At 61.9% G+C, this 226,976-nt stretch carries 199 protein-coding genes, 1 tRNA gene, 1 pseudogene and 4 riboswitches; of the genes and pseudogenes, 84 read left to right on the forward strand and 117 right to left on the reverse strand.

Going from position 1 to position 226,976, the window contains the following annotated elements; translation table 11 throughout:
- Positions 1–168: 168 nt before the first annotated feature.
- Both PQR40_RS13900 and PQR40_RS13905 read right to left on the reverse strand, forming a co-directional pair.
- Positions 169–1,437, reverse strand: coding sequence for an SGNH/GDSL hydrolase family protein (locus PQR40_RS13900; protein ID WP_408241225.1), 1,269 nt, complete (start codon positions 1,435–1,437; stop codon positions 169–171).
- A gap of 310 nt (positions 1,438–1,747) precedes the next feature.
- Complete coding sequence (locus tag PQR40_RS13905) at positions 1,748–3,367, reverse strand: NAD(P)/FAD-dependent oxidoreductase (protein ID WP_408241222.1); 1,620 nt, start codon at positions 3,365–3,367, stop codon at positions 1,748–1,750.
- 215 nt (positions 3,368–3,582) lie between these two features.
- On the opposite strand from PQR40_RS13905, the gene paaA reads away from it, so the two are divergent.
- The 8 genes from paaA to PQR40_RS13945 all read left to right on the forward strand — a co-directional run bounded on the left by paaA (position 3,583) and on the right by PQR40_RS13945 (position 9,879).
- Complete coding sequence (paaA, locus tag PQR40_RS13910; RefSeq protein ID WP_408241219.1) at positions 3,583–4,581, forward strand: 1,2-phenylacetyl-CoA epoxidase subunit PaaA; 999 nt, start codon at positions 3,583–3,585, stop codon at positions 4,579–4,581.
- 39 nt (positions 4,582–4,620) lie between these two features.
- On the forward strand, positions 4,621–4,905 hold the full coding sequence (gene paaB / locus PQR40_RS13915) for a 1,2-phenylacetyl-CoA epoxidase subunit PaaB (protein WP_007179854.1): 285 nt from the start codon (positions 4,621–4,623) through the stop codon (positions 4,903–4,905).
- Positions 4,906–4,913: 8 nt separating this feature from the next.
- Positions 4,914–5,717 (forward strand): 1,2-phenylacetyl-CoA epoxidase subunit PaaC, encoded by an 804-nt coding sequence (gene paaC / locus PQR40_RS13920; RefSeq protein WP_408241216.1) that lies wholly within the window; start codon positions 4,914–4,916, stop codon positions 5,715–5,717.
- A 27-nt stretch (positions 5,718–5,744) separates the two neighbouring features.
- Entirely contained in the window at positions 5,745–6,287 is a 543-nt protein-coding gene (gene paaD, locus PQR40_RS13925) for a 1,2-phenylacetyl-CoA epoxidase subunit PaaD (RefSeq protein ID WP_408241214.1), read from the forward strand.
- 1 nt (position 6,288) lies between these two features.
- Positions 6,289–7,377, forward strand: coding sequence for a 1,2-phenylacetyl-CoA epoxidase subunit PaaE (paaE, locus tag PQR40_RS13930; RefSeq protein ID WP_408241211.1), 1,089 nt, complete (start codon positions 6,289–6,291; stop codon positions 7,375–7,377).
- Between the two features lie 154 nt (positions 7,378–7,531).
- Positions 7,532–8,344 carry a DUF1835 domain-containing protein gene (locus tag PQR40_RS13935; RefSeq protein ID WP_408241208.1) on the forward strand — a complete coding sequence of 271 codons (813 nt, stop codon included), beginning with the start codon at positions 7,532–7,534 and terminating at the stop codon, positions 8,342–8,344.
- 14 nt (positions 8,345–8,358) lie between these two features.
- Positions 8,359–8,967: a TetR/AcrR family transcriptional regulator gene (locus tag PQR40_RS13940; RefSeq protein WP_408509208.1), complete on the forward strand. Its 609-nt coding sequence runs from the start codon at positions 8,359–8,361 to the stop codon at positions 8,965–8,967.
- 243 nt (positions 8,968–9,210) lie between these two features.
- Positions 9,211–9,879: a GNAT family N-acetyltransferase gene (locus PQR40_RS13945; RefSeq protein WP_408241230.1), complete on the forward strand. Its 669-nt coding sequence runs from the start codon at positions 9,211–9,213 to the stop codon at positions 9,877–9,879.
- A gap of 81 nt (positions 9,880–9,960) precedes the next feature.
- Here the strand turns inward: PQR40_RS13945 and PQR40_RS13950 are convergent, their stop codons facing one another.
- Entirely contained in the window at positions 9,961–10,458 is a 498-nt protein-coding gene (locus PQR40_RS13950; protein ID WP_408509209.1) for an Lrp/AsnC family transcriptional regulator, read from the reverse strand.
- A gap of 246 nt (positions 10,459–10,704) precedes the next feature.
- Between PQR40_RS13950 and hppD the strand changes: the two genes are divergently transcribed.
- Positions 10,705–11,802 (forward strand): 4-hydroxyphenylpyruvate dioxygenase, encoded by a 1,098-nt coding sequence (gene hppD, locus PQR40_RS13955; protein WP_408509210.1) that lies wholly within the window; start codon positions 10,705–10,707, stop codon positions 11,800–11,802.
- A gap of 136 nt (positions 11,803–11,938) precedes the next feature.
- Here the strand turns inward: hppD and PQR40_RS13960 are convergent, their stop codons facing one another.
- The gene (locus tag PQR40_RS13960; RefSeq protein WP_408241196.1) at positions 11,939–12,145 is read right to left on the reverse strand and encodes a hypothetical protein; all 207 of its coding nucleotides are present in this window, start codon (positions 12,143–12,145) and stop codon (positions 11,939–11,941) included.
- Positions 12,146–12,493: 348 nt separating this feature from the next.
- Here PQR40_RS13960 and PQR40_RS13965 point away from each other — a divergent pair, with 348 nt between their 5' ends.
- A complete protein-coding gene (locus PQR40_RS13965) occupies positions 12,494–16,093 on the forward strand; it encodes an indolepyruvate ferredoxin oxidoreductase family protein (RefSeq protein ID WP_408509211.1) in 3,600 nt (1,199 codons plus the stop codon).
- Positions 16,094–16,705: 612 nt separating this feature from the next.
- Here PQR40_RS13965 and PQR40_RS13970 read toward each other — a convergent pair.
- Positions 16,706–18,988: an NADP-dependent malic enzyme gene (locus PQR40_RS13970; RefSeq protein WP_408340573.1), complete on the reverse strand. Its 2,283-nt coding sequence runs from the start codon at positions 18,986–18,988 to the stop codon at positions 16,706–16,708.
- Positions 18,989–19,291: 303 nt separating this feature from the next.
- Entirely contained in the window at positions 19,292–20,524 is a 1,233-nt protein-coding gene (locus PQR40_RS13975; protein WP_408241187.1) for an MFS transporter, read from the reverse strand.
- 389 nt (positions 20,525–20,913) lie between these two features.
- Here PQR40_RS13975 and PQR40_RS13980 point away from each other — a divergent pair, with 389 nt between their 5' ends.
- A complete protein-coding gene (locus tag PQR40_RS13980; protein WP_074281967.1) occupies positions 20,914–21,600 on the forward strand; it encodes an orotate phosphoribosyltransferase in 687 nt (228 codons plus the stop codon).
- A gap of 113 nt (positions 21,601–21,713) precedes the next feature.
- Here PQR40_RS13980 and PQR40_RS13985 read toward each other — a convergent pair whose 3' ends face one another.
- Positions 21,714–22,403 carry a response regulator gene (locus tag PQR40_RS13985; protein ID WP_408241184.1) on the reverse strand — a complete coding sequence of 230 codons (690 nt, stop codon included), beginning with the start codon at positions 22,401–22,403 and terminating at the stop codon, positions 21,714–21,716.
- A gap of 266 nt (positions 22,404–22,669) precedes the next feature.
- Here PQR40_RS13985 and PQR40_RS13990 point away from each other — a divergent pair, with 266 nt between their 5' ends.
- From PQR40_RS13990 to argC, 3 genes are all read left to right on the forward strand, one after another.
- The gene (locus tag PQR40_RS13990; RefSeq protein ID WP_408509212.1) at positions 22,670–23,272 is read left to right on the forward strand and encodes a YbhB/YbcL family Raf kinase inhibitor-like protein; all 603 of its coding nucleotides are present in this window, start codon (positions 22,670–22,672) and stop codon (positions 23,270–23,272) included.
- A 268-nt stretch (positions 23,273–23,540) separates the two neighbouring features.
- Positions 23,541–24,113, forward strand: coding sequence for a flavodoxin family protein (locus tag PQR40_RS13995; protein ID WP_408509213.1), 573 nt, complete (start codon positions 23,541–23,543; stop codon positions 24,111–24,113).
- A 276-nt stretch (positions 24,114–24,389) separates the two neighbouring features.
- Positions 24,390–25,337 (forward strand): N-acetyl-gamma-glutamyl-phosphate reductase, encoded by a 948-nt coding sequence (argC, locus tag PQR40_RS14000; RefSeq protein WP_408241175.1) that lies wholly within the window; start codon positions 24,390–24,392, stop codon positions 25,335–25,337.
- Between the two features lie 197 nt (positions 25,338–25,534).
- Here argC and PQR40_RS14005 read toward each other — a convergent pair whose 3' ends face one another.
- Positions 25,535–25,762, reverse strand: coding sequence for a hypothetical protein (locus tag PQR40_RS14005; protein WP_408241172.1), 228 nt, complete (start codon positions 25,760–25,762; stop codon positions 25,535–25,537).
- A 66-nt stretch (positions 25,763–25,828) separates the two neighbouring features.
- Between PQR40_RS14005 and PQR40_RS14010 the strand changes: the two genes are divergently transcribed.
- The 3 genes from PQR40_RS14010 (at position 25,829) to PQR40_RS14020 (ending at position 29,536) form a co-directional block, all read left to right on the forward strand.
- Positions 25,829–27,184 (forward strand): DUF2957 domain-containing protein, encoded by a 1,356-nt coding sequence (locus PQR40_RS14010; RefSeq protein WP_408241169.1) that lies wholly within the window; start codon positions 25,829–25,831, stop codon positions 27,182–27,184.
- A 107-nt stretch (positions 27,185–27,291) separates the two neighbouring features.
- Positions 27,292–28,539 (forward strand): DUF2957 domain-containing protein, encoded by a 1,248-nt coding sequence (locus tag PQR40_RS14015; RefSeq protein WP_408509214.1) that lies wholly within the window; start codon positions 27,292–27,294, stop codon positions 28,537–28,539.
- Positions 28,540–28,711: 172 nt separating this feature from the next.
- Complete coding sequence (locus PQR40_RS14020) at positions 28,712–29,536, forward strand: OmpW/AlkL family protein (RefSeq protein ID WP_408241163.1); 825 nt, start codon at positions 28,712–28,714, stop codon at positions 29,534–29,536.
- 286 nt (positions 29,537–29,822) lie between these two features.
- Here the strand turns inward: PQR40_RS14020 and PQR40_RS14025 are convergent, their stop codons facing one another.
- Both PQR40_RS14025 and PQR40_RS14030 read right to left on the reverse strand, forming a co-directional pair.
- A complete protein-coding gene (locus tag PQR40_RS14025; RefSeq protein WP_408509215.1) occupies positions 29,823–30,458 on the reverse strand; it encodes a LysE family translocator in 636 nt (211 codons plus the stop codon).
- An 82-nt stretch (positions 30,459–30,540) separates the two neighbouring features.
- Positions 30,541–31,410, reverse strand: a complete 870-nt coding sequence (locus tag PQR40_RS14030; RefSeq protein WP_408241157.1) for an NAD(P)-dependent oxidoreductase — start codon at positions 31,408–31,410, stop codon at positions 30,541–30,543.
- 94 nt (positions 31,411–31,504) lie between these two features.
- Here PQR40_RS14030 and PQR40_RS14035 point away from each other — a divergent pair, with 94 nt between their 5' ends.
- Positions 31,505–32,260 carry a Mut7-C RNAse domain-containing protein gene (locus tag PQR40_RS14035; RefSeq protein ID WP_408509216.1) on the forward strand — a complete coding sequence of 252 codons (756 nt, stop codon included), beginning with the start codon at positions 31,505–31,507 and terminating at the stop codon, positions 32,258–32,260.
- A 125-nt stretch (positions 32,261–32,385) separates the two neighbouring features.
- Positions 32,386–32,664, forward strand: a complete 279-nt coding sequence (locus tag PQR40_RS14040) for a hypothetical protein (protein ID WP_408241151.1) — start codon at positions 32,386–32,388, stop codon at positions 32,662–32,664.
- Between the two features lie 155 nt (positions 32,665–32,819).
- Here PQR40_RS14040 and PQR40_RS14045 read toward each other — a convergent pair whose 3' ends face one another.
- The 4 genes from PQR40_RS14045 to PQR40_RS14060 all read right to left on the reverse strand — a co-directional run bounded on the left by PQR40_RS14045 (position 32,820) and on the right by PQR40_RS14060 (position 36,056).
- Positions 32,820–33,032: a hypothetical protein gene (locus PQR40_RS14045; protein ID WP_408241148.1), complete on the reverse strand. Its 213-nt coding sequence runs from the start codon at positions 33,030–33,032 to the stop codon at positions 32,820–32,822.
- 226 nt (positions 33,033–33,258) lie between these two features.
- A complete protein-coding gene (locus tag PQR40_RS14050) occupies positions 33,259–34,011 on the reverse strand; it encodes an IclR family transcriptional regulator domain-containing protein (RefSeq protein ID WP_408241145.1) in 753 nt (250 codons plus the stop codon).
- 107 nt (positions 34,012–34,118) lie between these two features.
- On the reverse strand, positions 34,119–35,297 hold the full coding sequence (locus PQR40_RS14055) for an SDR family oxidoreductase (RefSeq protein WP_408509217.1): 1,179 nt from the start codon (positions 35,295–35,297) through the stop codon (positions 34,119–34,121).
- A 66-nt stretch (positions 35,298–35,363) separates the two neighbouring features.
- Positions 35,364–36,056 (reverse strand): MipA/OmpV family protein, encoded by a 693-nt coding sequence (locus tag PQR40_RS14060; protein WP_408509218.1) that lies wholly within the window; start codon positions 36,054–36,056, stop codon positions 35,364–35,366.
- A 197-nt stretch (positions 36,057–36,253) separates the two neighbouring features.
- On the opposite strand from PQR40_RS14060, the gene PQR40_RS14065 reads away from it, so the two are divergent.
- Positions 36,254–36,388 (forward strand): hypothetical protein, encoded by a 135-nt coding sequence (locus PQR40_RS14065; RefSeq protein WP_408509219.1) that lies wholly within the window; start codon positions 36,254–36,256, stop codon positions 36,386–36,388.
- A 43-nt stretch (positions 36,389–36,431) separates the two neighbouring features.
- Entirely contained in the window at positions 36,432–37,367 is a 936-nt protein-coding gene (locus tag PQR40_RS14070) for a DMT family transporter (protein ID WP_408241136.1), read from the forward strand.
- Positions 37,368–37,407: 40 nt separating this feature from the next.
- Here the strand turns inward: PQR40_RS14070 and PQR40_RS14075 are convergent, their stop codons facing one another.
- The 6 genes from PQR40_RS14075 to PQR40_RS14100 all read right to left on the reverse strand — a co-directional run bounded on the left by PQR40_RS14075 (position 37,408) and on the right by PQR40_RS14100 (position 43,738).
- Positions 37,408–37,659 (reverse strand): hypothetical protein, encoded by a 252-nt coding sequence (locus PQR40_RS14075; protein ID WP_408241133.1) that lies wholly within the window; start codon positions 37,657–37,659, stop codon positions 37,408–37,410.
- Between the two features lie 779 nt (positions 37,660–38,438).
- Positions 38,439–39,125: a DUF2242 domain-containing protein gene (locus PQR40_RS14080; RefSeq protein ID WP_408509220.1), complete on the reverse strand. Its 687-nt coding sequence runs from the start codon at positions 39,123–39,125 to the stop codon at positions 38,439–38,441.
- Positions 39,126–39,313: 188 nt separating this feature from the next.
- Positions 39,314–39,970 (reverse strand): lytic transglycosylase domain-containing protein, encoded by a 657-nt coding sequence (locus PQR40_RS14085; RefSeq protein WP_408509221.1) that lies wholly within the window; start codon positions 39,968–39,970, stop codon positions 39,314–39,316.
- Positions 39,971–40,084: 114 nt separating this feature from the next.
- A complete protein-coding gene (locus PQR40_RS14090) occupies positions 40,085–41,356 on the reverse strand; it encodes a cytochrome-c peroxidase (protein ID WP_408509222.1) in 1,272 nt (423 codons plus the stop codon).
- Positions 41,357–41,364: 8 nt separating this feature from the next.
- On the reverse strand, positions 41,365–42,606 hold the full coding sequence (locus tag PQR40_RS14095) for an alkaline phosphatase family protein (RefSeq protein WP_408509223.1): 1,242 nt from the start codon (positions 42,604–42,606) through the stop codon (positions 41,365–41,367).
- 148 nt (positions 42,607–42,754) lie between these two features.
- The gene (locus PQR40_RS14100; protein WP_408509224.1) at positions 42,755–43,738 is read right to left on the reverse strand and encodes a helix-turn-helix transcriptional regulator; all 984 of its coding nucleotides are present in this window, start codon (positions 43,736–43,738) and stop codon (positions 42,755–42,757) included.
- 99 nt (positions 43,739–43,837) lie between these two features.
- On the opposite strand from PQR40_RS14100, the gene PQR40_RS14105 reads away from it, so the two are divergent.
- The 3 genes from PQR40_RS14105 (at position 43,838) to PQR40_RS14115 (ending at position 45,535) form a co-directional block, all read left to right on the forward strand.
- On the forward strand, positions 43,838–44,488 hold the full coding sequence (locus tag PQR40_RS14105; RefSeq protein WP_408226489.1) for a glutathione S-transferase family protein: 651 nt from the start codon (positions 43,838–43,840) through the stop codon (positions 44,486–44,488).
- Positions 44,489–44,588: 100 nt separating this feature from the next.
- Positions 44,589–44,849 carry a DUF6723 family protein gene (locus PQR40_RS14110; RefSeq protein ID WP_408390839.1) on the forward strand — a complete coding sequence of 87 codons (261 nt, stop codon included), beginning with the start codon at positions 44,589–44,591 and terminating at the stop codon, positions 44,847–44,849.
- A 95-nt stretch (positions 44,850–44,944) separates the two neighbouring features.
- Positions 44,945–45,535 (forward strand): hypothetical protein, encoded by a 591-nt coding sequence (locus PQR40_RS14115; protein ID WP_408509225.1) that lies wholly within the window; start codon positions 44,945–44,947, stop codon positions 45,533–45,535.
- 90 nt (positions 45,536–45,625) lie between these two features.
- On the opposite strand, the gene glmS is transcribed toward PQR40_RS14115, so the two are convergent.
- The 5 genes from glmS to PQR40_RS14140 form a co-directional block, all read right to left on the reverse strand.
- Positions 45,626–47,443: a glutamine--fructose-6-phosphate transaminase (isomerizing) gene (gene glmS, locus PQR40_RS14120; protein ID WP_408509226.1), complete on the reverse strand. Its 1,818-nt coding sequence runs from the start codon at positions 47,441–47,443 to the stop codon at positions 45,626–45,628.
- A gap of 60 nt (positions 47,444–47,503) precedes the next feature.
- Complete coding sequence (glmU, locus tag PQR40_RS14125; RefSeq protein ID WP_408226373.1) at positions 47,504–48,865, reverse strand: bifunctional UDP-N-acetylglucosamine diphosphorylase/glucosamine-1-phosphate N-acetyltransferase GlmU; 1,362 nt, start codon at positions 48,863–48,865, stop codon at positions 47,504–47,506.
- 143 nt (positions 48,866–49,008) lie between these two features.
- On the reverse strand, positions 49,009–50,007 hold the full coding sequence (gene ttcA / locus PQR40_RS14130) for a tRNA 2-thiocytidine(32) synthetase TtcA (RefSeq protein WP_408509227.1): 999 nt from the start codon (positions 50,005–50,007) through the stop codon (positions 49,009–49,011).
- Positions 50,008–50,010: 3 nt separating this feature from the next.
- Positions 50,011–50,406 carry a dihydroneopterin aldolase gene (locus PQR40_RS14135; protein WP_063497570.1) on the reverse strand — a complete coding sequence of 132 codons (396 nt, stop codon included), beginning with the start codon at positions 50,404–50,406 and terminating at the stop codon, positions 50,011–50,013.
- A 96-nt stretch (positions 50,407–50,502) separates the two neighbouring features.
- Positions 50,503–51,321 carry an SDR family oxidoreductase gene (locus PQR40_RS14140; protein ID WP_408226367.1) on the reverse strand — a complete coding sequence of 273 codons (819 nt, stop codon included), beginning with the start codon at positions 51,319–51,321 and terminating at the stop codon, positions 50,503–50,505.
- 13 nt (positions 51,322–51,334) lie between these two features.
- Between PQR40_RS14140 and PQR40_RS14145 the strand changes: the two genes are divergently transcribed.
- Together PQR40_RS14145 and PQR40_RS14150 are read left to right on the forward strand one after the other, a co-directional pair.
- Positions 51,335–52,525 carry a class I SAM-dependent methyltransferase gene (locus tag PQR40_RS14145; protein ID WP_408509228.1) on the forward strand — a complete coding sequence of 397 codons (1,191 nt, stop codon included), beginning with the start codon at positions 51,335–51,337 and terminating at the stop codon, positions 52,523–52,525.
- 22 nt (positions 52,526–52,547) lie between these two features.
- A complete protein-coding gene (locus PQR40_RS14150) occupies positions 52,548–52,742 on the forward strand; it encodes a DUF2905 domain-containing protein (protein ID WP_179734906.1) in 195 nt (64 codons plus the stop codon).
- A gap of 788 nt (positions 52,743–53,530) precedes the next feature.
- Here the strand turns inward: PQR40_RS14150 and PQR40_RS14155 are convergent.
- From PQR40_RS14155 to PQR40_RS14170, 4 genes are all read right to left on the reverse strand, one after another.
- On the reverse strand, positions 53,531–54,763 hold the full coding sequence (locus PQR40_RS14155; RefSeq protein WP_408390848.1) for a multifunctional CCA addition/repair protein: 1,233 nt from the start codon (positions 54,761–54,763) through the stop codon (positions 53,531–53,533).
- On the reverse strand, positions 54,760–55,413 hold the full coding sequence (locus tag PQR40_RS14160; RefSeq protein ID WP_408509229.1) for a glutathione S-transferase family protein: 654 nt from the start codon (positions 55,411–55,413) through the stop codon (positions 54,760–54,762). The genes PQR40_RS14155 and PQR40_RS14160 overlap by 4 nt, the downstream gene beginning before the upstream one ends.
- 30 nt (positions 55,414–55,443) lie before the next feature.
- Positions 55,444–56,397 (reverse strand): complex I NDUFA9 subunit family protein, encoded by a 954-nt coding sequence (locus PQR40_RS14165; RefSeq protein ID WP_408509230.1) that lies wholly within the window; start codon positions 56,395–56,397, stop codon positions 55,444–55,446.
- 83 nt (positions 56,398–56,480) lie between these two features.
- The gene (locus tag PQR40_RS14170; RefSeq protein ID WP_408226352.1) at positions 56,481–58,448 is read right to left on the reverse strand and encodes a lytic transglycosylase domain-containing protein; all 1,968 of its coding nucleotides are present in this window, start codon (positions 58,446–58,448) and stop codon (positions 56,481–56,483) included.
- 77 nt (positions 58,449–58,525) lie between these two features.
- Between PQR40_RS14170 and PQR40_RS14175 the strand changes: the two genes are divergently transcribed.
- Positions 58,526–59,068, forward strand: a complete 543-nt coding sequence (locus PQR40_RS14175; protein ID WP_408226349.1) for a 5-formyltetrahydrofolate cyclo-ligase — start codon at positions 58,526–58,528, stop codon at positions 59,066–59,068.
- Positions 59,069–59,126: 58 nt separating this feature from the next.
- Here the strand turns inward: PQR40_RS14175 and PQR40_RS14180 are convergent, their stop codons facing one another.
- Positions 59,127–59,639, reverse strand: a complete 513-nt coding sequence (locus PQR40_RS14180) for a winged helix DNA-binding protein (RefSeq protein ID WP_054040851.1) — start codon at positions 59,637–59,639, stop codon at positions 59,127–59,129.
- A gap of 207 nt (positions 59,640–59,846) precedes the next feature.
- Between PQR40_RS14180 and pxpB the strand changes: the two genes are divergently transcribed.
- The 6 genes from pxpB to PQR40_RS14210 all read left to right on the forward strand — a co-directional run bounded on the left by pxpB (position 59,847) and on the right by PQR40_RS14210 (position 66,332).
- A complete protein-coding gene (gene pxpB / locus PQR40_RS14185; RefSeq protein WP_408226346.1) occupies positions 59,847–60,500 on the forward strand; it encodes a 5-oxoprolinase subunit PxpB in 654 nt (217 codons plus the stop codon).
- Positions 60,497–61,549, forward strand: a complete 1,053-nt coding sequence (locus PQR40_RS14190) for a 5-oxoprolinase subunit C family protein (RefSeq protein WP_408226343.1) — start codon at positions 60,497–60,499, stop codon at positions 61,547–61,549. The genes pxpB and PQR40_RS14190 overlap by 4 nt, the downstream gene beginning before the upstream one ends.
- Before the next feature lie 19 nt (positions 61,550–61,568).
- A complete protein-coding gene (gene pxpA / locus PQR40_RS14195; RefSeq protein WP_408509231.1) occupies positions 61,569–62,321 on the forward strand; it encodes a 5-oxoprolinase subunit PxpA in 753 nt (250 codons plus the stop codon).
- A gap of 264 nt (positions 62,322–62,585) precedes the next feature.
- Positions 62,586–63,335, forward strand: coding sequence for a DUF969 domain-containing protein (locus PQR40_RS14200; protein WP_408220998.1), 750 nt, complete (start codon positions 62,586–62,588; stop codon positions 63,333–63,335).
- A complete protein-coding gene (locus tag PQR40_RS14205) occupies positions 63,332–64,288 on the forward strand; it encodes a DUF979 domain-containing protein (RefSeq protein ID WP_408334612.1) in 957 nt (318 codons plus the stop codon). Before PQR40_RS14200 ends, PQR40_RS14205 begins: the two co-directional genes overlap by 4 nt.
- 244 nt (positions 64,289–64,532) lie before the next feature.
- A complete protein-coding gene (locus PQR40_RS14210; RefSeq protein WP_408509232.1) occupies positions 64,533–66,332 on the forward strand; it encodes a tetratricopeptide repeat protein in 1,800 nt (599 codons plus the stop codon).
- Positions 66,333–66,334: 2 nt separating this feature from the next.
- On the opposite strand, the gene PQR40_RS14215 is transcribed toward PQR40_RS14210, so the two are convergent.
- From PQR40_RS14215 to PQR40_RS14270, 12 genes and pseudogenes are all read right to left on the reverse strand, one after another.
- Entirely contained in the window at positions 66,335–67,486 is a 1,152-nt protein-coding gene (locus PQR40_RS14215) for a TraB/GumN family protein (protein WP_408226328.1), read from the reverse strand.
- Complete coding sequence (locus tag PQR40_RS14220) at positions 67,479–68,498, reverse strand: peptide ABC transporter ATP-binding protein (RefSeq protein ID WP_408226325.1); 1,020 nt, start codon at positions 68,496–68,498, stop codon at positions 67,479–67,481. The genes PQR40_RS14215 and PQR40_RS14220 overlap by 8 nt, the downstream gene beginning before the upstream one ends.
- Complete coding sequence (locus tag PQR40_RS14225) at positions 68,495–69,487, reverse strand: ABC transporter ATP-binding protein (protein ID WP_408226504.1); 993 nt, start codon at positions 69,485–69,487, stop codon at positions 68,495–68,497. Before PQR40_RS14225 ends, PQR40_RS14220 begins: the two co-directional genes overlap by 4 nt.
- 93 nt (positions 69,488–69,580) lie before the next feature.
- The gene (locus tag PQR40_RS14230) at positions 69,581–70,498 is read right to left on the reverse strand and encodes an ABC transporter permease subunit (RefSeq protein WP_408226322.1); all 918 of its coding nucleotides are present in this window, start codon (positions 70,496–70,498) and stop codon (positions 69,581–69,583) included.
- A 90-nt stretch (positions 70,499–70,588) separates the two neighbouring features.
- Positions 70,589–71,599: an ABC transporter permease subunit gene (locus tag PQR40_RS14235; protein WP_074281916.1), complete on the reverse strand. Its 1,011-nt coding sequence runs from the start codon at positions 71,597–71,599 to the stop codon at positions 70,589–70,591.
- Positions 71,600–71,731: 132 nt separating this feature from the next.
- Positions 71,732–73,360, reverse strand: coding sequence for an ABC transporter substrate-binding protein (locus PQR40_RS14240; protein WP_408509233.1), 1,629 nt, complete (start codon positions 73,358–73,360; stop codon positions 71,732–71,734).
- Positions 73,361–73,564: 204 nt separating this feature from the next.
- Positions 73,565–75,208 (reverse strand): ABC transporter substrate-binding protein, encoded by a 1,644-nt coding sequence (locus PQR40_RS14245; RefSeq protein WP_408484803.1) that lies wholly within the window; start codon positions 75,206–75,208, stop codon positions 73,565–73,567.
- A 216-nt stretch (positions 75,209–75,424) separates the two neighbouring features.
- The gene (metF, locus tag PQR40_RS14250; protein WP_408509234.1) at positions 75,425–76,255 is read right to left on the reverse strand and encodes a methylenetetrahydrofolate reductase [NAD(P)H]; all 831 of its coding nucleotides are present in this window, start codon (positions 76,253–76,255) and stop codon (positions 75,425–75,427) included.
- An 11-nt stretch (positions 76,256–76,266) separates the two neighbouring features.
- Positions 76,267–76,620, reverse strand: a complete 354-nt coding sequence (locus PQR40_RS14255; RefSeq protein ID WP_028198543.1) for a phage holin family protein — start codon at positions 76,618–76,620, stop codon at positions 76,267–76,269.
- 152 nt (positions 76,621–76,772) lie between these two features.
- Positions 76,773–78,194, reverse strand: coding sequence for an adenosylhomocysteinase (ahcY, locus tag PQR40_RS14260; RefSeq protein ID WP_325047491.1), 1,422 nt, complete (start codon positions 78,192–78,194; stop codon positions 76,773–76,775).
- A gap of 33 nt (positions 78,195–78,227) precedes the next feature.
- Positions 78,228–78,363: riboswitch (S-adenosyl-L-homocysteine riboswitch) on the reverse strand.
- Positions 78,364–78,476: 113 nt separating this feature from the next.
- A complete protein-coding gene (locus PQR40_RS14265; RefSeq protein WP_408509235.1) occupies positions 78,477–79,274 on the reverse strand; it encodes a glycosyltransferase family 2 protein in 798 nt (265 codons plus the stop codon).
- A gap of 115 nt (positions 79,275–79,389) precedes the next feature.
- Positions 79,390–79,497, reverse strand: a pseudogene (locus PQR40_RS14270) (LrgB family protein); the annotation flags it as partial.
- 70 nt (positions 79,498–79,567) lie between these two features.
- Between PQR40_RS14270 and PQR40_RS14275 the strand changes: the two are divergent.
- Entirely contained in the window at positions 79,568–80,527 is a 960-nt protein-coding gene (locus PQR40_RS14275) for a LysR family transcriptional regulator (RefSeq protein ID WP_408509236.1), read from the forward strand.
- 183 nt (positions 80,528–80,710) lie between these two features.
- Here the strand turns inward: PQR40_RS14275 and PQR40_RS14280 are convergent, their stop codons facing one another.
- Both PQR40_RS14280 and PQR40_RS14285 read right to left on the reverse strand, forming a co-directional pair.
- A complete protein-coding gene (locus PQR40_RS14280; protein ID WP_408509237.1) occupies positions 80,711–82,429 on the reverse strand; it encodes an OmpA family protein in 1,719 nt (572 codons plus the stop codon).
- Between the two features lie 172 nt (positions 82,430–82,601).
- A complete protein-coding gene (locus tag PQR40_RS14285) occupies positions 82,602–84,251 on the reverse strand; it encodes a GMC family oxidoreductase (RefSeq protein WP_408509238.1) in 1,650 nt (549 codons plus the stop codon).
- Between the two features lie 465 nt (positions 84,252–84,716).
- Here PQR40_RS14285 and PQR40_RS14290 point away from each other — a divergent pair, with 465 nt between their 5' ends.
- Positions 84,717–86,402, forward strand: coding sequence for an isovaleryl-CoA dehydrogenase (locus PQR40_RS14290; RefSeq protein ID WP_408509239.1), 1,686 nt, complete (start codon positions 84,717–84,719; stop codon positions 86,400–86,402).
- Between the two features lie 91 nt (positions 86,403–86,493).
- Entirely contained in the window at positions 86,494–87,912 is a 1,419-nt protein-coding gene (locus PQR40_RS14295) for a coniferyl aldehyde dehydrogenase (protein ID WP_408509240.1), read from the forward strand.
- A gap of 103 nt (positions 87,913–88,015) precedes the next feature.
- Here PQR40_RS14295 and PQR40_RS14300 read toward each other — a convergent pair whose 3' ends face one another.
- The 5 genes from PQR40_RS14300 to fliE all read right to left on the reverse strand — a co-directional run bounded on the left by PQR40_RS14300 (position 88,016) and on the right by fliE (position 91,257).
- Positions 88,016–88,381 carry an EscU/YscU/HrcU family type III secretion system export apparatus switch protein gene (locus tag PQR40_RS14300; protein ID WP_408226292.1) on the reverse strand — a complete coding sequence of 122 codons (366 nt, stop codon included), beginning with the start codon at positions 88,379–88,381 and terminating at the stop codon, positions 88,016–88,018.
- A complete protein-coding gene (locus tag PQR40_RS14305; RefSeq protein WP_408509241.1) occupies positions 88,378–89,787 on the reverse strand; it encodes a flagellar hook-length control protein FliK in 1,410 nt (469 codons plus the stop codon). Before PQR40_RS14305 ends, PQR40_RS14300 begins: the two co-directional genes overlap by 4 nt.
- 81 nt (positions 89,788–89,868) lie before the next feature.
- Positions 89,869–90,195 carry a flagellar protein FliT gene (gene fliT, locus PQR40_RS14310; protein WP_408226286.1) on the reverse strand — a complete coding sequence of 109 codons (327 nt, stop codon included), beginning with the start codon at positions 90,193–90,195 and terminating at the stop codon, positions 89,869–89,871.
- Positions 90,192–90,626, reverse strand: a complete 435-nt coding sequence (gene fliS / locus PQR40_RS14315; RefSeq protein ID WP_408226283.1) for a flagellar export chaperone FliS — start codon at positions 90,624–90,626, stop codon at positions 90,192–90,194. The genes fliT (PQR40_RS14310) and fliS overlap by 4 nt, the downstream gene beginning before the upstream one ends.
- Positions 90,627–90,921: 295 nt before the next feature.
- Positions 90,922–91,257 carry a flagellar hook-basal body complex protein FliE gene (gene fliE / locus PQR40_RS14320; protein WP_408226280.1) on the reverse strand — a complete coding sequence of 112 codons (336 nt, stop codon included), beginning with the start codon at positions 91,255–91,257 and terminating at the stop codon, positions 90,922–90,924.
- A gap of 238 nt (positions 91,258–91,495) precedes the next feature.
- Here fliE and fliF point away from each other — a divergent pair, with 238 nt between their 5' ends.
- The 13 genes from fliF (at position 91,496) to fliR (ending at position 104,449) form a co-directional block, all read left to right on the forward strand.
- The gene (fliF, locus tag PQR40_RS14325; RefSeq protein WP_408226277.1) at positions 91,496–93,286 is read left to right on the forward strand and encodes a flagellar basal-body MS-ring/collar protein FliF; all 1,791 of its coding nucleotides are present in this window, start codon (positions 91,496–91,498) and stop codon (positions 93,284–93,286) included.
- Positions 93,276–94,271 (forward strand): flagellar motor switch protein FliG, encoded by a 996-nt coding sequence (gene fliG / locus PQR40_RS14330; RefSeq protein ID WP_408226274.1) that lies wholly within the window; start codon positions 93,276–93,278, stop codon positions 94,269–94,271. Before fliF ends, fliG begins: the two co-directional genes overlap by 11 nt.
- Positions 94,264–94,941 (forward strand): flagellar assembly protein FliH, encoded by a 678-nt coding sequence (gene fliH, locus PQR40_RS14335; protein WP_408509242.1) that lies wholly within the window; start codon positions 94,264–94,266, stop codon positions 94,939–94,941. Before fliG ends, fliH begins: the two co-directional genes overlap by 8 nt.
- Positions 94,935–96,626 (forward strand): flagellar protein export ATPase FliI, encoded by a 1,692-nt coding sequence (gene fliI / locus PQR40_RS14340; RefSeq protein ID WP_408226268.1) that lies wholly within the window; start codon positions 94,935–94,937, stop codon positions 96,624–96,626. Before fliH ends, fliI begins: the two co-directional genes overlap by 7 nt.
- 2 nt (positions 96,627–96,628) lie before the next feature.
- Positions 96,629–97,078, forward strand: a complete 450-nt coding sequence (gene fliJ / locus PQR40_RS14345) for a flagellar export protein FliJ (RefSeq protein WP_408226265.1) — start codon at positions 96,629–96,631, stop codon at positions 97,076–97,078.
- A gap of 61 nt (positions 97,079–97,139) precedes the next feature.
- Complete coding sequence (locus PQR40_RS14350) at positions 97,140–98,639, forward strand: flagellar hook-length control protein FliK (protein WP_408509243.1); 1,500 nt, start codon at positions 97,140–97,142, stop codon at positions 98,637–98,639.
- Between the two features lie 1,143 nt (positions 98,640–99,782).
- Complete coding sequence (gene fliL / locus PQR40_RS14355; RefSeq protein ID WP_408484799.1) at positions 99,783–100,289, forward strand: flagellar basal body-associated protein FliL; 507 nt, start codon at positions 99,783–99,785, stop codon at positions 100,287–100,289.
- Between the two features lie 50 nt (positions 100,290–100,339).
- Complete coding sequence (gene fliM, locus PQR40_RS14360; RefSeq protein WP_408221464.1) at positions 100,340–101,338, forward strand: flagellar motor switch protein FliM; 999 nt, start codon at positions 100,340–100,342, stop codon at positions 101,336–101,338.
- Complete coding sequence (gene fliN, locus PQR40_RS14365; protein WP_408509244.1) at positions 101,331–101,783, forward strand: flagellar motor switch protein FliN; 453 nt, start codon at positions 101,331–101,333, stop codon at positions 101,781–101,783. Before fliM ends, fliN begins: the two co-directional genes overlap by 8 nt.
- The gene (gene fliO, locus PQR40_RS14370) at positions 101,780–102,466 is read left to right on the forward strand and encodes a flagellar biosynthetic protein FliO (protein ID WP_408509245.1); all 687 of its coding nucleotides are present in this window, start codon (positions 101,780–101,782) and stop codon (positions 102,464–102,466) included. The genes fliN and fliO overlap by 4 nt, the downstream gene beginning before the upstream one ends.
- A complete protein-coding gene (gene fliP, locus PQR40_RS14375) occupies positions 102,466–103,299 on the forward strand; it encodes a flagellar type III secretion system pore protein FliP (RefSeq protein WP_408226253.1) in 834 nt (277 codons plus the stop codon). Before fliO ends, fliP begins: the two co-directional genes overlap by 1 nt.
- 51 nt (positions 103,300–103,350) lie before the next feature.
- Positions 103,351–103,620 carry a flagellar biosynthesis protein FliQ gene (gene fliQ, locus PQR40_RS14380; protein ID WP_028198519.1) on the forward strand — a complete coding sequence of 90 codons (270 nt, stop codon included), beginning with the start codon at positions 103,351–103,353 and terminating at the stop codon, positions 103,618–103,620.
- Between the two features lie 46 nt (positions 103,621–103,666).
- Positions 103,667–104,449: a flagellar biosynthetic protein FliR gene (gene fliR, locus PQR40_RS14385; RefSeq protein ID WP_408226250.1), complete on the forward strand. Its 783-nt coding sequence runs from the start codon at positions 103,667–103,669 to the stop codon at positions 104,447–104,449.
- Positions 104,450–104,593: 144 nt separating this feature from the next.
- Here the strand turns inward: fliR and flgL are convergent, their stop codons facing one another.
- From flgL to flgB, 12 genes are all read right to left on the reverse strand, one after another.
- Positions 104,594–105,817 carry a flagellar hook-associated protein FlgL gene (flgL, locus tag PQR40_RS14390; RefSeq protein WP_408226247.1) on the reverse strand — a complete coding sequence of 408 codons (1,224 nt, stop codon included), beginning with the start codon at positions 105,815–105,817 and terminating at the stop codon, positions 104,594–104,596.
- A gap of 10 nt (positions 105,818–105,827) precedes the next feature.
- On the reverse strand, positions 105,828–107,804 hold the full coding sequence (gene flgK, locus PQR40_RS14395) for a flagellar hook-associated protein FlgK (RefSeq protein ID WP_408509246.1): 1,977 nt from the start codon (positions 107,802–107,804) through the stop codon (positions 105,828–105,830).
- 222 nt (positions 107,805–108,026) lie between these two features.
- Positions 108,027–108,800 (reverse strand): flagellar brake protein, encoded by a 774-nt coding sequence (locus tag PQR40_RS14400; RefSeq protein WP_408226241.1) that lies wholly within the window; start codon positions 108,798–108,800, stop codon positions 108,027–108,029.
- Positions 108,801–109,213: 413 nt separating this feature from the next.
- Positions 109,214–110,212 carry a flagellar assembly peptidoglycan hydrolase FlgJ gene (gene flgJ, locus PQR40_RS14405; protein WP_408226238.1) on the reverse strand — a complete coding sequence of 333 codons (999 nt, stop codon included), beginning with the start codon at positions 110,210–110,212 and terminating at the stop codon, positions 109,214–109,216.
- A gap of 12 nt (positions 110,213–110,224) precedes the next feature.
- Positions 110,225–111,430 carry a flagellar basal body P-ring protein FlgI gene (locus tag PQR40_RS14410; RefSeq protein ID WP_408226235.1) on the reverse strand — a complete coding sequence of 402 codons (1,206 nt, stop codon included), beginning with the start codon at positions 111,428–111,430 and terminating at the stop codon, positions 110,225–110,227.
- Positions 111,431–111,432: 2 nt separating this feature from the next.
- Positions 111,433–112,131, reverse strand: coding sequence for a flagellar basal body L-ring protein FlgH (gene flgH / locus PQR40_RS14415; RefSeq protein ID WP_408226232.1), 699 nt, complete (start codon positions 112,129–112,131; stop codon positions 111,433–111,435).
- Positions 112,132–112,249: 118 nt separating this feature from the next.
- The gene (flgG, locus tag PQR40_RS14420; RefSeq protein ID WP_408226230.1) at positions 112,250–113,038 is read right to left on the reverse strand and encodes a flagellar basal-body rod protein FlgG; all 789 of its coding nucleotides are present in this window, start codon (positions 113,036–113,038) and stop codon (positions 112,250–112,252) included.
- Positions 113,039–113,068: 30 nt separating this feature from the next.
- Complete coding sequence (gene flgF, locus PQR40_RS14425) at positions 113,069–113,827, reverse strand: flagellar basal-body rod protein FlgF (RefSeq protein WP_408226227.1); 759 nt, start codon at positions 113,825–113,827, stop codon at positions 113,069–113,071.
- A 19-nt stretch (positions 113,828–113,846) separates the two neighbouring features.
- Complete coding sequence (locus PQR40_RS14430; RefSeq protein ID WP_408509247.1) at positions 113,847–115,358, reverse strand: flagellar hook-basal body complex protein; 1,512 nt, start codon at positions 115,356–115,358, stop codon at positions 113,847–113,849.
- 43 nt (positions 115,359–115,401) lie between these two features.
- Complete coding sequence (locus PQR40_RS14435; RefSeq protein ID WP_408226221.1) at positions 115,402–116,133, reverse strand: flagellar hook assembly protein FlgD; 732 nt, start codon at positions 116,131–116,133, stop codon at positions 115,402–115,404.
- Positions 116,134–116,143: 10 nt separating this feature from the next.
- Positions 116,144–116,569 (reverse strand): flagellar basal body rod protein FlgC, encoded by a 426-nt coding sequence (flgC, locus tag PQR40_RS14440; RefSeq protein ID WP_408218876.1) that lies wholly within the window; start codon positions 116,567–116,569, stop codon positions 116,144–116,146.
- A gap of 95 nt (positions 116,570–116,664) precedes the next feature.
- The gene (gene flgB / locus PQR40_RS14445; protein ID WP_408226218.1) at positions 116,665–117,159 is read right to left on the reverse strand and encodes a flagellar basal body rod protein FlgB; all 495 of its coding nucleotides are present in this window, start codon (positions 117,157–117,159) and stop codon (positions 116,665–116,667) included.
- A 218-nt stretch (positions 117,160–117,377) separates the two neighbouring features.
- Here flgB and flgA point away from each other — a divergent pair, with 218 nt between their 5' ends.
- The 5 genes from flgA to PQR40_RS14470 all read left to right on the forward strand — a co-directional run bounded on the left by flgA (position 117,378) and on the right by PQR40_RS14470 (position 120,916).
- Positions 117,378–118,925, forward strand: a complete 1,548-nt coding sequence (gene flgA / locus PQR40_RS14450) for a flagellar basal body P-ring formation chaperone FlgA (protein ID WP_408509248.1) — start codon at positions 117,378–117,380, stop codon at positions 118,923–118,925.
- Between the two features lie 198 nt (positions 118,926–119,123).
- Entirely contained in the window at positions 119,124–119,477 is a 354-nt protein-coding gene (gene flgM, locus PQR40_RS14455; RefSeq protein ID WP_408226212.1) for a flagellar biosynthesis anti-sigma factor FlgM, read from the forward strand.
- 94 nt (positions 119,478–119,571) lie between these two features.
- Positions 119,572–120,018 (forward strand): flagellar protein FlgN, encoded by a 447-nt coding sequence (locus tag PQR40_RS14460; RefSeq protein ID WP_408334678.1) that lies wholly within the window; start codon positions 119,572–119,574, stop codon positions 120,016–120,018.
- A gap of 308 nt (positions 120,019–120,326) precedes the next feature.
- Positions 120,327–120,509, forward strand: coding sequence for a type II toxin-antitoxin system HicA family toxin (locus tag PQR40_RS14465; RefSeq protein WP_408226207.1), 183 nt, complete (start codon positions 120,327–120,329; stop codon positions 120,507–120,509).
- The gene (locus tag PQR40_RS14470; protein ID WP_408226204.1) at positions 120,506–120,916 is read left to right on the forward strand and encodes a type II toxin-antitoxin system HicB family antitoxin; all 411 of its coding nucleotides are present in this window, start codon (positions 120,506–120,508) and stop codon (positions 120,914–120,916) included. Before PQR40_RS14465 ends, PQR40_RS14470 begins: the two co-directional genes overlap by 4 nt.
- A gap of 50 nt (positions 120,917–120,966) precedes the next feature.
- Here the strand turns inward: PQR40_RS14470 and PQR40_RS14475 are convergent, their stop codons facing one another.
- The 20 genes from PQR40_RS14475 to flhD all read right to left on the reverse strand — a co-directional run bounded on the left by PQR40_RS14475 (position 120,967) and on the right by flhD (position 143,387).
- Positions 120,967–121,701 carry an RNA polymerase sigma factor FliA gene (locus PQR40_RS14475; RefSeq protein WP_408226201.1) on the reverse strand — a complete coding sequence of 245 codons (735 nt, stop codon included), beginning with the start codon at positions 121,699–121,701 and terminating at the stop codon, positions 120,967–120,969.
- Positions 121,702–121,729: 28 nt separating this feature from the next.
- Positions 121,730–122,599 (reverse strand): nucleotide-binding protein, encoded by an 870-nt coding sequence (locus PQR40_RS14480; protein ID WP_408226198.1) that lies wholly within the window; start codon positions 122,597–122,599, stop codon positions 121,730–121,732.
- Positions 122,592–124,574, reverse strand: a complete 1,983-nt coding sequence (gene flhF, locus PQR40_RS14485) for a flagellar biosynthesis GTPase FlhF (RefSeq protein WP_408226195.1) — start codon at positions 124,572–124,574, stop codon at positions 122,592–122,594. Before flhF ends, PQR40_RS14480 begins: the two co-directional genes overlap by 8 nt.
- Before the next feature lie 350 nt (positions 124,575–124,924).
- Complete coding sequence (gene flhA, locus PQR40_RS14490; RefSeq protein WP_408509249.1) at positions 124,925–127,027, reverse strand: flagellar biosynthesis protein FlhA; 2,103 nt, start codon at positions 127,025–127,027, stop codon at positions 124,925–124,927.
- Positions 127,024–128,235, reverse strand: a complete 1,212-nt coding sequence (gene flhB, locus PQR40_RS14495; RefSeq protein ID WP_408226189.1) for a flagellar biosynthesis protein FlhB — start codon at positions 128,233–128,235, stop codon at positions 127,024–127,026. The genes flhA and flhB overlap by 4 nt, the downstream gene beginning before the upstream one ends.
- 192 nt (positions 128,236–128,427) lie before the next feature.
- Positions 128,428–129,735, reverse strand: a complete 1,308-nt coding sequence (locus tag PQR40_RS14500; RefSeq protein ID WP_408226186.1) for a DUF3443 domain-containing protein — start codon at positions 129,733–129,735, stop codon at positions 128,428–128,430.
- Positions 129,736–129,750: 15 nt separating this feature from the next.
- The gene (locus PQR40_RS14505; RefSeq protein WP_408226183.1) at positions 129,751–130,296 is read right to left on the reverse strand and encodes a DUF2844 domain-containing protein; all 546 of its coding nucleotides are present in this window, start codon (positions 130,294–130,296) and stop codon (positions 129,751–129,753) included.
- Positions 130,297–130,567: 271 nt separating this feature from the next.
- Positions 130,568–131,242: a protein phosphatase CheZ gene (cheZ, locus tag PQR40_RS14510; protein WP_408226498.1), complete on the reverse strand. Its 675-nt coding sequence runs from the start codon at positions 131,240–131,242 to the stop codon at positions 130,568–130,570.
- Positions 131,243–131,279: 37 nt separating this feature from the next.
- A complete protein-coding gene (cheY, locus tag PQR40_RS14515; RefSeq protein ID WP_408226180.1) occupies positions 131,280–131,675 on the reverse strand; it encodes a chemotaxis response regulator CheY in 396 nt (131 codons plus the stop codon).
- Positions 131,676–131,842: 167 nt separating this feature from the next.
- Entirely contained in the window at positions 131,843–132,931 is a 1,089-nt protein-coding gene (gene cheB, locus PQR40_RS14520; RefSeq protein ID WP_408226177.1) for a protein-glutamate methylesterase/protein-glutamine glutaminase, read from the reverse strand.
- A 5-nt stretch (positions 132,932–132,936) separates the two neighbouring features.
- On the reverse strand, positions 132,937–133,704 hold the full coding sequence (gene cheD, locus PQR40_RS14525) for a chemoreceptor glutamine deamidase CheD (RefSeq protein WP_408226174.1): 768 nt from the start codon (positions 133,702–133,704) through the stop codon (positions 132,937–132,939).
- Positions 133,701–134,696, reverse strand: a complete 996-nt coding sequence (locus tag PQR40_RS14530) for a CheR family methyltransferase (RefSeq protein WP_408509250.1) — start codon at positions 134,694–134,696, stop codon at positions 133,701–133,703. The genes cheD and PQR40_RS14530 overlap by 4 nt, the downstream gene beginning before the upstream one ends.
- Before the next feature lie 204 nt (positions 134,697–134,900).
- On the reverse strand, positions 134,901–136,766 hold the full coding sequence (locus PQR40_RS14535) for a methyl-accepting chemotaxis protein (protein ID WP_408509251.1): 1,866 nt from the start codon (positions 136,764–136,766) through the stop codon (positions 134,901–134,903).
- 67 nt (positions 136,767–136,833) lie between these two features.
- The gene (cheW, locus tag PQR40_RS14540) at positions 136,834–137,370 is read right to left on the reverse strand and encodes a chemotaxis protein CheW (RefSeq protein ID WP_408226165.1); all 537 of its coding nucleotides are present in this window, start codon (positions 137,368–137,370) and stop codon (positions 136,834–136,836) included.
- An 81-nt stretch (positions 137,371–137,451) separates the two neighbouring features.
- Positions 137,452–139,767, reverse strand: a complete 2,316-nt coding sequence (cheA, locus tag PQR40_RS14545) for a chemotaxis protein CheA (protein ID WP_408509252.1) — start codon at positions 139,765–139,767, stop codon at positions 137,452–137,454.
- Between the two features lie 98 nt (positions 139,768–139,865).
- The gene (locus PQR40_RS14550) at positions 139,866–140,243 is read right to left on the reverse strand and encodes a response regulator (protein WP_408226161.1); all 378 of its coding nucleotides are present in this window, start codon (positions 140,241–140,243) and stop codon (positions 139,866–139,868) included.
- A gap of 84 nt (positions 140,244–140,327) precedes the next feature.
- Positions 140,328–141,335, reverse strand: coding sequence for a flagellar motor protein MotB (gene motB / locus PQR40_RS14555; RefSeq protein WP_408226158.1), 1,008 nt, complete (start codon positions 141,333–141,335; stop codon positions 140,328–140,330).
- A gap of 21 nt (positions 141,336–141,356) precedes the next feature.
- A complete protein-coding gene (motA, locus tag PQR40_RS14560) occupies positions 141,357–142,217 on the reverse strand; it encodes a flagellar motor stator protein MotA (protein WP_408226155.1) in 861 nt (286 codons plus the stop codon).
- Between the two features lie 237 nt (positions 142,218–142,454).
- Entirely contained in the window at positions 142,455–143,015 is a 561-nt protein-coding gene (gene flhC / locus PQR40_RS14565; RefSeq protein WP_408226152.1) for a flagellar transcriptional regulator FlhC, read from the reverse strand.
- 51 nt (positions 143,016–143,066) lie between these two features.
- Positions 143,067–143,387 (reverse strand): flagellar transcriptional regulator FlhD, encoded by a 321-nt coding sequence (gene flhD / locus PQR40_RS14570; RefSeq protein WP_408226149.1) that lies wholly within the window; start codon positions 143,385–143,387, stop codon positions 143,067–143,069.
- 705 nt (positions 143,388–144,092) lie between these two features.
- Between flhD and PQR40_RS14575 the strand changes: the two genes are divergently transcribed.
- Positions 144,093–145,157, forward strand: a complete 1,065-nt coding sequence (locus PQR40_RS14575) for a glycosyltransferase family 4 protein (protein ID WP_325043149.1) — start codon at positions 144,093–144,095, stop codon at positions 145,155–145,157.
- Between the two features lie 293 nt (positions 145,158–145,450).
- Here the strand turns inward: PQR40_RS14575 and PQR40_RS14580 are convergent, their stop codons facing one another.
- The gene (locus tag PQR40_RS14580) at positions 145,451–145,753 is read right to left on the reverse strand and encodes an H-NS histone family protein (RefSeq protein ID WP_408226146.1); all 303 of its coding nucleotides are present in this window, start codon (positions 145,751–145,753) and stop codon (positions 145,451–145,453) included.
- A gap of 290 nt (positions 145,754–146,043) precedes the next feature.
- Here PQR40_RS14580 and aqpZ point away from each other — a divergent pair, with 290 nt between their 5' ends.
- The 3 genes from aqpZ (at position 146,044) to PQR40_RS14595 (ending at position 148,211) form a co-directional block, all read left to right on the forward strand.
- Positions 146,044–146,784: an aquaporin Z gene (aqpZ, locus tag PQR40_RS14585; protein ID WP_408334698.1), complete on the forward strand. Its 741-nt coding sequence runs from the start codon at positions 146,044–146,046 to the stop codon at positions 146,782–146,784.
- A gap of 143 nt (positions 146,785–146,927) precedes the next feature.
- Positions 146,928–147,623 (forward strand): histidine phosphatase family protein, encoded by a 696-nt coding sequence (locus tag PQR40_RS14590; RefSeq protein WP_408226140.1) that lies wholly within the window; start codon positions 146,928–146,930, stop codon positions 147,621–147,623.
- 285 nt (positions 147,624–147,908) lie between these two features.
- On the forward strand, positions 147,909–148,211 hold the full coding sequence (locus PQR40_RS14595; protein ID WP_408226137.1) for a PXPV repeat protein: 303 nt from the start codon (positions 147,909–147,911) through the stop codon (positions 148,209–148,211).
- 69 nt (positions 148,212–148,280) lie between these two features.
- Here PQR40_RS14595 and PQR40_RS14600 read toward each other — a convergent pair whose 3' ends face one another.
- Complete coding sequence (locus PQR40_RS14600; RefSeq protein ID WP_408226135.1) at positions 148,281–149,102, reverse strand: Cof-type HAD-IIB family hydrolase; 822 nt, start codon at positions 149,100–149,102, stop codon at positions 148,281–148,283.
- An 87-nt stretch (positions 149,103–149,189) separates the two neighbouring features.
- Positions 149,190–150,071: a glucosamine kinase nucleotide-binding domain-containing protein gene (locus tag PQR40_RS14605; protein ID WP_408226132.1), complete on the reverse strand. Its 882-nt coding sequence runs from the start codon at positions 150,069–150,071 to the stop codon at positions 149,190–149,192.
- A 140-nt stretch (positions 150,072–150,211) separates the two neighbouring features.
- On the opposite strand from PQR40_RS14605, the gene PQR40_RS14610 reads away from it, so the two are divergent.
- Positions 150,212–150,808, forward strand: a complete 597-nt coding sequence (locus PQR40_RS14610; protein WP_408509253.1) for a DNA-3-methyladenine glycosylase I — start codon at positions 150,212–150,214, stop codon at positions 150,806–150,808.
- Positions 150,809–151,116: 308 nt separating this feature from the next.
- Positions 151,117–151,542 (forward strand): hypothetical protein, encoded by a 426-nt coding sequence (locus PQR40_RS14615; RefSeq protein WP_408334713.1) that lies wholly within the window; start codon positions 151,117–151,119, stop codon positions 151,540–151,542.
- Positions 151,543–151,698: 156 nt separating this feature from the next.
- Here the strand turns inward: PQR40_RS14615 and rpsU are convergent, their stop codons facing one another.
- Both rpsU and PQR40_RS14625 read right to left on the reverse strand, forming a co-directional pair.
- Positions 151,699–151,911, reverse strand: a complete 213-nt coding sequence (gene rpsU / locus PQR40_RS14620) for a 30S ribosomal protein S21 (protein ID WP_006050883.1) — start codon at positions 151,909–151,911, stop codon at positions 151,699–151,701.
- A gap of 359 nt (positions 151,912–152,270) precedes the next feature.
- Positions 152,271–153,212: an aldo/keto reductase gene (locus PQR40_RS14625; RefSeq protein ID WP_408390902.1), complete on the reverse strand. Its 942-nt coding sequence runs from the start codon at positions 153,210–153,212 to the stop codon at positions 152,271–152,273.
- A gap of 269 nt (positions 153,213–153,481) precedes the next feature.
- On the opposite strand from PQR40_RS14625, the gene PQR40_RS14630 reads away from it, so the two are divergent.
- The 6 genes from PQR40_RS14630 to PQR40_RS14655 all read left to right on the forward strand — a co-directional run bounded on the left by PQR40_RS14630 (position 153,482) and on the right by PQR40_RS14655 (position 161,127).
- Positions 153,482–154,630, forward strand: coding sequence for a flagellin (locus tag PQR40_RS14630; RefSeq protein ID WP_408509254.1), 1,149 nt, complete (start codon positions 153,482–153,484; stop codon positions 154,628–154,630).
- A gap of 157 nt (positions 154,631–154,787) precedes the next feature.
- The gene (gene fliD / locus PQR40_RS14635) at positions 154,788–156,305 is read left to right on the forward strand and encodes a flagellar filament capping protein FliD (RefSeq protein ID WP_408509255.1); all 1,518 of its coding nucleotides are present in this window, start codon (positions 154,788–154,790) and stop codon (positions 156,303–156,305) included.
- Between the two features lie 19 nt (positions 156,306–156,324).
- A complete protein-coding gene (gene fliT / locus PQR40_RS14640; protein ID WP_408334725.1) occupies positions 156,325–156,624 on the forward strand; it encodes a flagellar protein FliT in 300 nt (99 codons plus the stop codon).
- A gap of 253 nt (positions 156,625–156,877) precedes the next feature.
- Positions 156,878–159,238, forward strand: coding sequence for a tetratricopeptide repeat protein (locus tag PQR40_RS14645; RefSeq protein WP_408509256.1), 2,361 nt, complete (start codon positions 156,878–156,880; stop codon positions 159,236–159,238).
- A gap of 45 nt (positions 159,239–159,283) precedes the next feature.
- Positions 159,284–160,432 (forward strand): dTDP-4-amino-4,6-dideoxy-D-glucose aminotransferase VioA, encoded by a 1,149-nt coding sequence (gene vioA, locus PQR40_RS14650; RefSeq protein ID WP_408334731.1) that lies wholly within the window; start codon positions 159,284–159,286, stop codon positions 160,430–160,432.
- A gap of 32 nt (positions 160,433–160,464) precedes the next feature.
- The gene (locus PQR40_RS14655) at positions 160,465–161,127 is read left to right on the forward strand and encodes an acetyltransferase (RefSeq protein WP_408334734.1); all 663 of its coding nucleotides are present in this window, start codon (positions 160,465–160,467) and stop codon (positions 161,125–161,127) included.
- A 103-nt stretch (positions 161,128–161,230) separates the two neighbouring features.
- Here PQR40_RS14655 and PQR40_RS14660 read toward each other — a convergent pair whose 3' ends face one another.
- The 7 genes from PQR40_RS14660 to PQR40_RS14690 all read right to left on the reverse strand — a co-directional run bounded on the left by PQR40_RS14660 (position 161,231) and on the right by PQR40_RS14690 (position 171,868).
- A complete protein-coding gene (locus tag PQR40_RS14660) occupies positions 161,231–163,609 on the reverse strand; it encodes a carbohydrate-binding family V/XII (RefSeq protein WP_408509257.1) in 2,379 nt (792 codons plus the stop codon).
- A gap of 107 nt (positions 163,610–163,716) precedes the next feature.
- Positions 163,717–165,699 (reverse strand): alkyl/aryl-sulfatase, encoded by a 1,983-nt coding sequence (locus PQR40_RS14665; protein ID WP_408390914.1) that lies wholly within the window; start codon positions 165,697–165,699, stop codon positions 163,717–163,719.
- Positions 165,700–165,851: 152 nt separating this feature from the next.
- Positions 165,852–167,015 carry a BamA/TamA family outer membrane protein gene (locus tag PQR40_RS14670; protein ID WP_408509258.1) on the reverse strand — a complete coding sequence of 388 codons (1,164 nt, stop codon included), beginning with the start codon at positions 167,013–167,015 and terminating at the stop codon, positions 165,852–165,854.
- A gap of 48 nt (positions 167,016–167,063) precedes the next feature.
- On the reverse strand, positions 167,064–168,032 hold the full coding sequence (locus tag PQR40_RS14675) for a SphA family protein (protein ID WP_408226084.1): 969 nt from the start codon (positions 168,030–168,032) through the stop codon (positions 167,064–167,066).
- Positions 168,033–168,132: 100 nt separating this feature from the next.
- A complete protein-coding gene (locus PQR40_RS14680) occupies positions 168,133–169,620 on the reverse strand; it encodes a DUF1254 domain-containing protein (protein ID WP_408509259.1) in 1,488 nt (495 codons plus the stop codon).
- Between the two features lie 28 nt (positions 169,621–169,648).
- On the reverse strand, positions 169,649–171,064 hold the full coding sequence (locus PQR40_RS14685; protein WP_408509260.1) for a DUF1254 domain-containing protein: 1,416 nt from the start codon (positions 171,062–171,064) through the stop codon (positions 169,649–169,651).
- Between the two features lie 24 nt (positions 171,065–171,088).
- Positions 171,089–171,868 (reverse strand): hypothetical protein, encoded by a 780-nt coding sequence (locus tag PQR40_RS14690; RefSeq protein ID WP_408509261.1) that lies wholly within the window; start codon positions 171,866–171,868, stop codon positions 171,089–171,091.
- Positions 171,869–172,506: 638 nt separating this feature from the next.
- Here PQR40_RS14690 and PQR40_RS14695 point away from each other — a divergent pair.
- A complete protein-coding gene (locus tag PQR40_RS14695) occupies positions 172,507–173,565 on the forward strand; it encodes an HAD family hydrolase (protein ID WP_408509262.1) in 1,059 nt (352 codons plus the stop codon).
- Between the two features lie 81 nt (positions 173,566–173,646).
- Here PQR40_RS14695 and PQR40_RS14700 read toward each other — a convergent pair whose 3' ends face one another.
- A complete protein-coding gene (locus PQR40_RS14700; protein WP_408226069.1) occupies positions 173,647–174,657 on the reverse strand; it encodes a sodium:calcium antiporter in 1,011 nt (336 codons plus the stop codon).
- 100 nt (positions 174,658–174,757) lie between these two features.
- A riboswitch (yybP-ykoY riboswitch) is annotated at positions 174,758–174,929 on the reverse strand.
- 162 nt (positions 174,930–175,091) lie between these two features.
- Between PQR40_RS14700 and PQR40_RS14705 the strand changes: the two genes are divergently transcribed.
- Positions 175,092–176,111, forward strand: coding sequence for an NADP-dependent oxidoreductase (locus tag PQR40_RS14705; protein WP_408509263.1), 1,020 nt, complete (start codon positions 175,092–175,094; stop codon positions 176,109–176,111).
- 111 nt (positions 176,112–176,222) lie between these two features.
- Here the strand turns inward: PQR40_RS14705 and PQR40_RS14710 are convergent, their stop codons facing one another.
- The 4 genes from PQR40_RS14710 to PQR40_RS14725 all read right to left on the reverse strand — a co-directional run bounded on the left by PQR40_RS14710 (position 176,223) and on the right by PQR40_RS14725 (position 178,533).
- Entirely contained in the window at positions 176,223–176,525 is a 303-nt protein-coding gene (locus PQR40_RS14710) for a hypothetical protein (protein ID WP_408334760.1), read from the reverse strand.
- 95 nt (positions 176,526–176,620) lie between these two features.
- The gene (locus tag PQR40_RS14715) at positions 176,621–176,977 is read right to left on the reverse strand and encodes a helix-turn-helix domain-containing protein (protein WP_408509264.1); all 357 of its coding nucleotides are present in this window, start codon (positions 176,975–176,977) and stop codon (positions 176,621–176,623) included.
- A 275-nt stretch (positions 176,978–177,252) separates the two neighbouring features.
- On the reverse strand, positions 177,253–178,029 hold the full coding sequence (locus PQR40_RS14720) for a hypothetical protein (RefSeq protein WP_408509265.1): 777 nt from the start codon (positions 178,027–178,029) through the stop codon (positions 177,253–177,255).
- Complete coding sequence (locus PQR40_RS14725; RefSeq protein ID WP_408334766.1) at positions 178,030–178,533, reverse strand: hypothetical protein; 504 nt, start codon at positions 178,531–178,533, stop codon at positions 178,030–178,032.
- 17 nt (positions 178,534–178,550) lie between these two features.
- Here PQR40_RS14725 and PQR40_RS14730 point away from each other — a divergent pair, with 17 nt between their 5' ends.
- Entirely contained in the window at positions 178,551–179,180 is a 630-nt protein-coding gene (locus tag PQR40_RS14730) for a hypothetical protein (RefSeq protein WP_408509266.1), read from the forward strand.
- Between the two features lie 29 nt (positions 179,181–179,209).
- On the opposite strand, the gene PQR40_RS14735 is transcribed toward PQR40_RS14730, so the two are convergent.
- Positions 179,210–179,593, reverse strand: a complete 384-nt coding sequence (locus tag PQR40_RS14735) for a hypothetical protein (protein WP_408226049.1) — start codon at positions 179,591–179,593, stop codon at positions 179,210–179,212.
- Between the two features lie 307 nt (positions 179,594–179,900).
- Here PQR40_RS14735 and tssI point away from each other — a divergent pair, with 307 nt between their 5' ends.
- From tssI to PQR40_RS14755, 4 genes are all read left to right on the forward strand, one after another.
- The gene (gene tssI, locus PQR40_RS14740) at positions 179,901–182,576 is read left to right on the forward strand and encodes a type VI secretion system Vgr family protein (RefSeq protein ID WP_408509267.1); all 2,676 of its coding nucleotides are present in this window, start codon (positions 179,901–179,903) and stop codon (positions 182,574–182,576) included.
- On the forward strand, positions 182,576–184,288 hold the full coding sequence (locus tag PQR40_RS14745; protein WP_408509268.1) for a Tle4 family T6SS lipase effector: 1,713 nt from the start codon (positions 182,576–182,578) through the stop codon (positions 184,286–184,288). Before tssI ends, PQR40_RS14745 begins: the two co-directional genes overlap by 1 nt.
- An 83-nt stretch (positions 184,289–184,371) precedes the next feature.
- Complete coding sequence (locus tag PQR40_RS14750; protein WP_408226040.1) at positions 184,372–185,247, forward strand: T6SS immunity protein Tli4 family protein; 876 nt, start codon at positions 184,372–184,374, stop codon at positions 185,245–185,247.
- A 13-nt stretch (positions 185,248–185,260) separates the two neighbouring features.
- Complete coding sequence (locus PQR40_RS14755) at positions 185,261–185,548, forward strand: PAAR domain-containing protein (RefSeq protein WP_408226037.1); 288 nt, start codon at positions 185,261–185,263, stop codon at positions 185,546–185,548.
- A 633-nt stretch (positions 185,549–186,181) separates the two neighbouring features.
- Here PQR40_RS14755 and PQR40_RS14760 read toward each other — a convergent pair.
- A tRNA-Arg gene (locus PQR40_RS14760) sits at positions 186,182–186,257 on the reverse strand.
- Between the two features lie 286 nt (positions 186,258–186,543).
- Between PQR40_RS14760 and PQR40_RS14765 the strand changes: the two genes are divergently transcribed.
- Positions 186,544–187,443, forward strand: coding sequence for a c-type cytochrome (locus PQR40_RS14765; protein WP_408509269.1), 900 nt, complete (start codon positions 186,544–186,546; stop codon positions 187,441–187,443).
- Positions 187,444–187,513: 70 nt separating this feature from the next.
- On the opposite strand, the gene PQR40_RS14770 is transcribed toward PQR40_RS14765, so the two are convergent.
- Positions 187,514–189,604 (reverse strand): UvrD-helicase domain-containing protein, encoded by a 2,091-nt coding sequence (locus PQR40_RS14770; protein WP_408509270.1) that lies wholly within the window; start codon positions 189,602–189,604, stop codon positions 187,514–187,516.
- Between the two features lie 308 nt (positions 189,605–189,912).
- Between PQR40_RS14770 and PQR40_RS14775 the strand changes: the two genes are divergently transcribed.
- The 8 genes from PQR40_RS14775 (at position 189,913) to PQR40_RS14810 (ending at position 201,098) form a co-directional block, all read left to right on the forward strand.
- On the forward strand, positions 189,913–190,962 hold the full coding sequence (locus PQR40_RS14775) for an oxidoreductase (protein WP_408390936.1): 1,050 nt from the start codon (positions 189,913–189,915) through the stop codon (positions 190,960–190,962).
- Positions 190,963–191,157: 195 nt separating this feature from the next.
- Positions 191,158–191,511, forward strand: a complete 354-nt coding sequence (locus PQR40_RS14780; RefSeq protein WP_408226025.1) for a hypothetical protein — start codon at positions 191,158–191,160, stop codon at positions 191,509–191,511.
- Between the two features lie 152 nt (positions 191,512–191,663).
- Positions 191,664–191,764: riboswitch (glycine riboswitch) on the forward strand.
- Between the two features lie 34 nt (positions 191,765–191,798).
- A riboswitch (glycine riboswitch) is annotated at positions 191,799–191,970 on the forward strand.
- Positions 191,971–192,051: 81 nt separating this feature from the next.
- Entirely contained in the window at positions 192,052–193,170 is a 1,119-nt protein-coding gene (gene gcvT, locus PQR40_RS14785) for a glycine cleavage system aminomethyltransferase GcvT (RefSeq protein ID WP_408226022.1), read from the forward strand.
- A gap of 63 nt (positions 193,171–193,233) precedes the next feature.
- Positions 193,234–193,614: a glycine cleavage system protein GcvH gene (gene gcvH, locus PQR40_RS14790; protein ID WP_408226019.1), complete on the forward strand. Its 381-nt coding sequence runs from the start codon at positions 193,234–193,236 to the stop codon at positions 193,612–193,614.
- Between the two features lie 95 nt (positions 193,615–193,709).
- Positions 193,710–196,646 carry an aminomethyl-transferring glycine dehydrogenase gene (gcvP, locus tag PQR40_RS14795; RefSeq protein WP_408509271.1) on the forward strand — a complete coding sequence of 979 codons (2,937 nt, stop codon included), beginning with the start codon at positions 193,710–193,712 and terminating at the stop codon, positions 196,644–196,646.
- A gap of 116 nt (positions 196,647–196,762) precedes the next feature.
- Positions 196,763–197,896: an alginate lyase family protein gene (locus PQR40_RS14800; protein WP_408334843.1), complete on the forward strand. Its 1,134-nt coding sequence runs from the start codon at positions 196,763–196,765 to the stop codon at positions 197,894–197,896.
- A 28-nt stretch (positions 197,897–197,924) separates the two neighbouring features.
- The gene (locus tag PQR40_RS14805; protein ID WP_408509272.1) at positions 197,925–199,313 is read left to right on the forward strand and encodes an L-serine ammonia-lyase; all 1,389 of its coding nucleotides are present in this window, start codon (positions 197,925–197,927) and stop codon (positions 199,311–199,313) included.
- Positions 199,314–199,388: 75 nt separating this feature from the next.
- Entirely contained in the window at positions 199,389–201,098 is a 1,710-nt protein-coding gene (locus PQR40_RS14810; protein WP_408509273.1) for a thiamine pyrophosphate-binding protein, read from the forward strand.
- 52 nt (positions 201,099–201,150) lie between these two features.
- Here PQR40_RS14810 and PQR40_RS14815 read toward each other — a convergent pair whose 3' ends face one another.
- The 12 genes from PQR40_RS14815 to putA form a co-directional block, all read right to left on the reverse strand.
- Positions 201,151–201,531: a phosphopantetheine adenylyltransferase gene (locus PQR40_RS14815; protein ID WP_408226004.1), complete on the reverse strand. Its 381-nt coding sequence runs from the start codon at positions 201,529–201,531 to the stop codon at positions 201,151–201,153.
- A 106-nt stretch (positions 201,532–201,637) separates the two neighbouring features.
- Complete coding sequence (locus PQR40_RS14820; protein ID WP_408226001.1) at positions 201,638–202,795, reverse strand: acyl-CoA dehydrogenase family protein; 1,158 nt, start codon at positions 202,793–202,795, stop codon at positions 201,638–201,640.
- A 16-nt stretch (positions 202,796–202,811) separates the two neighbouring features.
- Positions 202,812–204,128, reverse strand: a complete 1,317-nt coding sequence (locus PQR40_RS14825; protein WP_408509274.1) for an NAD(P)/FAD-dependent oxidoreductase — start codon at positions 204,126–204,128, stop codon at positions 202,812–202,814.
- A gap of 11 nt (positions 204,129–204,139) precedes the next feature.
- The gene (locus PQR40_RS14830; protein ID WP_408225995.1) at positions 204,140–205,177 is read right to left on the reverse strand and encodes a DUF2156 domain-containing protein; all 1,038 of its coding nucleotides are present in this window, start codon (positions 205,175–205,177) and stop codon (positions 204,140–204,142) included.
- Positions 205,167–205,643 (reverse strand): hypothetical protein, encoded by a 477-nt coding sequence (locus PQR40_RS14835; protein ID WP_408334858.1) that lies wholly within the window; start codon positions 205,641–205,643, stop codon positions 205,167–205,169. Before PQR40_RS14835 ends, PQR40_RS14830 begins: the two co-directional genes overlap by 11 nt.
- 11 nt (positions 205,644–205,654) lie before the next feature.
- Positions 205,655–206,458, reverse strand: coding sequence for a glutathione S-transferase family protein (locus PQR40_RS14840; RefSeq protein ID WP_408225989.1), 804 nt, complete (start codon positions 206,456–206,458; stop codon positions 205,655–205,657).
- A gap of 18 nt (positions 206,459–206,476) precedes the next feature.
- Entirely contained in the window at positions 206,477–207,121 is a 645-nt protein-coding gene (locus tag PQR40_RS14845; protein ID WP_408225986.1) for a methyltransferase family protein, read from the reverse strand.
- Between the two features lie 13 nt (positions 207,122–207,134).
- Positions 207,135–208,373, reverse strand: a complete 1,239-nt coding sequence (locus tag PQR40_RS14850; RefSeq protein WP_408334861.1) for a cytochrome P450 — start codon at positions 208,371–208,373, stop codon at positions 207,135–207,137.
- A gap of 31 nt (positions 208,374–208,404) precedes the next feature.
- A complete protein-coding gene (locus tag PQR40_RS14855) occupies positions 208,405–210,228 on the reverse strand; it encodes a fatty acyl-AMP ligase (RefSeq protein ID WP_408225980.1) in 1,824 nt (607 codons plus the stop codon).
- Between the two features lie 35 nt (positions 210,229–210,263).
- Positions 210,264–213,107, reverse strand: a complete 2,844-nt coding sequence (locus PQR40_RS14860; protein WP_408509277.1) for an aminotransferase class III-fold pyridoxal phosphate-dependent enzyme — start codon at positions 213,105–213,107, stop codon at positions 210,264–210,266.
- A 554-nt stretch (positions 213,108–213,661) separates the two neighbouring features.
- Complete coding sequence (locus PQR40_RS14865) at positions 213,662–214,810, reverse strand: branched-chain amino acid ABC transporter substrate-binding protein (RefSeq protein ID WP_325044805.1); 1,149 nt, start codon at positions 214,808–214,810, stop codon at positions 213,662–213,664.
- A gap of 168 nt (positions 214,811–214,978) precedes the next feature.
- Positions 214,979–218,920, reverse strand: coding sequence for a trifunctional transcriptional regulator/proline dehydrogenase/L-glutamate gamma-semialdehyde dehydrogenase (gene putA, locus PQR40_RS14870; RefSeq protein ID WP_408334867.1), 3,942 nt, complete (start codon positions 218,918–218,920; stop codon positions 214,979–214,981).
- Between the two features lie 311 nt (positions 218,921–219,231).
- Here putA and PQR40_RS14875 point away from each other — a divergent pair, with 311 nt between their 5' ends.
- The gene (locus PQR40_RS14875; protein ID WP_408225970.1) at positions 219,232–219,405 is read left to right on the forward strand and encodes a hypothetical protein; all 174 of its coding nucleotides are present in this window, start codon (positions 219,232–219,234) and stop codon (positions 219,403–219,405) included.
- A gap of 103 nt (positions 219,406–219,508) precedes the next feature.
- Here the strand turns inward: PQR40_RS14875 and PQR40_RS14880 are convergent, their stop codons facing one another.
- The 4 genes from PQR40_RS14880 to hemE all read right to left on the reverse strand — a co-directional run bounded on the left by PQR40_RS14880 (position 219,509) and on the right by hemE (position 225,166).
- A complete protein-coding gene (locus PQR40_RS14880) occupies positions 219,509–219,754 on the reverse strand; it encodes a hypothetical protein (RefSeq protein WP_408225967.1) in 246 nt (81 codons plus the stop codon).
- Complete coding sequence (locus PQR40_RS14885) at positions 219,754–221,184, reverse strand: YeiH family protein (protein WP_408334870.1); 1,431 nt, start codon at positions 221,182–221,184, stop codon at positions 219,754–219,756. The genes PQR40_RS14880 and PQR40_RS14885 overlap by 1 nt, the downstream gene beginning before the upstream one ends.
- A 170-nt stretch (positions 221,185–221,354) precedes the next feature.
- Complete coding sequence (locus tag PQR40_RS14890; protein WP_408509275.1) at positions 221,355–223,601, reverse strand: primosomal protein N'; 2,247 nt, start codon at positions 223,599–223,601, stop codon at positions 221,355–221,357.
- A gap of 464 nt (positions 223,602–224,065) precedes the next feature.
- Positions 224,066–225,166 (reverse strand): uroporphyrinogen decarboxylase, encoded by a 1,101-nt coding sequence (hemE, locus tag PQR40_RS14895; protein ID WP_408509276.1) that lies wholly within the window; start codon positions 225,164–225,166, stop codon positions 224,066–224,068.
- Between the two features lie 218 nt (positions 225,167–225,384).
- Here hemE and PQR40_RS14900 point away from each other — a divergent pair, with 218 nt between their 5' ends.
- Positions 225,385–226,182: a transporter substrate-binding domain-containing protein gene (locus tag PQR40_RS14900; protein WP_408225955.1), complete on the forward strand. Its 798-nt coding sequence runs from the start codon at positions 225,385–225,387 to the stop codon at positions 226,180–226,182.
- Positions 226,183–226,976 lie beyond the last annotated feature (794 nt).

Genomic DNA, 226,976 nt, shown 5'->3' on the forward strand with positions numbered 1-226,976 from the left:
GAGAATCTTTTTCGTTTCGTCAACAACATTTTTCCGCTTTCGCTTAAAACCCTGTTGACGCTACGGCCGCCTGTTTCTACAGCGGCCCCCGTTCGCAAACGAGGAAGCGAATCTTAGGCGAACATCGGCCATATGACAAGGGTTTGACGAAAATCTTTTTTTGGTGGTTCACTTCCGGGTTGAATTCACTAAACCAGCCACTGGAACGGCTTCGGCCATTGCGCTGTATCCAGCGTCGCTGGGATGGATATGGTCGCCACTGTCAAAGGCGCGCTGCAGGCGATTCGGTTGCGCCGGGTCGCGTAGTGCGGCATCAAAATCTACAACGCCGTCGAAGGCGCGGCTGGTCCGAATCCATTGGTTGACCGCAAGCCGGATAGCCTCCCGCGGCGCCGGTAGCGATGCCGGCGTCAACGTCGCGCCGAACACATTCACACCCCGGTGTCGCGCATCCGCAATCACCCGCTGATAGCCGGCAATCAGGTCGGTGGCTGTTACCGAGGTATGCGGGGAGTCGCAGTCAAGCCCGCCACGCGCCGGCATCGCCGCAAAGTTGATGTCGTTGATTCCGATTAGCAGAATGGCCGTCTTGACCCCGGGGCGTTCCAGCACATCCCGGTCGAAACGTCGGATGAGCGCGTCGCCGTAGCAGAGTGAGTCGCTCAGTAAGCGATTGCCGCTGATGCCAAGATTAACGATCGCCGTCGAATGGTCGCCGGTGCCGGCGAACCGACGAGCCAGCGCATCCGGCCAGCGCCGATTCTGATTCAGACTGGAGCGCATGCCGTCGGTGATCGAGTCGCCAATCGCGGCGACAGCGGCCGATGACGGCGCGTCCACCAACAAACCCGTCACCCATACATATTGCGTGAACCGGCCACGAAACGAATCAGCGGAGGTGTCGGCAGTGTGATTACCCGGTGCGGAAACATAATTCAACTGATTCGAGACCCGGTGCCACGCCACGATTCGCTGTTCCGGCCCCGTAAATGCACTGATCGCATAAGGTGAACCTTCCGCGATGTCGATAGCGACCGGGTCGCTGTCCAACTCCGCGCCTGCCGGTATGCTCACGGAGCTCTTGCCGCCAAACGTCACGCGCGCCTCGCCATTGCCCAGCGCTGCCGCGCCGCCGCCCGAGCGCGCGATGCGCAGTTCCTCGATGACGAGTGCCGTCTTGCCATACTCGTTGCTGAGATGGATTCGCGCGGATTTACCGGAGAGCGTCGGATAAACAATCTGGCGAACGGTGCGGCCTGCTACTTCAGGGGCGCGGTATAACGGCGGTAAATCCGACCGTTGCGGGATGGGTTGCAGCGCCGTCGCCCATGCGGTGACCCAGTGCGTCGGGGCGGCGGCGGCAAACACGGTCGAGGAAACGGTAAATTGGCAAAGCAGCGCCGCGCCACATGCGGCAGCCAGGGTGCGAATGGTCATTCGGGTGGTCAGTTCGAGGCGAAACGTGCATTGTGCCCGATCGCCATGGTCATCGCGGCTGACCGTGCGAACGGTATTGTGCAGTCGCCCGCGCCTGGTATCAGGGCTACGCCGGCGAACGGGCCTCGAGACGGCACGCGCATTCGCCGGGACTAGCGGAACCGGATTTATTCGGCTCTCCCCCGCACTAGAAGCTCACCCGGAACCTCAGGCGCCCCTGCTCGACCGAAGATGCATAACGCATAACGCCCCACGCAGATCAGCCCGCCCGCGCCGCAGCCATTCGACGCGAGCGCAGACGCATTACAAATCAGGTCGACGCTCCAGTCATCTTCAGTGCAAGTGCTTCGGCCACTTCAATCCCGTCGATGGCTGCCGAGTAGATTCCACCGGCATATCCCGCGCCCTCTCCGGCCGGATACAAGCCCTCGACATTCATGCTCTGGTAGTCATCCCGGCGCCGCACGCGAATCGGCGACGACGTTCTCGTCTCGACGCCTGTCAGCACGGCGTCATGCATGGCAAAACCAGCGATCTTCTTATCCATCTGCGGCAACGCTTCGCGGATCGCTTCGATCACGTAGTCGGGCAGCGCGGTGCTGAGATCGGTCGGATGCACGCCCGGCTTATATGACGGCACCACTGAACCCAGCGATGTAGACGGCCGCCCGGCGATGAAGTCGCCGACCAGCTGCCCCGGCGCCATATAGTTGCCGCCGCCGAGTTCGAACGCCCGCTCTTCCCATTTGCGCTGGAAGGCGATGCCGGCGAGCGGACCGCCCGGATAATCGTCCGGCGTGATGCCGACGACAATCCCAGCGTTGGCATTGCGCTCGGCCCGTGAGTACTGGCTCATGCCGTTGGTCACCACGCGGCCCGGCTCGGAAGTCGCCGCGACCACCGTGCCGCCCGGGCACATGCAGAAGCTATAAACCGCGCGCCCGTTGCTGCAGTGATGCACCACCTTATAGTCGGCGGCGCCCAATTGCTTGTGGCCCGCGAACTTGCCGAAACGGCTGCGATCGATCAGCCCTTGCGGATGCTCGATCCGGAAACCGAGCGAAAACGGCTTCGATTCGAGATAGACGCCGCGCTCACTCAGCATCTGGAACGTATCGCGCGCGCTATGGCCAACCGCCAGCACCACATGGTCGCAGCGCAAATTCTCGCCCGTCGACAGCTTTAGCCCGCGCACCTTGCCCTGCTCGATTTCGATATCGTCGACCCGAGTCTCGAAACGCACCTCGCCGCCCAACTCGTGAATGCTCGCGCGCATCTTTTCGACCATGCTGACGAGGCGAAACGTACCGATATGGGGCCGGCTCAGATAAAGAATGTCTTCCGGCGCACCCGCGCGGACGAATTCATCAAGCACCTTGCGGCCGTAGTGCTTCGGGTCCTTGATCTGACTGTAAAGCTTGCCGTCCGAGAAAGTACCCGCGCCGCCTTCGCCGAACTGCACGTTCGATTCAGGATTGAGCACCGACTTGCGCCACAGGCCAAAAGTATCTTTGGTGCGCTCGCGCACGGCCTTGCCGCGCTCGAGAATGATCGGGCGAAAGCCCATCTGCGCAAGGATCAGCCCCGCAAACAGGCCGCACGGCCCCATGCCGATCACGACCGGGCGCGGAGAAGTCAGTTGCGCCGGTGCTTTAGCGACAAACCGGTATGCCATGTCCGGCGTCACACTGCAGTGGGGCACGTCGGCGAGCCGCTTGAGCGCGGCCGCTTCATCCGTCACCTCGACGTCGACGATGTAGGTGAGCTTGATGTCCGCGCGCTTGCGCGCGTCGTGCGCGCGGCGAAACACGGTGTACCGGATGAGCCCGCTCTCGTCCACGCCGAGTTCAGCGAGACGCGCGCGGACGGCGGTTTCGAGAACGCTCTCGGGATGATCGAGCGGGAGTTTGATTTCGCTTAGACGTAACATGAGTACCGGGGATGCAGGAAGGCCGCAAATCGCGGCCAATTCGCAATTTTATAGGTTAAGTGTCGGTGCGGGGCAGAGGTGCTAGCGAAACGGCCCGGCGACGAACCCGAGGTCTCCCTATCGGTAAGAGCCGTTCTTCTCAAAAAATTTATTAACCGACCGGTCGGTTGGTTTATACTGCGCAGACACAGACAACTTCCGCTGAGAGTGTCCCCATGTACACGCAATCCCTGGATATCCCCGGCAACGTCGCGCCGCTCGATGCGGCAGCGAGTTCGCCAGAACAGGCGCAATTCGACGCGGTCATGACCGCCGACGGCAAGATCGAGGCGCAGGACTGGATGCCTGAAGCCTACCGCAAGACTCTGGTGCGGCAGATTTCGCAGCACGCGCATTCGGAAATCGTCGGCATGCTGCCGGAAGGCAACTGGATCTCGCGCGCGCCTAGCCTGAAACGCAAGGCGATCCTGCTGGCCAAAGTGCAGGACGAAGCTGGCCACGGCCTCTATCTATATAGCTCGGCAGAAACGCTCGGCGTGTCGCGCGATCAGTTGATCGCCGCATTGCACTCTGGCAAAGCCAAATATTCGAGCATCTTCAATTACCCGACGCCCACGTGGGCAGACGTCGGCGTAATCGGCTGGCTGGTGGACGGCGCGGCGATCATGAATCAGATTCCGCTGTGCCGCTGCACTTATGGCCCGTACGCACGCGCAATGATCCGTATCTGCAAGGAAGAGTCGTTCCATCAGCGTCAAGGTTTCGACGCGTTGATGTCGATGATGAGCGGCACCGAAGCGCAACGCGAATTAGTCCAGCAGGCCGTGAACCGCTGGTGGTGGCCGGTGTTGATGATGTTCGGTCCGAGCGACAAAGACTCGATCCACAGCAACCAATCGTCGAAATGGGGCATCAAGCGCATCTCGAACGACGATCTGCGCCAGAAATTCGTCGACGCCACCGTCGACCAGGCCAAGGTACTCGGCGTCACGCTGCCGGACCCGGACTTGAAGTGGAATGAGGCTCGCGGCCACCACGACTACGGCGACATCGACTGGGAAGAATTCTGGCGTGTCGTGAATGGCGACGGCCCGTGCAACCGCGAACGTCTCGCGACCCGCGTGAAAGCCCACAACGAAGGCACCTGGGTACGTGAAGCCGCCCTCGCCCACGCCGAGAAGCAGCGTCAGCGCGCGCAACAACAAGCTGCCTAACCACGGCGACAAGCCAGACAAAGTATCAGGAGATCAGCGATGAACAAGGAATGGCCGATTTGGGAAGTCTTCGTGCGCAGCAAGCAGGGACTCGACCACAAACACTGCGGCAGCCTCCATGCTGCTGACGCGCCAATGGCGCTGCGCATGGCGCGCGACGTCTACACGCGCCGCCAGGAAGGCGTGAGCATCTGGGTGGTGCCGTCGTCGGCGATCACGGCGTCTGCGCCGGAAGACAAGGCGGAGCTGTTCGAACCGGCTGGCGACAAGATTTACCGCCACCCGACGTTCTACACGCTCCCCGACGAAGTCAACCACATGTAAGCGCGGCCATGAACCTCACGCCCCAACATCTGCAGTACGTGCTACGCCTCGCGGACACCGCGCTGATCCTCGGTCAGCGCAATGCCGAGTGGTGCGGTCACGGCCCGATCCTCGAAGAGGACATCGCGCTGTCGAACATGAGTCTGGATCTGATCGGCCAGGCGCGCCTGCTGTACACGCACGCCGCCTCACTGGATCAGCAACTCACCGGCAAAAGCCGCACGGAAGACGACTACGCGTACTTCCGCGCCGAACGCGAGTTCGCCAATTACACATTGGCCGAGCTGCCGCATTACGGCCCGCTCGCCGGCACTGCGCAAGCCGAGAAAGACTATGCGGTCACGATCGTGCGCAACTTCCTGTATTCGACGCTGATGGCGCATCTGTGGGCGGCGCTCACTACGTCGAAGGATGAGCAGCTTGCAGCAATCGCCTCGAAGTCGATCAAGGAAACCAGCTATCACGTGCACCACGCGAGCGAATGGCTGGTGCGTTTCGGCGACGGCACGGACGAATCGCATCGCCGCGCGCAGGCCGCACTCGACTATCTGCTGCCGTACACGCGCGAGTTTTTCAGTGCCGACGCCGTGGAGGAGACCATCGCCGCCGCCGGCATCGGGCCGCTGACGTCTGACCTCGAAGCCGCATGGCTCGAAGACGTACAGGCCACGCTCAACTCAGCCACGCTCAAGCTGCCCGAAGCGGTCAAGCACATCACAACTGGCAAACACGGCGAGCACTCAGAGCACATGGGCTTCGTGCTGGCGGAAATGCAAAGCCTCGCACGCCAGCATCCCGGCGCCACCTGGTAAGCGCTGAACCGGAGACGGAACTTCACGATGACGACCTCGACTGCCATGCCCATCGCTGACGCCACACTCGAACGCGCCTGGGCCGTGCTCGAAACGGTGCCCGATCCGGAAATCCCGGTGGTGTCGATTCGTGAACTCGGCATTCTGCGCGACGTGAGACGCGCCACCGACGGCACGCTCGAAGTCGTTATCACGCCGACCTATTCCGGTTGCCCGGCGATGTCGCAGATCGCCGAAGACGTTGCCCATGCGCTCGACGTGGCTGAGCTGAAGCCGTATCGGATCGCCACGGTCCTCGCGCCGGCCTGGACCACCGACTGGATGACCGCCGACGCACGCGAAAAGCTCCGCGCCTACGGCATCGCGCCGCCCACCGGCAATTGCGGTTCCGCCGTGCCAGCACAGGAAAAAGTGATGCGCTTCGTGCCGCGCACGCTGCCGGCACCGTCGTGCCCCCGTTGCGGCTCGGCCCATACCGAGCGTCTCGCGCAATTCGGTTCGACAGCCTGCAAAGCACTGTACCGCTGCCTCGACTGCCGTGAACCCTTCGACTACTTCAAACCATACTGATATGGCCACCCCGCAATTTCATCCGCTGCGTATCCGCGAAGTGCGGCCCGAAACCGCTGACGCGGTCTCGGTCGCCTTCGAAGTCCCTGTCGAACTGCGCGACCTCTATCGCTTCACGCAGGGCCAGTTCGTCACGTTGAAAACACACATCGACGGTGAGGAAACGCGCCGTTCGTATTCGATCTGCGTTGGCGTCACTGATTACGATCGCGACGGCGAACTGCGCATTGGCATCAAGCGTGTGCGCGGCGGACGTTTTTCGAACTTCGCGTTCGACACGCTGCAACCCGGCCACACCATCGACGTGATGACGCCGGACGGCCGCTTCTTCACCCATCTCAACGCGGATCTGGGCCAGCAGTACCTCGCGTTTTCCGGCGGTTCGGGCATCACGCCCGTGCTCGCGATCATCAAAACCACGCTGGAAATCGAGCCCCGCAGCACCTTCACGCTGGTGTACGGCAACCGCAGCGTCGATCAGATCATGTTCGCGGAAGAGCTCGAAGATCTGAAGAACCGCTTCATGAACCGCTTCGTGCTCTATCACGTGCTGTCGGACGACTTGCAGGACGTCGAGCTGTTCAACGGCGTGCTCGACCAGCAAAAGTGCGCGGCCTTCATCGAAAACCTGCTTCCGGCCGATGCAATCGATGAAGCCTTCATCTGCGGCCCCGGCCCAATGATGGATGCCGCCGAAGCCGCATTGAAAGCCGCGGGTGTGCCTTCGGCAAAAGTGCACGTGGAGCGCTTCGGTTCGCCGCTGCCGCAAGCGGGCGTACCGCCGGTCGAAATCACCGACGACACCCCGGCCGCCGACCTCGAAATCGTCCTCGACGGGAAAAGGCGCAAGCTGCGCCTGCCATATCAGGGCGTTAGCGTGCTCGACGTCGGCTTGCGTGCCGGCCTCGCGCTGCCGTATGCGTGCAAGGGCGGTGTCTGCTGCACCTGCCGTGCGAAGGTGCTCGAAGGCGAGGTGAAGATGGAAAAGAACTACACCCTGGAAGAGCACGAAATCCGCGACGGTTTCGTGCTGACCTGCCAGTGCCATCCGATCAGCGATCGCGTGGTGGTGAGTTACGACGAACGCTAATCTGGCGCGACGGGCGGCCATGCGACGCCCGCAACGCTTTCAGCAGGTCCGCGATCCGCTTACACTAGGGGCCGCTCATCGATCGGACACCTATCCCGATCAATGAGCGGCCCCTTTTGTCATTTGCGTTTTTTGCCAGCCCAGGCCACTGCCGATGAGCACCATCCACCTCACCAACGGCGACGTCGCCGCCGAGTCACTGCGCGCCGCGCTAGCCGAGGCGGGCCGCGACGATCGCGTGCACGCGCTGCGTGACGATCTGGCGGTCGGCCCGCTACGCGGCATCGACGACGGACCCGACGTGCGAGCGACCTTCTGGGATCGCGTTAGTGCGGACACCAGGCGAGATTTCCTTCGGGAATTCCGCGAGCAGGCGGCGGCCCTGGAGAACCTCGCCCGCGGCGACGCGAATCTGGTGGTCTGGCACGGCGAAAGCGCAGCCGATCAATTGATGCTGCGCCGCGTCTGCTACCACCTGCGCAATAGTCCGCAGCGGCTAAACGAAGTGCGTCTGTCGATTAGCGACCTCACCGATCCCGGCGCATGGGCGCACAGCCGGAAAGATCGCGCGACGTCCGTTGGCATGTTCGCACCGGCTGTCCTGCAAGGACGTCTGCCGGACGCGGCGCCGATTTCGGTTCTGCGCATTAGCCGCCTCGCGCTCGAATGGCAGGAAGCCAAACACGCGAACGGCGAGACGCGGCGCTGGCGCGACAATACTTTCACGAGCGGCAGCTTCGGTGATCTGGACACGCTGATTCTCGAGCACGTCACTGGCGACTGGCAGCCCGCCGCGCGTGTTGCCGCCGAACTGATGACCGCAGAACTCTGGTATCTGGTGAGCGACAGCATTGTGCTGTGGCGCTTCCGCGAACTGGCCACCAGCCGGCGCATCAAGCTGCGCGGCGATACGAACGCATGGCGCACATTGGAATTGTGCACGGCGCTTGCCCCCTGTCCACACTAATAAAACAGACGACCATGGCCCGCACCCGAGCCCCCGACCACGACACCCAGCGCGATCAGATTCTTGAACTAGCTGCGACGAAATTCGCGCAGACCAGCTACCCGAGCACCTCAATGGCCGACCTCGCCGCTGCGAGCGGCACCTCGAAGGCGCGCCTGTACCACTACTACGCGAGCAAGGAAGCGATCCTCTTCGATCTGCTGGATCGTTACACGAAGCGGCTGATGCTGATCATTGCCGAGGTGGAAGGCGCGAGCCAACGTCGAGGACTGACGGAGCGGGAAACCTTCGCGGAACTGATCCGGGCTTTTCTGTCCGAGTACGAGACATCGCACAGCCGGCACGTTGCGCTTCTGAACGACGTGAAGTACCTGGTCGACACCCAGCGCGAGATCATCCTGAACCGCCAGCGCGACGTAGTCGCGGCTTTCGCGCGGCAGTTAGCACGCGCCTATCCGGAACGGGCCACGCGCGAGAACCAGACTGCTCTCACGATGATGGTGTTCGGCATGATCAACTGGACGTTCACCTGGCTCAAGCCGGACGGCCGGATGGGCTACCGGGAATTTGCCGAACAGGTGGTCAACATGGTGGACCACGGGTTGGGTTCCGCCGAGCGTTGATTGCGCATAGCAGCATTGCTCAACGGGAACAATTGCCGGGAGTTGCCGAGACGCGACAACTTGTCACGAACGCTCGTTCAATTTATTTATTTCTTAATAATCAATAGCATAAAAATAGGGCGCCAATCCTTTAGGCGTTCACTTCAATTTTTAATACGGGTTTTCCCTAGTGATGAATCGGAGTTTCCGCTAAAATCGTTTTTGCGGTGCACCACGCCGTTCGATCAAAAGGAGAACCTGACTATGAACATGCTTACACCCCGCGCCGCCGAGCCGATCGTCACGCACGATCGTCTGTTGCAGCCAGCCGGTCATGCACCTGCTCTGGTCCGTGAACTCACTGCCATTGATCGCGAACGGCTGCTAACCCACTTCCTCTCGCTCGACGAAGACGATCGCCTTCTGCGTTTCGGCCAGATCGTGCCGGACCACGTCATTGAAAACTATGTCCGCGCGATCGATTTCACGCGCGACACGGTCTTCGGCGTGTTTAATAGTCAACTGCAACTCACCGGCGTCGGCCACCTGGCGTATCTGCCGGTCGAAGGCGACAAGCGCACCGCCGAGTTCGGCGTGTCTGTGCTGGAAAGCGTACGTGGGCAAGGCATCGGCTCCAAGCTCTTTGAGCGCGCCGCCATTCGCAGCCGCAATACGCATGTGACCACGCTTTACATGCACTGCCTGTCGCGCAACTCAACCATGATGCACATCGCGAAGAAGGCTGGCATGAAGATCGAATACGCGTACGGCGAAGCAGACGCCTATCTGTCGCTGCCGCCAGCGGATCAATCGAGCATCATTACTGAAATGCTGCAGGAGCAAGCCGCGGTGTTCGACTACGCACTCAAGCGCCAGGCGCGTCAGACGTCGAAGTTGTTCGAATCGTTCTTGCCGACAGCTGCGGCAGCCTAACCGGTCTACGCTTCGGTGAAAAAAAGGGCGGCCTTGTGGCTGCCCTTTTTTGTTTGTCCGTCGCGTAACCGCACCCGGCGCCTACAAAATGGGTAGCGCCGTCGTCTCCTTGAACTTCTCGAGCGAAAAACTCGTCTTCACGTCGATTACAGACGGGTGATGCAGCAACTGCTCCTGCACGAAACGTGAAAAGTGCGCCATATCCTCGACCTGCACGCGCAGCAGATAATCCATGTCGCCCGTCATCGCGTGACAGGCGACCACTTCCGGCCACGTCTGCACCGCTGCGCGGAACAGATCGGCATGTGTGGTGTCGCCACGCGGACTGAGCGCCGGACCGCTGCGCTTTTCCAGCCGCACGTTGACATAGGCCAGCAGATCGAGCCCAAGCTTTTGCGCATCGAGCAGCGCGACATAGCCGCGAATCACCCCGCTCTCTTCCAGCCGACGGATACGCCGTAGACACGGGCTTGGCGACAGGTTGATGCGCTCGGCAATCTCCTGGTTCGACAACCTGCCATCCTCCTGAAGGATCGCCAGAATGCGTCTGTCGATGGCGTCTATTTCTATTTTTGCCATTTTCTGCCGTCCAGGTAAAAATTTGAGGTAGAAGATAGCTCCAGCGTATCCGCGCGCGATTAAGTTCGCAAGTTTTCGTCGCTAGCCGGCCTTTACACTTGCGTCATTCAGTCGCGCAAATGCGTGCGCCCCTTAGCTTTGCATGGGACCCGAGTAAGCGCTAAAACGCTAACTCCGGTCGACTACTTTGTATGGGACCCGAGTAAGCGCTAAAGCGCTAACTCGGGTCGACACAGGAGACAGACAATGCAGGTTTCAACTTGGGAAAACCCGGTCGGCACCGACGGCTTCGAATTCATCGAATACACCGCACCGGACCCGAAGGCGCTCGGCAAGCTGTTCGAACAGATGGGCTTTACTGCCGTCGCCCGGCATCGTCACAAAGACGTGACGCTGTATCGCCAGGGCGACATCAACTTCATCGTCAACGGGGAACAAGATTCGTTCGCGCAACGTTTCACGCGCCTGCATGGCCCGTCGATCTGCGCGATCGCGTTCCGCGTGCAGGACGCGGCGAAGGCTTACCAGCAGGCCCTGGAAAAAGGCGCCTGGGGCTTCGACAACAAGACCGGCCCGATGGAACTAAACATTCCGGCGATCAAGGGTATCGGCGATTCGCTGATCTATTTCGTCGACCGCTGGCGCGGCAAGAACGGTGCTGAGCCGGGCAGTATTGGCAACATCGATATCTATGACGTTGACTTCGAGCCGATTCCCGGCGCGAATCCGAATCCGGTCGGCCACGGTCTGACCTACATCGACCACCTGACGCACAACGTCCATCGCGGCCGTATGCAGGAATGGGCGGAGTTCTATGAGCGCCTGTTCAACTTCCGGGAAGTGCGGTACTTCGACATCGAAGGCAAGGTGACGGGTGTGAAGTCGAAGGCGATGACCTCGCCGTGCGGCAAGATCCGCATTCCGATCAATGAGGAAGGTTCGGACGTAGCCGGTCAGATCCAGGAATATCTGGACGCGTACCACGGCGAAGGCATCCAGCACATCGCGCTAGGCAGCAACGACATCTACCGTACGGTGGACGGTTTGCGCGCGGCGAACATCTCGCTGCTCGATACGATCGACACGTACTATGAACTGGTCAATCGTCGCGTACCGAACCACGGCGAGCCGCTGGACGAATTACGTAAGCGCAAGATCCTGATCGACGGCGCACCCGACGACTTGCTGCTGCAGATCTTCACCGAAAACCAGATCGGACCGATCTTCTTCGAGATCATCCAGCGCAAAGGCAATCAGGGCTTCGGCGAGGGCAACTTCAAGGCGCTGTTCGAATCGATCGAACTGGACCAGATTCGCCGCGGCGTAGTTCAGGACAAAGCCTAACGACAAAGGCCGGCGCGGAGTTCGAGGGATATAAAAAAGGGCGAGGATCTTGCGATCCTCGCCCTTTGTCGTTTTTGACGTTGCCCGTAGCCGGACAATGACAGATTTTCAACCGACGCGTCGCATCAGCGACGCATCACGAATTCTGGTCTTTCTCATCGGCCTTCGTGGATCGAGCAACGCGCTCCACTGCAATGCGTGCGGGCGCGACTTGCGCCGTGCTGGTGATCGCGTTCGACAGCGTCCCTGCGCTGCTCGAACTTGCACCCGAGCGCACCGGCGCGCTCATTGCGAAGAATGCGGCCGAAACCATCAGGAAGGTCTGGATATTTCTAGTGTTCATGCGTACTCCTTTTCTAACTGCCCCGCTGTCCTGAAGCTCCACCGAATGCAGAGCGTTGCGCAGACATTGCTCGCAGGTGGGGTATTAGACAGACATTTCAACTTCGGTTCCGCAGATTTGTAGTTTTTACAGCTTGTTACAGTGCCACGGCAGTTCTGAAAATAGCGCTAAGCGCATCAAGGAAATTACGCTGCAAAGCAGCATTTTAGGTGTGCTGCGGCGGGTTTTCACCAGTGCTACCATCACTTAAAACCCGTCAATATGGCGACCCCGGCCCCAAGCATTCACAAGATGCCACGGCCCAAAAAAAGTTTTGGTGATCCCAAACTAGGTGGAGGAGTACACATAATGAATGCCCCGCTAGACGCAGGTCAGCGAGCTTCGCTCGAAGCCGCGCTATCTTCCGTCACGCTCGACGACAAATACACCCTCGAACGCGGCCGCGCGTACATGAGCGGCATCCAGGCGCTGGTCCGACTGCCCATGCTGCAGCAGGAACGTGACCGGGCCGCCGGGCTCAATACCGCCGGCTTCATCTCCGGTTATCGCGGTTCGCCACTCGGCGGGCTCGACCAATCCTTGTGGAAGGCGAAGCAGCATCTCGCATCGCACCAGGTCGTGTTCCAGCCCGGCGTCAACGAAGACCTTGCGGCGACCGCCGTATGGGGTTCACAGCAGGTCAACCTGTACCCGAGCGCCAAATACGATGGCGTGTTCTCGATGTGGTACGGCAAGGGCCCAGGCGTCGACCGTTCCGGTGACGTCTTCAAGCACGGTAATTCGGCCGGCTCGGCGCAACACGGCGGTGTTCTCGTACTCGCCGGCGACGACCACGCGGCAAAATCATCAACCCTCGCGCACCAGTCAGAACATATCTTCAAGGCATGTGGCCTGCCGGTGCTGTTTCCGTCGAACGTGCAGGAATATCTGGACTTCGGCCTGCACGGCTGGGCGATGAGCCGTTATTCCGGTTTGTGGGTTGCGATGAAGTGCGTGACTGACGTGGTCGAATCGTCGGCTTCAGTCGATATCGATCCGCACCGCACGAAAATCATTCTGCCGGACGATTTCGCAATGCCGGAAGGCGGCTTGAATATTCGCTGGCCTGATCCGCCGCTGGTGCAGGAAGCGCGCCTGCTCGATTACAAGTGGTACGCGGCGCTCGCCTACGTGCGCGCGAACAAACTGGATCGCGTCGAAATCGATTCGCCGCATGCACGTTTCGGCATCATGACCGGCGGCAAAGCATATCTCGACGTGCGCCAGGCGCTGACCGATCTCGGTCTCGACGACGAAACCTGTTCGCGCATTGGCGTCCGTCTCTACAAGGTCGGATGTGTATGGCCGCTCGAAGCACAGGGTGCACAAGCCTTCGCGCGCGGTCTCGAGGAAATTCTGGTGGTCGAAGAAAAGCGCCAGATTCTCGAATACGCGATCAAGGAAGAACTGTACAACTGGCCGGACGCACAGCGTCCGCGTGTGTTCGGCAAGTTCGATGAAAAGGACGGCGCGGGTGGCGAATGGTCGGTGCCGATGGGCAACTGGCTGCTGCCGGCCCACTACGAACTCTCGCCGGCGATCATCGCCAAGGCAATTGCCACGCGTCTCGACAAGTTCGATCTGCCGTCCGATGTGCGTGCGCGCATTGCTTCGCGCATCGCCGTGATCGAAGCAAAGGAAAAGGCCTTGGCGCGTCCGCGCGTCGAAGCCGAGCGCAAGCCATGGTTCTGCTCAGGCTGTCCGCACAACACGTCGACGAACGTGCCGGAAGGTTCGCGCGCGATGGCCGGTATCGGCTGTCATTACATGACCGTGTGGATGGACCGCAGCACCAGCACCTTCAGCCAGATGGGCGGCGAAGGTGTGGCGTGGATCGGCCAGGCGCCGTTCACCAATGACAAACACGTGTTTGCCAATCTCGGTGATGGCACCTACTTCCACTCGGGCCTGCTCGCGATTCGCGCGGCGATCGCGTCGAAGGCGAATATCACCTACAAGATTCTCTATAACGACGCGGTCGCGATGACGGGCGGCCAGCCGGTCGACGGCGTGCTGACCGTGCCGCAGATCACGCATCAACTCGCTGCCGAAGGCGCGACGAAGATCGTGATCGTCACTGACGAACCGGAAAAGTACGCCGCCAACGTCGGCCTCGCGCCCGGCATCGACATTCACCATCGTGACAAGCTCGACGAAGTTCAGCGTCAGCTTCGCGAGATTGCCGGCACCACGATTCTGATCTATGACCAGACCTGTGCGACCGAGAAGCGCCGTCGCAGGAAGCGCGGCACGTATCCGGATCCGGCGCGGCGTGTGGTGATCAACGAAGCGGTTTGCGAAGGCTGCGGCGATTGCTCGGTGAAGTCGAATTGCCTGTCCGTGGAACCGCTCGATACCGAGTACGGCACCAAACGCCAGATCAATCAGTCCACCTGCAACAAAGACTTCTCGTGCGTGAACGGATTCTGCCCGAGCTTCGTATCCGTCGAAGGAGGTCAGTTGCGCAAGCCGAAGGCGGCTTCGGGCATCGTCGGTGACGCAATGCCACCGGTGCCGGAACCCGAACTACCGTCGATCGCGCGCCCTTATGGCGTGCTGGTGACGGGCGTCGGCGGCACAGGTGTCGTGACGATCGGTGCCTTGCTCGGGATGGCCGCGCACCTGGAAAACAAGGGCGTCACGGTACTCGACGTCACCGGCCTCGCGCAAAAGGGCGGCGCTGTGATGAGCCATGTGCAGATCGCCCAGAACCCGGCCGACATTCACGCGACCCGCATCGCAATGGGCGAAGCAAGTCTCGTGATCGGCTGCGACGCGATCGTCACCGCCAGCGACGAATGCGTCTCGCGGATGCAGGTAGGCCGTACCCGTGTCGTGCTCAATAGCGCGCACACGCCGACCGCCGAACTCATCAAGAACCCGAACTGGCGCTTCCCGGGCAGCAGCACTGAAGCGGACGTACGTGCCGGTGCGGGCGACGACGGCGTCGATATGGTCGACGCGAATCACTTCGCCGTCGCGCTGCTCGGCGATGCGATCTATACGAATCCGTTCGTGCTCGGCTACGCATGGCAGCGCGGCTGGGTGCCGCTGACCTATCAATCGCTGATGCGTGCGATCGAGCTGAACAACGTGCAGATCGAGAAGAATCGTGCTGCATTCGAATGGGGGCGCCGTGCTGCGCATGATCTGGCTGCGGTACGTAACCTCGCGCAGTCGCAAGGACGCGGTGCCGCGGCGGAAACGGCGAGCAGCAAGATCATCTCGCTGCACACGCCCAAGGCGCTCGACACGCTGATCGACAAGCGTGCCGACTACCTTGCGGCGTGGCAAAACGACGCGTACGCCGATCGCTATCGCGCCGTGGTGTCGCAAGTGCGTGTGGCGGAATCGGCGCTGGATTCGATCGACGGCCAGTTGCCGTTGACCGAGGCGGTCGCGAAGAATCTGCACAAGCTGATGGCTTACAAGGACGAATACGAAGTCGCCCGGCTCTACAGCGACCCTGCGTTCATCGAAAAACTGAAGGCGAATTTCGAAGGCGACTGGAAGCTGCACATTCACCTCGCGCCGCCGACATTCTCGAAGAAAGACGCACAAGGTCATCTGGTGAAGAAGAAGTACGGACCCTGGGTGTTCAGCGCCATGCACGTACTCGCCAAACTCAAGTTCCTGCGCGGGACAGCGCTCGACGTGTTCGGCAAGACGGAGGAGCGTCGCACGGAGCGTGCGCTGATCGTCGAATACGAGGCGCTGGTGCACGAACTGATCGGCGGCCTGACTGTGCAGAAGCGTGAGCTGGCCGTTGAACTGGCGAATCTGCCAGACGGCATCCGCGGTTACGGACACGTGAAGGAAAATAATCTGAAGGGCGTGCGGGTCAAGTGGAACGACTTGCTGACGCGCTGGCGCTCGCCGGAAACGGGAAAGACGCAACACGCAGCGTGATCTCGCCAGCTTGACCGGTCTGCATTGGTCTGAAATGGAAAAGGCGGCTGTCCTCACGGACAGTCGCCTTTTTTTGCCTGCTTCGATACGTGATACGTGTGTACAAAGAACAGACGGTACTGCTCCTTCCAACAACAACACAACAACAACCAACCAACCAAAAACAAACAACTACCAAACAGCGACTACAACTACGAACTACTACTTCAACTGCCAACTGCTACTTCAACTACAACAACACACACTTACTATCGGTACGGCAACCCATTGGTACTACTGTCTTCACCATCAGAACTACTGCTACTACCACTGCGAACTTCCCAACACCAGCAGAAGCGCGGCGCCCGGCGCGATGCAAGGATTGACCAGCCGACTGTTCCGTTGCCATCGCGTTGTGCCGCGCTTCAGAAGTAACTTTACAAAAGTGTCACAGCGAATCGAATAGGAGCATTCCTAAAGATCGCATTGCTCGATAAGAATCTCTCGGACCACCGGCCTGCAGAATAAGAACGCACACATAAAAAAACGCCACGGAATCAACTTCCGTGGCGTTCTCCTGGCTTCCCACAAGTGCCGCAATGCTGCGGCGCTTCAACCATCAACTCATCCGCGTTACTGCGCGTTCACCCGCTTGCGTGCGTTTGCCGAAGCCACCGCCGTCATGTTGATGATCCGTCGTACGGTCGCAGCCGGCGTCAGAATGTGAACCGGTTTCTCAGCGCCCAGCAGGAACGGACCAACCGTCACGCCTTCGCCGCCAATCATCTTCAGCAGGTTGTACGTGATGTTTGCCGCTTCCACGTTCGGCATGATCAGCAGATTGGCTTCGCCGGTCAGCGTCGTGCCCGGGAACGCAGCCTTGCGGACCGCTTCAGACAACGCCGCGTCGCCATGCATCTCACCGTCGATCTCGAGCGAAGGCGCACGCTCGGCGATCAACTTGCGAGCCGCGGCCATACGTTGCGACGACGAAGACGGCGCGCTGCCAAAGTTCGAGTTCGACAGCAACGCAACCTTCGGCGTGATGCCGAACTTTTCGATTTCGCGCGAAGCCAGCATCGTCATATCGGCAAGTTGTTCGGCGGTCGGCGTTTCGTTCACGTACGTATCGCAGATGAACAGATTGCGGCCCGGCAGCATCAGCAGGTTCATTGCAGCGAAGTTCTGCACGTTATCCGCCTTGCCCAGCACCTGCTCGATGAACTTCAGATGCGTGTGGTACTGGCCAATCATCCCGCAGATCATGCCGTCGGCCTCGCCGAGGCGCACGAGGATCGCACCGATCAGCGTGTTGAACTTGCGCATCGCGGCCTTCGCGACGTCCGGCGTCACACCTTCGCGCGCGCCGAGTTCGTGGTACGCCTGCCAGCATTGCTGATAGCGCGGATCGTCTTCCGGATCGACGACTTCGAAGTCTTCACCGCACTTCAGCTTCGAGCCCATCTTCTTCAGACGCATCTCGATCACCGACGGACGGCCGACCAGAATCGGCTTGGCGATCTTTTCCAGCAGCACGAATTGCGCGGCGCGCAGCACGCGCTCGTCTTCACCTTCGGCGAACACGATGCGCGCCGGTTCCGATTTCGCGGCAGCGAACACCGGACGCATCACCATGCCGGTTCGGTACACGGTTGTGCCGAGTTCTTCGCGGTACGCGTCCATATCCTTGATCGGACGGGTCGCGACGCCCGAGTCCATCGCGGCTTGCGCGACAGCCGGCGCGATCTTGATGATCAGGCGCGGATCAAACGGCTTCGGAATCAGGTATTCCGGGCCGAATTCGAGCGAGTGGCCTTCGTACGCCTTGGCGACTTCATCGCCCTGGTCGGTTTCTTCTGCCAGTTCCGCAATCGCGCGCACGCACGCGAGCTTCATTTCTTCCGTGATCGTAGTTGCGCCGACATCCAGCGCGCCGCGGAAGATGAACGGGAAGCACAGCACGTTGTTGACCTGGTTCGGGTAGTCCGAACGGCCCGTCGCGATAATGCAGTCCGGGCGCACCTTCTTCGCTTCTTCCGGGCGGATTTCCGGCTCCGGATTCGCCAGCGCCAGAATCAGCGGCTGCGTGCCCATTTCGACGACCATTTCCGGCTTCAGCACGCCGGCGCTCGAGCAGCCGAGGAACACATCGGCGCCGCGGATCGCATCAGCCAGCGTGCGTGCTTCGGTGTTCGCCGCGTAACGTTCCTTCGACGGATCCAGGTTGCCGCGACCTTCGTAGATCACGCCCTTCGAGTCCGTGACCAGCACGTTCTTTTTCGACAAGCCGAGGTTCACCAGCAGATCCAGACACGCGATTGCCGCAGCGCCCGCGCCCGAACACACCAGCTTCACTTCGTCGAGCTTTTTACCGACCACCTTCAGACCGTTCAGGATCGCCGCCGAGGCGATGATCGCCGTGCCATGCTGATCGTCGTGGAAGACCGGAATCTTCATGCGCTCGCGTAGCTTCTTCTCGATGTAGAAGCACTCAGGCGCCTTGATGTCTTCAAGGTTGATGCCGCCCAGCGTGGGCTCGAGCATCGCGATCGCTTCAACCAGCTTGTCCGGGTCGGATTCGCTCAGTTCGATGTCGAACACGTCGATGCCGGCGAACTTCTTGAACAGGCAACCCTTGCCTTCCATCACCGGCTTCGCAGCGAGCGGGCCGATATTGCCGAGACCGAGCACGGCCGTACCGTTCGTGATCACACCGACGAGGTTGCCGCGCGAGGTGTACTTCTGCGCGTCGAGCGGGTCTTCGTAGATCGCCATACAGGCCGCGGCAACGCCCGGCGAGTAGGCGAGCGACAAGTCGAGCTGGTTCGACAGTGGCTTGGTGGGAGTGACCGAAATCTTGCCGGGTTTCGGAAACTGGTGGTATGCGAGAGCGCTTTGCTTAAGTTGTTCGTCCATTTTTTGGCCTGCGAGACGTAAGTAATCGGGCCCGGCACACTGCACCGTAGGCGGCGCTTCTCGTCTATCGAATGGATAATCGACTGCGGCGGTTTTCGCATGCGCCGGTTGGGCGCAGCGTCGAACCTCGGCGGAAGGCAAGACGGTGCGGAGTGCTACGCGGGTCGGTTAGTGTACACCCCGAACGTGTCGATGCACTGAGCGGTTAACACGGCTCACCATCGGCGAAACAGCGGCGGGCAATGCTGCAACGCCGCATCGAACAGCCGTTTCGCTCACTGCCGCGCGCGTGTCACGAGCGCGTCATTCGAGCTCGACGCCGCGTCTTTCGGGGATCAGAAAGAGCGTCGCGAAGATGTCGAGCAGATAGATCGACGCGAGCAAAGCGAGCGCGGCGCCGAACGAATACCGTGCGGCCAATGCGCCCACGACCACCGGTCCGAAACCACCGACCGCCCGGCCGACGTTGAACAGCACGTTCTGCGCAGTGGCGCGCGCATCGGTCGGATAAAGCTCGGAGATCAGCGCGCCATAGCCGCCGATCATCCCGTTGACGAACACGCCCATGGCTGCGCCGCCGATCAGCAGCGTCATCGGCGTTGTCAGATGGGCGTAGACGAATACCATCACCACTGCGCCCACCTGATAGAACAGGAACGTCGGCCTGCGGCCGAAACGGTCGGCGGCCATGCCGAACAGCCAGATGCCGCACGCCATGCCGAGAACCGTCGCGGCGGTCCACACGCCGGACCTGGTCAGCGAATAGCCGAACGTCTTCGACAAATAGCTCGGAAGCCAGATCATCAGACCGTAATAGCCGAAGTTCTGGACTGAACAGAGAATCGCGACACCGATGCTGGCGCGCGCGGTGCGTCCATCGGCCACCAGCAATTTGAGCGGCAGCTTGCGCATCCCGCGTGCGACACGCTCGGTGAAAAGCGCCGGCTCCTCGACGCGACGCCGCACGAAAAACGACACAACGGCGGGCAGCAATCCAAGCGCAAACATGCCGCGCCAGCCGATCACCGGTAGCAGCAGCGGCGTCAGCAACGCGGCCGCGAGCACGCCAAGTTGCCATCCCAGCCCGACATAGGACGACACGCGCGCCCGCTGCGCCGCCGGCCACGCCTCAGCCACCAGCGTCATGCCGATGCCGAACTCGCCGCCGAGACCAATGCCTGCAATGGTCCGATAGACCAGCAGGTCCGTATAACCCTGCGCCAGCGCGCACAGTCCGGTGAAGACGGCGAAGATCAGAATCGTCCACGTCAGCATCCGCACGCGGCCGAAATAGTCGCTCAATACGCCGAAAATCAGGCCGCCAGCGACAGCGCCAATCAGCGTCCACGTGACAAGCGAGCCTGCCTGCGCGGAGCTCAGATGCAGATCCATGGCAATCACCGGCAGCATGAAGCCGAGGATCAGCAGATCGAAGCCGTCCATCGCATAACCAAGCACGGAAGCGATCAGTGCACGGCCGGCATAGCCGCTTCTGGCGGGTTCACGGGTTTCGGTGGTGGAAGAAGCGGGAGTCATTGAAAGTATTCCGTAATACACGAAGGCGGCAATCATGCAAGGCCGCCTCAAGAAATTCGCGTGAGTGTAAAGGCGCGCCAGGCGACTCACAAGCAAGCCAAAAAGCGGGCCCCAAAACAGCCCCGGAAGCAGCAACAACGCAGCGTCCGACGAACCTCGCAAGCCCCGTTCAGCGCAGCCGTTATGACCGTCATTCGCCGCCGGCACGCACGACGGCCCCCTCGGGAGGGCCCATTTCGGGTAAAATGTCGGCCTACGCGCGCAGCAAAAACCGGCCTGCACTCCACTGACCGGCTACGTATTCCGCCCATCATGGCGCGGCATACCCGGCTTGCTGCGCCACCGGGCCCCGCGCCCGCTTCTCCTCGCTCACACCCAAGGATCCGCCCATGACAGGCTTCGATCGCCAGACGATCTCCGACACCACCGCCAAGATGCTGCTGGAAGTGCAAGCAGTGCACTTCAACGCGGAGAAACCGTACATTTTCACGTCCGGCTGGGCGAGCCCGGTTTATATCGACTGCCGCAAGCTGATCTCGTATCCGCGCGTGCGCCGTGGCCTGATGGAAATGGCCGAAGCCACCATCCTGCGCGACGTCGGCTATGAGCAGATCGACGCGGTGGCCGGTGGCGAAACCGCCGGCATCCCGTTCGCGGCATGGCTCTCCGATCGCCTGATGGTGCCGATGCAATACGTGCGCAAGAAGCCGAAGGGTTTCGGCCGTAACGCGCAGATCGAAGGTCTGCTGACCGAAGGGCAACGCGTGCTGCTGGTCGAGGATCTGACCACGGACAGCCGCAGCAAGATCAACTTCATCAACGCGCTGCGCACCGCCGGCGCGACGGTGAACCACTGCTTCGTGCTGTTCCACTACAACATCTTCAAGGAAAGCGTGTCGGTGCTGAAAGACATCGACGTCGATCTGCACGCGCTTGCCACGTGGTGGGACGTGTTGCGCGTTGCCAAGGCGAACAACTACTTCGACACCAAGACGCTCGATGAAGTGGAAAAATTCCTGCACGCGCCGGCCGAATGGTCCGCGGCACACGGCGGCGCCAACGCAACGCCGCAATAAACACAACCGCTCAACGCGGTTGGCATAAAAAAGGCCGCCTGTCGATCAGACAGGCGGCCTTTTTTGTTGAACACGTCCGGCCGGACGAAACTGCGACCGCGGTACCGCTGCGGCTAGGGTGTGCTGCCGGAATCGCCAACCGAATGCGACGACAGATTCAGCAAACCGTTGCTCTGCGCGTACTGGAACAACTCGGAATCGCGATCGATGCCGAGCTTGCGCATCGCCGTATTCTTCTGCGTACTGATCGTCTTGATGCTGCGATTGAGCTGCTCCGAGATCTCCTTGATCGTCATGCCCGACACGAACAGGCGCACAACCTCGAGCTCGCGCCGCGACAGCATCACTTCTTCGTTCTTTCCGCCGGCATTCATGCGCAGCGTATCGAGCGACGCCTTGACGGACGGGCTCATGTATTCCAGGTTGCGACTGACGTGCTGCACCGCAAGCCCAATATGGCTCAGATCGTCCGACTTGTTAACGACCGAGGTCACCCCGAGTTCGCTCAGCCGTTTGAGCAACGCAGCGTTCTCCAGCATCGTCAGCACAACGATGGGAAGGTCGGGGAAATTGCGGCGCAGATAGCCGATCAGCGGCAAACCGTCGCCGTATTGGCCGCCTGGCATCGCCAGATCCGTCACGAGCACGTCGCACGCAATGGTCTGCAGCACCTTGACCAGTTCGGTTGACTGTCGCGCACGCGCGACGACTTGCAGACCTGGAAACTTGAGCAAAGCTTGTTCGGCACCGAACAGAATCACCGGATGGTCGTCGGCGACCACGACCCTGACTGGATCTTGCATTGCCCTCCCCTCGACAGATAAACCACTCTCCAAAACTTCTGACATGCCTTTCTATTCTTGGTACTTGAACTGATTGGGTACGCGGTCTGTATTCGCGCGGACAATTCCTCCGACTATAGCCGATTTCACGTCCGCCCAGCCTGCTGGCTGGCCACAATGATCCGTCGAAAACCTAATGTTAGACTTGATTCGACGTTGGGGCACAAAATAGGGACAATAATCCTCGCGAGGACAACCGCCTCGCGCCCTGACAGGAGAACCGGCACATGCGCTCGCGTTGCCTGGTTGTTTCGCTTGCTTCGCCGTTCCGCCGTATGCCGTCTTTCACCTGCGCCATGCTTGGTCTCGCGCTATTGGCGACGCATGGCACTTACGCATTCGCGGAGGGTCCGTTCACGCTGACCAGCGCCAGCGTCCATGCGGGCGGCACCGTAGATGCGGCTCAGGTTTTCAATCAGGACGACTGCAAAGGCGGCAATCGCTCGCCACAGTTGACGTGGCACGATGCGCCGGCCGGCACGCGCAGCTTCGCGGTCACGGTGTTCGATCCGGATGCGCCTGGCCGCGGTTGGTGGCACTGGGCCGTTGCGGCAATTCCGGCCACCGTCAACAGTTTGCCGGAGGACGCCAGCTCTTCGGGTTTCCTGAAGAAACTCGGCGCAGTCGAAGCTCGCAACGACTTCGATACCGAGGGCTACGGCGGCCCCTGCCCGCCACCCGGCAAACCCCATCGCTACGTCATCACCGTTTATGCGCTGAACACCGCAGACCTGCGCCTCGCGCAGGGACGCCCGGCGCTCATGTTCGATCACGAGATCGGCACTGCCACGCTCGACAGTGCTCGAATAGTGGTCAACTACGGACGGTAGCGGCGCCCGTCGACTCAGACTTCGAACAGCATCGGCTGCGAGCTGAAGCGCGACTGATACCGCGCCGTGTGCCGCGTGCCGCGCGCCGGCTCGACGCGCCAATTGACGCACGGCGTACTTCACATTGCCACCGCTGCGGAATTTCTGTCATCCACGTACGCTAATGTGCAACGGAGCGGCGTGAGCGATGCTTACCGATGTCGCGTCGCTACATGCGCGCATGTTTGCCTTGTTTACCCCCTGCTTTTTCATCTTGCCGGAGATTGCCATGTCGAAGATCGTCATCGTTTATCACAGCGGCTACGGCCACACGAAGAAAGTCGCCGAGGCCGTGCTGGCCGGCACGCTCGAGGCCGGCGCGGACGCCAAACTCATGCCGGTCGGCGAAATCGACGACGCGGCGTGGGCAGAACTGGCGGCCGCCGACGCCATCATTTTCGGCGCACCAACCTACATGGGAGGCCCGTCCGCCGACTTCAAGAAATTCGCCGACGCGAGTTCGAAACCCTGGTTCGGCCAGACGTGGAAAGACAAGATCGCGGCCGGCTTCACCAACTCGGCGACCATGAACGGCGACAAGTTCTCGACGATCCAGTACTTCGTCACACTCGCGATGCAACACAGCATGATCTGGGCAGGCACCGGCATGATGCCGTCGAACACCAAAGCGGCGACCCGCAACGACTTGAACTATGTGGGCGGCTTTACCGGCCTGCTGGCGCAGTCCCCGGCGGATGCATCGCCGGAAGAAGCGCCGCCCGCGGGCGATCTGGAAACGGCTCGGATGTTCGGCGCGCGCATCGCCGGCGTGACGGCGCGGTGGAACGCGACGGCTCGATAACGCATTGTCCGAAGGCTTGCGTCATGAAACCGTGTGCGCTCGAGACGGATGCCGCGCTCTTCACAGCGCGCGGCGCGGCCTCGGGCAAGCGCCGCCGATCTGCCCGGAACCCACTTGCATCGGCTTGCATCTATCCCGTAACCGGTCACGCCGATGTCACTTTCGGCGCGCATCGTCGTTTTTTCACCTCGTTTTGCACGCCCGCCGCGATCAGGTCTTAAAATAGCGTTCCGGCGCGGTGTCGCGCCCCGTTTCCAGCAAGCCAGTGAGATCGAGATGAGCACGAAAGTTTTTGTCGACGGACAGGAAGGCACGACCGGCCTGAAGATTTTCGAATACCTGTCGCAACGCGCCGACGTCGAGATCCTGCGTATCGAAGAAGCGAAACGCAAGGACCTCGAAGAGCGCCGCCGTCTCATCAACACATCGGACGTCACGTTCCTGTGCCTGCCGGACGTCGCCTCGCGCGAGTCGGCCTCGCTGGTCGAAAACGACCGCACCGTACTGATCGATGCCAGCACAGCTTTCCGCACATCCGCCGACTGGGCCTATGGCCTGCCCGAGCTGGCCCGCTCGCAACGCGAGCGTCTGCGCACCGCAAAACGCATCGCCGTGCCGGGCTGCCATGCGTCGGCCTTCGTGCTGGCCATGCGTCCGCTCGTCGAAGCAGGCGTCGTGGCGCCGGAATTCGCCGCGCACGCGTACTCGATCACCGGTTACAGCGGTGGCGGCAAGAAAATGATCGCCGACTACGAAGCCGGCGGCAACGACAAGCTCAAGAGTCCACGCCCGTACGCGCTCGGCCTCACGCACAAGCATCTGCCGGAAATGGCAGCGCACACGGGCCTGAAGTCGGCGCCGGTGTTCACGCCGATCGTTGGCGATTTCTACAAGGGTCTCGCGGTCACCACCTTCTTCTCGCCGAACCAGTTGGCCAAGAAGGCCACGCCGCAAGACGTGCAGGCACTGTTCTCCGAATACTACGCAGGCGAGGCCTTCGTGCACGTTGCGCCGTTCGACGCAGATGCGAATCTCGACAGCGGCTTCTTCGACGTACAAGCGAACAACGACACCAACCGTGTCGACCTGTTCGTGTTCGGCAACGAAGAGCGCTTCGTGACCGTCGCGCGCCTCGATAACCTGGGCAAGGGCGCATCGGGCGCAGCAATCCAGTGCATGAACCTCGCAATCGGCACCGCCGAAGAAACCGGCTTGAAACGCTGAGCACGTATCGAGTTACAGAGGGCAATTCACTGTCAATCTGCCAGAAAGCCGGTCTGCAAAGATCGGCTTTTTTGTTTTAAAAGGCCGCCATCCGAATTTTCTCTTTCGCAGTTAATCAGTAGTAGCCCGCATTACTTTGAAAAGAAAAATCGGACTGCTCATCAACCGCCGGTAACTCATTCCTGAAATTGACCCGCTCAGCATAGTTTTCCGCATAGGGAAATTACGGACTTTTTTTCGAACGACCGTTCGAAGATGATAGAGCCATTTTGCTGCAACGCTTGCCTGACAAGGGTGTGCGGCGAAGCAACGGTGCCGCTGTCGAACTCAAAAATCCTTTTTTGTTTAAAAGGGCTGCCAAGCCCCACACCGCGCGCGTCCGGCAAAAATTTCTCCGTTTGAATCGGTCTTTTTAGACGGCTCATTCAATTGACAGGCATTAAGCGCGCAGCGAAATTAGTTCGCACAATTACATGAAGGGAGACAGCAGCATGTCGCACGCCATTATTCGAGGTCTGGCCATGGCCATCGCCACGACCCCATTCCTCATCGCTTGCGGCGGCGGCAAGGCCGATAATCCCGGCCCGATCAATTCGCCGCAGTGCTCAGGCTCGAGCTGCGGCGCGCAAGGTGCGCCGGCTTCGGGCGCAGGCGCGGCCGCGCTATGTCCTGCTACCGCCGACATCGTTAAAGCGACGTATCTCGGTGGTGCGGGTAGTGGCGAAATCGTGCAGTTGAACATCGACGCTACCGCGATGACGTACTCGCTGAAGTGGCTTGAGTCGCCGATTCCGTTGCGCACAGGCCAAGTTTCGCCGACGCGCGCGGGTACGCAGATCACGGGCGCCGTGATCCACCCGCCGACCGGCGCACTGCCCACCGCCGAACAAATCCGCTGCGCCTTCATTCTCGGTGCAGGTACCGGCACCGGCGTTGGTGACGGTCAGCCTTATACGACACCCGACTTCGTCAACAATCCGAATCCGCCGATGATCCTCGTCGGCTTGGGCGTGGCCGGTGGTGGGATCCCGGGCGCGACGGTGCAATTCGCCGGAATCCTGGGCCTGGGCGCTGTACCCAACCGGCATTTCGACTTCTACCCGTTCCTCGGCTTCGCCAGCACAACGACCGACATCACCAAGCTGGTTGGCACCTACAACGGTCTGCTCTACCACCTTTCACCGACTGCCAACTACGAGACCGTCGCAACCAATTCGGTGGAGACTTTCGACGCAAGCGGCAATTGCACTTCATCGAGTTCTAGCGGCTGTCTGAGCACCGGTGGCGCACTCACCCTGAACAGCAACGGCTATTTCGACAGCGCGAAACCACCGCAGATCGTCAATGGCGGCAGCCCCGCGCCGTTTCGCACCGACCAATCCGGCAAGGCTCACATGATCATCGGTCAGATCAACGGCGCGACGGTGCCGCTCGTGGTCCGCACCGGCAACGTCAACCTCTCAGCATTGTCAGTCGACGACGAATCCGGCATCGCGATGCTCGCGGCGGCCACACCGCTTGCATCCGGTGGCTTTGACGGCGGCTACGTCGGTGCTGACTCGAACTTCAAGTACACCGCAACGTTGATCCAGGGCGCGGTCGGCACGTTCATCAATCCGAGCACATCGTCGGCGGAAAGCGGCTTCGGTCTGGGCTACGGGCTGCCGAGCCCCGGTCTGGTCGGCGTGCAGGACACCAACGGCAAGACCGGCTTTGCGATTGCATCCGGCGGCCTCTACGCCATCGCAATCCAGGGCACGGAGAACAGCGGCATTACGTCGACGTCGGCAAATTCAGACACGCCAAGCACCCCCTACTTCGGCATCGGCGCACAGATCAGCAAGTAACGAACGAAGAGAACGAAGGACCGGCAGTTCGCAGTACGAGACATAAATAGCAAAAGGTGGCCGGACTGGGAGCCGGCCACACACAACGAGAAAATTCTGGAGGCGGTATGAAATGGAGAATCCTTTCGGTGCTCGCTCTTGCAGCACCGTTGCTGGGGGCGTGCGGTGGTGGTGGCGGCAACGGCGATGGACCGGTGACGGAAGTTCGCCTGTGTCCTGCGTCGCTCGACTACGGCACGGTGTTCACGGGCGGCGGCGGTGACGGCGAACTGGTCAAGCTGCAGATGGACACGACCAAGATGACCTGGCAAATCAGCTACATCGAATCGCCGATTCCGGCGACCGTCGGCACCGTTGCGCCGACGCGCGCCGGTCAGAGCGCAAACGGCACGCTGACCCAGGAAACGCTGCTGCCGACCAACAAGCTCAACCAGTGCGCCTACCGCCTGAACGGCGCGAGCCTCGACCCGAATCGTCCGGCGCGGATTTTTGTCGGCGAAGGCGTGGCGGGCGGCACGATTCCGGGGGCGGAAATCTCCTTCGCGGGGATTCTCGGCGTGGGCGCAGTGCCTGATACCACGTTCCCGTACTACCCGTTCATCGGCTTCTCGTCGATTGAAACGAATCTCGCGAACGTGGCCGGCACCTACAACCAGCTCGGCTATCACCAGGTTCCGTCGCAGAACTTCGCACCGGTCGCGGTCGATTCGAAGATCACGATCAATGCCGACGGCACGTGGAGCGAGTGTGACAACTCCGGTGTCAACGCGGGCAAGTGCGAACAGCCGGGTACGAACTTCGTATCGTCGGCTGACGGCAGCGGCGCGTTCGAAACCGACAAGTTCCTGGGCCAGGCCAAACCGACGCTCGCCACGACGCCCAAGGCTCGCGGCTACATGATCGTCGGCAAGCTGCGCAACCAGTTGGTGCCGATCCTGGTGCGAACCGGCGCGGCGAACTCCTCGGTGACGACGCCGGTGAATGGCGAACTCGGACCGTATGCTGACGATGAATCGGGCATCTCGATTCTGTCGCCGCAAACTTCGATCGCGGTGAACTCGCAAAACGGTGAGTACATTGGCGTGGATAGCCAGTTCGACTATCGCACCACCGCACTCGAAGGCACGCAGGCCACGCTGCTGGATCCGTTCCACGCATCGCAGGCATCGCTCGCGACGGCGCTGAATCTGGACTTCACGCAAGCCGTGCCGGGTGTGGTGACGACGACGCAAGTGGGTGCATCCACGGGTACCACGCCGACTGGAAAGATGATCTTCACAGGTGGCGTGTTCGGCTACCTCGATCTGACCAACGCGGCCTCGCCGTACTTCACGATCGGCGCCTTCGTCCAGTAATGGACGCAGCACGCGCCGCCGACACGCAACGAGGCGTTCGCGTCCCGGCTGCTGCGCACAGTCATAGCGCAGCAGCCGGCGTCCACCGGGTATCCAGCGCACCGGCCGGGCAGCCAACCCGCCGTCGCTCGCCGCGCGCGATCAACGCAACGCGCGCCTCAGGAGGAACAACATGAAAAAAATCTACTTCGCGATACTGGCCGCCTGCCTGTCAGCCAGTGCGCACGCACAACACGCGGGCGACAACGTCGCCGTGCTCGGCTGGTTCCACATCATGCCGCAGGATTCGAGCTCGCCGCTGACCACCAATGTCGCGCCGACCCCGATCAATACGCCGCTGCGTCTGCCAAGCTCGTTCACCTCATCCGGTACGGGGTTGTCGACCAATAGCGCCAATACCGTTGGTCTCACAATCAGCCATTACCTCACCGATCACATCGCGGTGACGACGGTCGCAGGCGTGCCACCGGTATTCAAGATATACGGGCACGGCATTATCAAGCCGCCAGGACCGGCAGGCGCACTCGGTCAGCAGGATCTGGGCGATCCGCAGGCCAACCCGATCGTAAAAAGCGTGCGCCAGTGGAGCCCGGCGCTGCTATTCCAGTACTACTTCAACGCGCCTACCGCGAAATTCAGGCCGTTCGTCGGCATAGGTGTGTCGTACAACTGGTTCTCCGACGTCCAGTTGAGCCAGAACTTCGTACAGTCGACGCAGAACAATCTCGGTGCAGTGCTGGCCGCGGGCGCAGGCAAGCCCGGGCAGACGCAGGTGTCAGCGAAAGCGTCGTCGTCCTGGCAGCCGGTGTTCAATGCGGGTCTCACGTACGCCCTCACCGACCACTGGGGTCTCGTCGCATCGGTCACGTACATTCCGCTGAAGACCACCTCCTCGGTCATCATCAAGGCCGCGGACGGCACGGAACTGGGTGTCTCGAAGGCGGAGCTGAAAGCCGATCCGATCATTTCGTTCCTGGCTGTCTCGTATAAGTTCTGAGTTCAGGCGCGGATGCGACAAGGCCGGCGGCCCCGCATAGGGGGCCAGCCGGCTTTGTCTTTTCTGGAGAAGGCTGGAAATTCAGGGCAAAAAAAAGCCCGCCTAATTGGACGGGCTGAATCCATATCAGAGGAGACATGGAGGAGACAAGACGAACTATAGCAAATGGTTTGGTGCGTCGCAACATTCAAATTAGGGTTGACCCTCAGCGTTGTATCGGCGCAACGATCCTTGCAACGCTTTGTGGGCGGCGGTGGCTGGCTCGTGCGGCGAGCCCGCCGTTCGCCTAATGGCGCACCAGCGCCATCATCGCGCCGAAGCCGACGAACACGCCGCCTGTCAGACGATTGAACATCCTGGCGACGCTGCGACTCTTCAACCGCGCGCCAATCCGCGTGCCGAAACCCGCATACACCAGGTACCAGCTCACCTCGATAACCGCGAAAGTCGCGACGAGCACACCGAACTGCGGCAGCTTGGGCTGCGCGGCGTCGATGAACTGTGGCAGCAACGCTGCGGCGAACAAGATCGCTTTCGGATTGCTGCCCGCCACCAGGAAACCGTTACGAAACAGTGCGAAGCGCGAGCGTGCGGGCTTTGCGGCGAGTTCGTCGACTGCGCCGGCAGCGCCTTCGTCAGCCGGCGCCCGCCACGCCTTGATGCCCAGATAGACGAGGTAAGCCGCGCCGATCATCCGCAGTGCGTTGAACATCGCCGGCCAGGCGTCAAGAAAGACGCCGAGGCCCGCCGCCGACACCGCCAGCATCAACACCAGCGCCGACAGGCAGCCGGCCATGGTCGCACTGGAACGGCGCAGCCCATGCTGGGCGCCATGCGTCATTACCAGCAGCATGTTCGGACCGGGAATCGCGGAAACGACGAAAACAGTGGCGGCGAACAGCCACCAGGTATGCAGACTCATTGAGATCGACGCAGAAAGGGATCGGGCGGCTATTATGCCCGCCCGTACTTTTAAGCGCGCACCCGCAAGCACCCGCTCCTGCTCAGCGCCCTGCCCGCCGCGCCGCCACCTGCCCCAGCACCGCGAAGTCTTTCTCGCCGTCGCCATGCGCCACGGCTTCGAGCAGGCTGTCGCGCACCACGCTCGCGATCGGCAACGGTGTGTTGACCGCATCGGCGGCCGCCAGTGCAAGACGCAAGTCCTTCAATCCGAGGCGCGCCTTGAACAGCGCAGGCTCGTAGCGCTGCTCCGCGATCATCTTGCCGTAGCCCGAATAGACCGGACCCGGGAACAGGCCGCTCGTGATGACGTCGAGGAAATCCTGCATCGCGAGACCGTGGCCGGTCACGAGCGTGGCAGCCTCGCCGAGCGTCTCAACGGCCGCGCCCAACATGAAGTTAGCCGCAAGCTTCATCACGTTCGCCTGCTGCGGCAGCGAACCGATGCGCCAGGTTTTCTGGCCGATGGCGTCGAAAATCGGCTGCACGCGGTCGATCGACTCGGCCGGGCCGCCCGCCACGATCGTCAGCTTGCCCGCCGCCGCGACGTCTGGCCGCCCCAACACCGGCGCGGCAACGTAATGGACGCCCCGCGAGGCATGCGCCGTCGCCAGCTCCTCGGCCAACGCCACCGAGATCGTCGCCATGTTCACGTGGATCAAGCCGCGCGGGGCATGTTCCAGCAACGACGCGGTGATGACTTCGCGCAGCGCGGCATCGTCGGCGAGCATTGAGAACACGGCGTCGCCCGCAAACGCTTCAGCCGGCGTCGCGACAATCCGCGCACCTGCCTCGGCGAGCGGCTGCGCGCGTTCGGGCGAGCGGTTCCACACGCGCACCTGATGCCCGGCTTTCAAAATGTTTGCAACCATCGCGGCGCCCATCTCGCCGAGACCGATAAAACCGATGTCCATCTGTCGCTCCGTCTTCTAAAGAACTGGAAGTAAAGCACACCCATGCGACAAGTGCAGGACAGCGCGCAATTAAACCCGGTGCGATACTGCTGTGATGGTCACCGCGACATTCCGCTTCTATGAGGAGCTGAACGATTTTCTCGCCCGGCCCCTGCGTCGGCGTGCGTTCAGTTACGCCTGCGCGCGCGGCGCCACCGCGAAACATATGATCGAAGTGCTCGGCGTGCCACATACCGAGGTCGAACTGATTCTGGTGAACGGCGAGTCGGTCGGTTTCAATCATCTGCTGTCCGACGGCGATCGCATCGCCGTTTATCCGAAGTTTGAAGCGCTCGACGTCCAACCGCTATTGCGCGTGCGCGAACATCCGCTGCGCGTGGTGCGTTTCATTGCCGATGCGCACCTGGGCGGTCTCGCCCCGCTGCTACGGCTGGCCGGCTTCGATACGCTCTACGACAACCACTATCCCGACGCCGATATCGAAGCCCTCGCCGCCGCACAACAGCGCATCGTATTGACACGCGACCGTGAGCTATTGAAACGCAGCGCCATCACACATGGCTGCTACGTGCGCACGCTGCGGCCACGCGAGCAATTGCGCGAAGTGTTTGAACGGCTCGACCTGGCCGGCAGCGCGCAGCCATTCCGTTTGTGTCTGATGTGCAATGCGCCGCTGCGGCGTATCGCCAAAGATGAAGTCGGGGATCGGGCGCCCGACGGCGTGCTGGAACGGCATAACCAGTTCGTCACCTGCGACGTGTGCCGGCGCGTGTTCTGGGAAGGCACGCACTGGCAACGAATGCGTGCGCTGATGGACAGCGTGGCTGGGGCGCCGGAACGGCCCGTTTGAGCACCGCTCGATGGCTCAGACTCCGCGCGGCCTGAGCACCGCACCAACGCCGCTCGGATGCGGAATCGCCGCCGCTTACCCGACGCGTACAATGCGGGATTACTTATCTGGCAGAGGCCTTCCGTATGGCGATGAAAAAAACCGACATTGAAAAGAACAAGGCACTCAAGCTGAACAACGCAATGAAACTGTCGACCGCCGACCGCTTTGGCAAAGCCGCTGCCGCCGATCCGAAGCTCGATCGCCGCGAACAGCGCAAGCTAGACCAGGCACAAGGCCTTGTCGCGTTCGCCTGCAAGCTGAATGGCGACCTGGTCACTGAACTGAAAGAGCGCGCTGCCACGCATCCGGAAGGCATGACCGGATTGCTGAACGAGGTCGTCAAGCGCGGCCTCGCTGGCTAAACGCCGCTCAAACCCGCCGCACAATACAAAAAGGCCAGAGCAGAAGCTCTGGCCTTTTTGCTGGCGACGTTTAACCGGAACTGCGCTGCACTCGCCGACTAGCAGCGCGCAGAAGAGAACCGGCAGGGTTCGCCCGACAAAACCCAAGCGTGAGCTTAGTTTGCCGTGCCCTTGTCGTTCGTGCCAGCAGCCGAAGCAGCCGACGAAACCGGAGCGCGCTTACCGTGCGTCTTCAGCTTCTTGATGTGGTGCTTCTTCGGCGTGCTAGCTGCAGCGGCCGGCGCTGCTGCGTCCGATGCCTGTGCGAAAGCTTGAACGGAGACCAGCGCGATCGAAGCGGCTGCGAGCGAGACGATAAGTTTTTTCATGTGTTGTTCCCCAAACCTGGACGACTGAGTCAATGTGAATGAAATAGCTGCACGGTGAAGCAGACAGGGCTTGAGGCGCCTTACCGCTCCCCGCGGGAGAGTATTACGCAGCGTAGGCGGTTTGTCATGCCCAAAACTCGATATGTATTTTCCGGGAGACAGCTTGCTTTCGATATGCTTTCGTTTACTAAGCACACCGTATCAGGGAAATTACCTAGTTCCGCTTTCAGATCAGGTTTCGCAGCAAACTGGCGGTTTCCTGAAGGGTTGGCAGCACCCGATGCAACGCGGCATTCGCCGATTCCTGCCCGATCGGCATGCTCACACTGATCGCCGCCACGACTGAGCCATGCCGGTCGCGCAACGGCACCGCGACACCGCGCATGCCCAATTCCAGTTGCTGATCGGTGACAACATACCCATCGCGGCGAATTTCGCCCAGCACCTCGCGCAGGCGCTCGACGGTCGAATACGTATGCGGCGTGAATACTTTGATCGGATAGGACCCCAGCCACTGTTCGATGCTTTCCGGCGCCTGGAAAGCCAACAGGATCAAACCCGCGGACGACAACGGCGCGCTCGCCCGCGAGCCGAGCACGAAACCGACCGCCATCGCCCGGTTGACGCCGTTGCGCGCGACGTAGACCACGTCGTGTTCGTCGAGAATCGCGACCAGCGCGGTTTCCTGCACGGTCGCGGTGATGCGCTGAAGAAACGGCTGCACGGTGCGCGGCAAGCGCGCTGAATCCAGATACGATTGACCGAGCCGCAATACCCGCGGCGCGAGCCAGAACAGCTTGCCGTCGGTATCCACGTAGCCGAGTTCGCGTAGCGTCAGCAAATAGCGGCGCGCCGCCGTACGCGAGAGCCCGGCGCGGGCGGCCACCATGGTCGGTGTCATGCGCGCGTGCTCTTCGTCGAATGCTTCGATGATCGCCAGTGCCTTCGCGGCGCCGGCGATCCAGTCTTTCTCGTCCATTGCGTCTGCCTGAAAGTCGGTCGGCCCGATGGGTCAGTCATGTCGTGAGCCGTCTGGCCGTTGCGCGATTATCGCGCGAGTCGCGTGCTGTGCGTCTGGCTGAAGGTCTATTTGAAGTCCCAGCGCATCTGTTCGACAATGCCCACCCCGCGCGAAGTCCGCACACATTCGCTCACGTAATCCGTGAAGGGCAGCGGCTCGAAACCGATCTCGTCACGCAGACGGCGGTTGTCGAACGCGTAGTCCAGTTCCGCGAAGCCGGCATACAAACGCAGTGCGTATTCGATCAGACGGCCACTGCCGCAACGGTCGCGCCCCACTACCTCGCGTGCAATCTTGCCGAAGTCGCGCACGCGGCACATCGAATAGCGGCGCCCCGAGGTGCCGGTGGCTTCGTCCATGGCGCTAATGATCTGACCGACGGTCGGCGCTTCCGAACCCGCCGACACGTGATACGTATCGAAAGCCAGCGACGGCTTCACTGCCAACAGCGCGAGCGCGCGGGCGCAGTCGTCCGCGGACACCACGTCGATGCGATTCATCGCCCGCGCCGTGAAGCGCCGCGCGCCGTGCACCACGCGAAACACCCAGAACAGACTCGCCGACGGCAACGTGCCGAGCACGGTGTGGCCGACCACGCTCGACGGCCGCACCACCACCAGCGGCAAGCGCGGATACGTGCCGCGCAACAGACGTTCGACTTCGCGTTTGCTTTGCGTGTACGGTACGAGATGATGTGTCTCGCCGTAGCCGAACGGAGATTCCTGCACGTTCGCGCCGCATTGCGTGCCGCACGCCATTGCCGTGCTCACGTGCAGAAAGCGCCGCAGCGTTTTGCTGCCGACAAAACGCGACGCAAAGCGCAAGGTATCGTGCACATTTGTATCGAGTAATTGCCGATGCGTCGAAAACGACGCGCGCGCGGCACAGTTGATCACGTGCGACGCCTTGGCGAGCCGCTCCAGATCGATCTCTGAAAACGCGCTGCCGAGCTCGCCGACCATCACGTTTGCGTCAGTGATTCGTTGGGCTCGAGAATGCGGCAGCCCGCAACGCACCGCTGACGCGCGCAGCCGCGCGAGCGCATCGGCCACGCTGACGCCGCGCACCAGACACACCATGCGTTCGACCAGACCGGCGTTGATCAGGGCCACCAGCAGATTGCCGCCGATAAAACCGGTCGCACCGGTCAGCAGCATGCTGTCGACGCCGATCGACTGCGCACGCGCCGACGATACCAGGCTGTCCTGCCAGGCGTGGGATAGAGGGGTTTGCCATGCAAACATCGCGATCTCCTTGCAGGGACGTCAGATCGTCGAAACGTCGATCCGTGCAACCATTCAATAAGCGCATCAATAGCGATACGTCAGCGCCGTGATCGCGAAGTAGTTGTTCTTCGACTGCACGATCGGGCTGTTCGCCGAGGCGCCGAGCAACCGCGTCACGCCGCCTTCGGTATGCACCGACCAACGCGGCGAAAACATGTACGTCCATCCGACCGACACCTTCGCGCTGTCGAAACCGCCTTTCACCGCATACGGCTGGAAGCGGCTTGCTGCCGCCTGCGCGTCGGTGACGCCGAAAAACGTCTGGGTGTAGCGACCGCTGCCCGCGTGCACGCTGCCGGTGATGCTGATGTCGTTGTCGACGGTTTGCAGCACCGGCACAGTCAGATCGACATGCCCGCTGGTACCGCGACTCGTATGTGTAAGCGGCTGGTCCAGCGTGATGCTGATGGTCGAGGGACCGAACAGATGCGCGCCGACCTGCATCGACATCATCACCGAACCAGGAATCCGGCCCATGCCCTTCAGGTAGTCCGAGCCCGGTAAGTCAGCACGATTGCTGTCGGTGCGGCCGAAGTCGTAGCTCAGCGCCGCCGATGCGAACAGCCCATTGGCGAAGGTGTGCTTGTAACCAAGGCCGTCCATCGGGCTTAGAAAGATCCCGTTGCTGAACTCCGCGGAGATCAGCGGAGCGACGAACGGGCGGTAGTCACGGCTGCCCTGATAGCGCGGCGCCACGCCGCCGGCCAGCGAAAACATATAAAAATTCTCGGCGTATGCCATCGACGAGCAGGTCAGGCCAAACAGCGGAGCACACAGATACAAGAGGCGTTTGCGCACAATCAGGACTTTTTATTTGAGATAGAAGCCGCAGTCTAGGGACGCCGCCTCGCCTCGTCTGTCCTGAAGTTGGGGGAATGTGTGCGCAATTGTGTTCAAGTGTTCGCGGCGGCGACGTGCGACTCGAGGAAGCGGCGTCGGGTGGCGCGCGCGTTGTGATCAACTTGCCTGCTTTGCCGATGCCGATGCCGTGGCCGTGGCCGTGGCCGTTGAAGACGCCGATGCCGCAAGACGCCGTGCATCGTGTATAAGCGCTAAGCGCCTTGTCAGAACAACCGAATTCGAAAACTGCCTTTGAAACCCGACACACGCCAACACCTGCGCGCCAATCTGCTGATGCTGATCGCGGCCATGATCTGGGGCTCCGCATTCGTCGCGCAGCGCCTGAGCCTCGATGCGATCGGGCCGTTTCTGTTTACCGGATTGCGTTTCCTCCTCGGCGCGCTGGTCGTGCTGACAATGATTGTCTGCGTTCGGCGGTCCGCGCTTACAGAATTGTCGAAGCGTGAACCCGGCGGCGCACGCGAGCTACTCGGTGCCGGGGTGCTGCTCGGCGTCGTGCTGTCCGTGTCGATTTCGTTGCAACAGATCGGCCTGCAATACACGAAGGTCGCCAACGCCGGCTTCATCAGCTCGTTGTATGTGGTGATCGTGCCCCTGCTTGGCGTGCTGTTTCGTCATCGAACGGGATTCGGCACATGGCTCGGCGCGACGCTCGCGGCACTCGGCATGTACTTTCTCAGTGTCAACGAGCACTTCTCGATCCTCTTCGGCGACTGGTATCAGCTTGCCGGCGCCTTGGTGATTTCCGTACAGATGATGCTGGTCGGCCGCTTTGCGTTGCGGCACGACACACTCATGCTGGCGCTCGTGCAGTTCGTGACTTGCGGGCTCGCATGTCTGGTCGTCGGCCTCATGATCGAGCCGGTCAGTCTTGCTGTGATCGAGCGCGCCGCGCCAACGATTCTGTACGGCGGTGCGCTGTCGGTGGGCATCGCTTATACGATTCAGGTGGTCGCGCAAAAGTACGCGGCGCCCTCGCACGCAGCGGTGATCTTCAGTATGGAGGGCGTTTTCGCCGCATTCGCCGGATGGCTCGTGCTCGGCGAAACACTGTCGGCGCGCGCGCTATTCGGATGCGCGCTGATGCTCACCGGTTTGATCGTGTGCCAGGTGATGCCCACCCGGCGACGCGGAGGTGAACGTGATCGCTTGCCTCACGCTTCGTAAGGGCTTGGCCAGTCGACCGCGTGACCACGTCCGCCGTTAATCAAGCGGCGCGCGGATACGCAAAGAGCTTCCGTGTATCAGCCGTGGGTGGAAACACACACCAGCAACCATCGTCATGACGAAAGAAAAAGAGGCCACGCGATCCTGCGTCCAGAGAAGTCTCGACACGCACATAACGCCTGCCGCCCAGACGGGTGCGGCTGAATTCTGTAACGTGAATCGAAACCGAAGGTCCCGGCGCCAGCCATTTCTCGACCAGGAAACGCAGCGATTGTTCGCTTGTGGTTCTCATGATCCGCTCCGGGCTGGCTTGTCCTGACGCGCCTCGCGTGCGGCGTCGGTGCTTTCGTCGCTATCGGCGACCTCCTCGTCCGGCTCGGCGGACGCGAGGGAGATAGCCCGATTGGTGGCTGCCGCCCGCAGCGTGCTGCAATGGCTGGCATGTCTGATATCCGAGAGAAGACGGACAAGCTGTCGTGCTGTTCTGCGTTTCATTACACACCCCCGCACTGCACCAATAACTTCAGAAAACACTTTAACTCTATGCCGGATAGGGCGTTGCTGAAATGGTTTTGACTAAATAGCAACAGTTGCGCTTGCAAAAGCATAGACGCAATCTTTGTACCTTCCAGCTTCAATATACGCGTCCGGAGGGGTCGCTGTCTGTTCGGTGACGAGCGCTGGCATCGTCGAAAAAATCGAGCCGCTGGCCGGCAACATATGACCGGATGCGCAAGTTATCCACAATTGCCTATGAATAACTTCGGGATAGGGCATCGGACAGCCTGTGTGCGGAATCTTGATAAGACGTGACGGGAGGCAAGCCCCATCAAAGTTATCCCGGCTTTGTAGTTTTTCTACAGACGTGTTCCGCAGGGTTATGGTTTCTGCATGACATTGATGTGACGGGGAATTTGAGAGTTATCCACAGAAGGGGTTAACCCTTGTTAACTATTACTACATATATATACGTATGAAGTAAAAGACATAGGATAAGTACCGCAGCGTGATGACATCAAAGGCTGATCGCGCCTTGATCAGCCCCAAAACGCACAAGCCTCGCCAGATGCATCAAGGCACTACGCTGGCCTCACTTGCGGGTTGCACCGAAGCGGCTTTGTCGATCACATCAGGCATCTCGGGTAGAGGCGCTGGAATCGCCGCTTCCACCGGTACCGGCAACATGCGTATCTCGATGCGACTGTTCGCAACCGGCTGTGTGCGCACCACCGTTTGCAGATAGTGATCGACGAGGCCGAAGAAACGATCGTAGAACTTGCCTGACGGGATGGTCTCACTCGAAATTTTGACCATTGCATCGCTGTTCGAGCGGATCGGCAGCGACAACGAACCCAGCACACTTAGCCCAACGCTCGCCGACGTATCGCTTTTCTTCAGCGCAAAGCCGTTCTGTACAGCGTTGACGTAAACGATGCTCGTATCGCTCGCCTCTTCCCCCGGCGTACACACCACATGAAACTCGACCACGATGTGGGTATCGCCGGTCGGCTGGAAATTTTTCGTTCCGTCGACGGTATCGGTACGCGTCATCGTCGTCAGATAACCCTGACTCAGCAAAGCGCGGCGAGCGGCCTCACAGGTATCCGTGGTGCTCGAGTTGAAATTTCGGGCGTAAGGGCTCGCGCCCGATTCGAACAATTCCTGCTGGAATTTAGGCTGCGGGGTGCTGCTGCAAGCCGCAAGTGCCAGTAGGCCGAGAAGCGCGGCGGCAGTGGGTTTGGGAAACGAGGTGGACATGGTCGATCAGAAGAGGCGCGGCGTGAGCTCGAATGGGAATGCATTGTAGAGCGGTTGCCGTGCGTGCGTAAAAAGCGTGCAGCACACGCCTGGCGCCGCGTTACACGGCCTCACGAGCGATCCCCGCGGCTTGGAGCGACGGCAGCACAAAAGGAAAAAAACGGGAAAAACTGGCGCTCAGTGCGACGTTACGGGCAATCCGCTCGACAGCCCAGCGGCGCCGTTAAAACCGGCTGCATTGACGACGGGTATCGACCGGCTGCATTGACGACGGGTATCGTAAAGGCATTGGCCCAGTTGTCCGACGCCTCACAGCGGTCAGCTTCACACATACCGGCTTGTGCGTCCGAACGCGACGCGACGTCTTGCGACCCGGCGACGTCGGCGAAATCTTCGACGCGCAAGTTCACCTTCTTCGCGTATGCCTGCGATCCGCCGTAACTCTTGAGCGCCGCGTTCAGGTCGCCGTTTGCCGAGCGCATGTAGCCGTACAGGATCGCCGAGCCCACTTCGATGTTGGTGGTCGGCTCAGTGAGGTCCTTGACGTTCCTCAGCAGCCCGCGATGGGCTGCCGGCACCACCTGCATCAGCCCGGTCGCGCCGTTGGCGCCCTTGGCCTTTTCCTTGAAGCGGGATTCGATCGAAATGATTGCCAGCAGCAGTGCCGGCGGTAGTGAATATTTCGAAGCGGCGGATTGCACCGCGGCCGAAATCTTTTGCGCCTTTTCCTTTGCCAGACCGAATTTCTGCGTCAGATACGCGGACATGCGGTCATTGTTTTCGTCGGCCGTTGCGGTTTGCATCAGGCCGAGCGAAAGCACGATCAGGCAAAGTAACCGGCTCATAACGGAAGACGGGAAAGAAGAGGAATTCGCGCATTATATCCCTGCCCGAAAAAGAGGCACTAAACGGTCTAAATTCGTCTTAGGAAAGACCGTCGGCTGCCGTGTCTGTGCGCGCTACTTCGATTGCTTCGGTTTCAGCACGTAATCGTCGTTCAGCGTGGTGAGGAAAGCGGCGACGTCGTCGATATCCTGCTCCGACCACACGGGGCGCTCGCCCACCTTGCGCGTGAGCGGTTCGTCGGTCGTATCCACATTCACGCGCAGCGCAACCGGCAAGTCGTTGAATTTATCGACCTTGCCATGCACATCTGTCGGGTACCACTTCACCGGATTCGTATCGCGCTGAACGTAGAAACGCAGCGCGTCCTTCAGCGTATGGAAGCGGCCGTTGTGGAAGAACACATGCCGCGTTGCCGTGTTACGCAGCGACACGGACTTGAAGAGTCCGCAGTTGCTTCTGTCGTTCGACTGATCGGTGCGTAGCGGTCCACACAACCCCATATCGAAGTACTTCGGGTCCGCGTTCGCACGCAACGCTGGATTGCGTGGCACGCCGAGCGCCTGGAAGTTGAAGTCGGTGAAAAGTGGATGAGAGCCATCGACACCCGATTGATCGATGTGGCACGAGGCGCAATTGCCGCCCGCCGGATTGTCGAACAGTTTTTTGCCTCTCAACTCCCGTGCCGTTAGTTGCAATTTTCCATCGAGATAGTAATCGAACTTGCTGGTGTACGAATGAAAACTCGGGTCTTCGAGCTCGAAGCGCTCGATGGCATACATCGCCTGGGTGAATGCCTTGCTGGGGTCGGTGAAAATGTTCTGGCCAAACACTTCGCTGAAGCGCGCCGCGTACGGCGCGTGCTCCAGTTTCGCGAGCACCGCCGCCGGATCCCGGTTGGCCATCTCGTCCGGATTGAACAACGGGAAACTCGCCTGATCGTGCAGACGGTTAAAACGCCCATCCCAACCGAAGCCGCCAACCGGCGCGTTATCCGTCTCGCTCAGGCGCTCGGACAGACTGGCCGCCTGCGCATGACTCCACATCGGCGTACGGTTCAGCACGTAGCGCAGGCTCGGCACGGCGCGCGTGCCTTGCGAGCGCATGTCGGGCCCACCCAGTTGCGCGGCCAGCCCGTTGGGCGGCCCGTACGCATGCGACGGGCTATGACAGCTCGCGCACGACATCTTGCCCGAGGCCGACAACGACGGATCGAAGAACATCAGCTTACCGAGCGCAGCGGCATCGCTGTAGACCGGCTTCGCATCGGCAGGCGCTCCGGCCGCCGCCGCTGCCGCGAGCGGCAACATTGCGGCACCGACCAGCGCAGCGAGCGCCGCCAATCGCGCGGCAGTACGCCCGGTGAATCGCGTTGCAAAAAACGGCATCTGATCGCTTACAGGTTCGTGAAGATGTCGTTGCCAAACCCGACCAGGCCAGCCTGCCCCGCGTAGCCGAGATAACCCAGCTGGAAGATGTCTTCAATGCTCCTGAGCATCGAGTAATGGTTGTACTGCACCGTCGACACCGTACCCGGTTTGATGAACTTCGAGATCATCACCGCACCGGTCTGGTCGCCGCCGAAGCTCTGTTTGGTCAGGTTGATCGTCAAGCCCTTGTAGGCCAATGACGAAGTCTGCGGGAACGCCGGCAGATTCGGACCCGGCTGCTGACTGCAGCATGTCGCGCCGGAGAAGATCAGATCCTCGCCGGATGCCGACTGCGTCACCGTCGCGTAACTGCTCTCGTCGAAGTTGATGATCAGCAGACCGTCCTTCTGGAACGCCGGCGAGGCGGTGATAGTCGGCACCCACTTCTGCAGGAATGTGTTCGCGCTCGTCAGGCCGCCGGGCTGGCCATTCACGCACGGCGCGTCGTGACCGTCGTCGCACAGGTTCGGCGTGATCAGGTTGAAGTTAGCGGTGGTCGAGATCGACTGCAGGTCGGTTGTGAGTTTGTTCAGGTTCACGACGTTCTGGCCGCAGTCCGGCGAATCGATGATCGAGTGGAAATACATGAACGGGTTGTGACGCGTTGCGTACTGGTCGCCCAGCGGCACGGCCGCGCTCGGCGCTTCCGCTGATTGAGTCAGGTCGGTCGTGTTGAGCGTCGGGTGGCCGCATGTGGCGGCTTCGCGCGTCGGGTCGTTGCCCATATCACCTTCATAGCCCTTCCAGGTGTAGCCAGCGGCCTTCAGCTGGTCTGGCAGCGTCTTGATGCTGGCCGGATACACGCAGCCCGAGCCGATCGCCTGACCGTCCGACGTCGTGCCAGTGAGCTTGTAGTCCTGATAGGTGATGCAGTCGTTGTCCGTTTCCGGCGTCGGCGCCTGACCGCTGATCATCGAGATGTAGTTGTCGAGGCTCACGTGCCCCGTGCCATAGTACTGCTGCACCAGCGCGCCTTGCGAAACCAGTGTCTGCGACAGATACGGCGCCTTGCTGTTCGCGCCGAAGGTGGTCGCGTAGTTTTCGTTTTCGAGCGTGATGACGAAAACATGCTTGATCTGCTGCTGCCCGGTCACATTGAGCGACGAGGACGACGAGCCGCACGCGGCAACGATAGCGCCAACCAAGGCCGCGCAAACGACCATCAAGAAAGCACGCAACCAGCTGCGCTGCGAGATGCGCTGTGACATGTTTTGCCCTTGGGGAATTGGAGTTTTATTAGCGGGCAAACTCTATGCAGCACATATGACGTTGACGTGAATCACGCCACGTTCCTGCAATATATCGGTCATCCGGCACCGCATATAAGGTGGCTACGCTGGCTGCGAACCATTGCCCTCATTGCGCGTAACGGCGATGCAAAGCTGCCGCCACCTCGGCGAAACGCGCGCGCAACTCTGGCGGCGCCAGCACGTCGGCCTCGGTGCCGAAACGCAGCAATTCCGCACATGCCTGCCTTACCGAACCGACCGGCAGCGTGACCGTGCGCCAGCCGTCGGCCGGATCCGGCTCGCCGATTTTCGCCGCTGCGCGCGCGAACGGTGAGGTAAAGGCTTCGAGCATCTGCATGCCCCACGGCGACAGGCGCAGCGTTGCCTCGCTCGCATGCATCTCTTCGGACAGACGCTGTGTGCTGTCTTGCCAGTAAGCAGCCAGATCGAAGGCCGGCGGCCGCTCGAAAGTTTCATCCAGCATGGTCAATTCGAGAATGCGCGAAATACGATAAATGCGAATATCCGCGCCGACCCGTCCAACCACATACCAGGCCCCGCTTTTCAGCACAATGCCGAGCGGTTCGATCCGGCGAAACTTTTCGGCTTTCCAGCTTTGATAACGGATCTGCAGTGGATGCTGTTCCCACACCGTGTTGGCGATCAAGGGCAGATTCGCGGGCTGATCCGCATCGGAAAACCAGGCCGGGGCGTCGAGGTGAAACCGTGAGCGCATGCGCTCCGCGGTCGAGCGCAATTCGACCGGCAGCGCGGCGAGCAACTTGGTTTGCGCCCCGGCCATCACGGCGCCGAGACCAAGTGCCTGCATCGGTCCCGGCAAGCCGGCGAGGAACAGCGCCTCCGCTTCCTGAGACGACAGACCGTTCAGACGCGTACGGTATCCGTCGAGCAGACGATAGCCGCCCTCCGCGCCACGTTCGCTCTGGACGGGAACGCCCGCGGCGCTCAAGGCGTCGATGTCGCGATAGATCGTGCGCAGGGACACCGCGCATTCGTCGGCGAGCGACTGCGCGGTCACTCGTCCACGCGCTTGCAAGGTCATCAGGATGGAAAGGAGACGGCTGGCTCTCATACGGATAAGTGTAGCCATACCTGACACAAACTGACAGGTATAGGCGCTTAGGATAGAACACCCGGCGCCAGACGGACGCTGGCTTTTCCACGAGACGCTCACCCAGAAGGCCCCGCCATGACCACCAACCGCACGATCACGCTGTTCCACTCGCCGCAATGCCGCTCTGTCAGCGCACTCACGCTACTCGAGGAACTCGCCGCCCCGTATCAGCTGAAGGTGCTCAACATGAAGGCCGGCGAGCAGCGCAAAGCGCCGTATCTCGCGATCAATCCACTCGGCAAGGTGCCGGCGATCCTTCACGGCGACGCGCTGGTCACCGAACAGGTCGCCATCTTCATCTATCTGGCCGACCTGTTTCCTGAAGCGGGCCTCGCGCCGGCCCTCGACGATCCGTCGCGCGGGCCGTATCTGCGCTGGCTTGTGTACTACGCGGCATGCTACGAACCGGCACTCGTCGACAAGGCGATGAAGCGCGAACCGGCGCCGCACGCCACCTCGCCGTACGGCGACTTTGATTCGATGCTCGGGACAGTGACAAGCCAGTTGCAGGCGTCGCCGTATCTGCTCGGGGACAAGATGTCCGCTGCGGATATCTTGTGGGGCATCGCGTTGCATTGGGGGATGATGTTCAAGCTGGTGCCGGAGACGCCGGTCGTGCTCGAGTACACCCAGCGCATCTGCTCGCGGCCGAGTTTCGTGCAGGTGAGCGAGCGGGATGTTGCGCTGGCGGCCGAACATGAGGCGGCTGTCAAAGCCGCAATTTGAGACAATGAGGGTCGCCGGTGAATGTCTTCCCGGGACAACCGGGCGCGGCCCTGGCCTGCCGAGCAGGCGCCGGCCCATTGAACAAGAGATGTTTTCAGGCATGAGCAAGATCGCATTTATTCCCAGCGTCCCCGCGACGTCGGAGGACGACTTTGATGTGTCGGCGACGTCGAAACTGGCTGGGTACCGCCGTTTTTTCGGCGTGCTGAAAGTGGTTCGAACCACCGATGGCCGCGTGCTATTCCCGTTCGACGGCGCGCCGGAACTCGGACCTTACGCGACCAAGCTGGAAGCCGTTGCGGCGGCGCAGGTGTATGGCGAGCACATTGTGACCAGCGACCTTGCGCGTCCGGAGTTGTAAGCGTGGGAGCTTGGCTGGCATCTGGTTGCTTAGGTTGATCGCCTGGATTCGTCACTCAGGTTTGTCATTTGAGGTGGTCACTTCGGGAGCAACAGATGACTCGTCTACGCAAAGTGGGTTCATCGGCCGCGGTCACATGGGCTACGGTTGCGCTGATGGGGGCGTGCTCTCAATCCGGCCTCGCTCAGGACACTGACGCCGATGCCGGTCATCGGGCGCTCGGAAAAGCCGAGGTCGTTCACGCTCAGGTCCATGTGGCGGCGATCTATCCAGCCACCAACAGCGTCACGCTGCGTGGCGCGCACGGCAATCTGGCGGATGTGGATGTGAATCCCCAGTTGGCCGATGTCAGGAAATTGCGGGTTGGCGACAAGCTGAACGTCGCATATCAGCAGGCGCTATTGCTTCAAGTCGACAAGGTGAGGACCAAAGGTGTTCGTGAACGCGTCGAGACGACGGTGGCGATACCGGCTTCAGCGGGATACGCATCGTCGGCGCACAGAGTCCAGATTGTCGCGACGGTGCTGAAGATCGACCGCAAGAGCCGGATGGTGACGCTACGTGGGCCGAAGCATCAGCAGGTGCTGAGGGCGGCCGGGAGCATTCCGCTCAATGAGTTGAGAGTCGGAGACAGTGTACGGGCGGAGTTTGTTTCGGCGGCTGCGATGGAGGTGGTGAGAGAGTGAAATGCGCTACCGAGGCAAAGGAGGCAAAAAAACGGCCGCCCACAGGCGACCGTTTTCCAGCGTGAAACTCGAAATAGCTGTGTATCTCCGTCACTCCACCGTGACCGACTTGGCCAGGTTCCGCGGCTTATCCACATCCGTGCCTCGCGCACACGCCGTGTGATAGGCCAGTAACTGCAACGGCACCACATGCAGAATCGGCGACAGTAAGCCGTAGTGCTCCGGCATCCGGATCACATGCAGGCCTTCATCATTGACGATCTTCGTATCCGCGTCCGCGAATACATAAAGCTCCCCGCCCCGCGCGCGCACTTCCTGAATATTCGACTTCAGCTTCTCCAGCAGCGCGTCATTCGGCGCCACCGTCACCACCGGCATCGCTTCAGTCACCAGCGCCAGCGGCCCGTGCTTCAACTCACCAGCCGGATATGCTTCCGCGTGGATATAGGAAATCTCCTTGAGCTTCAACGCGCCCTCGAGCGCGATCGGGTAATGCAGACCACGCCCGAGGAACAACGCATGTTCCTTGCGCGAAAACTCTTCCGACCACGCGATGATCTGCGGCTCCAGCGCCAACACGCTATTCAACGCTGCCGGCAAGTGGCGCAGCAGTTTCAGGTATGCGGCTTCCTGCTCCTTGCTGACCTGCCCACGCAGCTTTCCAAGCGTCGCGGCCAGCACGAACAGCGCAACCAGTTGCGTCGTGAACGCCTTGGTCGAGGCCACACCGATCTCGCGACCCGCATGTGTCAGAAACGACAATTCCGTCTGGCGCACCATCGCGCTTGTGCCGACATTGCACACCGCCAGCGTATGTTTGTGCCCCAGCGACTGCGCGTGCTTGAGCGCCGCCAACGTATCGGCCGTTTCGCCCGACTGCGAGATCACCACCACCAGCGACTTCGAATTCGGCACGGACTCGCGATAACGATACTCGCTGGCAATCTCGACCTGGGTCGGGATCTTCGCGACCGATTCGAGCCAGTACTTCGCGGTCAGTCCCGAGTAGTAGCTCGTGCCGCACGCCAGAATCAGCACGCTGTCGATATCCGCGAACACCTTATCGGCGCCCTCGCCAAATAGCGATGCGTCAAAGGAGTCACCTTGCGGGATCGTGTCGGTAATCGCACGCGGCTGCTCGAAAATTTCCTTCTGCATGAAGTGACGATACGGGCCGAGTTCAACCGCGCCGCCATAAGCCGCGACCTGGCGCACTTCGCGCCGCGCTTCATTGCCGTCCCGATCGGCGATACGCACGCCCTCGAGCGACAGTTCGCAGACGTCACCCTCTTCCAGGAAGATGAAGCGTTCGGTGCTGCCGGCCAGCGCCAGCGCATCCGAAGCGAGGAAGTTTTCACCGTTGCCGAGTCCCACCACCAGCGGCGAGCCTTGCCGTGCACCGACCACCGTATGCGGCTGGTCCTTATGCAGCACCGCTATCGCATACGCGCCGTGCAATTGCGCGACCGCTTCACGCACCGCGGCAAACAGATCGCCGCTATACAAGCTGTGAATCAGATGCGCGATAACCTCTGTATCAGTCTGCGAGACAAACGTGTAGCCCTTGCCCCGCAGCATTTCACGCAGCGACTCGTAGTTCTCGATAATGCCATTGTGTACCAATGCGAGCGTGTCTTTCGAGAAGATCGGGTGCGCGTTGTCGGTCACCGGCGCGCCGTGTGTCGCCCAGCGCGTATGCGCGATACCCGTGATGCCTTCGAGATGGTTCTCACGCACCTGCTCGTCCAGATCGGCGACGCGCGCCACGCTGCGAGCACGACGCGGCCCTTCATTCCCGAGTACCGCGACGCCGCACGAATCGTAGCCGCGATATTCGAGGCGACGCAGTCCTTCGATCAGGACGGGAACGATATTACGTTGCGCAACCGCGCCGACAATGCCACACATGGCTTATTCCTTTTCAGTGCTGGGTTTCAGGGAGCGCGCTCCGCGCGCGCGTCACGCCCATCAACTTTTTTTCTTCGTCGGGCGTATATAGCCCGACTTGCTTGTTTGAGTCTTATCGTTCAGGACGAGCATGTCTTCTTCGACATCCTTCCAGACCGTTGTGCCCGCCGCGATCGTCACGCCACGCTTCACGCGCACAGGCGCCACGAGTTGCGTATCCGAGCCGACGAACACGTCGTCTTCGATGATCGTGCGGAATTTGTTCGCGCCGTCGTAGTTACAGGTGATGGTACCCGCGCCGATATTCACACGCGCCCCGATATCCGCATCGCCGATATACGCAAGATGGTTCGCCTTCGAGCCATGACCGAGCACCGCGTTCTTCACCTCGACGAAGTTGCCGACGTGCGACTCGTCCTGCAATGACGCGCCCGGGCGCAGCCGTGCATAGGGGCCGAGCACGACGTTCGCACCGACTTCGGCGCCTTCGATATGCGTGAATGCGTCGACGCGCGTACCGGCACCGATCGTCGCATTGCGGATCACGCAATTCGGCCCGACGGTGACGTTGTCGGCCAGCGTAACGCGGCCTTCGAACACGCAGTTCACGTCGATCGAAACGTCACGACCGCATTCGAGCGTGCCGCGCACGTCGAGGCGAGCCGGATCGGCAAGTGTCACGCCGGCGACCAGCAGCGCCTCGGCGACATTGTGCTGATGAATCCGTTCGAGTTCGGCAAGCTGCTGCTTGCTGTTCACACCGAGCGTTTCCCACTCTTCGTCAGGCTGGGTGGTGACGACTTCGAGTCCCGCTTCGATCGCCATCTCGACAGCATCAGTCAGATAGAACTCGCCTTGCGCATTGTCGTTTTTCAACGCCGCGAGCCAGCCACTCAGGCGCCCGGTCGGCGCGACGATGATGCCCGTGTTGATCTCGGCGATCTTGAGTTGCTCGGGCGTCGCGTCTTTCTGTTCGACGATGCGCGACACCTTGCCGTGCTGATCGCGCACGATGCGGCCATAGCCGCTGGGGTCCTGGAGCGTGACGGTGAGCACGCCGTAGCCGCCCTGGCCCGCGCGATCGGTCAGCGCCTGCAGCGTGCTGGCGCGCGTGAGTGGCACGTCGCCGTATAGCACCAGTGTGGGTTGGGATGGATCGAGCAGCGGCAGCGCCTGCTGCACCGCGTGGCCTGTGCCGAGTTGCTGCTCCTGCGCGGCGAACTGGACGTCGGGTGCCGCTACCGCTTGCCGCACAGCTTCGGCGCCATGACCGACCACCACGACCAGACGCGCGGGCTTGAGCGCGCGGGCGGTGTCGATGACATGAGCGAGGAGCGGCCGGCCAGCCAGGGGATGGAGCACCTTGGGAAGCGCGGACCGCATACGCTTACCGGTGCCTGCCGCCAAAATCACAATGTTCATGGCGTCGACAATCAGACGAGTTTGGAGCCGACGATTCTATCATGCAGCCTATGACGACAAAGGCCGCTCGCGCGGCCTTCCAGCGGGCAAAAATGCGCGAAATCGCACATTTTCCACACGTTTTCTGCGGGTTTCCACGCCTCTTACATGTCGTCGAACTGGACGATCGAGATCGATTTCACTCCGTTGAGTGGCGCGCCTTCGCCGATATCGGTCGAACACGGCTCTTCGTCGAAGGCGATGTCGCCTTGCGGATCGACCTCACCCGTTGCGCGCAGACCGGCAAACGGGAACAGCTTGTGATCCATCAGGTGCGACGGCACGATGTTCGACAACGCATTGAACATATTCTCGACGCGGCCAGGAAAGCGCTTCTCCCAATCACGGATCAGCGCCTTCATTTCAGCGCGTTTCAGGTTCGGCTGGCTACCGCACAGATTGCACGGAATGATTGGAAATTCACGCAGTGCCGCGTATTTTTCCAGATCGGTTTCCTTCACGTACGCGAGCGGGCGAATCACGATGTTCTTGCCGTCGTCCGATTGCAGCTTGGGCGGCATGCCCTTCAGCTTGCCGCCGTAGAACATGTTCAGCAACAGCGTTTGCAGGATGTCGTCGCGATGATGGCCGAGCGCGATCTTGGTCGCGCCGAGTTCGCCCGCCACGCGATACAGAATGCCGCGACGCAGCCGCGAGCACAGCGAGCAGGTCGTCTTGCCCTCCGGCACCAGCCGCTTGACGATGCTGTACGTGTCCTGATTCTCGATGTGAAACGGAATGTCGAGTTGTTTCAGGTACTCGGGCAGCACATGCTCCGGAAAACCCGGCTGCTTCTGGTCGAGGTTCACCGCGACGATGTCGAAGTTGATCGGCGCGCGTTCGCGTAGCCGCATCAGGATTTCGAGCATCGCGTAGCTGTCCTTGCCGCCCGACAGGCAGACCATCACCTTGTCGCCTTCCTCGATCATGTTGAAATCGACGATCGCCTCACCGACCTGGCGCGCGAGCCGCTTGAACAGCTTGTTGTTCTCGTAGGCTTCTTTCTGCTCGCGGCGCGTGAGCGGCGCTTTGCCCGCCGAGGCATGCGCGGCGTGCGCAGCGCCAGGAGCCGCGGCGTCGTTCAGGATTTCCTGAGCATTCATGGCTCAATCCTCTTTGATACGGAAGACTTCGACGCCCACCGCGTCGCAGTCGGGATAAACGTCCGGTTTTTCGGTCGACACGCACACGGCGCGCACCTGCGGATGATCGAGGAGTGCCTTGACGAGGTCGTCGCAGAGCGTTTCCTGCAAGTGGATATGACCTTGCTCGACACGGCGCGCGATGGTCGAACGCATGAAATCGTAGTCGACGACTTCGTTCAATTTGTCCTGAACCGGCGTGGACAGCGCGAGCGGCACGAACAGTTCGACGTTGATCACGACGCGCTGTTCGCCGCGCTTTTCGAAGTCGTGCACGCCAATGTTGATGTGCACTTCGTAATTGCGCAGAAAGAGCCGGCGGCAATCGGCGAGCCGGGGATGCGAAAGAGCGGCAAACATGTTCGTTCCAGTCGAAAAAAGCGTGCGGAGCACGCAAAGGGCACTTCAACGCGTGGGCAGCCGCCGGTTCGAGCCGGCAACAAGCACGCGCGCTGTTCAGGCGCCCGTCAAAAACATTACGTCGCGCGGCAGGGGCACCAGGTGCTGCCCGCCGTCGACCACCAGCGTCGTTCCGGTGACGCCCGCTGCATCGGCGAGATACAGCGCGGCGGCGACAATATCCTCCGGCCGCGACGCGCGGCCCAAAGGCGTAGCTCGGTGAGCTTCTTCAAAACCTGCCGGCGTCTGATCGGCGGATTGCATCGTCAGGCCGGGCGCGAGCCCCACCACGCGCACTTTCGGCGCCAAAGCCTGCGCTAATGCGACCGTCGCCGTCTGCAACGCGGCCTTCGACAGCGTGTAGGACAGGTAGTCCGGATTCATGTTGTACAGCTTCTGGTCCAGTACATTGATCACGACTCCGCGCAGGCTCTCGTCGGTGCGCGCCGCCTCAGGCGTGGCCTCGAACAGCATACGCGCCAGCACGAGCGGTGCGCCGAGATTCATCGCGGTCAGCTTCAGCAAAAGGTCATAACCGACGTTGAGCGCCGTGTCTTCTTCGAAGCGCGACGCATTGTTGACGATACACGCCGGGCGGCCCAGCGCGGCAATGCAGGCAGCCATGAGCCGCTTAACCTGGGCCTCGTCGCCCAATTCCGCGTGTAAAGCCACCGCCCGGCGGCCCAAAGCGAGGATTTCGGCGACCACTTCGTCCGCCTCCTCCCGCGACGCGCCGTAATGGACCGCTACGTCCCAGCCGCGCGCGGCGAAGCCGAGCGCGAGCGCCCGCCCAATGCGGCGGGCGGCGCCGGTAATCAGCACGATGCGCGGCGTTTCAGGCGCGCGGGCGGCGGCGGTGTCCAGAGAGGCGGTCATTTACAATGCGGGGATGAATCCGAAAGCTCACCAACCCGACAGTTTACCTGCTCCCGGCCCGAGCGCGCTTGCGCAGTCCGAAGCGCTGGTCGCGCAGATCCGCTCGGAGCTCGAAACGGCAGGCGGCTGGCTGCCGTTCGACCGCTACATGGAACGCGCGCTTTACGCGCCGGGACTCGGCTATTACAGCGGTGGCGCCCGCAAATTCGGCCTGCGCGGCGACGACGGCAGCGATTTCGTGACAGCGCCTGAAATGTCGCCGCTGTTCGCCACGACGCTGGCGCGCCCGCTCGCCGAAGCCTTGCAGGCGAGCGGCACGCGCGACGTGATGGAATTCGGCGCCGGGACGGGCAAACTGGCTGCGGGTTTGCTGAACGCCCTCGACGCGCTGGGCGTCGAATTCGACAGCTACTCGATCGTGGACTTGTCGGGTGAATTACGTGAGCGCCAACGCGAGACGATCGAAGCCGCCGCACCGGAACTGGCCACGAAGGTGCGCTGGCTGGACGCATTGCCTGAGCGATTCGACGGTGTGGTGATCGGCAACGAGGTGCTGGACGCGATGCCCGTGCGGCTTTTCGCCTTTACTGGCGGCGCCTGGCACGAACGCGGCGTGGTGTGGCGCGATGAGACTTTTGCGTTCGACGACCGTCTGGTGTCAGCGGCTGCGGACAATGCGTTTCTGGCTGAGATCGAAACTGCCGGCGAAGACTACGTGACCGAGACGCACGACGCCGCCAAAGCGTTTACGCGGACCATCTGCACGATGCTCACGCGTGGCGCGGCGTTCTTCATCGATTATGGTTTTCCGCGTCACGAGTACTACCATGAGCAGCGCGCGCAGGGCACGTTGATGTGCCATTACCGGCACCGGGCGCATGGCGATCCGTTTGTTTATCCGGGTTTGCAGGACATTACTGCACACGTGGAATTTACCGGCATTGCCGAAGCCGGAGTCGAGACTGGCGCGGATTTATTGGGCTTCACTTCGCAAGCGCGGTTCTTCTTGAATGCGGGCATTACCGAGGCGTTGTCGGCGCTCGATCCAACGGACACGGCGAGGTTCTTGCCCGCGGCGAATGCGGTGCAGAAGTTGTTGTCCGAGGCGGAGATGGGCGAGCTGTTCAAGGTGATCGCGTTTTCGCGCGGGCTGGATGACACGCTGCAGGCGTTTTCCAGCGGCGACCGGTCACATACGCTGTGATTTCCTGCCTTAAGGATTTGCGATGATCCGCTGGCTGTTGACTACGTTTGTTGCGGTGGCGGTGTTGTCGGCCTGCTGGCCGTGGCTCAGGAAGATCGGAATTGGGCGGATGCCCGGTGATGTGACATTGCGCCTCTTCGGGCGGGAGTATCCGTTTCCGTTCATGTCGACGCTTGTGCTTTCTATGGTGTTGTCGATTGTTGCCAGGGTTTTGTAGGTGGGGTTTTTGCCAGCGCGGCGCTTTTGTCTGGTTGCCTGCGGTGTTGGCCTTTCCTTGAATTCTTATTGGTCTATTAGCGTTGCCCCTGTGCGGGGCGGCACTTACTTCTCTTTGCCGGCCGCAAAGAGAAGTAAGCAAGAGAAAGCGGCTCAAACCGCTAATTCTTAAGCGGGTCCCCCGCACAGTCGCGGTAGTGGTGCATCTGGAATCTGTGCCCTCGCACATTCGACCTTGGTGACAAGGCCTTCATACTTCCGGCGGCGCTGCGCGCGCCGAAGGGTCCTTCATAAAACTGCTGGTTACGCTTTCATTGACGCAGCGTGCATAGCCCCTGACTCGTTAGGGCATCTCCGCAGCAGGCGCAACTGCAACTGCTGCGGTGGCCGCGCAGCGAATGAGCCGCATCGATATTTCACTCGAAGTAGGGATTCGCCAATGAGCGCGGGAGCGCCTCGCCGAGTCGAAGCCGAAGCCCCCCGCACCCAAACGAAGCCTCCGATTTCCCTGGCAGACCCATCCGCGACGCGCGCAGTGCGGAGTGGGAGCTGATGACTCCTTTGTCGCTACGGCTGAAGGCGCGAGCGCACAGATTCCAGATGTACCACTACCGCGACTGTGCGGGAGACCCGCTTAAGAATTAGCGGTTTGAGCCGCTTTCTCTTGCTTACTTCTCTTTGCGGCCGGCAAAGAGAAGTAAGTGCCGCCCCGCACAGGGGCAACGCTAATAGACCAATGAGAATTCAAGGAAAGGCCATCGCCGTAGGCACACAGACAAACCCAAACCCTCACACAAGAACCACTTCCACAGCGCGAACGCGCTCCTGATGCACTGCATCCTTAATCCCCGCAGGCGAGTCAGCGAGCCGCTTAGCCACAGCCCCAGCATCGACACCTCGCGCAGCGATCAGCGCCACCCTCAACCGCTCAGCCTGCGGATACTCCCGCATCTCAAACCCAAGCCGCCCACGAGCATCCGCCTCGCAAGCCTGCAAGGCTTCAGCAAACCGCGCCGGTTTCCGGATAGCATCGCTGCGCTCAAGCAGCCTCACCAACGCGGCAGCGCCCATCTCCATCACGCGATGAATATTCCCATGCTCCCGCGCCACCAGCAGCGCCAGGTCGCGGCACTCATTCGGCACGCGCAACCGCTCGCATAACGGCCTCAGCAAATCCACGCTGCGCCCCTCATGCCCGATATGCCGCGGCAACACATCATCCGGTGTCGTCGCTTTGCCCAAGTCATGCGTCAAAGCCGCGAACCGAACCGGCAACGCGTACCCCTGTTGCGCAGCATGGTCGAGCACCATCATCACATGTACGCCCGTATCCACTTCGGGATGGTAATCAGCCCGCTGCGGCACGCCGAACAATGCGTCGATTTCCGGCAGGATTCGCACCAACGCGCCGCATTCCCGCAGCACCTCGAACATGCGGGACGGCCTCTTCTCCATCAATCCGCGCGACACCTCCTGCCACACCCGCTCGGCCACCAGCGCATCCACTTCACCGTCGGCCACCATCTTGCGCATCAACGCCATCGTCTCCGGCGCAACGGCGAAATCGACGAAGCGTGCCGCGAACCGCGCAATTCGCAAAATCCGCACAGGGTCTTCGAGAAACGCATCGCTAACGTGACGGAAGAGTCGTGCCTGCAAATCACCCTGACCATTGAACGGATCGATCACTGGCCCGGTCAGTTCGCCGTCCGGGCGCACCTCGCGCGCCATCGCGTTGATCGTCAGGTCGCGGCGAGCGAGGTCCTCTTCGAGCGTCACGTCCGGTGCGTAGAAGAACTGGAAGCCGTGATAACCCGCTGCCGTCTTGCGCTCGGTACGCGCGAGCGCGTATTCCTCGTGAGTCTGCGGGTGCAGGAACACCGGGAAATCCTTGCCCACCGGACGATAACCCTGCGCCACCATCTGTTCAGGAGTCGCGCCAACCACCACGTAATCACGGTCCTGCACCGGCACGCCCAGTAACTCGTCGCGGATGGCTCCGCCTACCGCGTAGATATTCATGGGCATACGTCTTGATAGGGAATCGTGTGCGTTTCCCGAAGCGCGTCGTCGATCCACGCCTTCACCGCCGGCAGCGCCGTCACGCGATCCATGTAGGCCGCAGAGGCTTCCGATAGCACGGGCCGCCACGTTTTGAAGCGCATCACAACCGGCGCATACATCGCGTCGGCAATGCTGAACTCGCCGAACAGGAAGGGGCCGCCATATGTGTCGAGACAGTTGCACCAGATCGCCTCAATACGCGCGATATCGGCCAGCGCCCCCGGCGTGGCGTTCTTGCCAGGAAACGATGCGCGAATGTTCATCCACATGTTCGAGCGCAGGTCGCCGAAACCCGAATGCATCTCGGCACTCACGCTGCGTGCGTGGCTGCGCGCCATCGGGTCGCGCGGCCAAAGCGCATGTTGCGGGAAACGCTCGGCCAGCGTCTCGGCAATCGCCAGTGAATCCCAGGTGGCCGATCTGTCTTCGCTAATCAAACAGGGCACTTTGCCCGGACCCGTCGGCGCGTGCGCCAGGATCGCTGGTTTCGTGCTGGGTACATACAGGTGAATCAGCACCTCTTCGAACGGAATGCCGAAATGTTTGAATAGCAGCCACGGACGCATCGACCATGACGAATAGTTTTTGTCACCGATAAGCAGCTTCATGCTTCGTATAAAGGGAAGTTGAAAAAAGGTTCAGCGCCCCGCGTTGGCGCGAAACGTGTCGAAGCGTGAGCGCGCCGATGCGCCGGTCAGATATACGGACGCGATCGCTTCGATGCTGGCGGGTTCGATGCCGAGTTCAGGCGCAAGCGGTCCGCTCAACACGTTGTCGACTTTCATCGAATCGAGATTGTCGCGCGAGATCACCGGTTCGCCCGGCGCCATTTCAAACGTCAGCGCTTGCAGGCGCGCCAATGCTTCCGGCAGCCGAATGATCCGCGCATGCCGGCCAATTACATCGCCGCAATACTTCACGAGGTCTTCGAGTGTATAGACGGTCGGGCCACCGAGTTCGTAGGTATGGCCGCTGGCCGCATCGAGATCGAGCACGTTACAGATTGCTTTTGCCACGTCGCCGACATACACCGGCTGGAATTTCGCATCCGGCATGGCAAGTGGAATCACCGGAAACATCCGCTGCAGGAACGCAAACTTGTTGAGGAACTGGTCTTCGGGCCCGAACACCACGGACGGCCGGAAAATCGTCCACGCCAGGTTCGCCGCATGCACGGCTTTTTCGCCGTCACCCTTCGAGCGCGAATACATGCTCGGCCCGTTCGAGTCGGCGCCGAGCGCGCTGATATGAATCAGCCGATGCACGCCCTTGCCTTCGCAAGCCGCAACAATTCTGGTCGGCAATTCGACGTGCGCGCGCGCGAATTCCGGACCATAGGGTGTGCCACGTTTGCCATGCAGCGTGGCAACGAGGTTGATCACGCAATCTGCGCCTTCCACGAAACGCGCGAGCTGCACCGGATCGAACACGTCGGCTTCGATCACATCGATGGGCAACAGGGTGAGATGGCGGGCGTTGTAGCGGCGCCGGGTGGCGATGCGCACGTCTTTACCCATTTCAACGAGGGCGTTGACGAGATGGCTGCCGATAAAACCGGAACCGCCGATGATCGCAACGGCTTTATGTCGCATTTTTCGACTCCCTGGTGGAAGCCGCGGCAACGGCTGGCGTGGCACACCGCCGCATCATGAATGACGCGACGGCGGCACGGCGCTTACGGTGCGATGTAACCCAGACGCGCCTTCAGCGATTGCGGACGGCCTTCGAACAACGCCGCGTAGTAGACCGTATTGGACAACACATTCTTGACGTAATCGCGCGTTTCCTGGAACGGAATCGACTCAGCGAAGATCGCGCCTTCAACCGGGCGCTGCAACGATTGCCGCCAGTTGCGCGGACGGCCGGGACCGGCGTTGTAACCGGCGGTGGCCAGCACGGCCGATCCGTCGAACTGATTGTAGATCATCGACAGATAATTCGTGCCAAGCAGGATGTTGGTGTTGATGTCGTTCATCTGCTCGCGCGAGATCGGGCCGAGCCCGATCTTCTTCGCCACCAGTTGCGCGGTGCCCGGCATCAGCTGCATCAAACCGCTCGCGCCGACTTCCGAGCGCGCGTTCATGATGAAGCGCGACTCCTGGCGAATCAGCCCGTACGCCCATTCCACATCCAGCCCATTCGACTGCGCATCGCGCTCAACGATATCCTTGAACGGCGAAAGATAGCGCAGCGAGAAGTCGTGCTCAGTCTTCGTGCGGTCCGCCGTGTTGACGGTGCGGTCATACAACTGGATACGCCGCGCGTATTCGGCTGCGGCGATCAGTTGCCGGTCGCTCATATTGCGCAGCGGCCAGTTCCATTCGCGATTGCCTTCGAGCCGCAGATTCAGTGCGTAGAACCGTTGCGCCAGATCGAAGCCTGGTGTGTTGCCGGCCTGCTGGACTTCGGCGTCGCTCACCGTCGTTTTCGGCGGCACGGTAATCTTCTGGCCGAGTTCTTCCGAAGCCAGTTGGCCGTAGAAGTTGAAGCCCTGCGAGATCGACTCGAATTCCTGGTTGGCCGTGGCCGTGTCGCCGGCTTGCTTGAGCGCACGGGCATGCCAGTACACCCACGACGGCTGATTGCGCAGCGCAGCCGGCATCTGTTCGATCGACCAGCGCACCATTGTCCAATCTCCCGCGAGCAGTGCAGTGCGGGTGCGCCATTCGTACGCCGGGTTCGACAGCGGCGCATTTACCGAGAGCCGGTACCAGTCCACCGCGCTCGGCATCTGCTTGGCGGCGGCCTGATAGGCGATCGTGCCCCAGCCAATTGCACGCTCGGGCGAGCTCAGCGACGGCGCCACCGAAGCAAACGTGGCCGCGGCCATGGCCGGATCGTTGCGCGCCATGCGCGTGATCGCGAGCAACGCGAGTTGGTGCGACTGCGTATCCGGACCGACGCCACGCGCCAGCAGCAAAGGCGGCGTACTCGTGGCCTGGTTGAACAGCACCGGGTCGGGCGGCTGATTGCTGAGTGCATCGACGAGCTTGCTGCCCGTGCTGGTGTAGTTCTGTTCGTACGCGAGACGGATCTGTTGCCACACGTCGTCGGAACTGAATTGCTGGTTGACCGCCAGCGAGGTGATCAGATCGACACAACCGTCGCCGTACCACTTCGGATCGACCAGCAGTGCACGCGCCTCCGCCGCGACGTTTTCACCACGCGCGGCGCGCGATTCGAGCGCGTAGCACTTCACCTGCGTATCGTCATTCAACACGAAACGCGCGTATTGCTGATCGAAGTTGCGCCAATCGTGACGCGCACCGAGTACGGTGAGGTAGTCGTTGCGCATGCGGTCGGCGATCGCCTGCCCGTCGTACTTCTGCAGGAACGCCAGCACCGGCGCATCCGGCGCGTCGATGCGCGCATGGCCGCTGGAATCGAACAACTGCGGCTTGATCTGGAAGTACTCCAGATACGAAGGTGCCGGGTAGCTGGGGATCATGCTCGCCAGTTGCGCTGCGCGTGCCGCGTCATTAGTGCGGGCGGCTTCGCGAAGCTGGACGAAGGTCTGGTCGTCGTTCGTGAGTTGCGAAAGGGGAATGGGCTTGACGGCCGAGGCCGTGCTGCACGCGACGAGTGCCGCAGCGGCAAGCGCCAGGCCGGCCGCGCGATATACTCGATAGAGGCGTTTTGACATCGTTGTTTCTGGAGCGCGAATTGAACCCAAGCATAGCATGCAACCCCGTCGCAGAATCGAAAAAGGCACTGCGTCGAATGCTATTGGAAGCAAGGCTACAAGCGGCTTCCGAGCCGGCGCACAGCGCTGCGCTCAACCGTCGCATTCTCGATGCGTTGACGCACTATGGCGTGAACAGCGTGGGGTTCTATTGGCCGCTGGCGGGCGAATTCGATGCGCGCGCCGCGATTGCGATCTGGCTCGCGGCCGAGGCGCAACGCGAAGCGAGCCTGCCGATTATCAAGGAACGTGGCGTGCCACTCGAATTCCACGCGTGGGCGCCGGATACGCCGATGAAGATCGGCCATCACAAGATCGCCGAGCCCGCCTCAGGGCGCGTAGTGGTTCCCGACCTGCTATTCGTGCCGTGCGTCGGCTTCGACGCCGACGGCTTCCGCCTGGGCTACGGCGGCGGCTACTACGACCGCACGCTGGCTGCATGGCCGGGTGGGAAGAAACCGGTCACGGTTGGTATCGCCTATGAAGCGTGCCGCACGGACGCGTTGCAGCGTGAAGCTCACGACATCCCGCTCGATCTGATCGTGACGGAAGCCAGCCTCTATCCACGCCCGGCGGATTAAGCGTTCGAACGGCGCCGTGGGCGGTGCATCCCTCATCGGCCGCCGAGACCTGCCCCTGTTATAAAGACGCCGCCGCGCGAGCGGCCGTGTCGTACAGTCCGGACGCATTGCGCATCAGTTGCGCCGCCTCGCCGATCTGCTCATTGGTCAGGCCGCTTTCCTTCAGCGTCGAAATCAGGCAGCTCTCGCGCACCTCGCGGTACTTCAGACAAAGCTCGCGGCCCGCATCGGTGGCCGAGAAGAACACTTCCTTGCCGGTCTTTTCGCTTTTTACATACCCTCTAGCTACGAGCTTCTTCAACGCGTAAGTGGCGACGTGCGTGTCTTCGATGTTCAGCACGAAGCAGATGTCCGCCAGCTTCTTGCGCCGCTCGCGATGGCTGACGTGGTGCAGCAGCGAGACTTCGATCGCGGTCATGTCCTTTTCGCCGGCGGCCGACATGCACCGCACCATCCAGCGGTTGAATGCATTGCCCGCCATGATGAGCGCGTACTCCAGTTCGGATAGCTCCGCGCTTGTGTCAGACACGAGATGTTCCGAGGACACGATCTTGGTGGGATGGCGCGACATGGTGAAGATTCTCGAGAAACAGGATGGGAAGGTGTCGGGAGTGTACGACGAGCGGCCCATTCCCGGGAGCCTGGCGAAAACGCTTATAGATAAATTGTTGATATTTTATTGATAATGTACGCTTCAAACTTCGCGTACCCGATGCCGATAACTATCCATCGGGTCCGATATGCTCGACATTTCCGACTCGATCTGGGCCATTAAGCGATGAGCCAACCAAGAATCTTTCCGCTCGGCGACACCGCACTAGTCTGCGAGGCGCCTGCGCCTGCCACGCTGGACTGCCAGCGGCGCGTGTGGGCGGCCGCCGAAGCTGCGCGCGACTGGCCGCATGTGCTGGAGGTCGTGCCGGGCATGAACAATCTGACGCTCGTGTTCGATCCGCTCGAGGCCGACCGCGAAGCGCTGATGAGCCATCTGCAAGCGGCCTGGAACAGGGTGAGCGACGTTCCCGCACCCGGCCGCGAAGTCGAAATCCCGGTGCAATACGGCGGCGAGTTCGGCCCGGACCTGCAAGTGGTCGCCAATCACACCGGCCTGAGCGTGCGTGAAGTGGTGCAACGTCATGCGGACGGCGAGTACGTGGTGTTTTTCCTCGGCTTCCAGCCGGGCTTCGCCTATATGGGCGGGCTCAATGAAGCCCTGCATACGCCGCGCCGTTCGTCGCCGCGCCTGGAAGTGCCGGCCGGTTCGGTCGGCATCGGTGGTGAGCAGACCGGCATTTATCCGGCAGCCTCCCCTGGCGGCTGGCAATTGATCGGCCGCACCGAACTGCCGCTGTTCGATCCGGCTCGCCGTCCGCCCACGCTGTTGCAACCGGGCGACCGGGTGCGCTTTACCGTCGCGGGGATACACGCATGATCGATGTGATTCGCGCGGGCCTGCTGACCACGATTCAGGATCTTGGCCGTCACGGCTACCGGCACCTCGGCGTTGCGATGGGTGGCGCGCTCGACCGTCTGTCGCTCGAGGTCGGCAACCGGCTGGTCGGCAACCGGCCCGATGCGGCCGGCCTTGAAATTACCTTCGGCCCGACCGTGCTGCGCTTTTTGCGCGCTACACGCGTGGCCATCACCGGCACCGAATTCGGCGCGACCCTCGACGGCAAACCGGTCTACTCGTGGTGGAGCCTGCCGGTGCAGGCCGGCCAGGAGCTGGTGCTGAACGCGGCCAAACGCGGTATGCGCGGCTATGTCTGCATCGCCGGCGGCATCGACGTTTTGCCGATGCTCGGCTCGCGCAGCACCGATCTCGCGGGCCATTTCGGTGGACTCGGCGGCCGGGCGCTGCGCGACGGCGATCGCCTGCCAGTCGGCGCGCCGCTGCAACGCGGCCACATCGGCTTTACTCCAGACGCGCCCGAGTTCGGCGTGAAGGCGCCCGCCTGGTGCAAGTTCGTGCTGGTTCACGAACCGCTGCGGCGCGGCCGGCATCCGTCCGGCGTGCCGTGGGCCGTGCCGATCCGCGTGCTGCAAGGCCCCGAATACAACAGCTTCACCGAAAAAACGCACGAATCGTTCTGGTCCGATGAATGGTTGGTCACACCGAACAGCAATCGCATGGGTTACCGCCTCGCCGGTGCTGAGCTGAAGCGCACCCAGAAAAGCGATCTGCTCTCGCACGCGGTGTTGCCCGGCACGATTCAGGTCCCGCCGAACGGCCAGCCGATCGTGCTGATGAGCGATGCGCAGACCACCGGCGGCTATCCGAAGATCGGCGCCGTGATCCAGGCTGATCTATGGAAGCTCGCGCAGGTTCGCCTCAACGCCGCCATTCGCTTCATCCCGACGACACCCTATGAGGCTCGCCAGGCTTTACTGGAAGAACGCACGTATTTGCGGCAGATCGACGCCGCGATTGCCATGCACGAAGAACGCTGCGCGCGCCAGCCGGCGGCCGCAGCGCTGTGACACTAAGTAGGAGAACACCATGGAAATCGATTTGAACGCCGACCTCGGCGAAGGCTGTGGCTCAGACGAGGCGCTGCTCGACCTCGTCAGCTCGGCCAACATCGCGTGCGGCTGGCACGCGGGCGGCGCCAACGCCATGCGCGACTGCGTGCGCTGGGCGGTGCAAAAAGGTGTGTCGATCGGCGCGCATCCAAGCTTTAACGATCCTGAGAATTTTGGCCGCAAGGAAATGGACCTGCCGGTCAACGACATCTACGCGGGCGTGCTGTATCAGCTCGGCGCGCTGTCGGCGATCGCGCAGGCCGAGGGCGGCCGCATCGCGCACGTCAAGCCGCACGGTGCGCTCTACAACCAGGCCGCGCGCGACGCGAAGATCGCCGACGCGATCGTCTCGGCGGTCCACGATTTCGATCCGTCGGTGGCGGTGTTCGCGCTCGCCAACAGCGGGCTCGTGACGGCCGCCCGCGAAGCGGGCCTGACTGCCGTCGAAGAAGTATTCGCCGACCGCGGCTATCGCGCCGACGGGTCGCTCGTGCCGCGCAAGGAGCCGGGCGCGCTGCTCGACGACGAAGACGTGGTACTGGAACGCACGCTCTCCATGGTGCGCGAGCGCCGCGTGCAAGCCGTCGACGGACACTGGGTGCCGCTCAATGCGCAAACCATCTGCCTGCACGGCGACGGGCCGCATGCGCTGGCATTCGCGCGACGCATCCGCAGCGCACTGCAGGATGCCGGCATTGAAGTTCACGCGGCCGGCGCCGCGAGCGTCTGATCCCAGCGCCGACCAACGCGAGCCGGACAGCGCGAATCAACCGTTGCCCAACCCAGAACGCCCCGCTTCATGCGGGGCGTTTGCCAGGTGCAGGACGTATTGCAATACCGCAGTGAGTAGAGCAGACGTAAGTGCAAATGCAGGTGTAGTCGAAGCAAGGCGGCCATCAAGAGCCGCGGCAACAAGACGGCGCATGGGTAACCGGGCGCCGGCCCACGTTAGCCGCCACAAGCGGCAAGGTTGAAACCCTGTTTGGAGATCCAGATGCAGACAACAGTCAGTCTATGGCCGCTCATTGGCGTGGCCGTCATCATCGTCGGCTTTTTATTACGGTTCAATCCGATGCTGATCGTGGCGGTTGCCGCGATCGTCACGGGTCTGGCCGCGCACTTCCCGCCCGAAAAGATCCTCGCTGAAATCGGCACCGGCTTCATCAAGACCCGCAATATCCCGCTGATCATCCTGCTGCCGCTGGCGGTGATCGGCCTGCTGGAACGGCATGGCCTGCGCGAGCGTGCGCAAGCGTGGATCGGTGGCATCAAGGCCGCAACCGCAGGGCGTTTGCTGATCGTCTACCTGCTGGTGCGGGAACTGACCGCCGCCGTCGGCCTGACTGGTCTCGGCGGCCATCCGCAAATGGTGCGTCCGCTGATCGCGCCGATGGCCGAGGGCGCGACTGAAACCCGCTTCGGCAAGATCAGCGACGCGGTCCGCTTCAAGCTGCGCGCCTACTCCGCGGCGACCGACAACGTCGGCCTGTTCTTCGGTGAAGACATCTTCGTCGCATTCGGTGCGATCGTACTGATGACGACCTTCCTGAAAGAAGCCGGCATCGTCGTCGAGCCGATTCACGTGGCCGTCTGGGGCATTCCGACCGCGATCTGCGCATTCATCGTTCACGGCTTTCGCCTGTATCTGCTCGACCGCAGGCTCGAACGCGAACTGCGCGGCAATGCAACTGCCAATGCCGCTGCTGTTTCGCCGACGCAATCCGCCGCAGGAGACAAAGCATGACGCTCACGATTACCTATCTGTTCTGGTTGCTGGGCGTGGTGCTGCTCATCATCGGCGGCATGATCGTCACGGACAAGGAACACCCGCGCCGTTTCACCGCCGGCGGTTTCTGGATCCTTTACGCGCTGATCTTCCTGATCGGCGACAAGCTGCCGCCCTCGGTGGTCGGCGTGCTGGTGATCGTGATGGCGTTGATTGCGGGCTTCGGCGGCGTGACCGCGGCCAAGCCGAAACTGCTATCGCTCGAAGCGCGTATGGCCAGCGCCGCGCGTCTGCGCAACAAGCTGTTCGTGCCCGCGCTGACGATTCCGGTCGTCACCGTGATCATTACGCTGTCGGCCAGCCATCTGATCTTCGGCGGCATGCCGCTGATCGAGAAGGCTAACGTCACGCTGATCGGCTTCGGGATCGGCTGCGTGATCGCACTGGCGATTGCCTGCGTGATGACACGCGATACCGTCGGCCAGTCGATGAAAGAGGCGCGCCGCCTGGTCGATGCGTTGTCATGGGCCGCGGTGCTGCCGCAGATGCTCGGCATGCTCGGCCTCGTGTTCTCGGACGCCGGTGTCGGCAAGGCGGTGGCGCACGTGACGACGGCCTACATCAGCCTTGACTACCGGTTTGTCGCGGTGGCCGTGTACTGCATCGGCATGGCGCTGTTCACGATGGTGATGGGCAACGGCTTCGCCGCGTTCCCGGTGATGACAGGCGGTGTCGGCGTGCCGATTCTGGTGGGCGTATTTCACGGCAATCCTGCGGTGATGGTCGCGATCGGCATGTTCTCCGGCTACTGCGGCACGCTGATGACGCCGATGGCCGCAAACTTCAACATGGTGCCCGCCGCGCTGCTGGAACTGCCCGATAAGAACGCGGTGATCAAGGTGCAGGTGCCCACCGCGCTGACCTTGCTGGTTGTGAATATTTTCCTGCTGAATTTCTTGATGTTCTTGTAGGAATCTTGACTCACCGCTTCGGCGAACATAGACGAACCACGCGTTCGAATGTGCGGGCTGAAGTGGCGCGGCGCGCTCATAAACGGTCAGACACATCTGCACGCGACAAACAGACGCCGCAGATTTAGGATGCGTCCGATCGTCAGGAAAGGGGCCGGAACATAAGCTGGTGGATGGTCTCCCCATCCACATACGCTGGCGGCGCGTGCAACGCGCGCCGCCAGCGCTCTCCAGCAGGTCCCTCATGGAACACCCATCCCACCCTGACACCGCGCATCCCAATGCGCCGCCCTCAACCTATCTCTCCTCGCTGATCGACGCCGCGCTCGAAGCACACCAGGCCGGCCAGTTCGATGTCGCCGAACCGTTCTATCGCGAAGCGCTCGCGCTCGATCCTGCTCACGCCAAAGCGTTGCACTACTTCGGTGTGCTGCAACATCAGCGCGGCGACCACGTCTTCGCCGCCGAATTGATGAGCGAAGCGCTAAAACTCGATCGCACCGACGTCGTCTGCTGGAGCAACCGCGGCCTCGTGGCTGCTGCGCTCGGCCACGCCAACGAAGCAATGATCTGCTATGACCAGGCGTTGCAGTTGCAGCCCGATTTCGCCGACGCACGCAACAACTTCGGGGTCGCTCTACAAGCGCAAGGCTCGTTCGAAGAAGCCATCGGGCAGTATCGGCTGGCGTTGGCGGCGAATCCTTCGCTGGTCGACGCGCATCTGAACCTCGGCACGGCGCTAAGCAAGCTCGGCCGCTACGAAGAAGCGCTGGTCTGCTATCAGAACGCGCTGTCGCTCGATCCGCAATCGGCGGAACCGCACTTCAACGCAGGCAATGCGCACAACGCGCAAGGCGATCACGCTGCGGCCATCGCCAGTTTCGAACGGGCGCTGACATTGCGCAGCGACTACGCCGAGGCACACGTCAACCTCGGCAGCCTGATCGGCAAGCTCGGCGATTACGCTGGCGCTGAGTCGCACTATCGGCGTGCGGTCGCGCTCAAACCGAATCCCACGAATCTGGTTTGCCTCGGCGGGTCGCTCGGCGCACAAGGCCGCCTCGACGAAGAGGAAGGCTTCTACCGCCACGCGCTAGGGCTTGAGCCAAACTATGCGGATGCGCATCAGAACCTCGCCTGGCTGTTGCTCAAACGCGGCGACTACAAGCAGGGTTGGGCGGAGTTTGCGAAACGCTGGCGCAAGAACGACTACGAGACGATCGCCGTGCCGGGTGTTGCCGAGTGGCATGGCGAGCCGCTCGACGGGCGCCGTCTGTTGCTGGTCGGTGAACAGGGTTTCGGCGACCACTTCCAGTTTCTGCGCTATGCGCGTGTGCTCGAGCAACTCGGCGCGACCGTCGATCTTTGCGTGCGCGAGTCGCTGCTGCCGCTGGTTGAGCGCATCCCGGGCGTGCACCACGCGTTCAGCGGCAAGCCCGAAGGTCAGTACGATTTCTGGGTGCCGATGATGAGCGTGCCTTCGTGCGTCGACACCGAACTGTCGACCATTCCCGCGGATGTGCCGTACGTGTTTGCGGACAAGGCAAAGATCAAGGCATGGCGCAAGCGGGTGGACGCAGCCGGCAAAGCAAAACGCAAAGTGGGTCTGGTGTGGTCCGGCAGTCCGACGTTTGGCAACGACCGCTACCGGTCGATGGCGCTCGCCGATCTGAGCGCGCTAAGCAAACTGGAGAACATCGCGTGGTACCCGCTGCAAAAGGGCCCCGCGCACGCACAATTGATCGATGCGCCGGAAGTTTTCCGCGCTCACGATTTCACCGCCGATCTGCACAACTTCGACGACACTGCGGCACTCATCATGAATCTCGATCTGGTGATCGCCGTGGACACCGGCGTGGCGCATCTGGCGGCCGCACTGGGCAAGCCGGTGTGGGTGCTGCTGCCCGCCAATTCGGACTGGCGCTGGCTCGAAGAGCGTAGCGATTCGCCGTGGTATCCGGCGATGAGATTATTCCGGCAGAACTTGCTGGGCGATTGGCCAACGGTGGTCGCCGAAGTCGCCAAAGCGCTGGAGGACCAATAACCTCACCACGCATCCACCACGAACCCGTGCTGCCGCAAAAGCTGCAGCACGCCCTTGCGGCCGCCCAGATGCAACGCGCCGATCGCCACGAACACCGGCTTGTTCGGCCCGGCGATCAGCAGCATCCGTGACACGAAACGCCGGTTGCGCTCGTACACGATCTTGTTGTCGATCGAGTCGGAGATACGCTTGTCGCGTGCCAGCTTTTCGGACTTCGCGGCCTGCCAGGCCGCAATCGCATCGGCATCCCCCACTCGCCACAGCCGATGCAAGGTCTTCACATCGTCGACGTTTTCCGCAGGCGTCTGCACCAGGTCCTGCGCGAGCATTTCACGCTGCTGCGCAAGTGTGAGGCTGGTGAACGCGCGCATCTGCTGATGCAGCGTCTCGAGACCGACGATCTTGCCGCGCGTCCTGATATACACGTTCTGCAATTGCGCTTCCGTGCCGTACTCGGTCTGCAAGCCCGCACTCAACGAATCGTAGGTTTCGACCACCAGCGACGCGAGCCACGGCCGCATCTTCTTGATTTCATCCAGCGCCGCGGGATTACCGCGCAGGCGAAATGCCAGCTTGCGCCACAAAGGCTCGGGCAGCAGGCCCGGCAGACAATCCCGGCGGCATATGCCGTACTTCGACACATCGTCTTGCGAGACCAGCAGTTCGTCGGGTGAGAGTTCGAGCGCCAGTGTCGGCGAGGCCGCCAGTGCGCCGAGGATCGGCGCGCGGAACGGTTGCTTCGCAGGATAGTCGGCGGGGTCGCCGACGTGCAACGTGCCGAGCACGTAGATGGTCGTGGTGCCGCGCGTCGCGACATAGAACGGCATGCGCGCCGGCTGCGTTTGCACCGGACCGCTTGCCGTAGTGCCCGGCGCGGCGGGCGGCGGATTGAAGCCCGGTAAGGTGGCGCGTGGCGGCGCAGGCAGATTGGGCACCGGCATCGCCGGCCGCCCCGCCTGAGCAGGTGCATTGGCGGCTGCGCCGGCCGCATGCGCGACGCCGATCAGCCCCGCGCTTAGGTGAAAAACGGAACAAACGCCGAAGAGCGCGGCACCGGTCAGTGCGCGCGCTCCCCAGCGCCGCGTCAAAGCAGCGTTGCGGCCGCCATCACGCGAGCGGCGCGTAAGACGACGCGCCGCCACTGCATCAGGCATCCATGTCCCCCACCTCCTCGGCGCGGTGACACGACACCTGACGACCATCCACTTCGCGCAACTTCGGCTCTTCGCTGCGGCAACGGTCGATCACGTACGGGCAACGTTGATGGAACGTGCAGCCCGACGGCGGATTCAGCGGCGACGGCATTTCACCCTGCAGCTTGATCTTGATGGTGCGATCCGCTTCGAAGATCGAAGGCGTGGCCGACATCAGGGCACGCGTATAGGGATGCCGCGGATTCGAGAAAATCCGCTTCTTGTCGCCGAGCTCCGCGACGCCACCGAAGTACATCACCATCACATCGTCGGCAATATGTTCCACCACCGAGAGGTTGTGCGAGATGAACACGTAGCTGGTCTTGAACTGCTCCTGCAGATCCATGAACAGATTGAGAATCTGCGCCTGGATCGACACGTCGAGCGCTGACACCGGTTCATCGGCGACCACGATCTGCGGATCGAGGATCATCGCGCGCGCAATCGCCACGCGCTGCCGCTGCCCGCCCGAGAACATATGCGGATAGCGCTTTGCATGCTCCGGACGCAGCCCGACAGTGCGCATCATCTGCGCGATCCGTTCAGCGCGTTCGGAAGCGCTCAATTGCGTGTTGATCGCGAGCGGTTCACCGAGCGTCTGCTCGACCGTCTTACGCGGATTCAGCGAGGCAAACGGATTCTGAAACACCATCTGCACGCGCCGCCGCAGCGCGGCGATCTTCGCGTGATCGGCGCCGGCCACGTCTTCACCGTCGATCAACAAGCGGCCTGCAGTGGGCGCCTCGATCATGGTCAGTTGCCGCGCGAGCGTGGATTTTCCGCAACCGGATTCACCCACCACCGCCAGGGTCTTGCCGCGTTCGAGCGCAAACGACACGCCGTTCAAAGCCTTTACCGTGCCCTGGCTGAACAGGCTGCGCTTTACCGTGTAGTAACGCGCAAGCTTGTCGGCAACCAGCACGTGATCACCCGCATGGTCCGACTGGCGCCGCGGTTCGAGTACTGCGTTCATCGTGCGCCTCCATGAGTGTGAACATTGGCGTCGCCGCTCAGGTTCAGGGGTTTGATGCAGCGCACGCGCGCCACTTCAGCGTGACCTTGCATTGGTGCCAGTGCGGGGCGCGCCTTCATGCAGTCGTCGACCACATACTTGCAGCGCGGTGCGAAGAGGCAACCTTTCGGCCGGTCATCACGCCCCGGCACCATGCCCGGCAATGCAGCAAGCCGCACCGCGCCGACATTGTGTTCGGGAATAGCCGCCAGCAACGCTTCCGTGTACGGATGATGCGGCGCCGCGAAGATGTCCGGCACGCGGTTGGTTTCGATCACTTCGCCAGCGTACATGACGGCGACGCGCTGCGCGACCTCGGACACCACCGCCAGATCGTGCGAGATCAGCACGAGCGCCATGCCGCGTTCCTTCTGCAGCTTGATCAGCAGCTCCATGATCTGCGCCTGGATCGTCACGTCGAGTGCGGTGGTCGGTTCGTCGGCGATCAGCAGCTTCGGATTGCAGGCGATCGCCATCGCAATCATTACGCGCTGATTCATGCCGCCCGACATCTGATGCGGGAACGACGTGATGCGACTCTTCGCGTCCGGAATGCCGACCTGGTCGAGCAACTCCAGCGCGCGTTTGTCCAACGCGCTGCCGCGCAGGCCTTCGTGCAGCTTGAGCACTTCCTTGATCTGATAGCCGACCGTGTAGCTCGGATTCAGACTGGTGAGCGCGTCCTGGAACACCATCGCGATGTCTTTGCCGATGATCTTGCGGCGTTCCCGGGCCGTTGCCTTCACCAGATTCTTGCCGTTGAAGGTGATCTCATCCGCGGTGACTTTGCCCGGCGCGTCGATCAGGCCCATCAGCGCCATCATCGTCACGCTCTTGCCCGAGCCCGATTCGCCGACCACGCCGACGACTTCGCCCGGCGCGACATCGAGGTTAATCCGATCGACTGCGGGCAGGCCGTTGAAGTTCACCGCCAGATTGCGGATGGTCAACAAGTTACTGTCAGTACGCGCATGGCCGCCCGAAGCTGGCTGACCCGGTCCCTCGGGGGGAAGTGAATGAGTTGAACGTGGAGGTTGTTCCATTCAGGCCATCCGCTTCAGTTTGGGATCGAGTGCGTCGCGCAGCCCGTCGCCGAGCAGATTGATCGCGAGCACCGAGATCAGAATGGAGAGACCCGGCATCGTGACGATCCACCAGGCGCTGTCGATATAGTCGCGCGCCGAGGCCAGCATCGCGCCCCACTCCGCCGACGGCGGCTGCACGCCGAGCCCGAGGAAGCCGAGTGCCGCCGCATCGAGAATCGCCGACGAAAAGCCCAAGGTTGCCTGCACGATCAGCGGTGCGGTGCAGTTCGGCAGCACTTGCGAGAACATCAAACGCAGCGTGCTCGCGCCTGCAACCCGCGAAGCCGTCACATACTCTTTCTGCAATTCGCCTTGAGCCGAGGCGCGCGTCAAACGCACATAGCCCGGCAACGCGACGATCGCAATCGCGAGCATCGTATTGACCAGCCCCGGGCCGATGATCGCGACCACCGCGACTGCGAGCAGCAGCGAGGGCAACGCGAGCAGCACGTCCATGATGCGCATGATCGGCGTATCGGCCCACTTCTCGAAGAACGCCGCGATCAGCCCGAGCACGATGCCCGGAAGCAGCGCGAGCACGACCGAGACGAAGCCAATCCAGAACGACAGCCGCGCTCCGTACATCAGACGCGAGAGAATGTCGCGGCCCGCTTCGTCGGTACCGAGAATGAACTTCCAGTTGCCGCCGTCGAGCCAGGCGGGTGGGATCTTCACGAAGTCGCGATACTGCTCGATCGGGCTGTGCGGTGCGATCAACGGCGCAAAGATCGCGATGAAAATCAACGCCAGCACGATGAAGCCGGCGCCGACCGCGCCACGGTTACGCGAGAAATTCGCCCAGAATTCGCGGGCGGCGATGGCGCGGCCGCTTGGCGGCGTCACCGATTGGGGGACTGTATTTTGTATGTCTGCCATGATCTGTTCATGCCTCCCGCAGAGCCGCCTCAAGGGAGGCATGCGCCCCCTCGGGGGGCAGCGAACGCAAGTGAGCGTGGGGGTTCATATTTACCTCGTATGGCGAATGCGCGGGTTCAACACGCCGTACAACAGATCGACGACGAGGTTCACAACGATCACCAGCGTAGCGATCATCAGAATACCGCCCTGCACCACCGGATAGTCGCGCCGGCCGATCGCATCGATCAGCCACTTGCCGATACCCGGCCACGAAAACAGCGTCTCGGTCAGCACCGCGCCAGCCAGCAACGTGCCGACCTGCAAACCGATCACGGTCACGACCGGAATCAGCGCATTCCGCAATGCATGCACGATGATCACGCGGGCGGGCGACAAGCCCTTCGCACGCGCAGTGCGGATGTAATCCTCGCGCAACACTTCGAGCATCGACGAGCGCGTCATCCGCGCGACAACGGCCAATGGAATCGTGCCAAGCACAATGGCCGGCAAAATCAGATGGCTGAGCGCGGATTTGAACGCGCCTTCATCGGTGGACATAAATGCGTCGATCAGCATGAAGCCGGTCACGTGCGGAATGTCGTATTCGACCGCGATGCGGCCCGACACCGGCGTCCAGCCGAGGTCCACGGAAAAGAACATGATGAGGATCAAGCCCCACCAGAAAATCGGCATCGAGTAGCCGGTCAGAGCCGTGCCCATCACGCCATGATCGACCACCGTGCCGCGCCTGAGTGCCGCGAACACGCCCGCCGGCAAGCCGACGATCAGCGCGAACAGCATCGCGCAGAACCCCAGTTCAACCGTGGCGGGAAAACGTGCGAGGAATTCGCCCATCACGCTGGTATTGGTGATGATCGAGGTGCCGAGGTCGCCGTGCATGGCGCGGCCAACATAGTGGATGTACTGCATCGGCAAGGACTCGTCGAGTCCGAGGCGATGCAAGGCGGCGGCATGCATGGCCGGATCGACGCCGCGCTCGCCCATCATCACTTCGATGGGGTCGCCCGGTATCAGGTGAATCAGCGCAAACGCGAGAATCGTGATGCCGATGAACGTTGGTATCACCATGCCGATGCGGCGCAAAACAAAGCGGAACATGGTTCGTCCCTATGGTCTTGATGAAGAAAAAACGCAACCGGCGACGAGGGCTTGTGACCCCGGTCGCCGGACCATTTCGACCAGTTTTCTAACGGTACGAAAAGCTACTGCGTAAGCTTGACTGCATTACCTTTACTTGACGCTGACGCCGTCGAAGCGCGCATAACCGAGCGGCTCGATACGCATGTCGACGACCTTCTTGCTGACAGGCTGGTACACGGTCGAGTGAGCGATCGGCGAGAACGGCAGTTGCTGCGCGAAGATCTGTTGCGCCTGCATGTACGCCGTCGTGCGCGCGCCCTGATCCGACGTCACGCGACCCTTCTGGATCAGATCGTCAAACGGCTTGTAGCACCACTTCGAGAAGTTGTTGCCGTTCACCGCTTCGCAGCCCAGCAACGTGCCGAGCCAGTTGTCCGGATCGCCGTTGTCGCCGGTCCAGCCGATCAGCATCGTGTCGTCTTCACCAGCGTGCGCGCGCTTGATGTACTCGCCCCATTCATACGTGACGATCTTCGCCTTCACGCCGATCTTGGCCCAGTCGGCCTGGATCATTTCCGCCATCAGACGGGCGTTCGGGTTGTACGCGCGTTGCACCGGCATCGCCCACAGGGTGATGTCGAAGCCGTTCGGATAACCGGCCTTCGCCAGCAGTGCCTTGGCCTTATCCGTATCGTAGGACGCGCTCTTCAGGTTCTTGTCGTACGACCACTGGGTCGGCGGCATCGGGTTCGTTGCAGCCTGGCCCGCGCCCTGATACACCGATTCGACGATCGCCTTCTTGTTGATCGCCATGTCGAGCGCCTCACGCACTTCGACCTTGTCGACCGGCTTGTGCGTCACGTTGTACGCGAGGTAGCCGAGGTTGAAGCCCGGCTGCGACGGCATCGCGATGTTCGCTTCAGCCTTCAGCGGCGCAATGTCGGCCGGACGCGGATAGCTCATCACCTGGCATTCGTCGCGCTTGATCTTCTGTACGCGTACACCTGCGTCCGGCGTGATCGAGAAGATCAGCTTCGAGATCTTCACTGCGTTCGGCTTCCAGTAATCCGGATTGCCGTCGAAGCGGATCGTCGCGTCCTTCGTGTAGCTGCGGAAGATGAACGGGCCCGTGCCAACCGGGTACTGGTTGATATCGGCAGCCTTGCCGGCCTTTAGCAACTGGTCCGCGTATTCACCCGAGAGGATCGACGCATATTCCATCGCCAGATTCTGGATGAACGGCGCGTTGACTTCCTTCAGCGTGAACTTGACCGTGTACGGATCGACCTTTTCGACGCTGGTGATCAGCTTGTCGAGGCCCATGTCCGTGAAGTACGGAAACTGGACCGGGTACGCCTTACGGAACGGCTGGTTCGTGTCGAGCATGCGCTGGAACGTGAACACGACGTCGTCCGCGTTGAATTCGCGTGTCGGCTTGAAGAACGAGGTGGTCTGGAACTTCACGCCGTGGCGCAGATGGAACGTGTAGGTCTTGCCGTCCGGCGAGACATCCCATTTTTCTGCCAGGCCCGGCTCGACTTTCGTGCCGCCGCGCTCGAACTCGACGAGGCGGTTATAAACGGTGAACGTATTGGCCGTGAAGTCGACACCAGTCGTGTACTGGGCCGGATCGAAACCCGCAGGGCTGCCTTCTGAGCAGTAAACGAGTGTTTTGTTCGGAATCTCGGCATTGGCACTCGTAGCGCCCAGCATCGATGCCGCTGCAGCTGCGACGAGCGTCGTAACACGCGCGGCGCGCAACAGGTTGTTTTGCTTCATGTTTCCTCCAGGATCGGGGCCGGCTTCCGCCAGCGTAGCGCGATCTTACTTGAGCTTGGCTCGCACCAACAAGCGGAGGAAAATACCCCCGTTGACGATCGGAAACAGATGGGGCATAAGGGCGGTCGCACGCCGGCGCTGGCCGGAACGTGCGACGTTAGAGGTGCGCTTAGCAAAAAGCGGCCCACAGGTCGTTGCTGGCGGCTATTTCAGCCCGACGTTCATGAATTGCGTCGGACCGAACGGGTCGATCTTGAAGCCCGTGACGTCTTTGCTGATCGGCTGGTAGACGGTGGAGTGGGCAATCGGCGTGAACGGAACCTGCTGCTTGAAGATTTCCTGCGCTTCCATATATGCCTTGGTTCGCTCGGCGAGATCCGTGGTGCCGCGGCCTTTCCTGATCAGGTCGTCGAACGGTTTGTAGCACCATTTGGAAAAATTGCTGCCCTTCACCGCATCGCAACCGAGCAACACACCAAGCCAATTGTCAGGATCGCCGTAGTCCCCCGTCCAGCCGATCAGGATCGCCTCGTGTTCGCCGGCATGGGCGCGGCGGATGTACTCGCCCCACTCGTACGTGGCAATCGTCACCTTGACGCCGATCTTCGCCCAATCGGCCTGTAGCATTTCGGCCATCAGCCGGGCATTCGGGTTGTAGGGTCGCTGTACCGGCATGGCCCACAGGGTAAGGTCAAAGCCGTCCGGGTAGCCGGCCTCCTTCAGCAACGCCTTGGCCTTATCAACATCGTAAGGCGCATCTTTCAGGTTCTTGTCGTAGCCCCATTGGGTCGGCGGCATGGGATTCGTCGCGATTTGCCCGGCACCCTGATATACCGACTCGATGATCGCTTTCTTATTGACCGACATATCCAGCGCACGTCGCACCAGCACGTTGTCGAGCGGTTTTTTCGTCGTGTTGTACCCGAGGATGCCCAGATTGAAGCCCACCTCACTCGGCAGAGCAAGCGACGAGTCGGCCTTGATCTGCGGAATATCAGCCGGACGCGGGTAGCTCATCACCTGGCATTCTCCGCGTTTCAGTTTCTGCAGCCGCACCGCGGGATCCGTGGTGATCGCGAAGATGAGCTTGCCGACCTTCACGACGCCCGGTTTCCAGTAGTCTGGATTGCCGTCGAAGCGGATCGTGTCGTCCTTCGTATAACTGCGGAAAATGAACGGCCCGGTGCCGACCGGGTACTGGTTGATGTCGGAAGCCTTGCCGGCTTTCAGCAGTTGATCCGTGTACTCCGCCGACAGAATCGACGCGAACGGCATCGCAATCTGCTGCAGGAACGGTGCATCAACCTCTTTTAGCGTGAAACGCACCGTGTACGGATCCAGCTTCTCGACCTTGGCGATGTTCTTTGCCAGTCCGAGATCGGCGAAGTAGGGAAACGGTACCGGGTACGCCTTACGGAACGGCTGATCGGGATCCAGCATCCGCTGGTAAGTGAAGACAACGTCGTCGGCATTGAATTCGCGGGTCGGCTTGAAGAACGAGGTGGTCTGAAACTTCACACCGTGCCTCAGGTAGAACGTGTATTGCAGGCCGTCCTGCGACACATCCCACTTCTCGGCGAGGCCTGGCTCGATATCGGTACTGCCGCGGGCGAACTCGACAAGGCGGTTATAGACCGTGTACGAGGCGGCGGTGAATTCGACGCTGGTGGTGTACTGCGCGGAATCGAAGCCAGCCGGACTGCCTTCGGAGCAGAACACGAGAGTTTTGTCAGGCAAGCTGGCCGCGCCGGCTGCGGCGGGCGCGAGGCCGGCAGCAAGGACTGCGCAGGCACTCAAGACCGGCAGACAGGTATGGCGAACTGCAAACAGCAATCGGGATACTGTCATCTTGTTCTCCGCACAGCAGCCAAGTCAGCTGCGCTTCGATCATAGACAGCCCAAAAATCGGGTTCAATGCGGGCTTATACGCCGCAGGACACGCCAGGCGGCGCATTTTTGCTGCGCCGCAGCAGTGGTTTGAGGGTGGAACTCCCAGGCTGGATCTTGCGTAAAAAAGCCGCGCGACTCGATGAGCCACGCGGCTTTGTAGAGGCTACTCGGAACTTAAACGCCCAGCCGTTCGCAGATCGCCTTGGTCGCCGCTGCCCCATTGAGCGTGTAGAAGTGCAGGCCCGGCACCTTCGCGTCGATGAGACGCCCGCACAGGTCCGTCACCACATCCAGCCCGAACGCGCGGATCGACTCGCGGTCGTCGCCGAAACTTTCCAGCCGGCGCGCGACCCAGCGCGGCACTTCCGCGCCGCACATCTCCGAGAAACGCATCAGCTGCGAGAAGTTCGTGATCGGCATGATGCCCGGCACGATCGGCACGTCCACGCCAAGCTTCCTCACATCGTCGACGAAACGGAAATACGCGTCCGCGTTGAAGAAATACTGCGTGATCGCCGAATTGGCGCCGGCCTTCACCTTGTTGGCGAAGTTTTCCAGATCGTGACGCGGTGAGCGCGACTGCGGGTGGTACTCGGGATAACCGGCCACCTCGATCCAGAACCAGTCGCCGAACTCGGCGCGGATAAAGCTCACCAGTTCCGACGCATAACGCAGTTCGCCGACTTCGCCCATACCGGACGGCAGATCGCCGCGCAGCGCCACGATATGGCGGATGCCACGCGCGCGGTACTCGTTGAGGATCGCGCGCAGGCTCTCTTTCGAGGAGCCGATACACGACACGTGCGGCGCCGCTTCGAGCCCTTCCTTCGCCATATCGACGACGGTATCGAGCGTGCCCTGCTGCGTCGAGCCGCCGGCGCCGAACGTGACGGACACGAACTTGGGCTTGAGCGACGCGAGCTGCGCGCGGGTGGCGCGCAGCTTGTCGACGCCTTCCTGCGTTTTCGGCGGGAAGAATTCGAATGAAAGTTCGATTGGGTTCATGATTCAGTAGATCAACCGATACTGCGGTTGCCGAAAATAAGCGCGGACAGCAGCCACGAAACGATGCTGTACAGAATCGAGCCGAAGAACGCCGACCAGAAACCCGACACTTCGAAACCCTTCAGCAGCGACGCGCACAACCAGAAGCACAGCGCATTGACCACCAGAATGAAGAGTCCGAGCGTGACGATCGTGACGGGCAGCGTCAACAGAATCAGCACCGGTCGCAGGATCGTATTGATCAACCCGAGCACTACCGCGACGATCAAGGCGGTGCCGAAACTGCGGATATGAATCGACGGTACGAGGTAGGTGATGATCAGAAGCGCCAGCGCGTTGATCAGCCAGGTCAGCAGCACGGTCATGTAGAGCTCCTTTGAGGCAGGATGTCCGTTTGAACGGAAAGAGGCGGGCATGGCGAACAAAGCGGCGCATTACGCGCCGCCCTGTCGTCAAACTGTCATGCGTTTAAACCGCCCGCGTGCTTAATCTTACTTAGTCACGTGACTTGCGTGACTTAATAGCGGTAATGATTCGGCTTGAACGGGCCGTTCTTGTCGACGCTGATATAGCCTGCCTGATAGTCCGACAGCACCGTCAGTTCGGCGCCGATACGGCCCAGATGCAGACGCGCCACCTTTTCATCAAGGTGCTTCGGCAACACGTAGACCTTGTTTTCGTACTTGTCGCCGTGAACGAACAGCTCGATCTGCGCGATCGTCTGGTTCGTGAACGATGCCGACATCACGAACGACGGATGGCCCGTCGCGCAACCCAGGTTCACCAGGCGGCCTTCAGCCAGCAGGATGACACGCTTGCCGTCCGGGAAAATGATGTGGTCGACTTGCGGCTTGATGTTTTCCCACGTGTACTGGCGCGTCGATGCAACGTCGATTTCCGAATCGAAGTGACCGATATTGCAGACAATCGCGTTGTTGCGCATGGCAGCCATATGATCGTGGCCGATCACGTGGAAGTTGCCCGTTGCCGTCACGAAGATGTCGGCCTTGTCCGCCGCGTATTCCATCGTCACGACGCGATAGCCTTCCATTGCCGCTTGCAGTGCGCAGATCGGATCGATTTCCGTGACCCACACCGTTGCGCCCAGACCGCGCAGCGATTGCGCGCAGCCCTTGCCCACGTCGCCGTAACCGGCCACGACCGCGATCTTGCCCGCGATCATCACGTCGGTTGCGCGCTTGATACCGTCGACCAGCGACTCGCGGCAGCCATACAGATTGTCGAACTTCGACTTCGTGACCGAATCGTTCACGTTGATGGCCGGGAACGGCAGGCGCCCTTCCTTTTCCATCTGATACAGACGGTGCACGCCGGTCGTGGTTTCTTCGGTCACGCCCTTGATGTGCGCGAGACGCGTGGAGTACCACACTGGATCCGCGTCGAGATGCTTGGCGATCGACTTGTACAGCGCCACTTCTTCTTCGTTTTCCGGCTTCGAGATCACCGAACGGTCTTTCTCAGCCTTCGAGCCGAGGATCAGCAGCAACGTGGCGTCGCCGCCGTCGTCGAGGATCATGTTGGCGAATTCGCCATTCGGCCATTCGAAAATGCGGTGCGAGAATTCCCAGTATTCGTCGAGCGATTCGCCCTTGAATGCGAACACCGGCACGCCGCCTGCCGCAATCGCGGCAGCTGCATGATCCTGCGTCGAGAAAATATTGCACGATGCCCAGCGAACGTCCGCGCCGAGTGCCGTCAAGGTTTCGATCAGCACGCCGGTTTGAATCGTCATGTGCAGCGAACCCGCGACGCGCGCGCCCTTCAGCGGCTGCGAGCTCTTGTACTCCTCGCGCGTCTGCATGAGGCCGGGCATTTCGGTTTCGGCGATGTTCAGTTCCTTGCGGCCCCAGGCTGCAAGCGACATATCGGCGACGAGGAAATCCTGCTTGGAATTTGAATCGAGAACTGCGGCGTTCATCACGCCCTCCTTTCTAAAAAATTGACTAGAAATTTGACGTGAGCGCGGTTCGATGCGGTGGATGGGAAAGCGCTATGCGCATCCTGGCCCTCCGATTGAAGCCTCCGAGCCTGGCGGGCGGCCGGCGAATAGCTGATTCGCGGTACCCGTCGCAACGCTCCTCGGAGACGAACGGCGATTGTAGCAAATCGAGATGGCTTCGGGGCGCGGATCGGGTTGGTGGGGTTGCGGCCCTTGGGAATTGGGCTGCGGGTGGCAATGCGCCGCCTCGGTGTCTGGGATCTAGGCAGCGTGATTCGGCAGGGCAGATGCGGCTGCGTCGGCAACAACGCTTGCGGTGCGCAATTGCTCGATGCCCGCGCGCGCTGCTTCGAGGAATTGCCTCGAAAACCGGAATGCATCGGCCACGTCGGCAGGATCCGGCGTCTGCAAGCCAAGTGCGATGCGGAAATAACGTTCGGCGTGAATGCCCGCGTGGTAATGCATGCGCACGCGCTTCGCGTCGCCCAGACGCCGGTTGCCGAAGATCTCGCGCAGGGCCCACGAAAACGCGCCGTCTTCGCCGCCGATGCGGCGAAACGCGTCATCCATCGGGAAGCCGCCGAGCGCGGTATACACCGCGCGACGGATGATCAGGCTACTCGGCACGGTATTGCTGAGCGTTGCGGCATGCGTGTCGAACCCGGGGTGACGGATGATGTCGACCGGAAAATCCGTGTAGTCGACGTCGAGCCGCACGGATACTTCCTTCGGGTTCTGCGTGAGAAACGCACTCGCGGCGGCTAATGCGCCGGGCACGTATTCGTCGTCGGCGTCGAGGAAGGCAAGCAGACCGTGAGCCGCATGCAGGGCACCCCAGTTGCGCGCCCGAGCCGGGCCGCCGTTATACGGCATCTGCAACAGGCACACGCGCCGATCGCGACGCCCGTAATGCGCGACGAGGTCGGTGGAGGCATCGGTCGAGCCGTCGTCCACCACGATGATCTGCGCGGCTTCCGGCTGGATCAGGCAACTTTGGAGCGCACGGGCAAGCGTCGCCGCGCCGTTGTAGCAGGGAATGATGATCGAGATGGGTGTCATGAACTGAAACGGGCGCTGCGGGCCGAACGGTAGGGAGCCGTCGATGTTATCCCGCTTCCGGCGGAGTCCATCCTGGAAAAGCGGTGTGCGCGAGTTCGCCGAACAGCGTCGCTCACACGCCCGTCACAATCACCATCAATGCGGTCAGGTCCTTCGGCGCGTGAATTTTTTCGAAGACGGCACGTACGAATGCCGCCGATACGAAGTGCGTCATCGGGTTGCGTCCGCGGCATAAATACAATGACTTACAATCACTCAGATCATTCCAATCTGGAATCCTGGAGACTGAGATCGTGGAACTACGTGCGCTGCGGTATTTCGTCGAAGTAGTCCGTCAACAGAGCTTCACTGTCGCCGCCGAGCAGATGTTCGTCACGCAGCCGACCATCAGCAAGATGGTCAAGTCTCTGGAAGACGAAATCGGCTCGCCGCTGCTGTTGCGCGACGGACGCCAGATGGTACTGACTGACGCCGGCCGGATCGTCTACCAACGCGGTCAGGACGTGCTGGCCGCGCATGCCCAATTGCAGGCCGAGCTGAACGATCTCGATACGCTCGGTCGCGGCGAGCTGACCATCGGCATTCCGCCGATGGGTGGCTCGCTGTTCACACCGGCCATCGCCGCCTTCCGCCAGCGCTACCCGAAAATCGAACTGAAGCTGTTCGAGCAGGGTTCACGCGCGATCGAAGCCGCGCTGATCCATGGTGAACTGGAATTAGGTGGCGTGCTGCAACCGGTCGACCCTGACAACATCGAGGTGTTGCCGATGACACGGCAATTGCTGTGGCTGGTCGCGCGCACTGGCTCCCGCTGGGACGATCTACAGGAAGTGCCGCTCGCCGATCTCGCCAACGAGCCGTTCGTGTTCTACGGCGAAAGCCTCGCGCTCAACGATGTCGTATTGAATGCGTGCCGCACGGCCGGTTTTGCGCCGACCATCGTCGGGCGAAGCGGGCACTGGGATTTCATGGCGGCTCTGGTGCTGGCGGGCGTCGGCATTGCACTGCTGCCGGCGCCGTACTGCCGGCGGCTCGACGCAGCGCAGTTCACCTGCCGCCCGGTGGTGGAACCGGAGATTCCGTGGGAGATGGCGATCGGCTGGCGCCGCAATGGCTATCTGTCGCATGCGGCGCGCGCGTGGCTGGAGGTGGCTCGAGAGGCGCTGCCGGGCCAGGCAGGCGACGATTTCATGTTGGTGCCGGGTATCGGCATGACCGGTATCACGGCGCCGGTTCGGACACCGGCGCCGTGATACCGTCGTCGTAGACACCCTCGCCGCAAATGCGGCCACCGCAAATGCGGCCAGCCAAATGACAACATGCCGCCTGGCGCGAACCGGGCGGCATGTTTTTTGGGCTCACCTCAACGGCTTGCCTTGAACGTTCAATCAGCGATCACTGAGCGATCAACGAACGCTCACCGAGCGCCGTCATGATTACTGCGCGACGAACTCGATGCGGCGGTTGGCAAAGCGGCCGCTCGCGGTGTCGTTGCTCGCGACCGGGCGCGCGTCGCCGTAACCTTGCGCGACCAGCGAAGCCGCCGGCACGCCCGTCTTGACGAGATACGCGCGGACCGCTTCGGCGCGCTTCTTCGACAGTTGCAGGTTGGCTTGTGCACCGCCGACATTGTCCGAATAGCCGGCCACTTCGAGCTTGGCAAGCTTGCCATTGCGTGCGCACGCGTTCAGCACTTGTGCCGACTGGTTCAGATCATCAATCGCCGATACCGGCACGCGGGCGCTGGCGCTCGTGAAGTTGATCACCTGCAGGTTCAGCACCTTGACCACGTCCGCTGCCGCGCACGAGCTGTCCGGCGTGAGCAGGCCCTTGATCGCGCCCCGGAAGTTCTCGGTTGCGTTAGCGACCGCCTGTTCGACGTTGAACGAACCGATCTGATACGACGCACCGAACAGCGACTTCAGTTTATCGAGCCAGCCGAGCTTCGCGTTCGCCGCGCTGCCGCTCAGTTCGATGTGCGCGCCGTCCACTTTCACTTCCGCGCCCGGCAATGCCATCAGCGGCAGCAGGCCGTCCAGATGAGCGAGCCAGTCGGCCGGCTTGGTGTCTTGATCGACCGTGACGTTCGCGACGAAATGGTCAGCGCCGAAACGCTTTGTCAGCGCGTCGATCAGCTGAGTCTTTTCGGCTTCGCTGCCGACCGTCGCCGTGAGCGTCGGCTTGCCAGCGGCGTCGACCGTGAAGCTGATCTGGCTATCTTTGGTCGCTGCGGGCGCGGCGGCGGGTTGCTCCGCTTCGCTGGCGGCACTTGCTGCTGCGGCGCTGGCCGGTGCTACTGCGGCCGAGGCTTCAGCCGGAGCGGACGCGGGCTGCGTAGTTGCCGCGGCTTCCGCGCTAGTGCGCTCGCCTTGCTGCCCACTCTGCTGCTCGCTATGGCAGCCACGCAGGAACAGGAAGGCCAGCACCGCAGCGATCGCCGCAAGCAACCACCAGAGCCACGTGCGTGAACGGCGCTCTTCGCGCACCACGGCGTCGGCGGGCACGCGGATGCTCGACAGGGCTTCGGCCACCGGCTTGGCAGCAGGCGTCGGATGGTCGATGTGCGCCGAGACCGCTTTTAACTGCGACAGGATATTGCCGGTGAACGCGCCGAGTCCGCTCAGGCCGAGGCCTGCCATCAGACGGTCGTTCAGGTACGGCGCAATGGCCGGCAGTTGATGGCCCAGCAGCGTCGGCAGTTGGCCGACGTTGCCCTGACCTTCGAGAAAATGCCGTTTCAGCAGGCCCAACAGCGTTGCGCCGACGATACCCGTCATGGCGTGCGTCGCATGCGCCGGCACGCCGGTTTGGGTCGCGACTTCGTCGCTGAGCGTATCGACACGGCGATCGAGCACGCGCTCGAGCAACTGACGCCCCGTGCCTTCCAGCTGGCTCACGCCGGTGGTGGTGCCGAGCAGTTGCGGCAACTGCTCGGCGATGTGCCCGTTCACCTCAGGCGAGAGGATCGCGGCAAACAGCGAACGCGCGCCGTCGAGCGTCGCGCCCTTCTGCATCAGGCCGGCGACAAGCGCCGGGCCGGTTGCTGCAAGCACCTTCTGGGTCGCGTCCGGCGGCAGCCCGAAGCGGGCCGCCATCTGTCGCACGACACCGTCCGTCATCGCAGACTGAATCAGCTGAATCACATTGATACTCATCGCTTCGCTTCCTTGAGTTCCCGAACGCGCCACCTGACGCGCTCTTTTTCGCGGCGCGATTATAAGTTTGGGGAAATCTCATAAACGAAACGGCACAATTTATGACGAATTAACAGACGTTCGCCTAATTTTTCTTATATTTACCACCCAGATTAGGAAGATTGGTGCATCGTCAAACCGCTACGCCGGTGACTCCCGCCGACGCCATCGCCGACACCGCTTGCCCCTCGCGCCGGCTCGCCGCGATCAGGTCGGCCGCGCGCTCGCCGATCATCACCGTCGGCGAATTCGTGTTGCCGCCGATCAGCGTCGGCATCACCGATGCATCGACGATCCGCAGCCCCGTCACGCCGCGCACCCGCAATTGCGGGTCGACCACGGATTGCGCATCGCCGCCCATCCGGCAGGTCGCTACCGGGTGATAGATCGTGTCGGCATGCTCGGCGATGGTCCGGCGCAGTTCCTCCGCCGTCTGACCGGAGTGCGTGTACAGATCCTTGCCGCCGTGCAGCGCCAGCGAAGGCGCGTCGAGAATGCGCCGCGCCATCTGCGCGCCTTCCACCAGCAGGTCGAGATCGCGCGAATCGCTGAAAAACCGCGGATCGATCACCGGCGCGGTGCGCGCGTCGGCGCTCGCGAGGGCCACCGTGCCGCGGCTATGCGGCCGCAACACACACACGTGCAGCGAATAACCATGGCCCCAATGCATGTGCCGGTTGTGGTCGTCGACGATCGCCGCGCAGAAATGCAGTTGCAGGTCCGGGCGCTCGAGCGTCGGCTGGCTCTTCAGAAAGCCGCCCGCTTCAGCGACGTTGCTCGACAGCATGCCCTGCCCATGCCGCATGAAGGTCACAAACTGCGGTAGCATCCGCGCGATGCCGCGAATCGAAAAACCGGTCGGCTCGATCGACGACACCCGTTTGTTGATCGTGAAGTCGACGTGATCGATCAGGTTCTGGCCGACTTCGGGCGCGTCGTGCAGCACCGCAATGCCGAGCGACTGCAAGTGCGCCGCCGGCCCGATACCTGAGCACATCAGCAATTGTGGCGAATTGAACGCGCCCGCTGCCAGCACAACCTCAGCGCGCGCCTCCAGCGTTTCAGTACGGCCGCCGCGCACGATTTCGACCCCGCTCGCATGCTTACCGTTGAAGGCCACGCGCAGCACCGTCGCATCGGCGATCGTATGCAGATTGGGCCGTTCGCGATCGTAGATATAGGCGCGCGCGACGCTGCAGCGCCGTCCATCACGTTGCGTCACCTGGTAGAAACCGACGCCTTCCTGGTCCGCGCCATTGAAGTCGCCATTCGATTTGTAACCGGCTTCGGTCGCGGCCTGCACGAAACGCTTCGAAAACGGATTGCGATAACGCAGATCGGACACCGTTAGCGGGCCGTCAGCGCCGTGCCATGCGTCGGCGCCGCGCTCGTTGCCTTCGGCACGGCGGAAATACGGCAGCACCTCGGCCCATGACCAGCCGTCACAGCCAAGTTGCGCCCATTCGTCGTAATCGAGCGGATGGCCCCGCGTGTAGATCATCGCGTTGATCGCGCTCGACCCGCCGAAGCCCCGCCCGCGCGGCTGATAGCCCTGACGGCCGCCCAGCCCCGGCTGGGGCGTCGTCAGATAGCCGTAGTTGGTCTTGAGTTTGTGCGGCACGACGGCCGCCACGCCGACCGGCATGTTCACGAATAGATTCCGGTCCGTATGCGGACCGGCTTCGATCAGGGCGATCGTTGCATCGGGGCAGCTATCCGCCAGACGGCTCGCAAGCGAGCAGCCGCCTGAGCCCGCACCGACGATGATGTAGTCGTATTGCATCCGCGCTCCTCCTATTGGAGGCCGCGTTGCTCGCAGCCCCTGTCTCTGTCGGTCGGAGTTAGCGCTTTAGCTGTCGATCGGAGTAGCGAGCTTTGCATGGGATCGGAGTAGCGCGCTAAAGCGCGAACTCCGACCGACAGCTAAAGCGCGAACTCCGATCCCATGCAAAGCTGGCTACTCCGATCCCATGCAAGCGATTGCAGCACACTTGTCTACGTATGTTTTATCGGCATTGTAAGGAGCGTTCGGGCGCGACGACCGGTTCATGTCAGAGCGATCCCTCTAAACGAAAGCCCTCCCGCGACCCTATGATGAAAGACGCGCATGCGCCCGCCAGGCCGCTGCGCACGGCATTCAAACACGGCGCCCGGTGCGCCGTCCTCTGAGCGTGCGGCACGACACGCCGCGATAAAACAGCACACCGTCGATCGGCGGCGGCGCGCATCCGGTGAACGGAGACAGTAGATGGAACGGCACAGCTTCGGCCACACCCACGACGTAACCAATCAGCCGCCGCCGCTCGCGGACTACAACCTGTTTTCGAGCGATGTGGCTCTATCCGCCGCCCTCCAACGCGAAGGGGCCGCGTGGCATCGCGAGGCGCTGCAGCGGCACGGCGCGGCGCTCACTAGGCCGGAGACACTCGCGCTTGCCGAACTGGCCAACCGCCACACGCCCGAACTCGTCACGCACAGCCCGCGCGGCGAACGCATCGATGCGCTGGAGTTTCACCCTTCGTGGCATACGCTGTTGTCGCTGTTGCGCCGCGAAGGCCTGCACGCGTTACCGTTTTCGGATCCGCAGCGCGGCGCGATGGTCGCGCGTTGCGCTGGCTACTTTCTGCACGCACAACTCGAATCCGGCTCCCTCTGCCCGTTGACAATGACCTTCGCGAGCATCCCGGTGTTGCAACGCGAACCCGCATTGTTCGCCACGCTGCGCGACAAGCTCTACGCCCGCGAACACGATCCACGCGACGTGCCGCTCACGCAAAAAACCTCGGCCATGATCGGCATGGGCATGACCGAGAAACAAGGCGGCTCAGACGTACGCAGCAACCAGACCCACGCGTATGCCACGCGCGGCAGCGGGCGCGGCGCGGAATACCGCCTCGTCGGCCACAAATGGTTTTTCTCCGCGCCACAATGCGACGCGCATCTGGTGCTCGCCCGCACCGACGATCACGAAGGCCTCTCATGTTTCTTCGTGCCGCGTTTCGCGCCGGACGGCAGCAAGAACGCTGTGCAGATCCAGCGTCTGAAAGACAAACTCGGCAACCGCTCGAATGCCAGCAGCGAGGTCGAATTCTTCGACGCGTTCGGCATCATGATCGGCGACGAAGGGCGTGGTGTGCCGACCATCATCGAAATGGCGAACTACACGCGGCTCGATTGCGTGATCGGCAGCGCGGCGTTAATGCGCGCAGCGCTTGTGCAGGCGATCCATCATGCACGGCATCGCAGCGCTTTCGGCCGGCATCTGGCCGATCAACCGCTGATGCGCAATGTGCTCGCCGACCTGGCGTTGGAATCGGAGGCAGCGACCGTGCTGTTCATGCGACTCGCACGCGCTTTCGAAGCGTCAGCCGACGCGTCGTCGGCCGCGCCCGCCGAGCGCGCGTGGCGCAGGATCGTCACGCCCACCGCGAAGTACTGGGTCTGCAAGCGCACGCTCGAATTCACCGGCGAGGCAATGGAAGTCTGGGGCGGCAATGGTTACGTTGAAACCGGTCCGATGGCGCGCTTCTATCGTGAAGCGCCGGTGAATTCGATCTGGGAAGGTTCGGGCAACGTGATGTGTCTCGACGTGTTGCGCGCCATGGAGCGCGAGCCCGAAGCCGCGCAGGCCTTGTTCGCTGCATGGCAAACGGATGCGCAGGGACATCCGGCTTTGAGCGCCGCACTCGGCAAGCTCGCTGCCACGCTCAACGGACCCGCCGAACGGCGCGAAGCATCAGCCCGACGCATCGCGCAGCAGATCGTGTTGATCGCGCAGGCCACCTTGCTGGTGAAGCACGCACCGCCGCAAATCGCCGATGCCTTCATCGCGACGCGTCTCGCCGACGGCTGCGGCGAAAGCGGCCGCGTGTACGGCACGCTGCCGGCGACGATCGACCACGCGGCGATCATCGAGCGGGCATTTCCAGCGTGACAAAGCCTTTCGCAAGACCGTCGCACGACAGGACAACACACCAATAAGCGCGCCTCGACGCGTACCGTTATCCATCAGGGAGTGGACACACATGAAGAACGATCTGCCAGAGGTCGCCGCGCTCGAAGCGCTGCTGCGCGATCAACGCCATGCTTATTTGCGCGCGCCGTATCCGTCATGGGAGGCCCGCGCCGGCCATCTGAAAGCACTGCGCAAAGTCATGCTCGACAACCGCGACGCACTCGCCGACGCAATGAACGCCGACTTCGGCAATCGCGCGAAACAGGAAGTGCTGCTTGCCGAATTCCTGCTCGTCAAGGAAGAGATCGATGCCGCGCTCAGGCACGGCAAACGCTGGATGAAAGCGCAACGCCGCAGCACCAGCAAATGGCTGATGCCGGCGCGGGCGAAAGTGGTGCCGCAGCCGCTCGGCGTGATCGGCATCATCGTGCCGTGGAATTACCCGGTGCTGCTTGCCGCCGGTCCGCTAATCAGTGCGTTGACGGCCGGCAACCGCGCCATCATCAAGATGTCGGAGCTGACGCCGCGCACCTCGGCGCTATTCGAGCAACTGATCGGCCAGACCTTCGCGCGCGACCACGTCGCGGTGGTGAACGGCGATGCTGCATTGGCTGCCGCGTTCAGCGCGCAACCGTTCGATCATCTGCTGTTCACCGGCTCGACCAAGGTCGGCCATGAAGTGATGCGCGCCGCCGCCGAACATCTGACGCCGGTCACGCTCGAGCTTGGCGGCAAGTCGCCGGCCATCATCGGTCAGCATGCGCGCTTTGACAACGCGGTGGATAACCTCGTCGCCGGCAAGACGCTCAACGCGGGCCAGACCTGCGTCGCGCCGGACTACGTACTGGTGCCGCGCGGCAAGGAGCAGGCGTTCATCGAACGGGCGCGCGCGCGGATGGCGAAGATGTATCCCGACTTTGCGCGCAACCTCGATTACACCTCGATCATCTCGGATCGGCACTTTACGCGGCTGCACCGTCTTGCCGACGAAGCGCAGGCCGCCGGCGCGCAACTGCACACGCTCACCGACAGCACGCCGGATGAGGCAAGCCGCCGCTTCCCGCTAATCGCCGTCACGAATGCACCGGATGAAAGCGCGCTGATGCAGGAGGAAATCTTCGGCCCGCTGCTGCCGATCATCCCCTACGACACGCTCGACGATGCAATCGCGTGGATCAACGCGCGTCCCCGTCCGCTCGCGTTATATCTCTACGCCGACGACTCGGCGACCATCGCGCGCGTTACGCACGAAACCATCGCGGGCGGCATGGCGATCAACGAAACGCTGATGCATCTGGCGTGCGAAAGCCTGCCGTTCGGCGGAGTCGGTGCGAGCGGGATGGGGGCGTATCACGGCTACGAAGGCTTCGTGACTTTCTCGAAGATGAAGCCGGTGCTGACGCAGACGCGCCTGAACGCGCGCGGCTGGATCGCGCCGCCGTACGGCAAGCGGGTGAATGCGCTGCTGAAGTTGATGATGCGGTTTTGACGGGTCCGGCCATCCGGGATCCGGCCATCCGGGATCCGGCCATCCGGGGACCGGGTAACCCGGAGCGGCCGAACCGTTCGATGAGCAACCGCGGGGCGAACGTTCAGCGCCCGGGCGCCCCACCAGAAACGTCCGCAATGTCCGTCGCGACCACATCGGTCACATCCTGCGCGGCGGCCACGCCGCTTTCCGGCTCATTCTCGGCGCCGCTTTCCAGCCGATGCAGCCACGCGAGCAACTCCGCCACCGCCTGATAGAGCTGTGGCGGAATCCGCGTATCCAGATCGACCTGCATCAGCAACGAGACCATTTCCGGCGCCTCATGCACATACAGGCCGGCTTCCCTGGCGCGCTGCACGATCATCTCGGCCAGCATGCCGTAGCCTTTGGCGACCACGCGCGGTGCGGGATCGCTGCCTTGTGCGTCGTAGACGAGCGCGGCCGCGCTGCGGCGATTTTTGCGGCTCATCCCATATCCCAATCGAAATCGTCGAGCGGTTCGGCTCCCGGGCGTGCACCGCCGACCGTGCGGCGCCCCGCCGACGCCTTGTCAGCCTTATCAGCCGCCGAGGCTGCCGAAGCCGAGCGCGCATACGCCGACGCCGCCTGCGCGGTCGCGGCAGCACCCGCCGCGGTAATCGGCGCGCCGCCGCCGATCTCGCGAATCGTCAGTCCATTCAATTCGATGCCCGCTGCCGCAAGCCGCTGACGAAAGCTCTCACCCTGCATCGCCAGCCGTGCCGCGCCCACCGGACTCGCCTGCACCCGCGCGACGAGCCGCGTGCCCGTCAGCGTCAGGTCCGCATCAATGGTGCCGAGCGTCGGCAACGACAGCGTCAGCCGCGTACGCCACGGCTGATCGTCCTCGCTCGCCGTGCCGCCGCCGCTGCGGTCCCATTCGTCGCCCTCCTGCTCGATGGTCCAGTCGAGCCTGGCGCCCGGCCATGCTTCGCCAGTCCAGCGAAACTGCCCGGTGGCAAGCATATCGAGTTGCTGACGGACCAAAGGAACGGTCGCAGGATGAACCGCGGCCGCCATCGATTGCGAGTTTTGCGACGTTGCGCCGTCGGCCAGTTGCGCCGCGGCGTTGTGCAGGCTTGCGTGCGCCGGCTGGCCGTTCAGGTCGGAGAGAGAACTCGCCAGCACCTCGCCGGCCACAAAGCGCGCGGCTTGCGCGGTCTGGATCGACGGCATCGCGCGGGCTGCCGCGTTGCCGTCCGCTGTGCCGTTGGCCGGACCGTTCGGTGTTGCGCCCATGCCCTGCCGGGGCGTCGCGTTAGAGGAGGCAGCCTGATCGGCGTCGCTTGCCCAGTCGAGCGGCAATTGCGCGGCGGCCACCAGCTTGTTTTGCGCCTCGCCGGCCAGTGCGGCGGGCGAGCGCTGACCCGCCAGCCATTGCGCGAGATGGGATTCGTAAAACAGGCCGCTGTCGCTGACCGTCTGTTCAAGCGCGGCCGCGAGCGCCGCGACCGGCACCTGAGCCGCCGCCACATTGGCAGTGGCCGCGGTACCGGTGGTATTTGGATTCGCGGATGAAGCAGCGGGAGTGACAGGCGTATCGAAGAGCGGCAAGCCGCCCGTCTCGACGTCGAGCGCCGGGGCCGCCGGCCAGATCGGCGTCTGGCCGCGCACCGCCGGCGTCGCCTCGCCGCCCGAGCTCACGATCGCGTTGAGCGTCAACGCGACGGCGGACAGCGCGGTTTGTGCGGAAGCCTGCGGCGGCGCGGAGGGCGCGGCAGGTGGGACAGTGACGGGCGCGGTATCGACACCCGCCGCGCCGGTCTGCGAAGCAGTCGCACTGCCTGGCGCGAGATTGAGCAGACTGTCGACCCGGTTCGCGAGCAGCGAAGTGACGACCGTGTCGATTCCGTTCATACCGATTCCTTAGTCACATTGGCGGCAGCACGTTCAAATCCAGTCAGGCGGTCTCGAGTAATGTGTTGCCCGCGGACAAACTCAGCGCGCCCCGTACAGTTCCTTGAGCACGCGAGTCGGCCGTCCGGTGAACAGCGCCGACAGATTAGCCATGCGCGGATTCGCAAGATCGCGGATCGCGGCGTCGTCGGCCAGGATCTGACGGATCAGCGCGTATTTGCGCAGACGCTCCGCATCGTCCAGCCTGACAGCGGATTCCGCGTCTCTCAACGCATCCACCAGATTCCGGTATTCCTCCTGCAAGTGGACCAGATCGTTCCATAGGGCGCGCCGGGCAGCCATCAGCATGCGGCGGGAAATCGCTGCAATCGCCTCGTAGCGGGCGAAGTATTCTGCGTTCGATGTCATCTCATGCTTTCCGCGGCCGGCTGGGTTGCCATCCGCGCGATCTCCGGGGCAATCCCGATCCATGCCTCTTCGAGCGTCGCCAGCAGGCCATCGACCTCGACCAGCATCGCCTCGCTCTGTTTTATGTTGGCTTCGAGCAACCGGCGCGACATATAGGCATATAGCGCGTCCAACCGCTCTGCAATCTCGCCGCCCACCTCAACGTTCAGCGACAATTGCAGCCCGCTTTCGACGATGTGAATCGCCTTGCCGATCGCCTCGCCGCGCGCCGACACATTGCCTTGCTGTACATGCATGCGTGCTTGCGCAATTGCTTGCCGGGCGCCCTGATACAACATCACGATCAGACGATGCGGACTCGCGCCCATCACCCCTGTCTCGACGCCGACGCGTGCGTACGCATTGGCTCCAGAGTGTCCTGGGGAAAACATCGGCGCTCCTCCTCTCTTACACTGCGGTTGGTCGTGGCACCCCATCCGGACACGTTGCCGCGTTCGGATTTCTGCCTGTACCCTGGTTATCGGATAGGCAGCGGGAAAGCTTTAGGCCGGTGTAAGGAGGATTAAGGGGCCCATGGGGGCAATATCGCGCTGAGCGCGGCAAGGCCGCCTGCCACGAAGCGCCTCAAGGGCGCGCCGGGCGGACTTCCTGCCGTGCAGCCGCACAGCGTTGCATCTGGGCGCATGCGTTCGGGCGGGCGGAACAGCTCTGCCGCCCGAGTCGCACTCACACCGACATCTGCATGATGTCGTTATAGGCCGACACCAGTTTGTTGCGCACCTGCAGGCCGAACTGGAAGCCGACGTTGGCCTTCTGCATATCGACCATCACGTCGTTCAGCGAGACGTTGGACGCGCCGAGTTCGAACGCCTGAGATTCGCCGACCGCCTTGGTCTGATCGCCGCTGATCTTGTCCAGCGACGCCTTCAGCGCCGAGGCAAACCCGCCGGTGGTTGCCGCACCGGACTGGTCGGCTACGGCGCTGTTGGCGCCGGCCGCTTGCGCTGCCATCGACTGCATCTGTTGCAGCGCCGACGAAAGCGCGTTCACGGGCAAAGTCATGTTCTCTCCAGGGAATGACGACCGGCATGCCAGAAACCGTGCCGATCTGGATGAAAGCATAGCAGTGGGCCATGCGGGAAAGCCCCGAAACTAGGGGGGAAACCCGGCTCTATTCAAGCAATCGGGTTGAGCCGCGCTGCGGATAATTTCAATGGTGAAAGTCTCTGTTCGCACGCCCGTCGACCCTCGACGAGTTTGAGCGGCAGAACGCAAAAGGCATCCCGGAGATACCCGACGCATGGATTCGTCAGCCAACTCTTTGATCAACCCCGACGCCCGCATGGGCCTCGCCGGCGCGCAGCCGGGCGCGGGCGCTGCCGGCACCGGCCAGGCCGGCGGTGCCGCGGACCTCGGCGGCCTGGGGAACAACCTGGGCGGCAACTTCGGCCAGCGCCTGTCCGGCCTCGCGCAAATGCGTGGCAACCCGCGCGCCCCGTTGATTTTCGCGGTCGCACTGCTGGTCGCCATTGTCGCGGGTCTGTTCATGTGGTCGCGCGCGCCGGACTACAAGGTGCTCTACAGCAACCTGTCGGACCGCGACGGCGGCGCCATCATCACCGCGCTGCAGGCGGCCAACATCCCCTATAAGTTCACCGACGCCAGTGGCGCGATCCTCGTGCCGGCCGAGCAGGTGCATGAAATGCGTCTGCGTCTGGCTTCGCAAGGTCTGCCCAAGAGCGGCTCGGTCGGCTTCGAACTGATGGACAACCAGAAGTTCGGTATCAGCCAGTTCGCCGAACAGATCAACTACCAGCGCGCGCTGGAAGGTGAACTGGAGCGCACGATCGAGTCGATTTCATCGGTAAAGTCGGCGCGCGTGCATCTGGCCATTCCGAAGCCCTCCGTGTTCGTGCGCGACAAGGAAGCGCCGTCTGCCTCCGTACTGGTGAACCTCTACCCGGGCCGCGCACTCGACGAAGGCCAGGTGCTGGCGATCACCCATATGGTCTCGTCGGCGGTGCCGGATATGCCGGTGAAGGGCGTGACGATCCTCGACCAGGACGGCAACCTGCTGACGCAGCCGTCCACCGGCAGCGGTCTGGACGCCTCACAACTCAAGTATCGCCAGCAGATCGAGCGCAACACCCAGCAACGCATCGACGCCATCCTGTCGCCCCTGTTCGGCTCCGGCAACGCGCACTCGCAGGTCAGCGCCGATATCGACTTCTCGCGCAGCGAGCAGACCTCGGAAAACTACAGCCCGAACGGCACCCCGCAGCAAGCGGCGATCCGCAGCCAGCAATCGAGCACTTCCACCGAAATGTCACAGGCCGGTGCCTCCGGCGTGCCGGGCGCGCTGTCGAACCAGCCGCCGCAACCGGCTTCCGCGCCGATCACGGCGGGCAACGGCACGCCTGGCGTGACCACGACGCCGGTCAGCGACCGTAAGGACTCGACCACCAACTACGAACTCAACAAGACCGTGCAGCATCTGGAGCAACCGATGGGCGGCATCAAACGGCTGTCGGTGGCGGTGGTCGTGAACTACATGCGGGTGGTCGACGCCAAGGGCCACGCGACGATGCAGCCGGTCACCGCCGACAAGCTCGCGCAGGTCAATCAGCTGGTGAAGGACGCGATGGGCTTCGACGCCACGCGCGGCGACTCGGTCAACGTGGTCAACAGCCCGTTCACCGTCGACGTCGACCCGGATGCCGACCTGCCATGGTGGCGCACGCCGGACATGATCGCGCTCGCCAAGCAGATCGCGACCTACCTCGGCATTGGCCTCGTCGCCCTGTTCCTCTACTTCGTGATGGTGAAGCCGGCGCTGCGCCGCGCCTTCCCGCCGCCGGAGCAGGTCGCCGCAGCGCTGCCGTCGCCGGACGAGCCGGTCCTGCTGGACGGTATCCCCGCCGCCGAGCGCGCGGGCGCCGTCACGGAAATGGAAACCGACACCGAGCTGCTGGCGTTCGAAAACGAGAAACACAAATACGAACGGAATCTGGAATTCGCACGCAATATCGCGCGCCAGGATCCAAAGATCGTTGCAACCGTCGTGAAAAATTGGGTGTCCGATGAGCGCTGAAGGCGTAATGAAGAGCGCGCTCCTGCTGATGTCAATCGGCGAGGAAGAAGCCGCGCAGGTGTTCAAGTTCCTCGGGCCGCGCGAAGTCCAGAAGATCGGCGTCGCGATGGCCGCACTGAAGAACGTGACACGCGAGCAGGTCGACGAGGTGTTGCAGGAATTCGTGCGTGAAGCCGAGCAGCACACCGCCCTTTCGCTCGATTCGAGCGAGTACATCCGTTCGGTGCTGACCAAGGCGCTCGGCGGCGACAAGGCCGGCGCGATCATCGACCGGATTCTGCAGGGCAGCGATACCAGCGGTATCGAAGGCCTCAAGTGGATGGACTCGGCCGCGGTGGCCGAGCTCATCAAGAACGAGCATCCGCAGATTATCGCGACTATCCTCGTTCACCTGGACCGCGATCAGGCGTCGGAAATCGTCGCCTGCTTTAGCGAGCGTCTGCGTAACGACGTGCTGCTGCGAATCGCGACGCTCGACGGCATCCAGCCAGCCGCGCTGCGCGAACTCGACGACGTGCTGACCGGCCTCCTGTCCGGCAGCGACAACCTCAAGCGCAGCCCGATGGGCGGCATCCGCACGGCGGCCGAAATCCTCAACTTCATGTCGAGTAACCATGAAGAAGGCGTCATCGAGAACGTTCGCCAATACGACGCGGAACTTGCGCAGAAGATCATTGATCAGATGTTTGTGTTCGAGAACCTGCTCGATCTGGAAGACCGCGCGATCCAGTTGTTGCTAAAGGAAGTCGAGTCCGAGGCGTTGATCATCTCGCTGAAGGGCGCGCCGCCCGCGCTGCGCCAGAAGTTCCTGTCGAACATGTCGCAGCGTGCTGCCGAACTGCTCGCCGAAGACCTCGATGCGCGCGGCCCGGTCCGTGTCTCCGAAGTCGAGACGCAGCAGCGCCGCATCCTGCAAATCGTGCGCAATCTGGCGGAAAGCGGCCAGATCGTTCTAGGCGGCAAGGCGGAAGACGCATATGTCTGATCAGAACTCCGCGGCGAAGGAGAGCCTCTCGGCCTACCAGCGCTGGGAGATGGCCTCCTTCGACCCGGTGCCACCCGCACTGCCCGAACCCGAAGTCGACGACGGCGCATTCGAAGCCGAACTCGAACGCCTGCGCGACACTGCGCATGCGCAGGGCGTCGCGACGGGTCACGTGGCCGGGCAGGCGCTCGGTTACCAGGCCGGTTACGAGCAAGGTCACGCACAGGGTTTCGAGCAGGGCCAGAGCGAAGCGCGTGAAGAAGCGGCGCGTCTTGCCGCGCTGGCCGAGACTTTCAAGGCAGCGCTCGACGGCGCGCAAGGCGCGATCTCCGAGACACTTGCGGCCTTGGCGCTGGACATCGCCCAACAGGTGGTACGCCAGCATGTGCAGCACGATCCGACCGCGCTGATTGCCGCCGCCCGTGAAGTGCTGGCCACCGAGCCGGCGCTGCTCGGTGCGCCGGCGTTGATCGTCAGCCCCGCTGACCTGCCGGTCGTCGAAGCCTATCTGATAGAAGAACTGCAAACGCGCGGCTGGACCGTGCGTACCGATCCGTCGGTCGAACGCGGCGGCTGCCGCGCGCAAGCCGCCACCGGCGAGGTAGACGCCGGCATCGACACGCGCTGGGAGCGCGTCGCCGCCGCACTCGGCAAGGTGAGCACATGGTGAAGCCGACGCTCGAGGAGATCCGCGCCAGCGATCTGACGCCGCTCGAGCGCGAACTGGCGCTGGCGTCGTTCGGCGCCGAGGCGCTGGCGGATGCGCCGGCTGCGACTACACCCGCTGCGGCCGCAGTCGCAGCTATCGACGCCGCGCTGCGGGATCCCGCTCACGGACATCCGGGCGCCGCCGGGCACCCGGCGAAGGGCACGGCGGCGAGTCGCGAATCCACCGCCGCAAACCATGAGTCCGCCGTTTCTTCGAGTCCCGCTGCACCCCCTCCGGACCCTGCCCCGTACGATCCCGCACTCGACAGCAACCCCCACATGCAAGCCTGGCGCGGCCGGCTCGACGCGATGCGCGCGCGTAATGCGATCGCCAAGCCGATGCGTGCCTGCGGACGTTTGACGCGCGCCGCCGGTCTGGTGCTCGAAGCGGTCGGCCTGCGCCTGTCGGTGGGCGCCGAAGTGATGATCGAACTACCCTTCGGTAGTTCGCTGGCGATGGCCGAAGCCGAAGTGGTCGGCTTCTCCGGCGACAAACTGTTTCTGATGCCGACCACCGAAGTGATCGGCCTGCTGCCTGGTGCACGCGTGTACCCGCTCGAAAGCGCGCCCATCGCCGATCCGATGGCGGGTGCGAAGCGCCTGCCGGTCGGCTGGGAACTGCTCGGCCGAGTGCTGGACGCCTCCGGCCGCCCGCTCGACGGCCTCGGCCCGCTCGGCGCGCATGCCGATGCGCCGCTGTCCTCACCGGTCATCAACCCGCTGAACCGTGAGCCGATTCACAAGGTGCTCGACGTCGGCGTGCGCGCGATCAACGCGCTCCTGACCGTGGGCCGCGGCCAGCGCATGGGCCTGTTCGCCGGTTCGGGCGTCGGTAAATCCGTGCTGCTCGGCACGATGGCGCGCTACACCAGCGCCGAAGTAATCGTGATCGGTCTGATCGGCGAACGCGGCCGCGAAGTGAAGGAGTTCATCGAACAGATTCTCGGTGAGGAAGGCCTGGCACGCTCAGTCGTCATCGCTGCGCCGGCCGACGTCTCGCCGCTCTTGCGGATGCAGGCGGCGTCGTATTCGACCTCGCTCGCCGAATATTTCCGCGATCAGGGCAAGCACGTGCTGTTGCTGATGGATTCGCTGACCCGTTACGCGATGGCGCAGCGCGAGATCGCGCTGGCCGTGGGCGAGCCGCCCGCCACCAAAGGCTATCCGCCTTCGGTGTTCGCCAAACTGCCGGCGCTCGTCGAGCGGACCGGCAACGGCCCGGCGGGCGGCGGTTCCATCACCGCGTTCTATACCGTGCTGACCGAAGGCGACGACCAGCAGGACCCGATCGCCGACTCCGCGCGGGCGATTCTCGACGGCCACATCGTGCTGTCGCGCTCGCTCGCCGAGGCCGGTCACTATCCCGCGATCGACATCGAAGCGTCGATTAGCCGGGCAATGACCGCGCTGATCGACGATAACCATCTCGAGAAGACGCGTATGTTCAAGCAGATGCTGTCGCGCTATCAGCGCAACCGCGATCTGATCAATGTCGGCGCCTATTCGAGCGGGCGCGACGCGCTGCTCGACCGTGCGATTGCACTGTATCCGCGAATGGAGGCGTTTTTGCAGCAAGGTTTTCGCGAGTGCGCGAACTTTGAACCAAGTCTCGAGATGCTGGACGCGCTGTTTGCCCAAGGAGGCTGACGATGGCGAAACACTTTCCGATCAAGACCCTCATCGGCCTCGCCCAGGATGATGTGGACGCCGCCGCGCAACGCCTGGGCCGCGCCCAGCGCGAGCGCAACGACGTCGAAGCTCAGCTGAACGCGCTCGTGCAATACCGCGACGAATATCACGCGCGCTTCACGACGACTGCCCAGACGGGCATGCCCGCGGGCAACATGCGTAATTTCCAGGCATTTATCGACACGCTCGACGCCGCCATCGAACAGCAGCGCAACCTGCTGGTGACGGCCAATGCGCGCGTCGAGGCCGCCAAGCCCGACTGGCAGCGCCAGAAACAGAAGCTCGGCTCGTATGAAGTGTTGCAGGCGCGCGGCGAAGCTGCCGAAGCGAAAGTCGTGGCGCGGCGCGATCAGCGCGATTCCGACGAACACGCAGCCCGCATTCTGAGGATGCGCACCGAGGGCGTCTGACCCGCCCGAGCGTTGTCTCGATTGACCGAACACCCCGTTTGACGGATTGACAGGATTCCCTATGTCGCTTCTTTCACAGATCGGTTCACTGCTCGGCTCTGCCAGCAGCACGTCCACCAACGCGGCCATGGCCGCTGCGGCGAACGCCAAGCCGTTCTCGCAAACCTTGCAGCAGAGCATCGATCTGCAAAACAACGCGGCCGCGCAAAGTGCGAGCAAGCCGCGGGCTTCATCCTCCTCTTCGTCTGCGTCGTCGTCGAGCGTGCATGACGCGCCACCGCCGCCCGATCCTTCGACGAAGAGCCCGGATGCCGCGAGCAGCAACACGGACGACAGCAACTCGACGAGCGCTTCCTCATCCGGCTCGTCGTCGGCTTCAGCGTCTGCTTCGTCGGCCAACACGCAACAGGCCTCGACCGACAAGAGCAACGCGACGCCACCGAAGTCCGGCAACACGACCACGCAGACCAACGCGGACACGGCAGCGGCCGCCGCCGCTGCGCAGGCTCAAGCTCAGGCCAACGCGAACAATGCCACCGACCCGGCGACCGCTGATCCCGCCACGGCATTGACTGACGCCGCGACCACACAGCCCGGCACGGACACCACAACGGGCACCGCCACGGGCAAAAAAACTAGCGCGACCGATCCGAAGTCGTTACAGGACGCCCTGCAAGCAGCGCTGGCCGCGCTGGCGAGCGGCCAGGGCGTGGTGCCGGCACAGGCCCTGGCAAGCGGCGCGGCTGCGAACGCTGCGACGACGGCAAATGGTCTGGGTACGGGCGCGAGCAACGGACTGAACGGATCGGCGGACGGCAAGACGCTTGCGGCCGGTTTATTCGGCGACGGTAAGGGATCGGGTGCCGGCAAGGCTGCGCTAACGGCTGCGGCTACGACCGTGGCGGATCCCTCAGCGGCGGCGAAGGCGGCGGCTGACGCGCTGAGCGCGACGGCTGCTGGTGGTACGCAGGCTGACGATCTGGCGACCTTCAAGAGTGCAACCGATGCCGCGACGGCTGCGCTGGCAGCCAGTCAGGCCGCGGCGGGCGCCGCGAGTACGACGGCGGCCGTGCAAACGACGGGTAACGCCGGTGCTGCGGAAGTGGCGAATGCATTGTCGCCGCAGGTGGGCACGACCGACTGGGAAGATGCGTTGAGTCAGAAGGTGGTGTTTTTGTCGAATGCGCATTCGCAGAGCGCCGAGCTGACTTTGAATCCGAAGGATTTGGGGCCGCTACAGGTTGTGTTGCAGGTTGCCGATAACCATGCACATGCGTTGTTTGTTTCGCAGCACCAGCAGGTGCGGGAGGCTGTCGAGGCAGCGTTGCCGAAGCTTCGCGAGGCGATGGAGTCCAATGGGATTGGGTTGGGGAGCGCTAGTGTTAGCGATGGGTTTGCCCGGCAGGGCGGGCAGCAGCAGAGTGCTGATTCGGGGCGGTCTGGCGGGAGAAGCAGCGGGGCTGCGGGGGGCTTTGGCAGCGGCGCTGGTTCGGATTCTGATTCTGTTGTGGCTAATGTTGCCGTGCGGCGGAGTGTGGGGTTGGTCGATACGTTTGCTTGATGTTTTTTTGCATTTGCGGCGCTTGGTGTTTGTTTTGCCTGCTCGGCAGGGTTTGTTTGATTGCCTACGGCGTTGGGGGTTTGTTGATTTGTTTGCCTGCTCGGCGCGTCCTGTCTGACTGCCTGTGGCGTTGGCCTTTCCTTGAATTGTTATTGGTTTATTAGCGTCGCCCCTGTGCGGGGCGGGCACTTACTTCTCTTTGCCGCCGCAAAGAGAAGTAAGCAAGAGAAAGCGGCTCAAACCGCTAATTCTTAAGTGGGTCCCCTGGCTTGGAAGGGGCAGTGGTGCATCTGGAATCCGTGCCCTCGCAGATTCTGCGTAAGTGACAAGGGAGTCATTAGCTCCCACTCCACACTGCGTGCGTCGCGGATGGGTTTACCTGGGAAACCAAGGGCTTCGTTGAGGCGCGGTGGGGGCCATCGGCTCCGCCTCGGCGACGGCGAAGTTGCATGAGAACCTAGGGCTCCGTTTGAGCACAGGGGGAGCCATCGGCTCTGCCCCGGCGACAAGGATGTTGCGTGAGAAACCTGGGGCTTCGTTTAAGCACAGAGGGAACCATCGGCTTCGCCTGGGCGGAACGCCGAATGGAGCCCGAGCGCGAAACGCAGCCATCGGTTTTATGAAGTGCGCGTCGGCGCGCGCAGCGCCGCCGGAAGCATGACTCCCTTGTCACTCACGCGGAGTGTGCGAGAACACAGATTCCAGATGCACCACTACCGTGGCTGCGCGGGGGCCCGCTTAAGAATTAGCGGTGTGAGCCGCTTTCTCTTGCTTACTTCTCTTTGCGGCGGCAAAGAGAAGTAAGTGCCCGCCCCGCACAGGGGCGACACTAATAGACCAATAAGAATTCAAGGAAAGGCCAACGCCACAGGCGTTCAGACGAACAAGCGCCGCGCAGGCAAACAAATCAACAAACCCCAACGCCGTAGGCAATCAAACAAACCCCGCCGAGCAGGCAAAACCAAACCCAAACCCCGCCAAAGGCAAAAAAAACCCCAAACCTCCGCCGCCAGGCAACCTCACCCCCGAACGGGGCAAAAACCAGAGATAGCCCTCAATAACCCTTCTTTTCGACCCATCGCGCCGCAGGCAAATAAACAACAATCACCATCACCAGCACTAAAGGCAAGTAAAGCAAACCTCATGGCAGCCACGACCGCAAACCAGCAAGCCGCGCCCGCTTCCCCGGGCCCCTTGAAGCGCATCATCCTGATCGTCCTCATCGCGATCATCGCCGCAGGCGCTGCCGGCGCGGGGGTGTGGTTCTTCATGTCCAAACGTGGCCCAGCTCCCGCGTCAGCGGGAATCGCCAGCGCGCCGGCGCCATTAGCCGTACCGCTCTTCTTCCCGCTCGAATCGATGACAGTCAACCTGCAATCGGACGACGGTCAGCAACACTTCCTGCGTATCGGCCTGACGCTCAAGCTCAACGACCCGAAAACCCAACAGGAACTCTCCGACCATATGCCAGAAGTGCGCAGCCGCATCCTCCTCGCACTGTCGAACAAACACCCGGAAGAACTCGCACCGCTCGAAGGCAAACGCGCCCTGGCCACCGAACTCCAGACACTGATCGAAGAGCCGACCGATAAGGGCGCCGCGCCGGTCCACGTCCAGGACGTGCTGTTCACCGAATTCGTCGTGCAGTGAAGTCATTTCGCGCTGCCATCATTAACCGCCGGACGCACGAGGAATAAGGAATGGGCCACGAAGAGTTCATGTCCCAAGAGGAGGTCGATGCCCTCCTCAAGGGCGTCACCGGCGAGTCCGACTCGGTCGCCGAACAGACCGACCGCTCAGGCGTACGTCCGTACAACATCGCGACGCAGGAACGCATCGTCCGCGGCCGGATGCCCGGCCTCGAAATCATCAACGACCGCTTCGCGCGTCTGTTGCGCGTCGGTATCTTCAACTTCATGCGGCGCTCGGCGGAAATCTCCGTCGGTCCGGTGAAGGTGCTGAAATACAGCGAGTTCACCCGCAATCTGCCGATCCCGACCAACCTGAACCTGGTCCATGTGAAGCCGTTGCGCGGCACGTCGCTGTTCGTGTTCGACCCGAACCTGGTGTTCTTCGTGGTCGATAACCTGTTCGGCGGCGACGGGCGTTTCCATACCCGCGTCGAAGGCCGCGATTTCACGGCAACCGAGCAGCGCATCATCATGAAGCTGCTCAATCTCACGTTCGAGCACTACGCGGCGTCGTGGAAAAGCGTGCGCCCGCTGCAATTCGAATTCGTGCGCTCGGAAATGCACACGCAGTTCGCCAACGTGGCGACGCCGAACGAAATCGTCATCGTCACGCAGTTCTCGATCGAGTTCGGCACGACGGGCGGCACGCTGCACATCTGCATGCCTTATTCGATGATCGAACCGATCCGCGACATTCTCTCGTCACCGATCCAGGGCGAGGCGCTCGAGGTCGACCGTCGCTGGGTCCGCGTGTTGTCGCAGCAGGTGCAGGCAGCCGAAGTGGAACTGACCGCCGACCTCGCACAGGTGCCGGTCACGTTCGAACAGATCCTGAACATGCGCAAGGGCGATGTTCTGCCGATCAACATCCCCGAACACATCACGGCGAAAGTCGATGGCGTGCCGGTGATGGAATGTGGCTACGGAATTTTCAATGGTCAGTATGCGTTGCGGGTCCAGAAAATGGTCAGCGCAGCCGACACGATGAAGGAAGGTGGATATGAGTGACCTGAACGCAAAGACTGAGGCCGAACTGGCCGCCGGCGAGCCGCAGCTGGCCGGCGCCGAAGACGACGCGGCGATGGCCGACTGGGCCAGCGCGCTGGCCGAGCAGAACGACAACACGGAAGTCAGTCCGACTACCGCAGGCGTGTTCCAGCCGCTCTCGAAGGTCGAATCGACCTCGACGCGCAACGACATCGACATGATCCTGGACATTCCCGTCCAGATGACCGTCGAACTCGGCCGCACCAAGATCGCGATCCGTAACCTGCTGCAACTCGCACAGGGCTCGGTCGTGGAACTGGATGGCCTCGCGGGTGAACCGATGGACGTGCTGGTCAACGGCTGCCTGATCGCCCAGGGCGAAGTGGTCGTCGTGAACGACAAGTTCGGCATCCGTCTGACCGACATCATCACGCCGTCCGAACGCATCCGGAAGCTGAATCGATGAAACGTGTTGCCGGTCGCGCCGCATTGCATCTGTCACATACGTCATATGCGTCATATGCGTCATATGCGTCGCGCAATGTTCTCCATCGCGCTGGACTCACGGCGACCGTAGCAACGACAGCGGCTACGTCGGCGCTGATGTTCGTACTGACCTCGGTGGCGACATTCGCACCATCGGCCGCGCACGCAGCCGACATGAACGCGGTCAACAACGCTGCGAAAATCGCGTCGGGTGTGGGCGCAGGCACGGCCGTTCCGGCGCTCGGCGTCGGCGCGGTGTTGCAGACCATCGTCGGCCTGCTGGTAGTGATCGGTCTGGTGTTCGCCTGTGCATGGCTCGCGCGCCGGTTCGGCTTGCAGCCGGCCAATCGCGGCGGCCTCGTGAAGACAATCGGCGGCGCCTCGCTCGGCGGCAAGGAACGGGTCGCCGTGGTCGAAATCGGCGATACGTGGCTCGTGCTCGGCACGGCGCCTGGCAATGTGCGTCTGCTGCATACGATGCCCGCCGGTTCGGCCACGGATCTAGTCGCAGGCACGCAACCGGCCACACCAGGCGCGTCGGGTGTATCGGATGCGTCAGTTAAAGGCGCAGCATTGCCCGGCACCTTCGGCCAACGCTTTCGCGATGCTTTAAAAGGCGAAGTGGGCAAACGTTTCAATGGGCAAGGCAGCGGGGATCGGTAATGCAGTTCAGTCTTCAATCAGTGCAATCAGCACGTCACGCGCACGCCACTCGCATGTCTTGCGCCACCTCGAAAGTCATTGCAGTCTTGCGCCGTGTCACGCCAGTCGTGTTGCCGGCGCTGATGCTCGCGCTGCCGACGCTGTCGTTCGCGCAAGCCGCCGGCTTACCGGCCTTCAATACGAGTCCGGGCCCGAACGGCGGCACGACCTACTCGCTGAGCGTGCAGACGATGCTGCTGCTCACGATGCTGTCGTTCCTGCCGGCGATGGTGCTGATGATGACGAGCTTCACGCGCATCATCATCGTGTTGTCGTTGCTGCGCCAGGCGCTCGGCACGACCACGACGCCGCCTAACCAGGTGCTGGTCGGTCTCGCGCTGTTTCTCACGCTGTTCGTGATGTCGCCAGTGCTGGACAAGGCCTATACCGACGGCTACAAACCGTTCTCCGACGGCACCATCCCGATGGAAACGGCGGTGAACCGCGGCCTCGCCCCGTTCAAGACATTCATGCTGCGCCAGACCCGTGAAAGCGATCTCGCGCTGTTCGCCCGCATCTCGCACGCCGCGCCGATGCAAGGTCCGGAAGACGTGCCGCTGTCGCTGCTGGTGCCCTCGTTCGTGACGAGCGAACTGAAAACGGGCTTCCAGATCGGCTTCACGATTTTCATCCCGTTCCTCATCATCGACATGGTGGTGGCGAGTGTGCTGATGTCGATGGGGATGATGATGGTGTCGCCCGCCACGATCTCGCTGCCGTTCAAGCTGATGCTGTTCGTACTGGTCGACGGTTGGCAATTGCTGCTCGGCTCGCTCGCGCAGAGCTTTGTTTAACCGGGTCACTGAGTTGCATCGCTCAACCCTTCACGCTTCCGGTACTACGCCATGAATCAGGAATCCGTCATGACGCTCGCGCACCAGGCCATGTATGTCGGCCTGCTGCTTGCCGCGCCGTTGCTGCTGGTCGCGCTGGTCGTCGGTCTGGTGGTGAGCCTGTTCCAGGCCGCTACGCAGATCAACGAAACCACACTGTCGTTCATTCCGAAGCTGCTCGCGATCGCGATCACCATGGTGATCGCCGGTCCGTGGATGTTGACGACCATGCTCGATTATCTGCGTCAGACGCTCACCAACATTCCGTCGCTCGTCAACTGAGCGCGGCCCCGGCCTCCGCTCAGCGCTTCCGCGCTCTCCCACCGTCATGTTCTCCGTCACCTACGCACAACTGAACGCCTGGCTCACGGCGTTCCTGTGGCCGTTCGTGCGGATTCTCGCGCTGATGGTGACCGCGCCGGTGCTCGGCAACCGTTCGCTGCCGACGCGGGTAAAAATCGGCCTCGCGGCCTTCATCACGATCATCGTCGCGCCCACGCTCGGCGCACTGCCGCAGGTCACGGTGTTTTCCGCCGAAGGCGTATGGATCATCGTCAACCAGTTCCTGATCGGCATCGCGCTCGGCGTGACAATGCAGATCGTGTTTCAGGCGATCAGCGCCACGGGCGATTTCGTCGGTCTGGGCATGGGCCTCGGTTTCGCGACATTCTTCGACGCGCAGGCAAGCAGTTCGAGCCAGGTGCTGTCGAGCTACATGAACACGATCGCGATGCTGGTGTTTCTGGTGATCGACGGCCATTTGCAGATGATCAGCGCACTACTGGCCACCTTCCAGTCGGTGCCGGTGTCGGCGAACATTCTGGGCGCGCCCGGCTGGCGCACACTGGCGAACTTCGGCAGCACGGTATTTTCCGCAGGCCTTCTGCTGTCGCTGCCGGTAGTCGTCGCGCTCCTGATCACCAACCTCGCACTCGGCATCCTGAACCGCGCCGCGCCGCAGATCGGGGTGTTCCAGATCGGCTTTCCGCTGACGATGCTAATCGGCATGCTGCTCCTGCAACTGATGATCCCGAACATGATTCCGTTCTTCATGCGCCTGTTCGACGTCGGCATCGATCAGATGGGGCGTGTGGCGGCCGGGCTTAAGTAGTACCGTTTCCGGACCGGCGAGATTGGCCGCGCGAGCAAGGCGCGCCTCACGCACTTTGGCCACGCATCGGCCACCCAGAACAAAGAAGGGCGGAACCGGCTCACACCGGCTTCCGCCCTTCTTTGTTTCGCCCTGCTCGTCTGCTTAATTCAGGTACTGGAACAGCGAAACGCTCTGAATCTTCACAAACGCCTGCTGCGCCGCTTGCAGCGCGTTTTGCGTCATCGTGTACTGGCCGATCGTCTTGGCCATATCGGTTTGGGTCAGATCCGCCAGGTTGCTCGCCGTCTGCAAGGTGTTGGTCTGCGTGACGGTCTGCAATGCCTGGACTTCCTGCTCGCGGCCACCCACTGCGGCCTGCGCGGTCACGACGTTGTTCATCGTGTTTTCGAGCTGGGTCATGCTGGTGGTCAGCGCGCTCTGGAAACTGGCCGTCGACGCGCCGCCCGACACCGGCGTTTGCAACGTGGCGATCAACTGGTTCAGATTGGCGAACACATCCGTGCTGCCTTGCGTGGCGGGCGTCACGGTGAAGCTGTCGCCCGCGTTCGGCGCGCCGGTGATGTTCACCGTCTGGCCACCGAGCGTAATCGCCGAGCCGGCTGTGAACGTTTGCGGTGCGCTGGTGGTCACCGCCCCGGTGGCCGGATCGGTCTGGCTCACCGTGTAGGTGGTCCCCGACGAGAAAGCGATCTTGTACGTGTCCGCATTGGCCGGATTGGTCGGGTTCGTCAGGCTCACTGTGCTGATCACGCCCGTGCCCGTGTTGCCCGTCGTCGCGGCCGGCACCGAGCTGGTACCGATCGACGCAACGCTGCCGAAGATCGCGATACCGTTGTCGCCGGTCTGAATGGTGTGCGAGGAGGTGATCTGCATGGCAGGCGTGCCGGTGTCGCCCGAATAGGTCACAACGCCGGCCGAGTTGGTGGTGTACGGCTGCGCCGTGCTTTGATAACCGCCGAACAAGGCGTTGCCTTGCGGATCGGTCGCATTGGCGAGCGTCATCAACTGGCTGCGCAAACTCTGCAATTGCGTCGCGATCGAGCCGCGGTCGCCGTCGTTCAGCGAACCGTCGCCGGCGCTCAGTACCAGCGTGTGAATGCTTTGCAGCACCGTATTGACGCTGCCGAGCGTCGAATCTTCCTGTTGCAGCGAAGCGAGCGCGGAAGTCTGGTTGGTCGTGTACTGCGACAGGCTCGTCGCCGTCGAGCTCAACAGCACCGCCTGCGCCGCGCCGAGCGGATTGTCCGACGGCGTGGAGAGGCTGACACCGCTCGAGATCTCTTGATACAACTGCGACAACTGAGCTTGCTGATCGCTCATCGTCGCCACGTTCATGTTGAAGTACTGCATGCTGGAGATGCGCATGTTCAACGCCTCACTGGAAGATGCCGAGTATCGTCTGGAACAGGGTCTGCGCGGTCTGGATGACCTTGCTGTTCGCCTGATAGAGCTGCTGATACTGAAGCAGGTTGGCTGCTTCTTCGTTAATGTTTACGCCCGAGACCGACTGCTGCGCGGTGGTGATCTGCGTCACCAGCGAGGTCTGCGCCGTGCTCGAAGTCTGAATCTGATTGGTCTGGTTACCGATCTGGTTGACGTAGTTCGCATACGCGCCCGCCAGTGTGACCGTGCCGCCGCCCAATGCCTTCGCCGTGGACAGGTTCGACAGTGCCAGCGCATTGCGCCCGTCATTGCTCGCGCCGGTGTTCGGGCCGATGGTGAACGTGTCGCCGGCGGCCGGTGCGCCGCTGATCGTCACCGAGACGTTGTTCATCTGCCCAGCGGTCGTGTTGTTGATCGTCAGCGCAGCACCCGTGCTCGACGAATACGGCACCACGGTGGTCGCGTCGGTGATCGGATACGTGGTCGAGGGCGAACCCGCCACCGTCACCGTCGATCCAGCGGGGAAGCCGGACAGGCCGGTGCCGTTGTACGACAGCGTGGTGGTCGCATTCGGCATCGTGTAGCCGGCCGTCACCGTGCCTTGCGTGATCGTACCGGTGCCGGTATTGCTCGCCGTTGCGGCGCCGAGCACCGGTGCCGCGGCGGCGAGCGCCGACGGGTCCGTGGTCGCGGTGTTGAAGCTGTTCAGCGCGCCGCGGGTCGGTTCTACCGTGAACGAATCGCCAGCCTTCATCGTGCCGGTGGTCGAGAAATTCAGACCGTTGATCGGCTTGCTCAGGTCGGTCGCCGAGCCCACCACGCTGCCGGTCGAATTGTCGGTCAGCGTGTAGGTGGTGCCGTTATAGGCCAGCGTGTAATCGCCGGTGGTCGGCTGCGCGGCATTCGCAAACGAGACGTTCAGCGAGGCATTGCCGGTGTTCTGCGTATTCGCATAGACGGTCGGGCTGTCCACCGAGAACAGCGCGCCGCCTTGGGCGCCCGAGAGCGTAACGCCGAGGCTGTTCTGCGCGTTGACCTGTGAAGCGAAGCTCACCGCAATCGCGCCGAGCTGTGCTTCGCCCGGATCGAGCGTCTGGCTGCGAAATGCGAGGAGACCGCCGAGCGCACCACCCGTAACTTTGCTGTCGGGCAGATTTTGCGGCGTGGCGGGCGGGTTCGCGCCGGCCTGGCCAAGATACTGCACCGACAGTTCGCTCGTGTCGCCCGTCGCAGGTGCCGTGCCGAGGTTGTAGCTGTTGCCGGACGAGACGAGCGGCTGGCCGTTGGCCATGAACACGCTGTAGCTGCCGTTGGTGTTCACGACGTTCACGCCAATCAGCTGCGACAGGTTCGACACAGCGAGATCGCGCTGATCCATCAACTGGTTCGGCGGCTGACCTTGCGTGCTGGCTGCGGAGATCTGGCCATTCAACTGGGCGATCTGCTGCGTGTAGCTGTTGATCTGCGAAACGGTGCTGGTGAGCTGCGTATTGACGCTCTGGCGCAGGGCGTCGTACTGCTGACCCGCGGCATTGATCTGGTTCACAAGCGTCTGCGCGCCACTCATCGCGGTCTGGCGGGTGGCCAGACTGGAGGCGTTGTTCGAGACATTCTGCAAACCGGTGAAATAGCTGGTGATCGCGCTCGAAATGCCGGCAGTCGGACTGCCGATCAGATTGTTCAGCTGCGAAATCAAGGTGTTGTACGTCGACAGCGAGCTGCCCGAGCTCTGCGCGTTGTTCAGCTCAGTGGTCAGATACTGGCTGTACTGGCGCGTCACGGTGACGGTCGAAACGCCCTGCGGCAAATAGCCGGAACCCGTGTACTGCCCGCCGCTTTCCGCATAGACCGGCGTTTCGATCGTATAGCCCGGCGTCGACGCGTTGCTGATGTTCTGGCCGGTCGTCGTGAGTCCCCACTGGGCTGCGTTCAGTCCACTGAGTCCGAGATTGATGAGGTTGCTCGACATGCGTCATCCTGAAGGGCGACACCGACCACATGCCACCACGTTACTTGAACATCCTGTTTAACGGCTCTCACAAGGAAAAATTGAGGGCCATTCCGATGCTTGTTCGACGTTTGTTTCAACGTTTGCGAGGCTTATGCTGCCGGGCTTTCTGCCTCATGCGCAGCAACTCAAAAACCGCGCCCAAATTGAGCCATCCTCAGGCGCCGCTCGTGCGGAATTTCATCAACGCACCAGCGAACGGCGCTTCATTTCCAGTTGCGTAATCAGACGTTGCAGCGTGTTTTCGGCGCTGCCCGGCAGCGTCAGAAAACGGAAACCGAGTTGATAGCGCTGCGTACCGTTCGGCAACGCGGTGGAGCGGTGCGACACCAGTTGCAGATCGAGCGAAAGCCGGCCAAATGCGCCGAGCGACAGTTCGCAATCCTGCAGCCGCGTGCCCATCGGCAATTCGGCCACGCGCTCGTCCGTGGTGCGCATGCCGACGCCGCCGAGCGACAGATCGTGCACTTCGAAGCGGAACGTATCGCCTTCAGGCAAACGGCCGACGCACATATACGGATCGAGAATCGGCGCATCGACGCGGAAATACTCCCGGCGCTGGACATAGAACAGCACTTCGGGAAAATCGGCCTCGAATGCAGGCAGTCCTTCGTAGCGGGTTTCGCGCGGCGTGCCGGTCGCGAACTCGGCGCGCACGCCGTCCGGCGACGCATGGAACTGACAGCGCGATGCGCCCAACAAGCCTTTGTTCTGCTCCGAAAGCGCGCCCCAATCGAAAGTGAAGGTGCGCGTGCGCACGTCGACATCGAGCAGGCGCGTGACGAGCTGACCGCCCGCGTATTCAACGGTAAGGAAATCGCCTCGATTGACGAGGTTCCGTAACTGAACGCCGATCTCCAGCGGATTGCGGCGGCCGAAATCAGGTGCGCTTTCGTCTAGCGTGGCGTGCGACTGGCCGGGTGCTTCGGCCTGGCCGTGCGACTGGGTAGTATCCATAGGCTTGCCGGTATGCATGTTCTTGCGGGCGCGTGCCAAGGCTCCTGCCGGGGCTTTCGCGCGGTCTTCATCGAAGCCGCAGCACGCGCATTCAACCGGACATTACAACGCTTTCCGGTATCGGGTCTAACTGATTAGCGGCAGCATTCAGCCAAAATTTAGGGGCATGTAATGAAATATTTGCCGCAAACGTTAAAACGCCGATATACCGCCGGTGAAATCCGGGCTCATCGAATGCAGGCGGCAATCACACTGGTTATGCGGGTGGACCGGCTGCCCGCAGGCGGCCGGCCTCGTCCGTCTTGTTATGCACCTGGCCCCGTCGCGTGCATGCTTCTTTATTCGAAAAAATCAAACTGCAAACTGGTCAATTGCACGATCGACTACGACCGCACACCCTTATTAACGGCAGCTCAGCCCATTTTCTGCATAATGGACATCAGCTTTTTCGCGTAATGCGGATCGGTTGCATAACCCGCGCGCTGCATGCCGTTGGCAAAACCATTCACGTCATGCGCGGAATTGATTACCTGCGCATAACGCGGGTTGCCTTTGAGCAGGCTCGCGTAGTCGGTCATCGCGTCCTGGTACGAGTCGTACGCGCGGAATTTTTCGACGGTGCGCTGCGGCTTGCCGTTCACATACTCGGTCGTGACTGTGGAAACGGTCTTGCCGGTCCAATCCTTGGTCGCCTTGATGCCGAAGACGTTGTGGCTCGGCGAACCGTCGGCCTTTTTGATCTCGCTCTTGCCCCAGCCCGATTCGAGCGCGGCCTGGCCGATGATGAAGCGCGCCGGAATGCCGGTTGCCGCGCTGGCGGCTTGCGCCGGCTGGGCGAGCTTGTCGACGAAAGCGTCGACCTTCGGCGAGGTGCCGTCGCCCTTGATTGGCGGCGTCAGCGAGCTGTTGGCCGAGTAGCCTTTGCCCATCGCCAGTTGACCGTTGGCCTGCGCATTACCGTAGGCCTTCGCGAGCGCGTTCAGCGCCGCGGTCTGGCCTTCGTCGCCGCCACTGCCGCTACCCAACGCCCCGGCCATGCCGCTCAGGCCGCCGCTTGTGCCGTTCGCGCCGCTCACCTGCAGGCCCTGATTGCGCATCATCTGCTTGAGCATCGCGTCAGCCACGCCGATGCCCTTCTGCGATAGCTGTTGCGACAACTGCTGATCCATCATCGACGTGAAGGTGGCGCTGTCGTGCGAATCGAACGGACCATCCTGTGGCGTCGCCTCGCGCATGCTCTTCAGCATCATCTGTGTAAACACCGCGTCGAACTGCTGCGCGGCCATCTTCATGCCGGCTTGTGGCGAAGCCTTGGCCTGCGCACTCAATTTGCCGAAGCCCTGCACGTCGAGCGCGAAGCGCTGGGTCAGGTCGTTCGCCGCGTTGGCGGAATTGGTCGTATCCGAATTCATCTTGCGTCTTCCTTAGATGATTTCCAGGTCGGCGCGCAGAGCGCCCGCCGCTTTCATGGCCTGCAGGATCGACATCAGATCCGCGGGCGTCGCACCCAGTGCGTTGAGCGCCTTCACCACTTCGGCGAGGTTGGCGCCGGCAGTCACCAGCTTCAGTGCACCGTTGTCCTGCTTCATCTGAATCTGCGACTGCTTGGCCACCACAGTCTGGCCGTTCGAGAATGCACCCGGCTGACTCACCACCGGCTGCGTATTGATCACCACCGACAGATTGCCGTGCGCCACCGCGCAGTTTTGCAGCGTGACCATCTGGTTCATGACGATCGAGCCGGTGCGCGCGTTCAGGATCACCTTCGCGGCGGCTTGCGCCGGCTTGACGTCGAGGTTCTGCAATTGCGCCATGAAGGCGACCTGCTGCTCCGGATCGGACGGTGCGCGCAGTTGAATCGTGCGGCCGTCGAGCGCCATGGCCGTGCCGCTGCCGAACGCGTTGTTCACCGCTGCCACCACGCGCTGCGTGGTGTCGTAATCCATATCGTTCAGGTCGAGCTGCATCGTGCCCGCTTGCGACACCGAAGTCGGCACCGCGCGTTCAACGATCGCGCCGCCGGTGATGCGGCCCGCGGCCAGCGTATTCACCTGCACCTTGCTGCCGTTCGCGCTTGCGCCGGCACCGCCGACCGCGAGGTTGCCCTGACCGAGCGCGTACACCTGACCATCGGCGCCCTTGAGCGGGGTGAGCAGCAGCGTGCCGCCGCGCAGGCTTTTAGCGTTACCGAGCGAGGACACCGTTACGTCGATCGCTTCGCCGGGACGCGCGAACGGCGGCAGCACCGCCGTCACCATCACGGCGGCGACGTTCTTCAGCTGGATGTTCGACAGCGACGACTGCGAGTTGCTCGAACCCGCCGCCTGGTTGTTGATCGAGATGCCGAGGTTCGCCAGCATGTTGGCGAGCGTCTGCGTGGTGAATGGCGTTTGCGTGGTCTGGTCGCCCGTACCGTCGAGGCCGACGACGAGGCCGTAGCCGATCAACGGGTTGTCGCGCACGCCCTGGATCTGCACGAGGTCTTTCAGACGTTCGGCATGGGCGGGCGTGGCCGCCGGCAGCGCCGCGCAGGCCAGTGCGACAACGGCCAATGCACGACCGATGTGGCCAAAGCGGCCGAACCGGGCGATTTGCACGACGTGGCGAAGGTGGGAGATGGCGGTACGCATGATCACCACGGCGACACGTTAAGGAAGAAGCGCTGCAGCCAGCCCATATTCTCGGCTTCGTCGAGATAGCCCTTCGCGGAGTATTCGATTTTCGCGTCGGCCACCTGGGTCGAGTACACGGCGTTGAGGCTCGAAATCGTGTTTGGATTCACGACCCCGGAAAAGCGCACGAATTCGTTGCCCTGATTGATCAGCATCTGCTTTTCGCCGCTCACCATCAGATTGCCGTTCGGCAGCACGCCGGTCACCGTGACGGTGATCGTGCCGTTAAACGTGTTCGATGCATTGGCGCCGCCGGTGCCATTGAAAACATTCGCGCCGGTGGCGCTCAGGTTCGTCTTACCGAACAGTCCACCGAGAAAGCCCGCGGTCGGCACGTTGAAGTTGGTGCTGCCCGAGCGATTCGCATTCGCGCCCGACGACTTCGTCGCGTTGACGTTTTCCTGAATCACGATAGTCAAAATATCGCCGACATTGCGCGGCCGCTGATCTTCGAACAGCGGCCGGCCCGCGTAACCCGGGTTGTAGATCGAGCCCGGCGATTGTGCCTGCGGCGGCATCGGCGGCAGCGCCGTCATCGGTTGCTGCGTGATGGGCTGCTTCGGCACGAGCCCGCAGCCGCCCAGCGTCGCCAGCAGCGTGAGCTGCACGAGCGCCTGAGCGGTGCGCGAATGAACCGGATTACGAGTGAAGTGCGACATCTTGATTACTGCCTTTCGATAAAGCGCCGGGCCGTCCCAAGTCTTCTCGTCCCCCCTCGGGGGGGCCTGACGCGAAGCGACAGGTTCGGGGGCGCTTTTAATTCCCAGTCCCCAAGCCTTAAACCTGCATCTGGCTGAGGGTCTGCAGCATCTGGTCCGAGGTTGTCACGGCCTTGCTGTTGATTTCGTAAGCGCGCTGCGTCTGGATCATGTTCACCAGTTCCTGCACCACGTTCACGTTCGATGCTTCCACGTAGCCCTGATTGAGCGTACCGGCGCCATTCAGGCCCGGTTGCGCGACGTTCGGCGCACCCGACGAAGAGGTTTCCGAGAACAGGTTTTCACCCTTCGCATCCAGACCGGCCGGATTGATGAAGGTGGCGATCTGCATCGAGCCGAGTTGCTGGCTGTTGGCCTGGCCGGCGACAGTGATTGACACCACACCGTCGCTGCCGATGGTCAGCGAGGTCGCGTTATTCGGAATCGTGATCGCCGGAATCACCTGATAGCCGCTCGACGTAACAAGCTGGCCCTGGGCGTTGGTCTGAAACGAACCGTCACGCGTATAGGCGGTCGTGCCGTCGGGCATCTGCACCTGGAAAAAGCCCTGACCGTTGATCGCGACGTCTTTCGAGTTGCCGGTCTGCTGCAGGTTGCCCTGCGTGTACAGACGTTCGGTCGCAACCTGTTGCACACCGGTGCCAAGCTGGATGCCGGACGGCAATTCGGTGTTTTGCGTCGAGTTCGCGCCCGGCTGACGGACGGTCTGATACAGCAGATCCTCGAACACCGCGCGCGAGCCCTTGAAGCCGTTGGTGCTGACGTTCGCGAGGTTGTTCGAAATCACGTCCATCTGCGCCTGTTGCGCATTCATGCCGGTAGCAGCGATGTAGAGTGAGCGATTCACGATTCTTCTCCTGGGTGCCTAAGCATCCCGTTAGCTAAAACTGAGCAGCTGGTTGGCAGACTGGTCGTTCTTGTCGGCGTTTTCCAGCAGCTTGGTCTGCATCTGGAACTGGCGCGCGTTGGTGATCATCGCGACCATCGCGCTGACCGGATTCACGTTGCTGCCTTCGAGCGAAGCCGGCGCCAGCGTGACGGTGGGATCAGCGTCGGCGTCGTTGCCGTCGGCGGTCCGAAAGAGGCCATCGTCGCCGCGCGTCATGGTTTGCGGATCCGGATTCACCAGCTTCAGCTGATCAACGGTCACCACTGCGGTCGGCGGATCGCCTGGCGTCAGCGCAGACACCGTGCCGTCCTTGCCGATTGTGATTTCCGCACCCGGCGGCACCGATACCGGGCCGCCGTTGCCGAGCACCACCTGATTGGTGGCGTTCACCAGTTGACCGTTCTCGTCGACGTGCAGATTGCCGGCTCGCGTATAAGCCTCGTTGCCGTCGGCGGTTTGCACCGACAGCCAGCCCGGACCCTGAATCGCCACGTCGAGCGGATTGCCCGTCTGCTGGATCGGCCCCGGCGTATAGTCGGCGCCCGGCGTCGACGACAGCACGAAGGTTCGCGTGGTGTTGTCGTCGATCGAGCTGCCGTCGCCGAACGCCATCGGCACGGCGCGGAACGTCGCCAGCTGCGCGCGAAAGCCAGTGGTCGACGCATTCGCCAGATTGTTGGCAACGATAGCCTGCTGTTCGAGCGCTTGCGTGCTGCCCGACATCGCGGTGTAGATCAGCCGATCCATGATGGGAAGTCCCGGTCGCTTACAGGTTGATCAGGGTCTGGTCGACGGTCTGCTGCGTCTTGATCGTCTGCGCGTTCGCCTGATAGTTGCGTTGCGCGGTGATCAGATTCACCAGTTCGCTCGTCAGATCGACGTTCGAGTTTTCCACCGCGCCGCCTTGCAGCACGCCGTGGTTGGTCGCGCCCGGTACCGCAATCTGCGCGACGCCCGATTGGGCGGTCTGCTGGAACTCGTTGTTGCCGAGGTTCACGAGACCGTTCTGGTTCGAGAAGTTCGCGAGCACGATCTGGCCGAGCGCCGCGGTTTGCTGGTTCGAGTAGTTGCCGGTCAGCGTACCGTCGGCGCCGATCGTAAAGCTCGTCAGCGTGCCGGCTGCGTAGCCGTCGGGCTGCAGCGAATTCACGCCGTCCTTGCCGCCGTACTGCGTCGTGCCGGCGATGTTCAGCGTCAGGCTCTGCGGCGTCGACGAGCCATCCGTGGTCGGAATGCCGAAGTTGAACACGAACGGGGTGGTGGTCGCGGTGCCGTCCGCGTTGGTCGTGCCGAGCAGCGTGCCCGACGAATTGAAGTTCGCCTGACCGACGAGGCTCGCCGTGCCGGTCGACGTACCCGCGTACACATTCCACGTACCGGCCGACGTCTTGGCAAAGTACATGTTGACCGTCTGCGAGCCGCCTAGCGAATCGTAGACCGTCGTGCTGGTCGAGTAGTTGTACGTCGACGAGGTGTTCTGGTTGAACGCGACCGGGGTCGGCGCGATTGCGACGCTGTCGCCGTTGGCCGGCGTGCCACTGAACGAGATGGTCTGGCCGTTGCCGAGCTGGATCGCCGTGCCGGCCGTGTACGTAGCAGCCGCGCTTGTCGTGCCGAGCGTGGTGTCGGTGACCGTGTAGGTCGTCGGGCTCGTGAAGTTGACGGTGTAGCTGTCGTTGTTCGTGCCCGAAGCGGTGTTCGTGATCGTCGCGCCGGCGGTGGTGAGCGTGCTGCCCGTGGCGAGGGTCGGCGTCACGGTCGGCGTGCCGAGCATCAGTGGGTCCTGCGCGTTCAGGTTCAGGCCGGCGACGATCTTGGTGGTCGCTTGCGGCGCGATGTTTGCGGTCGGCACGCTGAGCGGCACGGTCTGCGCGGTGTTGATGACACCCGCGCCATTCGCGGCGTAGCCCATCAGTTGCAGGCCTTGCGCGTTGGTGATGTTGCCGTTCTTGTCGAGCTGGAACACGCCGTTGCGCGAGTAGACCAGCGAGCCGTTGTTCGACATCTGGAAGAAGCCGTTGCCGTTGATCGCGACGTCGAGCGCCTGATTGGTGCTGGTGATCGTGCCTTGCGAAAACTGCTGCTGCACTTCGGAGAGCTTCGTGCCGATGCCGACCTGATTGCCCACCGCGGTCGCCACCGAATTGGCGTACATGTCGGCGAATTGTGCCGCGCCGCTCTTGAAGCCAACGGTATTCGCGTTGGCGATGTTGTTGCCGATCACGTCGAGGTCGCTCGACGACGCTGACAAACCACTCAAACCTTGTTGGTAACCCATGACGGTCTCCGTATCTGGAAAGTCGTAACTGACTGAATCTGAATCAGAGGATGGCGGCGACGCTGGTCAACCCCACCGTCGAACCGTTCGACAGCACGAGGCCCGGCGTACCGTTGCTCTGCATGACGACGCTTTGCACCGTCGCGCCCGCGAGCGTGGTCGCTGTAGCCTGCTGACCGTTGATCGTGCCGACCGCGCTGATCGTGTAGGTGCCGTCGGGCAGCGTGTTGCCGGCCGTGTCGGTCGGCGTCCAGCCCACCGGAATCGTGCCGGCCGACTGCTTGCCGAGGTCGATCGTGTTGACGATCGTGCCCGCCGAGTTCTTCACGACCACCTGCAGATCGCCCACCGAGTTGGCAAGCTGCACGCCGAACGAACTGGCCTTGCCGCTCGCGACCGTCACCGAGCTGCCCGGCGCGAGCACGGTCGAGCCGATCAGCAGCGCGGCTTGCGACTGCTGGCCCGCCGACATCTGCGTGGCGAGCGAGCTCAACGTCGTGTTCAGCTGGCTGATGCCCGACACCGTGTTGATCTGCGCCAGCTGCGACGTCATCTGCGAGCTGTCCATCGGGTTGGTCGGATCCTGGTTCTTCAACTGCGCGACGAGCAGTTGCAGAAAGGTGTTCTGCAGATCGGTCGCCGACGTGCCCGAGGTGCTGCCGGTCGAGCTGGTGGAACTGCTCGCGCTCGAGGCACTGCTCGTGCCGTTCATCGTATCGAGCAGCGTTTGCGACACGTTCGTGCCGCTGCTGCCGATGGTGGTGTTGGTGGTCAAGGAGCTCTCCTCAGGTTCCGATCGTGAGCGTTTTCAGCATCAGTGTCTTAGCGGTATTCAGGGTCTCGACGTTGGCCTGGTACGAGCGCGAGGCCGAGATCATGTTGACCATTTCCTGCACCGGGTCGACGTTGGGCAGCGTGACGTAGCCGTCCGAATTGGCCGCCGGGTTGCCGGGGTCGTAGGCGGTCTTCATCGGCGTCGGGTCGTCGACCACGCCCGTGACCTGCACGCCGCCGATCTGCTGGCCTGAGCCCGAGCGCGCACCGCCGATCGGGCTGACCGCGAACACGACCTGCTTGGCCTTGTACGGCTGGCCGTCCGGCCCGGTCGTGCTGTCCGCGTTGGCGAGATTCGACGCCGTCACGTTGAGCCGCTGCGACTGCGCTGACATCGCGGAGCCTGCAACACCAAAAATATTCATCAGGGATGGCATGTTTCCTGACCTCCGACCGGTTCGACCCGGCTTCAAGTTAATTCCCGTAGCGATTGTTTCTGCGTACTGCTGTGCCTTTTTGCGGCGCCGGTTATTTACGAGCCCGACGTGATCGCCGCGAGCATCGTTTTGATCTGGCTCGACAGCACCGTCATGCCCGATTCAAAGTGCAACGTGTTGTCCGCGAACTGCACCCGCTCGGTATCGATATCGACCGTGTTGCCGTCGAGCGCGGGTTGCGTCGGAATGCGGTATTGCAGATTGCCGTAGTCGTCAGGGGTGCCACCGGTCGGCGTCAGCGTCGCGTTGCCGGACATGTGGCCCGGCGCGGTCGACACCATCGACATGCCGCTCGTCACCCCGGCGGGTTGCGTCATGGCGAGCGTCGAATTGTTCGAGGCGCCCGTGCCCGACCCGCCGCCAGTCTTTTTCAGCGCGCCGGCCAGCGACGAAGCGAAGTCGACATCGCGTGCCTTGTACCCGGGGGTATCGGCGTTGGCGATATTCGACGACAGCAGTTCCTGCCGGTAAGCGCGCACATCGAGCGCCTGGCGGCCAAAGGCGAATTCGGCATCGAGTTTGTCCAGCATAGAAATCTCCGGAGAACGTTCCCGAGGTTTTCCCGTGCTTGCCTCGCATAAGACCTGCGTCGGCCGGGAAGACCTTTTTGCATGAAGTGCATCTTATGGGCCGAACGCAAGTAGCAATCGGACGAATAACCGGGAAAGGGGGCTTCTATTCAACGTTTGCCCAATGGGGGCGCTCACTAGAATGCAAGGCGTACCGATGCATTCGATGGAGAAACCCGATGGACCAGCCCACCTTCGACCTGACGCACCGCGCAAACCGCGCGGCGGCGCATCGCGTGGGTGTGGGCGTGGTCCGGCGCGCCTCGCGCGGGTCATGCCGTCTTCTGACTCGCCTCGTTGTGAACCTGGCGGTATGGGTTGCCGGCGGCATCGTGCTGCTGCCGGCCACTACGCAGGCTCAACAGGCTCAAGACGCCAGTGGCCCCATCGTGATTCCGGGCCCGGGCGAAAAGAATCCGGCGTCCCTCGCTGATCTCGCCGCGCAGATGCAGGCAACGCCCGCGAAACGCGCGGGGTCCGCTGCGACACTTGCCGCCGCCACCGCGCAGTCGCTGACGCCAGGGCCGGGGGCACGTGACGCCGATCAATTCACGCGTGCCGCCAATGCAAGCGGTTCGATCGTCATTCCGGGCGCGGACGAGCCGCCTGCCGCGCCGCAGATGATCCGCACCAGTTTCAGGCCCGACGCGAACGGGGTCGTGACGATTCCCGCGCCGGGGAACGCCAATGTGGCTGCTGCCGACCCCGCGGCCGGGGTTATTACACGCGTCAATGTCGTGCCAGGCTCGCGTCAGGTCGTGCCGGTCGTGGTGACGCCAGCGTTGAACACCGGGCGGCAAGGTGCCGGCGTGCAACCGGTGGCCGCCAATCCGCCCAGCAACGGTGTCGAAAGCGCAATCGGCACTACACCCACGGCCGGTGGCTTCGACAATCTTGCGTCGCGTGGCGAGCCGCCTCAGTTCGGCGCGAACGGCAAACCCGTCGTGACCACCGCAGTCGCACCAAAGCCTGCGCCGACACCCGCGCCGATGCCGACGCCGCCCGCCACGATCGCCCGCACGCCGTCGATCCGCCAGGTGGCGCCAGCAGTCGCGCAACAGAATCTGCGCCCCGCAGCGGTGGCGCAACCCGCCCCGCCGGCTGGCCAGCAAGACGCCGAAGCGATCCGCAGTGCCGCCCTCGCCTTCCTGCAACAGCAAGCGGCGGGCTTGCCCGGCAAGGTCGAAATCACCGTTGCGCCGGCGTTTCCGCGCGGCCTCGCGGTCTGCACGACGCTTGAACCCTTCATGCCCAGCGGCGCGCGCCTGTGGGGCCGCATGACCGTCGGCGTGCGCTGCGCCGGCGAACGGCCGTGGACGATCTATCTGCAAGCGCGCATTTCACTGCGCGCCACCTACTATCTGGCCGCCCGCGCGATGGCGCCGGGCGAAGTGCTCACGGCCGCCGACCTCGTCGCGCGCGACGGCGACCTGACCGGTTTGCCGCAGGCAATCGTCACGGATCCGTCGCAGGCCGTCGGCTCGGTGTCGCTCGTGCGCGTCGCCGGCGGCATGCCGCTGCGCCGCGACATGCTGAAAAGCGCGTCGGCGGTGTCGATTGGACAAACGGTGCGGGTCGTCGCGGCAGGCGCAGGTTTCGCGATTTCGGCCGAAGGCAGCGCGATGAACAATGCGTCGCCGGGGCAGCAGGTGCGGGTCAAGACCGCTAACGGCCAGATCATCTCCGGCATCGTCAAGGATGGTTCGACGGTGGAGATTCAACTGTGACACAGCGCGACAACCAGTCTGGCAGCCGGCGCCCCGGTGCGGAATCAGCCGCAACGGCTGGAGCGGCCCGTGCTGTGGATTTCGAGCCCGTCGTGGGGCCGGATCGTGTTGAAAGACAAGGCAAAACCTGGAGCGATTGCGCTAAAGTTTTGATCACCAGCTGCCGTTATCAGGATCAAATCGTTCAGGAAGCCAATCGTGAAAGTCGATTCCACAACCAATTCGAATCTGCCGACGTTGAAAGACGCCTTGTCCCGCTCGCAGCAAAGCGACGCGGCGACTGCGAACAGCAACGCGCAGAATGCGGGCACGAGCTCGCCGACCACCACCACCGGTTCGGGCGACGCCAGCGTCAGCCTGTCGGGTCTGTCGCAGCATCTGCGCAGTCTCGCGGCGTCCGGTTCGGCCGATATCGACACGGCGCACGTCGAGTCGATCAAAGCGGCCATCAAGAACGGCTCGCTGCAGATGGATTCGAGCAAGATCGCCGACGGTGTGCTGAATACCGCGCGCGAACTGTTGCAAAGCAAAACCTCGTCGACCGGCAACTAATCGACGCATCGAAGTACGGTGAATTGCCGGGCGGCATTCGACAAACCCGGCTCGCGAATCATGCGCGAGCCGTCGTGTTCAGCGAGTTGTTGAGATGAAAGACGCCCTGCTTGCCACCCTCATCGAAGAATATTCGGCCGTCGAGGCGTTCGCCTCGATTCTGGCGCTCGAGACCAAGGCACTGACCGCCTTGTCGCCGCTGGAACTGCTGCCGCCGATCGTCGAGAAGAAAACCGAACTGATCGGTGTGCTCGCCACGCTGGAGACCACCCGCGATACGCTGCTCGCCGAAATGGGCTTGCCGCCCGGCTGGCCCGGCATGGAACTCGCGGCCAGCGCGGATACGCGGGTCGCCGAGCAATGGGCGCTGCTGCAAAAAGCAGCCGACCGGGCGCGGCACTTCAATACGAGCAACGGTGAACTGATCCGCGTGCGAATGGACTACAACCAGCGCGCGCTGACGGCGTTGCAGGTGGCCGTGCCGCAGAAGACCGGTTTCTACGGACCGGATGGGCGGATTCCGGCACATCCGGCAGCTTGAAGACTCGGCTCGCGTAGTGCGTTTCACGCGCTGACGCATTGAATAGATTGTTTTGAACAGAAAGGGCTCGTCGTCGACGAGCCCTTTTGTTTTTCCCCTTCCGCACAGGGCGCTTAAGCCCTCCTCCAACGCGCGCTGGCCATCCGGCCAGGTAGCGCGGAATCCTCCATCACGTTGAAATCACGGGTTCCCCCACTGCGGTTCTCCGCCGTCATGAGCAGCGTTTCGACGCTGCGTCAGACGAGCCAGGCGGAGCGTTACCCACTAGCGAGGTTGTGTAATCGTGTGTATGATTCGAGGAGTGCAATATGAACAGTGCCGAAGTCGTCAAAGTGATTCAAGCAGATGGCTGGCAGCTGATCCGAATATCGGGCAGTCACCATCATTTCCGGCACGCGGTAAAAACCGGTCTCGTGACCATCCCGCATCCGAAAAAAGATCTTCCGCCCGGCACACTGAACAGCATCTTGAAACAGGCAGGCCTGAAATGAAGAACCTGATTTTCCCGATCGCGATCGAGTCTGGTGACACGCACCATGCGTTCGGCGTGATCGTTCCCGATATTCCGGGTTGTCATTCGGCGGGGGATTCGCTGGAGGAAGCCTACGCGAACGCGAAAGATGCGATTGAGGCGCATCTGGACACGCTGCTCGACGAAGGATTGCCGATTCCCGACCGGCTGACGCTGGCTGAACATCGGCGCAATCCGGACTACGCGGGTTTTACTTGGGGTTTTGTCACCACGCGGAATATTCCGGCGCTGAAAAAAGCGGTGCGTATCAATATCTCGCTGCCCGAGGCGCTGGTTCACGATATCGACGCTTATGCCCAGGCGCGCGGCATGTCGCGCTCGGCGTTTCTCGCGCTGGCCGCGGAGCATGAGATGGCGGACGCGTAAGAGAAGGCGGACGTTTTGCGCACCGCCGGTCAAACATCAATCCGTCAAACTCACGTCGCCTCGGCGTTCGCCCAGGCCATTTCGCGCAGGCGCGTGCGCAGGCGCGCCACGGCCTGGCTGTGCAACTGGCACACCCGCGATTCACTGACTTCCATCACGGCGCCGATTTCGCGCAGGTTCATGCCGCGTTCGTAGTACAGCGACATCAGCAGCCTCTCGCGCTCCGGCAGGCGGTCGATCGCCTCGATCAGCGCCGAGCGCAAGCTGTCGTCCAGCAGCGCCGACAGCGGATCGGAATGATCGACGCAGTAACGGTCGAGAAACGGTTCGTCGTCCGCGGAACGGTCGAAGTCTTCGTAATAGATCAGCTGGCTGCCGTGCAGGTCCTGGAGCATCGACTGATACTCGTCGAGCGGCATTTGCAGATGCTCGGCGATCTCCGTTTCGCTCGCTGAGCGGCCCAGATTCTGTTCAACCTTGTGCACGGCAGATTCGACTTCGCGCGAAGTGCGCCGCAAGCTGCGTGGCAACCAGTCGTTGCTGCGCAACTCGTCAAGCATGGCGCCGCGAATCCGCTGGCTGGCATAGGTCTCGAACTGCGCGCCCTGGTCTTCCTTGTAGCGGCTCGCCGCGTCCAGCAGTCCGATCATGCCGGCCTGAATCAGGTCGTCAAGATCGACACTCGCCGGCATCTTGGCTACGAGCTGCAAGCCGAGGCGACGCACCAGCGGTGCGTACTTCGTCAGAACTTCGGCTTGGGAAATCTTTCCCTGAGCGTTGTACATCGTGCTCCCCTTGTCCTTGTGCCGCCACTCAGGCGTGCTGCGCGGACGGTTGGTCGGCGTGTTGCGCCGCTGTAACTGTCGCAGGCGCCATCCAGGGCGTTTGCGACGACATCGCTGGCCGCATCGGCCAGTACTGCAATTCGGCGGCAAGGTGCCGGAAGTCGCGCGCAGCAGGTGTCGATGGGAAAGCATCGACGACACACCGCGACAACTCCAGGGCTCGCGCCATCCGCGCATCGGCGGCAATACAACCGGCGTCTTCCAGCGCCACCGTCAGGTAGCGTCCGGCCACGCCGGCCAGGTTGACAAAGGCGGTATGCGCGTCGTCCACGCTCTGTACATGGTTCACCAGCACGCGAAACTGCCCGGTGGCGTGTGCGTAGTGCAAGCGCTTCATGCACGCGTACGCGTCGGTGATCGCTTGCGCGGCCACCCGCGTGACGATCATCACGTCGTGCGCCTGCATCGCGAGGGGCGAAAGGTGGCCGTGCTGGTCGAGTTGCGCATCGATCAGCACGATGTCGGCGGAACCGCGCAACACCACGCCGAACTGCGCGACCGCGTGGCCTTCGCGGTTATTGCGCGAGGCAGTCAGCACGGAGAAACCGAGCGGGTGCCGCGTGGCGGCCTCGTCGAGCGTCATCTGGCCGCGCATCACCGCCGCAAAATTGCCCGCGCTGCGCATGCCGCCAAGCATCGCGCTCACCGATTTCTCGCCGGGACACTCGTCGATCACCAGCACGTCTTTGCCCTGCTGCGCGAGCGCCGCGGCGAGGTTCACCACCGTCGTCGTGCAGCCAACGCCGGCCGAGCCGCCCGTCACCGCAAGCACGCGCGAACCGCTTCTCGCCAGCAGCCGTCGCAGTCCTTCTGCCTGATCGGACATGAACTTATCCAAAGCGGACCTCGTGCAGTTCGGCCGTCGAACGCGCGGACAGCGCGGACAGCAACGCCGGAATGTCGTCGTCGTGCGGCACGAACGGGGAGTTGTCGCGCGGAATGCAGAACGCACTCTTGATCAGGAATTTCTTCGTCGCGACGTACAGGTTCTCCGGCACTTTCTGACCGGTCGACACGTAGTGCACCGGCAGCTTGTAACGGATCACCGTATCGAGCACGCCGCCCAGATTGGTGGCTTCGTCGAGCTTGGTCAGGATGCAGCCGGCGAGCGGCTGTTGGTCAGGCGCACGCTGATAGGCCTGCACGACTTCGTTCAAGGTGTCGCCGTGGCTCGTCGCGTTGAGCAGCAAGAGACGCTGCACCGGCTGACCGGCGCGGCACAGCATCGCGATCTGGTCGGAGACCAGACGGTCACGCTGGCTCATGCCGATCGTGTCGATCAGCACGATGTGTTTATTACGCAGCTCGGAGAGCGCGAGTTGCAGATCGGCGCCGTCTTTCACAGCATGAACCGACACGCCGAGAATCTTGCCGAAGATGCGCAGTTGTTCGTGACCGCCGATCCGGTAACTGTCGGTGGTGAGGAGCGCCACCTTGCTGGCGCCGAAACGCATCACGCAGCGCGCGGCGAGCTTAGCGGTGGTCGTGGTCTTGCCGACGCCCGTTGGGCCCATCAGTGCGAACACGCCGCCGCGCTCCATCAGTGCGTCCTCGTCTTCCATCACCGGCAGGTTCGATTCGAGCACTGAACGCACCCACTCCATGCCGCCGTCCAAGTTTTCGACGTCGTCGGGCAGGTTGTCGACCATCATCTGCACGAGCTGCGCGGAGAAACCGGCGGCGAACAGGTGCTTGGTAAGCGCGGCGCGCGCCGGGGTGCGACGCTGGCGATCGCCCCACATCAGGCCGGCGAAGTGTTCTTCCATCATCCCGCGCATCGACGACAGCTCGCTCATCACGGTGTCGTTGACGACCTGCTCCATGCGCGCCTTGATCGCTTCGGCGATTGAATTGGGCACGCGGGCGTCGTCGCCGGCGGGCAGCGATTGCGCAACTTTCTGCGCGGCACGGCGCGCGGCGATTTGGGCAGCTTCACGGGCCCACTCGGGCTTATCGGCGGCTTGCTGCATGACCGGTTGGCCCGCGGCCTGTTGCGAGGCGCGCGAGGCCGGTTGGGTGGCGCGTTGCGCTGCGGCGGGGCCGACTGCGGCGCCAAGGCCTTTGGCCATCGCGGCAGCCGGCGTCATCGCAGCGGCGCGCGCGCTGTACACGCCTTGCTGCGGCTGTTCGGCTGCGATGCGCCGGGCGTGATCGATCAACCAGGGATTCGATTCAGCCATCGTGCGCGGCACATCAGCCGCCGGTGCTGCCGGCACGCCGGCGGCTCTGAGCATGTCGGCGCGGATGTCTTCGGCGAGGCGCGTCGCCGCAGCGCGGGCGCTGGGTTGCTCGATGCTGATCGGTTGCGACAGCGGCGCTGCAGCGGGTGCCACCGCTGCTTTGGGAGCGTTCGGCAGCGCGCCTTTCGGCGCGGCGGGAATGGCGGGCTTCGCGGCGGCAAGCGGCGCATCGCTTGCGACGAAATTCGCAGCCGGGTTTGAAGCAGCGCCAGCGGCGGTCGACGTCATGTTCTCGGCGCCCGCTTCCGGGCTTGCACCGAACACCGACGAGAACACATCGGGCATGCCGCTCGCATACGGGTTCGCTTGCATCACCGGATTGGCGCGCTGTGCGGCGGGCGCGGGCTGTTGTCCTGCCATCGCATTCATCGGCGCGGCCAGCGGTGCGCCTGCGCTGCCGCGCGGCGCCTTCGGCGTGATGGCGGCGAGGTCGCTATTGGCCATTGCGACGATCTCGACGCGGCCGTCGTCCATCGTGCGGTTGGACAAAACGACGGCATCCGGGCCCAAGGCTTCGCGCACGAGACGCAGAGCATCGCGACTGGTAGCGCCGACAAATTTACGAATGTTCAAGCTGGACCCCCGATGAGGTAGACGGACTGACTGACTAACGGACCGGCAACATACCGCTTCCCATTGAGATCATTATTGCGAAACCCGTCGAGTGACGATCGATGGATAAAGACCGTTAAAGGTGGGTAATTCGGGCGATGGAAACGCGCCGCAAGTCACGCGCATGGCAGTTTTAAACAGGCTCGCCGTGCGCGTCCGGCGGCGCTTCCGCGGGCGAAGCATGACCTTCGCCGCCCGCTTGCCGCACGAAAAGTTAGACGCCGAAATGAAAACCGGCGCTCAGGGAGCGCCGGCGGAAATCATCGGTCTGGAACAGTTGCGACTGACTGTCGGGTCCAGCCCGGCCGGATTTAACCGTGCGCGCCGATCAGATTCACTACCTTGATATTGCGTGTATCCGGCACTTCCGCATAAGACAGCACCTTCAGTTGCGGCAGGCTGCGGCGCAGGAAACGCGCGAGCATCGGCCGCAGCGCGTGCTGCACCAGCAGCACCGGCGACAGCCCCAGATTCTGCTGGCGCGTCATCGCCTTCTGCGTTTCGTTCAGCAGCGTGTGCGCGAGACCCGGTTCGAGGCCAGGATTCGAGCCGGTAGAAAGCGCCTGCGACAACACCCGCTCCAGATTCGAATCGAGGCCCATCACCTGCATGTCGCCCACGCCGGGGAACCACTGCTGCGTAATCGCGCGGCCCAGCGAGAGGCGCACGGCGGCGGTGAGATCGTGCGCGTCGGTGATCTTCGGCGTGTGTTCGGACAGGGCTTCGAGAATCGTGCGCATGTCGCGGATCGGCACGCCTTCTTCCAGCAGGTTTTGCAGCACCTTTTGCAGCGTGGTGAGCGGCAGCGACTTCGGCACCAGATCGTCGACCAGCGACGGCGTGTCCTTCTGCATCCGCTCCAGCAGCGCCTGCACTTCGCGGCGGCCGAGCAGTTCGGACGCATGCGTGACCACCAGGTGATTCAGGTGGGTGGCCACCACCGTGCTCGAGTCGACCACCGTATAGCCATACACCTGCGCCTGTTCGCGCAGATTCGTATCGATCCAGATCGCCGGCAAACCGAACGCAGGGTCTTGCGTTGGCGTGCCCGGCAGCGCGGCGGATACCTGCCCCGGATTGATCGCCAGCCACTGCCCCGGATACGCTTCGCCGACGCCCACTTCGACGCCCTTAAGCGCAATCCGGTAGCCGTTCGGCCGCAATTCGAGGTTATCGCGGATGTGAATCACCGGCGGCAGGAAGCCGATTTCCTGCGCGAACTTCTTGCGGATGCTCTTGATCCGCTTGAGCAGTTCGCCGTCCGAGTTCTTGTCGACGAGCGGAATCAGGCGGTAGCCCACTTCGAGACCGAGCGTATCGATCATCGTCACGTCGTCCCAGCTCGCTTCGGTGTTTTCCGCCGGGGCCATTGCGGCCGGTGCGACGTCGACGAGCGTCGCGCTGTTCTTGTGTGCCTCGCTGCGCTTTTTCATCGTGCGGCCGAGCTGGATCAGACCGCCGCCGAGAATCAGAAACGCGAAATGCGGCATGCCCGGAATCAGGCCCATCAACACCAGAATGCAGCCCGTGATCACCAGCACGCGCGGATTCGTGAAGAGCTGGCCGGTCAGCTGGGTGCCGATGTCTTCGTTGGTCGCGACGCGCGAGACGATCACACCGGCCGCCGTCGAAATCACGAGCGACGGGATCTGTGCGACGAGGCCGTCACCAATGGTCAGCAGCGTGTAGTTCTTGCCCGCGGACGCGAAGTCCATGTTGTGCTGAACCATCCCGACGATCAGCCCGCCGATGATGTTGATCACCATGATCAGCAAACCGGCGATCGCATCGCCGCGCACGAACTTGCTCGCGCCGTCCATCGAACCGTAGAACTCGGCTTCCTGGGAAACCTCGAGGCGACGCTTGCGGGCCTGTTCTTCGTTGATGAGGCCGGCGTTCAGGTCGGCGTCGATCGCCATCTGCTTGCCGGGCATCGCATCGAGCGTGAAGCGCGCGGACACTTCCGCGATCCGCCCCGCGCCCTTGGTGATCACCATGAAGTTGATGACCATCAAGATGATAAAGACGACGATACCGACCGCGAAGTTGCCGCCCACGAGGAAGTGGCCGAACGACTCGATCACCTGGCCCGCCGCGTCCGGGCCGGTATGGCCTTCGAGCAGCACAACCCGCGTGGACGCCACGTTCAGCGACAGGCGCAGCAAGGTCGAGAACAGCAGCACGCTTGGGAAAGCGGCGAAGTCGAGCGGCTTCATCGTGTACATGCTGACGAGCAGCACCATCACGGAAAGCGCGATGTTGAAAGTGAACAGCAGATCCAGCAAAAACGGCGGCAACGGCAAAATCATCATGCCGAGGATCATGCAGATCAGCACCGGCCCGGCGAGGGCGCGCAAATTGGTGCCGCTCAAGGCATCCGGCCGTCGGGACAGGAATCCGGCGCGAGCGTTCATGCGGAGGCTCCTGAAGCGTCGTCGTTAGCGGGGTTAAGCGTGTCGGCGGCTTCCTGCTCGGCCTCATCGTCCGATATGCCGCCCTTGTCGAGGTCCGCCGGCACATCGAAGTCGGTCGGTGCGACCGGCGCAACGCCGCCTTCGGTGTTGAAACGCCGCAACTGATACACCCACGCGAGCACTTCTGCGACCGCGCCATAGAGCGGCCCCGGAATCTCGCGGTTCAGTTCGACGTTGTGATACAGCGCACGCGCGAGCGGCGGCGCTTCCAGCAGCGGCACGTTGTTTTCGGCGGCGATCTCGCGAATCCGCGCGGCTACCAGGTTCACGCCCTTGGCGACCACCTTCGGCGCACGCATCTCGCCGTCGGTGTACTGCAGCGCGACCGCGAAGTGCGTCGGGTTGGTCACCACCACATCGGCCTTCGGCACGTGCGTCATCATGCGACGGCGGGCAATGGCGCGCTGTTGCTGGCGAATCCGGCCTTTGACGTGCGGATCGCCTTCGCTTTCGCGATGTTCGCGCTTCACTTCTTCCTTCGTCATGCGCAGTTTCTTGTGGAACTGCCAGAGTTGATAAGGCACATCGAGCGCGGCCACGACGAACATGCCCGCCACTGTCATGCCGCAGCACACCGCGATCAGATGCACGGTGTTGGCGAGCGCGAGCTGGATCGGCTGGGTCGCCAGCGCGAGAATTTCCTCACGGCGATTCCAGATCGCCGTGCCGCCGATGATGCCTACCACGAGCGTCTTCGCCAGCGACATGCCGAGCTGGACCGGTCCGTTGATCGAGAAGATCTTGCCGAGTCCTTCGATCGGATTGAGCCGGTTGAACTTGGGCTCGAGTCCTTTCGACGACAACTGCCAGCCGCCCAGCGCCATCGGCGCGAGCAGGGCGGCGGCGCCGGTGAAGGCCAGAACCGGCAGTAGCGCATACAGGCCTTCGCGGCTCGCGGCGCCCGCCCCGATCATCATGCGGCGGGTTTCGAACGCGGTGGCATGGTCGAACGTGAAGGCCGAGCGCAGCATGCCCTGCAAATGCTCGCCAATGCTGCTGGACATGCCCCATACGCCGAAGAATCCCGCTGCCAGCAGCGCAAACGTCGACAGCTCCCGCGAACGCACGATCTGCCCTTCCTCGCGCGCCTTTTGCAGGCGCCGGGGAGTGGCTGATTCGGTTTTTTCGAGGTCGCTATCCTCTGCCACAAACGCTCTCCAGTCGGCTGAGGCACGGCGCCTCTTTCCAGTGAGAGCGATTATTCCCGGTCGACGCAAGCGACGATCGGCGGATAAGGGCGGAGAAAGGGGGGTATTTCGAGGGATCGAGCAACCGGCAAGCCGCGTGGCGCGGCTTGCCGGTGGGATTCGGGCGATTGACCGCCCGGGCGATGGACCGCCTTAGAAGGCGACGTAAGGCGCCTGACCGCCGCTCGCCGTCAAATCGAAACCGTAGTACATGTGACGGCCATAAAAGAACGGCAAACCGAGATCGAAGCTGCTGCTGCCGCCGATCTGCCCGGCCAGATCGTTGAACGCGTAGTTGCTGCTAGTGCTGAACAGCGTGGCCGCGCTCAGGATGCCGATGCTGACGCTGGCTGTCGCACTACTCGCGCCGGCCAGGGTAATCGACCGGGTTTGCGCGGTCGACGGGCAATAGAACCCGGCGTAGTTACTGCTGCACAGCGCGAGCGAGCTATCGGCGAAGAAGTAGCCGTTCGAACCCGAATCGAAGAACGCCTGCACCGTCGTGCCGTTATAGACGCTGTTGTTCAGGTCGCCATAGCCATCGGTAGTGAAGGTCTGCGTGGCCGCCAGCCTATTGTTCGACTGCGTGCCGATACCGAACACCAGCGTGCCGGTGGCCGATGGCGCGCCGGTATTCGGCACAGGCGGCATCTGCACGATTACACCGTTATTGTCGGACGCGAAGTTGGCGACCGGATTGGCGACCTGCTGGGCGAGCGGCACCGCGGTACGGGCGCAGGAGGCGCCGCCCGGACACGCGAAATAATTACTGTAGGTGGCGGCGGTTGTCGGATTCGCGCAGGTTGCGCCGCAATCCATAAGCGCCGTGCCAATGCCGAGAATGCCGTTGGCGCCGAGGTCGCTGACGGTATTTTCCGCCGAGCCGCTGCAGCCCTTCGACGGCACGGTGCTTGAAGCCATGTCGCCAATGATCTGCACCGGGATGCCCGCTGTCGTCGTTTCGCTGCCGATCGCCACGGTCGCGGTACGCACTGTGCCCCACGTGTAGCCATCCGCAAAGGTCGCGCACTCGGCGAGTTGCGCGTTGTTCGTGCCGACAGTGCTGACCGGCAACGCTTGCAGCAACGATGCATTCAGCACCGAGCTGACCACACGCAGCCCGAACGAACCGGTATCGACCTGGATGTTGTTGATGATCTGACAACTGGAGGAAGTGGGAGGCGAACCGGGCGGGCAGACAGTCACGCTAACCGTCGGAATATTGATGACGCCGTTCACACCCTGCCCGACCGTAATCGCCACGGCATTCGCCGCCGTGGCGATCGGTTGCTGGGTCGGGCTGGCCGGCAGCGAGCCGCCGTTCAGCGTGGTCGACGAATTGTTACTGGAACTGGAGCTGCCGCCACCGCCGCCGCAGGCGGCCACTACCGACACCAACGCCACGGCCACGACGGCCTGCATCCAGCCCCTGAGCTTCACAGCACTTTGCATGGTTCGCATCGTTCGTCCTCGCCCTTACTGGATGTCGGAACCGCTGACGCCGGCGGGCAACGCCGGAGGCAACCAGGCCTGACCGTTGAACGCGCCCATATGGCCGCCGGAGCGGACCACGAGGCTGCTCTGGTCGACCGCAACGGGACCGTGACCGCCTCCGCGCGCCGCGCGCGCGGCTTTTACGCCGGCGACGTACTGCGGGAAATAGCTGCCAAGCAGATCGTTGAGATCCGGCATTTGCGGACCACGCCAGGCGATGCCGAAGACCGAACCATCCGCGGCGAGGTACTCATGCACCACCGTGCCGTTGCCGAGCGTGGTTTCACGCACGGTATAGGACGCGGAAGCCGAGGTGGAAGAGGCAGCGCTCGATGCAGAATGCATCACGCTTTGAGCGGCCGTTGCCGAGCTGGTGCCGGGCTGCACGGTGCGGGAAGAAACCGATGCATCCGCAGGGGGTGTCATCGGGGCGCCGCCCAGTCCCGCATAAGCGGACTGCACGGCTGACAGCGAACAGGGTAATGCAAGCGCCATAACGAAACCGGCGCGGCGTACACGACTCCACATGACAATGCTCCTCCCGAGCTGCTGCTGCTCGGCTCGCACCTCGTGCGAACCGGCCGCATGTATGCAGATCATACGACACCGCTGCGGTCGCACTCAGGAGGGGATACCTTACCGTGCCACCGACCGGTGAATGTTTCTCACCGGCACACCGTGCCGCTGCTTGAGCCCGTAGTATGCCTGTGGTTTGTGTCGGCGGGCAGCAAGCGCACGCGGCAGCGTGGCTTGCGGCACATACCGGTCCGGCCTCGCGCCCTTGCGGGCGGCCGGCGGGTCAGAAGCCGAGGCTCGCCAGCAGATCGTCGACCTGCGACTGATCCTGCATCACATCCGCCTTGCCTTCCGGATTGATCTGCGGACCATTCAGCAGATGTTCGGGGCTGCCGGTGGACGAGGGCTCGGCCGCCAGCGCCGCCGCATGCGCCGCGAACTGTTCGCGCCGCTCGAGCGCGATGTTCTCGACCAGCACGCCGAGCAGCTGCTGCTCGATCAGGTACACGACGTCCGTAATCTTCTTGATGACCTGGCCGGTCAGATCCTGGAAGTCCTGCGCCAGCATGATCTCCATCAGTTGCGCGTTGGTCGCGCCCGTCGCCTCGGGCACGCCGCGCAAAAAGCTCCGCGTGTCATTCATCAACGAGCGCACTTCTTCGCGCTCGATCGGAGCCGCATACCACTGCTCCCAGCGCGCGTCGAGCTCGCCCGCGTCCTGCTGCAATTGCGTCTGGATCGGCTTGGCGACGTCGATCGAGGACAGCACGCGCTCGGCTGCCTGCTCGGTCATGGTCGCGATGTACTTCAAACGGTCCCGAGCATCGGGTACGGCTTCCGCCGCGCGCTCGACATGTTTGTCGAGCCCAAGCTCACGCATCGAGTCGCGCAGCGTGCGCGTCAGTTGTCCGATGCGGGCGAGGATACGGTCGGACGCGAAGTCGCCGGTCTCGCTCATCGCGTCTGCGCCTTGCGCGTTGGTCGGCAGATTCACATCAGCTCCCGGCTTTAGCCATCTTCTCGATAATCTTGTTGAGCTTCTCGTCGAGCGTCGCGGCCGTGAATGGCTTGACGACATAACCGCTCGCGCCGGCCTGAGCTGCCGCGATGATGTTTTCCTTCTTCGACTCGGCCGTCACCATCAGCACCGGCAGATGTGTCAGGTGGGCGTCGGCGCGGATTTCCTTGAGCATGGCCAGACCGTCGAGATTCGGCATGTTCCAGTCGGAGATCACGAAGTCATACGTACCGCCGCGCAAACGCGAGAGGCCGGCCTGACCGTCTTCCGCCTCGTCGACGTTGGAGTAGCCAAGCTCTTTGAGCAGGTTGCGAACAATCCGGCGCATCGTCGGAAAGTCGTCAACTATCAGAATCTTCATTCCCTTATCCATTTCATTCCCTTTGCTTGATCCATGATGCGGCGCATGACCGCCAGTTCATTCCGATCCGTGTCGACCGGAGTTCGCGCTTTAGCGCGCTACTCCGGTCCCATGCAAGGCTGTCGACCGGAGTTGCTTACCCCGGTCCCATGCCTGGCGCTCGCCGTCAGGCGCACGCGTCATACCCGCTGTACGCGTTCACCCATCGACGACAGACGCGCCATCACACGGCGGCTCATTTCCGGCAGCGAGGCAATTTCGTCCGCCGCGCCAAGCGCAATCGCTTCGCGCGGCATGCCGAACACGATACAGCTCGCTTCGTCCTGCGCGAGGGTGTACGCCCCCGCTTTTTTCATGTCCAGCAGCCCGGCGGCGCCGTCGCGCCCCATCCCGGTCAGGATCACGCCGACCGCGTTCTTGCCCGCATGCTGCGCGGCCGAACGGAACAGCACATCCACCGACGGACGGTGCCGATTCACCGGCGGCTCGTCCGACAGATGCGCGATATAGTTCGCGCCGCTGCGGGCCAGCAACAGGTGAGCGTGGCCGGGCGCGATATACGCATGTCCCGGCAGCACGCGTTCACCGTGCTCTGCCTCTTTAACGGTAATCCGGCACAAACCATTAAGGCGTTGCGCAAAAGATTTTGTGAAACCCGGCGGCATATGCTGCGCGATCAGCACGGCGGGTGCATCCGGCGGCAGCGGCACCAGCACTTCGCGGATCGCTTCGGTGCCACCCGTCGATGCGCCGACGATGATCAGCTTCTCGGTACTGAGCAGCGGGTTGTTGAAGAGCGGCGTGGCAGCGGCAGGCGCATGCGCGGCGTGCGTCGCCGCGTGATGTACCGGTGCTGTCTGGCGCACGCGGGCGCGGGCGGCGGCGCGAATCTTGTCGGCGAGCTTTTCTGAGTAGTCCAGCATGCCGTCGCGAATGCCGACCTTCGGCTTGGTGACGAAGTCGACTGCGCCCAGTTCAAGCGCGCGCAGCGTGATTTCATTGCCGCGCTCGGTTAGCGACGACACCATCACGACCGGCATCGGCCGCAGACGCATCAGCTTCTCGAGGAAGTCGAGGCCGTCCATGCGCGGCATTTCGACGTCGAGCGTCAGCACGTCCGGGTTGTGCTGCTTGATGAGTTCACGCGCGACGAGTGGGTCGGGCGCGGTCGCCACGACGGTCATGTCCGGCTGGCCGTTGATGATTTCCGTCATCAGGCTGCGGATCAGCGCCGAATCGTCGACGCACAGTACTTTGATTTTTTGCACAGCGCTCACGCCTCCTCTGTAGTTCTGGCGTTGTTTGAATTAATCGGGCGCGAACTTGCACCGAACAGTTCGATGCGCGGCTTCGCTGTGCCGGCCGCGCCGCCTGCATTCGCGCCGAACAGTTCGATCTTCGGCCGTGCGGCTGCCGGCGTCGAAAACAACTCGACCCGCTTGCGCGCGGCAGCAAGCCGCTCGGCGCGCGCCTCCGCGCTCTGCCGCATGAGCGCCTGCTCGCGCTCGGCCACGCCCGCTTCCTGCTGCAGGCGCAATTTCTTCACCATCACCTGACCGGTGCGCGGCATGAACGCGACCTTGCGCGGATGCGAGCCCTGCAAATCTTCCGCGACGATGCGGATCTTTTCGAGCGCGAGATACCGGCGCACGAATTCGGAATTGCGGTCGCCGATGTTCATCGTCGTCATACCGGCCAGCACCGCACCGCCGCCGAACACCTTGGCTTCGAAACGCTCGCGCCGCCCGCCCGCCTTGATCAGCTCGTTGATCAGCACTTCCATCGCGTACGCCCCGTAGCGCATTGAATCCGACGCGGGCTGGCCGGCGTCCGCGCCGTCGTCGGGCAGCATGAAATGGTTCATGCCGCCGATGCCCGCCGTACGATCCTGGAGGCAGGCCGCGACGCACGAACCGAGTACGGTGACCAGCACCATGTCTTGGTCGGTCGTGTAAAACTCGTTCGGCAACAGCTTCACGCCTGGGCGTTTGAAGTGGTTGTCGAAGTACAGATTGGTGGCAATCGGCAAGGCGCTGCTCATACTGTCACCCCGCTAGTCGTTGCGCTGCCGGCATGGCTCGTGGCACGCGCCGGCGTGCGCGCAGCGCCCGTGTCGCGCGTCAGTTCGTAGACAGTCTGGCTGCGCAGCTTGAACGCCTGCGTCACATACGTGAAGTTTTCCGAGTGCCCGGCAAACAGCAAGCCACCCGATTTCATCAGCGGCTCGAAGCGCGCGAGCACCTGCGCCTGCGTCGGCTTGTCGAAATAGATCATCACGTTGCGGCAGAAGATCGCGTCGAACTGCGAGCGCAACTGGTAATCGCGGTCGGTCAGATTCAGTTGTTCGAAGCGCACCATCGCGCGCACTTCCGGGCGCACCTTGACCAACCCGGCGTGCGCGCCGGTGCCTTTCAGGAAGAAGCGCTTGAGCCGCTCAGGCGACAGATGCTTCACCTGATCGAACTGATACATGCCGGCTTCGGCTTTCGCCAACACCTGCGTGTCGATGTCGGTGGCGAGCACGGTGGCCTGACGCGCGCCGCTGTCGCCGAGCGCTTCGATCAGCGTCATCGCGATCGAATACGGCTCCTCACCGGTCGAAGCCGCCGAGCACCACACCGACACCGGCTGCGCACGGCGCGGAACGAAATCGGCAAGAATCGGGAAGTGATGGGCTTCGCGGAAAAACGCGGTCAGGTTGGTGGTCAGCGCATTGGTGAACGCTTCCCACTCGGCCGGATCGTTCTCCGCTTCGAGCAGATCAAGGTACTGTTTGAAGGTCTCGAGGCCACGGGCGCGCAGCCGGCGCGCCAGACGGCTGTACGCCATGTCGCGCTTGTGATCCGACAGCGAAATGCCTGCACCGCGATGAATCAGATCGCGAATGCGAGCGAAATCCGCCGACGTGAATTCGAAATCCCGTCCTTGCTCGCCGGATCTGGCCGGCTCCATCCGCTCGGGACGTGCCGGTTGCGGAGGTGCCGCTTGCGGAGGTGCCGGTTGCGGACGTTGCTGTGCGCGCGTTGCCATCATGAAAGTCCCTGCCTGCAATACGAGCCATCCGGCTTTTCGCCCAAAGGAATGCTTTGGACGAAAGGGATTATGTTCGCGGGGTCGCGCCTGCCCACGAGTTCTGCTAACACACGGTCGGCCCGCGACACGCTTTGTAAGCGTGCTTCGATGATTCGCCCCTCAAGGAGCGAGATGTCGAATGACCGCATGTCGTTGTGCCGCTTTCTAGAACGTTTCCCAGTCCGCGTCCGACCCTGCCGTCGCCGCGCCTGCTGCGGCCGGACGTGCTGCGAATTCGGAAGCGGCGCGGGCCGTTTTCGGTTTGAGAGCCGGTTCGACACGCGCGGCGTCAACACCATGAGTGACCGAAGCCGACGCTGCACGTGTTGCTGTGTTTGCTGCGGGGTGCGTTGCCGTGTGTGCGCGTGTTTGCGGCGCCGCTTTGGCGGGCTGCACGTGCGGGCTGCCACTCTTGCTGCCGTTCGGGCGTGCCGCAGTGTGCGGAAGGGCTGCAGCCGCCGTGCTACGCGTCTGACCTCCGGCCACCTTCCAGCCGTTCACCACCGCCTGCAACTGACGCGTCTGCTCTTCGAGCGACGCAGCCGCTGCTGCCGCCTGTTCGACCAGCGCGGCGTTCTGCTGCGTCACTTCGTCCATCTGCACGACCGCGCGATTCACCTGTTCGATGCCGCCCGATTGCGCTTCGGAAGCCGCGCTGATTTCGCCCATGATGTCGGTCACGCGGCGCACCGCCTGCACGATCTCTTCCATCGTGCTGCCCGCGCGGCCGACCAGTGCCGAGCCGCTTTGCACCTTGTCGACCGAGTCGCCGATCAGTTCCTTGATTTCCTTCGCGGCGCTCGCGCTGCGCTGCGCGAGGCTGCGCACTTCGCCTGCGACCACCGCGAAACCGCGGCCCTGTTCGCCTGCCCGCGCGGCTTCGACCGCCGCGTTCAGTGCAAGAATGTTGGTCTGGAATGCAATGCCTTCGATCACGCCGATGATGTCGACGACCTTGTTCGAACTGGTCGCAATACCCTGCATCGTCGTAACGACCTGGCTCACCACATCACCACCGCGCGTCGCGATATCGGACGCGTTGACAGCCAGTTGGCTCGCCTGACGCGCGTTCTCGGCGTTCTGCCGCACGGTGCCGGTCAGTTGCTCCATGCTCGACGCGGTTTCCTGCAGCGATGCAGCCTGCTGTTCGGTGCGTTGCGACAGATCGGTGTTGCCCATGGCGATTTCGCGCGCGCCGGTGTCGATCGATTCGGTGCTGCTGTGAACTGCCCTCACCATCGTCGCCAAGCTGTCCTGCATCCGCTTGATGCCGGCGAAGAGGCGGCCGATTTCGTTGCGGCTGAATACTTCGATTGTTTCGGACAGATCACCCGAAGCGATCCGTTCGAAGCATGCCGTTGCATCGTTCAGCGGCTGCACGATCAGGCCGCGCAGCGCGAAGCGAATGCCTACCACCAGCAGTAGCGCGATTGCGGTGACGCCGATGATCAGCGTGGTCATCAGCGAAATGTTCGATTGCGCGCTCGCCTGCTGATCCACGGCGCCTTGCTGCAATGCCTTGATGACCGCCGATGCGGCGCCGTCGTAGGCGATGAACATCGGGCTGATCTTCGTATCGGCAATCGCGTGATAAGCGGCCATGTCGTTCGCGTTGAGCGCTGCGAACTCCGGATCGACGCCTTCATGCATCACCGCCGTACGCTTGGCGACCACGTCGTCGAGAAGCGCCTGATCGATGCCGTTCTTCGGCGCATCGAGATAAATCTGCCAGTTCTGATTGCCCTTGGTCAGCAGCTCCTGCGCGCGATCGATCGCTTTCTTCGCTTCATCCGCATTGCCTGCGGCCGACAGCGTGTTGAAGCGGTCCACCGCGAGACGCGAACGCAACAGGTACGACGACGCATCGTCGAGCGCGTGAATGGCCACCAGATCGCCGCGCGTAATACGGTCGAGCGACTGGCTCGCACCGTTCAGTGCGGTTAGACCAAGCGCGCCGACCACAACGGTCAGCGCCACCAGAATGATCCCCACCATCGTCAACGATGTGCGAATCGACCACCTGCTCACCATCTCGTGCTCCCTGTTCGATCTATCTTTCGTACGGCGCGTATCGACACGTATCGACGCGCGTTGACGCTTAGGTGCTAAGCGTTTCGATCAGCGCCATTTCGCGGCTGGTCATCAGCTTCTCGATGTCCATCAGGATCAGCATGCGGCCGTCGACGGTGCCCAGACCCGTGAGGTACTCGGTCGTCAGCGTCGCGCCGAATTCCGGCGCCGGCATGATCTGGTCGGCGGCGAGCGTCAGCACATCCGACACACCGTCCACCACCATCCCGACCACGCGATGCGCGACGTTCAGGATGATGACTACGGTCTGGTGGTCGTATTCGACGCGGCCCAGGTGGAACTTGATGCGCATGTCCACGATCGGCACGATGATGCCGCGCAGATTGATCACGCCTTTGATGAACTCAGGCGCATTCGCGATACGCGTCACGTTGTCGTAGCCGCGAATTTCCTGCACCTTGAGAATGTCGATGCCGTACTCTTCGGCGCCGAGCGTGAAAACGAGGAATTCCTGACCGCCGGCGTCTGCCTGCTGCGCGTCGCGGCGGCCATTCGTACCGCTTGCGTTCGAAACGCTCGAATTGATGGATTGGACTTCTGCCACGTTAGCCCCCAAACGGTTGGGATGAAATAAATTGAGTGAGTGTTGCGAAAACTGCGTGCCTCACGGATGTCATTACGGATGTCACGCGAGACTCATCGCGCCATGTGCATGGCGCGTTTCGCGATTCAGCGCCGCGACGTCCACGATCAGCGCGACACTGCCGTCGCCGAGAATGGTTGCGGCGGAAATGCCGTGCACCTTGCGGTAATTCGTTTCCAGATTCTTCACGACCACCTGCTGCTGTCCCACCAGCTCGTCGATCAGCATCGCAAAGCGGCGCCCTTCGGTTTGCATGATGGTGACGATGCCCTGCGTCGGTTCCCGCTTGGCGTCTTCGACGTTGAATATTTCGTGCAGCGCGACGAGCGGCAGGTATTCACCGCGCACGCGTACCACGCGTTCGCCATTGGTCACCGTGTAGATGTCTTCGGCACGCGGTTGCAGCGACTCCATCACGAAGTTCAGCGGCAGAATGAATATCTCGTTGCCGACCTTGACCGACATGCCGTCGAGAATCGCCAGCGTGAGCGGCAGAACGATTCGCGTGGTGCTGCCCTTGCCCGCATGCGAGGTGATTTCCACGTGGCCACCCATCGACTGGATGTTCCGCTTCACCACGTCCATGCCGACGCCGCGGCCCGAAACGTCCGTGACCTGCTCCGCCGTCGAGAAGCCCGGCAGGAAAATCAGGTTCCAGACTTCTTCGTCGGACATCGTTTCGCTGACCTGCATGCCCTGTTTCGCGGCCTTCGCAAGAATCTTGTCGCGGCGCAAACCGGCGCCGTCGTCGCTCACTTCGATCACGATGTTGCCGCCGTGATGCGCGGCCGACAGCACCAGCTGGCCGGTTGCATCCTTGCCCGCCGCGCGCCGTGCCGCCACGGTTTCGATGCCGTGGTCGAGACTGTTGCGCACGAGATGGGTCAACGGATCGATGATCCGTTCGATGAGACTCTTGTCGAGTTCGGTCGCCTGACCGAAGGTGACGAGCTCCACTTCCTTACCGAGTTTCGCAGCCAGATCGCGCACGAGACGCGGGAAGCGGCTGAACACGTAATCCATCGGCATCATGCGGATCGACATCACGGCTTCCTGCAGATCGCGCGCGTTGCGCTCGAGCTGCGCCATGCCGTTGAAGAGCCGGTCGTGCAAAGCGGGATCGAACGTGCTGGTGGTCTCGGCCAACATCGCCTGCGTAATCACCAGTTCGCCGACCAGGTTGATCAGCTGATCGACCTTCTCGACGCCCACGCGAATCGAGCTGCCTTCCGCGCCACCCGCTGCCGCGGCCGGACGCGCCGCCTTGCGGTCCTGATCGGCCGGTGCGTTGTTCGCCGTCGCGCCTGTTGCCGCGCTTGCTGACGGTGCACCGCTCACTGCGGCAGGCGCCGGAGTATTCGCTTGCGACGCCGAGGTGTCGAACAGTTCGTGCGCAGCGGCAGCTTGAGCGGGTGCAGCGGTGTCGGCCACTCGTGCCGACGATGCTGCGTGCTCCGCCTGTACTGCCTCTGCTGTTTGTGCTGCTTGCACCGGGGTCGAATCGGCAGCGTCCGGCGTTCCAGGTTCGCCTTGCTGCGTCTCGTCCGCCGGTGCGGTGCCGCGGCCGATCGTGATCTGACTTTCGTCGATCACGAAACAGCACACGGCGATGATGTCGTCGGCGGTCACATCGGTCTGGAGCCACAGCGTCAGATCGCCGCCGCTTTTGACCTGCCCGACGATGTTGCCCAGGTTGCCGAGCTCTTCAGCCAGCAGTTCCTGGTCCTTCTCACCTACGCCCCGTAGCGTAATTTCCAGATGAGGGCCGGTTTCTTCACCGGCGCCCCCGGCTTGACCGGTCTGTGCCGGTTCGCCGTCAATCCATTCACCCGCCGCCTGCACCGCCTGTTCGACGACATGCTCGGGCGGGGTGCTGCCTTGTACTGCGGTTTGTTGTGCTTCTACTGGTGCTGTGGCTGCCACCGGCGCGGCGGCCACCGGCTCCGTGGCCGGCTCGGCGCCGAAGCGGCTTTCGTGGTGCAACTGTTCGAGCTTCGCGCAGATCGCCTTCGCGGTCGCCGCATCTGGCTCGGCGCTCGCGCGGTAATCGGCGAGCTGACCCGACAACACGTCCTTGGTTTCGAGGAACGTGTCGATCATGTCCTTGCGCAACACGAGTTCGTTATTGCGCGCGCGGTCGAGCAGCGATTCGAGAATGTGAGTCGTTTCCGTCAGCGCGGTAAAACCGAACGTCGCCGCGCCGCCCTTGATCGAATGCGCCGCGCGGAAAATCGCCGCGAGGTCTTCGGGGTCCGGGTTGGCGATATCCAGATTGAGCAGCAGTTGCTCCATCTGCGCGAGCAGTTCGTCCGCTTCGTCGAAGAACGTCTGATAGAACTGAGTGATGTCGAGTGTCATGCCTGGGTCACCGCGAGAGTTCCTGTCTAGGCTTGGGCTGCTGGGCCGCCGCGTCGAAAGCTTCTATAACTTGTCTAAAGGTCGCGCTTATAGGGCGCTCATGCGTGGTCCGGTTCCGCTAACGCCGCCACCAGTTCGGTCAGCATGTCGGGGTCGAGCGGCTTTTCGATCCAGCCGGTTGCCCCCGCGGCCCGCGCCGCTGCCTTGAACGGCTCGCTCGATTCCGTCGTGAGGACGAGGATGGGCGTCGCCTGGTAAGCCGGGTTGCAGCGCAGCGCCGTAATCAGATCGAGGCCGGTCTTGCCTGGCATGTGCTGGTCCGTCAGCACGAGGTCGAACGACATGGCGAGCGCGTTTTCGAGCCCTTCATTGCCGTCCGCCGCGAGCGTCACTTCGTAGCCGGCCGTCGTCAGCGTTGCGGCGAGGATTTGCCGCATCGATGCCGAGTCGTCGATTGCCAGGATGTTCCTGATCATGAAAACCTCGCTGCATTTACGCTATGAACCAGCTAGCCGTCCATGCCATCCCGGCGCATGGACCAGTCAGCCGATCGCTGTCTGTTACTGGGCTGCCGGCGCTACCGCCGGCACCTTCGGTGCAACCGTCGCCGGTTGCGCAAGCCTTTGCAGCAGCGGCTTGGAGCCGGCTGCGTCGTCCGACAAGGTGGTCGTGGTGGAGTCGTCGTGGTCAAGCGCCTCCTCCGACCTCTTGTTCAGCACGATGATGCTGATGCGGCGGTTTTCCGGGTCCATCGGATCCGCCTTGTTCAGGTTCTGCGTCGACGCGAGACCGAGCACGCGCATCACCTTCGCTTCGTCCATGCCGCCGCCGATCAGCTCGCGACGCGACGCGTTGGCGCGGTCCGCGGACAATTCCCAGTTGCTGTAGCCCTTCTCGCCGCCGGCGTACTGCGCGGCGTCCGTATGCCCTTGCACGATGATGCGGTTCGGCACGTCGTTCAGCGTGTGGCCGATTTCGCGCAGGATGTCGCGCATGTACGGTTCAACCACGTCTCTCGCGGTCGCGAACATCGGCCGCTTCTGCGAGTCGACGATTTCGATGCGCAGGCCGGTCAGCGTCGAGTCGATGCGGATCTGCTGCTTGAACTGGCGCAGCACCGGGTTCGCTTCGATCGCGGCCATCAGCTTGACCTGCAGATCGTGCAGGCGAACCTGTTCGCGACGCTCCAGCTCGCCTTGCATCTGTTTGACCGAGTCCTCGTTGTTATGCGACACGCTGCGCTCGGCGCGGTTATTGGTGCCGTCAGTCGCGCGCGTGACGCCTTGCGCGTCGGTCGAAATGTCGCGACCGCCGCCCCTCAGAATGCTCGAGTCCTCGGCGCTGCGATCACCGCCCCACAGCGTGACCTTCAACGGCTGGTTGAAGTAATCGGCGATGCCCTTCAACTGCACGGTGGAGGCCGAACTCAGCAGCCACATCAGCAGGAAGAACGCCATCATCGCAGTCATGAAGTCCGCGTAAGCGAGCTTCCACGCGCCGCCGTGATGGCCCTTGCGGGCCGGCGCGGAACGCTTGACGACAATGGCGCGGTCTTTGTCCTTGCTCATCGAGTCGGTTCCCGGCGCCCGTTACTTGGCTTTGACGCGGCGCACGTGCTCTTCCAGCTCGGCGAACGACGGACGTTCAGTCGAGAAGAGCACCTTGCGGCCGAATTCGACGGCAATAGCCGGCGCATAGCCATTCAGGCTGGCGAGAATCGTTACCTTGATGCATTGGAACATCTTGGTCGACTCGGTCACGCGCTGTTCGGCGACGCTCGCGAGCGGGCTGATCAGGCCGTACGAAAGCAGAATCCCGAGGAAGGTGCCGACCAGCGCCTGAGCGATCATCTCACCGAGCACCGCCGGCGGCTTGTCGGCCGAGGCCATGGTGTGCACCACGCCCATCACCGCGGCCACGATCCCGAACGCCGGCATGGCGTCGCCGACCTTGGTCAGCGCGTGCGCCGGGGCTTCGCCTTCCTGGTGATGCGTCTCGATCTCCTCGTCCATCAGGCTTTCGATCTCGAACGCGTTCATGTTGCCGCCGACCATCAACCGCAGGTAATCGGTCAGGAATTCGATGATGTGCTTGTCGGCCAGGATCTTCGGATACTGCGTGAAGATCGGACTCTTCGACGGATCGTCGATGTCGGCTTCGAGCGTCAGCGTGCCTTCCTTGCGTGCCTTGGCCAGCAGGACGTAAAGGAGCGCCATCAGCTCCATATAGACGTCCTTGTCGTATTTCGCGCCCTTGAACAGGGTTGGAATGACGCGCAGCGTCGCCTTGATCGTCTTCATCCCGTTACCGAGAATGAACGCGCCGACGCCGGCGCCGACGATCATCAGCACTTCGACGGGCTGCAGCAGCGCGCCAAGATGACCGCCTTCCAGCGCGTAACCGCCGAAAACGGACAAAAGCGTCACGAGTGTTCCCACGAAAATCAGCACTGCCGAGTCCTCACAAAGAAGCGACGGTGACCGTCGTTAATCTGGTTTACGGCAACGGAGCAGAAAACTTTGGCGGAAAAGCGGCGCGTCACTCCTGTGTAAACCAGAGGCGGGTTAAGCCGGTTCGATGCGGCCCAGCAAGGCCGGGCGCCGGCCGGTCGGGCCGGAAGGGCCGCGGAACGGAGGTGCGCGCGCGGACACCGGGTTGCGGGCGGCTGGCCGGCGCCGCCCCGCGGCTCAAATCTCCAGCGCAGCGAGGCTTTCGCGGGCCCGGGCGTCGGCAAATTTCTTTGTCTTACCGGCGCGCGAAGGCGGCTGGCACAGCCCGCAGACGAAGGCGTGCTGCGGATCGTGCGCGTGCGCGACAAAATGTCCACCGCAGCGGCAACAGGCGGTCATTTGCAGCATTCCGGAGTCGAAGAAGCGCACCAATGTCCAGGCGCGCGTAAGACTGAGCACAGGCTCGTCGTCGTGCAACTGGACATGTTCCTGGTAGAGCCGGTAGCTCTTCACGATCGACTGGATCGTTACACAGCCACCGTGGTCGGCCATGAAACGGTAAATGTTATAGAACAGCGATGAGTGAAAGTTCGGCTGCCAGGTCATGAACCAGTCGGTCGAAAACGGCAACATGCCCTTGGGCGGCGACACCCCTTTCAGTTCCTTGTAGAGCTTGATAAGCCGGTCGCGCGACAAACTGGTCTCAGCCTCCAGCAATTGCAACCGCGCGCCGAGCTCGATCAGCTCGATGGCCAGGGTAATTTCCCTGACTTCCTGCACAACACTTTTATATGCCATCCGCGTGCATTTCCCCCGTCCTGATCGCTTTATTTGAACTACACGTTGCCATCAGCCGAGTTGCTCGACCGGCTGGCTTGCCATCAGGATCGCGGAATGCGCCTGAACCACGGCGCTGGATTTGCCTTTGTCCGCAAGGGCGGACAGCACGGCATGGTCATCGAAACGGAAACGGCACAACACCTGGTTGGACGCCGCCAGCTTCACGGTCTGCGCCAAAGACAGATTGGCGAGCACGTCGGCTAACTGGTCCGAAATCCCCATGCGAAACATGCCCATCGGCTTGTCCTCACGCAGCAGGCGCTGCGCGAGCAGGAGATAAGACAGGTTGACTTCTCTGATCTCATTGAGCATTTCGCTTGTCGCGCTCATGATTCCCCCGGGGTATATCTGGCTGGTCAGGCCGTTACGGAAACGTTTGCTCGAACGCGCGCACTTAAACCGCACGAATCGGCTCGCTTCTGGTCTTGCAAGCATTGTGTCTAAAGGGGGAGCGGACGAAAATCGGACAGACACCCTGCCAACCTGACGGATTAATCCGTCATTCGTGTAGGAATTTTTCCTACACGGCGTGGGTCAGAAAGAAGGTAAAACAGGTGAAGCGGCACGCAGCTTGAGATTCGTGATGCGTTTCGGATAATTATTCAGCGGAAATGTGAACCAGATGGTGAGTCCTGAGTGGCTCGCGATCCGCACCTTGCATCGGTGAAAAACAATTATAAGACGTTTTCACTTCTGCGCAACGCGCGTGCTGTAGGGGCCGCGCTCCAGTCCCGGGACCACCCCTTGTTCATGTTTTCTCTGCGTTTGAATGCCCCCCAGTCGTGCTTGCCGACTATCGGGACAGCGCTCCTGCCGACCTGTTACGCATCATGTTTCGCGCTGTAACAACATTAAGCGTTTGAAAAATAACTCGAATTAGCGCCGCCAATCCCGATAATGAAGCTAAGGGATTACCCGATGCAGGTTCGGAGCACCCCCGGGCGGCGGCTTACCGCGCCCAACCGTCCGTCAGGCATTCGCTCCTCGCTCTACTCGAGCGCCGCTGTGCGAAGCCGTTTTGAACAGGAGAAACGCATGCGAATCGCACAAATTGCGCCGCTGTACGAAGCTGTCCCGCCGAAACTCTATGGTGGCACCGAACGCGTCGTGTCATATCTGACCGAAGCGCTGGTCGACCTCGGCCACGACGTCACGCTGTTTGCGAGCGGCGATTCGGTCACCTCCGCGAACCTCGACGCCTGCTGGCCTCGGGCGCTGCGCCTCGACCCGACGATCCGCGATGCACTGGCTCCGCATGTCCTGATGATGGAAAAGGTGCGCAAGGTCGCTCATGAGTTCGACGTGCTGCACTTTCACCTCGACTACATGCCGTTCCCGCTCTTTACCACCATGGACACGCCGTTCGTGACCACGCTTCACGGCCGTCTGGACTTGCCTGAACTGCAACCGGTGTTCGACGCATTCTCGAATGTGCCGGTGGTGTCGATTTCGGATTCCCAGCGCGCGCCGCTGCCGCAGGCCAACTGGCTGAACACGATTTACCACGGCCTCCCTGAGCAGTTGCTCACGCCGCAGACGCACAAGAAGCCGGAATACCTGGCGTTCCTCGGCCGTATCTGTCCTGAGAAGCGCGTCGATACAGCTATCAAGATCGCTGCACAAAGCGGTTTGCCGCTGAAGATCGCCGCCAAGGTGGACAAGGTCGACCAGGAATACTTCAAGAAGGAAATCGAACCGCTGCTCTCCATGGCGCACGTGGAGTTCGTCGGCGAAATCAACGAGGCGCAGAAGCCTGAGTTCCTGTCGGGCGCCAAGGCGCTGCTGTTCCCGATCGACTGGTCGGAGCCGTTCGGTCTCGTGATGATCGAATCAATGGCGTGCGGCACGCCGGTGATCGCGTTCAACCGCGGCTCGGTGCCGGAAGTGATCGACCACGGCGTGACCGGCTACATTGTCGAGGACGTTCAAGGTGCGGTGGCCGCGCTGCAACGCCTGGACGAATTGTCGCGCACGGAGATTCGCGCGCAGTTCGAACGCCGCTTCAGTTCGAAAACAATGGCTCAGAATTACGTTGACGGTTATTCGGCACTGATCGAAGCAACACGCCGCCCGGTGTTGCGCCAGGTAGCGGTGGGCTGAGCGACGCGCTTAAGCGGCTGATGTTTTTATGCGCTCAGCCGCTTAAATCGTGCCTCTCCCGCTTACCGTCGCTTTCCGCTTTGCACGCCAATCATGAGTAAATTTGCCTGGTGAATCGTTTGCGCGAGCGGTTAGCGGGAGTTAACCTGCTTCTACTCCGGAAAAGCCGCCTCTCAGAGGCGGCTTTTTTAATGCAGGAATGGATGCGCTTCCATCCTGGATTAGCGCTGCGCGAATAAACAACCAGGCAACGATCAACCTTCAGTTAGCTTTCGCCCGGACTAACGGGGCATTCAAGCCGCGCCAATCAGAAAGCGTTCCCGATTCTTGCCGACAATCCACTTGGGTGGTTTGCCACGCCCGCTCCAGGTATTGCCCGATTTCGGATCCTGGTACTTGGCCGGCAGCGGCGCCTTCTTCGGTGGGCGTCCACGTCTGGCGGCAACCGCAAAGCCGAGGTCCTGCGCTGTTAGACCGTATTCAGCGATCTTTTGGCGGATGTCGGCGACCACGTTGTCGACTTCAGTACGACGCGCTTCATCTGCCTGTGCCTGCAATTTGGCGATCTGTACCTTGAGGTCTGCATATTGAGACATTTCGGTTCTCCCCTTTTTTAGAACTCATTCGCTCGCAGACTAGCTGTAATTATAAAAATTCGCAATGGACAATAATACCGATTTAGGAAGATATCCTCTGATAATTATTAAGCGTCGATGAATTGTAAAACGAGATCTTTATCAGGTAATAATAGGTAAAGGCGACTCCACATTGACAATTCTTGACACCTAATCTGGCCGTCTTTCCCTAGAATTGCGCGCTCAATGGCATGCACTTGCGCTTAGCATTCATGCCACTCCAAGCGTCAAACATTTTAGGATTACCAATCATGCAGTTGTCAAAGCGCCTTGCTGCCGAGCTTTTCGGCACCTTCTGGCTCGTGCTCGGGGGCTGCGGCAGCGCCGTCCTCGCCGCTAACTTCGCCGGCCCGGTCCACGGTCTGGGCATCGGCTTCGTGGGCGTCTCGCTCGCATTCGGTCTCACTGTCCTGACAATGGCCTATGCGATCGGCCATATCTCTGGCTGCCACCTGAATCCGGCGGTCAGCGTCGGCCTGACCGTCGCCGGCCGCTTTCCGGCTCGCGACCTGCTGCCGTACATCGTCGCGCAAGTGGTTGGCGCGGTGCTGGGCGCGCTGGTGTTGTCGTTGATCGCATCGGGCAAGCCGGGCTTCGACCTCGTCGCCAGCGGTTTCGCCAGCAACGGCTATGGTGAGCGCTCACCAGGCCATTACTCGCTCGCGGCCGCCTTCATTTGTGAAGTGGTGATGACCGGCTTCTTCCTGTTCGTCATCCTCGGCGCGACCGACAAACGCGCGCCGGCCGGTTTCGCGCCAATCGCCATCGGCCTGTGCCTGACGCTGATTCACCTGATCTCGATTCCGGTCACCAACACGTCGGTCAACCCGGCGCGCTCGACCGGCCCGGCACTGTTCGTCGGCGGCGCAGCGGTGGATCAACTGTGGATGTTCTGGGTCGCACCGATTATCGGCGCCGTGATCGCCGGCGTGCTGTACCCGCTCATCGCCGAAAGCCGTCGCGGCAATTCGCAGGAAATGGCGCTCGACTGATCGGCGAGTGCGCGTATCCTGGCAATCAGAACGGGCGCTACGGCGCCCGTTTTGTTTTGTCCGCACGATGCAGACAGCCAATGGCCTGCCAATAGCCCGCTGCTAGAATCGTGCGACTTCCCAAGCTCGCACAGGTGCTACCGATGACCCGTTTCCGCGGATTCCTGCATGGCGTCGCACTCTCCATCGGCGGTCTGTGCGCTGGCGTATTGGCGTTACCCGCGGCCCACGCGGCGGACGGCAACACTGAAACGCTCGTATTCGTGCGCCACGGTGAGAAACCCGCCATGGGTTACGGCCAGCTCAATTGTCAGGGACTCAACCGCGCGCTGGCGTTGCCGGCAGTGATCGCCGCCAAGTTCGGCAAACCGGATGCGATCTACGCCCCCGATCCTGGCCAGCAAAAGGACGACAGCGGTCACCCCTATTACTATATTCGGCCGCTTGCGACCATCGAGCCGACTGCCATCCAATTCCAGATGCCGGTGCAAACGCCGTACGGTTTCGCCCAGATCGACCAGCTCGGCACAGCGCTCGTCAGTCCGGTCAATCGCAACAAGCTGATTGTCGTCGCGTGGGAGCACAAGCTGATCGTGAAGTTGTTGCGTCAGATGATGAGCACGCATGGCGGTAATGCCGCCGACGTTCCCAACTGGCAAAGCAACGACTTCGACAGTATTTACATCGTTCGTCTCGACTGGCAAAACGGCACGGCCCACGCCAGTTTCAAGCTTGACCGCCAGGGACTGAACGGCCGCGCGACGGATTGCCCATGCGCGGCGCTGCCGAACGCCCCTTCTGCGGCCGAGGCGGGCGCTTCCGCGAGCTCAGCTGATTAATCGGGTAATACAGATGTAAGCCGTGATTACGAGCGCGGCTGACCGATTTTTGCAGCGGGCGGCAGCAACTGGGCGCCGGCTCGTTCTAAGGAGGCGAGGAGCCTTATGTAGCGGGGCTTCGAGCGGAAAACGCACCCCACGTGCTACGTTCGAATGTTCCTTCTATAGCCTTTCAAAGCCTGCGACGATACTTGCAGTCCGTAACATCTCGTCGCAGTAGAGAAGGCCCGGAATGCGTAGATTGGTCCTGTGCGACAAACATACGTCGCCTCACAGGAGAACAACATGAAACGCATCGTCACTCATTTGCTGGTTGCTGCTGGACTCGCGGCGGGCGCATGCGGCGTCGCGCAAGCGCATACGGATCTGAATATCGGCCTCTCGCTCGGCGCGCCGGTTTATGCCCAGCCGGCACCTGTCTACGCAGCGCCGCAGCCGGTGTACTACGGCAACGGCGGCTGGGACCATCGCTACGACCGCGGCGACTACTATCGCGGCGACCACGGGTATAACCGCGGCTGGAATCACAACGACCGCCACTGGGGTCACGATGACCGCGGCGATCGCCGTGGCGGGTGGCACGGCTAAACGTAGCGCCGCGTAGGGTCTCGAAGAACCGGCCCGCATCCACGAAAGAGGATGCGGGCCGTCCCGTTTTCAGGACATCAGTTCGTCGTCGAGCGAGAAAAGTTTGCGCAGATGGTGCGCGACGCCCGCTTCGAAATTATTGCCGATGCGCGGCACGTTCGGCAGACGCGTGATGAGATCGGGATTGGCATTGTTCATCATGAACGGATGGCCGGCTGTCTCCAGCAGGTCGATGTCGTTCATGTTGTCGCCAAACGCCACGCATTGCGAGGCATCGACGCCAATGCGCTCGAGCACGATCTGCAAAGCACGCCCCTTCGATACATTCGAAGTCATCACCTCCAGGCAGTCCGGCAGCGAATAGGTGACGTACAGCGCGTCGCCGAATTCGCGCGCGAGGTTGGCCGCGATGTGCGTGAGATCGGCGGGCTCACCGATGTAAAGGACTTTGGCGATATCGACGCCGTCGTGCTTCAGCAGATCGGTGACCTCGTAGGCGAAGCCGGAGTCCTGATGGAATTTCAGCAGATCTGGTGCATCCCGGTCGATCAACCACGCCTGGTCGGCGAACAGATTGACGATCACGCGGCCATGCTCACCGACGATGTCCGGCTGCACCAGCCGCTGCACGATGGCCGGGGGCAGGTCATCGGCGTGGATCACCGTGTTGTCCGGCGCGTGAATGCGTGCGCCGTTCGACGTGATCAGATACGCGCTGATGCCCAGCAGGTCACGAATGCCCGCGACGTCGCAGTAGTGGCGCCCCGTCGCGATTACGAAGTGCAGCCCATCGGTTTCCAGTTTGCGCACGGTGGCAACCGTGAACGGGTCCACCTGGTGGTCGGCGTTGAGCAGCGTGCCGTCGAGATCCGTGGCGATGACTTTGTACATAGTGTGAGCAGCCGGGTAGCGTCAAAGATCGCATTTTACCGTTGCGCGCCGTCTCGGTGAGATCGTACGCGGCGCGCGGGACGATTCTCAACCCGCGAGGCGAACGGCTTCACGCTGCGCCAACTGCAAACCGCCGTGTGCGGAGTCCGCCAACGGCTCGCGCAAACGGGCCTGATAAATCTGTGGCACATACTCGCGCAAGGGTGTGCCGAGACCGCCGCACAGCGCGACCGGCAAAGTCGCAGAAGGGTCGAGCGCGGCAATCATCTTGCCCACTTCCACACCGGCCTCGCCGAGCAAACGCGCCGCGAACGGATGCGTGCGATGCGCGATGACGATCGGCGCGAGCCTTGCATAAGCCGTCTGATTGGCCTCGCACAGCCAGACCACGAGGCCGTCGCGATCATGCGCACCGGTGCGGGCAAGCAGCGCCTGCGCCAGATCGTCGTTGGGCACGCGCCCGTCGAGAGACTGCTGGGCATACACGATGGCTCGTAGCCCAAGCCACGCGCCACCTGCTTCGTCACCGGACGGGTAACCGTAGCCGCTGGCGATTCGGCATTCGCCTTCGCCGTCGAGCGCGGCTGCCACGCTGCCCGTGCCAAGCGCGACGACCACGCCGTGCGCGCCGCCGTGCGCACCGAGCAAGGTAGTGTAGGCATCGCTTTCCACCGCGAGCCCTGCTACCGCCGGCGCCTGCGCGCAAAACGCGGCCAGCCAGTCGCGATTATTGACCCCTGCCAACCCACAACCCAGTACGCAGCGCGCCCAGTCCAGCGGCACGCCGGCGCGTGCAAACGCGTCGGCACAGCCGGCCCCGATGGCCTGCCACGCGCGTTCCACGCCGAGGCCCAGACCCGACGGCCCGCTCGCCGCCTGCGCCAGTTCGCGGCCCTGCGCGTCGCCGAGTACGACGCGCGTACCGCTGCCGCCGCCGTCAATGCCGATCAGAAAGAGGTCTTTATTCATCGAATCGAGTGAGTTCAAGTGGTGAATAACGCATAGCGTGGCAGGTCAGTTTCAATCCGGCAATCGGCCGAATGGCCAGCTTGCAGCGCGCCTGGCTTCCGCTATGCTGACGGGCGACATGACACCGGAGGAGCGCGAAAGTGACACAGCGATGCAACTGGGTATCGAGCGAAGCGCTCGCACACTACCACGACACCGAATGGGGCGTGCCCTCGCGCGACGATCAGCATTTGTTCGAACTGCTTGTGCTGGAAGGCGCGCAGGCGGGTTTGTCATGGTCGACGATTCTCAACAAACGAACCGGCTATCGCCGTGCATTCGTCGGCTTCGATATCGACAAGGTAGCGCGCTTTACGCCCAAACACGTCGATGCACTGGTGCTGGACGAAAGTATCGTGCGCCATCGCGGCAAGATCGAGTCGGCCATTACCAATGCGCGCGCCGTGCAGCAAATTCAGGCCGAACACGGCTCGCTCGCCAACTTCGTGTGGTCGTTCGTCGATCAGACGCCAATCCAGAACGATTGGGCATCGTATAAACAGGCGCCTGCATCGACCAAAATTTCTGACGCGCTCAGCAAGGGGCTGAAGCGCTACGGCTGCAAGTTCGTCGGCTCGACGATCTGCTATGCGTTCATGCAGGCGGTCGGCATGGTGAACGACCATGAGGCGAGCTGCATGTGCCGCGCACGATGCGCGGCGCTCGGCAAGAAGGGACGCAATCGCAAAGCCGGCTGAGGTTGTAGCGGTGGCCACCGCGTGGCCCAGCGCGTCTGAGACGCCGCTCTCACCGCAAGCGACCCTCGGGTATCCGGTAAAGCCCGTCTACGCTTTTCGCGCGCCCGGCCGTTAGAGAGGTATGAGTGCTGGCTGCCGCGGGGGCGGTCGGTGTCACCAGGCCGGCATAGACGGCCGACGAGCCAAACCCGGGAATTGAGGGCTTTTCGTCGTGCTAGTCCGGGCTTCGCTAATCGGTGCGTGCCCGATACTGCCATTCATGCGCTCAAACAACGAATAGCCGCTACGTAACGCATGGGAGACCAACCATGAAAACCCTTAACTTCCTGACGCATCAGGAGATTTTCGATCAGGCCGTAGACCATCTGCTCGGCCAGAAGCGCGCCGCCTTGCTGCCACGCGGCGGCGGCGCTTACCGCGGCTACTGCGGCGGCTGTCCGGTCGGCAACTTCATCAAGCCGCGCGACTACATGACCGCGATGGAAGGCGTTCCGGTACGCTACATCGGCAAAGCGCCCGTCGAGGTGCCCGCTTATATGGATGCCGGCATATCTGCGCTCAAGAAGGCGCTGTTGCACGCCCGTCTCAATGTGTACGACCCGGCCACCGTCACGCTGCTCAGTTGCCTGCAAAACGTGCACGATGTGTTCGGCACGTGGGAATGGCATGAGCGTCTGAGTTCGATCGCCCGGCAATTCGGCCTGTCTGCCGAGCGCCTGAAGAGTGCTGCCTGACACCAAAAGCAAACCGGCAACTCGACCGCAAAAAGCCCACCGCAAAAATCCAACGCAAAACGGCGCACAAAAGCAAAACGGCGATGTGGCTTCTTTCGAAGCTCACACCGCCGTTCAGCATGCGAGATGCGCGTAATGCAGCGCGGAAAAGCGTGCTTAGTGCAGCTTTTTCGGCAGCATCTGGCTGCGCAGGCGCTTGTGCAGGCGCTTCACAGCAGCAGCCTTCTTGCGCTTACGTGCCGTAGTCGGCTTTTCGTACGATTGACGCTCACGCAGTTCAGCGATCAGGCCATTCTTTTCGATTGCGCGACGAAAGCGGCGAATCGCCACTTCGAACGGCTCGTTTTCTTTCAGAAGAATCGTCGTCATGTAATTCCTAACTCAATCACTTGATAGGGGTAAATTGCGTGGCGGGATACCGCTCACGCGCCGGCCCTCCGGTCGTTCCGATTCATGGCCAGTAACAGGCAAACGCGGGTAGAACCCGGCCAAACCACGAATGAAACGAAAGGCAAAGCGGCCACGGAGGCCGGAAAAGAGAGGTGGGGAGTTCACCGCGGAACGCGGACAGACGTAATGCCAAAGCCCACGCCTGCTGCTGTTTCGCCAACCTTTCATCAATGAAAAACATTGACGAAACAGGCAAAGATCTCAATTCACTCCCGATGATATCAGGAAACTCTCCATCCTACCAGGGGTTTAGCGATCGCGCCAGGTCCCTTGCGCGGTCACGCGCTCGCCTCGTCCAGTTCGCGGATGTCGGCGCCAGTCAGCATCAGGTGAACGGCGGCGGCAAGGCTTTTGAGCTGGTCGACCGAGGTCGCGCTGGCAATTGGGGCCGTTACACTTGGGCGGGCGATCAGCCATGCCAACGCGACAGTGGCCGGCGTGCTGCCGTGCCGTTCGGCGACCCGGTCGAGGGCGTCCAGAATCCCCAAACCGCGCTCGTTCAGATATTTCTCGACCCGGCTGCCGCGCGCCTTGTTGGTCAGATCAGCCTGCGAACGGTACTTCCCGGACAGAAAGCCGCTTGCAAGACTCCAGTACACCACCACGCTGAGCTGATTGGCGAGCGCAACCGGTTCGGTCTCACGCTCGTACTCCGCTCGGTCGTACAGGTTGTATTCAGGCTGCAGCAATTGGTACTCGGGCAGCCCATGCTGGCGGGACACGGCGAGCGCTTCCTCGACGCGAGCGCCGCTGTAGTTCGACGCGCCGATCACCCGCACCTTGCCGGCCTCGATCAGCTTCTGGTAGGCGCCGAGCGTTTCAACGAGAGGCGTTTCGGTGTCGTCGTCGTGAGAAAAATACACATCGATGTAATCGGTCTGCAAGCGCCGTAGCGAATCTTCGACTGCCGCCTGAATGTTCGCCGCCGACAAGCCCTTACGCTGCGGATGCTTGGAAACCTTGGTGGCGAGCACGATCCTGTCGCGCTTGCCGCTCTGCTTGAACCACTTCCCGATGATGGTTTCCGATTCGCCGCCCTGGTTGCCCGGCGCCCATGCGGAATAGACATCGGCGGTATCGATAAAGTTGAGCCCCGCATCGACAAATGCATCCAGGATCGAAAACGAGGTGGTTTCATCAGCGGTCCAGCCAAATACATTGCCGCCAAACATAAGCGGCGCGACCTCTAATTCGGAACGTCCAATCCGGCGCTTTTGCATGATTTCTCCAGGGTTTGTCACAAGAGAAAAAGAGAATACGCCGTCTTTTCAATACCTGCATTGGAACGCCCGAGCAAGGCTGCAAGCGGCTTACAGGCGAGCGGCGGCTGAACCGGCCCGAAAGACAATTGGGTCGCTATTGCACAAAGTTCCTCAAGTTTTTTTTAGATGCGCCGTCAACCTTCACTGAGGCGGCCAGCAATGAACGAGTGCTTTCCGCCGATGCCAACGTGGCGTATTGGGCTCAAGGCTTATTTAGGAGATTTTCCATGCTCGGAATCAATAGCAACATCAACTCGCTGGTTGCACAGCAAAACCTTAATGGCTCGCAAAGCGCCCTTTCGCAAGCCATCACCCGCCTGTCGTCGGGCAAGCGCATCAACAGCGCGGCTGACGATGCAGCAGGCCTGGCAATCTCGACGCGTATGCAAACGCAGATCAACGGCCTGAATCAGGGCGTGTCGAATGCGAATGACGGCGTGTCGATGATTCAAACCGCATCGAGCGCACTGTCGTCGCTGACCTCGAGCCTGCAACGTATCCGCCAGCTGGCTGTGCAAGCATCGACCGGTTCGCTGTCGTCGAGCGACCAGGCAGCCCTGCAGCAGGAAGTTGCAGCACAGATCTCGGAAGTGAACCGTATCGCGTCGCAAACGACGTACAACGGCACGAACATTCTGGACGGCTCGGCCGGCAACGTGTCGTTCCAGGTCGGCGCAAACGTCGGTCAGACGATCAGCCTGAACCTGAGCCAGTCGATGTCGGCTGCAAAGATCGGCGGCGGTCTGGTGCAAACGGGTCAAACCGTCGGCACCGTCGCTGTGTCGACGGACGCAAGCGGCGCGTACGTGGCAACGGGCGCGGCGATCACATCGGTCAACGTTCTGTCGGACGGCAAGGGCGGCTTCACGTTCACGGACCAGAACAACCAGGCTCTGTCGGCAAGCGCAGTCAGCGGAATCTTCAGCTCCGGCGCAACCACGGGCTCCGGCACCGCGATCACGACCCTGACGCTCAGCTCGACGCTTGTAACCGCCATGGGCGCAACGGCAGGAAGTGCCGCAACGGCAGCGGTTGCGCAGATCGACGCGATCAACGCCCCGCCGACCGTTTCGAACCTGAACATCAGCACGGTCTCGGGCGCAAACGAAGCGATGGTCTCGATCGACAACGCGCTGGCGACGGTCAACAACCTGCAAGCTTCGCTGGGTGCCGCACAAAACCGTTTCACCGCAATTGCAACGTCGCAGCAAGCTGAGTCGACCGACCTGTCGTCGGCACAATCGCAAATCACGGACGCCAACTTCGCACAAGAAACGGCAAACCTGAGCAAGGCGCAAGTGCTGCAACAAGCTGGTATCTCGGTGTTGGCGCAAGCTAACTCGAACCCGCAGCAAGTTCTGAAGCTCCTGCAATAAGAGCTGACGTAGTAACGGCGATGCGCCGCGCGCGAGTGCGGCGCATCTCCAGGTTTCGAACAACGGGAGGCACGCCTCCCGCTGCGCATTCCGATCAAGAAGTGATGTAGCATCGCGCAGCACCCAACACAGATTTCTAGACGCCTGGAGCTTCCGCATGTCCTCGATCTCAAACACGTCCTCCGCGGCGTCGACCGCCGCCGCCAATGCCGCGCTGCAATCGGCCGCGCAGTCGATCATCAGCGGCTCGACCGGCAATACGTCGATGGATGTGGGAACGCTCGTGACGGCCCTCGTGAACGCGAAGACCGCAGGACAAGCCGCAGCGCTGACGGCACAACAAACCACGGACAACACCACGCTGTCCGCATACGGCGCCCTGAGCTCGGCGCTGAGCGCGCTGCAGGCGAGCGTCGCGAATCTCGCCAACGGCACCACGCTGTCGACTTTCGCGGCAACCGCCAGCGGCACCGGTCTAACGGCGACGGCAGGTGCGGGCGCGGTGGCCGGAACCTACTCGGTGGCGGTCACACAGGTCGCCAGCTCGCAGGCTCTGTCGTCGGCAGCCTTCGGCGCCACGACGCAACTGGGCACGGGCACGCTGACGGTCTCGCTCGGCGGCCAGTCGATGAACATCAATGTCGACAGCACCAACAACACGCTCTCCGGCATTGCCGCTGCGATCAATTCCGGTACCGGCAATCCCGGCGTGACGGCGACTATCGTGACGGGTACGGATGGTGCCCACCTCGTGCTGCGCGCGGCGAATTCCGGCGCGGCCAACGTCATCAACGTTTCGACCAGCAACATCACCTCCGACACCGGCCTGTCGAGCCTCGGCGTGACCTCGACAGCCAGCACCACGGGCGGCCAATCGTCGATCACATCGGCGAATTCGAGCAGCGCGTGGTCGCAAAGCGGCTTTGCCCAGGACGCGGAATTCACGGTCGGCGGCATCGCAGCCAGCAGCGCAAGTAACTCGGTGACGAGCGCCATTTCCGGCGTCACACTGAATCTGGCCACTGCGTCTGCCGGCACCACGCAGACGCTGACCATTTCGCAGGACACCTCGGCGGAAAGCACCGCGATCAACAATTTCGTCAGCCTCTACAACACCGTCGTTACGACGATGTCGACGCTCACGTCATACAACTCGTCGTCCTCGTCGCAAGGTCCGCTGCTGGGCGACTCGACGCTGATGACGATTCAGAACGCGCTGGCCAATATCGTCGGCGGCGCGGTCGGCTCGGGCACCACGGGCACCACGCTGGCGGCGATCGGCATTACGCTGAAGGACGACCCGGCGGACGGCACGATGGTGGTCGACAGCACGAAGCTGAGCACCGCGCTGACGAGCAGCCCGGCAACCGTCGCCGCACTCTTCAACCCGACCAACGGCATTGCCGAGCAGTTGAACACCAGCATCACCAACTTCACGCAGACCGGCGGCCTCATCGATACGCGCAACACCGCGCTCAACACCGATCTGAAAAGCATCACCACACAGCAAAGCGCGCTCGCCGACTACACGGCCCAACTGACGAGCCAGTATCAGGCGCAGTTCACCGCGCTCGACACGCTGATGGCGACGATGAACAACAATTCGCAATACCTGACCGCCCTGTTCGGCGGCGCCAACAGTGCCGGCGCGCTGGCATCCGCCAACAACAACTAAGTCCACGGACCCGATCGAAATGAACCAGACCGAACTGATCGAACGGCTGCTGTCGATGACCCGGGAAATCGAACACGCCGCCTCACTCGCCGACTGGCCGGAAGCGGCGCGCCTGACCGAAGCGCGCTCGCCGCTGCTGATGTCGCTGTCGGCGGAGCAGGAACCAGCCGCACTGGACATGATCCGCCGGATCCAGGCCATCGACGCAGCGCTGCTCGCCGATGCGGAAACCACCCAGAACGAACTGCACACCGAGTTCGAAGCCGCGATGGGCCGCACCAAGGCTGCCGGCGAATATCAGCGCATCGCCCGGCTGTAACTGACGAACCCTGCCAGAGGCCGCGACCGGCTGAACGGCTCAACCAGATAATAAGAACTACGCGCTGAAATGAGGCGCGCTCGTTCCCTCGGCCCGCCTCGTGCGGGCTTTTTTCTGGCTTTTTCTGGCCATTCCGTCTTCCAGTCTAGCGGGCCATGCGCCAAACAGGCGGCCTTTTTCCCGTCATCTCCGAGCATCGGAAACAACCGCCTCGCCGCACAATTTCAGCCATAGACCATTCTGCGCTGAGACCATGACTCTCCTTCACGAGCAGCCGACCGCTGAGCCCTTGACGCCCGAACAGCAGCTCGAGCAAGACATTTTGCTCGTTTTGCAAAGCGCGCTGGATCACCACCACAAGGGAGAACTGGACGACGCGCAAGCGCTGTATCAGGCCATCCTCGAAGCGCGGCCCAATCACACGGACGTGCAATACAACCTCGGTGTGCTGCACGTGCAGCGCAAGCAGCCTGTCGAAGCCCTGCCCTATCTTGAAGCCGCTTTGGGCGGCGCGCCGGATAACGGTCAGTTCTGGGTCGCCTACATCAACGCATTGATCGACGCGGAGCAAATCCCAGCGGCATGGCTCGCGCTCGAAATGGGTCAGCAAAGAGGCTTGAGTGGACCGGCCGTCAACGGTTTGATCACACGCATGGCGTACGACGGCGCCGCGCTCCCAACCACCGCGGTGGCGCCGGCCGTGGTGCCTTCCGTTGTCGTGGATAGCGCCGAAACTACTGAAACCGCTGATGCCGGTTCAGACGACGGCAAACGCGCAGTCATCGATACACGCCGCCCGAGCCCGCAGGAAATAAATCGCTTCAACGCGCTGTTCAATAAAGGCCATTTGCCACAGGCCATCAAACTCGCGCGCGAGCTGACCGAACGGTTTCCCACGCACGGCCTCGCGTGGCGCTCCCTTGGCATTGCCTTGCATCGCGCGGGGCATTACGTAGAGGCTATCGAACCGCTCAGGACTGCGATCTCGTTAGGCAGCGACGACGCCGAAGCACGCAACGCGCTCGCTGACTTGCTACGCTTAACCGGCAACCACGCCGCCGCGGAAGTCGAGTGCAGAACCCTGCTTGAGCTGAACCCCAGCTACTCGGAAGGCCATCGCGTGTTGGGGCTCGTGCTCGCCGCCCGCGGACGGCACCGCGAGGCAATCGCCTCGTGTAAGCGCGCGGTCGCATTGACGCCCGAGCACCCCGAGTCGCACGGTACGTTGGGCGTGGTATTGCTGGATCTCGGCGCTTCGCAGGAAGCGAGCCCCTCGTTTCGTCGCGCGCTCGAACTGGAGCCGAAAAACTCGCTCACCCGCAGCAATCTGCTTTTCTGTCTCGCGCACGATCCCGACGTCGATACTGAACAGATCTACGCCGAGCATCGCAAATTTGCCCGAATTCACGAAGCGCCGGTGCGCGCCACCTGGCCAAAACACACCAATAACCGCACGCCGGGCCGCCGCTTGCAGGTCGGCATCGTCTCCGGCGACTTGTTCCGGCATGCCGTCTCCTCATATCTGATGCCGGTCATGGAGCCGCTCGCGAAAGACGGGAGCCTGACGCTCCACGTCTACTACAACCATGTGGTCGAGGACGACTATACGCAGCGATTCCGCAGCCACGCGGATCAGTGGAACATGATCGCCGGCATGACCGACGAGCAATTCGCCGACAAGGTTCGCGCCGACAAGATCGATATCCTGATCGACATGACCGGACACACCGGCCGTAACCGGCTCCAGACATTCGCGCGCAAACCTGCGCCGATTCAGGTCAGCTGGATCGGCTACCCGGCGACCACCGGGCTCGACGCGATGGACTATTACCTCAGCGATCGCTTCTTCACGCCGTTCGGCGATATCGAGCGCCAGTTCTCCGAGAAACTCGTGCACCTTGCCGCCATCGGACCATTCCAGCCAGAAAAGACCGCGCCGCCGGTCAACATCCTGCCGGCCATGCACAACGGCTACATCACGTTCGGCAGTTTCAACCGTCTGAACAAGTTGCGTGCCGACGTGATCGCTGTGTGGGCGAAGCTGCTTCGCGAACTCCCCACTTCGCGGATGGTGCTCGGCTCGATGTCCGGTGAAGAAGGTGACGAAACGTTGATCAACTGGTTCGTGCAGGAAGGCATTTCTCGCGACCGGCTTAGCTTCCGCCCGCGTTCGACCCTGCCCGTCTACTTGCAGCAGCACTTCCAGGTGGACATCTGTCTCGACACGTTTCCGTACACCGGTTCGACAACGGTCCTGAATTCGCTGTGGATGGGTGTGCCCACCTTGACGATCGCCGGTCAGACAATGGCCAGCCGTGCAGCCGCCGCGTGGCTGAGCCACACCGGCCTTGAAGACTTCGTGGCCGCCGATACGGACGAGTTCGTCGCCAAGGGCGTCGCGCTGGCCTCGAACATCCCCGCACTCGCCGCGCTGCGCACAGGGTTACGCGAGCGCTGCAGAGCGTCGGCCGTGTTTCAGCCTGACGTCGTGGCGGCGAGCCTTTCACAAGCACTCCATCTCATGTGGCAGCGCTGGCGCGAAGGTCTCGCTCCGGCTGCCTTCAGCGCGGACGATTCGCAAACAACAGGCAGCGACCTGGCTCACACGGCATAAAGCATTCATCCGTGACCCGGACTAAAAAACAGCAGCGAGGAAACCATGGGCTCTAGCGCGCCTCTTCGTGCGATCACGTCGCTGGACGACGAACGCATCTATGTGACCCAGCCGCATCTGCCGCCGCTGGCCGAGTTCATGCCGTACCTCGAAAAGATCTGGAACAGCAAAATCCTCACCAATGGTGGGCCGTTCCATCAGCAACTCGAAAAGGCGCTCTGCGAATATCTGGGCGTCGAGCATCTCGCGCTGTTCGCGAACGGCACACTGGCCCTCGTGACCGCGCTGCAGGCTCTGCGCATCAATGGCGAAGTCATTACGACACCGTACTCGTTTGCAGCCACCGCGCATTCGCTCCTCTGGAACGGCATCAAGCCGGTCTTCGTGGACGTCGATCCGGACACGCTCAATCTCGATCCGGTGAAGATCGAAGCGGCGATCACGCCGCAAACGACCGCGATCATGCCGGTGCACTGCTATGGCCATCCCTGCGATGTGAAAGCCATCCAGAAGATCGCCGATAACTACAACCTCAAGGTCATCTACGACGCCGCGCATGCGTTCGGTGTGCAGACCGAAGATGGCAGCGTGCTCAAACACGGCGATCTGTCGATCGTCAGTTTCCACGCTACCAAGGTCTTCAATACGTTTGAGGGCGGCGCCATCATCTGTCCTGATGCAAAAACGAAGCAGCGCATCGACCATCTGAAGAACTTCGGTTTCGTGGACGAAGTGACGGTGGTGGCAGCCGGCATCAACGGCAAGATGAGCGAAATCAATGCGGCCTTCGGGCTGCTGCAACTGCAGCACGTCGATAATGCATTGGCAAAACGCAAGGCGATCGACGCGCAGTATCGCGAGTTGCTGGCCGACGTGCCCGGCATTCGCTGCCTGTCGGACGCGGGCGAAAAAGTCGCGAACTACGCGTACTTTCCCGTTCAGGTCGAAGACAATTTTCCGATCAGCCGTGACGCACTGTATGAGCGCCTGAAGGAACACGAAATCTATGCGCGCCGCTACTTCTACCCACTGATTTCCGAGTTCCCGATGTATCGCGGCCTGCCGTCCTCGCACAAGGACAATCTGAGCGCCGCGAGCGCGGCTTCAAAACGGATCCTGTGCCTGCCAATCTTTCCCGATCTGAACCCGGTGCAGGTCGAACGCATCGTCAGCATCGTCGCCGGTATTCAATGAATTGAGCCGGCCCTGAAAGCCGGACGTATGTCATGCAAAACATCTTGCTTGTCGGGTCTTCCGGCCACGCCAAAGTCATCATCGACATTGTTGAAAAGCAGGGGCGCTACCGGATCGCTGGGCTGATCGACGCCTTTCGAACGGTTGGCGAAGCGACGCTCGGCTATCCGGTTCTTGGCGGCGAATCCGATCTGACGAGGTTGACCGCCGAACACGATCTGCACGGAGTGATCGTTGCGATCGGGGACAACAGCGTTCGCGCGAATGTGGCCGCCAGGGTGGCCGAAGTCTGTCCGCAATTGCCGTTCGTCAGCGCCGTCCACCCGTCGGCCAGCATCGGCAAAGGGGCAAGTATCGGCGCCGGCACGGTCGTCATGGCGGGAGCCATTATCAATGCTGACTGCCGCGTGGGCCGTTTCTGCATCGTGAACACGAAGGCATCGCTCGATCACGATTGCCTCATGGACGATTTTTCGAGCCTCGCGCCGGGCGTGACGACCGGCGGCAATTGCCGCATCGGCAGCCACGCCGCCGTGAGCATCGGCGCCGTGTTGCGTCATGGAATCACGGTTGGCGAGCACAGCGTAGTGGGCGCCGGATCAATCGTCCTGAAGGCGGTCGAGGCTTTTTCGGTGTCGTACGGAAACCCAGCGAAAAAGATTCGGGACCGCCAGCGGGGCGACAAATATCTTTAGCCCGGGCCTGAACGTTTTTTAATCCGCAGACGCCCCATCGGGCGAGGCACATCCAGCAAGCCGGAATCCGGCGCGACGCTCGCCCGGATCAACCGCTCGCACCTCACCGCCTGAACCGCCCGCCCCCGCCGCCAAACCGCCGCTGCATCTGCGGCTGAAACTGCCCGCTCGCCCGCGCATTCCCCAGGTCGTGACCCTGCTTGAGCGAATCGAGCCGCTGGGTCTGATTCGCGTTCGGCTGCACGGGCTGCCAACCGTCGGCGCCGTGCTGCTCCCAACCGCCGCCCTGATCATGCCGGTAGACGTTGCCGTCGCTGCCCGCATAGACATTGCCGTTATTCCACGCGACAGCGCGCCCCGTGTCCTTGTTGCCCACGATGCCTTTCGTGCCCGCCTGGTGATCGCCTGAATACGCGTTGCCGGTCACGCCGGCTTCAGCCGCGCCGTAACGTCCCGTCTGCGCGTTGTAGCCAGCGCGCTGGCGGCCCGCCGCATAATCGCCGGTACCTTCGTTGCCCGCCACGCCGCCGCGGGCCGCGCCGCTGCGCCCCGTCGACGGATTGCTGAACGAGCCTTGCCGTCCGGCCGCGAAGTTACCGTTGTACGCATTCTCGACCGCACCGCGGCTCGCCTGGAAGTGGCCGCCGGTGTAGGGATTGAAACCCGACGCGGCCGACCCCGCCCAGCTGTTGCCGGTCCAGCCGTTCCAGCCACTTGCGTGGGTCACGGTGCCCTGTCCCCAGCGGCCGTAGATATTGGCCTGGTTGACGTTCGCGTATTGCCAGCTCCACGGACCGCCGCCCCAATACGGACCCCAGTACGGCGACGCTGCGCCCCACGTGGCGCCGATCGCAAAACCGAAGGCGAAGCCCACCGTGGTGCCGAGCGCGAAGCCCGCGCCATAGCCATAGGTGGCCGGATAACCGTAGTAAACGTCGCCGACATACGGCGCGTACACATAGCCGGTGCCGTACACGACGGTGCCGTCCGCATTGACGACCACGCCCAGGTAGCCCGGCGTATAGCCGACCACCACCGTATCCGGCGTCGCCGAATAGACGTGGACGTAGGTCACATAATGCACGGGCGAAGCCGCCGGAATCGTATAGATCGCGGGCGGCACGGTATCGGCGACATGCCATGGGCCACTCGCCGCGCTCGCCGTGAACCAGATCCCGTTGGCAACCGCGAAGAATTGCGTAGGCGCCGTCTGGATCACCGGGGTCGCCGTGTTCACCGCATACGACAACGACGTGCCCGCGATGCCGACGAACTTCGGCGCACCGTCATAGACGACCGTCAATGCCGTGGTCTTGCGCGACACAGTCGCCGTCTGCGGGATGGTTGCGGCGATCGCCGCTTCTTTCGCCTGCGGCGTGCCCGGCACGGAGACAAGCGCGTTCGCATGGGGATCGTCGGCAGCGATCTTCGAGAAGTCGGCGGGCAAGCTCTTGCCGTCGACGAAGGTCCAGGGTCCGGCAAGGCTCGCTGCGCTGAACCAGCGGCCCGACAGCAGCAGGTAGTAATGGTTGTCGCGCGGTTCGACGAAGAGCGCGTGGTCGGCGTTGGCGACGGAGAGCAGATTCACCCCCTTCACCGGTTGCAGCGAAGGCTTGCCGTTCGTCACCACCAGCTCGGCCGGTTGCGCGGCGACCACCACGTCCGGCGCGCGCGCAGGCTTCTTGCCGTCGGCGGGCAACATCGGGTCGGATTTCAGATTCGTTTGCGCTTTGCTCGCCGCGGCGACCAGCTCATGCGGCGGCGCTGTGTTCAGATGCCACGGACCGTCGAGCGATGTCGCGTCGTACCAGTAGCCCGCCGCGTTCAGATGCAGCGTGCCGCTCGTGTCCTTGAGCAGCATCGCTCGCGTATTGATCAGGCGTTGATAGTGCGTGTCACCGAGCGCACGCCAGTTCGCGTCGCCGTCGACCAGGACGAGCAACGTGGGGCGTTCGGCAAAGATGATGTTGGGTACGTTGTTCTGCACTGCGAGGCCGGGTTCGGCTCCTTCGTGAGTGCTGGCATAACTGGCCTGCAGTTGTTCGAGCGAGGTGGTGAGGCCGCCTTCGGGAACCCGCGCCTGCAAAGCCGCTTTCACTCCGGCGGCAGCATCGGGTGTAGCCGGCATGTCGACCTGGTCGAATACGATATCAAGCAGTTGCACCGTCGATCTGGTCTTGTCGATTTCAGCACGTGCCGTGAAATGCGCGACGCCGTAGTTCGGTGTCGCGCTCTTCGCCCCGACCGCGAAGGCGGCACGCCCTTCGATCCGGTTGCCCTGCCACACTTCCACCTGCGGCTGGTACAGCTCGATGCGCTGTTCTGCGCTGTCGAAATCGCGCGGCCATGCGGTCGGCAGGGGCTGCAATGCAGGCTGTGTCGCGGACTGCACTGCGGCTGCGGCGAGCGCTTGAGCCGGCGTGGCAAGCGTCACCGCCAGCGACGTGCAGACGCCAGCGAGCAACAGTACGGATCGCTTCATCGGAGTTTTCATGGCGCACGGTCCTTCAGCATAGACATCGGTGAATCGGAAAACGTCAGCGCGGGCGGCTCGCTATAAGCCTCCCGCGCCCTCTGCAATGCAGACTGTTACGGCGTCACAATGTTGAACATCGGATTAAAGCTGTCCAGCATGCTGAACAGTTCCGTCACTTTCTGCGAATCGCCGGCCACCTTGGCCTTACCCGACTGCGTTTCCTTGTCGAGTGTCTGGCCGCCCATCAGCAGGGATGCGAACCCATCCTTGCTCATGGTTAGCGTGGCGTCCGCATTCGGCAGCGTCGCGTTCTGCGTGTAGACCAGCACGGAATTGCGCAACTCGATCGCATACTTTTCGCCGTTGCCGAGATCCCAGTTGATGGTCGTATGCTTGCCGCTCGCCTTCGGACCGTTCAGGCGGATGCCCATGTAGTCGAGCAGCAACGACGGACTCATCGCGGCAACCGCATCCGGCGTCACCGTATTGACGCCTGGCACCTTCGGCACGCCGTTGCGCAACTCGTACGCGCCCATCAGATACTCGTTACGCCACGTCGGATTCTCGGTCTGGTAGCCAAGCTGTTCCAGCGCGTCCGCTTCGAGATTGCGCGCCGCCTTGTTGTCCGGATCGGCGAACACCACCTTGTTCATCGCAGTGGCGACCCAGCGGTAGTTACCCTTGTCGAAGTCCTGTTTCGCCTTCGCCATCACCGCATCCGCGCCACCCATGTAACGCACGAATTCCTTCGACTCTTCTTCCGGCGGCAACGGATGCAAGTTCGCCGGGTTCGAGTCGTACCAGCCGAGATAGCGCTGGTACACCGCCTTCGAATCGTGATTTACCGAGCCGTAGTAGCCGCGGTTGTACCACTTCTTGCCGGTTGTATCCGGCACCTGGATCTGCTCGCCGATCTCCGTCATCGTGTAGCCCTCGTTCGCGAGGCGCAGCGATTGATCGTGGATGTACTTGAACATGTCGCGCGTTCCGGCGATATAGCTGACCGCACGCTCCTGCCCCCACGTCGGCCACTGATGCTGCGAGATAACGACGTCGGTCTTGTCGCCGTAACGCACGATCGCCTCGTTCAGCACCTTCCACCAGTTCGCCGCATCGCGCACCTGGGCACCGCGCAGGGTATACAGGTTGTGCAGCGTGTGGGTCGTGTCTTCGGCGGTATCGAGCAGCTTGAATTGGGGCATGTAGATCAGCATTTCGGACGGCGCTTCCGTGCCCGGCGCCATCTGGAATTCGAACTGGACGCCAGCGATGGTGCGTGTCTCGCCCGTCTTGCTGATCGTGTCGGTCGGCGCAATCAGCCCGAGCGTGCCGAACGAGGTGGTCTTGCCGAGGCCGGCATCGACCTGACCGCGCGGGCTGGCCGGCAGGAACGCACCGTATTGATAGAGCGTGCGGCGGCCCATCGCGTTGCCGGCGAACACGTTTTCGCTGACGGCTTCGGCGAGGAAGCCTTCCGGTGCGATGATCTTCACCTTGCCGCTCTTCACGTCTGCTTCGTCGACCACGCCCTTCACGCCGCCGTAGTGGTCCGCGTGACTATGTGTATAGATCACGGCCAGCACCGGCTTCTTCGGGCGATGCTGGTAGTACAGATCGAGCGCGGCGCGCGCCGCCTCTTTCGTGACCAGCACGTCGATAATGATGATGCCGTTGTCGCCCTCGACGATCGTCATGTTCGCCAGATCGAGGCCGCGCACCTGATAGACGTGATCGGTGACCTTGAACAGACCATTGAACATGTTGAGTTGCGCGTTGCGCCACAAGCTCGGATTCACCGTATCGGGCGCCTGGCCTTGCAGGAATTTGTACTTGTTCAGATCCCAGCTGGTGCCGCCGTCGTCGGTCTTGATGACGCCGTTCGGGATCGTCGCGATGAACCCGCGTTGCGCGTCTTCGAAGTCCTGCTTATCGTCGAACGGCAGTTGCTTATAGACCTCGGCGTTTTCCTGCTTCGTGATGACCGTTGCGTCCTTGTTAGGCGCGGCGGTTTGCGAGACTGCTGCGTGTGAGAAGCAAAGCGTAGCGACAGCGACTGTGACAGCGGTGAGCCGCTGATAGCGTTTTTGTTTTTCCATCGTCATTTCCTCGAATCAACAAAACATCGGCACAACATGCCGAACCAAACAACTCTGAATCGCGGCTTGTTTCAACCCGGCGTGCCTGCGGTTGCCGGGCGGATAAGCCGTCTCCTTTGTGAACCTCGATCGGGCAACGCCGATCGTTCGGGTCAGCGCCACGCGCTGCCCACCTGCACGTAAAACGCGTTCTGCCCCGGCCCATGCGCGACGTCGATCCCCATCGTCACGCCGAGCTTGCGAGCAATCAGATAGCGAAAACCTGTGCCAAAGCCGAACGCGGTGGGCGCATCCGAAAACGAATGCAGATGGCCATAGGCTTTGCCCACGCCGCCGAAGCCGAGCACGGACCAGCGCGGCGTGACGTTCCAGCGGATTTCGGCTTCCGCGGTGAGCTGGTTGTTGTCTTGGAACTTCGCATCGGACACACCGCGCAACGACACATACGGCTGCGCAAAAAACGGAATGTTTCCTTGCGAGAAACCGGTGTCGGCACGCAGGCCGAGCACCCAGCTCTTCGACAGCGGAATCCACTGGTAGCCGCGTGCCGTCTGCTCCTGAAAGTTGGTGGAACTGCCGAGACCGCCCCGCGCGAGGTCCGCTTCGAGTTCCGCATAAGTGCCGCTCGACGGATAGAACATGTTGTCGCGCGTGTCGTAGTCGACCACCACACCGCCCTTGGCGACACGCTGATCCTTCTCGAACGGGCGAATCCCCTCCGGAATGATCGGACCGAAGCGCGTGCTCGCGTCGAAGAAGGTGTAGCGCGGGCCGACATACCAGTGGCTGTTGCCGAGCCTGAACAACACCTGCTGCACGAGCGCGATACCGTCTAGCTGGTAGGCGCGCGGCTGATTCTGGATGCCGTAGTAATTCAGATGCAACCCCACCTTGCCGATCACGCCGAGATAGCGGATGTGGTCGTCGTCCCAAGTGTGGAAGTGCATCAGGGCAGCACCCCAGCTATGGGTGCCAGTCGCAAAACCGCCGAGGCCGGTGATGTTCGGCGGCGCTTTGGAATCGTCGGGCGCGTCGGCGCTTTTCTTCGGCAGCGAGAAATAGAGCAGGCCGAGGCCCAGCCCGTAGCCGACCGCTGGCTCGGTGATTAGCGTAGGCACAGGCAATACGCCGCGATGCGTCAGCAGCAGATTGCTCAGGTCGAATGCGCCGTCTTCGGGATCAGTGAATTTCGATTCCGCGTGGCCATGGACCGACACGAGCAGCACCGCCGCGGCCACCGCCGAGGCGCGCAATCTGCCGCTGCGGCGGCGTCCATCGACCTTGATGGACGAAGCGGCGTCGACGGGACGCGGCATGCGACACGGCACAGACAAGGAACGACGGATCACCAGATGCATGCTCCGTTACTGGAAGGTGGCACTGACCGACAGCTCCACCGCATTCCCCTTAGGCCGGTTGCTGACATTGAACTCGTTGACCCAACGCAGCGACGCCGACACCGGCGTTTTCTGAACCTTGCCCGACCACGTGACCATCGGCCCGATGCCCACCGAATGCCCCTGATTGCCGCCGGTGACATCGGCCAGGCCGCCGCTGTCATGACCGAGCTGCTGGATATAGCCGCCCACGACGCCCACGCCCCAGCCACCGAAGCGCTTGAGCGCCAGGAGATCGAGCACGCTGACGGGCGCGTTGTGATAGTGAGTGTCACTGTTGGCCGTGTAAAACCCAATGCCGTAGTTCACGGACAACTCGATCTCTTCTTTCGGGAACAGCTTCGTATAGGCGACGGTCGGCGTGAAGGTCCACGTATTCTGGCCGGCATTGGCCAGCCGGCTCGAGCTGTAACCACCGGTCGGCGCGTAAATCTGCACGCTGAACGCGATGTGGTCGGTCTTGGTCAGGTGATATCCGGCCACCACCGGCGTGAAGAACAAGTCGGCGAACTGTGTGTTGTGATCATTCGGCAAATGGCCGTGAAACGACGAGATGTCGGTGTACTGGAACGGCACCCCGAACGCGGACGCAAAGTTCCAGCCACCCGCGGTAATGCCCCACGTCTTGACCGCATTGACGATGGTGTACACCGCCGTCACGTTAACGCCCGCAGTAATCTGCCCGGCGATCGGAATCGTCTTGCTCGCGCCTAACGACCCTTCGTAATAGATGGTGGTGGCTGACACGATCCAGTCGTCGGTAGGGGGCACGACACCGGCGTATGGCGTGACCTGCATGCCGGTAATCGGCCTGCCGATGCCACCTTCAGTCGCCCACCCTTGCTGGGAGACACCCAGGCCAGCGGTAGTGAGAAGCGCACCCGTGCACAACCTGGCGAGTGACCGGCTTGCGAACAAACGGTTAGGGCGACTCATAGTCATCCTCATGAAAATAGATTTCCGCATTCTCACTCCGCGGACCAGGGTATGGACGACGTGCAGCGGCAAGCCGCACGGGTGGACGACAATGTGGTTCTCATGGCTGGCGCACAACCGGCGGCGGCGTCCAGCTGCCGTCGAGCGCCGGTTGCTGCGGCCAATACGCGCGCACATATAGCGAGAACGCTTCGTTGGCCGGCGCCGGCAGCCAGTTGGCGAGTTTGTCGTCGCCGGGGCTCGTGTTCTGCACGTAGAGTGTCAACGAGCCGTCGGCATTGAACTTCAGATCCCGATTCTTGGTGCCGAGCGAGTAGCGGTTCTGCGCATTCGGCGAAAAGAAGTGATGCGAGTTGTATAGGGTCAGCGACCAGAACCCTTTGACCGGCGGCAAACTATCTTTAGCAAACGTCACCGTGTAGTGCGCGTTGCCGTCGAGACGCTGACCGGATGCGTCGGCATCGCCGTAGAAATACTTGGTCTCGTTAGGCTTGTTGACGAAGATGTTCGATTTCGCCACCGCCGTGCGCGTGAAGTAGTCCGTGCCGAATGCCGCGCCGTTGCTGATGGTGTTCCAGTTAGCGGGCAGCCGCTTGCCGAAGGTGTTGAAGTTGAACAGTGGCGTGACCAGATCCGCATCGGCCTTGGCCGCTTCGTCGACGATCGCGGTCTTGATCGCCGGATCTTTCTGCGCCGCCGCGATCAGCGCTCGCGCCTGCGCGTAGAGCGCTTCTTCGCCGCGTTGCGGCGGCGTCTGGTCAAGCACCGTGGGCAGTTCGTCCCAGAACCGGTTTGGATCGACCCACTTGATCTCTTCGGCGTTGCCGCCCGCGGCACCACCGGTCGGACCGAAACTCGGCAGTTTCGACCAGTCGGTCTCCTTGATCGTGCCGTCGTACTCGGCAAGCGGATACAGGCCAACCTTCGCGATCACCGACTGCACCGCAACGCGATCTTCAGGCGTGTCGTCCATGAAAACGCGTGGGATGAAACTGCCGACGCCGGTCGGCGAGCGGAACACCTGGCGGATGCCCTTCGGCACCTGGCCGTGCCAGTCAGGACCCGCTAACAGATAGAAGCCCGGACGCGTGCCGTACATCTTGCCGAGACTCGCGAAACCGTCCGTACGCAGATCGACGGCCTGATAGACCCAGAAGCGTTTGCCGAAATCAGGCACCTGCACGACCACCGGCGTCTGGTTCAGATCGAGGATCGCGGAGCCATAGACCACGTCCTGATTCGGACACGCGACAAATCGCTCCTGCGGCTGGATATAGTCGCGCAGCATCGACAGGTGATTGGGCGGCGCGACCGGTACGATGCCGCCGTTCAGACCCGGTTGCGGCACCTGCTTCATCGCCAGCAGACGGCCGTAGACGTTCACCATCGGCCACGCCCAGAAGTAGGTCTGGCGCGCCACCAGCCGTGCGTATTCTTCAGAGATCGCGTAGCCGGCTACTGGGCCTGGCACGGACGGCACGGTGGCTGTCGCATGGCTCGGCTGGCCCTGTTGCGTCTTCGCCAGAATGGGGGCGGCGACCGCCGCCAGCACGGCAGCCGTGACCCATGTCGCGGTTTTCTTGTTCATATTGCTCTCAGGTTCGTCCATGCACGGTTTAGCGCTTTTGCGGCTCGGGAAATTTCCAGGTGCCGTCGAGCACCGTCTGATCGGGCCCATAGATACGCATGACAAGGTCGTACGCGCCCGGCGGCGCCGGTAGCCAGTTCGACGCTTTGTCCGCACCGGGCGACGTGTGCTGCACGTAGATATTGAGCGAGCCGTCCGCGCCGTATTTCAGACCCTTGGTGCGATCGCCGATCGAGTAACGGTTGATCGAATTCGCGACCAGATGGCGGGCGGGCAGGTCGTACAGCGTCATCGACCAGAAGAACTTCGCGGGCGGCAGGTCCTTTTTGTCGAAGTGCAGCACGTAAGGCTGCGAGCCGAGCAGCGGCTGGTGTTCCGCATTGACGTGGGTGCCGACATACACCGCTTCTTCCTTGGTGTTGCCGTAAATACCCATCGCCGCGGCGACGGCGCGCGTGGTGTAGTCGTCTTTCAGATCCGCGCGGCTGCCGAACAGGTTGAACGAGCCGGCGGTGTGTTTTTCCGCATCGGCCAACGCAGCTTTGCCGTCGGCGACGCCCGCTTCGAGCGCGGCGCGGGTTTCCGGTGGCAACGCGGCCGGATCGAACGGGACGCCCGGCGCAATGCCGATCTTCGCGAAACGCTCCATCAATTCCTTCTCGGAGGGTGCAGGCGGTTGCGTGAACTGCAGCAGGAAGTTCAGGTACGCGATGAAATCGACCGAAGTCGCCTTTGCTTCATCCCATTTCGGAAACGTCAGCTTCGCCGCGGGAGGCGGTGCAGCCGTGTGCTCAAAGGCGGACAACGGCGTGAGCTTGTATTGCTTCTGGATCGCCTGAACGTTTTTCACGTCGCTCGCGCCGTTGAGCGCCGTGCGGCCGAGCGTCAGGATCAGGTCCGTCTCCGAGCGGAACACCTTGTCGATACCCTTGGGCGTGTCGCCTTGCCAGTTCGGTCCGGCGAACAGATAGTGACCCGCGCCGTTGCCCGTGGTGCGCGAACCGACATACGCGAAGTTGTACGTGAACAGGTCGATCCACTGGAACACGTAGTAGCGCTCTTTCGGCACCGCAGGCACCGTCAGCACCCACGGTTCGCGACGCAGATCGAGCCATGCCCACGAGTACGGCGTGTCGTTATTCGGCGTGACGATTTCCTTGTTCTCGGGACCGTACGGCTGCGAGTAGTTACGGAATTTGCCGAAACCGCCCACATAAGACTTCGAGCTGGAATCGAGCGCCTGCTGGTACAGGGTCTTGTAGTTGAACAGCATGGGATACGCATAGAGGAATGCATCCTTTGCGATCGCGCGCGCTTCGTCCGGTGAGGCCGTGACGGTCGCGGATGAAGCGGCGGCCTGGGCGCCGGCTTCCGTGTACGGCAATATCGTCAACGACAGGCCGGCGACGACTGCGCCGATTTGCAGGCGTTTAAGCAATGTCATGTCTGCTTTCTCTCAGGTTCTGGTCTATTTGCCGAACGTCATATTCAGGCCCGCGAAGATCGTGAACTTCGGTACCCCTGCGCCGGAATGGGCGACGGAGTACTGCGGTTCGATGAACGCGTTGTAGATGGTCGAGCCACCCTTCCACGCCTTGCCGGCGCCAAGGCCGACCGGAATGTAATAGCTGCCGTGCTGCAGGTCGAAAGTCCAGGTGCCGGTCGAGCGGATGTACCAGCCGCCCGGCAGGTTGAAGATGCCAAACGGCTGCGCGGTGAGCGACTGCGTGGTCGGCCGGCTGCTTTGCCCCGCGAACGAGTGTTGCCATTGCACCAGCGCACCGAGCAATCGCGCCTTGGTCGCGCTTACGGCGACGGCAGCAAGGCCGGCCTGCCACTTGCCGGTACCGAGGCTCGGGTCGGTGGCCGTCGGCATGGTCACGAGCGGGCCGACACCAATCTGCACGTCGCCCTGGGAGAGCAGGAAGATGTCGAATAGATTCAGGTCGCCGAGGCCGGTGTTATAACCACCGCTCGGATCGGGCCGCGTGCTGACCGGCAGCGTGGCGCGGAAGATTTCCGGCACGCCGATCAGGCTGTTCGGGCCGATCGGCACCGTGGGGCGCAAGAGGAGATCGTTGGTGTGCGCGCTCGCACCGAACACGCTCGGCGTGTAGTAATTCTGGATGTTGAATGATGCGGCCAGATTGAGCGGGTTATTACTCTTATTGGCTTCGTCGGCCGATGCCTGAGCGAACGCCGGCGACAACATCACCGAGGCGGCGTATAACGCTGCCGACCAAACCACGCATTTACAACCCATTCCCACACCTCGTCTATGGGCATTTCTTATAGGCGAATGCATTCCTTTGCCCGACGCAAATAAAACCAAGGAAACAGCATTCGTATTTTCGAATTAAGTAAAACTAATCGCAGACGCGTGTTAGCCCACCCGGCAGCCACGCGCAGCCGGGAAAATATGCGAGACAGATGAGGCACACGATTAAATCGCGCTAAGTCTCTCGAACAAGCTGGACAGACGGTACGACCGGATACAGGGCTTGCATGGACGCTCCTTCAAACCAAAGAGACGCCGCGCCAACCGCGGCATGCGGAAAGTAGAAAGTGCATAACGTGGGACGTCGTTGCGGAATACTAGCAAACGTTCCCGATAATTACAGAGATAAATTTGTAACACGATCGAAAGCTCGTCAATTTCCGCCTGCATTAGATTTTTATAGCCATTCGCATTGCATAGTTTCTCCGTAGCTTTGAATATTTATTCGCTCAATGCTTAAGTAACCACATGGCGGAATGTGCCGTTGCGAATCACCGGCATTGACGCGGCCGCTCAAAAAAAACAACAGAATGGGCTGCAACAATCACCTAGGCCCATTAGACTGGCGCTCGCTCAAAGTTTGACCCACCGCTTTTGATGAGGCTTTCATGATTCGCACGATGCACCGGTACTGCATTGCTTTGACCGTCGTGGTTCTTTCAGCTTGCACCGTTACGCCGCGCCACGATACGAGCGAGTCGCCGGCCGGCGCGTCGACCGCCGCCGCCCTCCCATCGTGGAACGACACCGCGACCAAGCGCTCGATTGTCGACTTCGTCACGCTGGTCACCACGCCCGAGTCGAAGGATTTCATCGCGCACGCCGACCGCATCGCCGTGTTCGACAATGACGGCACGTTGTGGCCGGAGCAACCCGCCTCGGTGCAACTGGTGTTTGCGCTGCAACGGGTGAAGACGGTGGCCGGGCGGCATCCGGAATGGAAGCGGCAGGAGCCGTTTCGCTCAATTCTGAGAGGCAATCTTAAAAGTGTCGCGGCGAGCGGCGACGCCGGCTCGATGAGGCTGCTGGCGGCGGCGCATGCCGGCATGACCAGCGATCAATTCGCCGCGCTCGTGCGCGAATGGTTCGACTCAGCGAGTGACCCGCGCTTTAACCGCCCGTACGCCGACCTCGCTTATCAGCCCATGCTCGAGTTGCTCGCCTACCTGCGCGCCAACGGCTTCAGGACCTATCTGGTGACGGGCAGCGATGTGGAGTTCGTCCGCGACATGGCGCAGCGCGTGTACGGCATTCCGCCCGAGCAGGTGATTGGCAGCACCGTCAAATACAAGTACAGCCAGACGAATGGCGCCGTCGCGTTGACCCGGCTTGCGCAGGTCGACACGCTTGTCGACGGCGCAGCCAAACCGCTCGCCATCGCCCGCGTGATCGGCAGGCGTCCGGTAATCGCGTTCGGCAACGCGGACGGCGACGTGCCGATGCTCGAATGGACCTCGGCCGGCGACGGGCCGCGCTTCGCGGCGCTGCTGCACCACACTGACGGCGAACGGGAGTATGCGTACGATCGCACGGCGAAAAGCGGCAAGCTCGACAAGGGCCTCGACGAAGCCGGCGCGAAAGGCTGGCTCGTCGTCGATATGAAGGATGACTGGAACACGGTGTTCAAGCCGGATAGCGCGGCAACGGCTGCGGCACCGTCGAATTAAGGGCGGCTTGTTGGGAAGGCCGCGCTCGCTGCAGTCTTTGCTGCGGTTTCTGCGCGGCCTCCCGGGCCTTTCATCACTCGCTTAGCGGGTCAGGGTGATCACCAGATAGCTGGCGTACAGCACGCCGCACACCAGCAGCGCCCACACCGGCACGCCGCGTTCGCGCACGTTGATCCGCAGCCATGCGGCGGCGGCGAGCGTAATTACGATGCCGGTCACCACTTCGATGCGCGGCGTCCACGGCGTCAGCAGAATCCCGATTGCGGGCAGCAAGGTTCCCTGAAACACCATCGCGCCGGTGATGTTGCCGAACGCCAGCGTGTCCTTGCCACGGCGAATCCACAGGATGCTGTTGACCTTCTCCGGCAACTCGGTGGCGATCGGAATAATCAGCAGCGAGAGCAGCAGCGGTGAGACGCCGAGCACCTGGGACACACCCCGCACACCGTGGATGAAGCCTTCCGCGCCCCACACCAACAATCCAACCGCCAGCGCGAGTTGCACCACGATGGTCACGAGATTGGTGGGCAAGCCGAGACGCGACAGCAGCATCTTGCCCGGCGCTTCAGTGCCGTGGCCGGCGTCGACCAGTTTGTTCGATGCGCGGAACGTCATCACCACATAGGTGATGTACACGCCGACCAGCGCCGCGCTGAACAGCGCCCGCACGATCATCTGTTCGTGCGGCACGTACATCGCCGCGGCCGCCAGCACGAAGGCGCACAGGAAATAGTTCAGATCGCGCGTGAAACCCGTGCGTTCTGGCGCGACCCAGCCGCCGGCACCGCGCGAGCCGAGAATCGCGAGCGTCATCAGGAAGGTGGAGAGGGTAGAGAGCATGAGCGGCGCGCCTAGAATCGCGCCGACGCCAATCTCCTGATTGACCGCGCTGTCAGCTGTGCCGCCGGCAATCGCGAGCAACGGGACGAGCGTCTCGGGCAAGGCGGTACCGACCGCCGCGAACAGCGAGCCCGTCACACCTTCGGAGATTTTCAGGCGCTCGCCGAGATGTTCGAGTGCGTTAGTGAAGAGCTCGGCCGCCACCAGAATGACGACCAGCATGAGGGCAAGTTCGAACAGGAGACCGGTCATGCTTGGCTCCCAGCAAATCCAAAGGGAACGCGGCACAACGGATGGCCAAGCGGGGAGACTGGCAGGGCACTACGACGTTTCACAGGGCAACTCCGCGGTCGGACGTAGATGACGAACCAATGACGCACCGCGACCCGTCCGACCAGAACGAAGCAGTACGCCAATGGTCTCGCCAAACCGACCCGGTCGAACGCGCCATGACCCGCAGGCCAAGTATGTTGACGCGCTCTCCTTCAATGGATGAAGGAAGGCTACTCCCCAGTGACCGGGGGATTCTAACGGGATGCGCGGCTTTCAACAAGCTTGGGATCAGGCACATGTTCCGTCGGCTCCCGGCCTGACGACGTCCGTCCGGATGCGACGTCAGGTGCGCGCGCGTGCGACGGCCCCGCTGGTAAGATCGATCACCGTCTACGACAGCAGTGAGTCCTCACATGAGTTATCAAAATCGCCAGTGGTTTTACGTCAAGCGCCCCGAGGGACGCGTTAACGATGAGCATTACGAGTTGCGCGAAAGCGAGCTCGACGGCAGTTTGTCATCGAATGAGGTGCTGATTCGGGCGCGCATTATTAGCGTCGATCCGTACATCCGAATCCAGCAGCACGAACGCAATACCTACGATGCACCGCATCCGCTCGGGATAGTGCAGCGAGCGGGCGTGGTTGGCGAAGTGGTGGCGTCGGCAAGCCCGCGGTTCAAGCAGGGTGACTGGGTATCGGCCTATAGCGGCTGGCAGTTGTACGCCAAGTGCCATCACAGCGAGCTGACCAAACTGGACCCGGACGCGGCGCCGGTTTCGACCGCGCTCGGCGTACTCGGGATGCCGGGACGCACCGCATGGTTCGGTTTGATGGAAGCGGGCAGGCCGCGTCCAGGCGACACGCTGGTCGTGTCCGGTGCGGCGGGCGCGGTCGGCTCGCTGGTCGCACAGTTCGGCAAGCGCGCCGGATGCCGCGTCATCGGGATCGCGGGCGGCCCGGACAAGTGCGCATTTCTGACCGACACACTGAAGCTCGATGGCGCGGTCGACTATCGGGCACATCCCACGCTCGAAGGCTTGCAGTCGGCGCTGCAAGCGGCAACCGGCGGCGTCGATGTCTATTTCGACAATGTGGGCGGCATGATCACCGACGCGGTGATTCCGCTCATCAAGCGCCGCGCACGGATCGTGATCTGCGGTGCGATCGCCCAATACGATGGGGGGCTGGACACGCCGGACCTCGCGCCGCGCTTCCTGCAGCACATGCTGTTTCAGCGCGCGACGATCCAAGGGATTCTGGCGCGCGACTTCGTGTATCGGATGGATGAGATGCTGCAGACCGTCGCGCCGTGGGTGAAGAACGGTGAAATCGTTTACCAGGAGACGTACGTCGATGGGTTTGACGCGTTGCCGGAGGCGCTGAATAGCCTGTTCGAAGGGAAGAATCTTGGGAAGCTGCTGGTAAGGGTGTGAAGGTGTGAGGCCGAGTCAAAACCGACAATGTTAATAACGTTAAAGTTGAGCGCGTTAGAGATCGAATAAAAGCAAACCCGGCCGAGGCCGGGTTTGCTTTTTGTGGATTGTTTATGTCCGTTTGCTGCGTCTTTGCAGCATGGCCTCAGTCTCCGGCGCCGTCATGTACCTGCTGGCGACCCTGTAGTCATAGTCCGCGGTAATGGTGATCTGTCCGAGCCGGTAGTCGATGCTGAACAGGACCTGGTGTCCCGGCAGAAAGCCGGCGTGTTCGAGCATGGCATCGGTAACCTGCATCCAGGGAAAGGCAGTACGCCTGCCGTGTTCGTGCGTACGGTTTGCTTCAAGCGCAACGGAAATGCGCGTGACGTGTTCGTCGCGTGCGCGACGTGGTTTAAGATTGGCGTTAGCCATGGTCAACTCCTTCGGTGAGTTGGTGGTGGTCAGCGGGCCGTATGGGTTGCCGCCCATGCGGCCCGCGCTTCTTCTACTACGTCAAATTTCCTTCCTCACTGCTGGGTCTGTGCCAGCACCATATCAAGCATCTCGGATACGAAGCGTTGCCGCGCCTTCGGTAGCCGGCTGATCGCCTCAAGCTGCTGCTGAAGCTTAGAGGGCCGCCCGCGTTTCCTATCGCGAGTCACGTCCTGCCCCAGCAGTTCATCGGATGAAAGCCCAAGCGTTTTGGTCAACTCCGGTAGCAGTGAGACGGGCGGCCGCAGCCGCGCGCCTTCGTAGTGGGCGAGGGTCTGCTGGGCAATGCCAAGCTGCTCGGCAAGTTGCTGCTGAGTGAACTTGTGGGCCTTGCGAGCGCTGGCGATGCGCGAGCCCAACACCTTGAAAAACTGCTCATCCTTCGGATTCATGACTAAGTTCAGCGGTGAAAGTCCAGCCATGATGATAGCGCTGATTTAGGGGTTCGTGGGTTGATTTACTCTGAAATGGAGTTTTTTAAATGCGAAGTCATTCAAATTCTGAACCTTCTGATAGGTCTGTAGCCGAACGGCCAATTCATGTCAGGCATCCCGCAGGAGGAAGCGGAAATCGAGGCAGCAGGCTATGTAACTACACGGTCACCCAACCAAGATCAAAATTTGTTGAGGTAAGTTGCCCCACTCCACGCGCGTTTATCGAGCTGCCATCAAGGCAATCCATACTCCGCAGCCGTCTTTCCATTCTTAAACACACTAACCGCTTGCGCACTCAACCGGATCGGCGCAAAGCACGCTGCTTCCACATAGGCCGTATCGAAGTAAAACTGCAGACTCCCGTCTGTCCGTACGGCCAACGTAAACGCCTTCGACATCAGATACTCGTCATCAAACGTCGATGCATCGAGGCAATCGGGTTTCCCAGCATTGATCCGCTTGAACTCAGCCATGACGGGGGCAACCGATTCCTTAGTCAGAAACAGGCTACCGCTATCGCGATGTCCTACTGCATACACCTCGTTCAGATCGAATCGCTTGCCATCTTTGATGCGATATGAAATGCCATACTGGTACGCGCTAGGATGTGCGCCGTCGCACTGCGAACTTCCGGTCACTTCGAATCCAACGATGCTCGGCGTCTCAACCGTCTTCTTTATATCGGCGTGATATTGCGCCGTTGCGCCCATGCCGCTCGCGTTATCTGCACATTCCTTCGCGTCCTTAAGAATACCGGCGCGCAACGATCGTAACGATGCGTCCAGCGGCGCAGTGTGCTGCTTCAGCGCCGGTATCACCGATACTGACGCATTCATACCGTCGGCGTGGGCGACAGGAGCGAGCGAAGCGAGCACAACCGTCAGAGACGTAGCTATAAGGTTTCGACAATTCACGAGATGTCCGGATTTCTGGCTGGGGATCAAGAACGAATGGACATCTTCGTCGAGCGGCACCCTATGAATTGCCGCAATTGCGCCTATGAACATCATTCAGTGCATATCGACCTTCGTCACGGGCGCCTCGTTGACTCCGTCGAAAATCTTGTTTGAAAAGCTTTTGTATCTTGAAGCCTGGCATTCTTTATCGAAAATTATCTTGCCATTTTTCGATACGTAGAGCTCACCCGGCGAGACCGAGGACACGACATACGTGTACGGCTCCTTCGAGAACTTCAAATGCAGGCCACGAATACTTCCTTCGGAGACGTCGGTGATCTTGACCGTCTTGGCAGGCGGAACATTCTCAGGCGGAAATACGAAGGCATCGTCCTTGCTGCCGTATCGGTATTGCACGTAGCCCCGCTCAGGGTCGGTGTTGTTTTTTGCGCAAACGGAAACAGTCTTCCCGTTCTCCAGCGGACAACTGAAATAAACCTCCTCGCCTTCGTTGCAAAGCGTCTGTTCATCCTGCGACGACTGAGTCTGCGCATTCGCCACGTCATATTTAACGAGAGACAACAAAACAACCGTGAAAAATCCTGCCATACGCTTCACTTCAATCCCTCCCAGTTATGAATCGAGGCGAAATTATTCCGCCGGTCAACGATGTCGTTCATGTTCTCCTGGCTGATCGGGTGACCGGGATGATGCGCGAAAAGTCCGGGATTGATCGCTCGGGTGATGTTGTCGACGTCGTCCTCGGTCGCCCCGTGATCGGCTGTTTCGTACATCCTATTGTTGATCCAGTATGCAGCAGCCAATCTCACTGCGTACCTGACCTCGCCGACAAGCGCGTAATCGACCAAAAAGTCCAGGCCCACTTCGCCACCGCGGACGCCGACACTGCGGATCTTCGCGGACTGATTGCAGCGATTCAGTTGAGGGTCAAGGAAGCAAACAGGGGGCGTGATAACGCCGCTCAGGTGGTGCTGGGCGCCCACCTCGTTCTCGCGCGTGCGAAGCAGGAAAAAGCCACGCAGGCGCCCGACAAACTCATTGTGGAGATCGAGGAAAGGTTATACGCGGCGGTCGCCGAGCGCTTCCGGCTTGGCTGCGAGCATGACGGAGGCGTATACGCCCGCGCGCTACCCCGGCACTGGCGCCCGACCGAACCGCTGCGCCGCGCCGTTGTTGAGGGGGCGGTGCCGGCCTCGAACCAGACCAGCGTACCGGCCGTCTCGCAGACGCTCGTCGCCCAATGAAGCGCGCATCCCAAGAAAAGCTGAAAGTCTCACCACGGTGACCGCTTGTCGCTCTTTCCGAAATGCAGCACACGCTGCTGGGCTTCACCGACTGCATAAACGGGGGCACGCTGCAACTGCTGTTCGTGCAAGTCGAGAATCCCGGTAATCGGCACACAGTCGGCTGCTTCGATGAGCCAGATGTTTTTGCTCGCGTTTCTGGCCGCCGCATCCAGAATGCGTTCCGCATCGAGATAAAGTTCACGCTCCGCTGCACCGAACCCAGCCTCCTGAAGATACCAGGCGAGATAAAGCGCCTTTACCAGTTCTGCCAGCAGATCGCCGTTGCCCCTTCCAACCCGAAATGCTGCCATGGCGAGGTGCCAGTGCAGCGACTGTTCGCGCACAAAAGTAGCCGTGTGCGGCAATAGCATGGTCTTGCCAAGCGGCTTTCTGCCCGACTGACTCCCTGCGGACCGCCTCTTGCGATTTTGTGACATGGATTGGGCAACCTGGTTGCCGCCGTTTTAAAACCGGGCATCGTAATCCATTTGCCAAACTGAAAGAATATCCGGGAAGTTATTTGACAGAATTTGGAGATATGCCACTCGCATATTCAGGTTCGAAACTACATGTCGCCTCACACTGACTCACATTGAATAGCTGGCCGATTCATCTGAACTTTCGTAAAATCGCGCAGAGCGCGGTCGCTCGGTCAGCTAACAAGAAAGAAGAGGCAGTATGGGTGCGCAGGACATAATCGGGGCAATAACTGGCGGACTCGTCCAGAGTGATCGCCTGCTGAAGCTGGATACTGCACTGGGAAATAATGTCCTAGTGCCCCAGCGGGTTGTCGGTTATTCACGGATTGGCCGCCATTTCGAATTCACCGTTGATGTTGTTTCCACATCAGACACCGTTGAACTCAAAAAGCTGATCGCCCAGCCTGTCACGCTTTGGATCCAGCAGACTGACAGGTCCTATCTGCCTCACCACGGCTACGTGCACACCGCCCGACGTCTAGGATCAGATACCGGCCTCACGAGCTACCAGATCGGCTATGCGTCGTGGATGCATTTTCTTGGTTTCCGCAAGGATGCGCGAATCTGGCAGGACAAGCCAGCCGACGAAATCTTGACTGATGTCTTCAACATGCATCCGCAAGCCCAAGGTGCATTTCGCTTTGCCCTGAGCAAGCCGCGGCCGGCGCGCTCATTCTGCATGCAATACGAGGACGACTGGAATTTCGTCCACCGGCTCATGGAAAGCGAAGGGCTGTTCGGCTACTTCGAGCAGGCCAGCGACGGCAAGTCGCATACCCTTGTCGTCACAGACAGCCTCGATACATTCCAGCCGCTTTCGCGCCAGACCGTCGAGTTCTATCGCGCGGGCACGAATAGCGAAACTGATGCCCTGGTGCAGTGGTCGGGCACACGAACACTTCAAAGCACAACACTCACGACCCGTACCTTCGATTACAAGGCACCGGCTTCCGCTGCTAATCCAAAAGGCACAAACATCCCGACGCTTCCCACGCAGGGAAACCTGCCCCAGCAAGCCGAGGTATATGAGTACACGGGTGCTTACACCTACGGCAGCCAGGACCGGGGTGATGCCCTCTCAAAAATCAGGATGGAAGAATGGGAATCGCGGGCGAAGCGTTTTTACGGTTCCGGCGGCGTGCGGCGGATGGATGCCGGTCGCTGGTTTGAACTGGATGACCACCCTGACCACGCCACGGATAGTGGGCAGAACCGGCAATTCGCCATTATCGAGGTGGCATGGTTCATTGAAAACAACCTGCCGGTGTCCAGTCAGGCCGCCGATTTTCCGCACAGCCTGAAAAGCGAACTGACGACGGTCAGATCGAGCCACGCCTCTGAAGAGGGATTGAAGGTCAGACACGCTGATGGCAGCGAAGGCTTTTTCCTCGTTGAGGTCGAAGCGCAACGCAAAGTTGTGCCGTATCGTAGCCCGTTTGAACATCACAAGCCGGTAATGCATCTGCAGTCAGTGATTGTTGTCGGACCGGCAAATGAAGAGGTCTATACCGACCAACTCAATCGCATCAAGGTCCGCTTTCATTGGGACCGGCTCAATGACGGCGACGAAAAAGCATCATGCTGGGTGCGGGTTGCCATGTCCGATACCGGTGGTGGATATGGCGGTGTGCATGTCCCAAGAGTCGGCGAAGAGGTCCTGATTAACTGGGTTGACGGCGATTGCGACAGGCCGCTCGTAACAGGCCGGGTTTACAACGGCGCAACACAACCGCACTGGCATTCCAATGGGTTGCTCTCTGGCTACAAGTCCAAGGAATATCAGGGCAGCGGCTACAACCAGATGGTAATGGATGACTCGACGGGACAGAATCGCGTTCATCTCTATAGCGCCAGCACGAATGCGCATTTACACTTGGGCTATCTTATTGAGCAGACCGGCAACACGCGCGGGTCATATGTAGGCAGTGGTTTTGACCTGAAGTCGGACGCCTATGGTGCTGTCCGTGCAGGCCAAGGGCTCTATGTCACCACCCATCCACCAACCAGTCAACCGTTGGATGCCCGCGAAGCAGGTGCACAACTGGTGAATTCGGAAAGTGTGCTCGAAGCACTGTCTGATGCGAGCACCGCGCACCAGGCTGAAAGCCTCAAGGAGGGCTACGACTCGCTCAAGTCATTCACCGACGCGACACAAAGCAGCGTTGCAGGATCAGCGTCGGGCGGCAAGACCGCAGGCGGCGGCACGGGCAATGCCAATGCATTCAAGGAGCCCGTCATGCTGTTTGCGAGTCCGTCCGGTGTTGCCCTGTCCACGCAGAAATCCGTTCACATCGCGAGCGATGCACAGACGAACCTCGTCAGCGGGCAAAGCACGCACATTGCGACGGGCAAATCGCTGATCGCGAGCATAGCGGAAAAACTCAGCCTGTTCGTGCAGAACGCCGGGATGAAGCTCTTCGCGGCCAAGGGCAAGGTCGAGATACAGGCGCACTCGGACAACATCGAACTGACGGCCCAGAGGACGATGAAGTTGCTGTCAGCAACGGAAAAGATTGAGGCGGCGGCAAAGCAGGAAATCCTGCTGACATCTGGCGGCGCCTATATCCGAGTCAAGGACGGCAACATCGAGATTCACGCGCCCGGCAAGATTGAAATAAAGGGCGCCCAACACGCGTTTAGCGGGCCTACGTCACATGCTGAACAAATGAACACCTGGCCAGATATGCCCAACGATGAGCAGTTTATTCTTCGCCATCAGGGCACAGGCGAACCCATGGCGAACCGAAAATTCCAGATTACGCGTGGTGATGGGACTCTCATTACCGGTCGCACCGATGCGGAGGGACGTACGGGCATACAGAAAAGCTCGTCCTACGAGCAACTCGTCCTTAAGTATCTTCCTGAGGTGGACTAATGGCTGATCAGAATCGAACGCTGGTTCACTATCACGACGACGACGGCTTACCCTGCTGGATATCTGAGACCTCGCCGGTCAGCATGACTGCCCGCGCAGAATGTCTGGTGCCCCCTGATCGGATAATTCCGGTTGTGTTCGTGCCCGGTATCATGGGGTCTAACCTCAAAGCAATTGATGCGTCGAAAGCACAGCAGGTTTCGAACATATGGAGGCCGGATGCCACAAGCGCGGTCGTCAAGATCATCAAGCTCAGCCCCGCCGACCGCCAGATTGTGTTCGATCCCAGAAACACCAAGGTTGACGACGATCTGGTTGTGAACGGGACCAGAGTTGTTAAGCCCACCAACGGGTTCAGCGATGCACTGCTAAAGACTCGCGGGTGGGGCACGGTTTACTGGAGCAGCTATGGGCCATTCCTGGAATATCTCGAACGCGAGTTGAACAACGTGGTGAAGTGGAATCCCGCGTTCAAGCAGGTGCTTCCTGAAGCCAGCTGGTTGCCTTTTCAGGGGGACGGCATTAATGTCCAAAGCGACGATAAAGCTCATCTGTTGAAGCTCGGCGTTGACGAATTGAAACAGGTCGGCAAATACTGGTATCCCGTGCACGCGGTCGGGTACAACTGGCTGCAATCGAACGAGCAGTCCGGAAAGTACCTCGCCCGCGAGATTGACAATATCCTCGCTCACTATCGTAGTAAATGGGGAAGTAAGGCTGTCAAAAAGGTCATTCTCGTTACGCATTCGATGGGAGGCCTGGTTGCGCGGGCTGCAGTGCATCCGAAAATGGGTAACGCTCAGGACCGTGTCCTCGGCATCCTGCATGGCGCGATGCCGGCACTGGGCGCACCGGCTGCCTACAAGCGAATGAAAGCAGGCAATGAACGCGCTAGCATGTCCCCGATTAGCTTCGCAACGTGGCTTTTCCTTGGAGCTTATGGTTGGGATGTGACGCCGGTATTGGCGCAGGCACCTGGCGGTTTGCAGCTATTGCCGAATCAGGACTATCCGGGTGGGTGGCTGACGATCAAGGTCAATAGCGACGTGTATCGCATCGATGGCAACCCGTACAAATCAGTCTATTCCGAAAGAGATAAATGGTGGCGACTAGTGAATCCGGCGTGGTTAAATCCCGCCAGCATAGGCGGCGCACTTACGCCAACGGGGCAAACACGAGCTGGCGGCAGCGACGGTGTTGCGTGGGCGAAATACATGAATTGTCTGCAGAGCGCCGAGAATTTTCACGCAACGCTCCAGAATAGCTACCACCCCCAAACCTATGCATTTTACGGAGCCGATTCGGGGCACCAGTCGTGGGGGAAAATCCAGTGGAACATCGGCACTGAGCGTTATGTCATGCGTGGTCCGATGTCAGTGTTCGACACAGACGCCGAGCTCAAGACGTTGGCGCTGAATGGCAAACCCGGAAACGACGACGGTGCGGGAACGATCGAAGCGACTGCGAATGCCTCGTGGATGGGAGACATTCACGAGCGATTCGAAATACAGCCTGCAGGATCGAACGGTGATGGCACCGTACCGCGCGAGTCCGGACTCGCGCCCGGAAAAACCGGCAGTGCTATCGAGCAATTTTCGCTCAAGGGTTTCGATCATCAAGGTGCGTACATGACAGAAATACATGACGTGATGGCTGTGTCAAAGTACGCGATTGCCAAGATCGCGCAGAAGGCCGATTGGGGAGATGCATGAATCGTACGGGCCTCGTTGCCACAATACTGGCAGCATCATTTCTAATTCCTTTGCTGGGTTGCAGTAACCGTCAGGATTCCACCATGAGTGCGTCTTCTACAACCGCCAACGCTGCGCCGCTCAAGACGGTGTGTGTCGGACGGTACACAATAGATATCCCCCATTCGGCAACGAATGTGCGTCTGGTACAAAGCTTTAAGGGTATCAACATAGATGTGTTCTACCCTGTGAATCAGCAGCAGCTTCATGACGAAGCGGCGCATAAGATTGCAAGCGACGCTGAAGTAACCGACTTCCAGCCCAAGCAGGTTGTCTCACAAGGCGACAATGCGGCTGACCCGGTTCAGGTCTGGCAAAGCGGAAATGATCTCTATACTGTGCGTGGAACGACTCTGAAGCAGGACACGGGTTTCCTTTTCAGTATCGAGGTCACAAACGATTCTGTTCAAGGTGCGAAAGTGGCGATCTCACAGCTCATCCAGGAGACCCGACTTCGCGACCCATTTGCTGTCCCATCTGAGCAGGGGTTTTGCATAGAGCGAGGTTTTATTCCGGGTGGCTACGCGGGCGGCGAGACGGCATCGATTTCGGTCGACTTATCTGGTCCCGATGCGTCACTTATGATGAGCACCAATACTGAGGCCAAAAATACTGGCGGCAATCTTCTTGCCCGCATGAGCAACCTGCCAGTCCCGCTTGCTAACCTGGTGTCCAGTGACACAGAAATCTTGCGACGTGGCGGCAAGGTCGTTGCGGGACGGGAAGGCGACGAATATGGTTACGCGGTCAAGCAGTCAAAAGACGTTTCGCTGGAATGGAGTGCGCTAACTGGCAACGATCACGCGACCGAGCCGACGATGAAGATTGCCATGGATACGCGCTCAGCGGTGCCTGAAAGCGGACGACCGGCGTTGATGACATTCTGGGATGATGTACTGAAATCGGTGAAGCGTCGGTAAGAGAATAAATGTCATGGAACGACATTTCATCTTGAACGGTGACACGACGACAGCTAACGGCACCGTCCACGCTACGCCGACCACGATTCAACTGAACGGGCAGGATGTTGCACACGAAGGGGACAATGTGACATGTCCGGCCTGCAATACGACCGGGAAAATCCAATGCGATGGTCCCCGTCAGATGATGACTGCACCTGATGGACGGCATGCCGCCCTCAGTGACGATCTGTGTATCTGCGGGTGCCGTCCACCGCCGAGGTTGGTGGCATCACAAAACATGATGTCTACCGAAGCATAGTGTTAAGGATTCCACTTTTATAAACCGGTTCCAACGCGTCCGACATGTCCGGGAAATTCGATATTTCGCCGTGATAGTTTGATCATCCGTGCATGGAGCTGACGGGGCCAACCGGCGCGAACCTGCCAGAAGTGGTCGTTCGAAATACCGGCATTAATCGTCGACAATCGGCCATCCATAGCCGGAATAAAAACGCGATTCAGCAATGTCTGGTCAATTCTTATGCGTGTGCTTCACAAGCGACTCGTAGATGCGGGTAAAGAGCGAAGCCAAAGGGCTGTGAAGGAACGGGAGGAACTGAAATTCGACGAATTCCAAAAATCATTCGACTCGATGCTCGACAGGCAGGAGAAACCCGTGAGACGCAGAGTTCAGAGCGACGTGTTCGAGCGCACCGGTATGACGTTCGGATTTAAGGAAGCAGGACGTTTCCTCAAGCGAGCACATGAGCTTGCTGATGTCGATGGGCGAGGTAAGGCGGGATGCGGTGTTGGAGCGTGTGGCGGGAAACGTGGAACGAGAAATCGTCCATCCGTGGACCGTTATCTTTGATAAAACAGCCAATTGGTGTCGTTTACGACATCAATTGGTGAACTCCACAACGGGTGAATCGGCTGGAACCCTTGTCAGGGTTGGTGCGCCCGGCTGGGATCGAACCAGCAACCCCTGCCTTCGGAGGGCAGTACTCTATCCATTGAGCTACGGGCGCTTCAACACGAAAGCGCGGCAACCTGAACAGGACCGACGCCAAAGCGAGACCGAAAGGATACCCGGTTTCGGCCAAACCGTCCACCGGACGGCCTGCATGGCGGGATCTGGTGCTCCCCTGGCAGCGCCGGCCGCACCCCGCGATGCGGGTAAACGCCTGCTGAACACCTCGCCGCCGCCCCTCGCCGCCATCGAAACCTTGCGTCTATAATCGTCCGTGCCTGAATTAAGAAAAAGAAGTTGCCGTCACGCTGTACCGCTCACATACCCACGGAGACGAGACAAGCATGAGCGAAGCACCACACGAAGCCCCAATCAAAACCCCCGGGCAGCTCATCGCCGCGATCATTGCCAGTTTTGCGGTACCGATCGTTATCATCATTCTGCTCGTGATCTACGTCGATAATTCGACACGCACTGGCGCTGGTACGGACAGTCTCTCCGAAGCCGAGGTCAACGCGCGCATCAAGCCGTTCGCCCAGGTCGACATTCGCGACGCTAATGCGCCGCGCGTCTACAAGACCGGCGAAGAGGTCTACAAGGCCGTTTGCTCGGCGTGTCACGCGACCGGTGCGGCAGGTGCGCCGAAATTCACCAATACCGCCGACTGGGCGCCGCGCATTTCGCAAGGCTTCGACACGCTGTGGCACACGGCCCTCGCCGGCAAGGGTGCGATGCCCCCGCGCGGCGGCACCAGCCCGGACGACTACAGCGACTTCGAAATCGCCCGCGCGGTGGTTTACATGGCGAACAATGCCGGCGCGAGCTTCCCTGAACCGGCGCAACCGGCAGCGGGTGCGGCAGCAGCAGCCTCGGGTGCTGCCGCTGCGGTGCAAGCAGGCGCTTCGGACACAGGAGCCGCACAGGCGGCCGCCGCGATGGCGGCCATGGCAAGCGTGCCGCAAGCGGCCGCACCGGCAGCAGGCGGGACGCAAAGCGCGGACGCCTCGCAAGCCGGCAAGGCGCTGTATCAGCAGGTCTGCCAGGCGTGTCACGCGGCCGGCGTGCTGAACGCGCCGAAGTTCGGCGACAAGGAAGCCTGGGCAGCGCGTCTGAAAGACCCAATCGACACGGTCTACAACTACGCACTGCATGGCAAGGGCGCGATGCCGCCCAAAGGCGGTTCCACTGCCTCCGACGCAGACGTAAAGGCCGCCGTCGATTACATGGTGAGCGCGGCGAAATAAGCCGCTTCCGGCGGTTATTGCAGAGCAAAAAAATCCCTGCACCGTGACGACACGGGCAGGGATTTTTCATTCAAGGCTTCTGCAACAGCGCCTTCAAACTCGCAAGCCGGTCTTTCGGCGACATCGGCGCTTCTTCGGGCGTCGGCGGCGGCGCGTCGTCGAGCAGCATCTCGGGGATGAAGCGCGACGGCTCGCACACCACCGTTTCACGCGCCCGCTTGCGCTTCTTGCACCAGTTCAGATGCAGGCTGCGCTGCGCACGCGTGATCGCAACGTACATCAGACGGCGCTCTTCCTCGATGCGCTCGTCGTCGATCGGCTCGTCGTCGGGGCCGCCGCGGTGCGGCATGATGCCTTCTTCGACGCCCACCAGAAACACGTGCGGATACTCCAGCCCCTTCGACGCATGCACGGTCGAGAGCCGTACCGCGTCAGGATCTTCTTCGCGACCTTCGAGCATCGACATCAGCGCCACAGTCTGGATCAGGCCGAGCAGATTCTTGCCGGTGTCGCCGAGGCCGTCGGCGGTATCGTAGCCGGTTGCTTCGCTATTCCCTGAGCCCTCGGGCTCAGCCTTGGTGCCCTTGCGCTTCAACCATTCCATGAATTCGAGCACGTTCTGCCACTTGGACTGCGCCTGACGTTCGTCGAAGGCGTCGTACAGATAGGCTTCGTAGTGAATCGCGTCCATCAGTTCGTCGAGCAGCGGGCCGGCGGCATCCTTCTCGGCGCGGTCGGTGAGGCGCTGCATGAAGTCGCAGAACACGCGCATCGGTTCGATCTGGCGCGGCGACAGGCGCGCCTCGATGCCGCCCATGTAGACCGCTTCGAAGAGCGACACCTTCGCCTGGCCCGCGAACGAGCCGAGCGCTTCGAGCGTCGTATTGCCGACGCCGCGGCGCGGCGTAGTGATCGCGCGGATGAACGCGGGGTCATCATTCGCGTTGGCGATCAGCCGCAGATACGCGCAGATATCCTTGATCTCGGCTTTGTCGAAGAACGACTGGCCGCCCGACAGCACATACGGGATCCGTTCACGACGCAGAACCTGCTCGAAAATGCGCGCCTGAAAGTTGCCGCGATACAGGATCGCGTAGTCGCGGAAATTCGCACGCCGCTCGAACTTGTGCGCGGACAGACGGAACACGACGGACTCGGCCTCGTGCTCTTCGTCGTTGCAAGGCGTGACGGTGATCGTGTCGCCCATGCCGTGTTCAGACCACAGCTTCTTTTCGAACAGCTTCGGATTGTTCGCGATGACGTTGTTTGCGGCGGTGAGAATGCGCACCGTCGAACGGTAATTCTGCTCGAGCTTCACCAGATGAAGCTTGGGGAAATCCTTGCCGAGCTGCGCGAGGTTTTCCAGTGTCGCGCCGCGCCAGCCGTAGATCGCCTGGTCGTCGTCACCCACCGCAGTGAACGCGGCGCGCGGGCCGGCGAGTTGCTTGAGCAGCTCGTACTGACACGCGTTGGTGTCCTGATACTCGTCGATCAGCAGATAGCGCAGCTTGTTCTGCCAGCGGTCGCGCACCGGCTCGTTCTTCGCGAACAGTTCGGCGGGCAGACGGATCAGGTCGTCGAAATCGACAGCCTGATAGGCATGCAGCGTCGCCACGTAGTTGCGATAGACGATCGCGGCCTGATGTTCATCTTCGTTCGCGGCAATCGAGATCGCCTCTTCCGGCATGATCATGCCGTTCTTCCACAGCGAGATGATCGACTGGATCTTGCGGATGAAGCCCTTGTCCGTCGAGCCGACCTGTTCCTGGATCATGCCGAAGCAGTCGTCCGAATCCATGATCGAGAACTGCGGCTTGAGGCCGACGTGTTCCGCTTCCTGTCGCAGAATCTGCACGCCGAGCGAGTGGAAGGTGCAGACCGTCAACTGATTGACGGGCACTTTGCGGCCTTCCTTGCCGGGCGTGGTGAGCGTCTTGCCTTCGAGCAGTTTGCCGACGCGCTCGCGCATTTCCAACGCGGCCTTGTTCGTGAACGTGACAGCGGCGATATGGCGCGGCTCGAAGCCTTTGGCCTCGATCAGGTGCGCGATTTTCTGCGTGATCACGCGCGTCTTGCCGCTGCCTGCGCCGGCGAGCACGAGACACGGACCGTCAAGATAACGGACCGCTTCATTTTGAGCGGGGTTCAGGCCTGCGGACATCGTCTGTGGATGGGTATTGCGGTTGAGGGCGCTTAGGTGCGGAATCGCGAGACCGAAGGCCCGGGGGCATGCTGCGCGGGGCGGGCGGCTGGAACGGCGCCGCGTGTACCGCGGGGTTCCGGCTCGCTACGCTCCGCGCGAGAGGAGCGATGTTAACACGGATGACTGAAGCGGACGCCGTGACAGACGCCACTGACAACCGCCCTCGACGCCGCTGACAGTCTGCCTTCGGGACATGCCACAATTACAGTGTTGCGCGCCGTCGCCGCGGTGGCAAAGCGGCGCGCCGTTTTTGCAGGAATACACGCATGTCCGCATCGCTGAAGATTGGATTGATGGGTTACGGTTTTGCCGGCGCGACCTTTCACGCGCCGGTGATCGAGCATTGCGGGCGAGCCAGCGTCGCGGCCATCGCGACGAGTCAGCCCGAACACGCGCTGGCCGATTATCCGCACGCGAAGGTGGTGGCCGATCTCGACGCGCTGCTGGCGCTGGAAGAAATCGACTGCGTCGTGATCGCGACACCCAATGACACGCACTTCGACCTGGCGCGCCGCACGCTGGAGGCGGGCAAGCACGTGGTGGTCGACAAGCCGGTCACGCTGACTGCCGCGGATGCCCACACGCTCGCCAACATTGCGCTCGCCCGCGGCAAGCTGTTCGTGCCCTTTCACAACCGCCGCTGGGACGGTGATTTTCTGACCGTGCGGGACCTGCTCGCCGGTAGAGAGTTGGGGCGCGTCACGCAATACGAATCGCATTTCGACCGTTTCCGGCCGGAGGTTCGGCAGCGTTGGCGCGAGGAGGCTTCGCGTGGTGGCGGTTTGCTATTCGACCTTGGACCGCACCTGATCGATCAGGCATTGGCGTTGTTCGGCGCACCGCAGACCGTGTCCGCAACCGTTCGGACGCATCGCGACCAGGCCAGCGCGCCGGACTACGTGCACATTCAACTGGGGTACGGTGAGTTCGAAGTGGTGTTGCATGCCAGCGCGTTGACTGCGCTTGTCGCACCGAGGTTTGCGATCCACGGCACGCAGGGGAGCTATGTGAAACACGGGCTCGATACGCAGGAAGATCAGTTGAAAGCCGGCTTGCGGCCTGGCGATGACGGGTTCGGCGCCGGCAATGCGGCGGGGGTACTGCGTGTGATCGAAGGCGATCAGGAAGTGGAGCGGGAAGTGCCTACGCGCAACGGAGAATACGTCGGCTTTTATATTGCCTTGGCCGACGCCATTCAGAACGGCGTGAAATTTCCGGTCAGCGCTCAGGACGCGGTCGACGTGATGACGATTATCGAGCTGGCCGCCAGGAGTTCGGAAGAAGGCACCCGGCTGCCGTTTGAGCGTATTCGCTAAATTTTGCCTAAGGGGCGCTTTCTGGCTATCTGGCGGCGGCACACTGGCAATGCCGCCGCCCATGGCAAAAAGCCTGACAACCCCGAAAGGAACATAACGTTACAAATAACCCCGTGTTCGCGGTCAGCGCGAATCCCCGGCAATCCGTTGCTACCCCAGTAGCACCACAAAACGACAACGACTTCCGGAGAGTCCATGCCACGTATCGTCCGCGCAGTAGCAGCATGCGCATTGCTCAGCTCCCTGGCCGCCTGCGTGGTGGCCCCCCAGCAACCCGCGCCGGCACCGCGCCCGAACCCGCAGCAGATCGCGGACCAGCGCCTGAACCAGGTTAACGGCCGTATCGACAACCTGAGCCGCCGCATCGACGTTCGCGTCAACCAAGGCTACTACCCGCCCCCACAAGGCGGCGCGCTGCATCACCGCCTCGACGTGATCCGTCAGGAAGCTCATGACATGGCGGCGCAACACGGCGGCGGCCTGTCCGGCGACGAACAGCGCGTGCTGAACCAGGAACTGGACAACGCGGCGCACGCCATCGGCGAATAAATCGGCGAATAATCGCGCCGGTTCAGGCACCGAAGCAAAGAGGCGCGGGCATCACGTCCCGCGCTTTTTTTGACATTCGCGATCCCCCAGCGGCACCCCCATGCCCCTTGCAGGCCTTTATTTGACAAGCCCCCGACCCTCGCGTACATTCGCCGCACGCGTCGGGAGAGCGTGCTGGCCGCAGAGAATCGCAGGCCGCGCCGCCGAAGGGGCACACCCGCAAACTCTCAGGCAAAAGGACCGACCGCGTCGAAAAACCCGCGCCCAGGCAACATCAAGGCACCGGTTTTTCGCACTCTGGAGAGCGGCAGTAGCCATCTGCGCCGCGTACATCGAACGTACGTCGAGCGGATTCTGGCAAGCTGCCCACCGAAGGGGCGCGCGTTTCACCGTAGCGATCACGGCTTCACCATCGCACGGCGGCGCAATCTCTCAGGTATCGAGGACAGAGGGGCCATGCAACGCAATCGCTCGCAGCCAGCAGGCCGCGAGGCGTAGCGCCGCGTGGCCTTTTTTGTTTCGCGAGATGCCCGAGGCCCCATGACCGAACTCAAACACACCCCGCTCAACGCCACCCATCGTGCGTTCAACGCCCGCATGGTCGATTTTGGCGGCTGGGACATGCCCGTCAACTACGGCTCGCAGATCGACGAACACCGCGCCGTGCGCACCGACGCCGGCATGTTCGACGTCTCGCACATGTGCGTCGTCGATTTTACCGGCGAGCGCGTGCGCGCCTTCTTCGAATACGCGCTGGCGAATAACGTCGCCAAGCTGCAAACGCCGGGCCGTGCGCTCTACTCCTGTCTGCTGAACCCGAATGGCGGCGTGATCGACGATCTGATCGTCTATTACTTCGGCGAAGATCACTTCCGCGTGGTCGTCAACGCCGGCACCGCCGATAAAGATATCGCCTGGTTCGGCCAGCTCAACGCCGAAGGCAGCTTCGGCCTGACCATCACGCCGCGCCGCGATTACGCGATCGTCGCCGTGCAAGGCCCGAACGCCCGCGAAAAAGTCTGGCAAACCGTGCCGGCCGCGCGCGCCGCCACTGAAGCATTGAAGCCGTTCAATGCAGCGCGCGTCGACGACACGCCGTTCGGCGAACTCACCGTTGCCCGCACCGGCTACACCGGTGAAGACGGCTTCGAAATCATCGTCCCGGCGGATCACGTCGAAGCGCTGTGGAACGCGCTGCAAGCACAAGGCGTGCGGCCCGCCGGTCTCGGCGCGCGCGATACGCTGCGTCTCGAAGCCGGCATGAACCTGTACGGCCAGGATATGGACGACAACGTCTCGCCGCTCGACGCCGGCCTCGCCTGGACCGTCGATCTGACCTCGCCACGCGAATTCGTCGGTAAGGGCAAGCTCGAAGCCGACGGCTCGCAGGCCGCGTTCGTCGGTCTGATCCTGCTGAAGGAAAACGGCAAGGCAGCGGGCGTGCTGCGCGCTCACCAGAAAGTCGTCACGCCGCAGGGCGTTGGCGAAATCACCAGCGGCACTTTTTCACCCACGATGCAGGAATCGATCGCCTTTGCGCGCGTGCCGAAAGGCGTGCAGCCGGGCGACACCGTTCATGTCCAGATTCGTGACAAAAACGTTCCCGCAAGCGTGGTAAAACTGCCGTTCGTGCGCAACGGCAAGGTGCTCGCAGTTTAAGCAGCCGGCGCGCGCGTCTAACTTTTTAAGTCACTACCGAATCACACCGCATAGGAGCATCCGATGAGCATCCCGGCCGATCTGAAATACACCGAATCGCACGAGTGGGTCCGCACCGAAGCGGACGGCACGCTGACGGTCGGCATCACCGACCATGCGCAAGAAGCGCTCGGCGACATCGTCTTCTTCGAAGTCCAGGAACTGGGCAAGACCGTCAACGCTGGCGACACCGTCGCCGTGATCGAGTCGGTGAAGGCCGCTTCCGATATCTACGCGCCGGTTTCGGGCGAAATCATCGAAGCGAATCCGGCCGTCACCGATACGCCGGATGGCGTCAACAGCGCGCCGTACGACAACTGGCTCTTCAAGATCAAGCCGGCCGCGGACGCATCGCTGGACCGCCTGATCGACGCGGACGCATATTCGAAAGCGATCGGCGCCTGATTCATCGCAAGTTGCACCATTACGTTTAAACCCGACAGGCGCGGCGCGTCCGATTCAATCGTCGAACGGACGCCCGCACCGGCAGGAACAACCTCATGAAGCTCGAACACCCGGATCGTCTGATGAACCGCACTCCTCTCTCGCTCGCCGCGCTCGAAGTGCATGACGCCTTCGCTGAACGGCACATCGGCCCGGATTCGGCCGACCAGCATGCGATGCTCGAAGCCCTCGGCTTCGCGTCGCGCGCCGCGCTGATCGACGCCGTCATTCCGAAGACGATCCGCCGCACCGAAACGCTGCCGCTCGGCCCCTTCGCCCAGCCGAAGAGCGAAGCGGAAGCGCTCGCCGCGTTGCGTGAGCTGGCGGACAAAAACCAGGTGTTCCGCTCGTACATCGGGCAGGGCTATTACAACGCGCACACCCCGGCGGTGATCCTGCGTAACGTGCTGGAAAATCCGGCGTGGTACACCGCGTACACGCCGTATCAGCCGGAAATCTCGCAGGGCCGTCTGGAAGCGCTGCTGAACTTCCAGCAGATGATCGTCGACCTCACCGGTCTGGCGATTTCGAACGCATCGCTGCTCGACGAAGCCACCGCCGCCGCCGAAGCGATGACGCTGCTGCAACGCGTCGGCAAACCGAAATCGAACGTGTTTTACGTCGCCGACGACGTGCTGCCGCAAACCATCGAAGTGGTGAAGACACGCGCCACGCCGGTCGGCATCGAGGTTAAAGTGGGCCCGGCTGCGGACGCCGCGACCGCGAATGCGTTCGGCGTGCTGCTGCAATACCCTGGCGTGAACGGCGACGTGCGCGACTACCGCGCACTCGCTGATGCAATCCACGCAGCGGGCGGCCACGTAGTGGTCGCCGCCGACCTGCTCGGGCTGACCGTGCTCACGCCGCCGGGCGAATGGGGCGCGGACGTGGCCGTCGGCAACACGCAGCGTTTCGGCGTGCCGGTAGGTTTCGGCGGCCCGCACGCGGCTTACCTCGCCGTTCGCGACGAGTTCAAGCGTCAGATGCCCGGCCGTCTCGTCGGCGTGACCGTCGACGCGCAAGGCAATCCGGCGTTGCGTCTCGCGCTGCAAACGCGTGAGCAGCATATCCGCCGCGAGAAGGCGACCTCGAACGTGTGCACCGCGCAAGCGCTGCTCGCGATCATGGCCAGCATGTACGCGGTCTATCACGGCCCACACGGCCTGAAGACGATCGCGCTGCGTGTGAACCGCATCGCGGCGTTGCTGGCTGAAGGCGCGAAGCAACTCGGCTATACGCTCGTCAACGAAACCTTCTTCGACACGCTCACTTTCGAAGCCGGCGCGCGCACGCAAGCGCTGCACGACGCTGCGAAGGCGAAGCGCATCAACCTGCGCCGCGTCAGCGACACGCAAGTCGGCCTGTCGATCGACGAAACCACGACGCGTCACGATCTGGCCGATCTGCTCGCCGTGTTTGCCGAAGCAGCCGGCGCCAAAGACGTGCCGAAAGTCGACGCGCTCGACGCAACCATTACCGCTTCGAACACCGCGTCGGTACCCGCCGCGCTTGAACGCACCAGCGCGTACCTCACGCACCACGTGTTCAACCGCCACCATTCCGAAACGGAAATGCTGCGCTATCTGCGCAGCCTGTCCGACAAGGACCTCGCGCTCGACCGCTCGATGATCCCGCTCGGCTCGTGCACGATGAAGCTGAACGCGACGTCGGAAATGCTGCCCGTCACGTGGCCCGAATTCGGCCAGATCCATCCGTTCGCGCCGGCTGAGCAAACCCTCGGCTACCGCGAAATGATCGATCAACTCGAAGAGATGCTGGTCGCGGCAACCGGCTATGCAGCGGTGTCGCTGCAACCGAACGCCGGCTCGCAGGGCGAATACGCCGGCCTGTTGATCATCCACGCTTACCACGCGTTGCGCGGCGAAGCGCATCGCAACGTCTGCCTGATTCCCGCTTCGGCGCACGGCACGAACCCGGCGTCGGCGCAAATGGCCGGCATGCAGGTCGTGGTGGTCGCGTGCGACGCGCAAGGCAACGTCGATATCGAAGACCTGAAGAAGAAGGCGGATCAGCACGCCGACAAGCTCGCGGCAATCATGATCACGTACCCGTCCACGCACGGCGTGTTCGAGGCGAACGTCCGCGAAATCTGCGAGATCGTGCATGCGCACGGCGGTCAGGTCTACGTGGACGGCGCGAACATGAACGCAATGGTCGGCCTGTGTGCGCCGGGCCAATTCGGCGGCGACGTCTCGCATCTGAACCTGCACAAGACCTTCTGCATTCCGCACGGCGGCGGCGGACCGGGCGTCGGTCCGGTCGCAGTCGGCGCGCATCTCGCGCAATTCCTGCCAAATCAGATTTCGTCGGGCTATGAGCGCGCGCCGAACGGTATTGGCGCTGTGTCGGGCGCACCGTACGGTTCCGCGTCGATCCTGCCGATTTCGTGGATGTACATCGCGATGATGGGCGCGAAGAACCTCACGGCTGCCACCGAAACCGCGATCCTCAACGCGAACTACGTCGCGAACAAACTCGCGCCGCACTATCCGGTGCTGTATTCGGGCCCGGGCGGACTGGTCGCGCACGAATGCATTCTCGACCTGCGCCCGATCAAGGAAACCAGTGGCATTACCGTCGACGACGTCGCCAAGCGCCTCGCCGACTACGGCTTCCACGCACCGACCATGAGCTTCCCGGTGCCGGGCACGCTGATGGTCGAGCCGACCGAATCGGAGTCGAAAGAAGAACTCGATCGCTTCATCGAAGCGATGATCGCGATCCGCGAGGAAATTCGCGCTGTAGAAGAGGGCCGCTCGGACCGCGAAGACAATCCGCTGAAACACGCACCGCATACGGCAGCGGTGGTTATCGCGAACGACTGGAAGCATGCGTATGCGCGCGAAACCGCCGCGTATCCGCTGCCCACGCTGATCGCGAAGAAGTACTGGCCGCCGGTCGGCCGAGCGGACAATGTGTACGGCGACCGCAATCTGTTCTGCTCCTGCGTGCCGATAGCCGATTACGAGTAAGCATGGCCTTGACCGCGCATCGCCTGAAGGTTGTAAGCAGGCGTTGCGCGGTTCTGTCGCTTGTGTCCGCAAACGGCTAACATCACACACCGAATCAGCCTAACGAGGAGTTTCGCATGGCGCGAAAGGTGCGATTGATGCAAAGCCGGACCGGAGCAAGGCGAGCCCAGACATGGCAGCAGACTTGCACACTGTTGTTAGCAGGCGCAGCAGTGCTGCTGCTGCCGCTGCGACAGGCGCAAGCCGCAATGAATTTTTGTGCAGCGCCCGCGCTGCAAACCAGCGAGCGCACGAATGCCGATCCAGGGGTCAAAGCACTGGTGAGCAACGTGCAGGCGCATCTGAACGACCCGCCGCATGCGTTGGCGAAACTGCATACCGAAGGCACGCTGCCGCACGAAGGCATTTACGATCAAAGCGTCGAGGCGGAGAAGGATCTCGATCTGCTGCGTGACGCCGCGCTCGCATGGCGCGCGACGAGCGACGACCGTTATCTGAAGCTGGTCGACCGCTTGCTGTATGCGTGGGTCACGACTTATCAACCCAGTTTCAATCCGATCGACGAAACCCATTTCGAAGGCCTCATCCTCGCCTACGACATGACCGCGAGCGCGTTGCCGGTGAAGACGCGCAACGCATCGATGGCGTTCCTGACGAAGCTCGCGAACGGCTACATCGGGCAGATCGATGCACAGCCGCGACCGCTCAAGGGCACGTTCAAGAACAACTGGCAAAGCCACCGGATCAAACTGATCTCGATGGCCGCGTTCACGCTGGATAACCGCAAGATGATCAATGCGGCGCAGCGCCTGTTCGACGAGCATATCGGCGACAACATCGCGCCGGACGGCTCGACATTCGACTTCGGCGAACGCGACGCGCTGCACTACGTCACCTACGACCTGCAGCCGCTCGTGATCGCTGCGCTCGCCGCGCGCCGCCACAACCGCAACTGGTTGCCGGAGAAGGGGGCGAACGGCGCCTCGCTGGCAGTCGCACTGAACTGGCTCACGCCATACGCGGACGGCAGCAAGACGCATGAAGAATTCGTGCATTCGAACGTTCCGTTCGATGCCAGACGTCGCGAGGCCGGTTTGCCTGGCTATTCGGGTCAATGGGACCCGAAAAACGCGACGGAACTGTTTCACCTAGCGGCGCGTCTCGACGGACGCTATACGCCGATCGCGCTGCAGCTCGCACCGACGCCACCCGCGTGGCTCGCCGTGTGTTTGCCGCTGCCGGCGCGCTAAACTAACTTTTATCAGCAGGGAGCAGTAAATGGCAGTCAGCGTGTTCGATCTCTTCAAAATCGGCATCGGTCCGTCCAGTTCGCATACGGTTGGGCCGATGCGCGCGGCGCTGATGTTCGCGCAAGGACTCGACCGCGACGGGCTGCTGGGCGCGACGGCATCAGTGAAAGTGGATCTGTACGGTTCGCTCGGCGCGACCGGCAAGGGGCACGGCACCGATCGCGGCGTGATGCTCGGTTTGATGGGCGATGCGCCCGACACGGTCGATCCGGACACGATCGTGCAACGGCTTGAAGCAGTTAAGGCGTCGCGCAAGCTCGCCTTGCTCGGCACGCACGACGTACCGTTCGTCCAGAAAGATCACATTTCGTTTTATCGCCAGGCGCTGTCCGAGCATCCGAACGGCCTGATACTGCGTGCGTTCGATGCGCAGGGCGAGACGCTGCGCGAGTCGACGTATCTGTCGGTGGGCGGCGGTTTTGTGGTGACGGCGGGCGCGCCGAACACGAAGGTGCTAAGCGCCGTCGAACAATTGCCGCATTCGTTTCGCAGCGGCAACGAATTGCTCGAACTGTGCGATTCGACCGGCAAGAGCATCGCGCAACTGATGTGGGAAAACGAACGCGTCTGGCGTACGGAAGAGGAGATACGTTCCGGCTTGCTGAAGATCTGGAACGTGATGCAGTCCTGTGTGTCGCGCGGTTGCGGCATCAACAATCCGGGTGCAGACGGTAACTTGCCCGGCCCGTTCCAGGTGAAGCGCCGTGCGCCGCAGTTGTACCGCGCGTTGTCGGGTAATCCTGAGCTGGCGCTACGCGATCCGCTGTCGATGGTCGACTGGATCAATCTCTACGCCATCGCCGTGAATGAAGAAAACGCCGCGGGCGGGCGCGTGGTCACCGCGCCGACCAATGGCGCGGCCGGCATCATTCCCGCCGTGCTGCATTACTACACGCGCTTCATGCCGGGTTCGAACGAGCAAGGCGTGATCGACTTCCTGTTGACGGCAGCGGCGATCGGCATTCTGTACAAGCTGAATGCGTCGATTTCAGGCGCGGAAGTGGGGTGCCAGGGCGAAGTCGGCGTGGCCTGTTCGATGGCCGCGGCCGCGCTCGCAGCGGTGATGGGCGGCACGCCCGCTCAAGTCGAGAACGCTGCTGAGATCGGCATGGAACATAACCTCGGGCTGACGTGCGATCCGGTCGGCGGGATGGTGCAGATTCCGTGTATCGAACGCAACGCGATGGGCTCGGTAAAAGCCGTGAATGCCGCACGAATGGCGCTACGCGGTGACGGCACCCACTACGTGTCGCTGGACTCTGTAATCAAGACGATGATGCAGACCGGCGCGGATATGAAGACGAAGTACAAGGAAACGTCGCGCGGCGGGCTGGCGGTGAATATTGTGGAGTGTTGAGAAACGCAAACCCGATGCGGCAACGACTCAACGGTACTGATCGTACCCATCGCAACGCATGGAGGCTTCATCGCAATGCCGCTCGCTTCTGAATCTTCTTCCGCCGCCCAAACCACGGGCGCGCGCCTCGTCGTCGATGCCTTGCTGACGCACGGCGTCGAGCGTGTTTTCTGTGTACCCGGCGAGAGTTTTCTCGCCGTGCTCGATTCGCTACACGACGAAACCGACCGCATCCAGACCGTGGTCTGCCGGCATGAAGCGGCGGCCGCGAACATGGCCGAAGCAGTCGGCAAATTGACCGGACGTCCGGGCGTCGCCATCGTCACGCGCGGACCGGGCGCGACGCATGCATCGATCGGCGTGCACACCGCGTTTCAGGACTCCACGCCGATGATCCTGCTAATCGGTCAATGCGCGCGCGAGCATCTCGACCGCGAGGCCTTCCAGGAAATCGACTACCGGCGCATGTTCGGGCAGATGGCCAAGTGGGTCGCGCAAATCGACGATCCGAAGCGCATTCCCGAATATCTGAGCCATGCGTTTCACACGGCGACGTCGGGGCGGCCAGGGCCGGTCGTGTTGTCGTTGCCGGAAGATGTGTTGAGCGATGCGTGCGAAGCCGTAGCCAGTGTGCCGAGGTATAAGCGTGTGGCGGCGTCGCCATCCGCCGCGCAGGTGGAGGAGTTGCGTCGATTGCTGGAAGAGGCGCAACGGCCGATGGTGATTGCCGGCGGCAGCGGTTGGACGTCCGATGCATGCGCCGATCTGCAACGCTTCGTCGAGAATTGGCAATTGCCTGTCGGGCTCGCGTTCCGCTTCCAGGACACGCTCGACAACGAGCACCCGAACTATGCCGGCGACGTCGGTCTCGGCATCAATCCGGCACTGGCACAACGCATCCGCGATGCAGACTTGCTGCTCACGCTGGGCCCGCGGCTAGGGGAAGCAACAACCAACGGCTACACACTGCTCGACATTCCAAAGACGAAGCAAACGCTGGTACATGTGCATCAAGGCGCGGAGGAACTCGGGCGGGTCTATTCCGCGGATCTGCCAATCGTCTCCGGCATGCCGGAGCTGGCAGCGTTGCTTGCGGCGTTAAAGCCTTCTGCCGAGAAGCTCGCATGGGCCGGCGCAGCGAAGGATGCGCATCAGGCGTATCTCGACTGGCGCAAACCTCGCCAGATTCCTGGCGACGTGCAAATGGGCGAAGTGATCCAGCAGTTGCGCGCGCATCTACCGGAAGACGCGATCCTCACCAACGGTGCGGGCAATTACGCGACGTGGCTGCATCGGCATTTCTCGTATCGGCATTTCCGCTCGCAACTTGCACCGACCAGTGGTGCGATGGGTTACGGCGTACCGGCGGCGATCGCAGCGAAGTCGATGTATCCGCAACGTGCAGTGGTCGCATTAGCCGGCGACGGCTGTTTCATGATGTCCGCACAAGAACTCGCGACGGCGATGCAGTACGACCTGCATGTGATCTTTATCGTCGTGAACAACAACCACTTCGGCACGATCCGCATGCATCAGGAACGGCACTATCCGAATCGCGTGCACGGTACCGGTCTCACGAATCCGGACTTCGCCGCGTTCGCGAGGTCGTTCGGCGCGCACGGCGAGACGGTCGAGCACACAGAAGATTTCCTGCCGGCTTTGCGGCGCGCCATGGAAGCACCGTGCGCGGCGCTCATCGAGATCCGGATGCCGCAGGAGGCGAGCACGCCAGGCGCGACGTTGGAGCAGATTCGGGAGCAGGGGCGGAAGCTGCGAGGGGAATGAGCCGTGCAGCGTGGTGCGTGCGAGGATCTGCTTGATCGCACGAACGCCGCGATCAAGCAGACTTCACCAACCACCAACGCCCACACGCTCCAAGAATCAGTAGCATCAGCGCCACCACGTCGACGATCACAACGCGCCCGATATGCATATTCAGATGCCCCGTCGACCATGCCAGCCACAAAAACGCGCAAATGCTGATGGCGCCCGCGGTGAACCCCACCGGCTGCATCGCCGCGTTGAACGCCGAATAGATCAGAAACGCGCCGAGTAACCCAAACAACACCGCACGGTGGCGCATGAGGACGGCAAGATTGGGTTCCTCGACCGCGATACCGTAAAGACTCGCAAGGCGGCTCGCGCCGAGCGCCCCACTGAGCGGCAAAAGATGAATGACGCCGGCAAACACTAGCGATACGACAATGAGATACTTCATGGTTCGCCTCTGGTAGGTCAGCATGACGGGCATGCGCATACGGGAGCGCATGCCCGTCATGCGGCAAGCAGCGGCCTGCGCCACAGCTTGCCGAATCGTACTGGTGTCAGTTCGCGGCCCGTTGCAAGTCGGGTGCGTCGCCAGCGTCCGCTTCGAGCCACGCTGCGATCATGGGGCGCGCCGCTTTTCGGCTAATTGGGTGAAAAGCGAGACATCGGCTTGCCATAAGCAGCGTCATCATTTCACCATCGCGGATGAATGCGAGACCTCCGCCGAGCTCCGCCGCGTGCATGGCGCACCGCTCGATAGCGCGCTGAACGCCAAAACGTATCATCAAGACGCGGGCAAGCAACGCCTCGTCGGGTGGGCACGTTTGCATCAGATGAACTGCACCATCGAGCGCTGCTTGCGCAGACTCCAGTTCGCTGCCAAGCAGCACGCGCTCTGACTCCTCCACGCCGCGATCCGCCACGACCCGCGCAGCCATGCCGCTCACCACGCCAAGGTAGCTGGCTGATGCGACGATCTCGAACCAGCAGAGGCCCAGCACTTCGGCAACGGCCACTATCTGCGCGGTCTCGGCGTCGTCTTCGGTTGCAAGCAGCAACTGATCAGCCGACACCTTCACGTTGTCGAAGCACAGTTCATGATTGTCCGCGGCAGCGAGTAGCGGAACGTTCCAGAACGCACGCCGCGTCACACCTGCTGCATCCGCAGGCAGAATTGCCATGCCGGTATGTTTGGCGCCGTCCGCGCCCTGCAGCGCGACGCCGACCGTGATGATGTCCATGCAATTCGCCATCGTACAGGGCTTTTTGCTGCCGCTAATCCGGAAGTCGTCTCCGTCGGGGGTCATGAAAACGGTTGAGTCCAGGATGCCGGCACCGCGGCGGCCCTCCGCGAAAGCGGACGCGACCAGAAGATTGTCGTGAGCAACGTCGTGCAGCATGTGCGCGCACGAAGGTACATGATCGGCGAGCGCATTGCAGAAGCTGACCGTGAAGTTGTGCATGGTGAGCATGAGCGCCATTGAAGGTGCGCTCGCGCCAATGGCGCGCTGCATACGAATGCCGTCGTACGGTGAAATCGCGGCGCCGCCCAGTGAGGACGGTACCCACAAGCGCGGCAGCCGGTATTGGTGGATCAGCGCCTTGATTGCCTGAGGCTCCATCGACTCCAGGGCCGACAGGCCACGGTGGGTCAGTTCGGCGTCCAGCCCCGGTGCGTAGCGCGCCAATACGGCGCGTGATTCCTGCAAGAACATGAAGTGTTACCTCGTTTCAAATGGTCATTCGGCTCGAATGGCGAAGCCATTCGAGGTACAGGGGAACCAGCATGGCAATCAGGTTATGTGGCAAATTCGCCGCTCTCGGGCAGTGCCATGGAATGCCTGGCAGCGCGGTTTGCCCTGTCATTGCATAGGCGAGATCGTGGCCGGCGCGAAGGGCAAGTGCGACGCCGTGCCCATTCCACGCGCCGATATGCCAGTGGCGGCCGTCGCGATCGAGTGGGGCGACAATCGGCCATTCATTTAGAGTGCAGCCGAGCAGTCCGTGCCAGACGACGTCCGCAGTGATCGAACGCACTGATGGAAAGAACAGGGACAACTGTGCAAGCAAATGCGACGCGTCTTGCGGCTTCTGAGCGACGCCGGCTTGTGTGTCGCGCGCGTAACGATAGTCGCCACCAATCAGCAGGCGGCCATCGGCCATCGGTCGCAAAAAATTGAACATGGGGCGCGCATCGTAGAGACCCTGGCCCTGCGTCCAGCCGATCGCTGAACGCTCCGCGCAGGAAAGGGCGCGCGTCACGGCGGCGAACGCTGTGACCGGCAGCACAGTCCGTCGAAACGCGATCAGCCCGCCAATGGCACCGTCGACTGCAAGCACTATTCGCGACGCCCGGATCGAGCTGGAGCCGACGTGCAGCGTGCCGATGTCGCGCTCCAACCGCTCCACTCGTGCATGTTCGAAAATGCGCACGCCCTGGGCGAGAGCCGCTCGCTTCATCCCCACACATAATCGGCCCGGATTGAGCAACCAGGCCGGAAAGACGAGCGCGTTGCGTATGCGGTATGCGTCCGGCAACGATGCATGTACCGCATCGGCGCCAAGCAATGGCACGTCGAGCCCAAGCGATCGATACACCGCCGCCCGCCTTTCGAGCTTGAGCGCATCGGCGTCTCGGAGGGCGACTTGCCATTGCCCGGCACAGCGGAGTTCGCAATCTATCGCCAGGTCTTTCGCGAACCTGGCTGCGAATTCAACTGCGCCAAGCGAATAGTCATACGCCGCACGCGCGAATTCTTCGCCCAGTGACCGCACCTGGTTTTCGATGGCCGGTCCGATGCGCGGCGCGCATTGACCTGAATTCAGGCCGCTCGCGCCGTAACCGATGCGTCCCGCCTCGAGCAGTAGGACGTCGAGTTGGGGCGCGGCCAACTTGAGATGCAGCGCGGTCGACAAGCCCGACAGGCCGCCGCCGACCACCGCGACGTCGCAGCGCAGGTGGCCGCTTGGCGCGGGCGCAAGCTCGTCGAGCGGGAACGGGAGCCAGACTGTCGAATACGGCTGGCGAGATGCCACGGAAGCGGGCATATTCAATGTCACTAGATTGCCCCCGTGAGACGGAGGAACTGCCACAGTCCACCCGCGGTCGCGCCCTTTTGAAACGCAATGTACTCGGGCTGAATCAGATCGGGCGCCCATTTCAGCTTGTATTGCAACTGCGCCTGAGCCGGATAGATAACACTGCCGTGCTGCGCCAGTTGGCGAAAAACCCACGCCGTGGCGCGGCTGTATGCGCCCGGCAACTCGTTGCTGTCTGCAAGCGAGGTAAGCGGTGTGAAGCCGAAGTTCAGCATCGGCGCGCCTTCGGCCTTGAAGCGTTCGATGGCGGTAATGTTGACGAGCTCCATGACGCCGGCCGCTGTGTCCGGGTTGCGCCGGCTCAGGTCGTGCATCCAGCCGGCGTGTTGGCCGAAGCTCGCGGTGTACAGGATGTATGCCACTGGCACATCGTCGGCCATGGCGATAAAAAGACGCTTGATCGCACGGTCGAACGCCTCGGGGGCACCCAATTCGCCAATGAGAAAGGCCAACTCCTTGGTGCCCTTATCCTTGATCCATGCCCGGTCTATAGCGGCGACGGCGTCCCATACGTCGCCGCTTGCCGGCAAGTCGACGCCGAGTTCGAGCACGGCGACGCCGCTGCGCCGCGCGCGCGAAATCTTGTTGCGCAGTTTGATGAACGGTGTACCCGAGATTTTGAACCGATCGAGCCGCACACTGTAGGAGGCGCCGATCTGATTGACACTGAAACCACGGCTCGCGAAAAGTTCAGCATCCTCGTGCAGCATCTGCACAGCTACGACCTTGCGACCCTCGCGGTGCGCCCAGAGCAAGAAGGTGTCGAGCAACGCCGCGCGCTGATCGTGCGCGGCCGCAATGCCGGCGACCATCACCAGATGTCGGCGACCCGCGAGTCGATAGGCAATCAGGCCGTCTATCCCGGGCGCGCAAAAGCGCGCGGTTTGCCGGTTGATCGCGAGTAGCGCCGAGGGGTGGTCCGCATGGGTTCGCAGCGTCTGCACGGCCTTGATGGTTTCCTGATCGGCGAGTGCAGGCGCCGAAGCGTTACGTCCCATGAGGCCCCCCGGGCTTGCGGCCGCACGCGTTGACATAGCTACTGCGGAAACGCTCGAAGTCGGGATGCGCGGCGGGTTCGAAGCTCACACCGAACGGCTTCAGAAAGTTGCCGAACAGCGCCCGGTCGCCGCACAGATGGATCGGGATAGCGAGCAGCGCCCATTCCGGTCGCACCCACCATGCCCACACTATCGCAACCAGAAGCGCCGTGACCGCGCTGTGGGCAACGTTGTAAAGGACGTAGAAGACCCGATGGATGCGCCTGCCGTGCGCACGCCGGTGCGCCACTGCGCCGGGAAGATAGCCAATAACGTCGATGTACGCGAAAAGCAACACGAAAGCCCACCAGCGGACCTCGGTGCGGTGGGCAATCAGCAGTCCGACGCAGACGACCAGCGCAATGAGATATTCCAACCGCACCAGTCGGTACGTCGCGGGCGTTTCGAACAAGTTCCGTTGATCCATCCCGCCCTCCGTCAATCGCTCGTTTGTATAAGTTGTTCTAGCTTCGGATGCGCGGCGACGACGAGCTGAGTCATGAGGCTTTGCAGGTCCGCGTCGACGTAGCGCACGAACGACGCTTGCATGGAAGGCCGCGAGAGCATGCGAAGGTACCAGGAGCGAAGGTTGGGCGACTCTTCGAAGGTCATCAGGCTGCCTAGGCCCACGTGATCGGCGCGCATGACGTAGGGCAAGGCAGCGAGATCGGCGAGACTACAAGCGGGCCCGGCGAGCCACCCATGCGCGTCGACGAGTTGCTTCTCCATCCGTCGGACGAACGCGTGGTGCCTGCTGATGCTTTCCTTCAGTTGCGGCGCGTCGAGGCCATGCTCCAGGACGCTCGCGCGCCATGCGCGCACCGACGCGTCCGGTATCGCCTTCAGTAAGGCTTCCACCACCTCGGGCGGCTGCTGCAGTAAAAGCGGGCGCGCCAACACCGCATACGTTACGACGCCCGACGCATGATGCAGCTCACGCTCGATCCAGTGATTCCATTGGCGCGCGGCATAACGATGCACCGGCGCGGCGGGCATCAACGGATGCTGAAGAAAGGCTTCCTCGAGATACTCACAAATGAACCACGATTCGTTAAGCACGTGACCGTCGTGCTCGAGGACCGGCACTTCGGCTCGCGGGTTCAGGCGCAGGAAATCTTCCTGCAAATGCTGGCCCGCTAACAGGTCAACCAGACGGTCATCCCAATCGAGCTGCTTTTCGGCGAGCGCGAGCCGAACCTTCTGGGATGCAACGGAAAACGGTGAGTGATGAAGAGTCAACATGGCGATGTGTTTCCAGGGTTACCAGACGAGTGGAACCAGCCGCTTGACGCGCCGGCTATAGGTGACGTATTCCGCGCCAAACGCCTGCAACATCAGGCCTTCCTCGTAGCGGATACGCCTGACAAAAGCGGCGAGCAGCAAAACGCCGGCGAGCGCCGCCGCAATCGGTGCGTGCATGGCGAGCAACATGCCCGTGTAGAGCAACCAGGCGCCCGTATAGCTCGGGTGGCGCAACATCCGATAGGGCCCGCTCGAAACGACCTGCTGGCCTGACTGAACGCGCACGTGCCAAGTGAAGAAGCGCCCCAGCGCAGCCACGGCCCACGCGCGCAATAAGGCGCCGGCAATGGCGACCGCGTAGGCGGCAATGGCAAGCGCGTCCCAGTCCATGCTGCCGGGATACCGCCACAGAAGGCATTCGACGACACCAAACAGCAGCGTCAGATAGACCGTCCACACGAGCTGCTTTGCTGTGCCCCGATCTTCGGGAGGGGCGTCGTGATCGAGCGGGCTGTAGGCCGGCTGCGTCAACGAGGCGAGCAGCCCAGCGGCCACCATCGCCCAGAGCTTCGACGAAAGGAGTGCCTGCGGCTGGATCAGCGCTGCCGGCACGACGAAGACCAGCGTTATCGCGACCAGTCCAGTGAGAAATTTGCGCACCATCTCGATCTCCGTGTCACGCGGTGGCGGGCAACGACTGCAGCCCGCGGAAGACGACAGTGCCGGGGAGCCAGCGCGGATTGTCCATCTGCGGGTTGAGATTGGGCAGGCGTTCGAAGATGGTTTGCAGCGCCACTTCGGTTTCGACCTGACCGAGATGCGCGCCAAGGCAGTAGTGCGGGCCGCCACCAAATGAAAGCGGATAGTTGCTCGTGCGAGTAATGTCGAACTGGCCGGCGTGAGGCCACGCGCTCTCATCGCGGTTGGCGGACGCGACGATACACAAGATCGTCTCCCCTGCCTTGATCGACGAGCCTGCAACTTCAATGTCTTCGCGCGCCTGCCGCGGTGTCATCTGTACGGCCGAGTCATAGCGCACCATTTCGGTCACCGCGCCGGGAAGCAATGACATGTCCTGCTTGAGCGTGTGCAACTGGTCAGGATGCTCATACAGGGCGAACAGGCCGTTGCCGATGGTATTCACCGTTGTTTCCTGCCCGCCGACGAACATCATTCGCAGGTTGTCGATCGTCTCGGCATGCGTAATTCGCCCTTGCTGCTCCGCTGCGTTCAATTGCGACGTAAGGTCGTCACCCGGTTCGCGGCGGCGCAGGTCGATCAACCACTCGAAATAATCACGCGCCTCGTCGACGGCCTGGTTCTGTTCGAACATTTCCAGCGGATTCAACGGCGCGGGTTCGAGCGCGCGGGAACCATTGGCCTTGCGTTGACCGAACTTCGGCCAGTCCTGCTTTGGGACGCCGATCATCTGGCAGATCACGGCGCTCGGCAACGGAAAGGCGAGGTCGAGCATCACGTCGAAAGCCGATTTTTTGAGCGCCACGTCGATCAGATCGTGCATCACCGACTGCATGAATGGACGCATCGACTCGATCCGCTTGTGCGCGAAAGCTCGCGCGACCAATTCCCGCAAGCGCAAATGGTCTTCGCCGTCTTTCATCACCATCATGTTGCGGGCCGACGCGTAGACCGGCTGCTCGACGATGCCGGGCCCCATCCGCTGAGCCATGTTCTCGAAGTAGAAGTAGCCACGCCCAAAATGGGCATCTTTCAGCATGAACGAGATCTCGGCGTGCCGGCTGGCGATCCACACGCCGTGAGGCGACCGGTACATTGGCGCGTGCTCGCGCAATTGCTTGTAGACGATGTAGGGATCCCGCACATGGACAGGATGGGGGATAAGAGGATCGAAAGCCGGTGTGAATGCAGCCGGACTCGGCGAAAGCGCGGACATGAATACCTCCTGGGAAAATAAGCGAACGGGTTCAGGCTGGCATCGCATGCCGAGGAGGCTCAGCGACGCCCTGCTCCATACAGGCGAATCGAGGGTTCATCCATTGCGAGATCACCTGCAGGCGTCCTTCCAGAAACTGGGTACGGCACGGCCGGCGTGACAGCTTGCCGCTCGTCGTTTTGGGAATGGTTCCGTTCGCGATCAGCACGATCGCGTAGGGCTGAATTCCGTGTTGCGAGTAAATGACGTCACGCATGCGTGCGGTAATTTCGTCAGATCGTGCTTCGTCGCGACGTCCGACTTCCTGCACAAACACGAGATGATCTTCGTTGCCCGCGGTAATGCAGAAAGCGATGCCGCATCCTGGGCGAACTGCGTCATGGCAAAGATCGATCGTGCGTTCGATATCGTGGGGATAGTGATTGATGCCGCGAATGATGATCAGATCCTTGAGCCGGCCGCTGACATAAAGCTCGCCGTTATGCATGAAACCAAGGTCGCCCGTGCGCAGGTATGCATGATCACGCCCAGCAATGTGACCGTCGAATATGCCCGCTGTCCCGGGCGTGCTGCGCCAATACCCCGACGTCACAGAAGGCCCCGCCACCCATATTTCTCCGACACGTCCTTCGCTCAACTCGAGCACGGAATGCGGATCGACCACTCGCAGATCGAGGTCCGTTGCAACCTCGCCGCAACTCACAAATTCACTCACCGATGGATCCGCCAAGGCACCCTCGCGCACTACTGCACGGGCTTCGTTTGCATAAGCAACGCTATCGATGGTCAGCGTGCGGGGCGGCTCGTCGCGGCGTTTGCCGGTAACGAATAGCGTTGTTTCCGCCATGCCGTAGCACGGATAGAACGCTGCACGCCGGAATCCGCATGCACCGAAGCGTTCGGCGAAACGGTCCAGCGTGTCGGCTCGTACCGGTTCCGCGCCCGAGTAGGCGAGCTGCCAGCTAGACAGGTCGAATGCGGCCAGTGCCTCCTCAGGGATCTTTTCGATGCATAGCTCGTAGGCGAAATTGGGCGCGCCGCTCACCGTGCAGCGTCGTTTCGACAACTCGCCGAGCCACCGTTCCGGCCGGCGCAGGAACGAGGCGGGTGCCATGAAACTGACCGGCACGCCTGCACAGAACGAGCCGAGCATTGCGCCAATCAGCCCCATGTCGTGATATGGCGGCAACCAGGTCAGATGGTGATCGTCAGGCCTGAATTGCAAATGCAACGCGATCAGGTAGACGTTGTGCAACAGGTTGCCGTGCGTGACGATCACGCCTTTTGGCGTGCCCGTGGAGCCCGACGTATATTGCAGAATCGCCACACGGTCTCGAGTCACACCTGGATCACGCCATGCGTCTTCCAGATGACCCAGCGCGGCATCGGTGACTAGCCAGCGCAGGCGGCCAGGTGGCCCGGCCCGGTCACCGACCAGCTCAAGCACCGCCCCCGTTGTCAGCGCCGCGCTGGCGCCGCAATCTTCCGCAACGGCGGCAAGCCGGTCGCGCAGGCGCGGATTAAGCGGTGGATAGGCTGGCACGCCCACCATCCCCGCATAGAGACAGCCGAACAACGCACATAGATAGTCGAGCCCCGCCGGGTAGAGCAGCAAGACGCGATCACCCGGTTTGCCCGAAGTCTGCAGTAGCGCGGCTATGCGCCTTGCCCGCTGGTCTAGCTGTTGGTACGTCATCGCCAGGTCTTCCGGCCGAGCGCCCGCGTAGTCGATAAAAGTGAACGGCATGGCGCCCGGTGCGGTATCGGCGTAGTTACGCACCACCTCGACGAGGCTCGCACTCCGGTAGGGGTCGGGTGGAACGAGAAGCTTAAGCGGTAGGCTAGAAGCAATCATGGGAACTCCTCGAAATGTCGATGCCGATGCTCGACTCAAACGAGCGCCGGCGAAGGCTGTGCGGTGGAATCGATGAATCGCTGCAGATTAGTGCGGGCGAGTGGCTGGCCGAAACTCTGCAACCCCGCGAGTGAAAATCCGTGTTTGCGTGCGAGTTGTTGCTGCCGCGCGATCTCGTGCATATTCAGCGTATCGCCGATGCTGGTGGTTTCGAAACGCCCTTCAAGGGCGAGCAGCATGGTCTCGGCCATGCAGGCGTACGACGTACCGGGCGCGATGCCGTACGGTCCGATCCGCGGTGAACCGGGTAGTGCAATAATCCCGCCGTCGATCACGAGCACATCCTGACGACGCTCGGCAACCGACGCCGGGATCGAGCGAGGTCGGGAAATGTCGCACACAATGCTGCCAGGTCGTAGCAAGCTCGCCTCGATGACGTCGCCGGGAAAACTGGTGGCAGCGAGCACCACGTGTGCCGAACTCAACGAAGCGATGTCGCCGGTCAGGCAGAGCGCCCCTCGCTCTTCGAGCTGCCTAATAAGTTCATCAGCATGTGACGAGCCCAACTCCGCGGCGATCTGCGTGATTTGCGCGGCAATGGAGCCGGGACGAAGCGCTTGCTCGGATGACAAGAGGGCGTCCTGCACGATCATGCGAGCGACACGCAGGAGCCGCGCCCGACCGACTTCGTACGTGTGAGATGGATTGCCGACAAGGAGAATGCACGCGGCCCGCCGCGACAGCAACGTCGCCATGCACGAACCAATCGCACCGGCGGCGCCGACGACCGCGGCCGCGCTTCGATCCCACTGACGACCGGTGCGGCGGATCACGTCGTCCAGCGCCTCGATACCGGCCACGACGGTGTACGAGTTGCCCGATGTCAACGGCACGTCCGGATTCAGCAACTGCACGCCTCCGCCGCTGACAACCGAGGTGTAAGCGCCCAGTCCGACAATCTGCGCGCCCCGCTTGCACGCGAGACGGATGCCCTTGTTCAGCACCTCGATGGCCTCGCGCTGTGGCAGGCGGCGCAATTGTGCTGCGGTATGGCTGATCATGATGAAGTCACCTCGAGCCTTCGCGCCGGTGCGAGATTCGACCTGCACGGTCGACCCAACGACAGGATCGATCATCCCGTCCATGCTTTGCGCAAACTCGTTCAGCTCCTCGGCCGAGAGCAGGCTGAGACTCTGGTCGTAGTCCGCGTAACTCTGCGGGTCGAGTGGATGAAGCAGAAACGCGAAGTGATGTTCATTGCACGAAGCCGGAAGGGCGGCGGGTGACGGCGTGCGCGATTGGTTGGCATGCCGCGCCTCGACTGCCTCGCAGGCCGGCGGCTCGCGCCGAAGCAGCGCGCGATAAAAGGCACCCGTATTGCGGCTAGCCAACACCTTCAACGTGCGCCCGAGCGCATCAGCCGCCATGTCGCAATGCTCGCGCGTTGTGGTAAGCGGAGGTTGAACGCGCAGCACGTCACCCCGGTTGAGGGTAGGCGCAAAGCGCACCCGTTCGACGTTGAGCAGGTAGCTGGCGACAAATTGCGCCAGCTCGCCTTCCTGAGCTGCAATGCCGAGAAAGTTTTCCGGCCAGCGCGTGCGATCCGAGCTGAAACGAACACCCAGCATGAAGCCTTGCCCGCGTATTTCTTCAATCAGTTCGGGATAGCTCTCGCGCAGCGCTTCGAGCCGTTGTTTCAGATAGGCCCCTTCCGTACGGACATGGTGCAGCAACTCGCCCTCGTTGCGCGTCAGCCTGTCCAGCGTGGCGAGGGCTACGCGCGACGCAAGCGCATTGCCCGCGAACGTCGACGAATGTTTCAACGCAAATTTCTCGCGGTAGACGGCCTCAGTGCAAAGCGTGGCGCCAATGGGAACGAGACCACCGCCCAAAGCTTTCGACAACAGCAAAATGTCGGGGCGCACGCCTTCGTATTCACAGGCGAACATGGCGCCAGTGCGGCCGAGCCCGGTCTGCACTTCGTCGACAATCAGCAAGACGCCGTGCCGGCGGCAGATCGCTTCGACTTCGGCCAGATATCCCTTTGGCGGTACATGCACACCACCCTCGCCCTGAATCGGCTCGACAATGAAGGCCGCGTACGCGTCAGCACAGGACGCGAGATGCGCTTCCAGCGCGTTGGCATTGCCGTACTCGATGTAGTCGAAGCCCGGGATCGGCAGACCGAAATGGGACTGATAATCGGGCTTGCCAGTGGCCGACAAGGCGCCGAACGTTTTGCCGTGGAAGGAATTTCGAGTAGAGAGAATACGTGTGCGACCGGTTGCGTGACGCGCCATTTTGAGCGCCGCCTCCACCGCCTCGGCGCCGCTATTGGATAACGTCACGTACCGAAGCCCTGACGGTGCAAGTCCGATCAGTCGTTTCGCAAGCAGCCCAGCCGATACGAGAAAAGAAGGTTGCGCAAAGACCGGCTCGGCTTCCTCACGCAGCGCATTAACCGCATCCCAGATTATTTTCGGATGGTGACCGAACGGGACGGCCCCGTATTGCGCCAGAAAATCGAGGTACTGGTTGCCGTCCTCGTCGTAAAGAAATGGCCCATCTGCCCGGACGAAAGACCGGTCGATTTTCAATTGCTGCAGCTTTTGCGCGAGCCAGGGGTTCACGAACTGTTGATACGGCCGACCACGCGTCGACCCGGCCCTTGACCGCTCCGCCAATTCGAGCAGCGCTTGCGTGAGCTCGTCAGAGTTGCTGACGCGCTCGAGAAAATCCGCGGGAATCGAGATGCCGCACCAGCGCTCCAAAGAGCAGACCAAGTCCGCCCCGGACAGCGAGTCAATACCAAGATCGGCCAGGCTCGCGGTCGTGCCGTCCCATTCGCTGTTGAAGTGCTCTCGCGTATAAGCGATCAGCTACTGCGTTACTTCGTACTTCGTCTTGATCGACACTCCACACTCCATTTCTCTCACTGCACCTATAAAGGTGAGCGTGCTTTAGGCGCCGCTTCGTCAGATAACCGGGACGATATTTCTCTCAATCATCTATTATTAGAAATGCCAATTAACTTATTCGTACATCGGAACTGGCAGATGAAGACTAACCGCCTAGCCGCTTAAGCGTAAATCAGACGGTTAGACATGGATCAAACAATCGGCAGCTATGCGGAAAATGTATCCCCTAAATAAGGAAAAAGACACGCCGCAGAATATCGGTGTGCTTAATAAAGCAGGGCCTCTTTTTTTCGAAAATGCCAATCGATAAGCACGCGTTAAAACGCGCTTTATTCATTGCGCATAAAAGGCCGTGGCTCGAGGCAAAAAAAAACCCCACAAGCCAAATCGGCTCATGGGGCGTTTTCAGATGTTTCGATTGGAACGGGTGTGAAACGCGTACGCCGTCCAGTTGGAATACGCGCCGCTGCAGAACCGCGCGGCGCGCGGCGCGCGATGCCCGTGTCGAAGGCGGCTTACTTCCCGCCCACGCTTTGCAGCGTCGTCCACTTGCCGTCGACCACCTTGTACAGCGTGATGCCGCCGTTCTTCAGATCGCCCTTGCCGTCGTACGCGAGGTTCGCTGCCGTCACTGCAGGCATCGAGGTCTTCGCGAGCATCGGCAGGTACTTGGCCGGATCGGTCGAGTTAGCCTTCTTCATGGCGTCGAACATTGCCATTGCGCCGTCGTAAGCGTACGGCGAGTACGTTTGCACGTCTTCGTTGAAGCGCTTCTTGTACTTCGCGACGTAGTCCTTGCCACCCGGCATTTCTTCCAGCGGCAGGCCGGCGAGCGATGCCACCGTGCCGTCCGCCGCGTTACCCGCGAGCTGGATGAAGGTCGGCGTGTGAACCATTTCGCCGCCCATCAACGGAGCCTTGATGCCCAGTTGCTTCATCTGCTTGACCATCGGTGCCGCTTGCGAATCCGCGCCGCCGTAGTACACCAGATCCGGGTTGACCGACTTCAACTTGGTCAGGATCGACTTGAAGTCGACAGCCTTGTCGTTCGTGTATTCACGATCGACGATCTGACCGCCTGCTGCCTTCGCTGCCTTTTCGAACTGATCTGCCAGACCCTGGCCGTAAGCCGTGCGGTCGTCGACGATCACGATCTTCTTCATGCCCAGAGTCTTCACCGCGAACGTGCCGGCGACCGAACCTTGCTGCGTGTCGGACGTCATCATGCGGAACGTGGTCTTGAAGCCCTGTTGCGTGTACTCAGGCGCCGTCGCCATGGCGATTTCGGGGATGCCCGCGTTCGCATAGATGCGCGAAGCCGGAATCGTGGTGCCCGAGTTGAAGTGGCCGAGCATGCCCTTGATGCCGTCATCCACCAGCTTCTGTGCAACGGTCGTACCGGTGCGCGGGTCAGCCTGGTCGTCGGCCGAATCCAGCACGAAGCGAACCTGCTTGCCGCCGATCACCGGCTTGGTTGCGTTCATGTCTTCCACAGCCAGCGTGATGCCGTTCTGGAAGTCCTTACCGTAGTGCGCCTGTGCGCCCGTCATCGGACCGGCAAAGCCGATCTTCACGTCTTCGGTCGATTGAGCGTTGGCCGTCCCCGCCAGCGACATTGCCGCAACCAGTGCTGCGCCTGCCAGCTGTTTCATCTTGTGTTGCATAGCTTCTCCTTGGTACCAGGTGTGGATGGAGCGGTTTTTCGGGGTCGCCGTACCGCTTCCGTTTTAATACTGAGCGCCCCCATACCTGTCGCTTCGCGCCAGGCCCCCGAGGGGCAAGAAAATTTGGGGGCGGCCCTGCATTTTCCTGAAGTAATCGATGAGGTTCGCTCAACCGATCGTCATCAAATTCGCATTACCGCCTGCTGCTGCCGTATTCACGCTGACCGAGCGTTCCGTCAACAGACGCTCGAGCGCGTAGTCCTCATCGCCGCTCTCCAGCGCGCGCGCCGCAACGCCCTGTACCGAAACAATCGGCCCCGACCGTTTCGCAACCTCCTTCACCAGCGCCAGCAGTTCGTCGCTATCGCCTTCGAACAGCACCGCTTCGAACGGCGTATCGGCGCTTTTCTTCACGCTTGCGTAAGACTTCAACGCGGCAGGCAACTGCGACACCAATTGTTCACCAGCCGCGCCTTCGAACAATGCGCGATTTCCCGTAGCCAGTGCCGCGGCAAACTGCACGCGCGCACCGCTCGCCGTCGATGCGATACACAGGACCGTGCCGCGTGCGCCCAACGTGTACGTGTTGCGCTCGCCGGTGGGCCCCGACAATACCGCAGTTGCGCCCGCCGGCACATGCGACAGATAACCGTCGCAGCGTGCGGCCAGCACCGGCTGCTGTTCGCCGATCAGCCAGTCACGCAGCGCCGTCAAGGCAGCGGACGGGCTGTCGCTGCGATTATCCCCGTTCGAGCCCGTTTGCGGCACCTCGACGATCAACGACTGCGCCAGCGATTTCGGCAAACCAGCCGGACGCGTGGCCAGCAAACGCTGCAGATACAGCGCGCCACCTGCTTTCGGACCCGTGCCCGACAACCCTTCACCACCGAACGGCTGCACCCCGACCACCGCGCCGATCACATTGCGGTTCACGTAGATGTTGCCGACATGCGCGCGGCTGATCACGTGCGCGATGGTTTCGTCGATCCGCGTGTGGATGCCGAGCGTCAGGCCGTAGCCGGTCAAGCGGATCTGTTCGAGCAGTTTGTCCAGCTGGCTGCGACGGTAACGCACCACATGCAGCACAGGGCCAAACACTTCTCGCTTCAATTCGTCGATGCTGTCGAGTTCGATCAGCGTCGGCGGAACAAACGTGCCTTGTGCGCCACCTTCCGGCATCGGCAGTTGCTCGACCTTGCGGCCTTTCTCGCGCATCGCCGCGACGTGCGCGTCGATGCCGCGCTTCGCGTCGAGGTCGATCACCGGGCCGACGTCGATCGACAGGCGATCCGGATTGCCCACCGACAGTTCGCGCATCGCGCCCGTCAGCATTTCCAGCGTGCGGTCCGCAACATCTTCCTGTAGACAAAGAACGCGCAGCGCGGAACACCGTTGACCGGCGGAATCGAACGACGACTGCAGCACGTCCGCGACCACCTGCTCAGCGAGCGCCGACGAATCGACGATCATCGCGTTCTGGCCGCCCGTTTCGGCGATCAGCGGAATCGGCTTGCCTTCCGGGTCGAGGCGGTTCGACAGCGTTCTGTTGATCAGACGCGCGACTTCGGTCGAGCCGGTGAACATCACCGCACGGGTGCGTGGATCGGCCACCAGCGCGGCGCCGACCGTCTCGCCGTCGCCCGGCAGCAGTTGCACCGCGCCCGCCGGCACGCCGGCTTCGCGCAGGATACGCACGGCTTGCGCGGCGATCAGCGGCGTTTGTTCGGCTGGCTTCGCGAGCACGGTGTTGCCGGCTGCAAGCGCCGCGGCCACCTGGCCCATGAAGATCGCCAGCGGGAAGTTCCATGGGCTGATACACACCACGGGACCGAGCGGGCGGTGCGTGTCGTTGGAGAACTCGTTGCGGATCTGCGTCGAGTAATAGCGCAGGAAGTCGATCGCTTCGCGGATTTCCGCGACCGCGTTCGCCAGCGACTTGCCGGCTTCGCGCACCACGAGACCCATCAGCGTATGCATCTGCGCTTCGAGCAGATCGGCGGCACGCGCGAGGCAATCGGCCCGGGCATCGACCGGTGTGGCTTGCCAGATCGGTGCGGCAGCGACCGCGTGTGCCAATGCGGCGCTCACGTGTTCCGATGTCGCTTCGACGACCGTACCGACGAGGTCGCGATGATCGGCCGGGTTGCGCACATCGCGTGCGACGCCCACCGCGATCTCGTTGTCTTCGAGCATCGGCGTGGCCCGCCACGGATGATGCGCGCTCGCCAGCAATGCCGACGACAGCGACGCCAGACGATGCTCGTTCGACAGATCCAGGCCCATCGAATTAAGACGCTCGGCGCCAAACAGATTGCGCGGCAGCGGAATCTTCGTATGCGGCGCGCCGAGCGGGACGACCTTCGACGCTTCGTCAACGGGGTCGGCGATCAGGTCCTTGATCGCGACGCTTTCGTCGGCGATGCGATTCACGAACGACGTGTTCGCACCGTTTTCCAGCAGACGGCGCACGAGGTAGGCGAGCAGCGTTTCATGCGTGCCGACCGGCGCATACACCCGGCACGGACGGTTCAGCTTGTCGCGACCGGTGACTTCTTCGTACAGTGGCTCGCCCATGCCGTGCAGGCACTGGAACTCGTACTGGCCCGGGTAGTAATTGTTGCCCGCGAGGTGATAGATCGCCGACAGCGTGTGCGCGTTGTGCGTCGCGAATTGCGGATAGACAGCATCCGGCGCGCCGAGCAGCTTCTTCGCGCAAGCGACGTAGGACACATCCGTGTAGATCTTGCGCGTGTAGACCGGATAGCCTTCGAGGCCGTCCACTTGCGCACGCTTGATTTCGGTATCCCAGTACGCACCCTTCACGAGGCGGACCATGATGCGGTGACGGCTGCGGCGCGCCAGATCGATCAGGTAGTCGATCACGAACGGACAGCGCTTCTGATACGCCTGCACCACGAAACCGATGCCGTTCCAGCCGGCCAGTTCCGGATCGAAGCACAGCGCTTCGAGCAGATCGAGCGAGATTTCGAGGCGGTCAGCTTCTTCAGCGTCGATGTTCAGGCCGATGTCGTAGCGGCGCGCGAGGATCGCCAGCGAGCGCACACGCGGCAACAGTTCGCTCATCGTGCGTTCCTGCTGCGAACGCGAATAGCGTGCGTGCAGCGCCGACAGCTTGATCGAGATGCCCGGGCCTTCGTAAATGCCACGGCCGCCGGCCGCCTTGCCGATCGCATGGATCGCCTGTTCGTACGAGGCGTAATAGCGCTGCGCGTCAGCTTCGGTGGTGGCCGCTTCGCCGAGCATGTCGTACGAGTAGCGGAAGCCGCGCGCTTCGTACTTGCGGCTGTTAGCCAATGCTTCGGAGATGTTCTCGCCAGTGACGAACTGCTCGCCCATCAGGCGCATCGCCATATCGACGCCCTTCCTGATCAGCGGCTCGCCGCCCTTGCCGATCAGACGCGTCAGCGCCGAGGAGAGCCCCGTTTCGCTATTGGTCGTCACCAGCTTGCCGGTGATCATCAGGCCCCACGTCGCGGCGTTGACGAACAACGACGGCGCCTGGCCGACGTGCGATTTCCAGTCGCCCTTGCTGATCTTGTCGCGGATCAGCGCGTCACGCGTGGCGCGATCGGGAATGCGCAGCAGCGCTTCGGCGAGGCACATCAGCGCCACGCCTTCCTGGCTCGACAGCGAGAATTCGTGGATCAGCCCTTCGACACCGCCGCCACGGCTCTTGGTGCGCAGCGTTTCGACCAGCTTGCCGGCCATGGCCTGCACGTCGACCGCGAGATTCGCCGGCAGACGCGCCTGGCCGACCAGGAACGGCAAGCATTCCGGCTCGGGACGGCGGTACGCAGCGGTAATAGCCGCGCGCAGCACCGATTGCGGTTGCACGTTCTGCGCAAATTCGAGGAATGGATGCGACGCACCGTCTTCCTCCTGCTCCACCGTGGCGCCATCAGCCAGATCGGCCGAGCCGGTGTGGCCCGACAATTCAGGCGGCAACTGACCGTGCTCGATCTTTTCGAGGTATGCGAAGATCGCCTGCTTGATCAGCCAGTGCGGAGTGCGTTCGAGGCGAGTAGCGGCATCTTTCAGCCGGGAACGCAGGAGGTCGTCAACCTTGACGCCGAGGGTGGTGCTAGCCATGTTTCCTTCTTCGGAGACCAGACGAATTCGCTGGCGAAAGACTAAAAGTTGAGCGAATCGTACGCTTCCCAATAAAAAGGTGCAACCATGCGCCACGCATGGTTGCACCTTCGTGAAAGCCTTGTGCAGTGGGGGTTTGCTGCGGATGGCGCTGCAAGTGGCGACAGCGGTTGCGATCAGTACTTTCCCTGGCATGATTCTTTTCGCTTTTACCCTTATCAGATTGCGCGGCGTGCCGTTATACAGACATGGGTAGTCGCGGCCGCAAGGTACGCACAAAAAACGGTACGGGGTTTTAGAGGACTGGCGAAATGGAAAAGTGGTTGGTGGTATTGGGTATCTGGGCGATGTGTGCGACTTGCGCTGTGCTGTTTATCCGCGGCGCGACAGGCGGTGGCTCGGGCAAACGCACGGCTGCGGAAAAGGGCGTACGCCCGGCGTCGCGCGCATCGGCTGGCGATGCGCGGGCAGCTTTGAACGATTAAACGGAAGACCGGCGATAGACGTAGCGCCGCCGGTTGCAACTGAAACAGCGAGCAGTGAATATGCGCCGCCCCGGTTCAACCCGCGGCGACGCAAGCACGCACGTCAGTGAGGCGGCATCAGCTTGAACTGAGCGCAGGTGTCGTCGGGCGAAACGAGCTGGTCGTGCAGACGGCATAGCCGGCTGTCCGCCACACTCGCGCCAAACCCGGAACCGAACACGGCGAGGCCCGGAATGCTCTGCTCCAGTGAATGCCGATCTTCGGCGCGATACCGGCAGCTTGCACAGCGCGGCGCACACGCGTCGCCGCGTGCGTGGGCCGTGCCGGCTATGCGGACAGCCTCGCTCATTACGAGCCCTGCCCCAAGCTATTCCAGTACGGTGCGAACACGTGCGCGGACAGCGCGTAGCCGATGGCGATATTGACAACCACGCCCGCCGTAAACGCGAGGAACGGTTTCAGGCCGGTGGCCGAAAGCGCACGCAGGCGCGTGGTCAACCCGATGCTCAGGAAACAGAACGTGAACGCCCACGTGCGCAGCGCGGTAATCGGCGCAACGAATTCGGGCGTGACGACCTTGCGGTAGTCGGCCAATGAGTAGTGGCTGGCGATCCACGTCACCAGCGCCGACGCAATTACGAAGCCGATCACGAATTTCGGAAAACGCGCCCAGATTTCACTCGCATTGGCCTTGGCTTTAACGCCGCTGTCCTGCGATTCCCAGCGCGTCGTCGCAACGATCGCCAGCACGAATGCCCAGATACCGATCCAGATATCCCGGCCGACCACCTTCATCAGCGTGAACGCCTGCAGCGACGCCTCGGGTGCGCCGGCAATCACGCCGCCCGCGTGCTTCGCGAAGTCGCCGTAGGCTTGCGCGGCCGCGATACCCGCGGCGTCGGCGAATTCAGACGTGCCGATCCACGCGCCCGCCACCGCCGTCGATAGACCCAACGACCGCGATGCGAACGGCAGCACGAAGATCATCACGATGGCCCACAACACGACCAATGTGATCGCCACCGACGCCTGTTCGCGCTTGGCCCGCACCGCGCCGGCAATCGCAATCGCTGCCGACACGCCGCACACCGCGCCGCCCACGCCGAGCACGGCCGCAAACCGCCGGTCGAGGCCGAGCGCCTTGCCGACAAAGAAGATCACGAAGAACGTCACGAGCGAGACGATAGTCGCCTGCCCCACCGCGACCGGCCCCGCCCACACCAGCAAGGTGAACGGCAGCGTCGCGCCAAGCAGCACGATGCCGACCTTGATGTAAAACTCCACGCGCAAGCCCGCTGAAAACCACTCGGGCAACTTGAACACATTGGAAATCAACAGGCCGAGCGCCAGCGCGACGAGCGGCGGCTCAAGGTTGTATTTCGACGCGTTGACCCACGCGCCCAGCGTGAAGATCAGCGCCGATGCGATAAACAGGATCAGGAATGACGCCAGAAAAGCGCCCACCCTCTGTTTCAGCGCAGCGAGACTCACACCGAAGAGCAACGCGAACGCGACGAACAACGCGACATAGTTCGGCAGATGCTTGCCGATGTCCTGCGCCGCCTGTCCCACGCTCGACCATTTGACCGGCGCCACCGCCAGCCACTTGATGCTGCTGCCCGAGGCGAACAGCGCCCAGGCAATCACGATCACCAGCAGGCCGATCCAGACGGCCCACCAGTCTTCAGTCGAAAAGAGTCCGCCACCGTGCGTGCTGTGGCCGCTGCGCGGTTTGCCGGGCGCGGCGCCGGTAGGCAGCGTCTGGTTGGTATCGCTCATCGCAAATGCCCCGAGAAAGTTAAGGTGCATCGGCGCGGGATTTTTGAGTTTTGCCTGAACATGCGCCGATTCGGCGAAATATAGGCGAGCGACGTCGCAAAGCGAAACGACCATTCGCTCTATGAATATGACTTAAAGGAGTAACGCCGCGAAGCGGCCGGCAACAGGCGTTAGATGTCGAGCGGGTCGACTTCGAGATTCCAGCGCAGCACGCCTTTCACGCCGCGCAGCATCGGCTGCCACGCACGCAACGTAGCCTGCAACGCGGCCCGCGACGCGCTCTCAACCAGCAATTGCGCGCGATGCACATGCATCACTTTGACGATGGTGAGCGGCACGGCGTCATAGACGGTCACGCGCTCGGCCGCCGGGATCTCCGACAGCGCGGCGGCGGCCTGCTGCAGGAAGGCGAGCGCGGCTTCGAGCGTGCGGCCTTCGGCGCGCAGCAAGGCCTGGTAGGCGAACGGCGGCAGATGAGCATCGCGCCGCTCGGCCAATGTCGAATTGGCGAAGCCGACGTAGTCATGCCGCGCCAGCGCGTGATACAGCGCGTGGCGCGGATAGCGCGTCTGCACCAGCACTTCGCCCGGCAAACCGGCACGGCCGGCACGGCCGCTTACCTGCATCAATTGTGCGAAGAGGCGTTCGCTCGCGCGGAAGTCGTGTGAGAACAAGGCGGTGTCGGCGTTCAGCACGCCGACCAGCGACACTCGCTGGAAGTCGTGGCCCTTCGCGATCATCTGCGTGCCGACGAGGATGTCGACCTCACCCGCGTGGACATCGGAAAACAGCGCCTGTGCACTGCCTTTGCGGCGCGTGCTGTCGGCGTCGATGCGGAGCACGCGAGCGCCGGGCACTGCGCTTGCCAGCGTTTCTTCGACGCGCTGCGTGCCGCGTCCCATCGGCGCGATGTCCACATTGCCGCAGTCCGGACACGCGCGTGGAATGCGCGATTCCCAGCCGCAGTGGTGGCAGCGCAGCGCGCGTTCGGGTTTGTGCAAAACGACGTAGGCGCTGCAGCGGGGACAGCCGGCGACCCAGCCGCAGGCGTCGCAGGCAAGCTGCGGCGCGTAACCGCGCCGGTTCAGGAACACAAGACTTTGCTCGCCACGCTCGAGCCTCGCCTTCAGCGCGGCGATCAGCGGCCCAGACAAACCCTCCACCGAGGCCCGGCCGCGTCGCCGCTCCTCTTCCAGATCGACCAGCCTGACAGTCGGCAGGACAGCTTCGGCGACGGCACGGCGCGACAGGGTGAGACGCTTGTAGCGCCCCTGATCCGCCTGCCACCAGCTTTCCAGCGACGGCGTGGCCGAGCCGAGCACGACCGGCAAATCGAGTTGTTTGGCGCGATAGATCGCCAGATCGCGCGCCGAATAGCGCAAGCCTTCTTGCTGCTTGTAAGCCGGATCGTGTTCCTCGTCGACGACGATGATCGCGAGTTTCGGCAACGATGCAAGTACCGCCAGCCGCGTGCCGAGCACGATGCGGGCGCGGCCGGTGTGCGCGGCGAACCAGTTGCGGGCGCGTTCGCCTTCTGCAAGACCGCTGTGCAGCGTGACGATCGACGTGCCTTCGAGCGCGGCAAAGCGCGCCCGGAAAGCCGACTCGAACTGCGGCGTCAGATTGATTTCAGGGACGAGGACGAGTGCCTGCGCGTCAGGCTTCGCCGCCAGAATCTCGGCGAGCGCGCGCAGATATACCTCAGTCTTGCCGCTGCCCGTCACGCCGTGCAGCAGGAACGACGCGAAGCCGTTCGCGTCGCGGATCGCTTCGACTGCGGTTGCCTGTTCGTCGGTGAGGGTGGGTAAGGTGGGTGCGGGGGTATCCGGCGATGCGGGAATGGCGAGCACTTCGGCGGCTTCGATCACCTCCAGCGCAACCCAGCCTTCGGCCTGCCAGGCGTCCAGGGTTGCAATGGCTTTGGGGTGGAGCGCGCGAGCGTCGGCGGCAATCAGAAACTCGGCCTCGGCCAGGGCTTGGGCAAGCTTGCGCAACGCGCTGGCGCGCGCAGGCAAAATTTCCGGCAACGCGGCGCGTCCCTCCGCCGTCAGGCTGTAACGCTCTTCCGGTGCGAACAGACGCGACCAGCGCGAAGCGTCACGCAGCGCTTGCGGCAAAGCGGGCAGGGCCACTTCCCCAAGGCCACGCTGATAGTAGTCAGCGGCGAAGGCCGTGAGCGCCAGCCATTCGGCCGACACCGGCGGGCAGGCTGTGCAAACATTGTTGATCGCCCGCAGACGGTCAACGGGCACGTCACTGTGAGTGGTCACTTCGCATACGAGGCCCACCACATGGCGCTTGCCAAACGGCACGCTCACCAGCATGCCGGGTGCGACACGCTCGGGCGTGTCGCAGCAATAGTCGAACAAAGTCGGCAGCGGATGATCCAGCGCGACGCGGACGAACACGTCACTCACGCGGCGATGTGGATCGGATGAACGGATGCGGCATGACGCCGCATCACGGCGTATGTCGAGCAAACGGCGAACCCATCGAAGTTAAAGTAAAACTTCAATTTCGGCGCTAAGTTTTGGATTCGGCTGAACAATTGCAATCGGTCCGCTTGCCTGTGGATAACTTTGTTGAGAACTTCGCCCAGAAGGGCTTGGAACCGCGCCGCAGCGGCCTTCTGTGGGATTCCACACACTTTGTCGCGGCCCCGTGAAACCCTTGCCAGACAAGGCTTGGATCAAATGCGCCCGCAATGTGCAAGAGCCAGGACACGACTAAAGCTTCTACCGCGCCGCAGCGTGATCAATGTGCATAAGTCAAGTCTTGACTTTCGCGGGACCGCCATCTGACGGCCCATTGACTGCAATTTTTCCCTTAGAGCAAGAGCCCAGTTCGCTGCACTGCAGCAAAAATGGCAACGTTTACGGCCTCAGCTTGGTGCATGCGCGCCGCTGCGAATCGCACGGCTATGACGATGCACTTCGTCCACGAGTTCGGCGACATTCTCCGGCGGCGTGAATTGTGAAATGCCGTGGCCGAGATTGAAAACGTGGCCGGGATGATTGCCGAAACTATCGAGCACCGCGCGCGCTTCCATGCGGATCGAAGCCGGCGGAGCAAACAGCACCGAAGGATCGATGTTGCCTTGCAGCGCCACCTTGCTGCCCACGCGCTCGCGTGCCTTGCGCAGGTTCACTGTCCAGTCGAGACCGACCGCATCCACACCGATATCGGCAATCTCGTCGAGCCACAAACCACCGCCCTTCGTGAAGGTGATCACCGGCACTTTTTCGCCGCCGTGATCGCGCTTCAACTGGCTCACGACCTGCTGGATGTATTGCAATGAGAAGCGTTGGTAGACGCCGTCCGCGAGTGCCCCACCCCACGTGTCGAAAATCATCACGGCTTGAGCGCCGGCTTCGATCTGCGCATTCAGGTAAGCCGCAACCGATCTGGCGTTGACGTCGAGAATACGGTGCATCAGGTCCGGGCGCGCGTACAGCATCGATTTGACCGTGCGGAAATCCGCCGACCCACTGCCTTCGACCATGTAGCACGCCAGTGTCCACGGGCTGCCGGAAAACCCGATCAGCGGCACGCGTTGACGGCCTTGCGTGTCGGTGAGCGCGGTGCGGATTTCGCGTACCGCGTCGGTCACGTAGCGCAGCGTGGCGTCGATATCCGGCACCGCGAGGCGTGCCACATCGTCTTCGGTGCGCACCGGCCGGGCGAATTGCGGACCCTCGCCAGCGACAAACTCGAGACCCAGGCCCATGGCGTCCGGCACCGTCAGGATGTCGGAGAACAGGATCGCGGCGTCGAGCGGATAGCGCTCGAGTGGTTGCAGCGTGACTTCCGTTGCGTACGCCGGGTTCTTGGCCAAGTCGAGAAAACTGCCCGCGCGACTCCGCGTGGCGTTGTATTCCGGCAGATAGCGGCCAGCCTGCCGCATCAGCCAGATCGGTGTGTAGTCGGTCGGCTGGCGCAGCAGCGCGCGCAGGAAAGTGTCGTTCAGGAGTTTATGGGCCACGTTGCGTACGACTGAAGGCAAAGGGGCATTTTACCGGACCCGGCTCGCTGCATCGCGCTTGATGCAGGCAATAACTCGCGCACGCGTTGCTTGCGGCCGGCTTTTTTGCCGACCCGTGCGACGCCATGACCTGGCTGAACGGGCAATGTTCAAGCGCGAATTGCCGGGCTATCATCCACCGGCCTTACCAAACAATTACGCGCAACCAAGGAGACTCGATGAACAAGGCAGCACTCACACTGCTCGGCATTCTGGCCGGTGTATTGATGCACGCAGGCGTGGCCCAGGCGCAGACCAGCGCCACCGCCGCGGCGCCCTCACGGCTCGACGAAATCCTCGCCCGCGGCACGTTGCGCGCCTGTACAACCGGCGACTACAAGCCGTACTCGTTTTACAAGCCGGACGGCCAGTTCGAAGGCATCGATATCGACATGACCGAATCGCTCGCCAAATCGCTCGGAGTAAAGGCGGAATTCGTCAAGACGTCGTGGTCGAACCTGATGAACGACTTCGTTGCGAAATGCGACATTGGTGTGGGCGGTGTTTCGCCAACGCTCGAGCGCCAGAAGCGCGCGTTTTTCACGCAGGCGTACATGGTCGACGGCAAGACGCCGATCGTTCGGTGTGACGACGTCAACAAATATCAAACGGTGGCGCAGATCGACCAGCCGGCGACTCGCGTGATCGTCAATCCGGGCGGCACTAACGAGCGTTTCGCCAAGCAGTATTTCCCGCATGCGAACCTGACCGTCTATCCGGACAACGTGACGATCTTCAAACAGATCCTCGCCGGAAAGGCCGATGTGATGGTCACGGACGCGTCGGAGACCTTGTTGCAGCAAAAGCTGAATCCGGGTCTTTGCTCGGTGCATCCGGACAAGCCGTTCCAGTACGGCGAGAAGGCCTGGCTGCTGCCGCGCGGCGATGTGACGTTCCAGCAATACGTGGATCAATGGTTGCACCTGGCGCGAGCAACCGGCGAATATCAGGCAATCTCGGACAAGTGGCTGAAGTGATCCTTGCAGGGGTCAGCCTGTGTTCCGCTCGATCGGGAAGGCAGGCGCAGCCTGGTCGATTAATAGGTCCGCATGGCTGACACAATCGTGTAACCGGCCTCCCGGGTGTTAAGCAAAATCCAAACAATGCGGTTGAACAGGGCCCAACGAACCGGGCCTTTGCGCATCTTTCCCATCTGCGGAGGATGTTGCGGTGCAACGCGCGCGATCGCCCGCAAATCTGGCAACTTCGTGACGCCGGAAAAGCGCCTGTAACACAGCCGATTCGCTCCAAAAAAGATGAACGTGCAACCATTTCATGCGGAATCGACTGAACGGATTACGCCGCAGTATGCGTCACGAATAGCATCAATCAGGCGTATGAAATTGCGCATGAGTCATCGGTAAAAAATACGTTTAAAACAGTTGGGATTGGAAATAAATCCCGCAACGCCTTATCTGGCGGGCGTTACAACCTGAAACACTTTGTTACCGCGCTCGTAGGTTAATTCGCCCACAATGCCCTCAACGGTTTCAACACGGATGTGGCTGGGTGCGTGGTGTGAGCGGATACGATGCACTTGCCGGTCGGCGTATGCCGAAGCCCTGTAAAGGGGCATCCCTGCTGGGGCCGTAGTCGACGTAGGGTCGTCGTCTCAGTTGGTTCCACCTTTGGTCTCCTCGCGCTAACCCCGTAGCGTGTGGTTTTTAGCGGGCTCCAGGCCCGCTTTTTTTTCGTCTGGTCAAACGTTTGCGAGCTTCGTAGCGGTTCGATTTTGCGGGTTTCCAACCGCGCATTTTCCCGCTAGCTGGTT

It is taken from the genome of Paraburkholderia sediminicola (assembly GCF_046026855.1).
Taxonomy (GTDB): domain Bacteria; phylum Pseudomonadota; class Gammaproteobacteria; order Burkholderiales; family Burkholderiaceae; genus Paraburkholderia; species Paraburkholderia sediminicola_A.

Excerpts from the sequence above, each read along its gene's own strand:
- PQR40_RS13900 (WP_408241225.1), bottom strand. The coding sequence starts at position 1,437 with ATGACCATTCGCACCCTGGCTGCCGCATGTGGCGCGGCGCTGCTTTGC.
- PQR40_RS13905 (WP_408241222.1), bottom strand. The coding sequence starts at position 3,367 with ATGTTACGTCTAAGCGAAATCAAACTCCCGCTCGATCATCCCGAGAGC.
- paaA (WP_408241219.1), top strand. The coding sequence starts at position 3,583 with ATGTACACGCAATCCCTGGATATCCCCGGCAACGTCGCGCCGCTCGAT.
- paaB (WP_007179854.1), top strand. The coding sequence starts at position 4,621 with ATGAACAAGGAATGGCCGATTTGGGAAGTCTTCGTGCGCAGCAAGCAG.
- paaC (WP_408241216.1), top strand. The coding sequence starts at position 4,914 with ATGAACCTCACGCCCCAACATCTGCAGTACGTGCTACGCCTCGCGGAC.
- paaD (WP_408241214.1), top strand. The coding sequence starts at position 5,745 with ATGACGACCTCGACTGCCATGCCCATCGCTGACGCCACACTCGAACGC.
- paaE (WP_408241211.1), top strand. The coding sequence starts at position 6,289 with ATGGCCACCCCGCAATTTCATCCGCTGCGTATCCGCGAAGTGCGGCCC.
- PQR40_RS13935 (WP_408241208.1), top strand. The coding sequence starts at position 7,532 with ATGAGCACCATCCACCTCACCAACGGCGACGTCGCCGCCGAGTCACTG.
- PQR40_RS13940 (WP_408509208.1), top strand. The coding sequence starts at position 8,359 with ATGGCCCGCACCCGAGCCCCCGACCACGACACCCAGCGCGATCAGATT.
- PQR40_RS13945 (WP_408241230.1), top strand. The coding sequence starts at position 9,211 with ATGAACATGCTTACACCCCGCGCCGCCGAGCCGATCGTCACGCACGAT.
- PQR40_RS13950 (WP_408509209.1), bottom strand. The coding sequence starts at position 10,458 with ATGGCAAAAATAGAAATAGACGCCATCGACAGACGCATTCTGGCGATC.
- hppD (WP_408509210.1), top strand. The coding sequence starts at position 10,705 with ATGCAGGTTTCAACTTGGGAAAACCCGGTCGGCACCGACGGCTTCGAA.
- PQR40_RS13960 (WP_408241196.1), bottom strand. The coding sequence starts at position 12,145 with ATGAACACTAGAAATATCCAGACCTTCCTGATGGTTTCGGCCGCATTC.
- PQR40_RS13965 (WP_408509211.1), top strand. The coding sequence starts at position 12,494 with ATGAATGCCCCGCTAGACGCAGGTCAGCGAGCTTCGCTCGAAGCCGCG.
- PQR40_RS13970 (WP_408340573.1), bottom strand. The coding sequence starts at position 18,988 with ATGGACGAACAACTTAAGCAAAGCGCTCTCGCATACCACCAGTTTCCG.
- PQR40_RS13975 (WP_408241187.1), bottom strand. The coding sequence starts at position 20,524 with ATGACTCCCGCTTCTTCCACCACCGAAACCCGTGAACCCGCCAGAAGC.
- PQR40_RS13980 (WP_074281967.1), top strand. The coding sequence starts at position 20,914 with ATGACAGGCTTCGATCGCCAGACGATCTCCGACACCACCGCCAAGATG.
- PQR40_RS13985 (WP_408241184.1), bottom strand. The coding sequence starts at position 22,403 with ATGCAAGATCCAGTCAGGGTCGTGGTCGCCGACGACCATCCGGTGATT.
- PQR40_RS13990 (WP_408509212.1), top strand. The coding sequence starts at position 22,670 with ATGCGCTCGCGTTGCCTGGTTGTTTCGCTTGCTTCGCCGTTCCGCCGT.
- PQR40_RS13995 (WP_408509213.1), top strand. The coding sequence starts at position 23,541 with ATGTCGAAGATCGTCATCGTTTATCACAGCGGCTACGGCCACACGAAG.
- argC (WP_408241175.1), top strand. The coding sequence starts at position 24,390 with ATGAGCACGAAAGTTTTTGTCGACGGACAGGAAGGCACGACCGGCCTG.
- PQR40_RS14005 (WP_408241172.1), bottom strand. The coding sequence starts at position 25,762 with ATGAGCCGTCTAAAAAGACCGATTCAAACGGAGAAATTTTTGCCGGAC.
- PQR40_RS14010 (WP_408241169.1), top strand. The coding sequence starts at position 25,829 with ATGTCGCACGCCATTATTCGAGGTCTGGCCATGGCCATCGCCACGACC.
- PQR40_RS14015 (WP_408509214.1), top strand. The coding sequence starts at position 27,292 with ATGAAATGGAGAATCCTTTCGGTGCTCGCTCTTGCAGCACCGTTGCTG.
- PQR40_RS14020 (WP_408241163.1), top strand. The coding sequence starts at position 28,712 with ATGAAAAAAATCTACTTCGCGATACTGGCCGCCTGCCTGTCAGCCAGT.
- PQR40_RS14025 (WP_408509215.1), bottom strand. The coding sequence starts at position 30,458 with ATGAGTCTGCATACCTGGTGGCTGTTCGCCGCCACTGTTTTCGTCGTT.
- PQR40_RS14030 (WP_408241157.1), bottom strand. The coding sequence starts at position 31,410 with ATGGACATCGGTTTTATCGGTCTCGGCGAGATGGGCGCCGCGATGGTT.
- PQR40_RS14035 (WP_408509216.1), top strand. The coding sequence starts at position 31,505 with ATGGTCACCGCGACATTCCGCTTCTATGAGGAGCTGAACGATTTTCTC.
- PQR40_RS14040 (WP_408241151.1), top strand. The coding sequence starts at position 32,386 with ATGGCGATGAAAAAAACCGACATTGAAAAGAACAAGGCACTCAAGCTG.
- PQR40_RS14045 (WP_408241148.1), bottom strand. The coding sequence starts at position 33,032 with ATGAAAAAACTTATCGTCTCGCTCGCAGCCGCTTCGATCGCGCTGGTC.
- PQR40_RS14050 (WP_408241145.1), bottom strand. The coding sequence starts at position 34,011 with ATGGACGAGAAAGACTGGATCGCCGGCGCCGCGAAGGCACTGGCGATC.
- PQR40_RS14055 (WP_408509217.1), bottom strand. The coding sequence starts at position 35,297 with ATGTTTGCATGGCAAACCCCTCTATCCCACGCCTGGCAGGACAGCCTG.
- PQR40_RS14060 (WP_408509218.1), bottom strand. The coding sequence starts at position 36,056 with ATGTTTTCGCTGGCCGGCGGCGTGGCGCCGCGCTATCAGGGCAGCCGT.
- PQR40_RS14075 (WP_408241133.1), bottom strand. The coding sequence starts at position 37,659 with ATGAGAACCACAAGCGAACAATCGCTGCGTTTCCTGGTCGAGAAATGG.
- PQR40_RS14080 (WP_408509220.1), bottom strand. The coding sequence starts at position 39,125 with ATGTCCACCTCGTTTCCCAAACCCACTGCCGCCGCGCTTCTCGGCCTA.
- PQR40_RS14085 (WP_408509221.1), bottom strand. The coding sequence starts at position 39,970 with ATGAGCCGGTTACTTTGCCTGATCGTGCTTTCGCTCGGCCTGATGCAA.
- PQR40_RS14090 (WP_408509222.1), bottom strand. The coding sequence starts at position 41,356 with ATGCCGTTTTTTGCAACGCGATTCACCGGGCGTACTGCCGCGCGATTG.
- PQR40_RS14095 (WP_408509223.1), bottom strand. The coding sequence starts at position 42,606 with ATGTCACAGCGCATCTCGCAGCGCAGCTGGTTGCGTGCTTTCTTGATG.
- PQR40_RS14100 (WP_408509224.1), bottom strand. The coding sequence starts at position 43,738 with ATGGCTACACTTATCCGTATGAGAGCCAGCCGTCTCCTTTCCATCCTG.
- PQR40_RS14105 (WP_408226489.1), top strand. The coding sequence starts at position 43,838 with ATGACCACCAACCGCACGATCACGCTGTTCCACTCGCCGCAATGCCGC.
- PQR40_RS14110 (WP_408390839.1), top strand. The coding sequence starts at position 44,589 with ATGAGCAAGATCGCATTTATTCCCAGCGTCCCCGCGACGTCGGAGGAC.
- PQR40_RS14115 (WP_408509225.1), top strand. The coding sequence starts at position 44,945 with ATGACTCGTCTACGCAAAGTGGGTTCATCGGCCGCGGTCACATGGGCT.
- glmS (WP_408509226.1), bottom strand. The coding sequence starts at position 47,443 with ATGTGTGGCATTGTCGGCGCGGTTGCGCAACGTAATATCGTTCCCGTC.
- glmU (WP_408226373.1), bottom strand. The coding sequence starts at position 48,865 with ATGAACATTGTGATTTTGGCGGCAGGCACCGGTAAGCGTATGCGGTCC.
- ttcA (WP_408509227.1), bottom strand. The coding sequence starts at position 50,007 with ATGAATGCTCAGGAAATCCTGAACGACGCCGCGGCTCCTGGCGCTGCG.
- PQR40_RS14135 (WP_063497570.1), bottom strand. The coding sequence starts at position 50,406 with ATGTTTGCCGCTCTTTCGCATCCCCGGCTCGCCGATTGCCGCCGGCTC.
- PQR40_RS14140 (WP_408226367.1), bottom strand. The coding sequence starts at position 51,321 with ATGACCGCCTCTCTGGACACCGCCGCCGCCCGCGCGCCTGAAACGCCG.
- PQR40_RS14145 (WP_408509228.1), top strand. The coding sequence starts at position 51,335 with ATGAATCCGAAAGCTCACCAACCCGACAGTTTACCTGCTCCCGGCCCG.
- PQR40_RS14150 (WP_179734906.1), top strand. The coding sequence starts at position 52,548 with ATGATCCGCTGGCTGTTGACTACGTTTGTTGCGGTGGCGGTGTTGTCG.
- PQR40_RS14155 (WP_408390848.1), bottom strand. The coding sequence starts at position 54,763 with ATGAATATCTACGCGGTAGGCGGAGCCATCCGCGACGAGTTACTGGGC.
- PQR40_RS14160 (WP_408509229.1), bottom strand. The coding sequence starts at position 55,413 with ATGAAGCTGCTTATCGGTGACAAAAACTATTCGTCATGGTCGATGCGT.
- PQR40_RS14165 (WP_408509230.1), bottom strand. The coding sequence starts at position 56,397 with ATGCGACATAAAGCCGTTGCGATCATCGGCGGTTCCGGTTTTATCGGC.
- PQR40_RS14170 (WP_408226352.1), bottom strand. The coding sequence starts at position 58,448 with ATGTCAAAACGCCTCTATCGAGTATATCGCGCGGCCGGCCTGGCGCTT.
- PQR40_RS14175 (WP_408226349.1), top strand. The coding sequence starts at position 58,526 with ATGCTATTGGAAGCAAGGCTACAAGCGGCTTCCGAGCCGGCGCACAGC.
- PQR40_RS14180 (WP_054040851.1), bottom strand. The coding sequence starts at position 59,639 with ATGTCGCGCCATCCCACCAAGATCGTGTCCTCGGAACATCTCGTGTCT.
- pxpB (WP_408226346.1), top strand. The coding sequence starts at position 59,847 with ATGAGCCAACCAAGAATCTTTCCGCTCGGCGACACCGCACTAGTCTGC.
- PQR40_RS14190 (WP_408226343.1), top strand. The coding sequence starts at position 60,497 with ATGATCGATGTGATTCGCGCGGGCCTGCTGACCACGATTCAGGATCTT.
- pxpA (WP_408509231.1), top strand. The coding sequence starts at position 61,569 with ATGGAAATCGATTTGAACGCCGACCTCGGCGAAGGCTGTGGCTCAGAC.
- PQR40_RS14200 (WP_408220998.1), top strand. The coding sequence starts at position 62,586 with ATGCAGACAACAGTCAGTCTATGGCCGCTCATTGGCGTGGCCGTCATC.
- PQR40_RS14205 (WP_408334612.1), top strand. The coding sequence starts at position 63,332 with ATGACGCTCACGATTACCTATCTGTTCTGGTTGCTGGGCGTGGTGCTG.
- PQR40_RS14210 (WP_408509232.1), top strand. The coding sequence starts at position 64,533 with ATGGAACACCCATCCCACCCTGACACCGCGCATCCCAATGCGCCGCCC.
- PQR40_RS14215 (WP_408226328.1), bottom strand. The coding sequence starts at position 67,486 with ATGCCTGATGCAGTGGCGGCGCGTCGTCTTACGCGCCGCTCGCGTGAT.
- PQR40_RS14220 (WP_408226325.1), bottom strand. The coding sequence starts at position 68,498 with ATGAACGCAGTACTCGAACCGCGGCGCCAGTCGGACCATGCGGGTGAT.
- PQR40_RS14230 (WP_408226322.1), bottom strand. The coding sequence starts at position 70,498 with ATGGCAGACATACAAAATACAGTCCCCCAATCGGTGACGCCGCCAAGC.
- PQR40_RS14235 (WP_074281916.1), bottom strand. The coding sequence starts at position 71,599 with ATGTTCCGCTTTGTTTTGCGCCGCATCGGCATGGTGATACCAACGTTC.
- PQR40_RS14240 (WP_408509233.1), bottom strand. The coding sequence starts at position 73,360 with ATGAAGCAAAACAACCTGTTGCGCGCCGCGCGTGTTACGACGCTCGTC.
- PQR40_RS14245 (WP_408484803.1), bottom strand. The coding sequence starts at position 75,208 with ATGACAGTATCCCGATTGCTGTTTGCAGTTCGCCATACCTGTCTGCCG.
- metF (WP_408509234.1), bottom strand. The coding sequence starts at position 76,255 with ATGAACCCAATCGAACTTTCATTCGAATTCTTCCCGCCGAAAACGCAG.
- PQR40_RS14255 (WP_028198543.1), bottom strand. The coding sequence starts at position 76,620 with ATGACCGTGCTGCTGACCTGGCTGATCAACGCGCTGGCGCTTCTGATC.
- ahcY (WP_325047491.1), bottom strand. The coding sequence starts at position 78,194 with ATGAACGCCGCAGTTCTCGATTCAAATTCCAAGCAGGATTTCCTCGTC.
- PQR40_RS14265 (WP_408509235.1), bottom strand. The coding sequence starts at position 79,274 with ATGACACCCATCTCGATCATCATTCCCTGCTACAACGGCGCGGCGACG.
- PQR40_RS14280 (WP_408509237.1), bottom strand. The coding sequence starts at position 82,429 with ATGAGTATCAATGTGATTCAGCTGATTCAGTCTGCGATGACGGACGGT.
- PQR40_RS14285 (WP_408509238.1), bottom strand. The coding sequence starts at position 84,251 with ATGCAATACGACTACATCATCGTCGGTGCGGGCTCAGGCGGCTGCTCG.
- PQR40_RS14290 (WP_408509239.1), top strand. The coding sequence starts at position 84,717 with ATGGAACGGCACAGCTTCGGCCACACCCACGACGTAACCAATCAGCCG.
- PQR40_RS14295 (WP_408509240.1), top strand. The coding sequence starts at position 86,494 with ATGAAGAACGATCTGCCAGAGGTCGCCGCGCTCGAAGCGCTGCTGCGC.
- PQR40_RS14300 (WP_408226292.1), bottom strand. The coding sequence starts at position 88,381 with ATGAGCCGCAAAAATCGCCGCAGCGCGGCCGCGCTCGTCTACGACGCA.
- PQR40_RS14305 (WP_408509241.1), bottom strand. The coding sequence starts at position 89,787 with ATGAACGGAATCGACACGGTCGTCACTTCGCTGCTCGCGAACCGGGTC.
- fliT (WP_408226286.1), bottom strand. The coding sequence starts at position 90,195 with ATGACATCGAACGCAGAATACTTCGCCCGCTACGAGGCGATTGCAGCG.
- fliS (WP_408226283.1), bottom strand. The coding sequence starts at position 90,626 with ATGTTTTCCCCAGGACACTCTGGAGCCAATGCGTACGCACGCGTCGGC.
- fliE (WP_408226280.1), bottom strand. The coding sequence starts at position 91,257 with ATGACTTTGCCCGTGAACGCGCTTTCGTCGGCGCTGCAACAGATGCAG.
- fliF (WP_408226277.1), top strand. The coding sequence starts at position 91,496 with ATGGATTCGTCAGCCAACTCTTTGATCAACCCCGACGCCCGCATGGGC.
- fliG (WP_408226274.1), top strand. The coding sequence starts at position 93,276 with ATGAGCGCTGAAGGCGTAATGAAGAGCGCGCTCCTGCTGATGTCAATC.
- fliH (WP_408509242.1), top strand. The coding sequence starts at position 94,264 with ATGTCTGATCAGAACTCCGCGGCGAAGGAGAGCCTCTCGGCCTACCAG.
- fliI (WP_408226268.1), top strand. The coding sequence starts at position 94,935 with ATGGTGAAGCCGACGCTCGAGGAGATCCGCGCCAGCGATCTGACGCCG.
- fliJ (WP_408226265.1), top strand. The coding sequence starts at position 96,629 with ATGGCGAAACACTTTCCGATCAAGACCCTCATCGGCCTCGCCCAGGAT.
- PQR40_RS14350 (WP_408509243.1), top strand. The coding sequence starts at position 97,140 with ATGTCGCTTCTTTCACAGATCGGTTCACTGCTCGGCTCTGCCAGCAGC.
- fliL (WP_408484799.1), top strand. The coding sequence starts at position 99,783 with ATGGCAGCCACGACCGCAAACCAGCAAGCCGCGCCCGCTTCCCCGGGC.
- fliM (WP_408221464.1), top strand. The coding sequence starts at position 100,340 with ATGGGCCACGAAGAGTTCATGTCCCAAGAGGAGGTCGATGCCCTCCTC.
- fliN (WP_408509244.1), top strand. The coding sequence starts at position 101,331 with ATGAGTGACCTGAACGCAAAGACTGAGGCCGAACTGGCCGCCGGCGAG.
- fliO (WP_408509245.1), top strand. The coding sequence starts at position 101,780 with ATGAAACGTGTTGCCGGTCGCGCCGCATTGCATCTGTCACATACGTCA.
- fliP (WP_408226253.1), top strand. The coding sequence starts at position 102,466 with ATGCAGTTCAGTCTTCAATCAGTGCAATCAGCACGTCACGCGCACGCC.
- fliQ (WP_028198519.1), top strand. The coding sequence starts at position 103,351 with ATGAATCAGGAATCCGTCATGACGCTCGCGCACCAGGCCATGTATGTC.
- fliR (WP_408226250.1), top strand. The coding sequence starts at position 103,667 with ATGTTCTCCGTCACCTACGCACAACTGAACGCCTGGCTCACGGCGTTC.
- flgL (WP_408226247.1), bottom strand. The coding sequence starts at position 105,817 with ATGCGCATCTCCAGCATGCAGTACTTCAACATGAACGTGGCGACGATG.
- flgK (WP_408509246.1), bottom strand. The coding sequence starts at position 107,804 with ATGTCGAGCAACCTCATCAATCTCGGACTCAGTGGACTGAACGCAGCC.
- PQR40_RS14400 (WP_408226241.1), bottom strand. The coding sequence starts at position 108,800 with ATGGATACTACCCAGTCGCACGGCCAGGCCGAAGCACCCGGCCAGTCG.
- flgJ (WP_408226238.1), bottom strand. The coding sequence starts at position 110,212 with ATGAATTCGGATACGACCAATTCCGCCAACGCGGCGAACGACCTGACC.
- PQR40_RS14410 (WP_408226235.1), bottom strand. The coding sequence starts at position 111,430 with ATGCGTACCGCCATCTCCCACCTTCGCCACGTCGTGCAAATCGCCCGG.
- flgH (WP_408226232.1), bottom strand. The coding sequence starts at position 112,131 with ATGTCGCACTTCACTCGTAATCCGGTTCATTCGCGCACCGCTCAGGCG.
- flgF (WP_408226227.1), bottom strand. The coding sequence starts at position 113,827 with ATGGATCGGCTGATCTACACCGCGATGTCGGGCAGCACGCAAGCGCTC.
- PQR40_RS14430 (WP_408509247.1), bottom strand. The coding sequence starts at position 115,358 with ATGGGTTACCAACAAGGTTTGAGTGGTTTGTCAGCGTCGTCGAGCGAC.
- flgC (WP_408218876.1), bottom strand. The coding sequence starts at position 116,569 with ATGCCATCCCTGATGAATATTTTTGGTGTTGCAGGCTCCGCGATGTCA.
- flgB (WP_408226218.1), bottom strand. The coding sequence starts at position 117,159 with ATGCTGGACAAACTCGATGCCGAATTCGCCTTTGGCCGCCAGGCGCTC.
- flgA (WP_408509248.1), top strand. The coding sequence starts at position 117,378 with ATGGACCAGCCCACCTTCGACCTGACGCACCGCGCAAACCGCGCGGCG.
- PQR40_RS14460 (WP_408334678.1), top strand. The coding sequence starts at position 119,572 with ATGAAAGACGCCCTGCTTGCCACCCTCATCGAAGAATATTCGGCCGTC.
- PQR40_RS14465 (WP_408226207.1), top strand. The coding sequence starts at position 120,327 with ATGAACAGTGCCGAAGTCGTCAAAGTGATTCAAGCAGATGGCTGGCAG.
- PQR40_RS14470 (WP_408226204.1), top strand. The coding sequence starts at position 120,506 with ATGAAGAACCTGATTTTCCCGATCGCGATCGAGTCTGGTGACACGCAC.
- PQR40_RS14475 (WP_408226201.1), bottom strand. The coding sequence starts at position 121,701 with ATGTACAACGCTCAGGGAAAGATTTCCCAAGCCGAAGTTCTGACGAAG.
- flhA (WP_408509249.1), bottom strand. The coding sequence starts at position 127,027 with ATGAACGCTCGCGCCGGATTCCTGTCCCGACGGCCGGATGCCTTGAGC.
- PQR40_RS14500 (WP_408226186.1), bottom strand. The coding sequence starts at position 129,735 with ATGCGAACCATGCAAAGTGCTGTGAAGCTCAGGGGCTGGATGCAGGCC.
- PQR40_RS14505 (WP_408226183.1), bottom strand. The coding sequence starts at position 130,296 with ATGTGGAGTCGTGTACGCCGCGCCGGTTTCGTTATGGCGCTTGCATTA.
- cheZ (WP_408226498.1), bottom strand. The coding sequence starts at position 131,242 with ATGAGCGAGACCGGCGACTTCGCGTCCGACCGTATCCTCGCCCGCATC.
- cheY (WP_408226180.1), bottom strand. The coding sequence starts at position 131,675 with ATGGATAAGGGAATGAAGATTCTGATAGTTGACGACTTTCCGACGATG.
- cheD (WP_408226174.1), bottom strand. The coding sequence starts at position 133,704 with ATGAGCAGCGCCTTGCCGATTGCCACCAATCTGTACTTCGACAACCAC.
- PQR40_RS14530 (WP_408509250.1), bottom strand. The coding sequence starts at position 134,696 with ATGATGGCAACGCGCGCACAGCAACGTCCGCAACCGGCACCTCCGCAA.
- PQR40_RS14535 (WP_408509251.1), bottom strand. The coding sequence starts at position 136,766 with ATGGTGAGCAGGTGGTCGATTCGCACATCGTTGACGATGGTGGGGATC.
- cheA (WP_408509252.1), bottom strand. The coding sequence starts at position 139,767 with ATGACACTCGACATCACTCAGTTCTATCAGACGTTCTTCGACGAAGCG.
- PQR40_RS14550 (WP_408226161.1), bottom strand. The coding sequence starts at position 140,243 with ATGATCAGGAACATCCTGGCAATCGACGACTCGGCATCGATGCGGCAA.
- motB (WP_408226158.1), bottom strand. The coding sequence starts at position 141,335 with ATGAGCAAGGACAAAGACCGCGCCATTGTCGTCAAGCGTTCCGCGCCG.
- flhC (WP_408226152.1), bottom strand. The coding sequence starts at position 143,015 with ATGGCATATAAAAGTGTTGTGCAGGAAGTCAGGGAAATTACCCTGGCC.
- flhD (WP_408226149.1), bottom strand. The coding sequence starts at position 143,387 with ATGAGCGCGACAAGCGAAATGCTCAATGAGATCAGAGAAGTCAACCTG.
- PQR40_RS14575 (WP_325043149.1), top strand. The coding sequence starts at position 144,093 with ATGCGAATCGCACAAATTGCGCCGCTGTACGAAGCTGTCCCGCCGAAA.
- PQR40_RS14580 (WP_408226146.1), bottom strand. The coding sequence starts at position 145,753 with ATGTCTCAATATGCAGACCTCAAGGTACAGATCGCCAAATTGCAGGCA.
- aqpZ (WP_408334698.1), top strand. The coding sequence starts at position 146,044 with ATGCAGTTGTCAAAGCGCCTTGCTGCCGAGCTTTTCGGCACCTTCTGG.
- PQR40_RS14590 (WP_408226140.1), top strand. The coding sequence starts at position 146,928 with ATGACCCGTTTCCGCGGATTCCTGCATGGCGTCGCACTCTCCATCGGC.
- PQR40_RS14595 (WP_408226137.1), top strand. The coding sequence starts at position 147,909 with ATGAAACGCATCGTCACTCATTTGCTGGTTGCTGCTGGACTCGCGGCG.
- PQR40_RS14600 (WP_408226135.1), bottom strand. The coding sequence starts at position 149,102 with ATGTACAAAGTCATCGCCACGGATCTCGACGGCACGCTGCTCAACGCC.
- PQR40_RS14605 (WP_408226132.1), bottom strand. The coding sequence starts at position 150,071 with ATGAATAAAGACCTCTTTCTGATCGGCATTGACGGCGGCGGCAGCGGT.
- PQR40_RS14615 (WP_408334713.1), top strand. The coding sequence starts at position 151,117 with ATGAAAACCCTTAACTTCCTGACGCATCAGGAGATTTTCGATCAGGCC.
- rpsU (WP_006050883.1), bottom strand. The coding sequence starts at position 151,911 with ATGACGACGATTCTTCTGAAAGAAAACGAGCCGTTCGAAGTGGCGATT.
- PQR40_RS14625 (WP_408390902.1), bottom strand. The coding sequence starts at position 153,212 with ATGCAAAAGCGCCGGATTGGACGTTCCGAATTAGAGGTCGCGCCGCTT.
- PQR40_RS14630 (WP_408509254.1), top strand. The coding sequence starts at position 153,482 with ATGCTCGGAATCAATAGCAACATCAACTCGCTGGTTGCACAGCAAAAC.
- fliD (WP_408509255.1), top strand. The coding sequence starts at position 154,788 with ATGTCCTCGATCTCAAACACGTCCTCCGCGGCGTCGACCGCCGCCGCC.
- fliT (WP_408334725.1), top strand. The coding sequence starts at position 156,325 with ATGAACCAGACCGAACTGATCGAACGGCTGCTGTCGATGACCCGGGAA.
- PQR40_RS14645 (WP_408509256.1), top strand. The coding sequence starts at position 156,878 with ATGACTCTCCTTCACGAGCAGCCGACCGCTGAGCCCTTGACGCCCGAA.
- vioA (WP_408334731.1), top strand. The coding sequence starts at position 159,284 with ATGGGCTCTAGCGCGCCTCTTCGTGCGATCACGTCGCTGGACGACGAA.
- PQR40_RS14655 (WP_408334734.1), top strand. The coding sequence starts at position 160,465 with ATGCAAAACATCTTGCTTGTCGGGTCTTCCGGCCACGCCAAAGTCATC.
- PQR40_RS14660 (WP_408509257.1), bottom strand. The coding sequence starts at position 163,609 with ATGAAGCGATCCGTACTGTTGCTCGCTGGCGTCTGCACGTCGCTGGCG.
- PQR40_RS14665 (WP_408390914.1), bottom strand. The coding sequence starts at position 165,699 with ATGGAAAAACAAAAACGCTATCAGCGGCTCACCGCTGTCACAGTCGCT.
- PQR40_RS14670 (WP_408509258.1), bottom strand. The coding sequence starts at position 167,015 with ATGCCGCGTCCCGTCGACGCCGCTTCGTCCATCAAGGTCGATGGACGC.
- PQR40_RS14675 (WP_408226084.1), bottom strand. The coding sequence starts at position 168,032 with ATGAGTCGCCCTAACCGTTTGTTCGCAAGCCGGTCACTCGCCAGGTTG.
- PQR40_RS14680 (WP_408509259.1), bottom strand. The coding sequence starts at position 169,620 with ATGAACAAGAAAACCGCGACATGGGTCACGGCTGCCGTGCTGGCGGCG.
- PQR40_RS14685 (WP_408509260.1), bottom strand. The coding sequence starts at position 171,064 with ATGACATTGCTTAAACGCCTGCAAATCGGCGCAGTCGTCGCCGGCCTG.
- PQR40_RS14695 (WP_408509262.1), top strand. The coding sequence starts at position 172,507 with ATGATTCGCACGATGCACCGGTACTGCATTGCTTTGACCGTCGTGGTT.
- PQR40_RS14700 (WP_408226069.1), bottom strand. The coding sequence starts at position 174,657 with ATGACCGGTCTCCTGTTCGAACTTGCCCTCATGCTGGTCGTCATTCTG.
- PQR40_RS14705 (WP_408509263.1), top strand. The coding sequence starts at position 175,092 with ATGAGTTATCAAAATCGCCAGTGGTTTTACGTCAAGCGCCCCGAGGGA.
- PQR40_RS14710 (WP_408334760.1), bottom strand. The coding sequence starts at position 176,525 with ATGGCTAACGCCAATCTTAAACCACGTCGCGCACGCGACGAACACGTC.
- PQR40_RS14715 (WP_408509264.1), bottom strand. The coding sequence starts at position 176,977 with ATGAATCCGAAGGATGAGCAGTTTTTCAAGGTGTTGGGCTCGCGCATC.
- PQR40_RS14720 (WP_408509265.1), bottom strand. The coding sequence starts at position 178,029 with ATGATGTTCATAGGCGCAATTGCGGCAATTCATAGGGTGCCGCTCGAC.
- PQR40_RS14730 (WP_408509266.1), top strand. The coding sequence starts at position 178,551 with ATGAATCGAGGCGAAATTATTCCGCCGGTCAACGATGTCGTTCATGTT.
- PQR40_RS14735 (WP_408226049.1), bottom strand. The coding sequence starts at position 179,593 with ATGCTATTGCCGCACACGGCTACTTTTGTGCGCGAACAGTCGCTGCAC.
- tssI (WP_408509267.1), top strand. The coding sequence starts at position 179,901 with ATGGGTGCGCAGGACATAATCGGGGCAATAACTGGCGGACTCGTCCAG.
- PQR40_RS14745 (WP_408509268.1), top strand. The coding sequence starts at position 182,576 with ATGGCTGATCAGAATCGAACGCTGGTTCACTATCACGACGACGACGGC.
- PQR40_RS14750 (WP_408226040.1), top strand. The coding sequence starts at position 184,372 with ATGAGTGCGTCTTCTACAACCGCCAACGCTGCGCCGCTCAAGACGGTG.
- PQR40_RS14755 (WP_408226037.1), top strand. The coding sequence starts at position 185,261 with ATGGAACGACATTTCATCTTGAACGGTGACACGACGACAGCTAACGGC.
- PQR40_RS14765 (WP_408509269.1), top strand. The coding sequence starts at position 186,544 with ATGAGCGAAGCACCACACGAAGCCCCAATCAAAACCCCCGGGCAGCTC.
- PQR40_RS14770 (WP_408509270.1), bottom strand. The coding sequence starts at position 189,604 with ATGTCCGCAGGCCTGAACCCCGCTCAAAATGAAGCGGTCCGTTATCTT.
- PQR40_RS14775 (WP_408390936.1), top strand. The coding sequence starts at position 189,913 with ATGTCCGCATCGCTGAAGATTGGATTGATGGGTTACGGTTTTGCCGGC.
- PQR40_RS14780 (WP_408226025.1), top strand. The coding sequence starts at position 191,158 with ATGCCACGTATCGTCCGCGCAGTAGCAGCATGCGCATTGCTCAGCTCC.
- gcvT (WP_408226022.1), top strand. The coding sequence starts at position 192,052 with ATGACCGAACTCAAACACACCCCGCTCAACGCCACCCATCGTGCGTTC.
- gcvH (WP_408226019.1), top strand. The coding sequence starts at position 193,234 with ATGAGCATCCCGGCCGATCTGAAATACACCGAATCGCACGAGTGGGTC.
- gcvP (WP_408509271.1), top strand. The coding sequence starts at position 193,710 with ATGAAGCTCGAACACCCGGATCGTCTGATGAACCGCACTCCTCTCTCG.
- PQR40_RS14800 (WP_408334843.1), top strand. The coding sequence starts at position 196,763 with ATGGCGCGAAAGGTGCGATTGATGCAAAGCCGGACCGGAGCAAGGCGA.
- PQR40_RS14805 (WP_408509272.1), top strand. The coding sequence starts at position 197,925 with ATGGCAGTCAGCGTGTTCGATCTCTTCAAAATCGGCATCGGTCCGTCC.
- PQR40_RS14810 (WP_408509273.1), top strand. The coding sequence starts at position 199,389 with ATGCCGCTCGCTTCTGAATCTTCTTCCGCCGCCCAAACCACGGGCGCG.
- PQR40_RS14815 (WP_408226004.1), bottom strand. The coding sequence starts at position 201,531 with ATGAAGTATCTCATTGTCGTATCGCTAGTGTTTGCCGGCGTCATTCAT.
- PQR40_RS14820 (WP_408226001.1), bottom strand. The coding sequence starts at position 202,795 with ATGTTCTTGCAGGAATCACGCGCCGTATTGGCGCGCTACGCACCGGGG.
- PQR40_RS14825 (WP_408509274.1), bottom strand. The coding sequence starts at position 204,128 with ATGCCCGCTTCCGTGGCATCTCGCCAGCCGTATTCGACAGTCTGGCTC.
- PQR40_RS14830 (WP_408225995.1), bottom strand. The coding sequence starts at position 205,177 with ATGGGACGTAACGCTTCGGCGCCTGCACTCGCCGATCAGGAAACCATC.
- PQR40_RS14835 (WP_408334858.1), bottom strand. The coding sequence starts at position 205,643 with ATGGATCAACGGAACTTGTTCGAAACGCCCGCGACGTACCGACTGGTG.
- PQR40_RS14840 (WP_408225989.1), bottom strand. The coding sequence starts at position 206,458 with ATGTTGACTCTTCATCACTCACCGTTTTCCGTTGCATCCCAGAAGGTT.
- PQR40_RS14845 (WP_408225986.1), bottom strand. The coding sequence starts at position 207,121 with ATGGTGCGCAAATTTCTCACTGGACTGGTCGCGATAACGCTGGTCTTC.
- PQR40_RS14850 (WP_408334861.1), bottom strand. The coding sequence starts at position 208,373 with ATGTCCGCGCTTTCGCCGAGTCCGGCTGCATTCACACCGGCTTTCGAT.
- PQR40_RS14855 (WP_408225980.1), bottom strand. The coding sequence starts at position 210,228 with ATGATTGCTTCTAGCCTACCGCTTAAGCTTCTCGTTCCACCCGACCCC.
- PQR40_RS14865 (WP_325044805.1), bottom strand. The coding sequence starts at position 214,810 with ATGCAACACAAGATGAAACAGCTGGCAGGCGCAGCACTGGTTGCGGCA.
- putA (WP_408334867.1), bottom strand. The coding sequence starts at position 218,920 with ATGGCTAGCACCACCCTCGGCGTCAAGGTTGACGACCTCCTGCGTTCC.
- PQR40_RS14875 (WP_408225970.1), top strand. The coding sequence starts at position 219,232 with ATGGAAAAGTGGTTGGTGGTATTGGGTATCTGGGCGATGTGTGCGACT.
- PQR40_RS14880 (WP_408225967.1), bottom strand. The coding sequence starts at position 219,754 with ATGAGCGAGGCTGTCCGCATAGCCGGCACGGCCCACGCACGCGGCGAC.
- PQR40_RS14885 (WP_408334870.1), bottom strand. The coding sequence starts at position 221,184 with ATGAGCGATACCAACCAGACGCTGCCTACCGGCGCCGCGCCCGGCAAA.
- PQR40_RS14900 (WP_408225955.1), top strand. The coding sequence starts at position 225,385 with ATGAACAAGGCAGCACTCACACTGCTCGGCATTCTGGCCGGTGTATTG.